The 230,686-nt window shown below is 54.6% G+C and carries 215 protein-coding genes and 1 pseudogene (2 of these 216 only partly in view); 116 read left to right on the plus strand and 100 right to left on the minus strand.

The features are described from left to right. On the minus strand, positions 1-259 hold the 5' portion of the coding sequence (locus tag JY391_RS01070; RefSeq protein WP_042286725.1) for a LysR family transcriptional regulator. 641 nt of this gene lie to the left of the window's left edge; 259 of the gene's 900 nt are visible here — the first part of the coding sequence; the start codon lies at positions 257-259; the stop codon falls past the left edge of the window. A 119-nt stretch (positions 260-378) separates the two neighbouring features. Between JY391_RS01070 and JY391_RS01075 the strand changes: the two genes are divergently transcribed. Further along, a complete protein-coding gene (locus JY391_RS01075; protein WP_211935106.1) occupies positions 379-1,137 on the plus strand; it encodes an SDR family NAD(P)-dependent oxidoreductase in 759 nt (252 codons plus the stop codon). Positions 1,138-1,494: 357 nt separating this feature from the next. Beyond that, a complete protein-coding gene (locus JY391_RS01080; RefSeq protein ID WP_042286718.1) occupies positions 1,495-2,094 on the plus strand; it encodes a response regulator transcription factor in 600 nt (199 codons plus the stop codon). A 12-nt stretch (positions 2,095-2,106) separates the two neighbouring features. Here JY391_RS01080 and JY391_RS01085 read toward each other — a convergent pair whose 3' ends face one another. Beyond that, a complete protein-coding gene (locus JY391_RS01085) occupies positions 2,107-2,661 on the minus strand; it encodes a GNAT family N-acetyltransferase (RefSeq protein ID WP_211935107.1) in 555 nt (184 codons plus the stop codon). A 151-nt stretch (positions 2,662-2,812) separates the two neighbouring features. Here JY391_RS01085 and JY391_RS01090 point away from each other — a divergent pair, with 151 nt between their 5' ends. Continuing rightward, positions 2,813-4,396, plus strand: a complete 1,584-nt coding sequence (locus JY391_RS01090) for an STY4199 family HEPN domain-containing protein (protein WP_211935108.1) — start codon at positions 2,813-2,815, stop codon at positions 4,394-4,396. Between the two features lie 47 nt (positions 4,397-4,443). Here JY391_RS01090 and JY391_RS01095 read toward each other — a convergent pair whose 3' ends face one another. Next, on the minus strand, positions 4,444-6,093 hold the full coding sequence (locus tag JY391_RS01095) for an alpha,alpha-trehalase (RefSeq protein ID WP_042286711.1): 1,650 nt from the start codon (positions 6,091-6,093) through the stop codon (positions 4,444-4,446). A 421-nt stretch (positions 6,094-6,514) separates the two neighbouring features. On the opposite strand from JY391_RS01095, the gene JY391_RS01100 reads away from it, so the two are divergent. Beyond that, positions 6,515-7,909: a cytochrome-c peroxidase gene (locus JY391_RS01100; protein WP_205612589.1), complete on the plus strand. Its 1,395-nt coding sequence runs from the start codon at positions 6,515-6,517 to the stop codon at positions 7,907-7,909. 49 nt (positions 7,910-7,958) lie between these two features. Here the strand turns inward: JY391_RS01100 and gorA are convergent, their stop codons facing one another. Together gorA and JY391_RS01110 are read right to left on the minus strand one after the other, a co-directional pair. Further along, positions 7,959-9,311 carry a glutathione-disulfide reductase gene (gene gorA / locus JY391_RS01105; protein ID WP_042286705.1) on the minus strand — a complete coding sequence of 451 codons (1,353 nt, stop codon included), beginning with the start codon at positions 9,309-9,311 and terminating at the stop codon, positions 7,959-7,961. Between the two features lie 71 nt (positions 9,312-9,382). Further along, positions 9,383-10,225: a 23S rRNA (adenine(2030)-N(6))-methyltransferase RlmJ gene (locus JY391_RS01110; protein WP_042286702.1), complete on the minus strand. Its 843-nt coding sequence runs from the start codon at positions 10,223-10,225 to the stop codon at positions 9,383-9,385. Between the two features lie 214 nt (positions 10,226-10,439). On the opposite strand from JY391_RS01110, the gene prlC reads away from it, so the two are divergent. Together prlC and rsmJ are read left to right on the plus strand one after the other, a co-directional pair. Then, positions 10,440-12,482 carry an oligopeptidase A gene (gene prlC / locus JY391_RS01115; protein WP_042286700.1) on the plus strand — a complete coding sequence of 681 codons (2,043 nt, stop codon included), beginning with the start codon at positions 10,440-10,442 and terminating at the stop codon, positions 12,480-12,482. A 7-nt stretch (positions 12,483-12,489) separates the two neighbouring features. After that, the gene (gene rsmJ, locus JY391_RS01120) at positions 12,490-13,239 is read left to right on the plus strand and encodes a 16S rRNA (guanine(1516)-N(2))-methyltransferase RsmJ (RefSeq protein ID WP_211935109.1); all 750 of its coding nucleotides are present in this window, start codon (positions 12,490-12,492) and stop codon (positions 13,237-13,239) included. 48 nt (positions 13,240-13,287) lie between these two features. On the opposite strand, the gene nadS is transcribed toward rsmJ, so the two are convergent. From nadS to uspA, 4 genes are all read right to left on the minus strand, one after another. Beyond that, positions 13,288-13,575: a NadS family protein gene (nadS, locus tag JY391_RS01125; RefSeq protein WP_211935110.1), complete on the minus strand. Its 288-nt coding sequence runs from the start codon at positions 13,573-13,575 to the stop codon at positions 13,288-13,290. Then, positions 13,572-13,913, minus strand: coding sequence for a type II toxin-antitoxin system RelE/ParE family toxin (locus JY391_RS01130; RefSeq protein ID WP_211935111.1), 342 nt, complete (start codon positions 13,911-13,913; stop codon positions 13,572-13,574). Before JY391_RS01130 ends, nadS begins: the two co-directional genes overlap by 4 nt. Positions 13,914-14,069: 156 nt before the next feature. After that, positions 14,070-15,542, minus strand: coding sequence for a dipeptide/tripeptide permease DtpB (gene dtpB, locus JY391_RS01135; protein WP_211935112.1), 1,473 nt, complete (start codon positions 15,540-15,542; stop codon positions 14,070-14,072). A gap of 234 nt (positions 15,543-15,776) precedes the next feature. After that, positions 15,777-16,211, minus strand: coding sequence for a universal stress protein UspA (gene uspA / locus JY391_RS01140; RefSeq protein WP_000323571.1), 435 nt, complete (start codon positions 16,209-16,211; stop codon positions 15,777-15,779). Between the two features lie 398 nt (positions 16,212-16,609). On the opposite strand from uspA, the gene uspB reads away from it, so the two are divergent. After that, on the plus strand, positions 16,610-16,945 hold the full coding sequence (gene uspB, locus JY391_RS01145) for a universal stress protein UspB (protein WP_042286682.1): 336 nt from the start codon (positions 16,610-16,612) through the stop codon (positions 16,943-16,945). 146 nt (positions 16,946-17,091) lie between these two features. On the opposite strand, the gene pitA is transcribed toward uspB, so the two are convergent. Beyond that, entirely contained in the window at positions 17,092-18,591 is a 1,500-nt protein-coding gene (gene pitA / locus JY391_RS01150; protein ID WP_042286680.1) for an inorganic phosphate transporter PitA, read from the minus strand. A gap of 230 nt (positions 18,592-18,821) precedes the next feature. Between pitA and JY391_RS01155 the strand changes: the two genes are divergently transcribed. The 8 genes from JY391_RS01155 (at position 18,822) to JY391_RS01190 (ending at position 30,143) form a co-directional block, all read left to right on the plus strand. Next, entirely contained in the window at positions 18,822-20,051 is a 1,230-nt protein-coding gene (locus JY391_RS01155; RefSeq protein ID WP_211935113.1) for a BaiN/RdsA family NAD(P)/FAD-dependent oxidoreductase, read from the plus strand. Positions 20,052-20,165: 114 nt separating this feature from the next. Further along, positions 20,166-21,008: a TnsA endonuclease N-terminal domain-containing protein gene (locus tag JY391_RS01160; RefSeq protein ID WP_000090707.1), complete on the plus strand. Its 843-nt coding sequence runs from the start codon at positions 20,166-20,168 to the stop codon at positions 21,006-21,008. Next, positions 20,995-23,118 carry a TnsB C-terminal domain-containing protein gene (locus JY391_RS01165; RefSeq protein ID WP_000351437.1) on the plus strand — a complete coding sequence of 708 codons (2,124 nt, stop codon included), beginning with the start codon at positions 20,995-20,997 and terminating at the stop codon, positions 23,116-23,118. The genes JY391_RS01160 and JY391_RS01165 overlap by 14 nt, the downstream gene beginning before the upstream one ends. Continuing rightward, a complete protein-coding gene (locus tag JY391_RS01170; RefSeq protein WP_211935114.1) occupies positions 23,118-24,566 on the plus strand; it encodes an ATP-binding protein in 1,449 nt (482 codons plus the stop codon). The genes JY391_RS01165 and JY391_RS01170 overlap by 1 nt, the downstream gene beginning before the upstream one ends. Positions 24,567-24,606: 40 nt before the next feature. Next, positions 24,607-26,163, plus strand: coding sequence for a TnsD family Tn7-like transposition protein (locus tag JY391_RS01175; RefSeq protein ID WP_211935115.1), 1,557 nt, complete (start codon positions 24,607-24,609; stop codon positions 26,161-26,163). Between the two features lie 11 nt (positions 26,164-26,174). Next, entirely contained in the window at positions 26,175-27,101 is a 927-nt protein-coding gene (locus tag JY391_RS01180) for a hypothetical protein (RefSeq protein ID WP_000262423.1), read from the plus strand. Positions 27,102-27,453: 352 nt separating this feature from the next. After that, a complete protein-coding gene (locus JY391_RS01185) occupies positions 27,454-27,753 on the plus strand; it encodes a helix-turn-helix domain-containing protein (RefSeq protein WP_001097216.1) in 300 nt (99 codons plus the stop codon). Positions 27,754-28,316: 563 nt separating this feature from the next. After that, positions 28,317-30,143, plus strand: coding sequence for an AAA family ATPase (locus JY391_RS01190; RefSeq protein WP_022651987.1), 1,827 nt, complete (start codon positions 28,317-28,319; stop codon positions 30,141-30,143). A gap of 168 nt (positions 30,144-30,311) precedes the next feature. On the opposite strand, the gene copM is transcribed toward JY391_RS01190, so the two are convergent. From copM to silR, 4 genes are all read right to left on the minus strand, one after another. Next, a complete protein-coding gene (gene copM / locus JY391_RS01195) occupies positions 30,312-30,662 on the minus strand; it encodes a CopM family metallochaperone (protein ID WP_000647571.1) in 351 nt (116 codons plus the stop codon). A 147-nt stretch (positions 30,663-30,809) separates the two neighbouring features. Beyond that, positions 30,810-31,241, minus strand: coding sequence for a silver-binding protein SilE (gene silE, locus JY391_RS01200; protein ID WP_000790485.1), 432 nt, complete (start codon positions 31,239-31,241; stop codon positions 30,810-30,812). Positions 31,242-31,485: 244 nt separating this feature from the next. Further along, positions 31,486-32,967 (minus strand): copper/silver sensor histidine kinase SilS, encoded by a 1,482-nt coding sequence (silS, locus tag JY391_RS01205; RefSeq protein ID WP_000555736.1) that lies wholly within the window; start codon positions 32,965-32,967, stop codon positions 31,486-31,488. Next, a complete protein-coding gene (silR, locus tag JY391_RS01210) occupies positions 32,960-33,640 on the minus strand; it encodes a copper/silver response regulator transcription factor SilR (RefSeq protein ID WP_000697968.1) in 681 nt (226 codons plus the stop codon). The genes silS and silR overlap by 8 nt, the downstream gene beginning before the upstream one ends. A 135-nt stretch (positions 33,641-33,775) precedes the next feature. On the opposite strand from silR, the gene silC reads away from it, so the two are divergent. The 7 genes from silC to JY391_RS01245 all read left to right on the plus strand — a co-directional run bounded on the left by silC (position 33,776) and on the right by JY391_RS01245 (position 43,498). Further along, complete coding sequence (gene silC / locus JY391_RS01215; protein WP_502361319.1) at positions 33,776-35,215, plus strand: Cu(+)/Ag(+) efflux RND transporter outer membrane channel SilC; 1,440 nt, start codon at positions 33,776-33,778, stop codon at positions 35,213-35,215. Positions 35,216-35,242: 27 nt separating this feature from the next. After that, positions 35,243-35,596: a cation efflux system protein CusF gene (cusF, locus tag JY391_RS01220; protein WP_001246155.1), complete on the plus strand. Its 354-nt coding sequence runs from the start codon at positions 35,243-35,245 to the stop codon at positions 35,594-35,596. Between the two features lie 113 nt (positions 35,597-35,709). Continuing rightward, positions 35,710-37,002 carry a Cu(+)/Ag(+) efflux RND transporter periplasmic adaptor subunit SilB gene (gene silB / locus JY391_RS01225; RefSeq protein WP_000157620.1) on the plus strand — a complete coding sequence of 431 codons (1,293 nt, stop codon included), beginning with the start codon at positions 35,710-35,712 and terminating at the stop codon, positions 37,000-37,002. 10 nt (positions 37,003-37,012) lie between these two features. After that, on the plus strand, positions 37,013-40,159 hold the full coding sequence (gene silA, locus JY391_RS01230) for a Cu(+)/Ag(+) efflux RND transporter permease subunit SilA (protein WP_000574029.1): 3,147 nt from the start codon (positions 37,013-37,015) through the stop codon (positions 40,157-40,159). Between the two features lie 86 nt (positions 40,160-40,245). After that, the gene (locus JY391_RS01235) at positions 40,246-40,686 is read left to right on the plus strand and encodes a DUF411 domain-containing protein (protein ID WP_000758225.1); all 441 of its coding nucleotides are present in this window, start codon (positions 40,246-40,248) and stop codon (positions 40,684-40,686) included. Positions 40,687-40,812: 126 nt separating this feature from the next. Continuing rightward, positions 40,813-43,260 carry an Ag(+)-translocating P-type ATPase SilP gene (silP, locus tag JY391_RS01240; RefSeq protein ID WP_001353604.1) on the plus strand — a complete coding sequence of 816 codons (2,448 nt, stop codon included), beginning with the start codon at positions 40,813-40,815 and terminating at the stop codon, positions 43,258-43,260. A 40-nt stretch (positions 43,261-43,300) separates the two neighbouring features. Continuing rightward, positions 43,301-43,498 (plus strand): DUF2933 domain-containing protein, encoded by a 198-nt coding sequence (locus JY391_RS01245; protein ID WP_000843494.1) that lies wholly within the window; start codon positions 43,301-43,303, stop codon positions 43,496-43,498. A gap of 33 nt (positions 43,499-43,531) precedes the next feature. On the opposite strand, the gene JY391_RS01250 is transcribed toward JY391_RS01245, so the two are convergent. After that, the gene (locus JY391_RS01250; protein WP_163181471.1) at positions 43,532-44,269 is read right to left on the minus strand and encodes a peptidoglycan DD-metalloendopeptidase family protein; all 738 of its coding nucleotides are present in this window, start codon (positions 44,267-44,269) and stop codon (positions 43,532-43,534) included. A gap of 288 nt (positions 44,270-44,557) precedes the next feature. Next, entirely contained in the window at positions 44,558-45,007 is a 450-nt protein-coding gene (locus JY391_RS01255; RefSeq protein WP_001023257.1) for a PcoE/SilE family metal-binding protein, read from the minus strand. Positions 45,008-45,241: 234 nt separating this feature from the next. On the opposite strand from JY391_RS01255, the gene pcoA reads away from it, so the two are divergent. From pcoA to pcoE, 7 genes are all read left to right on the plus strand, one after another. After that, positions 45,242-47,059 carry a multicopper oxidase PcoA gene (gene pcoA, locus JY391_RS01260; protein ID WP_000925240.1) on the plus strand — a complete coding sequence of 606 codons (1,818 nt, stop codon included), beginning with the start codon at positions 45,242-45,244 and terminating at the stop codon, positions 47,057-47,059. A 5-nt stretch (positions 47,060-47,064) separates the two neighbouring features. After that, the gene (gene pcoB, locus JY391_RS01265; protein WP_001378118.1) at positions 47,065-47,955 is read left to right on the plus strand and encodes a copper resistance outer membrane transporter PcoB; all 891 of its coding nucleotides are present in this window, start codon (positions 47,065-47,067) and stop codon (positions 47,953-47,955) included. Between the two features lie 39 nt (positions 47,956-47,994). Beyond that, complete coding sequence (gene pcoC, locus JY391_RS01270) at positions 47,995-48,375, plus strand: copper resistance system metallochaperone PcoC (protein ID WP_000025662.1); 381 nt, start codon at positions 47,995-47,997, stop codon at positions 48,373-48,375. Between the two features lie 55 nt (positions 48,376-48,430). Beyond that, a complete protein-coding gene (pcoD, locus tag JY391_RS01275) occupies positions 48,431-49,309 on the plus strand; it encodes a copper resistance inner membrane protein PcoD (protein WP_229692861.1) in 879 nt (292 codons plus the stop codon). A 54-nt stretch (positions 49,310-49,363) separates the two neighbouring features. After that, positions 49,364-50,044, plus strand: coding sequence for a copper response regulator transcription factor PcoR (gene pcoR, locus JY391_RS01280; RefSeq protein WP_001188930.1), 681 nt, complete (start codon positions 49,364-49,366; stop codon positions 50,042-50,044). Continuing rightward, positions 50,041-51,441 (plus strand): copper resistance membrane spanning protein PcoS, encoded by a 1,401-nt coding sequence (gene pcoS, locus JY391_RS01285; RefSeq protein ID WP_001211180.1) that lies wholly within the window; start codon positions 50,041-50,043, stop codon positions 51,439-51,441. The genes pcoR and pcoS overlap by 4 nt, the downstream gene beginning before the upstream one ends. A gap of 217 nt (positions 51,442-51,658) precedes the next feature. Continuing rightward, complete coding sequence (gene pcoE / locus JY391_RS01290) at positions 51,659-52,093, plus strand: copper resistance system metallochaperone PcoE (protein WP_000723069.1); 435 nt, start codon at positions 51,659-51,661, stop codon at positions 52,091-52,093. Between the two features lie 340 nt (positions 52,094-52,433). On the opposite strand, the gene JY391_RS01295 is transcribed toward pcoE, so the two are convergent. From JY391_RS01295 to JY391_RS01315, 5 genes are all read right to left on the minus strand, one after another. Further along, positions 52,434-54,317, minus strand: a complete 1,884-nt coding sequence (locus JY391_RS01295; RefSeq protein WP_060570203.1) for a sigma 54-interacting transcriptional regulator — start codon at positions 54,315-54,317, stop codon at positions 52,434-52,436. Between the two features lie 81 nt (positions 54,318-54,398). Continuing rightward, on the minus strand, positions 54,399-55,562 hold the full coding sequence (locus JY391_RS01300) for a metallo-dependent hydrolase (protein ID WP_042286672.1): 1,164 nt from the start codon (positions 55,560-55,562) through the stop codon (positions 54,399-54,401). A gap of 11 nt (positions 55,563-55,573) precedes the next feature. Beyond that, on the minus strand, positions 55,574-56,968 hold the full coding sequence (locus tag JY391_RS01305; RefSeq protein WP_042286947.1) for a DASS family sodium-coupled anion symporter: 1,395 nt from the start codon (positions 56,966-56,968) through the stop codon (positions 55,574-55,576). Positions 56,969-57,033: 65 nt separating this feature from the next. Beyond that, on the minus strand, positions 57,034-57,732 hold the full coding sequence (locus JY391_RS01310) for an RraA family protein (protein ID WP_042286670.1): 699 nt from the start codon (positions 57,730-57,732) through the stop codon (positions 57,034-57,036). Between the two features lie 10 nt (positions 57,733-57,742). Then, entirely contained in the window at positions 57,743-58,696 is a 954-nt protein-coding gene (locus JY391_RS01315; protein ID WP_042286667.1) for a hydroxyacid dehydrogenase, read from the minus strand. Between the two features lie 634 nt (positions 58,697-59,330). Between JY391_RS01315 and JY391_RS01320 the strand changes: the two genes are divergently transcribed. From JY391_RS01320 to JY391_RS01340, 5 genes are all read left to right on the plus strand, one after another. Further along, positions 59,331-60,398, plus strand: coding sequence for an HlyD family secretion protein (locus tag JY391_RS01320; RefSeq protein ID WP_042286665.1), 1,068 nt, complete (start codon positions 59,331-59,333; stop codon positions 60,396-60,398). After that, entirely contained in the window at positions 60,395-63,139 is a 2,745-nt protein-coding gene (gene rbbA / locus JY391_RS01325; protein ID WP_211935116.1) for a ribosome-associated ATPase/putative transporter RbbA, read from the plus strand. Before JY391_RS01320 ends, rbbA begins: the two co-directional genes overlap by 4 nt. Next, positions 63,139-64,263, plus strand: a complete 1,125-nt coding sequence (locus tag JY391_RS01330) for an ABC transporter permease (protein ID WP_042286658.1) — start codon at positions 63,139-63,141, stop codon at positions 64,261-64,263. Before rbbA ends, JY391_RS01330 begins: the two co-directional genes overlap by 1 nt. Positions 64,264-64,387: 124 nt before the next feature. Continuing rightward, on the plus strand, positions 64,388-64,663 hold the full coding sequence (locus JY391_RS01335) for a type II toxin-antitoxin system HicA family toxin (RefSeq protein WP_042286656.1): 276 nt from the start codon (positions 64,388-64,390) through the stop codon (positions 64,661-64,663). After that, positions 64,660-65,019: a type II toxin-antitoxin system HicB family antitoxin gene (locus JY391_RS01340; protein ID WP_042286652.1), complete on the plus strand. Its 360-nt coding sequence runs from the start codon at positions 64,660-64,662 to the stop codon at positions 65,017-65,019. Before JY391_RS01335 ends, JY391_RS01340 begins: the two co-directional genes overlap by 4 nt. An 81-nt stretch (positions 65,020-65,100) precedes the next feature. Here JY391_RS01340 and nikR read toward each other — a convergent pair whose 3' ends face one another. The 7 genes from nikR to JY391_RS01375 form a co-directional block, all read right to left on the minus strand. After that, positions 65,101-65,502 carry a nickel-responsive transcriptional regulator NikR gene (nikR, locus tag JY391_RS01345; RefSeq protein ID WP_042286649.1) on the minus strand — a complete coding sequence of 134 codons (402 nt, stop codon included), beginning with the start codon at positions 65,500-65,502 and terminating at the stop codon, positions 65,101-65,103. A gap of 12 nt (positions 65,503-65,514) precedes the next feature. Further along, entirely contained in the window at positions 65,515-66,315 is an 801-nt protein-coding gene (gene nikE / locus JY391_RS01350) for a nickel import ATP-binding protein NikE (protein ID WP_181822380.1), read from the minus strand. After that, on the minus strand, positions 66,312-67,076 hold the full coding sequence (nikD, locus tag JY391_RS01355; RefSeq protein WP_211935117.1) for a nickel import ATP-binding protein NikD: 765 nt from the start codon (positions 67,074-67,076) through the stop codon (positions 66,312-66,314). Before nikD ends, nikE begins: the two co-directional genes overlap by 4 nt. Beyond that, entirely contained in the window at positions 67,076-67,909 is an 834-nt protein-coding gene (gene nikC / locus JY391_RS01360) for a nickel ABC transporter permease subunit NikC (protein ID WP_211935118.1), read from the minus strand. Before nikC ends, nikD begins: the two co-directional genes overlap by 1 nt. Continuing rightward, complete coding sequence (gene nikB / locus JY391_RS01365; RefSeq protein ID WP_042286639.1) at positions 67,906-68,850, minus strand: nickel ABC transporter permease subunit NikB; 945 nt, start codon at positions 68,848-68,850, stop codon at positions 67,906-67,908. The genes nikC and nikB overlap by 4 nt, the downstream gene beginning before the upstream one ends. Then, the gene (gene nikA / locus JY391_RS01370; RefSeq protein ID WP_211935764.1) at positions 68,850-70,424 is read right to left on the minus strand and encodes a nickel ABC transporter substrate-binding protein; all 1,575 of its coding nucleotides are present in this window, start codon (positions 70,422-70,424) and stop codon (positions 68,850-68,852) included. Before nikA ends, nikB begins: the two co-directional genes overlap by 1 nt. Positions 70,425-70,551: 127 nt before the next feature. After that, a complete protein-coding gene (locus JY391_RS01375) occupies positions 70,552-71,412 on the minus strand; it encodes a LysR family transcriptional regulator (protein WP_211935119.1) in 861 nt (286 codons plus the stop codon). A 99-nt stretch (positions 71,413-71,511) separates the two neighbouring features. Between JY391_RS01375 and JY391_RS01380 the strand changes: the two genes are divergently transcribed. After that, positions 71,512-72,018, plus strand: a complete 507-nt coding sequence (locus JY391_RS01380; protein WP_042286629.1) for a phenolic acid decarboxylase — start codon at positions 71,512-71,514, stop codon at positions 72,016-72,018. On the opposite strand, the gene acpT is transcribed toward JY391_RS01380, so the two are convergent. The 20 genes from acpT to JY391_RS01480 form a co-directional block, all read right to left on the minus strand. After that, positions 72,015-72,599: a 4'-phosphopantetheinyl transferase AcpT gene (acpT, locus tag JY391_RS01385; RefSeq protein WP_211935120.1), complete on the minus strand. Its 585-nt coding sequence runs from the start codon at positions 72,597-72,599 to the stop codon at positions 72,015-72,017. The genes JY391_RS01380 and acpT overlap by 4 nt on opposite strands. Before the next feature lies 1 nt (position 72,600). Beyond that, entirely contained in the window at positions 72,601-73,830 is a 1,230-nt protein-coding gene (locus JY391_RS01390) for a beta-ketoacyl-ACP synthase (protein ID WP_042286622.1), read from the minus strand. Beyond that, positions 73,827-74,558 carry a 3-ketoacyl-ACP reductase FabG2 gene (locus tag JY391_RS01395; protein ID WP_200035576.1) on the minus strand — a complete coding sequence of 244 codons (732 nt, stop codon included), beginning with the start codon at positions 74,556-74,558 and terminating at the stop codon, positions 73,827-73,829. Before JY391_RS01395 ends, JY391_RS01390 begins: the two co-directional genes overlap by 4 nt. Continuing rightward, complete coding sequence (locus tag JY391_RS01400) at positions 74,555-75,031, minus strand: hotdog family protein (RefSeq protein ID WP_200035577.1); 477 nt, start codon at positions 75,029-75,031, stop codon at positions 74,555-74,557. The genes JY391_RS01395 and JY391_RS01400 overlap by 4 nt, the downstream gene beginning before the upstream one ends. Then, complete coding sequence (locus JY391_RS01405) at positions 75,028-76,197, minus strand: beta-ketoacyl-[acyl-carrier-protein] synthase family protein (protein WP_211935121.1); 1,170 nt, start codon at positions 76,195-76,197, stop codon at positions 75,028-75,030. The genes JY391_RS01400 and JY391_RS01405 overlap by 4 nt, the downstream gene beginning before the upstream one ends. 1 nt (position 76,198) lies before the next feature. Continuing rightward, complete coding sequence (locus JY391_RS01410) at positions 76,199-76,774, minus strand: DUF3261 domain-containing protein (protein ID WP_060570193.1); 576 nt, start codon at positions 76,772-76,774, stop codon at positions 76,199-76,201. After that, entirely contained in the window at positions 76,771-79,089 is a 2,319-nt protein-coding gene (locus JY391_RS01415) for an MMPL family transporter (protein ID WP_211935122.1), read from the minus strand. Before JY391_RS01415 ends, JY391_RS01410 begins: the two co-directional genes overlap by 4 nt. After that, positions 79,058-79,663 carry an outer membrane lipoprotein carrier protein LolA gene (locus JY391_RS01420; protein ID WP_211935123.1) on the minus strand — a complete coding sequence of 202 codons (606 nt, stop codon included), beginning with the start codon at positions 79,661-79,663 and terminating at the stop codon, positions 79,058-79,060. Before JY391_RS01420 ends, JY391_RS01415 begins: the two co-directional genes overlap by 32 nt. Further along, positions 79,660-80,082, minus strand: a complete 423-nt coding sequence (locus tag JY391_RS01425) for an acyl-CoA thioesterase (protein ID WP_042286599.1) — start codon at positions 80,080-80,082, stop codon at positions 79,660-79,662. Before JY391_RS01425 ends, JY391_RS01420 begins: the two co-directional genes overlap by 4 nt. Positions 80,083-80,085: 3 nt before the next feature. Then, entirely contained in the window at positions 80,086-81,777 is a 1,692-nt protein-coding gene (locus JY391_RS01430; protein ID WP_211935124.1) for a glycosyltransferase family 2 protein, read from the minus strand. Then, positions 81,768-82,121 carry an ApeI family dehydratase gene (locus JY391_RS01435; RefSeq protein WP_042286593.1) on the minus strand — a complete coding sequence of 118 codons (354 nt, stop codon included), beginning with the start codon at positions 82,119-82,121 and terminating at the stop codon, positions 81,768-81,770. Before JY391_RS01435 ends, JY391_RS01430 begins: the two co-directional genes overlap by 10 nt. Then, positions 82,108-83,466 carry an AMP-binding protein gene (locus JY391_RS01440; RefSeq protein ID WP_211935125.1) on the minus strand — a complete coding sequence of 453 codons (1,359 nt, stop codon included), beginning with the start codon at positions 83,464-83,466 and terminating at the stop codon, positions 82,108-82,110. The genes JY391_RS01435 and JY391_RS01440 overlap by 14 nt, the downstream gene beginning before the upstream one ends. Continuing rightward, positions 83,463-84,044, minus strand: coding sequence for a COG4648 family protein (locus JY391_RS01445; protein WP_042286588.1), 582 nt, complete (start codon positions 84,042-84,044; stop codon positions 83,463-83,465). Before JY391_RS01445 ends, JY391_RS01440 begins: the two co-directional genes overlap by 4 nt. A gap of 5 nt (positions 84,045-84,049) precedes the next feature. Continuing rightward, the gene (locus JY391_RS01450) at positions 84,050-84,301 is read right to left on the minus strand and encodes an acyl carrier protein (RefSeq protein WP_042286585.1); all 252 of its coding nucleotides are present in this window, start codon (positions 84,299-84,301) and stop codon (positions 84,050-84,052) included. 11 nt (positions 84,302-84,312) lie between these two features. After that, the gene (locus JY391_RS01455) at positions 84,313-84,570 is read right to left on the minus strand and encodes a phosphopantetheine-binding protein (RefSeq protein WP_042286581.1); all 258 of its coding nucleotides are present in this window, start codon (positions 84,568-84,570) and stop codon (positions 84,313-84,315) included. After that, positions 84,545-85,384, minus strand: coding sequence for a lysophospholipid acyltransferase family protein (locus tag JY391_RS01460; protein ID WP_148365385.1), 840 nt, complete (start codon positions 85,382-85,384; stop codon positions 84,545-84,547). Before JY391_RS01460 ends, JY391_RS01455 begins: the two co-directional genes overlap by 26 nt. Then, the gene (locus JY391_RS01465; protein WP_042286575.1) at positions 85,363-86,085 is read right to left on the minus strand and encodes a beta-ketoacyl synthase chain length factor; all 723 of its coding nucleotides are present in this window, start codon (positions 86,083-86,085) and stop codon (positions 85,363-85,365) included. The genes JY391_RS01460 and JY391_RS01465 overlap by 22 nt, the downstream gene beginning before the upstream one ends. A 54-nt stretch (positions 86,086-86,139) precedes the next feature. Continuing rightward, positions 86,140-87,201 carry a methyltransferase gene (locus tag JY391_RS01470; protein ID WP_181822387.1) on the minus strand — a complete coding sequence of 354 codons (1,062 nt, stop codon included), beginning with the start codon at positions 87,199-87,201 and terminating at the stop codon, positions 86,140-86,142. 73 nt (positions 87,202-87,274) lie between these two features. After that, the gene (locus JY391_RS01475; RefSeq protein WP_131729044.1) at positions 87,275-87,652 is read right to left on the minus strand and encodes a hypothetical protein; all 378 of its coding nucleotides are present in this window, start codon (positions 87,650-87,652) and stop codon (positions 87,275-87,277) included. Between the two features lie 376 nt (positions 87,653-88,028). Next, positions 88,029-89,078: an AI-2E family transporter gene (locus JY391_RS01480; protein WP_042286945.1), complete on the minus strand. Its 1,050-nt coding sequence runs from the start codon at positions 89,076-89,078 to the stop codon at positions 88,029-88,031. 89 nt (positions 89,079-89,167) lie between these two features. Here JY391_RS01480 and JY391_RS01485 point away from each other — a divergent pair, with 89 nt between their 5' ends. Further along, entirely contained in the window at positions 89,168-90,427 is a 1,260-nt protein-coding gene (locus JY391_RS01485; RefSeq protein WP_211935126.1) for an MFS transporter, read from the plus strand. Positions 90,428-90,431: 4 nt separating this feature from the next. On the opposite strand, the gene JY391_RS01490 is transcribed toward JY391_RS01485, so the two are convergent. Then, the gene (locus JY391_RS01490; RefSeq protein ID WP_211935127.1) at positions 90,432-90,989 is read right to left on the minus strand and encodes a DcrB family lipoprotein; all 558 of its coding nucleotides are present in this window, start codon (positions 90,987-90,989) and stop codon (positions 90,432-90,434) included. 72 nt (positions 90,990-91,061) lie between these two features. Further along, a complete protein-coding gene (locus JY391_RS01495) occupies positions 91,062-91,727 on the minus strand; it encodes a 7-cyano-7-deazaguanine/7-aminomethyl-7-deazaguanine transporter (protein ID WP_042286562.1) in 666 nt (221 codons plus the stop codon). Between the two features lie 242 nt (positions 91,728-91,969). Here JY391_RS01495 and tusA point away from each other — a divergent pair, with 242 nt between their 5' ends. From tusA to JY391_RS01525, 6 genes are all read left to right on the plus strand, one after another. Continuing rightward, positions 91,970-92,212: a sulfurtransferase TusA gene (gene tusA, locus JY391_RS01500; protein ID WP_042286560.1), complete on the plus strand. Its 243-nt coding sequence runs from the start codon at positions 91,970-91,972 to the stop codon at positions 92,210-92,212. Positions 92,213-92,624: 412 nt separating this feature from the next. Continuing rightward, positions 92,625-93,773, plus strand: a complete 1,149-nt coding sequence (gene tssD, locus JY391_RS01505) for a type VI secretion system tube protein TssD (RefSeq protein WP_211935128.1) — start codon at positions 92,625-92,627, stop codon at positions 93,771-93,773. Beyond that, positions 93,757-94,008 carry a hypothetical protein gene (locus JY391_RS01510; protein ID WP_060570186.1) on the plus strand — a complete coding sequence of 84 codons (252 nt, stop codon included), beginning with the start codon at positions 93,757-93,759 and terminating at the stop codon, positions 94,006-94,008. The genes tssD and JY391_RS01510 overlap by 17 nt, the downstream gene beginning before the upstream one ends. 191 nt (positions 94,009-94,199) lie before the next feature. After that, the gene (locus JY391_RS01515) at positions 94,200-95,171 is read left to right on the plus strand and encodes a TRAP transporter substrate-binding protein (protein WP_042286551.1); all 972 of its coding nucleotides are present in this window, start codon (positions 94,200-94,202) and stop codon (positions 95,169-95,171) included. Positions 95,172-95,194: 23 nt separating this feature from the next. Beyond that, positions 95,195-95,704, plus strand: coding sequence for a TRAP transporter small permease (locus tag JY391_RS01520; protein ID WP_060570184.1), 510 nt, complete (start codon positions 95,195-95,197; stop codon positions 95,702-95,704). Between the two features lie 10 nt (positions 95,705-95,714). Beyond that, complete coding sequence (locus JY391_RS01525; RefSeq protein ID WP_060570183.1) at positions 95,715-97,001, plus strand: TRAP transporter large permease; 1,287 nt, start codon at positions 95,715-95,717, stop codon at positions 96,999-97,001. A 76-nt stretch (positions 97,002-97,077) separates the two neighbouring features. Here JY391_RS01525 and zntA read toward each other — a convergent pair whose 3' ends face one another. Together zntA and JY391_RS01535 are read right to left on the minus strand one after the other, a co-directional pair. Beyond that, on the minus strand, positions 97,078-99,276 hold the full coding sequence (gene zntA, locus JY391_RS01530; RefSeq protein WP_211935129.1) for a Zn(II)/Cd(II)/Pb(II) translocating P-type ATPase ZntA: 2,199 nt from the start codon (positions 99,274-99,276) through the stop codon (positions 97,078-97,080). A 76-nt stretch (positions 99,277-99,352) separates the two neighbouring features. Then, complete coding sequence (locus tag JY391_RS01535) at positions 99,353-99,979, minus strand: lysoplasmalogenase (protein ID WP_042286542.1); 627 nt, start codon at positions 99,977-99,979, stop codon at positions 99,353-99,355. 141 nt (positions 99,980-100,120) lie between these two features. On the opposite strand from JY391_RS01535, the pseudogene JY391_RS01540 reads away from it, so the two are divergent. After that, positions 100,121-100,485, plus strand: a pseudogene (locus JY391_RS01540) (DUF2500 domain-containing protein). A gap of 20 nt (positions 100,486-100,505) precedes the next feature. Here the strand turns inward: JY391_RS01540 and JY391_RS01545 are convergent. Next, entirely contained in the window at positions 100,506-100,775 is a 270-nt protein-coding gene (locus JY391_RS01545; protein ID WP_042286536.1) for a DUF1145 family protein, read from the minus strand. Further along, on the minus strand, positions 100,765-101,361 hold the full coding sequence (gene rsmD / locus JY391_RS01550; RefSeq protein WP_211935130.1) for a 16S rRNA (guanine(966)-N(2))-methyltransferase: 597 nt from the start codon (positions 101,359-101,361) through the stop codon (positions 100,765-100,767). The genes JY391_RS01545 and rsmD overlap by 11 nt, the downstream gene beginning before the upstream one ends. Before the next feature lie 125 nt (positions 101,362-101,486). Between rsmD and ftsY the strand changes: the two genes are divergently transcribed. The 4 genes from ftsY to rpoH all read left to right on the plus strand — a co-directional run bounded on the left by ftsY (position 101,487) and on the right by rpoH (position 105,807). Further along, positions 101,487-102,977, plus strand: coding sequence for a signal recognition particle-docking protein FtsY (ftsY, locus tag JY391_RS01555; protein ID WP_211935131.1), 1,491 nt, complete (start codon positions 101,487-101,489; stop codon positions 102,975-102,977). A gap of 2 nt (positions 102,978-102,979) precedes the next feature. Beyond that, positions 102,980-103,648 carry a cell division ATP-binding protein FtsE gene (ftsE, locus tag JY391_RS01560; RefSeq protein ID WP_012908291.1) on the plus strand — a complete coding sequence of 223 codons (669 nt, stop codon included), beginning with the start codon at positions 102,980-102,982 and terminating at the stop codon, positions 103,646-103,648. Then, positions 103,641-104,699, plus strand: a complete 1,059-nt coding sequence (gene ftsX / locus JY391_RS01565; RefSeq protein ID WP_181822397.1) for a permease-like cell division protein FtsX — start codon at positions 103,641-103,643, stop codon at positions 104,697-104,699. Before ftsE ends, ftsX begins: the two co-directional genes overlap by 8 nt. 253 nt (positions 104,700-104,952) lie before the next feature. Further along, positions 104,953-105,807 (plus strand): RNA polymerase sigma factor RpoH, encoded by an 855-nt coding sequence (gene rpoH, locus JY391_RS01570; RefSeq protein WP_042286526.1) that lies wholly within the window; start codon positions 104,953-104,955, stop codon positions 105,805-105,807. A 51-nt stretch (positions 105,808-105,858) separates the two neighbouring features. Here the strand turns inward: rpoH and pdxR are convergent, their stop codons facing one another. Continuing rightward, a complete protein-coding gene (gene pdxR / locus JY391_RS01575) occupies positions 105,859-107,355 on the minus strand; it encodes a MocR-like pyridoxine biosynthesis transcription factor PdxR (protein ID WP_211935132.1) in 1,497 nt (498 codons plus the stop codon). A 118-nt stretch (positions 107,356-107,473) separates the two neighbouring features. Here pdxR and JY391_RS01580 point away from each other — a divergent pair, with 118 nt between their 5' ends. Further along, positions 107,474-108,739, plus strand: coding sequence for a 4-aminobutyrate--2-oxoglutarate transaminase (locus tag JY391_RS01580; protein WP_181822398.1), 1,266 nt, complete (start codon positions 107,474-107,476; stop codon positions 108,737-108,739). Positions 108,740-109,124: 385 nt separating this feature from the next. Here JY391_RS01580 and JY391_RS01585 read toward each other — a convergent pair whose 3' ends face one another. Next, positions 109,125-110,129, minus strand: coding sequence for an IS110-like element IS4321 family transposase (locus tag JY391_RS01585; RefSeq protein WP_000427623.1), 1,005 nt, complete (start codon positions 110,127-110,129; stop codon positions 109,125-109,127). Positions 110,130-110,202: 73 nt separating this feature from the next. Here JY391_RS01585 and JY391_RS01590 point away from each other — a divergent pair, with 73 nt between their 5' ends. Further along, positions 110,203-111,447, plus strand: a complete 1,245-nt coding sequence (locus tag JY391_RS01590) for an aromatic amino acid transport family protein (RefSeq protein WP_211935765.1) — start codon at positions 110,203-110,205, stop codon at positions 111,445-111,447. Between the two features lie 253 nt (positions 111,448-111,700). Then, positions 111,701-112,804 (plus strand): branched chain amino acid ABC transporter substrate-binding protein LivJ, encoded by a 1,104-nt coding sequence (gene livJ / locus JY391_RS01595; RefSeq protein ID WP_120714933.1) that lies wholly within the window; start codon positions 111,701-111,703, stop codon positions 112,802-112,804. A 134-nt stretch (positions 112,805-112,938) separates the two neighbouring features. Here livJ and panM read toward each other — a convergent pair whose 3' ends face one another. Beyond that, positions 112,939-113,322, minus strand: coding sequence for an aspartate 1-decarboxylase autocleavage activator PanM (gene panM, locus JY391_RS01600; RefSeq protein ID WP_211935766.1), 384 nt, complete (start codon positions 113,320-113,322; stop codon positions 112,939-112,941). A gap of 424 nt (positions 113,323-113,746) precedes the next feature. Here panM and livK point away from each other — a divergent pair, with 424 nt between their 5' ends. The 12 genes from livK (at position 113,747) to ugpQ (ending at position 124,529) form a co-directional block, all read left to right on the plus strand. Next, positions 113,747-114,856: a high-affinity branched-chain amino acid ABC transporter substrate-binding protein LivK gene (gene livK, locus JY391_RS01605; protein ID WP_181822399.1), complete on the plus strand. Its 1,110-nt coding sequence runs from the start codon at positions 113,747-113,749 to the stop codon at positions 114,854-114,856. A 61-nt stretch (positions 114,857-114,917) separates the two neighbouring features. Beyond that, the gene (livH, locus tag JY391_RS01610; RefSeq protein ID WP_042286511.1) at positions 114,918-115,844 is read left to right on the plus strand and encodes a high-affinity branched-chain amino acid ABC transporter permease LivH; all 927 of its coding nucleotides are present in this window, start codon (positions 114,918-114,920) and stop codon (positions 115,842-115,844) included. After that, positions 115,841-117,118, plus strand: a complete 1,278-nt coding sequence (gene livM, locus JY391_RS01615; RefSeq protein ID WP_181822400.1) for a branched chain amino acid ABC transporter permease LivM — start codon at positions 115,841-115,843, stop codon at positions 117,116-117,118. Before livH ends, livM begins: the two co-directional genes overlap by 4 nt. Continuing rightward, entirely contained in the window at positions 117,115-117,882 is a 768-nt protein-coding gene (livG, locus tag JY391_RS01620) for a high-affinity branched-chain amino acid ABC transporter ATP-binding protein LivG (RefSeq protein WP_042286506.1), read from the plus strand. Before livM ends, livG begins: the two co-directional genes overlap by 4 nt. A gap of 1 nt (position 117,883) precedes the next feature. Beyond that, positions 117,884-118,597: a high-affinity branched-chain amino acid ABC transporter ATP-binding protein LivF gene (gene livF, locus JY391_RS01625; RefSeq protein ID WP_181822401.1), complete on the plus strand. Its 714-nt coding sequence runs from the start codon at positions 117,884-117,886 to the stop codon at positions 118,595-118,597. A gap of 143 nt (positions 118,598-118,740) precedes the next feature. After that, on the plus strand, positions 118,741-118,962 hold the full coding sequence (locus JY391_RS01630) for a type II toxin-antitoxin system Phd/YefM family antitoxin (protein ID WP_060571155.1): 222 nt from the start codon (positions 118,741-118,743) through the stop codon (positions 118,960-118,962). Beyond that, on the plus strand, positions 118,959-119,327 hold the full coding sequence (locus tag JY391_RS01635; RefSeq protein WP_211935133.1) for a type II toxin-antitoxin system death-on-curing family toxin: 369 nt from the start codon (positions 118,959-118,961) through the stop codon (positions 119,325-119,327). Before JY391_RS01630 ends, JY391_RS01635 begins: the two co-directional genes overlap by 4 nt. A 242-nt stretch (positions 119,328-119,569) precedes the next feature. Next, entirely contained in the window at positions 119,570-120,886 is a 1,317-nt protein-coding gene (ugpB, locus tag JY391_RS01640; RefSeq protein WP_181822402.1) for a sn-glycerol-3-phosphate ABC transporter substrate-binding protein UgpB, read from the plus strand. Between the two features lie 98 nt (positions 120,887-120,984). Then, positions 120,985-121,872 carry a sn-glycerol-3-phosphate ABC transporter permease UgpA gene (gene ugpA / locus JY391_RS01645; protein ID WP_042286499.1) on the plus strand — a complete coding sequence of 296 codons (888 nt, stop codon included), beginning with the start codon at positions 120,985-120,987 and terminating at the stop codon, positions 121,870-121,872. Beyond that, complete coding sequence (ugpE, locus tag JY391_RS01650; RefSeq protein ID WP_042286496.1) at positions 121,869-122,714, plus strand: sn-glycerol-3-phosphate ABC transporter permease UgpE; 846 nt, start codon at positions 121,869-121,871, stop codon at positions 122,712-122,714. The genes ugpA and ugpE overlap by 4 nt, the downstream gene beginning before the upstream one ends. A gap of 1 nt (position 122,715) precedes the next feature. Further along, positions 122,716-123,786: a sn-glycerol-3-phosphate import ATP-binding protein UgpC gene (locus JY391_RS01655; RefSeq protein WP_181822404.1), complete on the plus strand. Its 1,071-nt coding sequence runs from the start codon at positions 122,716-122,718 to the stop codon at positions 123,784-123,786. Then, entirely contained in the window at positions 123,783-124,529 is a 747-nt protein-coding gene (gene ugpQ, locus JY391_RS01660) for a glycerophosphodiester phosphodiesterase (protein WP_211935134.1), read from the plus strand. Before JY391_RS01655 ends, ugpQ begins: the two co-directional genes overlap by 4 nt. On the opposite strand, the gene JY391_RS01665 is transcribed toward ugpQ, so the two are convergent. Next, complete coding sequence (locus tag JY391_RS01665) at positions 124,513-124,881, minus strand: DUF2756 family protein (RefSeq protein ID WP_042286487.1); 369 nt, start codon at positions 124,879-124,881, stop codon at positions 124,513-124,515. The genes ugpQ and JY391_RS01665 overlap by 17 nt on opposite strands. 121 nt (positions 124,882-125,002) lie before the next feature. Between JY391_RS01665 and ggt the strand changes: the two genes are divergently transcribed. Further along, complete coding sequence (ggt, locus tag JY391_RS01670; protein ID WP_211935135.1) at positions 125,003-126,748, plus strand: gamma-glutamyltransferase; 1,746 nt, start codon at positions 125,003-125,005, stop codon at positions 126,746-126,748. A gap of 86 nt (positions 126,749-126,834) precedes the next feature. Here the strand turns inward: ggt and yhhY are convergent, their stop codons facing one another. Further along, positions 126,835-127,323, minus strand: coding sequence for an N-acetyltransferase (gene yhhY, locus JY391_RS01675; protein ID WP_181822408.1), 489 nt, complete (start codon positions 127,321-127,323; stop codon positions 126,835-126,837). Positions 127,324-127,790: 467 nt separating this feature from the next. Between yhhY and JY391_RS01680 the strand changes: the two genes are divergently transcribed. From JY391_RS01680 to gntU, 5 genes are all read left to right on the plus strand, one after another. Next, positions 127,791-128,828, plus strand: a complete 1,038-nt coding sequence (locus tag JY391_RS01680; RefSeq protein ID WP_200035592.1) for an oxidoreductase — start codon at positions 127,791-127,793, stop codon at positions 128,826-128,828. Positions 128,829-128,950: 122 nt separating this feature from the next. After that, the gene (locus tag JY391_RS01685) at positions 128,951-129,646 is read left to right on the plus strand and encodes a pirin family protein (protein ID WP_042286476.1); all 696 of its coding nucleotides are present in this window, start codon (positions 128,951-128,953) and stop codon (positions 129,644-129,646) included. Positions 129,647-129,787: 141 nt separating this feature from the next. Continuing rightward, positions 129,788-130,783: a gluconate operon transcriptional repressor GntR gene (gene gntR / locus JY391_RS01690; protein ID WP_042286472.1), complete on the plus strand. Its 996-nt coding sequence runs from the start codon at positions 129,788-129,790 to the stop codon at positions 130,781-130,783. A 139-nt stretch (positions 130,784-130,922) separates the two neighbouring features. Continuing rightward, entirely contained in the window at positions 130,923-131,450 is a 528-nt protein-coding gene (gene gntK / locus JY391_RS01695) for a gluconokinase (protein WP_042286469.1), read from the plus strand. A gap of 3 nt (positions 131,451-131,453) precedes the next feature. Continuing rightward, positions 131,454-132,794, plus strand: coding sequence for a gluconate transporter (gntU, locus tag JY391_RS01700; RefSeq protein WP_042286465.1), 1,341 nt, complete (start codon positions 131,454-131,456; stop codon positions 132,792-132,794). 78 nt (positions 132,795-132,872) lie between these two features. Here gntU and yhgN read toward each other — a convergent pair whose 3' ends face one another. Beyond that, entirely contained in the window at positions 132,873-133,466 is a 594-nt protein-coding gene (gene yhgN, locus JY391_RS01705) for an NAAT family transporter YhgN (protein ID WP_012908322.1), read from the minus strand. A 190-nt stretch (positions 133,467-133,656) separates the two neighbouring features. Between yhgN and asd the strand changes: the two genes are divergently transcribed. The 6 genes from asd to glgP all read left to right on the plus strand — a co-directional run bounded on the left by asd (position 133,657) and on the right by glgP (position 144,455). Beyond that, a complete protein-coding gene (asd, locus tag JY391_RS01710; RefSeq protein WP_042286462.1) occupies positions 133,657-134,760 on the plus strand; it encodes an aspartate-semialdehyde dehydrogenase in 1,104 nt (367 codons plus the stop codon). A gap of 326 nt (positions 134,761-135,086) precedes the next feature. Then, a complete protein-coding gene (gene glgB / locus JY391_RS01715; protein WP_042286460.1) occupies positions 135,087-137,273 on the plus strand; it encodes a 1,4-alpha-glucan branching enzyme in 2,187 nt (728 codons plus the stop codon). Then, positions 137,270-139,246, plus strand: coding sequence for a glycogen debranching protein GlgX (gene glgX / locus JY391_RS01720; protein ID WP_211935136.1), 1,977 nt, complete (start codon positions 137,270-137,272; stop codon positions 139,244-139,246). Before glgB ends, glgX begins: the two co-directional genes overlap by 4 nt. A 13-nt stretch (positions 139,247-139,259) precedes the next feature. Continuing rightward, on the plus strand, positions 139,260-140,555 hold the full coding sequence (glgC, locus tag JY391_RS01725; RefSeq protein ID WP_042286454.1) for a glucose-1-phosphate adenylyltransferase: 1,296 nt from the start codon (positions 139,260-139,262) through the stop codon (positions 140,553-140,555). Then, positions 140,555-141,988 carry a glycogen synthase GlgA gene (gene glgA, locus JY391_RS01730; RefSeq protein ID WP_042286452.1) on the plus strand — a complete coding sequence of 478 codons (1,434 nt, stop codon included), beginning with the start codon at positions 140,555-140,557 and terminating at the stop codon, positions 141,986-141,988. The genes glgC and glgA overlap by 1 nt, the downstream gene beginning before the upstream one ends. 19 nt (positions 141,989-142,007) lie before the next feature. Continuing rightward, entirely contained in the window at positions 142,008-144,455 is a 2,448-nt protein-coding gene (glgP, locus tag JY391_RS01735) for a glycogen phosphorylase (RefSeq protein WP_042286448.1), read from the plus strand. An 89-nt stretch (positions 144,456-144,544) separates the two neighbouring features. Here the strand turns inward: glgP and glpD are convergent, their stop codons facing one another. Further along, positions 144,545-146,053, minus strand: a complete 1,509-nt coding sequence (gene glpD, locus JY391_RS01740) for a glycerol-3-phosphate dehydrogenase (protein WP_211935137.1) — start codon at positions 146,051-146,053, stop codon at positions 144,545-144,547. Between the two features lie 207 nt (positions 146,054-146,260). On the opposite strand from glpD, the gene glpE reads away from it, so the two are divergent. The 3 genes from glpE to JY391_RS01755 all read left to right on the plus strand — a co-directional run bounded on the left by glpE (position 146,261) and on the right by JY391_RS01755 (position 148,266). Next, the gene (gene glpE, locus JY391_RS01745; protein WP_042286441.1) at positions 146,261-146,587 is read left to right on the plus strand and encodes a thiosulfate sulfurtransferase GlpE; all 327 of its coding nucleotides are present in this window, start codon (positions 146,261-146,263) and stop codon (positions 146,585-146,587) included. Between the two features lie 74 nt (positions 146,588-146,661). Next, the gene (glpG, locus tag JY391_RS01750; protein WP_042286439.1) at positions 146,662-147,492 is read left to right on the plus strand and encodes a rhomboid family intramembrane serine protease GlpG; all 831 of its coding nucleotides are present in this window, start codon (positions 146,662-146,664) and stop codon (positions 147,490-147,492) included. A gap of 15 nt (positions 147,493-147,507) precedes the next feature. After that, positions 147,508-148,266 (plus strand): DeoR/GlpR family transcriptional regulator, encoded by a 759-nt coding sequence (locus JY391_RS01755; RefSeq protein ID WP_042286437.1) that lies wholly within the window; start codon positions 147,508-147,510, stop codon positions 148,264-148,266. A gap of 46 nt (positions 148,267-148,312) precedes the next feature. On the opposite strand, the gene JY391_RS01760 is transcribed toward JY391_RS01755, so the two are convergent. The 6 genes from JY391_RS01760 to JY391_RS01785 all read right to left on the minus strand — a co-directional run bounded on the left by JY391_RS01760 (position 148,313) and on the right by JY391_RS01785 (position 153,872). Further along, positions 148,313-149,491, minus strand: a complete 1,179-nt coding sequence (locus JY391_RS01760) for an acetyl-CoA C-acetyltransferase (protein WP_211935138.1) — start codon at positions 149,489-149,491, stop codon at positions 148,313-148,315. Then, positions 149,488-150,147: a 3-oxoacid CoA-transferase subunit B gene (locus JY391_RS01765; protein WP_181823228.1), complete on the minus strand. Its 660-nt coding sequence runs from the start codon at positions 150,145-150,147 to the stop codon at positions 149,488-149,490. Before JY391_RS01765 ends, JY391_RS01760 begins: the two co-directional genes overlap by 4 nt. Beyond that, complete coding sequence (atoD, locus tag JY391_RS01770; RefSeq protein ID WP_181822414.1) at positions 150,147-150,803, minus strand: acetate CoA-transferase subunit alpha; 657 nt, start codon at positions 150,801-150,803, stop codon at positions 150,147-150,149. The genes JY391_RS01765 and atoD overlap by 1 nt, the downstream gene beginning before the upstream one ends. Positions 150,804-150,893: 90 nt before the next feature. Then, on the minus strand, positions 150,894-151,193 hold the full coding sequence (locus JY391_RS01775) for an AtuA-related protein (protein ID WP_211935139.1): 300 nt from the start codon (positions 151,191-151,193) through the stop codon (positions 150,894-150,896). Continuing rightward, entirely contained in the window at positions 151,193-152,533 is a 1,341-nt protein-coding gene (locus tag JY391_RS01780; RefSeq protein WP_211935140.1) for an acyclic terpene utilization AtuA family protein, read from the minus strand. The genes JY391_RS01775 and JY391_RS01780 overlap by 1 nt, the downstream gene beginning before the upstream one ends. Before the next feature lie 34 nt (positions 152,534-152,567). Further along, positions 152,568-153,872 (minus strand): CitMHS family transporter, encoded by a 1,305-nt coding sequence (locus tag JY391_RS01785; protein ID WP_181822417.1) that lies wholly within the window; start codon positions 153,870-153,872, stop codon positions 152,568-152,570. Positions 153,873-154,288: 416 nt separating this feature from the next. On the opposite strand from JY391_RS01785, the gene JY391_RS01790 reads away from it, so the two are divergent. Then, positions 154,289-155,197 carry a LysR family transcriptional regulator gene (locus tag JY391_RS01790; RefSeq protein WP_211935141.1) on the plus strand — a complete coding sequence of 303 codons (909 nt, stop codon included), beginning with the start codon at positions 154,289-154,291 and terminating at the stop codon, positions 155,195-155,197. A 27-nt stretch (positions 155,198-155,224) separates the two neighbouring features. Here the strand turns inward: JY391_RS01790 and malT are convergent, their stop codons facing one another. The 4 genes from malT to JY391_RS01810 all read right to left on the minus strand — a co-directional run bounded on the left by malT (position 155,225) and on the right by JY391_RS01810 (position 160,112). Then, a complete protein-coding gene (gene malT / locus JY391_RS01795) occupies positions 155,225-157,930 on the minus strand; it encodes an HTH-type transcriptional regulator MalT (protein WP_060571170.1) in 2,706 nt (901 codons plus the stop codon). Between the two features lie 373 nt (positions 157,931-158,303). Continuing rightward, positions 158,304-158,711: a DUF1240 domain-containing protein gene (locus tag JY391_RS01800; RefSeq protein ID WP_211935142.1), complete on the minus strand. Its 408-nt coding sequence runs from the start codon at positions 158,709-158,711 to the stop codon at positions 158,304-158,306. Between the two features lie 32 nt (positions 158,712-158,743). Beyond that, the gene (locus JY391_RS01805; protein ID WP_211935143.1) at positions 158,744-159,604 is read right to left on the minus strand and encodes a hypothetical protein; all 861 of its coding nucleotides are present in this window, start codon (positions 159,602-159,604) and stop codon (positions 158,744-158,746) included. A 28-nt stretch (positions 159,605-159,632) separates the two neighbouring features. Continuing rightward, the gene (locus tag JY391_RS01810; RefSeq protein WP_042286423.1) at positions 159,633-160,112 is read right to left on the minus strand and encodes an Hcp family type VI secretion system effector; all 480 of its coding nucleotides are present in this window, start codon (positions 160,110-160,112) and stop codon (positions 159,633-159,635) included. A gap of 386 nt (positions 160,113-160,498) precedes the next feature. On the opposite strand from JY391_RS01810, the gene malP reads away from it, so the two are divergent. Further along, positions 160,499-162,892, plus strand: a complete 2,394-nt coding sequence (gene malP / locus JY391_RS01815) for a maltodextrin phosphorylase (RefSeq protein ID WP_211935144.1) — start codon at positions 160,499-160,501, stop codon at positions 162,890-162,892. Positions 162,893-162,901: 9 nt separating this feature from the next. Continuing rightward, entirely contained in the window at positions 162,902-164,986 is a 2,085-nt protein-coding gene (gene malQ / locus JY391_RS01820; protein WP_211935145.1) for a 4-alpha-glucanotransferase, read from the plus strand. A gap of 87 nt (positions 164,987-165,073) precedes the next feature. Here the strand turns inward: malQ and gntT are convergent, their stop codons facing one another. From gntT to gntX, 3 genes are all read right to left on the minus strand, one after another. Continuing rightward, entirely contained in the window at positions 165,074-166,390 is a 1,317-nt protein-coding gene (gene gntT / locus JY391_RS01825; protein ID WP_042286414.1) for a gluconate transporter, read from the minus strand. Positions 166,391-166,737: 347 nt separating this feature from the next. Then, a complete protein-coding gene (gene nfuA, locus JY391_RS01830) occupies positions 166,738-167,313 on the minus strand; it encodes a Fe-S biogenesis protein NfuA (RefSeq protein WP_012908340.1) in 576 nt (191 codons plus the stop codon). 58 nt (positions 167,314-167,371) lie between these two features. Next, entirely contained in the window at positions 167,372-168,055 is a 684-nt protein-coding gene (gene gntX, locus JY391_RS01835) for a DNA utilization protein GntX (RefSeq protein ID WP_211935146.1), read from the minus strand. A gap of 37 nt (positions 168,056-168,092) precedes the next feature. Between gntX and bioH the strand changes: the two genes are divergently transcribed. Further along, positions 168,093-168,863 carry a pimeloyl-ACP methyl ester esterase BioH gene (gene bioH, locus JY391_RS01840; RefSeq protein WP_042286408.1) on the plus strand — a complete coding sequence of 257 codons (771 nt, stop codon included), beginning with the start codon at positions 168,093-168,095 and terminating at the stop codon, positions 168,861-168,863. A 45-nt stretch (positions 168,864-168,908) separates the two neighbouring features. Here bioH and JY391_RS01845 read toward each other — a convergent pair whose 3' ends face one another. The 6 genes from JY391_RS01845 to greB form a co-directional block, all read right to left on the minus strand. Further along, positions 168,909-169,847 carry an Rpn family recombination-promoting nuclease/putative transposase gene (locus JY391_RS01845; protein WP_211935147.1) on the minus strand — a complete coding sequence of 313 codons (939 nt, stop codon included), beginning with the start codon at positions 169,845-169,847 and terminating at the stop codon, positions 168,909-168,911. 199 nt (positions 169,848-170,046) lie between these two features. After that, the gene (feoC, locus tag JY391_RS01850; protein ID WP_211935148.1) at positions 170,047-170,283 is read right to left on the minus strand and encodes a [Fe-S]-dependent transcriptional repressor FeoC; all 237 of its coding nucleotides are present in this window, start codon (positions 170,281-170,283) and stop codon (positions 170,047-170,049) included. Positions 170,284-170,293: 10 nt separating this feature from the next. Further along, the gene (gene feoB, locus JY391_RS01855) at positions 170,294-172,618 is read right to left on the minus strand and encodes a Fe(2+) transporter permease subunit FeoB (protein ID WP_042286400.1); all 2,325 of its coding nucleotides are present in this window, start codon (positions 172,616-172,618) and stop codon (positions 170,294-170,296) included. Positions 172,619-172,636: 18 nt separating this feature from the next. Further along, entirely contained in the window at positions 172,637-172,864 is a 228-nt protein-coding gene (gene feoA, locus JY391_RS01860; protein WP_012908346.1) for a ferrous iron transporter A, read from the minus strand. 429 nt (positions 172,865-173,293) lie between these two features. After that, a complete protein-coding gene (locus tag JY391_RS01865; RefSeq protein WP_211935149.1) occupies positions 173,294-175,615 on the minus strand; it encodes a Tex family protein in 2,322 nt (773 codons plus the stop codon). 88 nt (positions 175,616-175,703) lie between these two features. Beyond that, on the minus strand, positions 175,704-176,177 hold the full coding sequence (gene greB, locus JY391_RS01870) for a transcription elongation factor GreB (RefSeq protein ID WP_042286394.1): 474 nt from the start codon (positions 176,175-176,177) through the stop codon (positions 175,704-175,706). A 226-nt stretch (positions 176,178-176,403) separates the two neighbouring features. On the opposite strand from greB, the gene ompR reads away from it, so the two are divergent. Both ompR and envZ read left to right on the plus strand, forming a co-directional pair. Beyond that, positions 176,404-177,123, plus strand: a complete 720-nt coding sequence (gene ompR, locus JY391_RS01875; protein WP_001157751.1) for an osmolarity response regulator transcription factor OmpR — start codon at positions 176,404-176,406, stop codon at positions 177,121-177,123. Next, the gene (envZ, locus tag JY391_RS01880) at positions 177,120-178,472 is read left to right on the plus strand and encodes a two-component system sensor histidine kinase EnvZ (protein ID WP_042286390.1); all 1,353 of its coding nucleotides are present in this window, start codon (positions 177,120-177,122) and stop codon (positions 178,470-178,472) included. Before ompR ends, envZ begins: the two co-directional genes overlap by 4 nt. 81 nt (positions 178,473-178,553) lie before the next feature. Here envZ and pckA read toward each other — a convergent pair whose 3' ends face one another. The 5 genes from pckA to igaA all read right to left on the minus strand — a co-directional run bounded on the left by pckA (position 178,554) and on the right by igaA (position 184,720). Next, a complete protein-coding gene (gene pckA / locus JY391_RS01885; RefSeq protein ID WP_042286388.1) occupies positions 178,554-180,173 on the minus strand; it encodes a phosphoenolpyruvate carboxykinase (ATP) in 1,620 nt (539 codons plus the stop codon). A gap of 365 nt (positions 180,174-180,538) precedes the next feature. Next, positions 180,539-181,417 carry an Hsp33 family molecular chaperone HslO gene (gene hslO / locus JY391_RS01890; RefSeq protein ID WP_042286939.1) on the minus strand — a complete coding sequence of 293 codons (879 nt, stop codon included), beginning with the start codon at positions 181,415-181,417 and terminating at the stop codon, positions 180,539-180,541. A gap of 24 nt (positions 181,418-181,441) precedes the next feature. Beyond that, positions 181,442-181,843: a ribosome-associated heat shock protein Hsp15 gene (hslR, locus tag JY391_RS01895; protein WP_042286386.1), complete on the minus strand. Its 402-nt coding sequence runs from the start codon at positions 181,841-181,843 to the stop codon at positions 181,442-181,444. Positions 181,844-181,853: 10 nt separating this feature from the next. Next, positions 181,854-182,522, minus strand: a complete 669-nt coding sequence (yrfG, locus tag JY391_RS01900; protein ID WP_042286384.1) for a GMP/IMP nucleotidase — start codon at positions 182,520-182,522, stop codon at positions 181,854-181,856. 65 nt (positions 182,523-182,587) lie between these two features. Further along, entirely contained in the window at positions 182,588-184,720 is a 2,133-nt protein-coding gene (gene igaA / locus JY391_RS01905) for an intracellular growth attenuator protein IgaA (protein WP_181822429.1), read from the minus strand. A 324-nt stretch (positions 184,721-185,044) separates the two neighbouring features. On the opposite strand from igaA, the gene nudE reads away from it, so the two are divergent. Beyond that, positions 185,045-185,605: an ADP compounds hydrolase NudE gene (nudE, locus tag JY391_RS01910; RefSeq protein ID WP_060571183.1), complete on the plus strand. Its 561-nt coding sequence runs from the start codon at positions 185,045-185,047 to the stop codon at positions 185,603-185,605. An 87-nt stretch (positions 185,606-185,692) separates the two neighbouring features. Here nudE and mrcA read toward each other — a convergent pair whose 3' ends face one another. After that, positions 185,693-188,245 (minus strand): peptidoglycan glycosyltransferase/peptidoglycan DD-transpeptidase MrcA, encoded by a 2,553-nt coding sequence (gene mrcA, locus JY391_RS01915; protein WP_211935150.1) that lies wholly within the window; start codon positions 188,243-188,245, stop codon positions 185,693-185,695. A gap of 120 nt (positions 188,246-188,365) precedes the next feature. On the opposite strand from mrcA, the gene JY391_RS01920 reads away from it, so the two are divergent. The 12 genes from JY391_RS01920 to trpS all read left to right on the plus strand — a co-directional run bounded on the left by JY391_RS01920 (position 188,366) and on the right by trpS (position 198,399). Further along, a complete protein-coding gene (locus tag JY391_RS01920; protein WP_060571184.1) occupies positions 188,366-189,148 on the plus strand; it encodes a hypothetical protein in 783 nt (260 codons plus the stop codon). Next, a complete protein-coding gene (locus tag JY391_RS01925; protein WP_200035609.1) occupies positions 189,145-189,684 on the plus strand; it encodes a PilN domain-containing protein in 540 nt (179 codons plus the stop codon). Before JY391_RS01920 ends, JY391_RS01925 begins: the two co-directional genes overlap by 4 nt. Further along, positions 189,668-190,123 carry a HofO family protein gene (locus JY391_RS01930; protein WP_211935151.1) on the plus strand — a complete coding sequence of 152 codons (456 nt, stop codon included), beginning with the start codon at positions 189,668-189,670 and terminating at the stop codon, positions 190,121-190,123. The genes JY391_RS01925 and JY391_RS01930 overlap by 17 nt, the downstream gene beginning before the upstream one ends. Then, a complete protein-coding gene (locus tag JY391_RS01935) occupies positions 190,116-190,520 on the plus strand; it encodes a HofP DNA utilization family protein (RefSeq protein ID WP_211935152.1) in 405 nt (134 codons plus the stop codon). Before JY391_RS01930 ends, JY391_RS01935 begins: the two co-directional genes overlap by 8 nt. Then, positions 190,432-191,670, plus strand: a complete 1,239-nt coding sequence (gene hofQ, locus JY391_RS01940; RefSeq protein ID WP_211935153.1) for a DNA uptake porin HofQ — start codon at positions 190,432-190,434, stop codon at positions 191,668-191,670. The genes JY391_RS01935 and hofQ overlap by 89 nt, the downstream gene beginning before the upstream one ends. 306 nt (positions 191,671-191,976) lie before the next feature. Next, positions 191,977-192,498, plus strand: coding sequence for a shikimate kinase AroK (gene aroK, locus JY391_RS01945; protein WP_042286358.1), 522 nt, complete (start codon positions 191,977-191,979; stop codon positions 192,496-192,498). 80 nt (positions 192,499-192,578) lie between these two features. Then, the gene (gene aroB / locus JY391_RS01950; RefSeq protein ID WP_211935154.1) at positions 192,579-193,667 is read left to right on the plus strand and encodes a 3-dehydroquinate synthase; all 1,089 of its coding nucleotides are present in this window, start codon (positions 192,579-192,581) and stop codon (positions 193,665-193,667) included. Positions 193,668-193,764: 97 nt separating this feature from the next. After that, a complete protein-coding gene (gene damX / locus JY391_RS01955) occupies positions 193,765-195,054 on the plus strand; it encodes a cell division protein DamX (RefSeq protein ID WP_211935155.1) in 1,290 nt (429 codons plus the stop codon). Between the two features lie 65 nt (positions 195,055-195,119). Further along, positions 195,120-195,956 (plus strand): adenine-specific DNA-methyltransferase, encoded by an 837-nt coding sequence (gene dam / locus JY391_RS01960; RefSeq protein ID WP_042286349.1) that lies wholly within the window; start codon positions 195,120-195,122, stop codon positions 195,954-195,956. A gap of 17 nt (positions 195,957-195,973) precedes the next feature. Next, positions 195,974-196,651 carry a ribulose-phosphate 3-epimerase gene (rpe, locus tag JY391_RS01965; protein ID WP_042286346.1) on the plus strand — a complete coding sequence of 226 codons (678 nt, stop codon included), beginning with the start codon at positions 195,974-195,976 and terminating at the stop codon, positions 196,649-196,651. Beyond that, positions 196,644-197,402, plus strand: coding sequence for a phosphoglycolate phosphatase (gene gph, locus JY391_RS01970; RefSeq protein ID WP_211935156.1), 759 nt, complete (start codon positions 196,644-196,646; stop codon positions 197,400-197,402). The genes rpe and gph overlap by 8 nt, the downstream gene beginning before the upstream one ends. Beyond that, positions 197,395-198,399: a tryptophan--tRNA ligase gene (gene trpS, locus JY391_RS01975; RefSeq protein ID WP_042286340.1), complete on the plus strand. Its 1,005-nt coding sequence runs from the start codon at positions 197,395-197,397 to the stop codon at positions 198,397-198,399. The genes gph and trpS overlap by 8 nt, the downstream gene beginning before the upstream one ends. 69 nt (positions 198,400-198,468) lie before the next feature. Here the strand turns inward: trpS and JY391_RS01980 are convergent, their stop codons facing one another. The 6 genes from JY391_RS01980 to tsgA form a co-directional block, all read right to left on the minus strand. After that, positions 198,469-198,636 (minus strand): YhfL family protein, encoded by a 168-nt coding sequence (locus JY391_RS01980; protein ID WP_211935157.1) that lies wholly within the window; start codon positions 198,634-198,636, stop codon positions 198,469-198,471. Between the two features lie 245 nt (positions 198,637-198,881). Continuing rightward, positions 198,882-200,255, minus strand: coding sequence for a siroheme synthase CysG (gene cysG, locus JY391_RS01985; protein ID WP_042286335.1), 1,374 nt, complete (start codon positions 200,253-200,255; stop codon positions 198,882-198,884). 11 nt (positions 200,256-200,266) lie between these two features. Next, the gene (gene nirC, locus JY391_RS01990) at positions 200,267-201,076 is read right to left on the minus strand and encodes a nitrite transporter NirC (RefSeq protein WP_211935158.1); all 810 of its coding nucleotides are present in this window, start codon (positions 201,074-201,076) and stop codon (positions 200,267-200,269) included. A gap of 116 nt (positions 201,077-201,192) precedes the next feature. Next, a complete protein-coding gene (gene nirD / locus JY391_RS01995; RefSeq protein WP_042286330.1) occupies positions 201,193-201,519 on the minus strand; it encodes a nitrite reductase small subunit NirD in 327 nt (108 codons plus the stop codon). Next, the gene (gene nirB, locus JY391_RS02000; protein WP_211935159.1) at positions 201,516-204,059 is read right to left on the minus strand and encodes an NADPH-nitrite reductase large subunit; all 2,544 of its coding nucleotides are present in this window, start codon (positions 204,057-204,059) and stop codon (positions 201,516-201,518) included. The genes nirD and nirB overlap by 4 nt, the downstream gene beginning before the upstream one ends. A 326-nt stretch (positions 204,060-204,385) precedes the next feature. Further along, entirely contained in the window at positions 204,386-205,567 is a 1,182-nt protein-coding gene (gene tsgA, locus JY391_RS02005; protein ID WP_042286325.1) for an MFS transporter TsgA, read from the minus strand. A 293-nt stretch (positions 205,568-205,860) separates the two neighbouring features. On the opposite strand from tsgA, the gene ppiA reads away from it, so the two are divergent. The 5 genes from ppiA to argD all read left to right on the plus strand — a co-directional run bounded on the left by ppiA (position 205,861) and on the right by argD (position 209,200). Then, positions 205,861-206,433 (plus strand): peptidylprolyl isomerase A, encoded by a 573-nt coding sequence (ppiA, locus tag JY391_RS02010; protein ID WP_042286322.1) that lies wholly within the window; start codon positions 205,861-205,863, stop codon positions 206,431-206,433. A gap of 106 nt (positions 206,434-206,539) precedes the next feature. Beyond that, positions 206,540-206,707, plus strand: coding sequence for a FicA/YhfG family antitoxin (gene ficA / locus JY391_RS02015; RefSeq protein ID WP_060571196.1), 168 nt, complete (start codon positions 206,540-206,542; stop codon positions 206,705-206,707). Further along, complete coding sequence (locus tag JY391_RS02020; RefSeq protein WP_042286314.1) at positions 206,697-207,299, plus strand: putative adenosine monophosphate-protein transferase Fic; 603 nt, start codon at positions 206,697-206,699, stop codon at positions 207,297-207,299. The genes ficA and JY391_RS02020 overlap by 11 nt, the downstream gene beginning before the upstream one ends. A gap of 31 nt (positions 207,300-207,330) precedes the next feature. Next, on the plus strand, positions 207,331-207,894 hold the full coding sequence (gene pabA, locus JY391_RS02025) for an aminodeoxychorismate synthase component 2 (RefSeq protein WP_200035618.1): 564 nt from the start codon (positions 207,331-207,333) through the stop codon (positions 207,892-207,894). Positions 207,895-207,979: 85 nt separating this feature from the next. Continuing rightward, complete coding sequence (gene argD, locus JY391_RS02030) at positions 207,980-209,200, plus strand: bifunctional acetylornithine/succinyldiaminopimelate transaminase (protein WP_060571198.1); 1,221 nt, start codon at positions 207,980-207,982, stop codon at positions 209,198-209,200. A gap of 13 nt (positions 209,201-209,213) precedes the next feature. On the opposite strand, the gene JY391_RS02035 is transcribed toward argD, so the two are convergent. Both JY391_RS02035 and crp read right to left on the minus strand, forming a co-directional pair. After that, entirely contained in the window at positions 209,214-211,301 is a 2,088-nt protein-coding gene (locus tag JY391_RS02035) for a YccS/YhfK family putative transporter (protein ID WP_042286307.1), read from the minus strand. Between the two features lie 51 nt (positions 211,302-211,352). After that, complete coding sequence (gene crp / locus JY391_RS02040; RefSeq protein WP_000242758.1) at positions 211,353-211,985, minus strand: cAMP-activated global transcriptional regulator CRP; 633 nt, start codon at positions 211,983-211,985, stop codon at positions 211,353-211,355. A gap of 307 nt (positions 211,986-212,292) precedes the next feature. Here crp and JY391_RS02045 point away from each other — a divergent pair, with 307 nt between their 5' ends. After that, positions 212,293-212,697, plus strand: coding sequence for an OsmC family protein (locus tag JY391_RS02045; protein WP_042286302.1), 405 nt, complete (start codon positions 212,293-212,295; stop codon positions 212,695-212,697). Positions 212,698-212,764: 67 nt separating this feature from the next. Here JY391_RS02045 and JY391_RS02050 read toward each other — a convergent pair whose 3' ends face one another. The 3 genes from JY391_RS02050 to JY391_RS02060 are packed head-to-tail and all read right to left on the minus strand — an operon-like array spanning position 212,765 to position 214,926. Beyond that, positions 212,765-213,634 (minus strand): phosphoribulokinase, encoded by an 870-nt coding sequence (locus tag JY391_RS02050; RefSeq protein ID WP_211935160.1) that lies wholly within the window; start codon positions 213,632-213,634, stop codon positions 212,765-212,767. A 54-nt stretch (positions 213,635-213,688) separates the two neighbouring features. Continuing rightward, on the minus strand, positions 213,689-213,907 hold the full coding sequence (locus tag JY391_RS02055) for a YheU family protein (protein ID WP_042286296.1): 219 nt from the start codon (positions 213,905-213,907) through the stop codon (positions 213,689-213,691). Further along, positions 213,904-214,926 (minus strand): hydrolase, encoded by a 1,023-nt coding sequence (locus JY391_RS02060; protein WP_211935161.1) that lies wholly within the window; start codon positions 214,924-214,926, stop codon positions 213,904-213,906. The genes JY391_RS02055 and JY391_RS02060 overlap by 4 nt, the downstream gene beginning before the upstream one ends. A 250-nt stretch (positions 214,927-215,176) precedes the next feature. Here JY391_RS02060 and mdcA point away from each other — a divergent pair, with 250 nt between their 5' ends. The 8 genes from mdcA to mdcH all read left to right on the plus strand — a co-directional run bounded on the left by mdcA (position 215,177) and on the right by mdcH (position 222,227). Continuing rightward, complete coding sequence (mdcA, locus tag JY391_RS02065) at positions 215,177-216,832, plus strand: malonate decarboxylase subunit alpha (protein WP_211935162.1); 1,656 nt, start codon at positions 215,177-215,179, stop codon at positions 216,830-216,832. Next, positions 216,832-217,689: a triphosphoribosyl-dephospho-CoA synthase gene (locus JY391_RS02070; RefSeq protein ID WP_205612543.1), complete on the plus strand. Its 858-nt coding sequence runs from the start codon at positions 216,832-216,834 to the stop codon at positions 217,687-217,689. The genes mdcA and JY391_RS02070 overlap by 1 nt, the downstream gene beginning before the upstream one ends. Before the next feature lie 9 nt (positions 217,690-217,698). Continuing rightward, complete coding sequence (gene mdcC, locus JY391_RS02075) at positions 217,699-217,998, plus strand: malonate decarboxylase acyl carrier protein (protein WP_042286285.1); 300 nt, start codon at positions 217,699-217,701, stop codon at positions 217,996-217,998. Further along, positions 217,991-218,824 (plus strand): biotin-independent malonate decarboxylase subunit beta, encoded by an 834-nt coding sequence (locus tag JY391_RS02080; protein WP_211935163.1) that lies wholly within the window; start codon positions 217,991-217,993, stop codon positions 218,822-218,824. Before mdcC ends, JY391_RS02080 begins: the two co-directional genes overlap by 8 nt. Then, positions 218,824-219,624 carry a biotin-independent malonate decarboxylase subunit gamma gene (mdcE, locus tag JY391_RS02085; protein WP_211935767.1) on the plus strand — a complete coding sequence of 267 codons (801 nt, stop codon included), beginning with the start codon at positions 218,824-218,826 and terminating at the stop codon, positions 219,622-219,624. Before JY391_RS02080 ends, mdcE begins: the two co-directional genes overlap by 1 nt. Before the next feature lie 124 nt (positions 219,625-219,748). Then, positions 219,749-220,708, plus strand: coding sequence for an AEC family transporter (locus JY391_RS02090; RefSeq protein ID WP_211935164.1), 960 nt, complete (start codon positions 219,749-219,751; stop codon positions 220,706-220,708). Positions 220,709-220,710: 2 nt separating this feature from the next. Next, a complete protein-coding gene (locus JY391_RS02095; protein WP_211935165.1) occupies positions 220,711-221,328 on the plus strand; it encodes a malonate decarboxylase holo-ACP synthase in 618 nt (205 codons plus the stop codon). Continuing rightward, positions 221,328-222,227: a malonate decarboxylase subunit epsilon gene (mdcH, locus tag JY391_RS02100; protein WP_211935166.1), complete on the plus strand. Its 900-nt coding sequence runs from the start codon at positions 221,328-221,330 to the stop codon at positions 222,225-222,227. The genes JY391_RS02095 and mdcH overlap by 1 nt, the downstream gene beginning before the upstream one ends. 65 nt (positions 222,228-222,292) lie before the next feature. Here the strand turns inward: mdcH and JY391_RS02105 are convergent, their stop codons facing one another. Next, positions 222,293-223,225: a LysR family transcriptional regulator gene (locus tag JY391_RS02105; protein ID WP_211935167.1), complete on the minus strand. Its 933-nt coding sequence runs from the start codon at positions 223,223-223,225 to the stop codon at positions 222,293-222,295. A 15-nt stretch (positions 223,226-223,240) separates the two neighbouring features. Continuing rightward, entirely contained in the window at positions 223,241-225,142 is a 1,902-nt protein-coding gene (locus JY391_RS02110; protein WP_211935168.1) for an ABC transporter ATP-binding protein, read from the minus strand. A gap of 137 nt (positions 225,143-225,279) precedes the next feature. Here JY391_RS02110 and kefG point away from each other — a divergent pair, with 137 nt between their 5' ends. The 4 genes from kefG (at position 225,280) to slyD (ending at position 228,543) form a co-directional block, all read left to right on the plus strand. After that, positions 225,280-225,831 (plus strand): glutathione-regulated potassium-efflux system ancillary protein KefG, encoded by a 552-nt coding sequence (kefG, locus tag JY391_RS02115; RefSeq protein WP_211935768.1) that lies wholly within the window; start codon positions 225,280-225,282, stop codon positions 225,829-225,831. Then, positions 225,831-227,636, plus strand: a complete 1,806-nt coding sequence (gene kefB / locus JY391_RS02120; protein ID WP_042286262.1) for a glutathione-regulated potassium-efflux system protein KefB — start codon at positions 225,831-225,833, stop codon at positions 227,634-227,636. The genes kefG and kefB overlap by 1 nt, the downstream gene beginning before the upstream one ends. Positions 227,637-227,645: 9 nt before the next feature. Further along, positions 227,646-227,846 (plus strand): YheV family putative zinc ribbon protein, encoded by a 201-nt coding sequence (locus JY391_RS02125; RefSeq protein ID WP_042286259.1) that lies wholly within the window; start codon positions 227,646-227,648, stop codon positions 227,844-227,846. A gap of 94 nt (positions 227,847-227,940) precedes the next feature. Then, on the plus strand, positions 227,941-228,543 hold the full coding sequence (gene slyD, locus JY391_RS02130; RefSeq protein ID WP_042286257.1) for a peptidylprolyl isomerase: 603 nt from the start codon (positions 227,941-227,943) through the stop codon (positions 228,541-228,543). 134 nt (positions 228,544-228,677) lie between these two features. Here slyD and JY391_RS02135 read toward each other — a convergent pair whose 3' ends face one another. Beyond that, entirely contained in the window at positions 228,678-228,896 is a 219-nt protein-coding gene (locus JY391_RS02135) for a protein SlyX (RefSeq protein WP_042286253.1), read from the minus strand. Between the two features lie 222 nt (positions 228,897-229,118). Here JY391_RS02135 and fkpA point away from each other — a divergent pair, with 222 nt between their 5' ends. Together fkpA and JY391_RS02145 are read left to right on the plus strand one after the other, a co-directional pair. Continuing rightward, the gene (gene fkpA, locus JY391_RS02140) at positions 229,119-229,943 is read left to right on the plus strand and encodes an FKBP-type peptidyl-prolyl cis-trans isomerase (RefSeq protein ID WP_042286250.1); all 825 of its coding nucleotides are present in this window, start codon (positions 229,119-229,121) and stop codon (positions 229,941-229,943) included. A gap of 166 nt (positions 229,944-230,109) precedes the next feature. Beyond that, positions 230,110-230,686 carry the 5' portion of a helix-turn-helix transcriptional regulator gene (locus JY391_RS02145; protein ID WP_042286247.1) on the plus strand. The gene runs 146 nt beyond the window's last position, so the window shows 577 of its 723 coding nt (coding positions 1-577); the start codon lies at positions 230,110-230,112; its stop codon lies off the right edge, out of view.

Raw genomic sequence — 230,686 nt, forward strand, 5'->3', positions numbered from 1 at the left:
GGTCGTGTTGAAACAACCCGTCCAGCTCATCGAGGTTACTCAGCACATCTTTTGCTCGCTCGTAGTAGACCATGCCGTCCTGGGTCAGTTGAACCCGACGCGTGGTGCGGTGCAGCAACTGGGTGCCGAGATGGTTTTCCAGTGCCTGGATCTGGCGCGATACGCTACCTTTAGGTAGGCCCAGGGTATCGGCGGCACGCGAAAAGCTTTCCAGCTCCGCGACGCGAAGGAATAACTGCATTGCATGAATTTTATCCATTCGATTGACCTATTGTTGTTCTGGATGAAACAGTCATGCGCAATTCGCGACATTTATTGTTTTTCTATCACCTAATAAGCTTTGTCTCAATCTTCACAAGCGTAGAAATGAGGTTTCTTATGACGCAACGTATCGCATTGGTGACTGGCGCAAGCCGTGGACTGGGTAAAAACGCCGCGCTTAAGCTGGCGGACAAAGGAACGGATATCCTCATTACCTACAACAGCCAGCAGCAGGCGGCGCTGGATGTTGTCGCCGAAATTGAAGGAAAAGGCAGAAAAGCGGCGGCAATTCAGCTAAACGTCGCCGATACATCCAGCTTTTCCGACTTTGCGCAAACGGTAAAAGAACAGCTTCAACAACACTGGCATCGCGAGACATTTGATTATTTAGTGAACAATGCCGGTATTGGCGTGTATGCGCCTTATGTCGACACGACCGAAGCGATGTTTGACGAACTGATGCGCATTCATTTTAAAGGCCCCTTTTTCCTGACTCAGCATCTGTTGCCGCTGCTGAAAAATGGCGGACGCATTCTCAATGTGTCAACCGGGCTGGCGCGTTTTGCCCTGCCGGGTTACGCGGCCTACGCTGCGATGAAAGGGGCAATGGAAGTCCTGACGCGCTATCAGGCGAAAGAACTTGGCGAACGGGGCATTTCCGTTAATGTTATCGCGCCCGGCGCAATTGAAACGGATTTCGGCGGCGGTCGTGTGCGGGACAATCAGGCGCTGAACGCGTGGATCGCGTCGCAAACGACGCTTGGCCGCGCAGGGCTACCCGATGACATCGGTGACGCTATTGCCGCGTTGCTCAGTGACGATCTGGCCTGGATGACCGCACAGCGTATTGAGGTGTCAGGCGGTATGTTTTTATAACCGCGGTTCAGCGGGCGAAAGTCCGCTGAATTAACCTAAAATGCGAATTTTTATTATGTTACATATTGCGGGTTTTCACGTATTTCCCTTTCTGCGCGCTTTCGATATTATTTTGATAAATAATATTATAAATCATTACCTCACCACGAATTTATAAGGATATCCTTAATTTGGCGTCGGTATTTTCGTCAAATGTGTAATTTATGGGGCTGAGCTGTAACTATTCGTCTTTTTTTCTTCTCTCCGTGCGTGATATCGGTAGAATGGCCCCCGCCAAAAGGCGAATTCTTATTTTACCCCCCGGGTAATACCCTTTCACTCCTTAATGCGATTTTGGAAAACGGTGGAGAGAGAGTAATGAACATCATCATGTTTGACAGGCAGTCAATATTTATTCATGGAATGAAAATCAGTTTAGAACAGCGAATTCCAGGAGTAAGTATTCAGGGCGTCAGTCAGGCGGATGAACTCTGGCAAACGCTGGAAAACACCCCGGACGCCCTGCTGATGCTGGACGGCGACCTTGACGGCGAGTTTTGCCGCTGGTTATTACAGACTCTGGTCCAGCGGTTTCCGCAGGTGAGGACCTTGATTTCGGTGACAGACTGCAGCAAAAAGTGGCTTCAGGAAATGGTGCAATATAACGTGCTGGCGATTGTGCCGCGTGATTCTGTCGCCGAAAAATTCGCCCTTGCCTTAAATAGCGTCGCGATGGGAATGTTATTTTTACCCAGTGAACTGTTAACAACTCCATCACCTGAATATCGCGATATAAACGCATTAAGTAGCCGACAGCGAGAAATTTTAACAATGCTTGCAGCGGGCGAATCAAATAAAGAAATTGGCCGCGCGTTAAATATCAGTACCGGAACGGTTAAAGCGCATCTTGAAACGCTTTATCGCCGCCTCGACGTGAAAAACCGTACGCAGGCGGCCATGCTGTTGTTTCAGCCATAAGGCTATCGCTTTTTATTTCGTGGCCAGAGTTGTGCTGGTCGCGAAATAGTCCCGCTTCAGTAGACCGAACAGCCAGTCATTTTGCCAGCGCTGTTCGAGCCAGTAGCTTTCCCGCAGCGTGCCTTCCAGTACAAATCCTGTTTTTTCCAGCAAGCGCCGCGAGGCCTGGTTTCCTTCTGTGACGCAGGCTGTCAGGCGGCGTAAGCCGCCCGTTGTGAAGGCGTAGTCGCAGACTGCGCGCAGGGACTCCATGCCATACCCTTTCCCCTGCGCCTCCGCTGCCAGCAGGAACCCCACTTCCGCGCTTCCTTCATCATGCTGAATATACCCCGTCACGCCCAGCGGCGTCTGCGTCGCCGTGTCGCACACCACCAGGCACAGCCAGTGCGCTGCGCCAGGCTGCCATGCCGGCAGGCGGGCGTCAAAGGCGTCACGGATCTGTTTTTCGCTGCGCGCGTCAGCAACGTAACGCATCACCGACGGGTGTCGCTGGAGCGCGAGAAAAAAGGGCCAGTCGTGGGAGACGATGGGGCGGCAGGTCAGGCGGTCGGTCGTTAACACGGGCACGGGGCACACTCCTGAAAATTTCTCGATGTTCACACAGCGGTCACTGTATTAATGATTAAACGTGTTATATCTATAAAAAGTAATAATTAAAACAATGCACTAAAGCAAAATTTATTTCCCGGTGGGGTGGACTTTCTGGTGAAGGAAGGAAATGACGATTAGCGTTTTACAGACCACACGCACGACGTTTGAACACTGCCTGGGAATCATCCGCCAGGCTTCCGTTGAAATCCTGCTGTTGTTGGGGGTACATGCTTCTGAAGGCAAAGATCCGCGCTGGTTTCTTGAACAACTGGATCAGGCCCGACTGAATCTGGGGGGCTGGAGCGCGGTCGCCCGGCGGCTGCATCTTAACGATGCGCAACTGAGCCAGTTGACGCTGCAACTTCGCCACCTTCAGCAGTGCGTGCCGCAATACGACAGTGGACAAGAGGTCAACGAGAATCAGCTTATTGCCGCCCTGCGGGTAGTGAATGCCCTTGAACGACTGCGCCAGCATCAGCCGTTGCTGAACTACAAGACAGACATAGAGCAAACCGATGCAAGCCAGCAGATGCGCGCCGAGCGCCAGCTGCGCGCGATTGAACTGACGTTAATCGCCCTGATTGCGCAAATGTGGCCGGACAAGAGTCAGCTCAACAACTATCTCAGACAGAGCTTCGGCGCCGATAAGCTCAGACGCTGGATTAAGCAGGGTGAAAAGCAGGATCCGCTGAGCGGAATGCGCTTTAGCGAACTGGCGCTAATGGTGGTCGATAAGAAAACCTTTAGCCGCCATTATGCCGGGATCTTTAACGATGCATCCGTGTTGACGCTGTTTGTAGAACCGCGCCTCACACTACGCGTGTTTCTTGATGACTGCCGGCAGGCGCGTAACAGCGTACTGGCCGGCGTTCCCTTATCATCGGCGCAACTGACGCTACTGGCCTGCCAGTTTCAGCATATTGTCCGCCCTGTACAGCGGGCTTACGAACAGGGACGAGAGCAGGTAAACCCGACGGCGTTCATGATCGTGGAAGAAGGAAAACTGGCGCAATACTGGGACGATGCGCGGCATAAAGACCATCAGGCAGGCGGTGACGCGCAGGAGATCGGCGAATCCATTGATCCACCGCGCAAGCGACCGCAGCGCACGGCGGAAGAACGCGAGCAGCTGATTTCCGGCGTGCTGTGGGGCGCCGTCGGCGTGATGGTTTTCGCCATGCTCGGCGGCGGCGCGTGGCTGGTCAGCTCCCAGCCGCCAGCGCCAGCCCCAAGCGTGGCTATCGTGCAGAGCGAACCCAAGCGTGAAATGCCCTCTGCACGGGAGACGGTCAGCCAGATGGGCATCACCTGGGATGCGTTTTCACTTCGGGCGGCCATCGATCGTAACGATGTGCGGGTCACCAGCCTTTTTTTACAAGGCGGAATGAACTGGCAGATTGCCTGGACGGAGACGGCGTTTGCCCGCGGACACGACGACGTTTTACAGCTGCTGCTGCGCTATCCCTCCCAGATGGACGAAAACAAGCCCTGTCGACGGTTCATCAACACGCTGGGTCACGCCATGTCAGGCGGCGCGACGATGACCAGTGAACACAAAGCCTACCTGCAACGATTTTGCACCGTGCCTGCGGTGGTGAAGCGCCAGCAGTATGATATGGAGCAGGCGGAACGGCGCTTGCGCGCCGACCCCAGCGCGGGTAATAAAAAGTGGCACAGGATCCAACGCGCCATTTATGACGCCATCAGGTAATGCGGTAGGCCGGAGAAGGCGCTTCGCGCCGCCATCCGGCACTCGCTTTAAGGTTCGCCGTACAAGCCAATCAGCCGACGCACCACGCCGTTCGTCCAGCCGAAGCCGTCCTGCAACGGATATTCACCACCGCCCCCTTCACGCGGGGTGCCGCCAGCGATGTGATACTTCTCGATCAGCTTGTGGTGCTGTTGATAAAAAAGATTCACCGTTTGCAACCAGCTATGCGCTATCTCATCGCCAAGCGCGTCGTCGCCGTACATTTTGAAGCCCTGAATCGCCATCCACTGGAGCGGCGCCCAACCGTTGGGTTTATCCCACTGCTCGCCGGTTTCATACTCGGTGGCGAGGATCCCGCCAGGCGTCAGCAGGCGGTTACGTACCGCGTCGCCGAGGCGATCGGCCTGTTCGTGCGTCGCCATGCCGACATACAGCGGCACGATGCTGGCGGCGGAGAACAGCGCCATCTCTCCGCGTCGCCAGTCATAGTCGCGATAGCAGCCGTTTTCTTCATCCCACAGATAGCGGTTTACTGCCGCCCGTCGGTCGCTGGCCTTCTGGCGAAATTCCGCTTCCACCTCGCGTTCTCCTTTCAGCGCCGAAATATTGGCGATAGCGCTTTCCAGCTTAAACAGGAAGGCGTTGAGATCGATCGGGATAAACTGCGTTGTGCGAATGCTCGCCAGACGCGTGGCGTCGCGCAGCCAGCGGGAAGAGTAGTCCCAGCCGGAGGCCGCGCCCGCACGCAGGTCGCGATAGACCTCATTTGGCGGACGCCCGGAGTGCTTGGCGGTTTCCACATCTTCCAGCCACGACTCGTCGCGCGGCGTGTCACGATCGTCCCAGTAACGGTTGAGCAGCGAGCCGTCCGGCATGCGAACCACGTGACGATAGGCCTGGTTAAGCACCAGCGACTCCGCCCCGTCCATCCAGAAGGCGTACTCCATTTTCAAATGATCGAGATAACGTCGCGCGCCGCGTACGCCATCCTCTTCGAACAATTCGACCATCAGGGCGAAGACCGGCGGCTGCGAGCGGCTCAGATAATAGGTGCGGTTACCGTTAGGAATGTGACCGTATTTCTCGATCATCCACGCAAAATTATCCGCCATGCATTTCAGCAGATCTTCCCGGCCGCTTTCCGCCAGGCCCAGCATGGTGAAGTAGGAATCCCAGTAGTAGGTTTCACTAAATCGGCCGCCTGGGACGATATAAGACTGCGGCAGCGCCAGCAGCGAGGACCACGGGATATGATCCTGCGGTTCGCGGGTAAGCACCGGCCACAGACGGTCAATGTGTTCTTTAAGCGTATTTTCAGGGTCTGAGACATATTGGCTGTCGTACACTTCCGGCAACCAGAAGTGGTTTTCGACAAACTGTCGCAAATCGAAATCCCGATGACGTCTGACTTTACGGTAGCGGATCAGAATATCGAGCGGATCCATTTTCGGCGCGCAGTCCGGGAACGTTTTGCTGTCGGGAAACAGCTTTACGGACTGCACATGCTCAAACAGTTCAAGATAACGATCGGCTGGCGTCAGGGCGTCAGAGGCGGGGAGCCCCTCAATCATCTCAGGTTCCGGTTCTGCCTCGATCATCTCATCCAGCTTTAACTCGCACGGATCCGTTTCGTACATCAGATCGACATCAATCGTGAGTTCCTCTGACGGGACGTGTTGTAGGTTCTGGTTGATCATAATGAGAAGGACCTCCGGATTGCGTCGTAAATGATACGGGTGTTGCCCGGCTGTTTTTTAAGCGTAGACATTCGCTTCGGTCTGTGCGGTGCAAAGTGTGCGGTCGATCACGTTTCGATATTTCCTCTTTTATCATATAAATAAATTATCTGTTTGAAAGACAGCGCTATTCTGAAAAATGATGTTGTGTCGACCGTCGCTATTTTCGGAACATTCGATTGCAACGAAGTATAAATAGCAAAAAATAAAAAACCCGTTAAATAATAGGGATAAGCTATCTCAACGATAGTTACCGCCCATGTTATTGCTTGATACTTATCAATCCCCGCTTCAGCGTCTTTTTTATTATGACTGGGTCTTTACAAGACACGTCATTTTATCTTTCTGGGACCCACTAACTCACTACCGTGAGGGTAAAATAATGAAAATCATTACCCGTCTTACCGCGATAGCCATCGCTGGCATCGTTCTATGTTATTTCGGCTTATCCGCTTACGTCTGGTACCACGAAAAGCAGCGTAGCCAGACCGCATCCGTTCAGGCCTCTGCGCTGAAGGAAAATAACCAGGTGTTGGGGTTTTTAAGAGAGAAGGGATGCGATTATTGCCATACCCCCTCCGCTGAACTTCCTTTTTATTCTTCTTTCCCCATCGCCAGGCAACTGATGAATTACGATATTCAGCTTGGCTATAAATCTTTCAATCTGGAGGCCGTTCGCGCCGCGCTGGTGGCCAACGAGCCTGTTTCCCAGAGCGATCTGAATAAAATCGAGTGGGTGATGCAATACGAAACCATGCCACCGACGCGCTATACCGCGCTGCACTGGGCGGGGAAGGTGAGCGATGAGGAACGGAAGACGATTCTGGACTGGATCGCGAAGCAGCGTGAGCAGTATTACGCCAGCCATGACACCGCCGCGCAGCATCGCAATGAGCCGGTGCAGCCGATTCCAAAAGTCTTACCGACCGATGCGCAAAAAGTGGCGCTGGGTTTCACGCTGTATCACGATCCGCGTTTATCCGGCGACAGCACGATTTCCTGCGCCCATTGCCATGCGCTGAACGCGGGCGGAGTGGATGGTCGTAAAACGTCGATCGGCGTGGGCGGCGCGGTAGGGCCAATCAATGCGCCGACGGTGTTTAACTCCGTCTTTAACGTTGAGCAGTTCTGGGACGGACGCGCGCCAACGTTACAGGCGCAGGCCGGTGGACCGCCGCTGAACCCAATCGAGATGGCCTCGAAATCCTGGGATGAGATCATCAGTAAGCTCGACAAGGATCCTGTGCTGAAGCAGCAGTTCCAGGCGGTTTACCCGCAGGGGTTCAGCGGAGAGACAATCACCGACGCGATTGCCGAATTCGAGAAAACGCTGATCACCCCAGACTCCGCGTTTGATAAGTGGCTACGCGGCGACGAAAACGCGCTGACGGCACAGCAGAAGCACGGTTATCAGCTGTTCAAGGATAACAAGTGCGCGACCTGTCATGGCGGCGTGATTCTCGGCGGTCGGTCGTTTGAGCCGTTGGGTTTAAAGCGGGACTTTAACTTTGGTGAAATGACCGCAGCGGATATTGGGCGTATGAACGTTACCAATGAGTTGCGCGATAAACTGCGCCAGAAGGTGCCGGGTCTGCGTAACGTTGCGTTAACCGCGCCCTATTTCCACCGGGGCGATGTGCCGACCCTGGACGGCGCGGTGAAGCTGATGCTGCGTTACCAGGTCGGAAAAGAGATCCCGCAGGAAGATATCGATGATATCGTCGCCTTCCTCGAAAGCCAGACCGGGGTGTATACGCCGTATATGCAGGGCAAGTGATAAAAATCAGGCCGGGTAACGTGAAACCGCTATCCGGCCTTGATCATATTTAACGCATCGTCACAAATTCTTCCGCGGCGGTTGGGTGGATCGCTACGGTGTTGTCGAAGTCTTTCTTGGTGGCGCCCATTTTCAGCGCAACCGCGAAGCCCTGCAGCATTTCATCCATGCCGAAGCCAATACCGTGAATACCGACAATCTTCTCTTCCTGACCGACGCATACCAGCTTCATGCGGCACGGCTGGCGGTGAGAGGTAACGGCGGTATACATGGCGGTAAACGATGATTTGTAGACTTTCACCTGGTCATCGCCGTACTGCTCGCGCGCCTGCGGCTCGGTTAAGCCAACGGTGCCAATCGGTGGATGACTGAAGACCACGGTTGGGATGTTGCTGTAGTCCAGATGCTCGTCCGGCTTGTTGTTAAACAGGCGTTCAGAAAGACGACGACCCGCCGCCACCGCGACTGGCGTCAGTTCGACCGCGCCGGTGTTGTCGCCTACCGCGTAAATCCCTTCCACGTTCGTGTTCTGGTATTTATCAACGATGATGTAGCCTTTTTCATTCGTTTTCACGCCCGTTGCCGCCAGATTAAAATCATCTGTCGCCGGTTCGCGGCCAATCGCCCAGATCAGACAGTCAACCGTTTCGCGGCGACCGTCTTGCAGTTCCAGCGTCAGGCTGCCGTCGGCGTTTTTTACCACCGCTTTCGGAATGGCCTGGGTGTGCAGCGTCGGGCCTTCAGCGTTCATCACCTCGACCAGCGTCTCGGTGATCATCGGGTCAAAGCTGCGCAACGGCGCGTGTTTACGAACAAACAGGTGCGTTTGCGCTCCCAGACCATTGATCACGCCCGCCAGCTCGACGGCGATATAGCCTGCGCCAACTACCGCCACGCGTTCCGGCAGCGCGGGAAGTTCAAAGAAACCGTCAGAGTCGATGCCGTATTCCACGCCCGGAATATCCGGATGACTTGGGCGGCCGCCCGTGGCGATCAGAATATGGTCGGCGGTCAGGGTTTCGCCGTTAACTTCGATGGTTTTTGCATCGACAAAGCGGGCAAAACCCTTGATCACATCAACATTATTTTTACCCAGCACGTTATCGTACGAGGTGTGAATACGGTCAATATAGGCGGTACGGCTGGCAATCAGCGTGTCCCAATTGAAATTATTGATAGTGGTATCAAAACCGTAGTCCGGGCCGTACAGATGGATCGCTTCGCGAATCTGCGCAGCATGCCACATCACTTTTTTCGGCACGCAGCCGACGTTGACGCAGGTGCCGCCCAGCTCTTTGGCTTCAATCAGCGCACACTTCTGGCCGTACATCGCTGCACGGTTAATCGAGGCGATACCGCCGCTGCCACCGCCGATAGCGATGTAGTCATAATGTTTGCTCATAGGTCTTATCCTTCCGTTCAGATTGCCGCGATTGTATACCTGAAATCAATTGGTTCCACCAATGGCTGCGATTACTCCGGCACGATCCAGTTCACCGATGTATGTCCGGTTCCGGCGGGAACCAGTTTGCTGTGCAGCCATGGCAGCACGTTGTTCATTTGCGCTTCCAGCTTCCACGGCGGGTTGATCACAATCATTCCGGAGGCGGTCATGCCGCGCTGGTCGCTGTCCGGGCGCACGGCCAGTTCAATTTGCAGGATCCTTCGGATGCCAGTGGCTTCCAGGTCGTGGATCATGCGTTTGACTTGCTGGCGGAGCACCACCGGATACCACAGAGCGTAAGTGCCGGTGGCGAACCGTTTATAGCCTTCGCTGATGCCGCTGACCACGGCCTGGTAGTCACTTTTAATTTCATAAGGCGGATCAATAAGAATCAGGCCGCGGCGGGAAGCCGGAGGCAGCTTAGACTTCAACTGTTGATAGCCGTCGGCGCGCGCCACACGGGCGCGGCTGTCTTTCTGAAATTCGCCGCGCAGCAGCGGAAAATCGCTCGGGTGCAGCTCGGTCAACTGTAGGCTGTCCTGCTCGCGCAGCAGCTGACGGGCGATCAACGGCGAGCCCGGGTAATAACGCAACTGACCGCTGCGGTTGAAGTGGCTCACTACGTTAATGTACGGCTCCAGCTCGGCGGGCAGGTCGTCCTGCTGCCAGATGCGGGCGATGCCTTCCAGGTATTCCCCGGTGCGCTCGGCATGTTCACTGCTCAGCTGATAGCGACCTGCCCCGGCATGGGTGTCCAGATAAAGAAACGGTTTTTCCTTCTCTTTCAGCGATTCAATGATCAGGCTCTGAACGGTGTGTTTAAGGACATCGGCGTGGTTGCCTGCGTGGTAGCTATGGCGATAACTGAGCATGGATGAAAGTATTCCAGATAATAAACGTAGACCCAAAAGCTGCGCGCCATCGGGCAAAAATAGAGCGTATCGCCACAGTATACAGAAAAGTTCCCCCTGCCGCGAAAGCGCAACGCCCGGTATTGAAATCCTCTACACTTATCCCCATTGTACAGGGATATTGCACAGCGCCGGATGCGCGCTTCATACACTTCTTTCAAACAGGACAGCGTTTATGACTAATCCTTTACTGACGCCCTTCGAGCTACCGCCGTTTTCCCAGATTCAGCCTGAGCATGTTGTTCCCGCCGTCACCAAAGCGCTGAACGACTGCCGTGAAAATGTGGAACGTGTGGTCGCGCAGGGCGCGCCGTACACCTGGGAAAATCTGTGTCAGCCGCTTGCCGAAGTTGATGATGTGCTGGGTCGCATTTTTTCGCCGGTCAGCCACCTGAACTCGGTGAAAAACAGCCCGGAACTGCGCGAAGCCTACGAGCAAACGCTGCCGCTGCTGTCTGAATACAGCACCTGGGTAGGGCAACATGAAGGACTGTACAAAGCGTACCGCGACCTGCGCGACGGCGATCATTACGCCACTCTGAACACCGCGCAGAAAAAAGCGGTAGATAACGCCCTGCGTGATTTCGAGCTGTCCGGCATCGGCTTGCCGAAAGATAAACAACAACGCTACGGTGAAATCGCCACCCGTCTGTCCGAACTGGGCAACCAGTACAGCAACAATGTCCTCGACGCCACCATGGGCTGGACGAAGCTAATTACCGATGAAGCGGAGCTGGCGGGTATGCCGGAAAGCGCGCTGGCGGCGGCGAAAGCCCAGGCCGAAGCGAAAGAACAGGACGGTTACCTGCTGACGCTGGATATTCCGAGCTATTTGCCGGTGATGACCTACTGCGACAACCAGACGCTGCGTGAAGAGATGTACCGCGCCTACAGCACCCGCGCTTCTGATCAGGGGCCAAACGCCGGAAAGTGGGACAACAGCCCGGTGATGGCGGAAATCCTCGCCCTGCGTCACGAACTGGCGCAACTGCTTGGCTTTGACAGCTACGCGGATAAATCCCTCGCCACTAAAATGGCAGAAAACCCACAGCAGGTGCTCGACTTCCTGACGGATCTGGCGAAACGCGCCCGTCCACAGGGCGAAAAAGAGCTGGCGCAACTGCGCGCCTTTGCCAAAGCGGAGTTTGGCGTTGATGAACTGCAGCCGTGGGACATCGCGTACTACAGCGAGAAGCAGAAACAGCATCTGTACAGCATCAGCGACGAGCAACTGCGTCCTTACTTCCCGGAAAACAAAGCCGTTAATGGCCTGTTTGAAGTGGTGAAACGCATTTACGGCATCACCGCTAAAGAGCGCAACGACGTGGACACCTGGCATCCGGACGTGCGTTTCTTCGAGCTGTATGATGAGAAAAACGTGCTGCGCGGCAGCTTCTACCTCGACCTGTACGCCCGCGAAAACAAACGCGGCGGGGCGTGGATGGACGACTGTGTCGGCCAGATGCGTAAAGCGGATGGTTCCCTGCAAAAACCGGTCGCCTATCTGACCTGTAACTTCAACCGTCCGGTGAACGGCAAACCTGCGCTGTTTACCCACGATGAAGTGATTACCCTGTTCCATGAGTTCGGTCACGGCCTGCATCACATGCTGACCCGTATTGAAACTGCCGGAGTTTCGGGGATTAGCGGCGTACCGTGGGATGCGGTCGAGCTGCCAAGCCAGTTTATGGAAAACTGGTGCTGGGAGCCGGACGCGCTGGCGTTCATCTCCGGTCACTTTGAGACCGGCGAGCCGCTGCCGAAAGCACTGCTGGATAAAATGCTGGCGGCGAAGAATTATCAGGCGGCGCTGTTCATCCTGCGCCAGCTGGAGTTCGGCCTGTTCGACTTCCGCCTGCATGCGGAATTTGACCCGCAGCAGGGGGCAAAGATCCTTGAAACGCTGGCAGAGATCAAAAAGCAGGTGGCCGTGGTGCCATCACCGCACTGGGGCCGCTTCCCGCACGCGTTTAGCCACATCTTCGCCGGCGGGTATGCGGCGGGGTATTACAGCTACCTGTGGGCCGACGTGCTGGCGGCAGATGCCTACTCCCGCTTTGAAGAAGAGGGGATTTTCAACCGCGAAACCGGACAGTCGTTCCTTGATAACATCCTGACCCGTGGCGGTTCTGAAGAGCCGATGGAGCTGTTCAAACGCTTCCGTGGCCGCGAGCCGCAGCTGGACGCAATGCTGGAACATTACGGGATAAAAGGCTAATCCCGACGTGAAAATCTGCTTAGTTAATGAAACAGGCGCCGGAGACGGCGCCTTATCTGTTCTGGCGTCCCGCTGGGGACTGGAGCACGATGAAGACAACCTGATGGCGCTGGTGATGACTGCCGCGCATCTGGAACTACGTAAGCGCGACGAACCCAAACTGGGCGGTATCTTCGTTGATTTTGTTGGCGGGGCGATGGCGCATCGGCGTAAGTTTGGCGGCGGTCGCGGCGAAGCGGTAGCGAAAGCGGTCGGCATTAAAGGCGACTATCTGCCCGACGTTGTTGACGCCACGGCGGGGTTAGGACGCGATGCGTTTGTGCTGGCCTCGGTGGGCTGCCGCGTGCGGATGCTGGAGCGTAACCCGGTGGTGGCGGCCTTACTCGACGATGGCCTGACACGCGCCTATGCCGATCCGGAGATTGGCGGCTGGTTACAGGAACGCTTACAGTTGATCCACGCCTCCAGCCTGTCGGCGCTGACGGACATCACGCCACGTCCGCAAGTGGTCTATCTCGACCCGATGTTTCCTCATAAGCAGAAAAGCGCGCTGGTGAAAAAAGAGATGCGGGTGTTTCAGTCGCTGGTGGGGCCGGATTTAGACGCCGACGGTCTGCTGGAACCGGCGCGCCAGCTCGCCACGAAACGTGTGGTGGTCAAGCGCCCGGATTATGCGCCGCCTCTGGCGAATGTCGCCACGCCCAACGCGGTGGTGACCAAAGGGCATCGGTTTGATATTTATCCCGGGACGCCGTAGTCGTAATGGCCCGATGGCGCGACGCTTATTGTGCCTACGGAAAACATGTTATGCCGTCTTGAAAAGGCTAACCATTTCCGGGTTACGTTCAATTACGCGAAGTACTTTTAGGCAGGTCCCGGTGGGTATACGCCTGTTCTGTTCCCATGCCTGCACCAGCGATGAGGAGACGCCAATCGCCTGTGCAAATTCATCCTGCTTCATGTTCGCTTGCTTACGTATGGCTTTGACGTCAGGGAGTTCATAGCGTGTTACCTGGGCTGCGGATTTTTTACCCTGACTGATTTCCACGGCTTCGGTAGCGGACTCCATCAGCTCTTTAAAGAAATCACTCATAATGAGCCCTCTTTTAATTGATGAATGATCGCCTTGAGCGCATTTTTTTCTTCACCGCTCAGACTGTCTTTCCTGCTCTTAGGATAAGCCATAAAAAGCCAGATACGACCTTCACTGTTGTGAAAATAGTAAATAGTACGGATGCTGCCGCTTTTACCCTTATTGCTGTTACTTGGCGAAAAACGTACTTTCCGGCAACCGCCTGTTCCCTGGATTAAATCCCCTTCAAGGGGGTTGATGATCAACATTTCCTGGAACGCCCGGTAGTCATCTTCAGACAGCAGCGCTTCCCTTTGCCGGGAAAATACGGACGTTTCGATAAACTCAATATAATTCATGGTCAGGTTCGTCCATGATGACCTGTTTTGTTTGAATTATACTCTTACAATGTAAGAGTATAAAGGCAAAAACGCACCATCCGCTTTTGGCGGCAAAACGATGAAGCGCCTTCAGGTCGGATAAGGCGAGACTGCCCTCCGGCACAAGCAGTACGGTTACTTCTCGCTGTCCGGCGTATTGATCATCCGGTTCAGCCACGGCACCATCAGCGCCATCACCACCGTTACGCCCAGCGTCACCAGTCCGATTTTACTGAATACCCCGGTATAAATGGGCAGCGTCAGTAGCGGGTCGGTGATATTTTCCGGCACGGCGGTAAAGGTGGCCACGTAGCCGCCCAGCAGAAACGCCGCGGCCTGCGTCAGGAACCACATCCCCAGAATAAAGCCCATCAGGTGCTGCGGCACCAGCGCCGCGACCATCGCCAGCCCCAACGCGCTGATCAGCAGTTCGCCCAGACTCTGGAACAAATACACCAGTACGATAAACCACGGCGACGTCAGCCCCTGCGCGTCGGCAAACCACATGCCTGCGGCGGCGGCGGTTAAAAAGCCCAGCGAGCATAAAAACATCCCGAGGGTAAATTTCATTGGCATCGTCAGGTCTTTGCCTTTGCTGCCCAGACGGGTGTAGATCGCCGCCAGTACCGGGCTGGCGACGACTACCCAGAACGGGTTCAGCGCCTGGAAACTCACCGGGTTAATGGTGAGGCCGAGGATCTCATGGTGGACGTTATTAATGGCGAAAAAGTTCAGCGAGGTTGGCATCTGTGCGTAAAGAATGTAAAACAGCACCGCTTCAAGCATCAGGATGAACGCCACGAACATTTTGTTGCGCCCGGTTTTATCCAGCTTAAACGCCTGGCGGAAAAAGATAATTGTCACCGCGATGGACAGAACGATCAGCACCAGGTTGGCGACCTGTACGTTATGCATCAACCAGGCGCAGAGGAAAATCATCGCCACTGTGCCAATCAGCACAGACAGCAGATTCCGCATACTGAGCGGCCGATGGTCCGGCTCGGAGCCAATATTCTTTACCATCCCCCGGCAGGCGAAATAGACCAGCAGCGCGACAATCAGCCCCGCGCCGCACAGGTTATAGGTGACGGCATAGCCAAACTTTTCCGCAATCACGGGCGCCAGGGAAAGCGACAGCAGCGAACCGATGTTGATCGACATGTAAAACAGGGTGAAAGCGCCATCCAGACGCGGATCTTTCGGGGGATAACATTTCGAAAGCAGGCTCGCCGGGTTGGCTTTAAATAAGCCGTTGCCGACAGCGATGGTTCCGAGTGCGATAAATATCAGGTCGGGCTTCAGTAACGACATCCCGGTCATGAAGTAGCCGATTGCCAGTACAATCGCCCCCAGCACCAGCGTTCGCTTAGTGCCAAGCAGGTGATCGCCCACGTAACCGCCAATGGAGATCAGGCCGTAGACCAGCGCAGCGAAGGCGCCAAAGGTGATAAAGGCCTGTTCCTGCGAGAAGCCAAGCTGTTTGACGAAGAAAACGGCCAGGATGCCCTGAACGCCGTAATAGCCGAATCGTTCCCATAATTCGACAAAAAAGATCATGAAGAAGGGGCGGGGTTGTTGTAGCAAACCCGTCGGTGCAGATGTGTTCATATTTTTTCGCCTTTCGATGCCATCCCAAAAAGTATGACGCGTAAAACAAAACGCGCCGAAAATGTATGACTCTGTTATAGACTGCGGTCATTAACCGAATGAGTAGATTATTATACAGATAGATTTCAATCTAATTAGCCGATCACACTAATTATGTTTTGTGGGCTGGAATGATGTCCTGAGGGAGAAATAAAAACGCCCGCAAAAGCGGGCGTGGGATCTGGCAGGGAAAACTTACTCTTCTTCGTCGCGCAGAGGAACGATCAGCATGTCAACGTGAACGGTGTTGATCAACTGGCGCGCTGAAGACATCAGCTTGCTCCAGAAGTCCTGATGATGACCACATACCACCAGGTCCATGTCGTATTTCTTAATCGCGTCGACCAGCACCTGGCCCAGGTCGCCGCTACCGCTCAGGGTTTCAGTGATAGGGTAGCCTGCGTTGGTGGAAAGCTCGGTCAGCGCATGGTGAGTTTCTTCAGAAATGCGCTTTTGCATATCGCCCAGATTAACGTCAATCAGGCCGGTATAAAGGTCAGAGTAGTTTACATCTACGTGGATCAGGGAAACTTTTGCGTTGTACGGGCGCGCCATAGAGACCGCTTTTTCTACCAGCACTTTACTTTCCGGAGAAAGATCAACTGCGATGAGAATGTGTTTGTAAGCCATAGTATTACTCCTTCCATAAAGTTGTCGATGACCAGCCAGCTGGCGTTTCTTGTGCCGTCGCGTCACCCGCGTCCTGCGAACTATGCGATTTTGTCTACGCGGGGCCAGCTCAGCCGCGATGAATTGTTGAGACGATCCTTACAGTATAGCGACCAGGATAATCCGTCAATCCGCCTTGCTTACCAGTTAGTTAAACAAATTTTTGCGTTAATTGCATTGATAGTGATTAACCTTCTGGCAAAAAAATTAACTGATCTCCTACACTATTAATAAAGCCGCTCGGATTTTATGCACCATCGTGGGCGGTTTCGTCGTACTCTTTCATTGAACTGTCTGGCAAGTTTGGGGAGCGGTAGTCCCGGAGAGGATCTCCGTGGGCGGGTCGCCGGGGAGGTCGTATGATAAGCACCGTCGCATTGTTCTGGGCGTTATGTGTCGTATGCATTGTTAATATGGCGCGCTATTTCTCATCGTTACGCGCACTGTTAGTGGTACTTCGTGGTTGCGATCCTTTGCTTTACCAGTATGTGGATGGGGGCGGCTTTTTTACCTCGCACGGCCAGCCCAACAAGCAGGTGCGGCTGGTGTGGTATATCTACGCCCAGCGTTACCGCGATCACCATGATGATGAATTCATTCGCCGCTGTGAGCGGGTGCGCGGTCAGTTTATTCTGACCAGCGCGCTGTGCGGCCTGGTGGTCATCAGCCTTATCGCGTTGATGATTTGGCACTGAGCAAAAAAAAGCGGGCCAGTTTCCTGACCCGCCCGATACGGTTTACTTCGCATCCCCTTACCTGAAAGCGCTTCGCTTACCGGGCCAGAGTGCTTCGTTTATCTGTAGGCCGGATAAGGCGTTGCCGCCCTCCGGCACAGTGATGTTTAAATCAGCTTCAGCGAGATCCAGTACAGCGTACCGGAAAGCAGGATCGCGGCTGGCAGCGTGAAGACCCACGCCATCAGAATGCTGGTTACCGTTTTACGCTGCAAACCGCCGCCGTCAACCACCATCGTCCCCGCCACAGAGGAGGAGAGTACGTGGGTGGTGGAAACCGGCATACCGGTATAGCTGGCCAGACCGATAGAGACAGCCGCCGTCATCTGCGCGGACATCCCCTGTGCATAGGTCATGCCTTTCTTGCCAATCTTTTCACCGATAGTGGTCGCCACACGGCGCCAGCCGATCATGGTACCAATACCCAGCGCCAGCGCGACCGCCATGATGATCCAGACAGGCGCATACTCAATGGTGCTCAGCATATCGGTTTTCAGTTTTTTCAGCAGACGCTGGTCGTCTGTGCTCACGCCTGGCAGCTTCGTCACCTTATCAGTGGTGTCGGAGATGCACAGCATGATGCGACGCAGCTGGCTACGTTGCTCAACGCTCAGTTTGTCATAGCTTTCCACGTTGTTCGCCAGCATGGCCTTCGCACGCTCAAGCGCGTTGATGGTGTTTGCCGGGTGGCAGTGGAATTCCGTTGGCTGGGTGGCGACCGGTTCCGGGGAAGGAATCAACTGGTCGACGCCTGTCACTTTTTTCAGCAGGTCAGGGTGCTGCTGGAAGTAAGTTTCGACGTTATTGATCGCATCGCGGGTACGGGTAATTTCATAACCTGAGGCGTTCATATTCACCACGAAACCCGCCGGAGCGACGCCAATCAGAACCAGCATCACCAGACCAATGCCTTTCTGACCATCGTTCGCGCCGTGAGAGAACGCCACGCCGATAGCGGAAAGAATCAGGGCGATACGGGTCCAGAACGGCGGCTTTTTCTTACCGTCTTTCTTTTCACGTTCCGCTGGCGTCAAGTGGATACGGGCGCGCTTTTTGGTACCGCTCCAGTAACGACGCAGAATGAAAATCAGGCCGCCCGCGACCACCAGACCGACGATCGGCGAGACGATAAGCGAAGCAAAAATGCCGATAACTTTCGGGATGTTGAGCGCGTCGACAACTGACGTGCCGGTCATCAGGGCATTGGTTAAACCGATACCGATAATCGCGCCAATCAGCGTGTGGGAACTGGATGCGGGCAAGCCAAAGTACCAGGTACCGAGGTTCCAGATGATCGCCGCAAGCAGCATGGAGAAGACCATCGCAAGTCCATGCGTGGAGCCCATGTTGAGTAGCAGGTCCGTTGGCAGCATATGCACGATGGCATAGGCTACGCTGAGTCCGCCCAGCAGCACACCTAAGAAGTTGAACAGCGCAGCCATCACCACCGCCAGCTGCGAACGCATCGCGCGGGTGTAGATAACGGTTGCGACTGCGTTGGCTGTATCATGGAAGCCATTGATCGCTTCGTAGAACAGCACAAAAGCCAGAGCAAGTAACAATAAAAGCCCGGTATGTAAATCCAGGCCAGCAAACAAATGTAGCATAGGACGTTACGCCATCTTGAGGACATGAACGCGGCGCATTATCAGTGACTTTGGCGGCGCGGGCAAAGTGAAATATAGACTTTTTTTGATTTAACGTCGGCATCCTGAGCTGCCTCTAAAGAATTATCTTATAGATTTCAGACAAATACTCCTTACTGAGGATTTTGGCGCTGGTGCGACCACTTAGATAACTTTACAATTCACGCCCGGTTTTGAGAGAGGAACGCAAAGTGGAAAGGTTTGATGCCGTTATTATAGGCGCTGGCGCGGCAGGTATGTTTTGTGCGGCGCAGGCAGGACAGGCGGGGTGCCGGGTGCTGCTTATCGATAACGGTAAGAAACCGGGTCGCAAGATCCTCATGTCCGGCGGCGGGCGCTGCAACTTTACTAACCTTTATGTTGAGCCTGCGGCCTATTTGAGCGAAAACCCGCATTTTTGCAAATCGGCGCTGGCGCGCTATACCCAGTGGGATTTCATCGATCTGGTCGGCAAGTACGGCATCGCATGGCACGAAAAAACGCTCGGACAGCTTTTTTGTGATGACTCTGCGCAGCAAATCGTCGACATGCTGGTGGCCGAATGTGAAAAAGGCAATGTTACCCTGCGGTTACGCAGCGAAGTGCTGAGCGTGACGCGGGACAACGACGGTTATACGCTGGCGCTGAATGGCATGAACGTTGGCGCAAAAAAACTGGTGATCGCCTCTGGCGGGCTGTCGATGCCGGGACTGGGCGCCACGCCGTTCGGTTATAAAATTGCCGAACAGTTTGGCCTGAAGGTGTTGCCGACGCGTGCAGGTCTGGTGCCTTTCACCCTGCATAAACCCCTGCTGGAGCAGCTTCAGGTGCTTTCCGGCGTTTCTGTGCCGTCAGTCATTACCGCCGAGGACGGCACCGTCTTTCGCGAAAATTTGCTGTTCACTCATCGCGGTCTGTCAGGCCCGGCTGTTTTACAGATATCCAGCTTCTGGCAACCTGGCGAATTTGTTACCATTAATTTGCTGCCGGATGCCGACCCCGACGCTTTCTTAAACGAGCAGCGCAGCGCACACCCCAATCAAAGCCTGAAAAATACGCTGGCGATGCTCCTGCCGAAGCGGCTGGTGGAATGTTTGCAGCAGCTTGGGCAAATCCCCGACGTTTCGCTTAAGCAGCTTAACGCGCGTGAGCAGCAGACGCTGGTCGACACCCTCACCGCGTGGCGTATACAGCCAAATGGCACTGAAGGTTACCGCACGGCGGAAGTGACGCTAGGCGGCGTCGATACCAACGAACTGTCATCGCGCACGATGGAGGCTCGTAACGTACCGGGGCTCTACTTCATTGGTGAAGTGATGGACGTGACCGGCTGGCTGGGCGGCTACAACTTCCAGTGGGCGTGGTCGAGCGCCTGGGCCTGCGCGCAGGATTTAACGTTGTCCGAGGACAATAAAGTTGTACACAAAGCACTAAAGTTGTAACCATTCTCAAAAAACGACGCTAATGTTGTATACTTACTGAATGTGTGGTTATAGGGTTGGAGACTATAAAATGCACATATAGGTACGTATCAATGTCGTTTTTAGGGTACGATCATGGCTAGGGGTAGGCGTCTCAAATCCTATTTGGATTATGAAAATGCGCTAGGTGACGGCATAGGAGTGGGCTATGGCCAAAGTTATCAGCCCTGGCTTAGAGCTCAGGACGTTAAATCCCGTGGAAACCGTTCGATAGTCTTTGGCCTTAAGACGTTTCGAAACCATCATCTCCTTTCTTCTGTCGAAAGTAACTTTTTCTATCTGGCTGAGTTTAATGACTCGGTGATTGATATCCGGGAACAATTCCCACTCTTTCCTCTCCGGCTTACCCAACAAATAGCAAATCATCTACATTTTCAACATCCTATGGTGAGGGGAGTAAGAGGAGTACCTGTCGAAGTTCTGAATGTTATGACAACCGATTTTTTACTGACCTTGAGAACTCCTGAAGGCGGACTTCGATACAAAGCTATAGCAGTAAAACATAACGAGAGCATACCTGAACGCGAAGCCCAAAAACTTGAAATAGAGAGGATGTTTTGGCAGTTGATTGATGTTGAGTTTCAAATTTATGTTGGCTCGGAACTCAATAACGTCGTCGGTAAAAACATTTGCTGGGCTACTTCTGTATTAAGAGATGGTTCTGAATTTTATGATAAATATCCTCTTGATAAAATCCTATGGAAGCTTAAACCAGATGTTTATCCCATAGTAGGACTACGTGCAATGATTTCATCAATCTTTGGGGTAGATGCACAAGAAGCGATGATGTTATTGCAGGCAATGATTGGATTAAAAATGATAAATGTTGATTTATCATATCCAATACTCGAAACCGGTCTGATAAAGATAATTTCCAATGACCACTATATAGGACTGAACGCAAATGGATATTATTAGGAATTCAGTCTGGCTCTCTCAAGGCACTGATTTGCTTGCAGAGGGACTTTACCGTGTTTTGGATTTTGACAGAAAGGTCGATTTGTTAATTTTGTTTAAAATAAAATCAGAAAGAACGGGTAAGCCAATCCCTTTCTCATTTTCAATGTTTAAATATTATATTGAATCAAATAGCATAACTTGTAAAGATTATATATATCCTTCATATATGTTAGTAGATGAGAAAGAATTAACAGATAAAGACAGAGGAAGGCGAGATGAAAATTACAATATCATTAAAGATCTTGTAGATGACAGAATGTTTCTGTTCGACTATGCATTACATAAAAAGTCGCACCTTTTAATGGATTACTCAAGAAATAAAAAAATATCACAATATACTATCAGAACGCTTCTGGCGTTGTATTGGCGACATGGGCAGGATATTTATGCATTGCTACCCGCATTCTCGAACTGTGGCGCCGCTGGGAAAAGTAGAATCAAACATGAAATTAAACTTGGGAATTCCAAAAAAAACAGAGCATTACCTAATGAACGATCACGTGTTTTCATTCTTAATGAAAGAGATATAAATAATATTAGAAAATCTCTCATTACGTATCATTATAAAGTTAACGGAGATACGATAAAGAAAACATTAGAGAGACATATTGATTTGTATTTTAGGGATGAAATTAAAACAGCAAACCTAGAAAATAGAGCTCCATATGTTCCTTCTTTAAAACAATTTTCATACTGGAATAAAAAACTCTTCACTAAAGATTTCTCGATAAATAAGAAGAACACGAAAAAAGAAATAGACCTCAAAATGCGGGCGCTTTTAGGTAGTGTGGCTAATACAACTGTTTTGCCGGGTGATGTTTTCGAAATAGACTCAACTGTCGCTGATGTACATCTTATTTCGAGTTTAAACAGACGAAAAGTCATTGGGCGTCCTACTATTTATACAGTGGTGGATCGTGCAACAAGAATGATTGTTGGCCTTCATGTTTCTTTATACCATGCTTCATGGCGAGCCGCCCGACAAGCGTTAGCAAATTGCTTTATGCCAAAAAAAGAATATTGTAGATTATTTGGAATCTCTATTACTGATGATGATTGGCCTTGTTCTCACATTCCATTAACATTGATGTGTGACAACGGGGAGATGATTGGTCTTAAACCTCAGGAAGAGATGACCCCCCTGACAAAACTTGAGTTTGCGCCAGTCGGTAGAGGCGACAGAAAAAGCATTGTTGAACGCTGTTTCGGCATTCTGAATGATGAGGTTATTCATAGGCTTATTGGAACAACACGAAGGGGAAAGATTGTTAAAGGAGAGCCAACACCGCAATCCAGGGCTTGTTTAACGATTCAGGAGGTCACGTCTTTACTGATTCGGGAGATACTTGCACATAATCAGAGAACGTATGAGGAACTGGCTTATATCAATCCCTTACTGATTGAAAATGATCTCGTAATATCACCAAAAAATAGTTGGATGATAAGCTTAAAGCACGGGAGATTCAGCGCAAGAGCCGTTGGGGCCGACGAAGTGATCGCACGATTGTTAATCCCTGTGAACGCTAACATTACCGCCGGTGGGATTCAGTACAATAATCTTTTTTATGAATGTGATCCTGAAATTGCATCAGGTGTCAGAGTATTTGGAAGAACCACTTGTGAAGCAAGAATAGATGACAATTGCGTAGATTATATATATGTAAGATTTGACAAAAATAGCATTTTCAAAAAACATTACCTACTTAAGAAAAGAGATGTATTTAAAGGGAAAGCTCATCTTGATACAGATGTAATGGCTGATTGGGTAGATACTCAAAAAGAAATTAATTTATTTACTCTGGATTCGCTCAGCAATATCAATAATAAAGATGAATTTAACAGGAAAGGTAACGAAAGATTAAATGAAATATACGAATCTCGCCGGGTACATGGTAAAGATATTAAAAAGAACAGGAAAAATGAACTTGATTCATTAGGGCGAACTCATGTTGCTAATGGAAGATCTGAACCCCTACTTCCTTCATCCAGTAATGTTCTGCTTTTGCCTGGCCGGGAGGAGAAACAAAGATGGTTAAAAGGTAAGAAGAAGACTGAGGACGCAGAATAATGAATCTTATACGGCGCGTTTCAGCGATATATAAAGAACAGGAGTTACCTGAGTATCGTGGCAATCCCTTAATTGAAGCACTTCCTGAAGCGCTTACGGAAGATGAAGTACTTCTGGAAATGAGTTATTTCCCCGAAATTGACGAAAAAATCCGCTGGACTGCCCCGGCGAATGTTAGAGAGCAGTATGTCGAACGTATAAAGAAATTCCGTTGCCCTCAAACCAATCTTATCCAGGCTTATAAGATGATCTTACGGGCACTTAGGGAAAGCTATGCAGCTCGTAATCCTTTAAAAAGCGGAACAATTCAATATCTTCATTACTATGGAAATGAGCGTCCTGATATTGGGCCTGAAAGTGGATATTTTAAATCCCAGGCTGAAACTATTACGATAGTTGGAATGAGTGGTTCTGGAAAAACTACCATGATTGAGCAAGTCATGGATCATTTCCCTCAGATTATAGAACACAGCAGCTATAAAGGAGTTTTTCCCGGCTTCAGTAAGCAAATTGTATGGGTAAAGATTAATTGTCCATACAATTCAAGTGTGAGAGACCTTTGTGAAGAGATTTTACAAAAATTAGATGATGCAATTGGTATTGAACGAACTACACCTGAGATTAGAAATGGTGCTCTGGCTCGCCAGATTGCACAAAGAATTAAATCATCATTTTTGGGTATCCTTGTTATTGATGAAATGCAGAGGCTTAAATTTTCAAGAACCGGGGGTGAGAGTAAGTTGATTGATTTTTTACATGAAATTGTAGATTCCATGGGGGTATCTATGGTTTTTTGTGGAAATCATCCTTTTGACGAGACGCTGACAAAGAAAATGAGAATTGCCAGGCGGGCAGAGTCTGGTGGTTACATGAAAATTAAGAATGTTAGATACGATTCACAAGACTGGCAATCGTTTATTCATTATTTATGGCCATTACAATGGACAAATGTTGAAACTCCATTAAATGATGAGTTAAACGAAAAATTATTCATTTTATCTAAAGGCAATATTGGATTGGCTCAGATGATTTATCGGGGGGCACAATTAAAGGTTATCGGTAGCGGCAATGAAATCATCACTGGCGCAGTCTTGTCGGCCTCTGTACCGGTACTCGTGAGTCATACGGAGGAATATAAGGATACTCCACTCCCGGGGGCCGCGACTGAAGATGAGGAAGCTAAATGGCTCTCTGCATCTAATGAGGGTGATGCTTCGGCTAAAATCATGGCAGAGAAGTCCCTAAAGTCTTTGATCCCTGGGGATATAGACAGGCCACAGCACAAGGAATTCGTAGGAAAAATAGACGAGGTTTTGCGCAATTTCGACGAGAAAATACTGTCTCTTGACCACGATCTTGTTATCAACAGAACAGCTGAAAAGAAAAATACCTACGATGCTCTTCAGCGTTGCGGGCTTATAAATATAGATCCACTTAATAAATTGTAATGAGGTAACAGTTCGTAACGGTCAAAGAGAGGTGTGGGAAATGAGAATGTTGCCTGTTTTGCCTGATGAATCCTTGTTCAGCCGGTTTTGTCGGACAACTACCGTGTACGGTATGTCCCCATCTTCTCTGTTAACGATCATTTTCAACAAACCTGATATGAACGTCCATCCAATTCTCAATTCAGGATTAAAGGCTATTTCTCTTCATACATCCGAAAGTGCAGATCAGCTCTGGCATGAACAGACTTTACTCCCTCTTTTTGCCTGGGCACTACCAATCAGTCGTAATGAAATTATGGATTTCAACACGACCCCTGCCAGGCTTAATCGATTGTGCCGCCTTAGTAATTTTTCACTAGGGCAGCGCACACTATTGAAGTTTTGCCCGGTTTGCGCTCGTGAAGATACTTTTCATTATGGTGTTACTTATTGGCATCTGGCGCATCAGCTTCATGGGGTTACAACCTGCCATCGGCATCCGGTAGCGCTTGAAAGCATCCATGTCCCTTCTTCACCGCACATACGTATTGGACTGATGCCTCCTGTTTCGTATACAGAACAACTTAGCAATGAGATAGACTTCGATTTTGCTAAGTTTTGTTATGAGTCCCTAAATATAATCAGAAGAAAAGATATTACACACCCCAATTACATGGATGTACTTAAAAAGTTGAATTTATTATCATTGGATGGAAATTTAAAGAAAAATGTATTCTACGCACATGTTTATGCTAAGTGCCAGTTATTTGGGGAGGGTACATCGGGACTTATACCAACATCCCTAACTGATTATCATTACTGGGAGCCTATACTCAAAGACAAATGTTGTCAGCATCCCACAAAGCATCTTTTGCTTTGTTATTGTTTGTTAAATACTTGCTGGCCAACGTATGCAGGAAGTCGTACTAATAAAAAGAAAGAAATCTTTAAAAGTCATAAGAAATACAGTTTTCATATAGTTGAAAATAATACTAGTGTTAGCAACCTTGGGAAGGAATTTAGTCGCAGCAGATGTTACATTAAAACACTTATTTATAAAAAATACCTGAGGGCGTTTAAGCGAAACACAAAAATTAATATATTCACTGAATTGCTTATCAAGTCTATGGCTGTAAGGGGGTTTAGTCTGGCATCCATAGCTGAGAAAAACTCATTATCGGAAGGAGCTGTATCCTCTGTAATTTCATCTTGTTACGGTTTATGCTCATGGCGTAAAAAATGTAAAAAAGATTCTTTAAGACGGCGTCATAAGCAGAAAATATTAAGATTTATACATAATCAATCCGTTTCTATAACACGAAAGTTAGTCAAAGAAAGTTGTTATGCAAGTTTCTATTGGCTAAATAAACATGAATGTGACTGGCTTAATTCCTGTCTTCCTAAAACAATACGATGCTATAAAAATAAAAGAGTAGACTGGAGCGAGAGAGATATTATCTCATCATCATTAATAAATGATGTTTTATCTCAGGGGCAGTACTCGATGTCACTTACAAGTCTAGATGCTTTACTGGGAGGGCATGGCTGGCTTTTGAAATACAGAGATAAACTACCAATGACAATGATACTTCTCAGAAAAATGGAACTAATTAAATAAGAGGGAGTTATATGGTTTACGAAAATGAATTGTGGCACAGTTTTCTTCTGCGTTCACAGATAATGTATAACTTATCCAATTGCAGGAACATAATATCAAAGCATGGCGCACTAAGGTACGATGCCTTTCCTCGTTTCGAACTGATTGATATGTACAAATTGCATAGCTTGCAGGATATATATGACATTCTTGCCACTAGAAATGGTTATATACTAACTTCCAATATAGTGTCGTTATCTTCTGGTGTTTACGGGTATTTTAACGCTGTTGAAGATGCCTGTCGGAAAAATTTTCACATAACTAATTCATATCCATTGGTAAACATCTCAAACATTCGTTACTGTCACAAATGTATTGTTGAAGATATACACTCTAAAGGCATTGGTTATCTGCGTCATAGATGGTTGTTTGAATCTAAATGTGCAGTTCATAGTACCAGTTTATATGAGGTTTGTTTTGATAACTATTTGAATGCAGTGAAAGGACTTAGTGACTTAATTATAAGTGGAATAAATCCTCATGGTTATTGTTCCCTTGTGGTTGACGTTTCAAACCCTTTCAAAAATCCAGTGTATATATTACCATGTGCACGTAATAAAATTTTAAAATGGATTTCGGACAATAAAAATATGCTGATTTACTTTCTCTTTGATCTCTTCAAATGTAAGTCGCATTCAAGTTTATCTAAGGTTATCGAAGTCAAGATAATGCATGATAGATATATTTCTGCGGTGTTCAAGATGTTAAGTGAAGTTAATTTTTGTAATTTCAACTCATTTATTTCTGATATTTTTGAGGACGTAAGTTATGCCTCTATCGGACTTGATGATTATTCTGTTAATGTGCATTTTCTCAGGCTAAGGGCTGCAGATTGTAAATTTTGCCAGTTGAATGGTAAATATTTTTGCTCACTTTACAATGTAAAACTTCTTCGCTAATTTCACTTCATTTATAAAATACTAAGAAAGCTAGTTAGATAAGGTTTTATATTTTGACTGGGGCAGGAATAAATTATCACTCATAGAGTTTCCCTGGGGGTTACCACCTGTGTATGATGCCGGTTAGCAACAACGTCTAAAAGACCTGCGATCACGTGGGTCCCTCTCCAGCAAAGGGGCAAGGGGTGCTATATAACGGTGTACTGCTTACCCAATACGGCCTTGTATTTGAAAGATGCCGCATCTTGGCAGGATTCGTATTACAGCCTATAGTCTGTTAATGAGCATTACAGCCTATATGCTGTAAATCCCTGCGTTATGCTTGTTAACTCGTCGATACGGAAGGTCACTTATGAACACTCAATACGCTTTGAAGACTTTGAATCAGTTACGTCCTGTTTTAATCGGCTTTCGCAAAGCCAATGGACTGACGCAAAAAGATGTTTCTGAACGTTTGGGTATAACACAGCAAACTTATGCCCGACTAGAGGCCAACCCTGCAAGTGCGGGTTTTGAGCGTTTGTTTAGGGTGTTCAGCGTCCTTGGAGTGGAGATCGTACTTTCATCCAGGGAACCATTGTCAGATGCAAAGCCCGAATACGGAGCTATGCACAATTATTCTTCACTTCCAGCCAGGCGGGAGAAATGGTGACGCCTGGCGCTTCCCGGTCTAATTTTTCTTCAACAAGATTAACCCCTTAGCGGCCTGAAGTATCAGGTTGCGATAGAGCCTTTCATTTCTTCTGTTATGTTAAATACACCATTTTGAGCTATTTCGCTCGGCCTTAAATTATCTCTTCATTCTTCAGTGAAAATTTTATGTCGATCACATTATCGATGAATTTAGGAAATAATCCGTAAATGAAAATCTATCTTCTTTTAAATTCATCAGTGTCAGTAGCAAATATTACGCATAAAAGAATGGTTATTATTATCATTTAAATTATAAAGCTCATGAGTCAATTCCAAAAAATATAATAAGCATTGAAATCATTACCCGTGATTCTGGAGTTTTAACTTTGCCATGTAACCAACCACAAGTTAGTTTCCGGTGTTTTGAGGGGCAGTAAAGTTCTGAAAGCGCGACCAGATCATAATCCCGAAATGTCGTTAAGATATTCTGAATAACGGTTATCCCTGCTTGTTGGCAGGCATTTGAAAATATATTTTGTATTCAGGTTGCAGCAAAACGCTTTCTTACACACAGGACTTCATATGCGGCTCAGAAAATTAAAACTGAAAAACTTCAGAGGCTACAGAAACTCTACTGAAATCATTATTGATGAAAGCATGACGGGTATTGTCGGTCGTAATGACTTTGGGAAATCAACGCTTCTGGAAGCGCTGGCTATTTTTTTTGAAACAGAAGGAATGAAGGCTGACAAGAATGACATGAACTGTTTCAGCCTAAGAGAAGGGGACGGCCGTTTTGAAATAGCCTGTGAATTTGATGACCTGCCCGATTTTATCATGATCGACGACAGGGTGCAGACCACGCTCGCCTCAGAACATCTGCTGAATGAGGACGGCAATTTTGAAATCGTCAAAACGTTTAAAGCAACGACCTCAGGAAAACCGGAGCAGACCTGCATCCGCTGCATCCACCCGGATGAGGAGCCCCTGAGAAATTTACTGGGCATGAAAATTTCTGAGCTCAAGGCGGTGGGAAAAGAAGTTGAAAAAAATGTGGCGGATAAACGCACTGCATCGTTATGGCGTCAGGCCATCAGGGAAGCCGCAGCCCCCTATACCTGTTCGGAAATTATGCTGGATGTCGATAAAGAGTTCGGAACCGACACAAAATCATTATGGGGTAAGATCCTCGATTTGCTGCCCACGTATGCGATTTTCAAAGCCGACAGGGAAAGCAGCGACGGGGATTCCGAAGCTAAAAACCCCTTACAGCAGGCCGTAAAAGACGCTCAGGCTGCGCTGCAGGACAAAATTACAGCGCTGGAAAATGAGATTCAGGACAGCGTCCTGGATGTCGCACAGAGAACGCTGGATAAATTACGTGAAATGGCCCCCGAACTCGCCAGTGAACTGACTCCACGATTTAAGGAGAAACCCAAGTGGACCTTCAATTTCACCCTGGACGGGGAAAATGGCATCCCCATCAATAAGCGCGGCAGCGGGATAAGGAGGCTTATCCTGTTGAATTTTTTTCGGGCTGAGGCTGAAAAGAATGTCGCGGGGACGCCCAGAAATGTGATTTATGCCATAGAGGAGCCTGAAACGTCACAGCATCCGAACTATCAGATGATGCTGATGAAAGCGTTACTGGCACTGGCAGGCCAGCCGCACCGTCAGATTATCGTCACCACCCATGTCCCGGCGCTGGCCGGATTAATCCCTGTCGAAGGCGTACGTTATGTTACCCGAAATGAGGCGGGTGAACCCGTAGTAAAAATGCCGGATGACGCAGTGCTGAAGGAAGCCACTGAAAGCCTGGGGGTGCTGCCAGAGACCGGTATGGAAAGGGCGCAGGGGATTGTTCTGGTAGAGGGAAAGTCGGATGTTACTTTCCTGAGGCATGCGGCCAGTTCATTAAAACAGTCAGGTGCGCTGCCAGCCTCTCTGGAGGACGTGAAAATAGTGCCAGTCCTCATAGGAGGGTGTGGTAGCGTCAAACACTGGGTTACATTGAATCTGGCCAAAGATCTGGGGCTTCCCTGGTGCGTATTTCTGGACTCCGATATTGGGGGAGACCCTGCACAGGTTCTGTCCATCCAGAAGCGTAAAAAAGAAGTAGAGGATGCCGGTAAGGTATTTTTCGCTACGCGCAAACGTGAGATAGAAAACTATCTGTGCCCGGATCTTATCGAGGAAATTACTGGTGTAGCCGTCACGTTTACGGACACCTGTGACGCTAAAAAAATAATCGGCCGGGCTGTGGGAATGAAACCCGATAATGTACTAGATAAATTCTGGCCTCAGATGACATCAGAAAGAATCATCTCAAGATCAACCTATCATGACGGAACGCAGGAGAGAAGCGAGCTGGTTGAGATCCTGAGCGACATTGTATCCATGACGAGATAATGTATTAAATAAGCATCTCAGGTGCATATATTCCGGTCCTCAACAAAGGACCGGAGTACAGAGTAGTAAAAACCCGAAATTAATCGGGTTTGAATTATATAAAGATTAACCGACTCCCGCGCCCAGGAACGATGTAAAATCACGCTTGTCGTGACATTTCTACAATGTTTACTTTTGACTATCAAGCCATTTATTCATCTGCTCAATTTCACCTTTTTGAGCTTTAATGATGTCCTGCGCGAGCTTTCTCATTTTCGGATCTTTTCCGTATTTGAGCTCGGTCTCAGCCATTGCTATTGCCCCTTCATGGTGCGCTACCATGCCTTTCGCAAAAGCCTTGTCGGGATCGGACTCATTTACGGCAGCCATCATTTTGTCATGCATGTCTTTCATGCCAGCCATATATTCCTGTGACGAAGCCGAGGTAGACATATCAGTCATTTTCATTTCTGAATGTTCTGCTGAAATCGCTGGCAGGGATAACATTAATACTGCAAATAAAGTGTTTCTGGCTTTCATAAAAAATATCCTTTTAGCGTTGATGCCCGTTAACTGTAGCAGAATCTGATAAAAATGCCCCCTGTAGGGGGCAAAGATGTTGCCATATATCCGGTTACGGAAAAATCTATCAAGGAAATAAGGACAGCACAGATACTTCCCTCGCCGTCAGCCTGCACTGAGCATGCGACGATGCGCTTCGGCCATGGCCTGATGTGGGCCAGACTGACCGTTATTCATAAATTCATGGGCAACTGCAGCTCTTTCATGCTCATTCATTGCCGCTAATGACTTCGACGGCCCGGTAGGGGAAACGGTCTGACTTCCCATCATCCTCTGATGACTTTCCACCATTTTCTGGTGCGCATCCGCCGACCCGTTCGTCATGGTTTCATGAGCAATAATGGCCTGTTCATGCTGGTCCATACCGGCCATACGAGGTGCAGTCCCCTGGATCCCGACAGGAGCCGCAGCAGACTGCATCTGGTGAGCAGGTGCCTGTGCATTGTTGACCCGCTCATGGATATTCACGGTTTCAGTGGCCCAGGCCGAAGAAATTAAGCCAAAGCCCAGCAAGGATGCTAATACGATATTTTTCATGATAACTCTCCATTTCTTAATTAGTGATGTCCGGGGGAGTACAACCGGTGTTTTCAGTTCCATAACTGAAACAGGTTCGGAAGTGTTTATTTCTCCGGGAGGGGACTGGATATTCATTTCCTGGCGTCCACTGACGCCGGATATTGATAAAGCAATCCAGTCTTCCTGATAAGTTGCACTAATTATATCGAATGGCTTCTGTTTGCTGCATGACAGGCTAATGACATCTTTGTCATTTAAATCTTTATTCCCAGCACTGGGTGTCCGGAATCATTTTCTCCAGTCTGGGCACGGATAAGATAAAACGCGTTGAGTGTACGTCCGATTCCACCTGCACTCTTCCGTGATGTGCTTCCACGATTGACTTCACAATCGCAAGGCCGATGCCGCTGCCTTCTCCTTTTCGTTGTCTGGACGGATCCACCCGATAAAAACGGTCAAACAACCTTGATAAATGCTCTTCAGGGATTGGTTTCCCCGGATTTTCAATCACAAGGTCAAAAAAGCTCTCCTGCTCTCTTATTGAGACGGTGATTGCCTGTCCCTCCGGGGTATAACGCAGGGCATTGGATAACAGATTATTGATCGCCCTTCTGAACATTTGTGGATCTCCCTCAACCAGGCAGGGCATCCCGTTAAATTTGAGCGTGATATTGCGTTCTTCGGCCCAGGCTTCGAAAAACTCGAAGACTTTCATGACTTCCGCTCTGAGGTCAAACATGACCCTGTCAGGTATCAGCTGATTATTATCTGCCTGTGCCAGGAACAGCATATCGCTGACCATTTTGGTCATCCGGTTATACTCTTCAAGACTGGAATAGAGGACATCCTCAAGTTCCCTCTGTGTTCGATCCTGACTCAGTGCGATTTCAGTCTGCGTCACCAGATTGGTGATGGGCGTTCTGATCTCATGCGCGATATCGGCAGAGAAATTGGCCTGGCGGGTAAAGACATCCTCAATCTTTCCAATCATATGATTGAACGAGATAACCAGTTGCTCCAGCTCAATGGGAACGCGTGTCGGTTCCAGTCGCGCATCAAGATTCTCGGAGGTGATGTTTTTAATGGCATTGCTGACATTACGAAGGGGCAGGTGCCCCTGACGGACAGCGATTCGAATGATCAGAACAATCAACAGGCTTATCACGACGGCAATCGCAATCAGGTTCTTTTTCAGCGCATCGAGGTAATGGAGATGGAAATTAATGGATAGGCCAGTCAGCATGACATAGTTCTGCTGTTTGCCCTGAAATATCGCCTGACCAGAGGAGGCGATAATCCTGTATGTTTCCATCTTCATTTCGGACCCGGTATCCATCGGTCCCGCAGGATCCTCCACCGTCCAGAGAAAGACATCCCGTGCGCGGCTGTGCTCGCTAAAATCTGCTGAATTCACTGCCGGGCGTAGTGCCGCCCCCTGAGCTGAGCTAAAGAGCACTTCCCCCCTGGGATTGAGGAGCAAAAGGGCAACGTTGCGGTAGCTGGCAATTGATTCCTTTATTTTGCTTATTTTTTTATCATCCGGATCCACCGGGGACTGCAGTATACGGTTCAGTGTGGTGCTGATTTGTTGAAGATCGCTGACATCCTGCTCGGCAAAATGATTTTCAACAGAATGCAGCATAAACCAGGTGAATGCGATAAAAGCCAGTATCGTGGACAGGCTGATAAAAAAGGTCAGCCGCAGAGCGAGTGAGAAAGGGCGTCTGGAAGGTTTGCTATGCATCCGGGACCTCCAGCATGTAGCCCACGCCCCGGACTGTCTGGATCAGCTTTGTCTCGTAATCGTTGTCTATTTTAGCGCGGAGTCGCTTTACTGCGACATCGATCGCATTAGTGTCGCTGTCAAAATTCATGTCCCAGACCTGAGAGGCAATCAGGGAGCGGGGAAGAACCTCTCCCTGATGGCGAATGAAGAATTCCAGCAGGCTGAACTCTTTACTGGTGAGCACAATGCGGTTTCCGGCGCGACTGACTTTTCTGGATACGAGATCAATCGAGAGGTCAGCCACCTTAAACTGGCTTTCCGTGATCATCGTGTTTCCCCGCCTCAGAAGGGTTCTCACCCGGGCGAGCAGTTCGGCAAACGCAAAGGGTTTAACCAGATAATCGTCCGCACCCAGTTCCAGTCCTTTGACCCTATGTTCGATCGTGCCGAGGGCTGTCAGCAGTAAGACCGGCATACCCTTTCCGGCAGTGCGCAGCATGCGGATGATATCCCAGCCGTTCACATCAGGTAGCATGATATCCAGAATGACTAAATCATACTCGGCTGTCATGGCGAGATGATATCCGGTAAGACCATTATCAGCGTGATCCACTACGAACCCTGCCTCTGTAAGCCCTTTGCTGAGATATTCACCTGTTTTAATTTCGTCTTCGACGATCAATATTTTCATCTTGCTCCCCGGCTGGCTGCTAATGTCATTCTATTGCGCCCACGATCGTTATCAACGGATTACAGCAAAAATGACAACATTGTCATTATCCTGTCACCCGGCAAACAGAGAGCGTTAGGTAAAGTACCCCTATCAATACTCTGGACTTCATTTGAACCATTTACCAGGTCTGCCTGGACGAGAAGCGTTATGTTCAAATTAAAATTACTCAGCATTAGCACGATATTCATCCTGGCAGGCTGCGTGTCGCTTGCGCCTGAATATCAGCGGCCCGCAGCACCGGTACCCCAGCAGTTTTCACTGTCCCATAACAGCCTGACGCCAGCGGTAAATGGCTATCAGGATACGGGCTGGCGTAACTTTTTTGTCGATCCCCAGGTTACCCGGTTGATCGGTGAAGCTCTGACTAATAACCGTGATTTGAGAATGGCTGCCCTGAAGGTTGAAGAGGCCCGAGCCCAGTTCAACGTCACGGATGCAGATCGTTATCCCCAGCTGAATGCCTCATCCGGGATAACATACAGCGGTGGTCTGAAAGGTGACAAGCCGACCACACAGGAGTACGACGCGAGACTGGAGCTCAGCTATGAGCTCGATTTTTTCGGCAAACTTAAGAACATGAGTGATGCTGATCGCCAGAACTACTTTGCCAGCGAAGAAGCCCGTCGGGCCGTACACATCCTGCTGGTATCCAACGTTTCACAAAGCTATTTCAGCCAGCAACTGGCGTACGAACAACTTCGTATTGCGCGGGAAACGCTGAAAAATTATCAACAGTCCTATGCTTTCGTTGAGCAGCAGCTCGTGACCGGGAGTACGAACGTTCTGGCACTTGAACAGGCGCGAGGACAAATCGAAAGTACCCGCGCCGAAATAGCCAAACGAGAAGGCGATCTGGCTCAGGCAAACAATGCCCTGCAACTGGTGCTGGGAACGTACCGCGCACTTCCGTCAGAAAAAGGGATGAAAGGCGGGGAGATAGCCCCAGTAAAATTGCCACCAAATCTGTCTTCACAAATTTTGCTGCAGCGACCGGATATTATGGAAGCGGAATATCAGCTGAAAGCGGCTGATGCCAATATTGGCGCAGCGCGAGCGGCCTTTTTCCCCTCAATTACCCTGACCAGTGGTCTTTCCGCAAGCAGTACGGAGCTGTCCAGCCTGTTTACGTCAGGAAGTGGAATGTGGAATTTTATCCCTAAAATTGAAATTCCTATATTTAATGCTGGCAGGAATAAAGCCAATCTGAAGCTGGCTGAAATTCGCCAGCAACAGTCGGTGGTTAATTACGAACAAAAAATTCAGTCAGCCTTTAAGGATGTTTCCGACACGCTTGCGCTGCGCGACAGCCTTAGCCAGCAACTTGAGTCACAGCAGCGTTATCTTGATTCACTTCAGATAACTCTCCAGCGTGCCAGAGGATTGTATGCAAGTGGTGCTGTCAGTTACATCGAAGTGCTGGATGCAGAACGTTCCCTCTTCGCTACCCAGCAAACCATTCTCGATCTTACCTATTCCCGGCAGGTTAACGAAATTAATCTGTTTACCGCGCTGGGTGGCGGTTGGGTAGAGTAAATTTATTTAATTAATCAGGAAATTAAAATGCGTAATTCACTTAAAGCCGTTTTATTTGGTGCCTTCTCTGTCATGTTTTCTGCCGGTCTTCATGCTGAAACACATCAGCATGGCGATATGAATACTGCCAGTGATGCTTCGGTACAGCAAGTTATCAAGGGCACCGGTGTCGTTAAAGACATTGATATGAATACTAAGAAAATCACCATTTCGCATGAAGCAATTCCAGCGGTGGGCTGGCCTGCAATGACCATGCGCTTTACTTTTGTTAATGCAGACGATGCTATTAATGCCCTGAAAACAGGCAACCATGTCGATTTCTCGTTTATTCAGCAGGGCAATATCTCCTTACTCAAAAGCATTAACGTGACGCAGTCCTGATTGGCTGTCCGGAGCGATTACATCCTGTGCGCCTGTACATTCACATAGGTATATGTGTGAGTTAACCGTCAGGCGCATATGCCAGGTGTTTTGATTTTTTAGCGGAAAATTGTATGGCTTCTTTAAAGATAAAATATGCTGCAATAATTATCAGCAGCCTCATAGCAGGGGGGCTGATATCGGTTACTGCCTGGCAGTATGTAAACTCAGCACAAAAGACAGAAAAAACAGAACAAAAGGCACCGGAACGAAAGGTGCTTTTCTGGTATGACCCAATGAAACCGGATACCAAATTTGATAAACCCGGAAAATCGCCCTTTATGGATATGGACCTGGTGCCAAAATATGCTGATGACAGTGGCGATAAAAGCAGTGGCGGGATCCGTATCGACCCAACCCAGGTTCAGAATCTGGGATTAAAAACGCAAAAAGTCACGCGAGGAATGCTGAATTATTCTCAGACAATCCCGGCTAATGTCAGCTATAACGAGTATCAGTTTGTTATTGTGCAGGCGCGTTCTGACGGGTTTGTCGAAAAAGTCTACCCCATGACGATTGGCGATCATGTGAAGAAGGGGACGCCACTTATCGATATTACCATTCCGGACTGGGTGGAAGCACAGAGTGAATTCCTTCTGTTATCCAGCACCGGTGGTACTTCCACGCAAATTAAAGGCGTTCTGGAACGGCTTCGCCTGGCAGGTATGCCGGAAGAGGATATTCAGAGACTGCGTTCTACCCGGAGCATTCAGACCCGTTTTACCATTAAAGCACCTATTGATGGTGTCATTACTGCATTTGACCTGCGCACCGGCATGAATATTTCGAAAGATAAGGTGGTGGCTCAGATTCAGGGAATGGACCCGGTCTGGATCAGCGCTGCAGTGCCAGAATCTATCGCCTATCTGCTGAAAGATACGTCGCAGTTTGAAATTTCGGTACCGGCTTATCCGGATAAAACATTCCATGTCGAAAAATGGAATATTCTTCCCAGCGTGGATCAGACAACCCGTACGCTTCAGGTCCGTCTCCAGGTTTCTAATAAGGATGAGTTTCTCAAGCCGGGCATGAATGCCTATCTGAAACTGAATACCAGAAGCCAGGAGATGCTGCTGATACCAAGCCAGGCCGTTATCGATACCGGCAAAGAACAGCGCGTGATTACTGTTGATGATGAAGGCAAGTTTGTGCCGAAACAGATCCACGTTCTGCATGAGTCACAGCAACAGTCCGGCATCGGCTCCGGCCTGAATGAAGGCGATACCGTGGTGGTCAGTGGCCTGTTCCTCATTGACTCTGAAGCCAATATTACGGGCGCACTGGAACGTATGCGCCACCCTGAAAAAACAGAAAGCAGTATGCCAGCAATGTCTGACCAGCCTGTAAATATGCATTCAGGGCACTGAGGAGACGACGATGATTGAATGGATTATCCGGCGCTCTGTCGCCAACCGTTTCCTGGTCATGATGGGGGCCCTGTTTCTCAGCATCTGGGGCACATGGACGATTATTAACACGCCTGTCGATGCCTTGCCTGACCTGTCAGATGTGCAGGTCATTATCAAAACCAGCTATCCCGGCCAGGCCCCGCAGATTGTAGAAAACCAGGTCACCTATCCACTTACCACCACCATGCTGTCCGTGCCTGGCGCAAAAACCGTGCGTGGTTTTTCACAGTTCGGTGATTCGTATGTGTATGTCATTTTTGAAGACGGCACCGATCTGTACTGGGCCCGTTCCCGCGTGCTGGAGTACCTGAACCAGGTACAGGGAAAACTGCCCGCCGGTGTGAGTTCTGAAATCGGTCCGGACGCCACGGGGGTGGGCTGGATATTTGAATATGCCCTTGTCGATCGCAGCGGAAAACACGACCTTTCAGAACTGCGTTCTCTGCAGGACTGGTTCCTGAAATTTGAGCTGAAAACCATCCCGAACGTGGCTGAGGTCGCTTCGGTTGGCGGCGTGGTGAAACAGTACCAGATTCAGGTCAATCCGGTAAAATTGTCTCAGTATGGTATCAGCCTGCCCGAAGTGAAACAGGCCCTTGAATCGTCTAACCAGGAGGCCGGTGGCTCATCCGTTGAAATGGCCGAAGCTGAGTATATGGTCCGTGCCAGCGGTTATCTTCAGAGCATTGATGATTTTAATAACATCGTCCTGAAAACAGGCGAGAACGGCGTGCCGGTTTATCTGCGGGATGTTGCCCGCGTGCAGACCGGGCCTGAAATGCGGCGTGGTATTGCCGAGCTGAACGGCCAGGGCGAAGTCGCTGGCGGCGTGGTGATCCTGCGGTCGGGTAAAAATGCACGCGACGTTATCACGGCAGTGAGGGATAAACTTGAGACGCTGAAGGCCAGCCTGCCGGAAGGCGTTGAAATCGTGACCACCTACGATCGCAGCCAGCTCATCGACCGGGCGATTGATAACCTCAGTTCCAAACTTCTGGAAGAGTTTATCGTGGTGGCCATCGTCTGTGCCCTGTTCCTGTGGCACGTACGTTCTGCCCTGGTGGCGATTATCTCTCTGCCGCTTGGTCTGTGTATCGCCTTTATCGTCATGCACTTCCAGGGACTGAACGCCAATATCATGTCGCTGGGAGGGATAGCGATTGCCGTCGGTGCGATGGTGGATGCCGCCATTGTGATGATTGAGAATGCGCATAAGCGGCTTGAGGAGTGGGATCATCAGCATCCGGGTGAGCAGATTGACAACGCCACCCGCTGGAAGGTGATTACCGATGCCTCCGTTGAAGTGGGACCCGCACTGTTTATCAGCCTGCTGATCATCACCCTGTCCTTTATTCCTATCTTTACCCTGGAAGGTCAGGAAGGACGTCTGTTTGGCCCGCTGGCATTCACGAAAACGTACTCCATGGCGGGCGCGGCCGCGCTGGCCATCATCGTCATTCCGATTCTGATGGGATTCTGGATCCGGGGGAAAATTCCTGCAGAGACCAGTAACCCCCTGAACCGGGTACTGATCAAAGCGTATCATCCATTGCTGTTGCGGGTTCTCCACTGGCCAAAAACAACCCTGCTGGTTGCGGCCTTGTCCATTTTCACCGTTATCTGGCCGCTGAGCCAGGTGGGCGGTGAGTTTCTGCCGAAGATTAACGAGGGCGACCTGTTGTATATGCCGTCGACCCTGCCGGGTGTCTCTCCGGCTGAAGCTGCAGCGCTCCTGCAGACGACGGACAAGTTAATCAAAAGCGTTCCTGAAGTGGCCTCTGTATTTGGCAAGACCGGTAAAGCAGAGACCGCCACGGATTCCGCACCGCTCGAAATGGTTGAAACCACGATCCAGCTCAAACCTGAGGATCAGTGGCGTCCAGGCATGACGATTGACAAGATTATTGAAGAACTCGACAGGACCGTCCGTTTACCGGGGCTGGCAAACCTCTGGGTGCCGCCAATCCGTAACCGTATTGATATGCTCTCAACCGGGATCAAAAGCCCGATAGGTATCAAGGTGTCCGGAACGGTTCTGTCCGATATCGATGCAACGGCGCAGAGTATCGAAGCGGTCGCCAAAACCGTACCCGGCGTAGTGTCTGCTCTCGCAGAGCGACTGGAAGGCGGGCGCTACATTGATGTGGATATCAACCGGGAAAAAGCCTCCCGCTACGGAATGACGGTGGGCGATGTGCAGCTGTTCATCTCATCAGCCATCGGCGGCGCGACGGTAGGGGAAACGGTTGAAGGCGTGGCCCGGTACCCGATTAATATCCGCTATCCGCAGGATTACCGGAACAGCCCGCAGGCCCTGAAACAGATGCCGATCCTGACCCCGATGAAGCAGCAGATCACGCTGGGCGATGTTGCGGATATTAAGGTCGTTTCCGGGCCGACTATGCTGAAAACGGAAAATGCCCGTCCAGCCAGCTGGATTTACATTGACGCGCGCGGCAGGGATATGGTGTCGGTGGTTAATGACATTAAAACGGCGATCAGTCAGAAAGTGAAACTGAGACCGGGTACCAGCGTGTCATTCTCCGGACAGTTTGAACTGCTTGAGCATGCCAACAAGAAACTGAAGCTGATGGTGCCGATGACGGTGATGATCATCTTCATCCTGTTGTATCTGGCATTCCGCCGGGTTGATGAAGCCCTGCTGATCCTGATGAGCCTGCCGTTCGCCCTGGTTGGCGGGATATGGTTCCTGTACTGGCAGGGCTTCCATATGTCTGTCGCAACCGGAACGGGGTTTATCGCTCTGGCCGGGGTGGCAGCAGAGTTTGGCGTGGTCATGCTGATGTATCTGCGTCATGCCATTGAAGCGCACCCGGAATTGTCCCGTAAAGAGACGTTCACACCGGAAGGCCTTGATGAAGCCCTCTATCATGGTGCCGTACTGCGTGTCCGGCCGAAAGCCATGACCGTGGCGGTGATCATTGCGGGTCTGCTGCCAATACTCTGGGGAACCGGTGCAGGTTCAGAAGTCATGAGCCGTATCGCGGCACCCATGATTGGTGGGATGATCACGGCTCCGCTGCTGTCCCTGTTCATTATTCCTGCCGCCTACAAATTAATCTGGCTGCGCAGACATAAAAAAAGCGTGTCCTGAACCTGAAAGGGCACCCCCTGTGGGTGTCCTTCTTTACTGATTCACCCTGACGTCAGGGTTTAAATCGATAATATACAGAGGTGAGTATGAAAAAAGTGGTTCTGATGGCGCTGGCTCTCGGCCTTTCACTGCCCGCGATGGCGAGTGAAAAAGTGATTGATATGTACAAATCTGAAAACTGTGGCTGTTGTTCCCTGTGGGGCAAGGCGATGGAAAAAGACGGGTTTGAAGTACGAACTCACGTCATGAATGATCAGGCGCTGTCAGCCCTGAAAGAAAAGCATGCTATTCCTGCAGGACTGCGAAGTTGTCATTCCGCGGTTGCCGGTAATTTGATCATTGAAGGCCATGTGCCTGCGACAACGATACATAAGGCAATGCAGTCTGGTTCAGGTATATACGGTCTCGCCACCCCCGGTATGCCAGCAGGAAGTCCTGGAATGGAGATGGGAGCCCGAAAAGAGGCTTACGATGTTATCGCATTCTCACCGGATGGAAGTAAAAAAGTCTTCCAGCGAATCGAATAGTCAGCGGAACGGCTGATAACGGGACGCCGGTAGCAGGCACTCCTGTGCCGGCGATATTCGTGGTAATCGCATCCATGACATACCCTGAAGACAGAAGATGCTTCGGTATGCATAAGGAGAGTTACTGTGAAAAATGACAATGCAGTGCAACACAACAACCAGACTGCTTCTGAGCAGACATTATCCCCGGACGAGGGCCACGTATTGCATAAGGTGAGAGATCCCGTGTGCGGGATGGCCATCCTGCCCGACAGGGCGCACAGCAGCATTCGATACCAGGACCATCAACTTTATTTCTGCTCCGCCAGCTGTGAGAGTAAATTTAAAGCCCATCCCGATCGTTATCTTACCGAAGATGCCAGTGAACATTCCCATCACCATCACCACGATCATCACGAAGTCAGCCCTGATCAGATAAAACAGCCTCACCACCAGGCGGAAAAAGAGAATTCTGAAGGTGTGTGGACATGTCCGATGCACCCGGAGATACGCCGCAGTGGTCCCGGAAGCTGTCCTGTCTGTGGAATGGCACTGGAGCCGCTCGTAGCTACGGCATCCACGGGGCCGAGTGATGAACTTCACGACATGACAAGACGCTTCTGGCTGGGGTTGTTGCTGGCGTTTCCGGTTCTGGTACTCGAAATGGGATCTCATCTGTTTCCCGAGTTGAGGAATACAGTACCGCCACAGTACAACACATGGCTGCAGCTGCTTCTGGCCTCCCCTGTCGTGTTGTGGTGTGGCTGGCCATTCTTCGCCCGGGCCGGAATGTCGTTACGTAACCGCTCCCTGAATATGTTTACCCTTGTTGCAATGGGGACCGGCGTAGCCTGGGTTTACAGCGTCATTGCAACCGTCTTCCCCTCCTGGTTTCCTGCATCGTTCAGAAACATGGATGGCCTGGTGGCCGTTTATTTTGAAGCCGCAGCAGTTATTACGGTGCTTGTTCTGCTGGGACAGGTTCTTGAGCTGCGGGCACGGGAACAAACCTCAGGCGCCATTACTGCGCTTCTGAACCTTGCCCCCAAAACCGCCAGACGGCTGGATCATGACGGTCATGAAACGGATATTAATGCGGAAGATGTCCTGCCTGGCGATAAGCTCCGCATCAGACCTGGAGAGAGTATTCCGGTCGACGGTATCGTGATCGAAGGCAAAACAACCGTTGATGAATCGATGGTGACCGGGGAATCTATGCCGGTTACCAAAACGGAGGGTGACCCTGTCATCGGGGGGACCATTAATCAGACAGGGAGTCTCATCATCCGTGCAGAGAAAGTCGGTGATGAAACAATGCTCTCACGAATTGTTCAGATGGTCGCTGATGCACAGCGTTCGCGTGCCCCCATCCAGAGAATGGCTGACAGCGTTTCAGGCTGGTTTGTTCCTCTGGTGATACTTATCGCGGTTGTTGCTTTCGTGATCTGGTCTGTCTGGGGGCCCGAGCCCAGGATGGCGCACGGTCTCATTGCGGCTGTGTCGGTCCTGATTATTGCCTGTCCCTGCGCGCTGGGGCTGGCCACGCCGATGTCGATAATGGTGGGGGTGGGCAAAGGAGCCCAGGCCGGGGTGTTAATCAGGAATGCCGAAGCCCTTGAGCGTCTTGAAAAAGTGGACACGCTGGTTGTCGACAAAACAGGCACGCTCACGGAAGGTTCGCCTACGGTGACAGGGATTATCAGTCTCAATCCGGGTGGGGAAACATCTCTTTTGCGTGTAACAGCCGCAGTGGAAAAAGGCTCGCAGCATCCGCTGGGTATGGCAGTAGTTAAAGCAGCACAGGAAAAGGGGATCGCAATACCCGCAGTCACTCATTTCGATGCACCGTCGGGTAAAGGTGTCTCAGGCGATGTCGAAGGTCAACGGGTTGTTATTGGTAATGAACTGGCTATGCAGGAAAACAGTATAGTTATTGATAATCAAAAGGCCGTTGCGGATACGTTGCGGATGGAAGGCGCTACCGTTATCTATGTGGCCACAGACGGGGACCTTGCAGGCCTGATAGCTATCTCGGATCCCGTGAAAACAACCACGCCGGATGCGCTTAAAGCTTTGCGTCAGGCGGGGATCCGCATCGTTATGCTCACCGGGGATAACCAGCTTACTGCTGAAGCAGTCGCACGGAAACTGGGAATAGATGAGGTTGAAGCCGGAATTCTGCCGGATGGCAAAAAAGCAGTGATAACCCGACTGAAAGAGTCTGGCCATGTGGTTGCGATGGCCGGAGACGGTGTGAATGATGCCCCGGCGCTGGCAGCGGCTGACGTGGGTATAGCCATGGGAACGGGTACAGATGTGGCAATTGAAAGTGCCGGAGTCACCCTTCTCAAAGGCGACTTGATGATACTGAACAGGGCCCGTCATCTGTCAGAGATCACCATGAAAAATATCCGTCAGAATCTGTTTTTTGCATTTATCTACAACGCACTTGGCGTGCCTGTGGCTGCAGGTCTGCTTTATCCTGTGTATGGAATACTGCTGTCGCCAGTTATTGCGGCGGCGGCCATGGCTCTTTCCTCCGTCAGCGTCATTGTGAATGCGTTGCGTCTGAAAAGTGTCAGGCTCGGGAAATAACACTGAGTGAAGGGTCAGTTACGAACAGAAGGAGTCCAGTATGAAAAGTACCACCTATGCGCTTATTGCTGTCGCCGCGATCGCGGCATTTGCCCTCCTGCGCGAACACTGGTCACATGTGGCAGGTTACTGGCCATATCTGTTATTGCTGGTCTGCCCGCTAATGCATCTTTTCCACGGCCACGGAGGGCATGGAGATCATCAACATCACGGAAGTGAAAACGATAAAAAAAATTAATCCGGCAGACGGGGCCGCGTCGCGGTCCCGTTATCAGTCCAGGTATCGTTCGTAGTCTCTGGCATGCGCAAAGGCATGCTGTTCGAGTTTGTTATCAGCGGGTGCCGCTGCCCGGAACGCCAGAGAGTTAACAGGGTTGTTATTGATGACCAGCTCGTAATGCAGATGAGGACCGGATGAACGTCCGCTGTTACCGGATAACGCAATAGCACCTCCCCGTGTAACCCTGGCCCCTTTAGTAACGAGTATTTTATTGAGGTGGAGATAGCGAGTTTTAACACCGGCTTTTCCCGTTACTTCAACAAAATATCCCATGGTACTGTTGTATTCGGCCCGGGTGATTTTTCCGTCGATGACGCTGACTATTTTCGTGTTCATGGACATGGAATAATCAATGCCATTATGGGGACTCACTTTTCCCGATACCGGGTTAAGTCTTGCAGGATTGAAAGGCGAACTGAGTCTTGCTGTGGCCGGTAACGGATAATCGAGACTGCCTTTCCCGGAAGTATCGGAAAGGTTATAGAACTTTTTATCTGATATACGATACGCCGTGTAATTAAATGAACCGGACGTAAATTTATAGGCCACGACACGTGATTTTCCCGCTTTCTTTTGCAGTACGAGTTTTAATGATTCATTTTTTTTCAAATGCCGCAGATTAAACCGGGAAGGCAAGGAGCGCTGAAGAGTAGCGATCTCGTTCGATTCCAGCCCCGAGCGGGTGGCTGAAAGGTAGGCATTTTCTTTTACGACATCGGTAGAATACATTTACTGGAATTCGCCGTTAGCATGAACACTGCGGCGTATGCTAGGGGTTTTCAGGAGGCGTGTCATCTGTCAGTTAATCGGGAGCACCGTTGATGGTCGTCATTTTTGTAACATATCTTGTTTCCCGTTTGCTCCTGAAGCTCTGGGAACTGTATGACCAGCCCGACGGTGATGATTAACGGGACTGAAACAGGTTACGGCAGAGCAATATGGGGCTCATGTCCTGCTACGTAACCCGTCAGTAAAGCCCTGCTGCGCACCTGACGCTAAGCACTAACCCGCCTGCAGTTACCTGGTCGAATACAGCCCGCGAAGCTTTCTTGCCTGCGTCTGATGTGCTTCCGCACCGGCATTATTGACCTGCTCATGCACGAGAGCGGCTTTTTCTCCGGCATTCAGTTCGTTAAAAGAAGAAGACGAGGTCTTTGAATTTGCATCACTGCCGGACAGCATTTTTTTATGTTCCTCAATCATTTTCTGATGCGCATAGGACGCGCTGTTGTTCATAAATGAATGAGCAACAATGGCCCTTTCATGTTCATTCATTTCAGAGAATGAGGGCGTGTTGTTTTTATTAACCCTGTCCGGTAAGTTTTCATGCGTCGAGGAATTCACATGACTGACGGCTGAGGCATTATTAACAAATCGATGTGCTTCATGGGCAATATCACTGGACTGAGCAAAAGCTGCCCCACAAAATAAAGCTGTAAACGCAGTGGTCGTGATTAATATATTCATGTGTAATTACCTTCTGAGGTACATAAAAGATGTCCTTATGATCATATATAAAAATAATCAACCTGTGGGGAAGATGACGTAAATGTAATACAGCTATGTACATTACACGATTGTAATGAATTTGTTTCTTAAGGTGTGCTAGATTCATTTCATTGTAAGTGGATGAACCAGTAATTTAATTTAAATCGGTTCTCGAATTCTGTCAGTAACCATACTTTAAATAAGGGAATGCGCATGCTGTTGAAAACGTCTCGACGAACTTTCCTGAAGGGGTTAACCCTCTCTGGCGTAGCCGGAAGTCTTGGCGTATGGAGTTTCAATGCGCGTTCCAGTCTGAGCCTGCCAGTTGCCGCATCCCTGCAGGGTACTCAGTTTGACCTGACCATTGGTGAAACGGCCGTCAATATCACGGGCAGTGAGCGTCAGGCCAAAACAATCAATGGAGGCCTGCCGGGGCCCGTTCTTCGCTGGAAAGAAGGTGACACCATTACCCTGAAGGTCAAAAACCGTCTTAATGAACAGACGTCCATTCACTGGCACGGCATTATTCTTCCGGCCAATATGGATGGTGTTCCGGGGCTGAGTTTTATGGGCATAGAGCCTGATGATACCTACGTTTACACCTTTAAGGTTAAGCAGAACGGGACTTACTGGTACCACAGCCATTCCGGTCTGCAGGAACAGGAGGGGGTATACGGTGCCATTATCATCGATGCCGGGGAGCCAGAACCGTTTACTTACGATCGTGAGCATGTGGTCATGTTGTCTGACTGGACCGATGAAAATCCTCACAGCCTGCTGAAAAAATTAAAAAAACAGTCGGATTACTACAATTTCAATAAACCAACCGTTGGCTCTTTTTTCCGCGACGTGAATACCAGGGGGCTGTCAGCCACCATTGCCGATCGGAAAATGTGGGCTGAAATGAAAATGAATCCGACTGACCTCGCGGATGTCAGTGGCTACACCTACACCTATCTCATGAACGGGCAGGCCCCGCTGAAAAACTGGACCGGACTGTTCCGTCCCGGTGAAAAGATACGCTTACGGTTTATCAACGGCTCGGCAATGACCTATTTCGATATCCGTATCCCCGGGCTGAAAATGACGGTCGTGGCTGCAGATGGCCAGTATGTAAACCCGGTTACCGTTGACGAATTCAGGATTGCCGTTGCCGAAACCTATGATGTCATTGTGGAGCCTCAGGGTGAGGCCTATACCATCTTCGCACAATCCATGGACAGGACCGGTTACGCTCGAGGGACACTGGCCACGAGAGAGGGGTTAAGTGCTGCCGTTCCCCCCCTCGATCCCCGTCCTCTGTTGACCATGGAAGATATGGGTATGGGGGGAATGGGACATGATATGGCAGGAATGGACCACAGCCAGATGGGAGGCATGGATAACAGCGGAGAGATGATGTCTATGGACGGTGCTGACCTTCCGGATAGCGGGACATCCTCCGCGCCCATGGATCACAGCAGCATGGCCGGTATGGATCATTCCCGGATGGCCGGAATGCCGGGTATGCAAAGTCATCCTGCGTCAGAAACGGATAACCCACTGGTTGATATGCAGGCGATGAGCGTCTCTCCGAAGTTAAATGATCCGGGTATTGGTCTTCGAAATAACGGAAGAAAGGTTCTCACGTACGCGGATTTGAAAAGCCGCTTTGAGGATCCTGACGGACGTGAACCTGGCCGTACCATAGAACTGCATTTAACCGGCCACATGGAAAAGTTTGCCTGGTCATTTAACGGAATCAAGTTTTCAGATGCCGCACCGGTGCTGCTGAAATACGGTGAGCGGCTCAGGATCACGCTGATCAACGATACCATGATGACTCACCCCATTCACCTGCATGGTATGTGGAGCGATCTGGAAGATGAAAACGGTAATTTCATGGTTCGTAAACACACAATAGATGTTCCCCCTGGTACAAAACGCAGTTACAGAGTGACAGCAGATGCGCTTGGCCGCTGGGCGTATCACTGCCATTTGCTCTATCACATGGAAATGGGAATGTTTCGTGAAGTCCGGGTGGAGGAATGATGCGAATGAAGAGAAATTTGAAGGCCATACCTGTTCTGGTCGCCGGTTTGTTTACCTCACAGCTTTCTATTGCGGCGGGCTCCGTCTCTGCAGATCCCCACGCCGGGCACGACATGTCTGCCATGCAGATGCCAGCAGATGAGAATTTCACTGAGATGACGTCAATGGAGCCCATTGTAACTGAGAGCAGAACGCCAATTCCGCCTGTTACCGATGCCGACCGGAAGGCTGCATTCGGCAATTTACAGGGGCATGCGATTCACGACAGTGCGATTAATTATCTGGTTCTGCTGGATCAACTGGAATGGCAACGGTCGGATAACACCAACAATTTCAGCTGGAGTGTTAACAGCTGGATTGGAGGCGACACAGATCGGATTTGGCTAAAGAGTGAAGGTGAACGAAGCAATGGGGAAACGGAGGCGGCTGAAGCGCAGTTACTCTGGGGACATGCGGTTGGCCCATGGTGGGATTTGGTTGCGGGTGTCAGGCAGGATTTCAGACCTGCTTCTGCCCGGACCTGGGCTGCTGTCGGTTTTCAGGGGCTGGCACTCTATAATTTTGAGTCTGAAATTACGGGTTTTGTCAGTAATGGCGGAAAAGCAGCCCTTCGTCTGGGAGGAGAATACGACGTTTTACTGACTAACCGGCTCATACTCCAGCCATCCTATGAGGTGAATTTCTACAGTCAGGATGATGAATCGCGGGGTCGCGGCAGGGGACTGACTGACACAGAGCTGGGGCTCCGGCTGCGCTATGAAATACGCCGTGAGTTTGCACCCTATATAGGCGTTTCCTGGAATCAACTTTACGGGAAAACATCCGATATGGCGAAAAGAGAAGGTGAGAAAGACCATCAGGTAGTATTCCTGGCGGGAGCCAGAATCTGGTTTTAACGCACTGATATAAAACACTCAACTAAACAGGTAAATAAAATGTCGATTTTAAATAAAGCCATTCTTACAGGTGGCCTCGTTATGGGCGTTGCTTTCTCTGCTATGGCCCATCCGGAATTAAAAAGCTCTGTGCCACAGGCTGATTCAGCCGTAGCGGCCCCGGAAAAGATTCAGCTTAATTTCTCGGAAAATCTGACCGTGAAATTCTCAGGTGCAAAATTAACGATGACGGGTATGAAAGGCATGTCATCACATTCTCCGATGCCGGTCGCGGCAAAAGTGGCGCCAGGCGCTGACCCTAAATCGATGGTCATTATTCCGCGAGAGCCTTTACCCGCTGGCACTTATCGTGTTGACTGGCGCGCGGTTTCTTCAGATACGCACCCTATTACCGGTAATTACACCTTTACAGTGAAGTAATATTATGAACGACCTGATTATGATTGTTATTCGTTTTCTTCTTTATCTGGATTTGATGGTAATATTTGGATTGCCATTTTTTCAGATATATGGAATAAGCGGTGTCAGACATGAAACCTATAACCTGACTAATTTCAGGTCGTTTATAACTTTTGCTGTTGTTACAGGCATCATTCTTACTGGCATTAATATGCTCCTGGTATCTAATGCCATGAGTGGAGTAACTGACCTCAGAGAATTATCCATCCATGTTATCGAGATGGTGATAGAAGAAACTGATGTGGGTATTAGCTGGATTGTCAGGCTCTGTGCCCTGTTTACCACACTCGGTGCTTTGTTCCTTTACACTAATAAGAGAGTATTGTCCTGCCTGCTGATGACGATGAGTGGGGGCGTGGCGCTGGCTACACTTGCCTGGGGAGGACACGCCGTTATGCATGACGGTCTGCATTACTATCTCCATTTACTGAGCGATCTGACCCATCTCGGCGCTGCAGGTGCCTGGACAGGTGCTCTGGTTGCATTTGCTATCCTGCTGATGCGCAGAAACGAGCATAATGCACAGAGCGTCATTGTGATATCTGACTCCCTGGCAAAATTTGCCACGGCAGGAACGGTGATTGTTGTAGCCCTGATCCTGAGTGCGCTGGTCAACTATCTGTATATTGCTGAGGGTAACTTAACTCCCTTATTCAACAGTTCCTGGGGGAGGATATTGCTTGCCAAGACGGCTCTGTTTGTTCTGATGCTTCTTCTGGCTGCAGCAAACCGGTTTCACCTGGGTCCCCGGCTTGAAGTTATGGTCAGGGAAGGGAATTATGATCGCAGCGTTGCCCTGATGCGAAACAGCATCCTGACAGAATTCGTTGTTGCGATTATCATTCTGGGCGCCGTAGCGTGGCTCGGAATGCTTGCTCCGTCTCAGGTCAGCTAGGGGACAGCCAAAGCTCATGCGTGAGATTTTTACTTTCATATCAGCGAGTTGACCATGCAGCGTATTTTAATCGTTGAAGACGAACAAAAAACAGGTCGTTACCTGCAGCAGGGACTGGTTGAGGAAGGCTATCAGGCCGATCTCTTTAATAATGGCCGCGATGGTCTCGGGGCCGCGTCGAAGGGACAGTATGATTTGATAATACTGGACGTGATGCTGCCTTTCCTCGACGGGTGGCAAATCATCAGCGCACTGAGGGAGTCCGGGCACGAAGAACCGGTCCTGTTTTTAACCGCAAAGGACAACGTGCGGGACAAAGTGAAAGGACTGGAGCTTGGCGCAGATGACTACCTGATTAAGCCCTTTGATTTTACGGAGCTGGTTGCACGTGTAAGAACCCTACTGCGCCGGGCACGCTCGCAGGCCGCAACAGTCTGCACCATCGCCGATATGACCGTTGATATGGTGCGCCGGACCGTGATCCGTTCGGGGAAGAAGATCCATCTCACCGGTAAAGAATACGTTCTGCTTGAGTTGCTGCTGCAACGCACCGGAGAAGTGTTACCCAGGAGTCTTATCTCGTCCCTGGTCTGGAACATGAATTTTGACAGTGATACGAATGTGATTGATGTCGCCGTGAGACGTCTGAGAAGTAAAATTGATGATGACTTTGAGCCAAAACTGATCCATACCGTTCGCGGTGCCGGATATGTCCTGGAGATCAGAGAAGAGTGAGGTTCAAAATTTCCCTGACCACACGCCTGAGCCTGATTTTTTCTGCGGTGATGCTTACGGTATGGTGGTTATCAAGTTTTATCCTGATTAGCACCCTTAATGGCTATTTCGATAATCAGGACCGCGATTTTCTGACAGGTAAACTTCAGCTCACCGAAGAGTTTCTTAAAACAGAGACGTTCAGGAACAAAACGGATATTAAGTCATTATCAGAAAAAATAAACGATGCGATGGTGGGGCACAATGGCTTATTCATTTCTATAAAAAACATGGAAAATGAAAAAATTGTTGAACTCTATGCCAAAAATTCTGTTGTTCCAGCGGTCCTGCTTAATAAGTCGGGTGATATTCTCGACTATATGATCCAGACGGAAGAAAATAACACCGTGTACCGCAGTATCTCGCGGCGGGTTGCCGTGACGCCGGAACAGGGTAAAAGCAAACATGTCATCATTACGGTTGCCACGGATACTGGGTATCACACCCTGTTTATGGACAAACTCAGTACCTGGCTGTTCTGGTTCAATATCGGTCTGGTCTTTATTTCTGTTTTTCTGGGCTGGCTGACCACACGTATTGGTCTGAAACCGCTACGGGAAATGACCAGTCTGGCTTCCTCCATGACCGTACACAGCCTGGATCAGCGTCTAAATCCCGATCTGGCTCCGCCGGAAATCTCTGAGACCATGCAGGAGTTCAATAATATGTTTGATCGCCTGGAGGGGGCATTCCGGAAACTGTCAGATTTCTCGTCTGACATCGCGCATGAGCTGCGCACACCAGTCAGTAATCTGATGATGCAGACGCAGTTTGCACTGGCTAAGGAAAGGGATGTTTCGCATTACCGCGAAATTTTATTCGCTAACCTGGAAGAACTGAAAAGGTTGTCACGAATGACCAGTGACATGCTTTTTCTGGCACGTTCAGAGCATGGTCTGCTGCGGCTGGATAAACATGATGTGGATCTGGCAGCCGAACTGAATGAATTACGTGAGTTGTTCGAGCCCCTGGCAGACGAAACAGGAAAGACAATCACGGTTGAAGGAGAGGGCGTTGTTGCCGGAGACAGCGATATGCTCCGACGTGCTTTCAGTAACCTGCTTTCCAATGCAATCAAGTATTCTCCCGATAACACCTGTACAGCGATACACCTTGAGCGTGACAGTGACTGTGTGAACGTGATGATTACGAATACGATGTCCGGCCAGGTTCCCGCTAATCTGGAACGTTTGTTTGACCGGTTCTATCGCGCAGACTCATCAAGGTTCTACAACACGGAAGGCGCGGGGCTGGGATTATCAATTACAAGGTCGATCATTCATGCTCACGGCGGCGAGCTGTCAGCAGAACAGCAGGGGCGTGAAATTGTGTTCAAAGTGCGCCTGTTAATGGATTAATCCCGTTGTTCAGGAGAAACCTGGAAGGTGACAAAATTGTCATCATTCAGTCACGCGATAAACAGAGGCGGTTTTTTATAATTATTCATAAATCAGGAGCAGCGTGATAACACAATCACCTGGTTCCTGGAGTGATGATTAACCCGCCCTGAGATCAACTGCTTTCTCTGTTATAAGCCATTGATTGTTTGGGTATGTAAACACCGGAGACCCAACCATGAAAAAGATTCTCGTATCATTTGTTGCCATTATGGCTGCCGCTTCATCTGCCATGGCTGCAGAGACAATGAACATGCATGACCAGGTAAATAATGCACAGGCACCTGCCCACCAGATGCAGTCATCTGCTGAAAAAAGTGCAATTCAGGGAGACAGCATGACAATGATGGATATGAGCAGTCACGATCAGGCCGCAATGTCCCATGACATGATGCAAAACAGCAATTCTGCTGCCCACCAGGACATGGCTGAAATGCATAAAAAAATGATGAAAGCTAAACCCGGAGCTACCAACGAAACAGCAAAGTCATTTTCTGAAATGAGCGAGCATGAGAAGGCCGCAGCTGTACATGAGAAGGCGAATAATGGTCAGTCTTCCGTTGTTCACCAGCAGCAGGCTGATAAGCATCGCAGTCAGATCACCCAGAATTAACCCGCAGCTCCACTTGTTAGACCCTCATTTGACGCCGAAGTCACTGGCTTACGCTCCCGTCCGGGAGCGTTTTTTTTCCCATATATCAAACTTTAACTCTGAAGAGGTGGAAGTATCTGACCAACACTGTCACGTAACGCCAGATAACTACAAAAACACCTTTTTCCTTCTGTAAATTGCAGTTCCTGCAAGAACATCAAGGCATAATGTTGGAACAGCGTGTGATACACACTTAGCATCATGTTTTGTATGTGTTTTTTTAAAACTTTACAACTTTAAAGTCTTTTTCAGGTTAAAGGATACAACTTTAATGTCTCTACACAAACGTCTCATGAGGACGCTAAACGCTGATGCGATGTTCTTTAAGCTTACGCCACAATGTGGTGGGGCTTATTCCGAGCATTGTCGCGGCTTTGGTACGGTCGCCTGCCGTGGTTTCAATGACGCGGGTAATGAGCTGTTTTTCCTGTTTCTTAAGCAGGTTGGTAGCGTCCACCGTCATTTCGCTTGTGGGGAGGCGCGAAACCTCCTCCGGCGAAACGGAGGACATCTGGCACAACTGCTGAAGATCCGCTTTGCTCACCACATCCGTTTGTAATAACACAACGAGCCGATAAACCACCGCCTGCAGCTCACGAATGTTGCCCGGCCAGGTATACGCGTTTAAAAACGCCTGGGCTTCCGGGGTAAATATCAGCGTTTTGCCTTGCTGCGCCAGCAGGTGCTGCACGATCAGCATGACGTCGCCGGGGCGCTCGTGGAGCGCGGGCAACGCCAGTTCGAGAATGTTGATGCGGTACCAGAGATCCTGACGAAATTCACCCGCGTCGACCTGCGCCTTCAGCGGTTTATTACTGGCGGTAATAAGGCGGAAGTTGGCGGTAATCAACGAGTCGCCGCCGATCCGGGAAAACTGTTTTTCCTGTAATACGCGCAGCAATTTTACCTGCACCGATAACGGCGCTTCGCTGATTTCATCAATGAACACCGTGCCGTCTTTCGCCATTTCGAAAATGCCGGGTTTGCCGCCTTTACGGGCGTTGGTAAATGCGCCATCGGCATAGCCAAACAGTTCGCTTTCCAGCAGGCTTTCCGGGATGGCCGCGCAATTGATGGCGATAAAAGGACAATGGCTGCGTGCGCTATGGTTATGGATGCTCTGGGCGAAAAGCTCTTTCCCCGTCCCGGTAGCACCGGTGATATTGACCGGTAAATCATGTTGGGCGCACAGCTTTGCTTTCGCAATGACGTCAAGGATTTGCCGCGACTGGCCGATAATATCGTCAAAGTGATACGACGTGGTAAAGCCGCGCAGTTTGCTTTTTTTATTCGCCACGGAATGCCAGAGCGCATTATCCTGGCTTAAGCCGGTGATAATCGAAAACGAGTGTCGACGGTTGGCAAAATGTTTGATCGAGACGTAGACCAGATTTCCGTTAATTTCCGTCGGCTGTTCCTTCAGGCTTATTTCATTAATAATGCTACCGTACAGATCTTTAAACGCCTCTTTTTTGAAGAGTTTATCGCCCGGATGGCACTGAAACAGGGTCATACCGGTGGCATTAACGCTAATGACTTCCCCCATCTGGTCAATACACATAATGCCTTCACGCGACTGATTCAGCGCCGACTGGCTCATTAACAGTTTTGTGTTTTCCTGATTGATATATTTCAGCAGACTCCAGGCTTCGTTAATGGCTTGTTCGATGGAGATATTATCGGTATCGCCCATGACCGCATTTAAGCCGTACTTTTTCGCCATTTCAGCCACTGTCAGGCCGCCAATCACCAGCTGATAGTCATTTTCGGCCAGATTTTTAACCACGTTTTCAATATCATAATGGTTATAGACCTGGCAGATCTTGAACTCTTCGTTGGTCATATTTTGATAATGGCGCAGCGCATTACAAAACTGAGGGAAACCAATAGCGGCAATTTTCTGCGACTTGTGTTTGGCTTCCTGCAGGATGCGATAAACGCCGTGAAAATCATGGGCGATCTCGATAACCGGAATGGTCATATTGCTGCGTAACAGGGCGGCGGTGCCACCGCGGCTGATAATAATTTTTGTGCCGGCGCGAATCATCTCATCCGCTTTTTCCAGCACGTCAGAATAATGAAATTCGTATACGGGAATATCCAGTTTGCGTTCTATTAACACATTGGCGATGCGCTGAGTGATGGTGCTGGAAACAGAAAAGATAACAATCTCATTATTCTTCATTTATTCATCACTTACGGCTGGCGTCCTGATTTATAAAAAGAACCTTACACAAACCATTGTGTAAGGTTCAACAGGCAATGCTCAGAAATGAAGACGACGATAAACAATCTGACCGTTGCAGAGTGTGGCGCAGTTATCGATATACCGATCGCCCTCTATTTTTACGCCGCGGGTATCTTCAAAGACGATCCGCTCCTTGCGTAGCTTCACAAGGGAAATATCGGCAAACGCGCCAGGCTTTAACGTGCCGATGTCTCCTTCCATTTTCATCAGGCGGGCTGGCGTGGTGGTGACTGCGCGCAGGACGTCAAAAAATGACATGCCCATGTTGAGATATTTCGACATTACGTGCAGCAGGCTGTACACCTTATCCGTCCGCAGGCTATTTCTTTGCGTCAGGTCAGTGCTGATGATATCCGGGTAAAAACCTTGCTCCATCGCATTGCTGGCCACGTTGAAGTCAAAATGCGCCACCCCGTTGGAGCAGTCGAAAATCACGCCCCGCTTTTTGGCCTGTTTCACCGCCGGGTAAACTTCGCCCTGCGCGTTCAGTATCGAGTGACCCGTACCGTGGAAGCAGTGGGCGTATATATCGTTTGCCTGAAAATGACCTATCAGCTCATCGGCGGGCAGCAGGGCATCTGTAACATGAACGCAGAGGGAAGTGTTCAGCTCACGCGCCAGCGCGACGGTGGTAAGGAAAGGATCGCTGGAGTACGCTTTTCCCTTCGCAATATCCTGGCTGTAACGCAGCTTCAGACCAAGGATATTGTCGCTGTTTTCCGCCAGCGTCCGGGCAATGCGTTCCACGTTGTAATTCGCGGGATTGGTGTTTTCCAGATAACCGGTTGGCCCGCCCCCGAGCGTGGAAAGCCCGACGTTCACCACGTTGAGATAGCTTTTTATCTTTACCATTGAAGATGCGATCACGCTGTGACGAAACAACGCGTAGTTCACCCATCCGCTGCTTCCCGCATCCACCACGCTGGTGACGCCATTCGGCAGGCAGATAATATCCGGGTTCACGCTGATTGCCGTACCGCCATGAAACACATGGGCATGAAAGTCGATCAGACCCGGCAGGACGAGACAGCCAGCGGCATCGATCACCGTTTCCGCCTGGGTGGCGTCGACGTTATCCAGATCGACAATGCGGTTGCCAATAATCCCGATGCTGCGATTCAGGTATTCATTGCTTTCGACATCGGCAATCAGGCCATTTTTGATCAGAATATCCAGTTTCATTGCTATCTCCTTTAAATACCGATGAATTTCCAGTAAGGAATGCCGATCAGGAAGTAAACCAGAACGTTAATCACCACCATAATGGTACCTAACAGCCAGAAGGTTTTTTGCGGGACATAGCCGCTGGAGAAGGTAAAAACCCCCGCGCCGTTGCCGTAGTGGGTCAACAATGCGCCATAACCTGCTGAAAACGCTAAAGACAGCGCCACATACATCGGGTGCGCCTGGGTGGTCATGCCAAGAGTAAACAGCACCGGGTAGAACGAGACGACAAAAGCGCTGTTAGAGACGAAGAAGTAACGTACCGCGAGGCTGATAAACACCAGCACCGCGATGGCGCTGAATTCGCTCAGGTGCGACAAATCAAGATAGTTTTTGATGACGTCGACGAGGAAGACATAAAAACCGCCCTTTGACAGCGCCACCGCGCAGCCATAGAACGCGCCGTACCAGACAAAGGTTTGCCAGGCGGATTTCTCACTGACCACATCGTTCCAGCTTAAAACGCCAAACAGCAACAGACAGGCAAGGAAAGCCAGTCCCACAGGTATAAAGGCGATGCCGGTGAGCGAACCCGTCATCCAGCCCAGTACGCCGAGGATGAAAAAGACGATCAGCAGTTTTTCTTCCCGCTTCACCGGCCCCAGCTCACGCAGGCCTTTTTCGGCGATGTCGTTCACGTTGGCGATTGTTTTTAACTCTGGCGCGTAGATTTTATACAGGATCCATGGCGACAGCAGCAGAACCAGTCCGGCGGGCACGATGGCAGCCTTAAACCAGGTCATCCATTCCAGGTTGACCTTCATAATTTCGTTCGCCAGCGACACGGTAATTGAGTTGGTGGCCATCCCGGTCAGAAACAGGCTGGAGGTGCCCATTGAGACGACATACATCAGGATAGTCAGATAAGCGCCGATTTTGCGGCTGCCCTCATCCGGCTTTGAGCCCAGCGCTTCGGCAATGTTGCGGAAAATGGGGTAGGTGATGCCGCCGGAACGGGACATGTTTGAGCCGGTGGCGGGCGCGAGAACGGTATCGGTTACCATCATCAAATAGCCGAGCGTCAGGGTATTCTTCCCGTAACGCTTAAGCAGCATATAGGCGATGCGCTTGCCGAGGCCGGTGATCACAAACGCTTTGCAGATGATAAAGGCGCTGATAATAAACCAGACCATCGGACTGCCGAATCCGGCAAACAGCGGACCGGGATCGAGCACCAGAGACGCGAATCCCAGAATAATCAGCATGATCACCGCATCGGTAAACGGGCGCAGCACCAGGCCGCACAGCATTGCCAGATAAATCCCCACCATATGCCAGGTGGCGGCGGAAACGCCTTCAGGATTAGGTATTATCCAGAACAAGACCGGGAAAAAAATAATGGGTAAGAGTTTTAAATAAAGCATGTTAATTACCTTTGCTTTAAAGCCGCGGCTCATCAGACGTCGCGGCGTTTTATTATTTATTCGTATTAACGGTAAGTGTCGTCGATGAACTCAACGCCTTTGTCTTCAAGCGTCTTCTTAACCCACTGACGGTTCGCGGCGCCGTTTTTAGCCGCTTCGACCTTACTTGCGTCAAATTTTGAATACTCTTTTGCTTTCGCCAGCAGCGCTTCGGCGTCGCCAAGCGGCACCACGATGACGCCATCGGCGTCGCCGACAATCAGGTCGCCCGGATTCACCGCCACACCGCCGACGGCGATCGGCGTATTCACTTCGCCCGGCCCTTCCTTAAAGGGGCCTGCCGGGTTTGCGCCGGTAGCAAAGAGCGGGAAGTCGAGGACGGAAAGCGCGTCGATATCACGGATGGGGCCGTCGAGCACAATTCCGGCGATTTTTTTGCAGCAGTGCGCGTAGGCCACCATGATCTCCCCCATCAGCGCGCGGGAGCGGTCGCCTTCATTAGAGACCACAATCACGTCGTTTTCCGTCGCCATATCCAGCGCCGCATGCAGCATTAGGTTATCCCCGGCGCGCGCTTTCACGGTGATAGCAAAGCCTGCCATAATCGGCTTCTTCGGCGCGGAAATACGCTTTATGCCGTTGCCGAGTACCGCGATACGGTTCATGGTGTCGGCAATATTTGCCGCCGGAAGCTGTTCATACGCTTTGAGTAGTTCAGGATTGCCTTGCGGGCGTTGTAAAAAAATACGGTTGCCAATAGACATGTTTTTCTCCTTAAAAACCCGGAACCGGCCAGGACGGTTTTTTACCGGACAGGACTTCATCAATCCCGATGGCGGAATGCAGTGAAGCGCGATCGGTCGCTTCGATCGTGGCGGCGCCGATATGCGGCCCAATCACGATATTGCTCAGTGAAAAAATGGGATCGTTGGCGTCGAACGGCTCTTTTTTCAGCACATCGATGCCTGCGCCCGCGATGGTGTTACTGGTGAGCGCGTGATAGAGCGCTTTTTCATCCACCAGCTTGCCGCGCGCGGTGTTGATGAAATAGGCCGAAGGTTTCATCAGGGAGAACTGCTTTTCACCGACAAAATCGGTGGTTTCGGCGGTGGTCGGACAATGCAGCGAAACAAAGTCGCTCTCTTTAAAGATGCGTTCGAAGTCATCCGTCATCTGGACGCCCTGCGGCACTTGCTGCTGGGTTTTATACGGATCGTACGCAATGACTTTCATGTTGAAGCCGTGCAGGGCTTTCAGGGCCACGCGGGAGCCGATATTCCCCACCCCGATCAGGCCGAGCGTTTTGCCATCCAGCTCCACTTTGGGGGTACGCAGTTTGGCCCAGTAGTAATCTTCAAGCATCTTTTCTTCGACCAGCTTAAAGTTACGCGAGCAGTGCAACATGTAGAAAATCGTCAGTTCGGCAACCGACATGCTGTTGGCGATAGGCGCGTTAAGAACCACCACGCCGTGGCGTTTGGCTGATTCAAGATCGACAGTGTCATAACCCGCGCCGTGACGTGCGACCACCTTCAGCTTTTTAGCCGCTTCAAAGACGCGATCGGACATTTTGGACAGGCGAACGATAATACCGTCGCAATCCGGGATATCGCGGATAATGTCCTCTTCTTCCATGCCTGAGCCGGTAATCAGCTCATAACCGCGGCTTTCCAGATATTCTCTCCCTTCTGCCATGATTTCCTGCGGGAGTAAAATTTTGTACGTCATTTAACTATCTCCAGTGTTGATTACACCGGTGATATTGCAGAGGGCGTGCCATAACCTTGCAGAACGCAGTGAATTTTTATAATGCATTGAAAATAATCTATTATTTTTTAAATGGGTGAGGCGAGTGAGACCTGTTCAGGTGATGTTCTTCACATTCTGGCTGGCCGCCGAAATAGCGATATTTGCAAAGTGAAAGGGGGTGAAATGCAGAATGAAATCCGAAATGGAACGCGATCACATCGTCCATGCCAGCGCCCTGCGGCGCCGCCAGAGTACGGCCTTCGTTCAGTCCGGGACAATACAGGGCGATAAGTGAATTCCGTTACGGGCGTCATTGACAAGAATTACTGAATAGACTTATTAATCGCAGGTGTTAGTATCCTATTGATAGTAGTTATGAGTATGCGTGTTTCATTTACGGCCAGGATCGCTGATGATGACAACATTACTACCCGTTTTTCGCACTTCTCCATCATTCACTTTCCTTCACGGCACGCGTCGCGCTGACGCCCGGATGCCGCACGGCTACTTTCTCGCTTTCCTTCTTATCCCGGAAGGAAGATCCCGCTGAACGCGCGTTCGGCGGGTGTTGTAACACGCATGGTTTGCTGACAGGGATTATGGCGGGTCGATTATGGACAAGAGTAAACGTCATTTGGCGTGGTGGGTGGCAGGCGTGCTGGCGGTGGTCGCGGCGGCGGCGTGGTGGATGCTGCGCCCCGCTGGCGTGCCGGAGGGCTTTGCCGCCAGTAACGGCAGGATCGAGGCGACGGAAGTGGATATCGCCACCAAAATCGCCGGACGCATTGACGCTATTCTGGTGAAAGAGGGGCAGTTTGTTCGCCAGGGCGAGGTGCTGGCGAAGATGGATACCCGCGTGTTGCAGGAGCAACGGCTGGAAGCCATCGCGCAAATTAAAGAAGCGGAAAGCGCCGTTGCCGCCGCGCGGGCGCTTCTTGAGCAGCGCCAGAGCGAAACCCGCGCCGCGCAGTCGGTGGTGAAACAGCGTGAAGCCGAGCTGGCTTCGGTCTCTAATCGTCACCTTCGCTCACGCTCGCTTTCCCAGCGTGGCGCGGTGTCGGCGCAGCAACTGGATGACGATCGCGCCGCCGCCGAAAGCGCCCGCGCGGCGCTGGAGTCGGCAAAAGCGCAGGTCTCTGCCGCTAACGCGGCGATCGAAGCCGCGCGTACCAGCATCATTCAGGCGCAAACCCGCGTGGAAGCCGCGCAGGCCACCGAACGTCGCATCGTCGCCGACATTGAGGACAGTGAACTGAAAGCGCCGCGCGATGGCCGGGTGCAGTACCGGGTGGCGGAACCGGGCGAAGTACTGGCGGCGGGAGGTCGGGTGCTGAATATGGTCGATCTCAGCGATGTTTATATGACCTTTTTCCTGCCTACCGAACAGGCCGGACTGCTGAAGATTGGCGGCGAAGCGCGACTGGTGCTGGATGCCGCGCCGACGCTGCGTATTCCCGCCACCATTAGCTTTGTCGCCAGCGTCGCCCAGTTCACTCCGAAGACCGTTGAGACGAGCGATGAGCGACTGAAGCTGATGTTTCGCGTCAAGGCGCGTATCCCACCGGAACTGCTCGAACAGCATCTGGAATATGTGAAAACCGGGCTACCGGGAATGGCGTGGGTGAGGCTGGATGAAAAACTCCCGTGGCCTGAGTCGCTGGCAGTGAGGCTGCCGCAATGACGCATCTGGCGCAGGTTTCCGTACCTCCCGTGGCGCACCTTGACGGCGTGAGTCAGCATTACGGGGCTACGGTCGCGCTGAACAACATCACGCTGGACATTCCCGCCCGCTGCATGGTGGGGCTGATTGGCCCGGACGGGGTGGGAAAATCAAGCCTGCTGTCGCTGATTTCCGGCGCGCGGGCGATCGAACAGGGAAACGTGAGGGTGCTTGGCGGCGATATGCGTGACCCGAAGCACCGCCGCGAGGTGTGTCCGCGCATCGCCTGGATGCCGCAGGGGCTGGGAAAAAACCTCTACCACACGCTGTCGGTGTATGAAAATGTCGACTTTTTTGCCCGCCTGTTTGGGCATAGCAAAGCCGAGCGCGAAGCGCGTATCAATGAACTGTTGAACAGCACCGGGCTGGCGCCGTTTCGCGACCGTCCCGCCGGAAAACTGTCGGGCGGCATGAAGCAAAAGCTGGGACTGTGCTGCGCCCTGATCCACGACCCGCAGTTATTGATTCTCGACGAGCCGACCACCGGCGTTGATCCGCTTTCCCGCGCGCAGTTCTGGGACCTTATCGACAGCATTCGCCAGCGTCAGACCAACATGAGCGTGCTGGTCGCGACCGCCTATATGGAAGAGGCTGAACGTTTTGACTGGCTGGTGGCAATGAACGCGGGTGAGGTGTTGGCAACCGGCAGCGCGCAGGCGTTGCGCGAGCAAACCGCCAGCGACTCGCTGGAGCAGGCGTTTATCGCCCTTTTACCCGAGGCGCAGCGGCAGGCCCACAAACCGGTGACTATCCCGCCGTATGACGCGGAACAGGCGGAAATTGCGATAGAGGCGAAAGCGTTGACTATGCGCTTTGGCAATTTCGTCGCTGTCGATCACGTTAACTTCCGCATTCCGCGCGGCGAGATTTTTGGCTTTCTCGGTTCGAACGGCTGCGGGAAATCCACCACCATGAAAATGCTGACCGGGTTGCTGCCCGCAAGCGAAGGCGAAGCGTGGCTGTTTGGTCAACCGGTCGATCCGAAGGATATCGAAACTCGCCGCCGCGTCGGCTATATGTCGCAAGCCTTTTCACTCTACAGCGAGTTGACGGTGCGGCAAAATCTGGAGCTGCACGCCCGCCTTTTTCATATACCGCAAGCGGAGATCCCGGCGCGGGTCAATGAGATGAGCAAACGCTTTATGCTCACCGAAGTGGAAGACATCCTGCCGACATCGCTCCCGCTCGGCATTCGTCAACGCCTGTCGCTGGCCGTGGCGGTGATCCATCGCCCGGAAATGCTGATCCTTGACGAACCGACTTCCGGCGTCGATCCGGTCGCCAGGGATATGTTCTGGCAACTGATGGTCGATTTATCCCGTCGCGACAAAGTGACCATTTTTATCTCCACCCACTTTATGAACGAGGCGGAGCGTTGCGACCGCATGTCGCTGATGCACGCCGGGAAAGTGCTGGCCAGCGGCACACCGCGGGAACTGGTAGAACGGCGCGGCGCCGCCACGCTGGAAGACGCGTTTATTGCCTGGCTGGCGGAAGCGTCGGGTCCGGCCCCGACGCCGGACGCGTCGTTGCCGCTGAAGACGACGCATGAGCGGGAAAAACCGCCGCGCCAGGGCTTCAGCCTGCGCCGTCTGTTCAGCTATAGCCGTCGCGAAGCGCTGGAGCTGCGTCGCGATCCGGTTCGTTCAACGCTGGCGCTGATGGGGACGGTGATCCTGATGCTGATCATGGGTTACGGCATCAGCATGGACGTTGAAAACCTGCGCTTTGCGGTGCTCGACCGCGACCAGACAGTCAGCAGCCAGGCGTGGACGCTCAACCTGTCCGGTTCCCGTTATTTTATTGAACAACCACCGCTTACCAGTTATGACGATCTCGACCGGCGAATGCGCGCGGGTGAAGTGGCGGTAGCGATTGAAATTCCGCCTGATTTTGGCCGCGACATTGCCCGCGGCACGCCGGTGGACATTGGCGTATGGGTTGATGGCGCGATGCCGAGCCGCGCCGAGACGGTGAAAGGTTATGTACAGGCGATGCACCAAAGCTGGCTGCAGGAGGTGGCGAGCCGCCAGCCAACGCCCGTAACGCAGTCCGGTTTACTGACCATCGAAACCCGCTATCGCTATAACCCGGACGTGAAAAGTCTGCCCGCTATTGTTCCGGCGGTGATCCCGTTGCTATTAATGATGATCCCTTCCATGCTCAGCGCGCTGAGCGTGGTACGGGAAAAAGAGCTCGGGTCAATCATCAACCTGTACGTAACGCCGACCACCCGCAGCGAATTTCTGCTCGGCAAACAGCTGCCGTATATCGCGCTGGGGATGCTCAATTTTCTGCTGCTCTGCGCGCTGTCGGTGTTCGTGTTTGGCGTTCCGCATAAGGGCAGTTTTCTGACGCTCAGCCTCGCGGCGCTGCTATATGTCACCATCGCCACCGGCATGGGGCTGCTGATTTCTACGTTTATGAAAAGCCAGATTGCGGCAATTTTCGGTACGTCCATTATCACGCTGATCCCGGCCACCCAGTTTTCAGGAATGATCGATCCGGTGGCTTCGCTGGAAGGTCCAGGCCGGTGGATTGGCGAGATCTACCCGACCAGCCATTTTCTGACGATCGCCCGCGGAACATTTTCGAAAGCGCTGGATCTCGCCGATCTCTGGCCGCAGTTCCTGCCGCTGCTGGTGGCCATTCCGCTGGTGTTGGGACTGAGCATTCTGCTGCTGAAAAAACAGGAGGGGTAATGCGCCGGTTACGCAATATTTTCAATTTGGGCATTAAAGAGTTACGCAGCCTGCTGGGTGATAAAGCGATGCTGACGCTGATCGTTTTCGCGTTTACCGTCTCGGTATACTCCTCCGCCACCGTACTGCCCGGTTCGCTGCATCTGGCGCCGATTGCGATTGCCGACATGGATCAATCGCCGTTGTCGAATCGCATCGTGAACAGCTTTTATCGCCCGTGGTTTTTACCGCCGGAAATGATCACCGCTGACGAAATGGACGCCGGGCTGGACGCGGGTCGCTACACCTTTGCGGTGAACATTCCGCCCAATTTTCAGCGCGACGTGCTGGCCGGACGGCAACCGGATATTCAGGTCAACGTTGACGCCACGCGGATGAGCCAGGCGTTTACCGGCAACAGCTATATCCAGAATATCATTAACGGCGAGGTGAACAGTTTTGTCGCCCGTTATCGCGACAACAGCGAGCCGCCGGTCTCACTGGAGACGCGAATGCGTTTTAACCCGAACCTTGACCCGGCGTGGTTTGGCGGCGTAATGGCGATTATTAACAACATCACCATGCTGGCGATTGTGTTGACCGGCTCAGCGCTGATCCGTGAACGTGAACACGGCACCATTGAACACCTGCTGGTGATGCCGATTACGCCGTTTGAGATCATGATGGCGAAGGTCTGGTCGATGGGGCTGGTGGTGCTGGTGGTTTCTGGCCTGTCGCTGCTGCTGATGGTGAAAGGCGTGCTCGGCGTGCCGATCGAAGGTTCGATCCCGTTGTTTATGCTGGGCGTAGCGCTGAGCCTGTTCGCCACCACTTCCATTGGTATCTTTATGGGCACGCTGGCGCGTTCCATGCCGCAACTGGGCCTGCTAATGATTCTGGTGCTGTTGCCGTTACAGATGCTTTCCGGCGGTTCGACGCCGCGCGAAAGTATGCCGGAGGCGGTCCAGGACATCATGCTGACCATGCCAACCACTCATTTTGTCTCGCTGGCGCAGGCGATTCTCTATCGCGGCGCGGGGTTTGGCATCGTGTGGCCGCAGTTCCTCACCCTGCTGGCTATTGGCAGCGCCTTCTTCCTGATCGCCTTGTTCCGTTTCCGGAAAACGATCGGCACGATGGCGTAATCCGGCCTGCGGTCGCGAACTGCGCCAGGCCGGAGAAGCGCAGCGCACCCGGTAGCGGAGGCTTGACTTCACTTTATGCTGTCATAAAATTGACGTCAAAGGATGAAGTCAAAAAGGGAATGTGATGAGGCAGCAGGTGTTATCCTTGCGGAAAAAGCAAAGGAATACGCTGGAGCAACTCTTTAAAACGCCTGTACCACAAGCAATAAAGTGGTTAGACATAGAGTCTCTGGTCAAAGCGTTAGGCGGTGAAATTAAAGAAGGACGCGGCTCTCGATGCAAATTCTTATTAAACAATAGTATTGCTTGTTTTCACCGACCGCATCCTTCACCGGATACAGATAAAGGCGCAGTGGAGAGTGTGCGCGACTGGCTAATAAGCATAGGGGTTAAACCATGATCAAACCTAAAACGCCAAACGCAATGGAAATCGCGGGGCATCCTGCCGTGATTCATTATGTGCCTGAACTAAACGCGTTTCGCGGAAAATTCCTTGGGTTATCGGGTCATTGCGATTTTGTCTCAGACAGCATTCAGGGTTTACAGGAAGAGGGCGAAATCTCTTTAAACGAATATCTTGCGGATTGCCGGGAAGCGGGAATCGAACCTTATGCACATACGGAAAAAATGAAAACGTTTACGCTTCGCTATCCGGAATCTTTTGGCGAACGTTTAAGTTCCGCAGCGGCGGAAGAACAGGTGTCCGTCAATACCTGGATTATCGATACCCTTAGTGAACGTTTGAAACAGGCTTAATGCCTGAGCCGGCCTGCGGTCGCGAACTGCGCCAGGCCGGAGAAGCGCAGCGCACTCGATCTTTTGCCGGATGCGGCGACGTTATTCTTCTTTTGGCAGGCACTGCAAATGGCCGTGGCGCACGCCGCGCTGGGCGATGACATCGTCGGCGAAATGCTGCACGTCGCCCATGTCGCCTTTCAACACCGCGATCTCCAGGCAATCGTCATGATTAATATGCACATGCAGGGTGGCAACGGAAAGGTCGTGGTGATGGTGCTGCGTGGAAACAATCCGGCTGGCTAAGTCGCGTTTTTCATGTTCGTACACATAGGAAAGCACCGCGAAGCCCTGGGTGCCGTGTTCCTGCGTGGTTTCCTGCGCCAGCGCGCCGCGCAGGATATCGCGGATCGCTTCGGAACGGTTGTGATAGCCCCGGCGCTGACTCAGGCTGTCCAGCGTCTCAAGGAGATCGTCATCGAGGGTAATGGTGACTCGTTGCATCTGTTATAAACCTCAGGCTATGGCGCGACGGCGCACGGGAAAAGCGGGAAGTACCGCGTTTTGTAACACACGTCCCGCCTCAGAGGAAAATGTTAACGTCTCGCCAACGGTCTGCGTTTCCACGATTCGCCCGTCGTCCATCACCATCACCCGCTGGCAGAAACGCTCGACCAGCCGCAGATCGTGGGTGATAAACAGACAGGCGGTGCCAAACTGTTGCTGCAATTTTTTGAGCAGACGGATCACCCCGGCCTGCAACACCAGATCGAGGTTCGATACTGCTTCGTCCAGAATCAACAGTTTCGGCTCTACCACCAGCGCTCGCGCCAGGCAGACGCGCTGCAGCTGGCCGCCGCTCAACTGCGGCGGGCGTTTGTTCAGCAGCGAAACGTCGAGATCGACCGCGTTCAGCATCTCGCGCACCCGCGCCAGTTGGTCGGCTTTCGACAGCGAGAGCAAATGACGCATCGGCTCACGGAGGATCTCGCAGACGGTTTTGCGCGGATTAACGGCGCTGATAGCGTCCTGGAACACCATCTGAATATCCCGGCGAAAGGCTTTCTGTTTCGCCCGGTTCAGTGTCGCCAGCGGTTCGCCGCGCCAGCTTACGCTCCCCTGCGTCGGTGACTCCAGCCCGACGAGCAGACGCGCGAGGGTGCTTTTCCCGCAGCCGCTACGGCCTAACAGCGCCACGGTTTCGCCGCTTTGCAGGTTCAGTGAGATATCGTTCAGTACCGCCTGATGCGGATGTTTGCCGCCGAGGTTCGCGTGCGCATACTGATGTGACAGGGCTGAGACGCTGAGTAAGGTCATGAGGCTAACTCCATTCCGTACAGTGCCAGATGCGCCGACACCAGACTGCGGGTTACGCTGTGCTGCGGCGCATGGAACAGCGTTTCCACCTCGCCCTGTTCGACGATCCTGCCGTTATCCATCACCGCTACGTCGTCGGCCAGCCGCGCCACTACGCCCATGTCGTGCGTCACCAGCAGCATACCTGGCGCGCGCTCAGCCATAATGCGTTCCAGCAGCTCGAGGATGCGCGCCTGGGCGACCACGTCAAGATCGGTCGTCGGTTCGTCGGCGATGATAAACGGCGCGTCGCACAGCACCGCCATAGCAATCATCATACGTTGCAACATGCCGCCGCTCATCTCAAACGGGTACAGCTTCAGCACACGCTCCGCGTTGTCCAACCCGACAGCATCCAGCGCCGCGATAAGCGTGGTGTCGTCGGCGGATTTCCCCAGCGCCAGGCAGGTCTCCCGCGCGTGTGTCGCCATGGTATGAAGCGGATTAAAGGCGCTGCGCGGGTTTTGCATAATAGTGGCGATTTTGATGCCGCGCAGCGTGCCGGGCGAGACCGGTCTGCCGTCGGCAAGGAGGACGCCTGCCGTCTGGCGAACGCCTGCGGGCAGGATACCGAGCGCCGCCGCGCAGGTCAGCGACTTACCGCTGCCGCTGCCGCCCACCAGCGCCAGCACCCGTCCGCGTTTCAGCGTTAATGAGACGCCGTGTACCAGCGGACGGTCCGCCTCCAGGGCAAGAGTCTGTAATGCAATCTGTTGCGGCATCAGTGGGCATGCTCCGTAATCAGATGAGGATCGAGGTGATCGCGCAGGGCGTCGCCCACCATGTTAAAGGCCATCACGGTGACAAACAGCGCCAGCCCCGGCCAGAACATTTGCAGCGGCTGGGTCCAGATATACTGGCGCGCATCGTTAATCATTACTCCCCATTCCGCCGTCGGCGCGGTGACGCCGAGGCCGAGGAATGACATACCGGCGACGTGCAGCATCATATGGCCGATATCCAGCGTCGCCAGCACCAGCAGGGAAGGGATTACCGCACCGGCCAGATGATCGATAAACACCCGCACGTGACCGGCGCCGGAAAGGCGCGAAGCGAGTACGAACTCGCGCTGGCGCAGGGAGATCACCAGGCTGCGCACTATTCGCGCATACCACGCCCAGTGGGACAGCGCGATGGCGATAATTACGTTGGTCAGCCCGGTTCCCAGTACACCGACCATGAAGAACGACAGGATCGAGGTTGGGAACGTCATAAACATATCCGCGACGCGCATCGTTACCTGATCGACGCGACCGCCCATCAGTCCGGCGCTGCCGCCAACGACCAGCCCCAGCGCCAGTACCAGCAGCAGGCAGGCCATCACTGACCCCAGCGACACCTTTGTCGCTGCCAGCAGGCGGGAAAAAATATCGCGCCCCAGATGGTCGGTGCCAAGCCAGTGCTGGCTGTCGGGGGCCAGCAGACGCGACGGTAAATCGATCGCCTGCGGATCGTACGGCAACCACCACTGACTGGTGATCGCAACCACCGCCAACAACGCGATAATGACCAGCGCCAGACGTACCGACCAGCGAGCAGAGAGAAAAAAGTTCACGAATGCGCTCCTTCATGGCGGCGAATGCGCGGGTCCAGCGCGGCGTTCAGCAAATCTACAATCAGGTTACAGACCACAAACACCACCACCATCATCAGCGTAAAACACTGAATCACCGGATAGTCGCGGTTAAAAATCGCCGATACGGCGTAGCGCCCGACGCCGGGCCAGGCGAAGATGTTTTCAATAATCATCGTCCCGCCGATCAGCTCGCCGATGTGCATCCCCACCGCGGTGACGACCGGCAGCGAGGCGTTGCGCAGAATATGGCGACGTTCGGTTTGTTTCTCGTTAAGACCGCGCAGTCGCGCCCAGGTGACGTGGCGCTGCCCGGCAACCTCCAGCATGCTGGCGCGCAGCAAACGGGCGTTGATCGCCAGCGACATAAAGGCGATCGACAGCGCAGGCAAAAGAAGGTGCTGCCAGCCGCCGTAGCCCATCGCGGGTAGCCATTGCAGGTACACGGAAAAGAACATCACCAGCAGGAAAGCGAGCCAGAAGTTGGGCATTGAGACGCCGAGGAACGCGATCAGCCGCACGATGAAATCCGGCAGGCGATCGCGGTGGCGCGCCGCCCAGATACCAAGCGGCACAGAGGTGAGCAGAATTAATATCAGCGCCGCGCCCGCCAGTTGCAGGGTCGCGGGCAGGAAGTTCAACATATCATCCAGCACCGGGCGCTGAGTGGCGAACGAGATGCCGAAGTCCAGATGCAGCGCCTTCCACAGCCAGTTGCCATACTGCACGATAAGCGGCTGGTCCAGCCCCAACATTACGCGCGTCGAAGCGACCATCTCCGGCGTCGGCGGCAGATTCGACAGGCGCAAGTAGTCCATTGCCGGGTCGCCGGTACCCAGACGCAACATCAAAAAGATAATCACCGAGGCGGCGAAAATCATCGGGATCAGCAGCAGAATGCGCCGCACTATGTAACGCAACATCAGGGGTTCACCGGTTTTATCTGTTCAAACGGGATGTCCGACGCGATTGGCGCGTAAGGGATTTCGCCCAGCTCAGGTTTTGCCACCACCATCATGGAGACGTAGCTGATGGGCAGATACACCGCGTCATTGTGCAAACGGGTCAGAATGTCTTTGTACAGCGCCTGACGCGTGGTTTCGTCTGTGGTTTCCAGCACTTCGCCGATCTCTTTATCGATGATCGGCTTGTCAGCCAGTCCCTGCTGCGCCTGGTAGTCGGCGTGGGAGGGGACGCGCATTGAGCTCATAAAGGCGTGCGGATCGTACGGCGCGCCCCAGGTGCGATTGAAAATCATGCCAAAGCGACCGTCACGCTGGCGGGCATAGATACTGCTCTCTTCTTCGCCGATCAGAGCGACATCGACGCCAATTTTGCGCATATCGGCCTGAATGATTTCCGCCATGGATTTGCTCAGCGCGTCGGTGCCGATAAACGACAGCTCAATGCGCAGCGGCTGACCCATTTTTTCGCGGATGTCTTTGCCCGCCGGGAGCTTCCAGCCCGCATTTTCCAGCAGCGTTTTGGCCTGCTGCGGGTCGTACTGGCGCGGCTTCAGGCCGATATTGGCGTAGGGCACGCTCGGGGCGAACAGCGTGTCGGCCACCTGCTGGGTGCCGTACAGGGCATTGTCGATCAGTGATTTTTTGTTCACCGCATAATTCAGCGCTTCACGCACTGCCAGCTCGTTGGTGGGCGCTTTGGCGGAATTCAGCGCCAGCATCACCGTCTCTATCGGCTGTGAAAGCTGAGTACGGTACGCCGGGTTCTGACTGAACCGGGCAAAGGTGTCGAGCGGCAACAGTCCTTCATTGCCGTACAGCAGGTCAACGTCGCCGGTTTCAAACGCCACCGCGCGGGTGGTTGGATCAGGGATCACCTTGACGGTGATTTGCCTGATCGGCGGCTTGTCGCCCCAGTAACGTTCGTTACGCACCAGCACGTCGTACTGGTTAAGCTTTGATTCTTTCAGTACCCACGGTCCGGTGCCGATCGGCGCTTTAATGCCGCGCAGGGTTTCATTGTCTTTAAACTGCGACGGGGCGATAAAGCGGAAAGGGCGCGGCAGGGACAGCTCTTGCAGGAACGGGTAATAGGCGCTCTTCAGGGTAATTTGCAGTTCGGTTTTGCCCAGCGCTTTGACGTTGACGATTTGGTTGGCCAGTTCAAGCCAGGCATGACGCTGGCGGTTGTCGAGCACCACGCGGAAATTTTCCGCCGCGGCAGGGGCGTCAAACGGTTCGCCATTGGAAAACGTCACGTCATCGCGCAGCGTGAAGGTCCAGGTTTTCCCGTCCGCCGTGTGGGTCCAGCTTTTTGCCAGCCACGGTTTTACCGATCCGTCCGCCTGGTATTTCACCAGCGGCTCGTACACCATGCTCTGGGCGAACATCTGATTAGGGGTATAGAGATGCGGGTTAAGCGGCCCGACGTTGACCGGCCAGGCGGTAGTGATTTCGTCAGGCGCGGCGGCGTGCGCGAAGAAGGACGCACAGGCCAGCAGCGCAAAGAGTGTGCGGCGTAGTCTGGACAAAATAGTGATCCTGAATGCTGTAGGAGTACGACTAAAGAAGTATGACGATTCTAAGGAATCATCATACTTTTGACGTGTTCTGGATCAATAGAAGGGCGGTGAAAGGCGGGAATTATACGAAAATCATATGTTATCTCTCGCTTAATAACCGCAGCAGAGTGCTGACCTGATCATCGAGCGGGGCGAGGGTATTTTTGACAATAAGATGCAGCGGCGTGGCGTGACGGGCGCCATGCGTCAAGGGTAGCCTGCGCAGTACGCCCTGTTCCAGCAAGGGTTCAATCCGTTCCTCCGGTAGCCAGCCATAGCCGACCTGATACATCACCGCGTCAATGGCGGCGTCGACGGTGGAAAAGGTCCAGCCATCGCGGCCAGGCTGCTGCGGATTATCCCGGTCGGCAATGCGAATAAGCGGCCAGGCGCGCAGCGCGTCTTCATCCAGCGGTATCGTCTGCGCGCACAGCGGATGATCGCGATGGGCGACAGCGATGAAATCAATGTTCATCAGCCACTCGCCGCGCCCGGTGATATCCTGTCGGCGGGTGAGCACCATGACGTCAGCATCGGCATACGCCGCCTGCTGTTCGGGGCTGTTTTCCAGTACTTCCGTGAGGCGTACCTGGGTTTGCGGCCACGCCTGTTGAAACTGTTTGAGAATGGCAAACAGACGGCGGCGAGGAAAAATGCTGTCGACCACCAGATCCAGCCGCGTGCGCATACCGTTTTGTAACGTCGCGGCGCGGGTTTCCAGCCAGGTGAACCCCTTCAGTAACGGCTTCACCTGATTGAGCAGCAGTTCACCCGCTGGCGTTAATACCGCCCGGCGGCCTTCCGGCGCCAGCAGCGTCACCCCGAGGCGCTCCTGGAGCAGCGCGAGGTTATAGCTCACCGATGACTGGCTGCGGTGAGTGACTTCCGCCGCTTTGACAAAGCTGCCTGCCTCCACCACCTTTTCTAACAATGCCCACTGTTCCAGCGTCGTTTTGTGCATAACTCATCTAAAAATTGAATGAATGTGATGCAAACATAGCGTTATTCATCGATTTTTTGAAGCGTTATGATCTTCGCATCAACCAACAGGAGAAAGATTATGAGCACTTTCGACAAACAAGATTTAAGCGGTTTCGTTGGCAAACATCTGGTTTATACCTACGATAATGGCTGGAACTACGAAATTTACGTCAAAAATGACACTACCCTGGACTACCGGATCCACAGCGGTATCGTCGCAAACCGTTGGGTGAAAGATCAGAAGGCTTACATTGTGCGTGTGGGGGAAAGCATCTATAAAATTTCGTGGACCGAGCCGACCGGGACTGACGTCAGCCTGATCGTCAACCTCGGCGACAAACTGTTCCACGGCACCATTTTCTTCCCGCGCTGGGTAATGAATAACCCGGAAAAAACGGTTTGCTTCCAGAACGAGCATATCCCGCTGATGGAGTCGTATCGCGAAGCGGGCCCGGCGTATCCAACGGAAGTGATTGACGAGTTTGCGACCATCACTTTTGTCCGCGACTGCGGCGCTGACAATGACAGCGTGATCGACTGTGCGGCGAGCGAGCTGCCGGCGAATTTCCCGGATAACTTACGCTAAACCGTCTCCAGCCATTGCACCGACGCCGCACTCAGCGTATACGGCGTCGGCGTGCAGACGGCGAGGCTTAAGTTGTTGATCTGGCAATGGCTGACGGAAAGCGCGGAGGCCAGCGTGCTGTCGACGCTAACGATTTGCCAGGCGCTGCCGCCGCGCTGTTTCACCATCGCTTCTTTGCGCGTCCAGATACGCCAGAAAGCAGCCAACTGCTGGTCCGGATGTTCTGCCTCAATTTCAGCGTGCTCCCCGACGCTGAAAACCGCATTTGCCAGTTCCCGCCAGTTGGTTCGCGGGCGGATGGCTTCGATGTCGCATCCCACTTCCCCTTCATCACTCAGCAGTAGCGCAATATCATCGCCGCTATGGCTCAGGTTGAACCACAGCGCGTGTTGCGGGGCAAAGGCGGGCTTTCCCTGTTCGCCGTAGACGATCTCCGGCAGCGGCGAAAGGGCATGGGAAAGCAGTACGCGACCCGCCAGCCAGCGCGCGCGGCGCGCTCCCTGAGGCGCCTGATCTGTTAACGCCGGCGGCAAAGCGCCTGTGCTCAGTGTCGATACTTTTCCCAGCAAAATCTGGTACATATCACGACCAACGTTTAATGATGATGGAGGTATTGATGCCGCCAAACGCAAAATTGTTGCTCTGTAAGTATTCGCAGTCAATCTTACGGGCTTCACCCATGATGTAATCCAGTGCGCCGCAGCTGGCGTCCGGTTGACGTAAATTTAGCGTAGGCGCAAACCAGCCCTCGCGCATCATTTGCAGACTCATCCAGGCTTCCAGCGCGCCGCAGGCGCCGAGCGTATGACCGAAGTAGCTTTTCAGCGAGGAGACCGGCACGTTGTCGCCGTAGATCGCCGCCGTTGCCTGGCTTTCCGCGATGTCGCCACGGTCGGTAGCCGTGCCGTGCGCGGAAATATAACCCATGTCCCGCGGGCTTAAGCCTGCCATGTTTAACGCCTGCTCCATGCAGATTTGCATTGTTTCCCGTTGCGGCTGGGTGATATGCGCCGCGTCGCAGTTGGTGGCGAAGCCGACAATTTCACCGTAGATCGTTGCGCCGCGCGCTTTCGCGTGTTCCAGTTCTTCAAGAATGAGCGTCCCGGCGCCTTCGCCAATCACCAGTCCGTCGCGCGCTTCATCGAATGGCGAAGGCGTGGTTTTTGGCGCGTCGTTGCGCTGGCTGGTGGCGAACAGGGTATCGAAAACCGCGGCTTCTGACGGACAGAGTTCTTCCGCGCCGCCTGCAACCATCACTGTCTGATAACCGTGGCGAATGGCCTCCCAGGCGTAGCCGATGGCCTGACTGCCGGAGGTGCAGGCGCTGGAGGTCGGGATCACCCGCCCGCGCAGACCGAAAAACAGTCCGGTGTTCACCGCGGTGGTGTGCGGCATCATCTGCACGTAGGTGGTGCCGGTAATGTTATTGGTGTGCTTTTCGGTCAGCATGGTGGCAAATTCGCTTACCGGGCCGGTGCTGCCGGTGGATGAACCGTAGGCGATGCCGGTCTGGCCGTTGGTTAATACCTCATCGCCAATCAGTCCGGCCTGCTCCAGCGCCAGTTCGCTGGCGCGGGTGGACATCAGCGACACGCGGCCCATTGCGCGGATGCGCTTGCGGGTGTAGTGCTCCGGCAGGCTGAAGTCGTCGATCGGCGCGCCCAGCAGCGTATGCAGCCCGTCATACACTTGCCATTCCGGCATTTTTCGCACCGCGTTTTCATAGGCCAGTAGCCGCGCGGAGACAGCCTGCCAGCTTTCACCAAAAGCGGTCACGCCGCCCATCCCTGTAATCACCACGCGACGTGTCATAGCATCCCTCCATTGATGGAAATCACCTGGCGGGTGACGTAACCCGCAATATCCGACATTAAATAACTGGCCAGCCCGGCCACTTCGTCCGCCTGCCCCATGCGTTTCATGGGGATCATCGCCATCGCCTCTTTCAGCGCGGCGTCTTCCATGTCGATCATCCCGGTATCAATCAGCCCGGGCGCGATACAGTTGACGGTAATTTTGCGCTTCGCCAGCTCAATCGCCAGCGCTTTGGTCGCGCCGATGATCCCCGCTTTGGCGGCGCTGTAGTTGACCTGCCCGCGGTTGCCCATCACGCCGGATACCGACGACAGGGTGATGATGCGTCCGCCCTGGCGTGCGCCGATCATTGGCATGATGCAGGGCTGGATAACGTTATAAAAACTGTCGAGATTGGTGTGGATCACCGCATCCCAGTCGTTATCGCTGAGTGCCGGAAACGCGGCGTCACGGGTGATACCTGCGTTGCTCACCACGCCGTACCAGGGGCCGTGGGCGGCGATATCCTGCTCCAGCACCTCCCGGCACTGCTCGCGGTTAGCCACGTCAAAGCTGAGCAGACGGCCCGCGCCGCCAATGGCGAGGATCGCTTCCAGCGTCGCCTGCGCGCCTTGCGCGTCGCGGTGATAATGCACGCCGACCACAAAGCCGTCTGCCGCCAGCTTCCGGGCGATAGCGCGACCGATACCTTTGCTGGCGCCGGTCACTAAAACTGAACGACTCATACAGACGCTCCTTGTTGAAATAGGGTGTTAAGTTCATCAGCCGTTGGCTGGAAGGTGTTGACGCGCCCGGTTGCCAGCGTCTCGTCATCCGCCGAGATAACGCACTCAAAGCTGCCGAAGCGTTCGTCCTGCATCAGCAATTTGACGTCAATGATCAACGTCTTACCGGCGGGAAGCCTTCCCGCCGCGCAGATGAGTTCCCGCGCGCCGAGCACCATGCCCAACGAAATCGCGCCCTGTCCCTGCTGGTAGCGATGCCAGCCAGACCACACGCCGACGGTTTGCGCCATCAGTTCCAGGGCGTACCAGCCGGGGAGATAGCCCATTGGATCGAGAAACGGCGCCAGCACGCCGTCGGGCGCAACCGTCACGCGGCAGATGGCGGTCTCGTCGGTCACGCTATCGACCTGCTCAAGCAGCAGCATCGGCGCGTCGTGCGGCAGGTATTCGCCGGGCGATAAATAAGGGCTCATGAAATCCTCCCGAGCAGAATACTGGCGTTATTGCCGCCAAAGGCGAAGGAATTGGAAAGAATGACCGGCCGCTCCAGCCTCTGCGGCTGCGTAATGATGCCGCAGACTGGCAGCGCCGGGTCGTGCGGCGATGCGCTAAAGTCCTGAGGGGGCAGCGGAAGGTTGCGCTGCAAAATCAACATACTCAGGGCGGCCTCGGTGATGCCCGCCGCCCCCAGCGTATGCCCGGTCAGGTGTTTTGTGGAACTGCAGGGTACGCGTTCGCCAAACAGCATGTTTACCACTTTCGATTCAATTTTGTCATTAAGCGGCGTGGCGGTGCCGTGCAGATTGATATAGCCCACCTGGTCCGCAGCGATGCCCGCGTCGTTCAGCGCTTGCTGAATCGCGCGGATCGCCCCTTCGCCTTCCGGATGCGGGGCGGAAATATGGTGCGCGTCGCTGGATTCGCCGACGCCCAGCAGCGCGATGGACTGCGGCTCGCGGGTGAGCAGCATCAGTGCCGCCCCTTCGCCGATGGTGATGCCGCTGCGATCGCGGGCAAACGGCTGACACCGCGTCGGCGAGAGCGACTCGAGGCTGTGAAAGCCGTTGACCGGCATCCGGCTGAGCGTATCCGCCCCGCCAACAATCGCCACGTCCGCCAGGCCCGCCTCGATTAACCGGCGCCCGCTGATGATGGCGCGGGCGCTGGAGGAGCAGGCCGTAGAAAGGGTAAAGGCCGGGCCGTCCAGCGCCAGCCAGTGACTGAGAAAGCGCGACGGGTCACCCAGTTCCTGCTGCGGGTACTGCCATGCGGTGCTTTGCTGGCCATTCAGCGTCAGATTGACGTGAGCATCGCCTTCATCCAGCCCCGAGGTGCTGGTGCCGAGCACCACGGCAATCCGATCCCGACCATAACGCGCGATGGCGTCGTCCACCTGCGGTTGAATTTGCGCCAGCGCCGCCAGCAACAGTTGATTGTTGCGCGAACGGTGAGCGTGAAACGCGTTTGGAATGGCTGGCAGCTCACCGTCGACGCCTGCCAGTACCGCGTCGGGATAACCCTGCAGCCAGCCCGCGCGCGACCGCATGCCGGGCGCCACGCCGCGTGTCAGGTTCGCGGCGATCGCGTCGTTATCGTTGCCCAGCGCATTGATCGTGCCGACCGCGGAAATGTAGATCATCTCAGCCACCTAAATATTGAATGGTGATGTGGTATTTAAAGACGTGCTGTTCAATGCCGATCGGCTCGCGCTTCCCGTTACGGTTCAGGTAGCTGATTTCAGTGACCAGCCTGCCGCGCGCGTTGCGCAGTTCACGCTTGTCGCCAGTGTCTGTTAACGTCCAGCCTTCCGGTAACTGTGGCTGCCAGGCGCTGACAGGCCAGTGGCTCAGCATCACGTCCGCCAACACCTGGCTGGCTGGCGGCAACTGCGGTACCACGATGGACTGCTCGGTATGCAGTCCTTTTTCATCGTATGTGACCAGAAACAGCCGAATGCCGACGGACGACAAGCCTGCAAGGGTAATTTTTTTATTGTCGGCGTTGAGCATCACCAGCAGCGACTGGGTTTTGCCGTCAAAGCTGCCGGTAAGCAACTGCTGGGAATTTACCGCCGGAGAGATGCCCGGCGCAGGCAGCGTGACCCGCACGCCGGGTTCCAGCCACGCCTGCGGACGGCCTTCCTGCTCCCTGGGGGAGTGGCTACAGCCGGTCAGAATGAGCACGCCAAGCAACATGGCAAAAATACGTTTTATCATCGTTTTTTCTTCTCTCTTTTCGACGGCATCGCCAGCGGCGAAAGCAGGAATGCGGTGAAAATACCGCTCACCAGCACAATGCCAAAACTGCTTATTGCCTGGGTGGCGCTAAACACCAGCATGCCAAGCGTCAATAGCGTGGTCAGCATCGCCAGCGTTATCGCCAGCAGCGAGGTCAACGGCGTACCGCGCGGATTACTGAAAAACAGGGTGTAGTTAATGCCAATGCCCAGCACCAGCGCCAGCGCCAGCAGGGAAAACAGATTGACCGCATGGCCGCTCAGCGACAGCACCGCCAGGGCGCAGCCGAGCGAGAGTACCGAGGGCACCAGGCTGATAAGTCCTTTTCGCCAGCCGAGCCGGGCTATCGCGCCGCAGGCGATTACCGCCAGCGCGACAAACAGCAGACCGCTCAGTATGTGGCGATACAGCGCGAACAGCGCATCAAAGGCGCTTTTCCGATCCACCCACGCCACGCCGGAATACCGCTCGCCGAGAGCGTTCAGCGCTGCGCTCTGTCTGACCCCTTCAACCGGCACCAGCACGCCGCTTTCGCCGTCCTTCAGAGTCAGCCACAAAAGGCGCCAGCCTTCGCTTGCCGGACTGGCAAGCCAGGCGTCCACCGTCACCGGCATGGCGTTAAGGTCCGGCGTAACCGTCGCCAGTCCGGCGTGGTTCAGGCTTCGGGTAACGGCAGGCGCGGCGTTTTTCAGCAAGTCGAGATCCTGCTGCTGGCGCGCCAGCGAATTGAGCGGAATGCTGCGGTAGTGGTCGATCAGTCCTTCTTTTTTAGCCTGTTCCAGCGCGGGCAGGAAGGCTTCCAGCCGCTCCAGCGTCTGCTGGGCGGAGTCACCGTAAACCACAAACCACTTCTGGTCGACGCTCTGGCCTGTCAGCGCGGTAATCGCTTTTTCCTGCGCCAGAAGGGTCTGCGGCAGCGCCTGCAACTGCGAAATGTCATCATCGACGCGCAGGGTTGCCAGTCCGGCCAGCGAGAAGACGGCGAGCGCCAGCGGGAGCCCCGCAGAAAGCGCCTTGTTACGGCGCCAGGCGGCAAGCCAGCGCAGCATCAGTACCATCGCCGGTACCGGTCGCACCGGCAAACCGCGGCACAGCCACGGATGCCAGAAGATCACCGTCAGGCATGAGGCGGAAAGCCCCACGGCGGCGAAGACGGCCATCTGGCGTATGCCGGGGAACGGCGCGAGCATCATGATCAAATACGCCGCCACAGTGGTCAGCAGCGCCAGCAGCAGGGCGTTGCGCACTTTGCCGAGGCTTTGCCACGGCGTAGCGTCTGCGCCATGTACCATACGTTCGGTCAGATAATAGAGCGTGTAGTCGGCGGAAATGCCGATGATGCTCATGCTCATCACCAGCGTCATCAGGTGCAGTTCGCCAAAGAGAAGCAGGGTGACCACACTGCCCGCCAGCGCGCCGATGCTGATGGAGATCACGCACAGCAACAGCGGACGCAAGGAGCGGAACACCGCGACAATCAGCAGCAGCACGCCCAGCACCGTCGCCACGCCGAGGGTCGAAACATCCTGCTTCGCCTGTTGGCTGGCATAGTCGCTGTAGAACGCGGTTCCCCGCGACAGCAGCTGCGCCTGCGGATAGCGTGCTTTCAGGTCGTTTTCCAGCGCGTTGAGTGTGGTCACCAGCCGGTGCGTCTGCTGCATGTCAAACGAGGAGCCAGCCAGTTCACCGTGCAGCAGGTACCAGTAATTCCCCTGCGCGTCTTGCGCCACCAGCCAGCCGTCCATCAGCCGCAGGCGTTGACCGTTTTTCGCCATCGCCAGCTGCGAACCGCGCATCAACATCAGCGGATCGTTTTGCAGCTCTTTACCGCTCACGCCGGAAAATGCGGAATAGAGTTGAGACAGGATCCACTGCGCCTGCGCCTCGCCGCCGTTTTGCAGGCGCGCGCGGGTGTCGGGATCCACAAGGCCGTTGCGGTGCTGCCAGAAGAACGCGCCCCACGCCTGCTGGCTGTCGGCGTCCATCGGGCCTTTCACCTCCGCCAGCGCCTGCGATTGTTTAAGCAGCGTCAGCCACGCCTGCGCCACCTGCGGGTCGGCCTGTTTGCCGGGGCTGACCAGCCAGACCAACTGGCGGTCCAGACGCTGCAGAAAGCCGTCGTTCAGGGTCGGCGGAATCGTCCCCAGCGCCTGTTTCGGCAGCATCGCCAGCACGCTGCTGTTCAGCCGCGCCTGGGGCAGCAACGTGAGCAAGACGCCCAGCATCAGCAGGCAGGCAAAACCCCATAACAGCGCGGGGCGTTTACTGGGCGGCAAAGCGTTGGCGTTCGTCATCGGTCAGTTGTGTGGGCGTCAGTTGGTGTTGGGAGAGCGTAATGTCCGTGCGGTCGCCCTGTTTGTCGTTTAGCGTAATTCGCTCCAGATACGCATTTCCGGCGAGATCGATAGTGGCGAAAATTTTATCCAGCGGCGTGGTGATTGGAGTGAGGCGCAGCGACCAGCGGCCTTCGCCTGCATCGGTAAAGTCAACGCGGAAGTTTTGCTCCAGCACTTTGCGGTCGGCTCTGAACAGCGCGCGCAGCAGATGGTTGAACTGGAACATCTGCGGATTATTGTCGGCGGTGATGGTCTGCGGCGGCTGACCGTTGATGGTCTGCACCATCCGTTTGTCGTCAAGCAGAAGCTGCATCGGAAACGGCGCGGTTTGATCCCACAGCAGCCCCTGGTCGCGGGCGATCAACATCTGGCCCCGGGATCGCAGCGGCTGCGGCAGATCTTTTATCGTGCGGGTCTGATCAAAATGGGCGCGTATGACCGGCTGCCCGGTAAAGCGCTGCTGTAAATCATCAAGCGTCAGGGCGCTGACGAACGGGCTGACGAGCAAGGCCAGCAGGGGCAAAAATCTCATGGCGTCACCCCCATGCGTTCAAACAGGATATCCGGGCTGACGAAGCACATTTCACGGCTTTTTTCTTCTACCGCTACCTGAATGGTGTAACCGGTGGTGGCGCGCTTACCGGTTTCGGCGTCAAAAATTTCATAGCCGATACGCAGTCGGTTTTCGAATTCCTCCAGACGCGCGCGCACGCGAATGCGCTGCTCGAAGGTCAGCGGATTGCGGTACTTCACGCGGGTATCGACCACCGGCCACAGATAGCCGGAGGCTTTCATCTGGCGGTAGCCATAGTCAAACTGGTTGAGCAGCGCTTCGCGGGCGATTTCAAAGTAGCGGAAATAGTTGCCGTGCCACGCCACGCCCATCATATCGACGTCGTGAAACGGAATCGTCAGCTCGACTTCAGCCGTAAAACGGGGATCGTTAAGCACCCTTTACTCCTTGTTTTTGGCATCCGGCAGATGCCAGAAATCGTAAAAATTAAACCAGTCGAGCGGCGACTGGCGCGCGTAATGCTCAAGGCGTTCAGCGTAGCGGTCGATGGCATGCTGCAAAGCGCGCTGGCGATCGCCACGCGGCAGGACCAGCGGATCGGCGAACGGCTCACAGTACACGCGCAGCGTATTCTGTTCGCGCAGGGCAAAGATGAGATCGACCGGGCAGCGGAGTATTGACGCCAAAATAAATGGCCCCTGCGGAAACGGCGCGGGCTGCCCCATAAAGTCACTCCAACAGACGCGCCAGTCGCCGCCGCGTTGCGGGTTCACCGCGATGCGGTCGCCAACGATGGCAATCCATTCGCCGCGTTCCAGCTTCTCTTTAAGCGCAATGGCGGTGTCCGGGCCGATGTCGGTCACCGGCATCAGGTTTAGCCCGGCCTGCGGCGCCATCTCCTGCATGATCTGTTTAAAGCGCTGGGCGTTATCGCTGAACACCAGCGCATTGATAGTTTTGCTGCCCTGACGCTGCGCCAGCGCCCGACAGGCTTCGACATCGCCAAGATGCGACGCCAGCAGTAGCTTGCCGCGTGGGTCGTCAACGTTAAGCGCCGCCTCCGCGCCAGGGGCGAACACCACGTCGCGACCAAAATGCAGTTCACCGCGCCAGCTGGCGATTTTGTCGAGCATCGCATGACCAAAGCGCAGGAAGTGCTGGTAGCTGTTCAGATTGCGCGGTACCGGTTGCTGGCGCGCGGTGAGCTGCTCGCGTACGCGGGCGATCCAGTCTTGCGATGCGCGTCGGGCGCGGGAGGCGGTCAGCCAGTACACGCCGATCACCGGGTACAGCAGCAGTGAAAACGCCCTGCGTCCCAACAACCGCCAGACCAGCAGCATCAGACGCATGCCCCAAAGTCCTTTCACTTCGTCCTGACGCGCCCAGTGCGAGGATGGGCGGCGAAACAGCAGCGACGGTATGCGCGGTAGCATGCCGAAGAACAGCCGGGTGTGCATCAGCGAAATGCGGCAGTTGTCTTTCAGCGCGTCGAAGTGCGACAGGCCGTCTGTCGGGTAGGTCACCCGGGTCGGCACAAAATAGCTGGTGTTACCCTGCCAGTAGAGGCGCACCATGACTTCGGTGTCGAAGTCCATCCGCTGACCAAGCGTCACGCGCTGGGCCAGCTTCAGCGTGGGCGCGACCGGATAAACGCGAAAGCCGCACATGCTGTCTTTCAGTTGCAGCGACAGGGTTTCTATCCACACCCAGACGTGGGTTACCCAGCGTCCGTACAGGCGCGAGCGGGGAACAGAGTCATCATAGACAGGCTGCCCGGAAATCAGCGCGTCCGGGTGCGTCTGCGCCCGTTCGAGCAGTTTGGGGATATCCTCTATGGCGTGCTGGCCGTCGGCGTCTACCTGCACGGCGTGGGTAAACCCTGCCTGCGCCGCCGCCTGCAAACCGCGGATCACCGCCGCGCCCTTGCCGGCATTTTCCGCCAGGCGAAGCAAGGTCAGGTTGGTGGTTTGTGCCGCCAGCCGCTCCAGCTCCTGCCGGGTAGCCATGTCGCTGCCGTCATCCACGACGATGCAGGGCAGGTCGAACGGTTCCAGGCGCGCCAGCACCTGCGCCATCATCGCGCCGTGGTTATAGCAGGGGATCAGTACGCACGGGGAGAAGGTCAACGACATAACCGTATCTTCCCGCTGCTGGCGGTATGACGGGCTTCACCGTCGTGACGCTGATAGCTGAACGCCAGGATCTGGCGCGCTTCCTGCCAGTTCAACGTGAGCGTGACGGTGCTGTCAGGCAGCAGCGGCGCCTGGAATTTGACGTTTTGTATGCTGTGAAAGCGCCAGCCGGGGGCGAGCAGGGTAGTGGCGTAGTGCATCACCCAGTCCATCTGCGCCACGCCGGGCAGCAGCGGCTGCACGGCAAAATGACCGCGAAACCAGAACAGGGACGGGTCGAGATGCAGTACGATCTCAATCTGGTGCGGCTGTGCCTGATGGCGCTCAATTTCATGGGGTTTCATGAAATAACTCCTGTAGTTGCGCATAGACACGCTTATTCATACTGTTGACCGGGATCTCGTCGATCACCCGCCAGTAACGAGGGACGGCAACCGGCTCCAGCCACGGCAGCAAGGCGCGTCGCCAGTTAAGTTCCTGCGCTTTGCCGCTGCGCTGCCAGCGCGCGCGGGCCTCGTCCTCCAGCACCAGTAGCACGCCCACGCCCTGGCGACCGCCACGGTTCAGGGCCAATGCGGCGGCTTCGCGGACGCCTTCCAGCGACAGCAGGCGTTGTTCGACTTCGCTGAGGGATATCCGTTTTTCTTCGATTTTAACCACCCGGCCCCGGCGTCCCATCAGTCGGAACTGCCCGTTCGCCTCGAACTGCAGAATGTCGTCGAGCGCTAATCCTTGATCGTCGGCGATCAGCGGCGAAAATACGCGATATCCTTCGGCTTCTGGCATAAACCGTATACCAGGAAAGGGCAACCAACTGACGTCATCCTGCTGGCGGTAGCGCCAGGCGAGGATGCCGGTTTCGGTACTGCCGTAAATTTCATCCGGCCAGACGTTGAGCCAGGCGGCAGTTTGGGTGACGTCCCGCCAGGGTAGCATGCCGCCCGCGGAGAGGAGCATCGTCACCGGCGGCGGCGTAAGCTGGGCATCGAGGCGCTTTAAAAACGCCGGACTGCTGATAAACGCGTAACGATGTTGATGGTCCAGCGCCGCAAGCTGCTCGGCGTACCAGAGCATGGCCGCATGTAGCGGCAGGCTAAGGGCCATCGGCAGGAAGATGCGAAACGTCAGGCCGTACAGATGCTGCGGCACAACGGAGGCCACGATGCGACAGCCCGCCAGCCTTTCAGCGAAACGTGCCGCCAGCAGCCCGGCTTCGCGGTCAAGACAAGCGATGGGCTTCACGATGCGTTTCGGCTGGCCGGTAGAGCCAGAGGTAAACAGTTCCACGTAAGCGTCTTCAGGGACGGGCGGGAAGGTGAAAGCCTCGTCGCGAAGGGTTTTCGCGGTGCTGACAACCCGTAGCGTGCCTTGCCAGCCAAGGGGTTTGTCGCTCAGTACGCCGTCAAACAAGGCACGCTGCTCGTCGAGCAATGAAACGCGGCTATGTCCGGGAATGACCGGCGTTTTGCCCGCATGCAGGGTGGCGAGTAACGCGACGATAAACAGATAGCTGTTTTCAAAGCACAGCGCCCAGCGAGCGCCCGGCTGTTGGCGCAACTGCGCTATCAGGTGGGCGACGTCGTGGCGCAGATGGCCCAGCGACCAGGTAAAGTCGTCCTGCCAGGCAATCGGCGTTTGTGCGGGACGCGGCGCGGTGAGCCACTCGGCAAGCGTCAGGATTTGCTTCATCGGGGATCTCGTTTAATCATCTGACGGCGAACCAGCCATTCGCCCGCCATCAGCGCGCCCATCAGCAGATAGGCAATCATGCCGTTCCAGGCCGTCCATAGCGTCATATCGCCATAAATCGCGGTAAAGAGCGCGATGCTGCCGTTAAGAATGAAAAAGACGCACCAGATTTGCGTCACCCGGCGGGTATAGCGTACCGCAGCGTCTGGCAACTGCGGGTCGCGCAGTCTTGCCAGCCGTTCGACAAGCGGCATTGACGTCCACAGCGAACCGCCAAACACCGCGAGCATGACGCTGTTCACCACCACCGGATAAAAAAGCAGCAGCTGATGGGTTTTCAGCAGGGCGCTGCCGACGCACAGGGCGATCCCGGCCACGGCAACCACCTGGGTCACTACGCGCAGGGGACCCGCCTGTCGCCGGGTCTGGCGAAAGCGCAGAAACAGCAGCAGCGCCATCAGCGGAAGTAACCAACGCAGGCTGTTATGCGCCAGCCCAAACCAGATAAGAAACGGCCAGGCGAGCAATAACATGCCCGTCAGCAGCTTGACGCCAGGCAGCGCGCGTGCGCCCGACATGGCGATTACGCTTCTTTCAGCAGACGTTCTACGGCGTCAACGACATCCTGCACGGTGCGCACCGCTTTGAATTCTTCCGGCTTGATTTTCTTACCGGTTTTTTTCTGCAGGTGCACAATCATGTCGACGGCGTCGATGCTGTCCAGTTCCAGATCTTCGTACAGGCGCGCCTCAGGCTTGATATCCTCCGGGTCAATTTCAAACAGTTTGACCAGCAGCGCGGAGACTTCGTCGTAAATGGCTTGTTGTTCGGTCATCACGGTTCTCCTCAGGCACGTTGCGCGTGAATGAAGGACGCCAGCGTGGCGACGGAGAAGAAGTGCTGGCGCATTTCTTCACTTTCCGCAGAGAGCACCACGCCGTACTGATTTTTAACCGCCAGCCCCAGCTCCAGAGCATCGATTGAATCCAGCCCCAGGCCGTCGCCAAACAGCGCCGCCTCGGTGTCGATGTCGTCTGCCGACAGCTCGTCCAGATTCAGCGTGGTGATGATGAGATGTTTAATTTCCTGATAAAGCGCTTGCATCATTAATTCCTGAGAGAGGTAACGTACCTGGTTGTAATTTAAGTAAAAGATGCCGGTTTAGCTGTCTTGCCGCCAGCGCCGGTTCTTGTGAGTCTGCGTCATAAAACTGGTTGATCTTCACTCGCTCTCGCACCTCAATGGTGAACAGCGGTTTGCAGGGCGGAACCTGATACCATTTACTCTCTTTATCGAGCATCCGCTCGCTACAGTGGATCGTCACGACCCGTAAATCGCTGTGACAGCGCACGGCGATATTGGCGGCGCCGCGCTGTAGCGTCATGGTTTCACCGGGTTTTGTGCGGGTCCCTTCGGGGAAGATCAAAATGGTGTCGCCCTGCGCCAGCCGCTGCTGGCTGGCGGGCAACAGCGCGTCCGCCTGGCTGTTAACCAGATAGTCGGCGGCACGCACGACGCCGCTAAGGAAAGGGTTCGTCAGCAGCGCGCTTTTAACCAGACAGTCCGTTTCGGGCATCACGGAGGCCAGCAGCACGTAATCAATGAGCGTGGGGTGATTAGCGACCACCAGACATCCGCGTTCCTGACGCAAAATGTCCACCCCTTCCATGCGATAGTCCAGCACGCCAAGCACCCGCGTCACCGTTAAAAAGAGACGGAAGCTGGCGGAAATGCTGCGCCTGGCAATGCGGCGACGCCGGGAATTATCCCACACGAAAACTAACAGAACGTTAAACCAGACGACAGAAAGCAGCAGACCGCCGAGGCCAAAGAGGGCGAAGCAGAAGCCGGTCATAGCGATGCGCCATAGCCGGTTCAGAGAGGTAAAAACGCCGTTCATGCGCGGCTCCAGTGCCATTGCATGCGCTCTCCGGGGATCGTAAAGGCGTTGGCGTCTTGTAAAAAGTGCTGTAAAAACAGCAGGCTTTGCGGAAGTGTTGTCTCCGCGCCCGCAAGGGCCGGACGGGTCTGGCAGTGCCAGTCATCGCCTGCTTCGCATACCAGCGCGACCGCGTAGGGCCAGGTCGGCATGTTTTCCGCCAGGTGCGGATGGTAAAATTCGGGGAGAAATCCGTCGAAATCAACCAGCAATATCCGTTGGTAACCCGCCTGCAAAAGGCAAATCACTTCACACAGACCCTGCTGGAAAGTGTCACGACCCGCTGAGAGCGAGGAAGAGACGACAGGCTGTTTGGCCGCGATAGTCAGATTGCCGACGGCGGAGTTATGCACCGACAGGGCGAAGTCGGTCGGTGAAAGCGCCTGTTCGTTCGCCAGTGCGTGCAGAATGCGGTAATTGCGCTCCAGTTCGCCGTGACGACTGGTATACAGCACCGCGTCGATAGCGTGACGGCGCAGCATCGTCAGTCCGCACTCTACAGCGAGTTTGCTGCCGGAGCTGAGGCGGCGAGCGGTCATCATCGGCAGCTCGCTTAACTTGCCTTGCGCCGCGCCCGGATCGATGGCGTGCGAATGCCGTGACCATTGCAGCCACTGATTAGCTTCGCTGAGCCCTGGCGCCATCGCCCGCCAGTCGGTCATGTTTAAAGAGAATTTCATCAACGCGCGTCCGCGGTAAACCGGTGATTCCTGTAGCGTGGTGACGCTACTTTGTTATTTTTTCTTTTGGCATATCAGTAAGGTATGCCCAACGCCTAAATTGTCGTGGCGTGCTTCTACCTGGAACCCTGCCATGTCCAGATAGCCATAAAATTTTTCTGCGCTGTAGAAGCGGCTGTTGCCGTTCGCCATGCAGGTAAAATAGAGCGAAGACGCATTCAGACTGAATGAAGCGGCTTCAAAGCGCTGTGCATCCCAGAACAGCTCCATAACGCACAGCCTTGCACCGGGTTTCATGACGCGTGCAACGTTGCTGAGCAGGGCGACAATTTGTTCGGGTGAGAAGCAGTCCAGAAATTGACTCATCCACCAGATATCGGCCTCTGTAGGTAAAGGCGCATCGCCAAGCATATCTACCGCATGAAAGTCGATGCGATGAGATAATCCTGCATTTTCGATATTTTCGCGGGCAAGTGCAATTTGTTGTGGCAAATCTAATAGGGTTACCGCGATATTTTCGTCGTAGCGGCAGCAGCGGATCGCCCATTTACCCGTATTTCCACCTACATCGTACAGGGTTGCAGGACGGCTGGCGAATATCAGCGGCAGCGCCGCGTCAAATGCCCCGTCTGAGTAGTAGTGATCGAAGGCGAACCAGCTTTCACGCGCCGATGGCGGCAATTGGGATAACGCCGGATAAATCGTTGGCCAGTCGCCAAAAACTTTTAATCCTGACGGTTTCCCCTCTTTCAGTGCGTTCTCTAAAAAGAACAGCCCCTGATAACAGACGTCCTGCGTGAAATCCATATTTACGCGGGTCATGGTGTCGTGCAAAAGGAAATGTCCGATTTTTCCCAGATAATACCGTCCCTCTTTATAGGTAAGAATACGTCCGCTTAATCCCATATCCAGCAGTACGCTGGCCGCATATTCATTTATCTGGCTATTTTCGGTTATCTCGGCAAGGGTCGCCCCATTTTTTCGCTGGCTATCAAGCCAGGCCAGCACGCCAGTATTTCGCAGACACAGCGCGGTTTGAAATAGCATCGGGGCGAAGGCGATACGCTGCGCTTCAGTAATCGCATCCAGTGCGCTGAGAGAGTCCTGTTCGTACATGGCGAGCACAACCTGTTAAAAGGGTAATGATAAGGTTATCGGGCCAAAACGGCCCGAATTGAATTTTTTTGAATTACAGACCCGCGCCGGCAGACAGATTCAGCTGAATGTCTTTATCCAGGTTACGTACCCAGCGGTTGTAGTTTTTATGAATTTTGCCGCCAGACGCCTGCAGATTGAGGCTGCTGTCGTATTTGATATCGTAGCTGGTCGCGGTATAGGTGATACGTACTTCCGCCACGTGGTCGCGAGACTGCTGGCGCGCTTTGATCACGCCCGGACCCGCTTCGTTCATGATCCATTTACGCTGGATGCCCGCTTTCAGGATCGCGTTTTTAACCTGATCCTGCGTGTGGCCTGCGCTCACGGTTGAGTGAACCTGATCGATTGGCGCAGTACGCGCGCAGCCTGCCAGGGCGCCCACAACGGCAATCGCCGCAAACCACTTAATGTATTGTTTCATGAAAACTCCCTATCAAAATAACTATTTATATTAACGTCGAACACATTTCTTTATTGGTTTACGCAACAATAATACCGCTTATTTTAAATGATGACTTTCGCGGATTGTCACGAAAAATCTGTAATTATTATGCGATGCAGGCGGGGAAATATCCTGCGGTACTGCATGAGATCAGTCAATTAACGCTTACTTAAATGAAATTTCGTAGTGAATTGATTTGCCTTAAAATCATTGACGCAGAGTATTTATTTTATTTTTTATGATCATCGGCGCGCTAAATGAAACATGATGATAACAAAAAGCGCGCCTTATAATACGTTCACCCGTCCGGGAATAAAACTACCCTGGTTGGTAGGTAACGTCGTTAGCCGGGTAATCGATTTTTGGGACGGCCCGGCCCAAGCAGTATTGCCAGTTTACTGCCGCCTTTGGTGGTTTCCATCCAGATTTTACACACGCTGGTCAGCGGTACGGAGAGCAGCATTCCTACCGGGCCGAGCAGCCAACCCCAGATGAGCAATGAGAGAAATACCACCAGCGTCGACATGCCAAGACGGTGCCCCATCATGCGCGGCTCCACCATGTTGCCCAGCACCATATGCACCACCAGAAACAGCGCCCCGACGAGGAAACATTCATAGAGGCCATTAAACAGCAGTGCCTGAATCATAGGAGGAACGGCGGAGATCACCGAGCCAATATTGGGCACGTAGTTCAGCAGAAACGCCAGCACGCCCCACATCAATGCAAACTGAATATCCATGAGCGCCAGACCCAACCAGATAATCACCCCGGTCCACAGGCTAAGCAGCGTTTTCAGCGCCAGATAGTGTGATACTCCTTTCAATGCCCGGTGCAGACCCGCGATGTGAATTTGAGGGTTATTCAGGGCAAAACGCATTTTGTAAGGTACATGGCGGACTTCAAACAGCATAAAAACCACGGTCATGACCAGCAGCACGACGCTGGCCATCGCGCCGGAAAGCCCGGTCATCAGGGTGGTCGTGAAGGCCATGAGTTTTTCCGAATCCATCCGCTGTAGCATTCGCTCTGGCGACATATGCAGATTGAGAAAAGGCATCATATCCTGCAGATACAATAATTTGCGCGTTAACTCTTTATTGTAGCTCGGCAGCATGGCGATAAATTCATTGATCGACGCGGCGAGCACGCCAATGAGCGCGGTGAGGGCAATAAGCATCACCACCACCACAATGGTGATCGCCACGGGTCGCTTGATGCCGCGACGAACGAACCAGGTGACCAGCGGGTTAAGGACGATAGCGAAAAAGAGCGCCAGCAACAGTTGCACAATAATATCGGCGGCAGCGTGGATCCCGGCGAGGATCACCACCAGCGAAGCCAGTTTGAGCAAAATATGCATACCCGTTTTGTCGGGCTGGGGGGTTGTCATGGTTACGTCCTGTTTATGATTTTCATTAAGTGTAGCGTCTGGCTTGCTGCCGATAATCCTAATCTTCATGCTGATTTTCCCGCCGTTGCATGGTAGAAGGGAAACACTGTGGTAAAAACGTGGTGATCCCCATGCCCGAACCTGTCGCTGACCCGGCGCTTACTGGATTGCGCCTCAATCTGCGCATTGTCTCTGTTGTCATGTTTAACTTTGCCAGCTACCTCACTATTGGCCTGCCGCTGGCGGTACTTCCCGGCTATGTCCATGATGTCATGGGATTTAGCGCGTTCTGGGCGGGACTGGTTATCAGCCTGCAATATTTCGCTACCTTGCTCAGCCGCCCTCATGCCGGTCGCTACGCCGATTTACTCGGGCCGAAAAAAATCGTCGTTTTTGGTCTGTGCGGCTGTTTTTTAAGCGGGGCGGGCTATTTTCTGGCCGCAAGCGTCAGCCCGTGGCCGGTTGCCAGTCTGCTGCTGCTGTGTCTGGGGCGTGTGATTCTGGGCATTGGACAGAGCTTCGCCGGTACGGGATCGACGCTGTGGGGCGTGGGCGTTGTCGGTTCGCTGCATATTGGCCGGGTGATTTCGTGGAACGGCATCGTCACGTATGGCGCGATGGCGATGGGCGCGCCGCTTGGCGTACTGTTTTACGCCTGGGGCGGCCTGCAGGGACTGGCGATGATCATCATGGGCGTTGCGCTACTGGCGGTATTACTGGCGGTTCCGCGCCCGGCGGTAAAAGCGAACAAAGGTAAACCGCTGCCGTTTCGCGCGGTACTTGGACGCGTCTGGCTGTACGGTATGGCGCTGGCGCTGGCATCCGCCGGATTCGGGGTGATCGCCACGTTCATCACTCTGTTTTATGACGCCAAAGGCTGGGACGGCGCGGCCTTTGCGCTGACCTTATTTAGCTGCGCTTTTGTCGGGACGCGGCTGCTGTTTCCCAACGGCATTAACCGCCTGGGCGGTCTGAACGTGGCGATGATCTGCTTTAGCGTCGAAATCGTCGGTCTGCTGCTGGTCGGCGTGGCGGTGATGCCGTGGATGGCGAAAGTCGGCGTGCTGCTGGCGGGAATGGGTTTCTCACTGGTGTTCCCGGCGCTGGGCGTGGTGGCGGTGAAGGCGGTGCCGCAGCAGAATCAGGGGGCGGCGCTGGCGACATATACGGTCTTTATGGATTTGTCGCTTGGGGTGACGGGACCGCTGGCGGGGCTGGTGATGAGCTGGGCGGGTGTCCCGGTGATCTACCTTGCGGCGGCGGGACTGGTGGTCATTGCGCTGTTGCTGACGTGGCGGTTAAAAAAACGGCCTCCGCAGGAGTCTGAGGAGGCCGCTTCATCCGCGTAGAACGTTACTGGATAACCAGCGTATTGATGATGTTCTCGGCTGTGGTTTGTGCTTTCTGCTGATCGTCCGCAGGCAGCGTGATTTGCAGAGTCAGCAATTGGTCATCGACGTTACCCAACAGGACAGAGGAATACGCCGTCTGGCCTTTTGCGGAGATAATGCTGTCTAACTGCTGCAGCGTGTGGCCTTTCAGCTCGATGGATTTGTTGGTTACCACCTGCAACTGCGGGTCACGGGCGCGCTGTTGATCTTCCAGACGTTTCGCCAGCACCGCCAGGTCTTCGCTGGTGTTGTCACCAACAATCACAATCACCGCTTTCTGTCCGGTTGAATCCGAGTAAACGTGCATGTTATTCGCCTGGGTGCCCAGCTTACCGCTTTGATCGGTCATATCCGCGGGCAGGGAGAAACTGAGTTTACCGTCGAGCAGCGTAATAGGCTGACCGGTGGCCTGGCTTTCTGCCGCCGCACCGTCTGCAGGCGCTTTCGTCTCACTATTATCACAGGCCGCCAGCCCTATCACCAGCAGGCCAATCCCGACATATTTAACCAGATTGCGCATTGACTTCTTCCTTTCGATAAACGGCCATAACGGCTCATGGGTTCATCTTAACACAACTCGGAAAACGAACCTTTAACTCGTCTGCATTGCCGGGATTTCGGATTTATCTGTCAGTCTTTTCAGCAACATATTCAGCAACACACCGTACATCGGCAGGAAGAAAATCATGCTGATAAGCACCTTGAAGCCGTAGTCGACGAGGGCAATTTCCATCCAGTGCTCGGCCATAAACGCATCCGGGCTGCGCCAGAACGCGATAAAGAAGAACGCGAGGGTATCACTGATATTGCCAAACAGCGTGGACGCGGTTGGCGCCAGCCACCAGCGCTGATTCTGTCGCAGGCGGTTAAAGACATGCACGTCGAGGATCTGCCCCAGCGCGTAAGCCATGAAGCTGGCGGCGGCGATACGGGCGACGAACAAATTAAACTGCGCCAGCGCGCCGAATCCTTGCCAGGCGCCCATGTAAAACAGCGACGAGATAATATAAGAGACCAGCAGCGCCGGGATCATCACCGCAAAAATAATCCGTCGGGCCAGCGGCGCGCCAAAAATACGCACGGTCAGGTCGGTGGCGAGAAAGATAAACGGAAAGCTGAATGCGCCCCATGTGGTATGAAAACCAAAAATGGTAATGGGAAGCTGAACCAGATAATTACTGGAGGTGATCACCAGCAGATGAAATAGCGATAGCCAGAACAACGCTTTTACGCGCTGCGATTGAGAGAACGACGTCATATTGTACCTTTTTAATTTTGGGGTGAGGGAACCCAATACGTGCTTCACGCTATTTTCCTTGCCATTTTGCCCTTAAGGTAAACTGGCTGCGACAATAACGCGTCTTAAACCGGGTAAGGCCGCCGCATGATACTGCTTTAGCGGGACTTTGCAATGGTTGTTTTTCACGCAATCGTTAACCTGATTGGCTTAGCGCGCAACAGGGCGTAAACTACGGCGGTTTTTATGTATATGAGACCACCATGAGCGATCTGTTTACCTCTCCCGACCACACTCTTGATGCCCAGGGGCTCCGCTGCCCGGAACCGGTGATGATGGTACGTAAAACCGTCCGCGGTATGCAGAGCGGCGAAACGCTGCTGATTGTGGCGGACGACCCGGCGACCACTCGCGACATCCCCGGCTTCTGTACCTTTATGGAGCATGAACTGCTGGCTCAGGAAACCGAGGCGCTACCCTATCGTTATCTGCTGCGTAAAGGCTAAATCATTTGCCGCTTTGAATCTGCGCCGGGCTCAGATAAAACGCGTGAGCGTTTTGAACCCCCTTCAGGACGGCCCGAAGGGGGAGCTTCGCGAAAAATGCTTTCGTATTGCGTGCACGCTCCGGTGCTTCCACATCGTCCGTATTCAACAGATCGTGCTACTCTCGCTGACAAAGGCTTTTATCCGCAGCGGCGACATGCTGTACCTGTCCCGATAAAATAATCGCCTTCTATAATTTAAACCACTCTATTCACATTACGCATTTCATCCTGTCAGATAATCCTTATTATTGCCGATAAATTGAAAAAATTTATTATTTCGCTATACGGAATCTCTTTATCAGCGTAAAAGTTAATTTCCAGGGATATTGTTGCCACTGTTGTATTACCTCAACATGTAATAAAGGGATGAAATGAGTGGTATTGTTTACCTGACGATCGCAGGGGAACAACAAGGCGCTATTTCTGACAGTTGTGGAACCGCTGATTCAATTGGGAACCGTCGACAAATCGGTCACGAGAACGAAATTTATGTTTTTTCGCTCACGAATAGTCTTACCAGTACCGGTAATGGTTCGCAACAGCATGGGCTAAGTTTCAAGAAACTGATCGATAAAAGCACACCATTGTTGTCGAATGCGATTAATAATAACGAACAGTTATATATGGAGTTTTATTTCTACCGCATCAATGCCTATGGCCGATGGGAGAAATATTATTATCTTCAATTGCGAGGCGTTTTCATATCAAGTATCCATTATCTATTTTCGCCAGGTAATTTAGATACGGAAACTATTGTTGTAAATTATGAATATATCCTCAGCAAACATCTTATTGCTAACACGGAGTTTGGCTATCTGGCGTTCCCTGCTGACTATAACCGCTTGTTTATACCCGTCAAAAGTGAAACGGCGGTCAATGCGTTAACAACGTTGAATAGCAAGTCTGTCGGTAGGCTTCTCGCTGCTGGCGGGATTTATAACGGGAATATCGACGGCTTCGAAGAGACAGCGAAAAAACTGGGAGGAGAAGCGCCTGATGGCTACAACCAGGTGATGGATAACCAGGGTTTATTGATTACTGGCGCGTCGTTGATGGCTGGATTAATGATGGGGAGGATGAAGTTTCCGGCAATTGAAAAAATGAAGTATTCTGGGGCAAAGGGTCCGGTAACAGGACGCACTTTTGACCCCGAGTTAGCCGGGGGACCAATAGAGTATCTGACCACTGAAGGCGTCATCATTGACAGCGCAGGTATCGCTACGGTAGAAAAGCATATTTCTCGTTTTCAACATGATCCTGCTAATGATGTAATGATTGCTCGGTTATATAAGATAAACAAAGGTGAAATTAAACCCGAGAAAGTTGACCTCAATTATTTCACCCATGAATGTCGAGAATTTCAGCGTTACTGTAATTTAGGATGGGAGACTGGAGAGCCTAAGGGGCTCGACGGTTATATACTTTGGAATAATGCGCATGCGGCTACCCTTGCAGATTACAGAATCACAGATGCAGAATTATTCCATCCGGAGGCTTTAATAAATGATTTCAAAAATTGAGTTAGGTGTTCTGAAAGTTATGGCCCTGAAAGAGGGGGACTGGAATTGGTATGTACTGGATAGGGTGCTGTCGACCCGAAATATACCCGGATTCGGTTATGTACCAACAGTCGTGAACCGTTTAGTAGAAGAAGGATTTGTTGATGTTATAAATGATTATGAAGCTTCTCGACAGACCTTCATCGTATCTGAAAGAGGGCGTGAATTCCTAAAAAATCATAATATTGAAGAATAAAAGCTTGTGATGTTTACATCTCGGTTTACGTAACGAGATCATGTAAACATCACAGTTCTAAACCATCGTTTCAAAACTTCACAATTTTGTGAGGTGCTTCACCTCCGCTTTTCAGGGCGTAGTCTAGTTTTTAAGCGTACAAAACTAAAACACTGTTTTAACGCTTACCTCACTACCCTGGAGCTCACGTAATGAAAACGACCCTCAAGCCGTTACTGGCCGTGCTGTGCCTGTCTGCTTTTTCCTGCGCCGTTTCTGCGCAAACGATTAAAGCCGCCGACGTCCATCCCGAAGGCTACCCGAACGTGGTGGCGGTGCAGCAGATGGGCGAGAAATTAAAACAACAAACCAATGGCGAGCTGGAAATCAAAGTTTTTCCGGGTGGCGTGCTCGGGGATGAAAAACAGATGATTGAGCAGGCGCAAATGGGGGCGATCGATATGATTCGCGTCTCGATGGCGCCGGTTGCGGCGATACTGCCCGATATCGAAGTCTTTACCCTGCCGTACGTGTTCCGCGACGAAGACCATATGCACAAGGTGATCGACGGCGATATCGGGAAGCAGATCGGCGACAAGCTCACTGCTAACCCGAAATCGCGGCTGGTCTTTTTAGGCTGGATGGATTCCGGTACCCGCAACTTGATCACCAAAAATCCGGTAGCGAAACCGGAAGATTTGAAAGGTATGAAGATCCGCGTTCAGGGCAGTCCGGTCGCGCTGGCGACATTGAAGGATATGGGGGCGAACTCAGTGGCGATGGGCGTCAGCGAAGTGTATAGCGGCATGCAAACCGGCGTGATTGACGGCGCGGAAAACAATCCGCCGACCTATATTGCCCATAACTACCTGCCGGTCGCCAAAAACTACACCCTTAGCGGGCACTTTATCACCCCAGAAATGCTGCTCTATTCGAAAGTGAAATGGGACAAGCTCAACGCCGACCAGCAGCAAAAAATCCTCACTCTCGCCCGTGAAGCGCAGTTTGAACAGCGCAAGCTGTGGGATGCCTATAACCAGCAGGCGCTGGAAAAAATGAAGGCAGGCGGCGTCCAGTTCCATGACATCGACAAGGCGGTGTTTGTGAAAGCCACGGAGCCGGTACGCGCGCAATATGGCGAAAAACACCAGGATCTGATGAACGCTATCGCGGCTGTGAAGTGATCCCACCCCGTTGCGGAGGAAATATGTCCGAACTGTACCTGAAGTGGATGGATCGCCTGTACCTGCTGGCGATGGCCGTGGCGGGGGTGTCGCTGCTGGTGATGACCACCGTCATCCCCATCGGCATCTTCTCGCGCTATGTGCTGAATCGCGGGGAGTCATGGCCGGAACCGATCGCCATTATTTGCATGGTGACCTTTACCTTTATCGGCGCGGCGGTGGGCTACCGCGCCGGATCGCACATCGCGGTGAACATGCTGACCGACCGTCTGCCGCCGGTGCTGAAAACCGCCTGCGCACGGGTGGTGGATCTGTTGATGCTGCTGATTTCGCTGATCATGTTCTGGTACAGCTATCTGCTGTGCGTCGAGCTGTGGGAGCAGCCAGTGGCGGAATTCCCAATACTGACGTCGGGTGAAAGCTACCTGCCGCTGCCCATCGGTTCGGCAATTCTGATTTTCTTCGTCCTTGAGCGCCTGTTCTTTGGCTCACAGGAACACCGTCCGGTCGTGACGATCGGCAACCACGGTTAAGGGGTGAACAATGGACGCCTTTATCTTGTTATTCACCCTCGCCATTTTGCTGGCGCTGGGCATGCCAGTGGCCTTTGCCGTCGGCCTGAGCGCCGTTGCGGGCGCGCTGTGGATCGATTTACCGCTGGAAGCGCTGATGATCCAAATCACCAGCGGGGTCAACAAGTTCACCCTGCTGGCGATCCCGTTTTTTATTCTTGCCGGGGCGATCATGGCGGAAGGGGGAATCGCCCGGCGGCTGGTCAACTTTGCCTATCTGTTCGTCGGCTTTATTCGCGGCGGATTGTCGCTGGTGAACATTGTCGCCTCGACCTTTTTCGGCGCGATTTCCGGCTCGTCGGTGGCGGATACGGCGTCCATCGGTAGCGTGATGATCCCGGAGATGGAGAAAAAGGGCTATCCGCGCGAGTACGCGGCGGCGGTCACCGCGAGCGGTTCAGTGCAGGCGATTTTGATTCCACCGAGCCATAACTCGGTGATCTACTCGCTGGCGGCGGGCGGGACGGTCTCTATCGCCACGTTGTTTATCGCGGGTGTGTTGCCGGGGCTGCTGCTCGGGCTGTGTCTGATGGGGCTGTGCCTCTGTTTTGCACGTAAGCGTGGCTACCCGAAAGGTGAACGGATCCCGTTTCGTCAGGCGGTGAAAATCTTCATTGACGCGCTGTGGGGGTTGATGACGGTAGTGATCATTCTGGGCGGTATATTGTCGGGAATTTTTACCGCCACCGAATCGGCGGCGGTGGCCTGCCTGTGGGCCTTTTTCGTCACCATGTTTATTTACCGTGACTATCAGTGGAATGAACTGCCCAAACTGATGTGCCGGACGGTGAAAACGGTCACTATCGTGATGATTTTGATCGGCTTCGCCGCGGCGTTTGGCGCGGTGATGACCTATATGCAGTTGCCGATGCGTATCACCGAATTCTTCACCTCGCTTTCCGATAATAAGTACGTGATCCTGATGTATCTCAACATCATGCTGCTGCTGATTGGCACGCTGATGGATATGGCGCCGATCATCCTGATCCTGACGCCGGTGCTGTTGCCGGTGACCAATGCGTTAGGGATCGATCCGGTGCATTTCGGGATGATTATGATGGTGAACCTGGGGATTGGACTGATTACCCCACCGGTCGGGTCGGTGCTGTTTGTGGCCAGCGCGGTAAGTAAGCAGAAAATTGAACACGTGGTGCGGGCGATGCTGCCCTTCTACGGTCTGCTGCTGGTGGTGCTGGCAATGGTGACCTATATCCCCGCCATCTCGCTGTGGCTGCCGGGGCTTCTGGGAATGCAGTAAGACACAAAGCCGGATGGCGCTATCCGGCCTACGCGTCATGCTACGCGTAGGGCCGGTAAGCGCCACCGGGCTTTTTTTACCGACGACGCAACAGTCGCAGCGCGTTAGCCGTCACCAGTACCGTCGCGCCGGTATCCGCCAGCACCGCCAGCCACAGCCCGGTCATGCCGAGCAGGGTGGTGATGAGGAAGATCCCCTTCAGCCCCAGCGCAATGGCGATGTTCTGGCGAATATTTGCGTGCGTCGCCCGTGCCAGCGTTACCATTTGCACGAGTCCGGTCAGACGATTGTGGGTTAGCGCAGCGTCTGCTGTTTCCAGCGCCACATCGGTACCGCTGCCCATCGCAATCCCGATGGCGGCGGCTTTCATCGCGGGAGCGTCGTTAATGCCGTCGCCCACCATCGCCAGCGGCGACTGCTGATTCAGCGCGCTGACCGCCTGGACTTTGTCTTCCGGCAGGAGTCCCGCTTTGTAATCCAGTCCCAACGTCTCCGCGATGGCCGCCGCCGCGCGTGGGTTGTCGCCGGTGAGGATGACGCCTTTAACCCCCAGCGCGTTCAGTGCGCTTATGGCGGTACGGGCATCGTCCCGTAGCGTATCCTGGAGGGCGATAACGCCGAGCACGATGTCATTTCGCCGCACTAATACGACCGTCTGACCTGAACGTTCAAGCTGATTAATGCGCGCAGCAAACGCCTCGTCAGGCTGTTTCCCGGCGGCGCTAATCAGGACGCGCTCACCGTTGACCCGAGCCTCAATGCCGGAACCGACCAGCGCGCGCTGTCCGTCGGCGGCGGGGAGGGTAAGCGCCCGCTGTTGCGCTTCACGTACAATCGCCTGCGCCAGCGGATGCGTTGCGCCTTGTTCCACCGCTGCCGCCAGCGCCAGCAGCTCAGGCTCGCTGATACCCGTGGCAGGATGAATTGCCGTCACGCGCGGCTTGCCTACGGTCAGCGTCCCGGTTTTATCAAACGCGACCTGTGTGACACGCCCTAGCTGTTCCAGCGCCGCGCCGCCTTTGATCAGCGCCCCGCGACGCGCCGCCGCCGCCAGCCCGGAGGTAATCGCCGCCGGGGTGGAAATCACCAGCGCGCACGGACAGCCAATCAGTAACAGCGTCAGTCCCTTATAAATCCACTCCTGCCAGCTACCGGCAAACAGCAGCGGCGGAACGAGCGTCACCAGCAGGGCGACGACCATGATGGCGGGCGTGTAAATCCGGCTGAAGCGGTCGATAAAGCGTTCGATGGGCGCGCGCCGTTCTTCTGCTTCTTCAATCAGCTTCAGGATGCGATCTATGGCGCTGGCACCTGCTTCCGACAGTACCTCCAGCGTGACAAGACGATCCACGCTGGTCGCCCCCGCCGGGACTTTCTCGCCACTGGCGCGTTCAACCGGGATCGACTCGCCAGTCAGGGCGCTTTCGTCAAAGCTGGCGAACGCAGACAGCAGTTTTCCGTCGGCGGGCAGGCGTCCTCCGGCGGCGACTTCAATCACATCGCCCGGTTGCAGAGTGTTGATGGCGACCTCTTCGCGTACGCCGTCGCGCAGGCGGATTGCCACCTCTGGTTTCAGCGCCATCAGCGCGCTGACCCCTTTGCGGGCGCGACTGGCGGCCCATCCCTCTAACCGCTCGCCAATCAGGAACAGCAGCAGCACCATTGCCGCTTCCGCTGTGGCGCCAATAAACAGCGCGCCGATGGCGGCGACACTCATCAGCGTTTCAATGGCAAACCAACTGCCGGATTTCATCAGGCGCAGCGCCTGGCGGGCGATGGGATACAACCCGACCAGCGTGGTGGCGATAAACGCCAGTTGTCCGAACGGAGGGTTGAACTGTTCCAGCCCCCAACTGACCGCCATCATCACAATCAGGGTCAATAGCGGCAGGTTCTCTTTGACGCGCGACTCGGGCGCGGCGGCGTTGGCCTGCTCGTCTTGCAGGGTATAGCCCGCATTTTGCACTGCCCGCGCGATTTGTGAACGCAGATCGCCGTCGCTGTCGACCACCAGCTTTTCGGTAGCAAACAGCACCTGAACCTGATTCACGCCGCTTATCTGGCGCACCGCGTTCTCAACTTTGCGGGCGCAGGCGGCACAGTCCATACCGGCGATTTTCCAGCTATAACGGGCGCCTTTTACCGTTTCAGCGACGGTTTCCGGCGAGTCGCAGGCGCCGTCGCAGCAGCAGGCATCGGCTTTCTGCGGCGCCGGGGCGAGTGTGAAGGATGAAAATTGTGGGGCTTTTTTGCCATTAGTATCGGGTGTCGACATGGCATCCTCCGGTTGATGATAATTTTCTCATTAACCGGAGGATACACTCTGGAGTCGACTCCAGAGTCAAGCACTATCAGAGATAAAGTGAGCGGACGATCAGGAAATGCCCGGCGAAGTAGCAGGCCGCAGCGATAGCGTTGTCGGCACGAAAGCGGCGGCGGTAATGACTGCCCAGCCAGACAATGTTACCCAGGAACAGCAGCGCCGCCCCCATAAACGCCGACAGCGCGGGCGCGGTGGGACGGAAAAACCACAGTTCACCGGCCAGCCAGACCATGACCAGCGTCATGGCGACGAAGGTGCATACCGGCCAGCGCAGCTCCTCAAGACGCGACCAGATTACCGCGACGAGCAGCGCGCCCAGTACCAGGAGCGCTAATGGCAATGGCCAGAAGAATGAAAGCGTCATCTGGCTGGCGAAATAGATGGTGTACAGCAGATGCGAAAGGAAAAACGCGCCAATCGCGTACAGCAGACGCTGACGTGGCAAGAGCGTTAACGCATCGCCTAACAGCGACGCACAGAGACCCGCCAGCACCAGATAACTGATAGCGTCAAACATCGGCGCTTGCCAGGCGAGCAGCAGCAGGAGGAGCAGCGTGACAGGTTTAAAGACCCAACGTTGCCAGGCGGGGCCACGGTAAGAAGCATCCACAAACAGCCATGCGGAAAGGCAGACAGCGATAAACGACCAAAGCATCTTAGTTCCTTGAATTCGTTATTTTTTCGTAAGCGGTATGCTTACGGTCTTACTCTTCAGTTTAGAGGCGGGTAAGGGCGGATGACAACACCATAACGGTCAGGGTATGCTGATTTCCGCATTTTCTGATGGGTTAAAGGTATGAGTAAGCCACCGCTCTTTTTTATTTTAATCATTGTTTAATTCTCATTGCCGCCTCGTTTCGTTTTATGCAGCAGCGGCGGGAAAAAGCCGATAACGAGGCTGCGCCCCTGCAACAGGCGCCAATGATGGTCAGCAACAAGCGGGAAAAGCCGCTCAATGACCGCCGCTCGCGTCAGCAGCAGGTCACCCCCGCAGGCGCCAGTATGCGATACGAAGCGAGCTTTAAGCCGCTACGCGGCGGACAGGAAAAAACCTTCCGCCTGGACGCGCAGCAGTACCACGCGCTGACGGTAGGCGACAAAGGCACGCTGAGTTTTAAAGGAACGCGGTTTGTCGAATTTGTGGTTCACAGGCCGGATTAAATGCCATCCGGCTGTCAGCCTCATTTTTTGACGTTAAACTTCTTCTGCCATACCAACAGTTCAAACACGCCGAACAGGAAAATACGCACTTTTTCCCCGTTGCTCATCTGCGGCCCGTCTTTTGGCAGGGTCGATTTCAGTAGCGCCAGTTGCATACCGTGCATCAGCGCCATAAACACCAGCGCGACGTTAACAAAAATATTGAGCGGGCGCGGAAACGGTTGCACCAGATTCCAGAGTAAAAAAGCCCAGACGCAGAGCATCAGTAAACGTCCAATATTAATCAGCATCGTTTTCTCCTTGTGCTTCGCGTTGATACAAGCGATAGGCAACCTGTCCGGCAACCTTCTCGCGATACAGCGACCAGTTATTGGGCACCGGCGGCAGACCGTTTTCCACTTCGCTTTCCACGTAAACATACGCCTCGTCAGCCAGCCAGCCGTGGTTTTCCAGCAGGCGTAAGGTCTCTTCCAGCAGACCCTTGCGAAACGGCGGGTCGACAAACACGACGCTGTGCGGCGTACCGGTGTGCGCCAGAAATGCCAGTGTGTTCGTGTTTACGACATTTGCGTTGCCTGCCTTCAGCGTCGCTAAATTCTTTTGTAACTGCTGCGCGACGGCGCGATCCATTTCCAGCAGGGTAGCAGACGCCGCGTAACGCGACAGCGCCTCCAGCCCCAGCGCGCCGCTTCCGGCGAAACAGTCGAGACAACGGGCGTCGACCATTACCGGCGCCAGCCAGTTAAACAGCGTCTCGCGCACGCGATCGGTGGTGGGACGCAGGCCGGGGCTGTCCGGTACCGGAAGTTTGCGGCCGCGCCATTGCCCGCCAATAATGCGGATCTGGCCACTGCCAGAGTGATTCGGTTTTTTCATTTCTGCTGCTCAAACCGCCCTAATTCGGTCTTTCCAGGCGGTGATGTAAATTAAGTTAAGTGATAGACTATTTCATCATTTTTTTAGCTTCCATGTATATAGAGCCGCGAGGAGTGTAACCGCAGATGGCAAAACAGAAAAAACGTGGCTTCTTTTCCTGGCTGGGCTTTGGTGAAAAAGAGCAGGAACAAGAACAAAAAACCGAAGAACAGCAGGTTGTCGAGGAACAACGACAGGCAGACACGCCTGTTGAAACGGCAGCTGACGTAGAAGCAGAATCCCCTGCGCACAGCAAAGAAGAGACAGACCACTTTGCACAAGAGGTGGTTGAGGTCACCGAACAGGTTCAGGAGAGCGAAAAGCCGAAGTTGGTTGAGCCTGAACCGCCCGCCGTGGCAGACGAGCCACAACCGGAAGTGGAACCGCTTGCGGTCGCCGTACGTGAAGAACTGCCGCTGCCGGAAGAGGTAAACGCGGAAGAAATCTCTCCGGAAGAGTGGCAGGCGGAAGCCGAAACCGTTGAGATCGTTGACGCGGTAGAAGAAGAGGAGCAGAACGTGCCGCCGCTGAGCGATGAAGAGCGGGAAGCGCAGGCGCTGGCGGCAGAAGCCGCAGAAGAAGCGGTGCTGGTGGTGCCGGTAGCGGAAGAAGACGCGCCGGTTGAAGAGATTGCGCAGGAGCAGGAGAAACCGACCAAAGAGGGTTTCTTTGCCCGTCTTAAGCGCAGCCTTCTGAAAACAAAAGAAAACCTCGGTTCCGGATTTATCAGTCTGTTCCGCGGGAAGAAAATCGACGATGATCTGTTTGAAGAGCTGGAAGAACAATTGCTGATCGCCGACGTGGGCGTGGAAACGACGCGTAAAATCATCACCAACCTGACCGAAGGCGCCAGCCGCAAGCAACTGCGTGATGCGGAAGCGCTGTACGGTCTGTTAAAAGATGAGATGGGCGAGATTCTGGCGAAGGTCGATGAACCGCTGAACGTGGAAGGCAAAACGCCGTTTGTGATTTTGATGGTGGGCGTCAATGGCGTCGGTAAAACCACCACCATCGGCAAGCTGGCGCGTCAGTTCGAGCAGCAGGGCAAATCGGTGATGCTGGCGGCAGGCGACACGTTCCGCGCCGCAGCGGTGGAACAGCTTCAGGTCTGGGGCCAGCGTAATAATATTCCGGTGATTGCCCAGCACACTGGCGCGGACTCTGCTTCCGTCATCTTTGACGCTATTCAGGCGGCGAAGGCGCGTAACATTGATGTGCTGATCGCCGACACCGCAGGGCGCCTGCAAAACAAATCGCATCTGATGGAAGAGTTGAAAAAAATCGTTCGCGTGATGAAGAAACTGGACGAGGACGCGCCGCATGAGGTTATGCTGACTATCGACGCCAGCACCGGGCAGAATGCGGTAAGCCAGGCCAAACTGTTCCATGAAGCCGTGGGGTTAACCGGGATCACCCTGACCAAGCTGGACGGCACGGCGAAAGGCGGGGTGATCTTCTCGGTGGCCGACCAGTTTGGCATTCCTATCCGCTATATTGGTGTGGGCGAACGTATCGAGGATTTGCGTCCGTTTAAGGCGGACGATTTTATTGAGGCACTTTTTGCCCGAGAGGATTAACAATGATTCGCTTTGAACATGTCAGCAAGGCCTATCTCGGCGGGAGACAAGCGCTGCAGGGCGTCACGTTCCACATGCAGCCGGGCGAGATGGCGTTTCTGACCGGCCACTCAGGCGCGGGGAAAAGTACCCTGCTGAAGCTGATCTGTGGGATTGAGCGGCCAAGCGCCGGGAAAATTATCTTCAGCGGACACGATATTACCCGTCTGAAGAATCGTGAAGTGCCGTTTTTGCGTCGGCAGATTGGCATGATTTTCCAGGATCACCATCTGCTGATGGACCGCACCGTTTACGACAATGTGGCGATCCCACTGATTATTGCCGGTGCCAGCGGAGACGACATTCGTCGCCGCGTGTCGGCGGCGCTGGATAAAGTCGGGCTGCTGGACAAAGCGAAAAACTTCCCTATTCAACTCTCCGGCGGTGAACAGCAGCGTGTGGGTATCGCCCGTGCGGTGGTCAATAAACCGGCGGTCCTGTTGGCGGATGAACCAACCGGTAACCTGGATGACGCGTTGTCGGAAGGGATCCTGCGTTTGTTCGAAGAATTTAACCGTGTGGGGGTCACCGTCCTGATGGCCACCCACGACATCGGGCTGATTTCCCGCCGATCTTATCGCCAACTGGTGCTAAGCGATGGACACCTGCATGGAGGCGTGGCTTATGAATAAGCGCGATGCGATGAATCATATCCGGCAGTTCGGCGGGCGTCTGGATCGTCTGCGCCGCTCTGGCGGTTCGTCAGGCGACGGTGGCCGCAATACCCCGAAGCGGGCGAAACCGTCGCCGAAGCCTAACTCGCGGAAAACCAACGTTTTCAACGAGCAGGTACGCTACGCGTTCCAGGGCGCGTTACAGGATCTGAAAAGCAAACCGCTGGCGACCTTTTTAACGGTGATGGTCATTGCCATCTCTCTGACGCTGCCGAGCGTTTGCTATATGGTCTACAAGAACGTCAACCAGGCGGCGACGCAGTATTATCCGTCTCCACAGATCACTGTTTATCTGCAAAAAACGCTGGATGACGATGCGGCGGCGGGGGTGGTGGCGCAGCTTCAGGCCGAGCAGGGCGTGGACAAGGTGAATTACCTGTCGCGGGAAGACGCGCTGGGTGAGTTCCGTAACTGGTCCGGCTTTGGCGGCGCGCTGGACATGCTGGAAGAGAACCCGCTCCCGGCGGTGGCCGTGGTGGTGCCGAAGCTTGATTTCCAGGGCACCGATTCGCTTAATACCCTGCGCGATCGTATTTCGCAGATTAACGGCATCGATGAAGTACGTATGGACGACAGCTGGTTTGCCCGCCTGGCGGCGCTGACCGGTCTGGTGGGCCGCGTATCAGCCATGATCGGCGTACTGATGGTGGCAGCGGTGTTCCTGGTGATCGGCAACAGCGTACGCCTGAGCATTTTTGCCCGTCGCGATACCATTAACGTGCAAAAACTGATTGGCGCGACGGATGGATTTATTCTCCGTCCGTTCCTCTACGGCGGCGCGCTGCTCGGCTTTTCCGGCGCGTTTCTTTCACTGATTTTATCTGAAATTTTGGTGATGCGGCTGTCTTCGGCAGTGACAGAAGTGGCGCAGGTTTTCGGAACGAAGTTTGATCTCAATGGGTTATCGTTCGATGAATGCCTGTTATTGCTGCTGGTTTGCTCGATGATCGGCTGGGTGGCGGCGTGGCTTGCCACGGTTCAACATTTACGCCACTTTACTCCCGATTAATAAAATCGTGGTATAATCTTTCCCTGCAATGGATTTCCGTTCGCAGGGAAAGAGTCTCCGTTGTCCTCTTCCCCGCTTTCATCTTCATGTCACATTTTGTGCGCAATTTATACACAACGTTGCATGGAACTTGTGGATAAAATCACGGTCTGATAAAAGAGTGAATGATAATCTCGTTGCTCATTAACGCTGGCACGGTTGTTGCTGATGACTTTCAGGTAGTGCCAGACGATAAAAAATTGAGAGGATTTGAATGACCAAAGAAATGCAAAATTTAGCTTTAGCCCCTGTTGGTAACCTGGAGTCTTACATCCGGGCTGCGAACGCGTGGCCGATGTTATCGGCTGACGAAGAGCGGGCACTGGCTGAAAGGCTGCATTACCAGGGCGATCTGGAAGCAGCTAAGACGCTGATCCTGTCTCACCTGCGCTTTGTTGTTCATATTGCTCGTAACTACGCGGGCTATGGCCTGCCGCAGGCGGATTTGATTCAGGAAGGTAATATCGGCCTGATGAAAGCCGTGCGCCGTTTCAACCCGGAAGTGGGTGTGCGCCTGGTCTCCTTCGCCGTACACTGGATCAAAGCGGAGATCCACGAATACGTTCTGCGTAACTGGCGTATCGTCAAAGTCGCGACCACCAAAGCGCAGCGTAAGCTGTTCTTTAACCTGCGTAAAACCAAGCAGCGCCTGGGCTGGTTTAACCAGGATGAAGTTGAAATGGTGGCGCGCGAGCTGGGCGTGTCCAGCAAAGACGTGCGTGAGATGGAGTCCCGCATGGCGGCGCAGGACATGACCTTTGACATGTCTTCGGACGATGAATCCGACAGCCAGCCGATGGCCCCGGTCCTGTATTTGCAGGATAAAACCTCTAACTTTGCCGACGGCATTGAAGAGGATAACTGGGAAGATCAGGCGGCCAACAAGCTGACCCACGCGATGGAAGGTCTCGACGAACGTAGTCAGGACATCATTCGCGCCCGCTGGCTGGACGAAGACAACAAGTCCACCTTGCAGGAACTGGCTGACCGCTATGGCGTGTCTGCTGAACGTGTCCGCCAGCTTGAAAAGAACGCAATGAAAAAACTGCGCGCCGCGATCGAAGCATAACACCGCAAGCGCAGCTAAAAACGCCCCGACATTGGTTGGGGCGTTTTGCTTTCAGGCGTTCATCAACAGCGCCTGCGGGCAGTTGTCACGCAAACAGTCCAGCAGCGTGGCGAATGCAGGCACCATCTGTTCTTCCGTCAGACAGGCGAACCCCAACAGCAGCCCCTGCTTGCGCTGGGCGGTCAGGTAATAACGCGAAAGCGGACGTACCAGAATATTTTGCGCATTGGCGCTGGCCGCGACGGCGACATCATCCACCTCATCCGGCAGGTTGAGGATCAAATGCAGCCCGGCATTATCGCTGAAATCCGACAGCGCCCGCGTCCCACAGTGACGTTCAATCAGCTCGGTGAGAAAGGCGCGACGGCGGCTGTATAACAAACGCATACGGCGGATGTGCGCCGAATAATGTCCGCCGTTGATAAACTCTGCCAGCGCCATCTGAATCAGTGAATGCCCACCGCGATACAGCTCCGCATGGGCGCTTTTCAGGGCGTGCGCCAGCGGGCGGGGCAGCACCATATAACCCAGTCGAAGCCCCGGATAGAGCGTTTTACTGAAGGTGCCGATATAAACGACTGGCGCATCCGGCACCAGACCCTGCAACGCCGGGATCGGTTGTCCAGAAAAGCGAAACTCGCTGTCATAGTCGTCTTCCACAATCCAACTGCCGTACTGCCGGGCGAGTGCCAGCAGCCGCTGACGACGCTCAAGACTCATCACCGCGCCCAGCGGGTACTGATGAGAGGGCGTAACGAAGATCAGACGCGGTGCTTCATCCGGCCTGTCGGGCGGCGCGAGGCCGCTGGCATCAACGGGGACAGGCGTAATGCGTAGATCGTTCATCGCCAGCACATGGCGGATCCCCCAGTAGGAGGGTTCCTCCACCCACGCCAGGTCGCCGGTATCAGCCAGCATCCGCGTCACCAGGTCGATAGCCTGGTGGATCCCCTCCGTGATAAGTATTTGATCTGCCTGACAGCGCACACCCCGGGCGACGCGCAGATAATCCACCAACGCATGTTGCAGTTCCGGCGTCCCGCCATTGCAGCTGTAGCTCAGCCGTTCCGGCTTCGGTCGACGGCTGATGCGTGCCTGTAACTTACTGAAAAGTGGATGGGGAAAGGCATTGACGTCGGGAACGCCGGGAATAAATGCTCCCCATTGTCGTGGGCTGGCGCTGACGTGCTGCAGCAAAAAATGGCCGCGCTGCGAAACGGAGGATGCCTGTGCGGCCGTCTCACTGTTTTCCACCCCGGCTGCCGCCGTTAAAAAGGTATCGGGGGTGGTTTGTGCGACGAATGTCCCGCTTCCTCGTCGGGAAACCACATATCCTTCCGCCAGCAATTGTTCATAAGTTGTTAATATGGTGTTTCTGGAAATCCCGAGCTCGCCCGCGAGATCGCGCGATGCGGGCAAGCGGCTATGCGGCGGTAAAGAACCGTCGAGAATCGCCCGGCGAAGCGCGTTGTAGAGCCGTTTGTGCAGGAATTCATCCTGTTCCTGCTGGAGTCTGACCAACAGGAGATCGCCCACTAATGCCCGCAATTGGATCCCTCAGATATTCTGAATTGGTACTCGATTATAGGGCCAACACCTGTGTAAATAAACGTCATCGTTTCGAATTTGTTGCAATAAAGTGACATTCATAACAGGAGATCCGAGGGTGAAAAGTTCAGAACTGAATCAGCGCCGCCAGCAGGCGACTCCCCGTGGTGTTGGTGTGATGTGCGACTACTTTGTCGAAAAGGCCGAAAACGCCACAATTTGGGACATTGAAGGCAAAGAAGTGATCGATTTTGCCGCCGGGATCGCCGTCCTTAACACCGGCCACCGCCACCCGAAAATTGTCGCGGCGGTAGAAAAACAGCTTCAGGCGTTTACCCATACCGCCTACCAGATTGTGCCTTACGAGAGCTACGTGTCGCTGGCGGAGCGCATCAACGCCATTGCGCCGATCGACGGTCCGGCGAAAACCGCGTTTTTCACCACCGGCGCCGAAGCGGTTGAAAACGCGGTCAAAATTGCCCGCGCCCATACCGGTCGTCCGGGGTTGATCACCTTCGGCGGCGGGTTTCACGGACGTACCTTCATGACCATGGCGCTGACCGGCAAAGTGGCGCCTTACAAAATAGGTTTTGGGCCTTTCCCCGGTTCGGTCTATCACGCTGTGTACCCGAACGCGGCTCACGGCGTGACCGTCGAGGACGCGATCAAAAGCCTGGAGCGCCTCTTTAAGGCCGATATCGCCGCGGATCAGGTCGCTGCCATTGTTATTGAGCCGATTCAGGGCGAGGGCGGTTTTAACGTCGCGCCTGCGGCGTTTATGCAGGCGTTGCGTAAAATTTGCGATACCCACGGCATTCTGCTGATTGCGGATGAAGTGCAGACCGGCTTTGCCCGTACCGGCAAGGTCTTTGCGATGCAGCACTATGACGTGAAGCCCGACCTGATGACGATGGCGAAAAGCCTGGCGGGCGGCTTCCCGCTCTCTGGCGTTGTGGGGCGTGCTGAGGTAATGGATGCGCCTGCTCCCGGTGGGCTGGGCGGTACCTACGCCGGTAATCCGCTGGCGGTTGCCGCCGCGCACGCGGTGCTGGACATCATTGAAGAAGAGCAATTGTGCCAGCGGGCGAGCCAGCTGGGCGAGCATCTGAAAGAAGTGCTGAATCAGGCGCGCGAGCACTGCCCGGCGATTGTTGACGTTCGGGGACTCGGTTCGATGGTAGCGGTGGAATTTAACGATCCGCAAACCGGCGAACCGTCTGCCGAATTTACCCGCGAGGTCCAGCGCAAAGCGCAGGAAAACGGCCTGCTGCTGTTGAGTTGTGGCGTATATGGCAACGTCATACGTTTTCTTTATCCCTTAACGATCCCGGATGCGCAGTTCTCTAAAGCGCTGGATATTCTGACCCGCGCGCTACGGGGCTGACGCACCCGGACCGGCAGGCAGCGGCAGGGAAGCCTCTACGACAACTGAGTTGTTCCCGTTCAGCGTGAGTGGTTAATCACCCTGATATCACCTTTTTTCCGGCGGCGCTCGTCGCCGGAGTAAAACGGAATCTATGGTCACTCCCGTTTTTGCAACACCGATTTTGACGACAAGTTGGCTTGCTTGAATCTATCCGGCGTCTGAATGGGATTTTATTCCCGCGCCTTGATGAGTTCCGCGCCTGATGAACCTCCAGAAAATATACGGCTTCAATGAGCCTTTCCGTTTTACAGGTTCCTCAACAGGCCGGTGGGCCGTTAGTATCATCAATATCAGTATTCGCAAAACCAGATCAGTAATTCTTTAAACCGGTGTATTTCTGCCGTTATGCTACATAAGTTTGCTGTCGTGCCGTTAGGGCCCAGGCTATTCTGGCCAGCTTGTTTGCCAGAGCACAAGTGACGACAAAGTTGCTTTTCCGGCACAGTAAATCCCTGACCCAATCGGCCAATTTGCCAGACTGGTGTTCCAGTTTTTGTATGAATACCCTGGCACACTGAACCAACAAAGTTCGGATCTTTTTATTACCTCGCTTACTAATTCCCAGCAATGTCGTCCTACCTCCCGTGCTGTACTGCCGAGGTACAAGCCCTGTTGCCGCCGCAAAGTCACGGCTGCTGGCGTACTGCTTCCCGTCGCCAATCTCAGTTGAAATAGTACTCGCTGTCAGTGTTCCGACGCAGGGAATGCTCAGCAAGCGCTGTCCAACCTCATCTTCGTCCAACTTTCGTTTCAACTGGGATTCCAGATCTTTAATCTGCTCAACAAGATAGTGATAATGCTGTTGTAATTTCAGCAATAACTGGCTGAGGTAAAGAGGCAAACTATTATCCTCAAGAATGGTACTCAGTCGGCTAATAACGGCAGCTCCTCGGGGAACGCTAATGCCAAATTCCAGCAGAAAAGCATGCATTTGATTGGTTGTTTTCACCTTATCCTGAACCAGGGATTCACGGACACGATGCAGAGCCCGCATTGCCTGCTGAGATTCCGTTCTGGGCTGCACAAAACGCATAGACGGACGCGATGCAGCTTCACAAATAGCTTCGGCGTCGACAAAGTCGTTTTTATTGCTTTTAACGAACGGGCGGACAAATTGTGGTGATATCAGCTTTGGGGAATGCCCCAACTCTTCCAACTTGCGTGCCATAAAGTGAGAACCGCCACAGGCTTCCATTGCGATGGTTGTAGCGGGGCATGTCGCCAAAAATTCGATCAACTTTGGCCGGGTAAATTTTTTACGGTAAACAGCCTTCCCGCGACGATCCTGGCAATGAATATGGAAAGAGTTTTTACCCAGATCGATACCAATGAGCGCAATGTTTTCCATGATAGTTCTCCGAATGAAAGCCTGTCCTCAGCATAGTACCGGGAAGGAGGGAGTGACCATCTCATTAAATATTATGTCTGAAAACTCCACCTTTTCTCCGGCGCTGACGCGTCGGGAGCGTACCGCTGTACCCGCTAAATCGTTGAGCTTTGTTGAGGGCGTGTCGATGATCGTCGGCACCAACATCGGCGCAGGGGTATTATCCATCGCTTACGCCTCCAGCAAAGCGGGTTTCCTGCCGCTGTTGTTCTGGCTGGTGCTGGTTGGCAGCCTGACCACCATCACCATGTTGTACGTTGCAGAATCCACCCTTCGCACCCGCAAGCATCTACAGCTCAGCGGTTTGTCGCACCGTTACGTCGGACGGTTTGGGGCGCTGATGATGTTTATGTCCGTCTGCGTCAACAGCGTCGGCGCGCTCATCGCCTACATGACCGGTAGCGGCAAACTGTTGCACTCGTTATTGGGGATTTCGCCCGCGCTCGGCAGCGCGCTGTTTTTTATTCCGGCGGCCGGCGTGCTTTATCTTGGCCTGAAGGCAATTGGTCGCGGGGAGAAATTTATCAGCATCGGGATGGTCGTCATGATCGCTGTGCTGATCGTCGCCACGATGCTGAAAGAGACTACTCAGGTACGCTATCTGCTGGACGGCAACTGGCTGTACATGGTGCCGGTGTTTAACGTGGTAGCGTTTTGCTTCTCCGCGCAGTACATCGTGCCGGAAATGGCGCGCGGCTTTGTCGATAAGCCGGAAAAACTGCCAAAAGCGATTATGGCCGGAATGGCGATTACTTTCAGCCTGCTGGCGCTGGTGCCGATGTCGGTCATCATGTTAAACGGCCTCGATAACATTACCGATGTGGCGACCATCTCATGGGGACGCGCGTTGGGAGAGTGGGCTTTCTTCTCGGCGAACCTGTTTGCGCTGTGCGCCATGTTGACTTCGTACTGGGGGCTGGGCGGCAGCTTTCTGACCAATATTTTCGATCAGTTTCGCCTGGGCGATGATGCGCAACCGTTGAAGCGCTTTCTGGTGCTGGTGGTGGTGGCCGTACCGCCGTTTATCCTTGCCTACAGCGGTATGGTGTCGTTTGTAAATGCGCTCTATTTCGCCGGGGTGTTCAGCGGCGTGATTCTGTCGATTATGCCCATTCTCATGTTAAAAGGCGCGCGTCAGCGCGGCGATGTAACGCCTGGCTGGACCTGCCCGGCATGGATTACTCATCCTGTTATTCAGGGATTCATCGTATTGCTTTACCTGTGCAGCGCCGTGTATGCCATTGCTTCTGCGCTGGGTTACCTTCCGGCTGGCTGGTAATCCGGTATTTTACTCCCCCGCGTCTTCCGGAAGGACGCGGTTTTTTTTTGTCACTCATTTGTTACATTCGCCGCAATTTAGTCTTTTCAAACGCCAGTAAATAACGGTATGTTTAGCATAGTGTGCTGCAAAAGCGCGAAAGGCAGCCCTTGAGATAGCTATCATATGCTTTTCTTATTTCATATAACAGAATAATGCGCTGACAAACAACATCATAACAAATGCAAAAACCACAATAATGGGGAGCTTCAGGATGAATATGAAGGGTAAAACGTTACTGGCAGGATGTATTGCCTTAATGATGAGCAGCCCGGCGCTGGCGGAAGATATCAAAGTCGCCGTGGTCGGCGCGATGTCTGGTCCGGTCGCGCAGTACGGCGACCAGGAATTTACCGGTGCGGAGCAGGCCATCGCCGATATCAATGCCAAGGGCGGCATCAAGGGAAATAAGCTGGTTGCGGTAAAATATGACGACGCCTGTGACCCGAAACAGGCTGTCGCGGTGGCGAACAAGGTTATCAATGACGGCATTAAATATGTCATCGGTCACCTGTGCTCCTCATCGACTCAACCCGCGTCTGATATCTACGAAGATGAAGGCATCCTGATGATCACCCCGGCTGCCACCGCGCCGGAGCTGACCGCGCGTGGCTATCAGTTGGTGCTGCGCACCACTGGTCTGGATTCCGATCAGGGACCGACCGCCGCGAAATACATTCTGGAAAAGGTGAAGCCGCAGCGCATCGCCATCGTCCACGACAAACAGCAGTACGGTGAAGGGCTGGCGCGCGCGGTGCAGGATGGCCTGAAAAAAGGCAACGCGAACGTGGTGTTCTTTGACGGCATTACCGCCGGAGAGAAAGACTTCTCCACGCTGGTGGCGCGTCTGAAGAAAGAGAATATCGATTTTGTGTATTACGGGGGCTATCACCCGGAAATGGGGCAGATCCTACGCCAGGCGCGTGCCGCCGGTCTGAAAACCCAGTTTATGGGGCCGGAAGGGGTGGCGAACGTCTCGCTGTCTAACATCGCCGGTGAGTCTGCGGAAGGTCTGCTGGTGACCAAGCCGAAGAACTACGATCAGGTTCCGGCGAACAAACCCATCGTGGACGCGATCAAAGCGAAGAAACAGGATCCAAGCGGCGCGTTTGTGTGGACCACCTACGCCGCGTTGCAGTCTCTGCAGGCGGGCCTGAACCAGTCCGATGATCCGGCGGAAATCGCGAAATACCTGAAAGGGAATACCGTCGAAACCGTTATGGGGCCGCTGTCATGGGATGAGAAGGGCGATCTGAAGGGCTTCGAGTTCGGGGTCTTTAACTGGCACGCTAACGGTACGGCGACCGACGCCAAATAATTTTCCCGTCGTTTTTCTACAGTATGGAACGTCCGGGAAAACGCCGAAAACCTCAATGCCGGATGACGCTTACGCTTAACCGGCATTAGTGAACAGCGATATGCAGGCCGGGTATGGCGACGCCACCCGGCTTTTTAACGTTTCTCCCAGCCATCCTGCTGCGCGGTAAAACCCGACGCCTGCATAAACGCCGCCATCACGCCGCGGTCTTCCACGCCGACGTCCGCCATCCACCAGGAGGAGACGTTAGGGTTATCGCGTATGACTTCTTCCACAAGATACTGCCCTACGCCGCGACGACGCGTGATCTCACGCACCCGCAGGGAATCCAGCGCGCCCTGCGCTCCGCTTAGCGTCACGCGTACCGCGCCCAGCAGACGCTCATTGAAACGCGCGGCGTAAATCCGGTGCGTTTCATCTACGCTTAACGAGGCGGCGGAATATTCCGGCCAGATTTTGCCCAGATCTATCAGATCCTGATCGCTAAGGTGTTCTAATCGAATGATGGTCAGCTTCATCGACAGCATGTCCAAATCACAAAAGAGAGCGTCAGTGTACCGAAAATTTTTAGCTGGATGCTTTCACTTTTTTAATTCATTTGGCAGGTGATTAGTTTTTTGTCAGTCGCAACCTTAGCGCGAAACGTCAGAGAATGAAAAACAGGCAGGATATTCCCCTGGAAGGTAGTGATTTATTCGGCTCTTTGTCCCGTTATTTTATGCTGACAAACGCGCTTTTTTTTGTTTATCTATGGTGAAAAGCAGAATATTATCTGTTCTTAATAGACTGAAAAATAGGGGTTTTACTCTGTTTTTGTCAAAAACACTGCGCTAAACCATTAATCAGACTGGTAAAAAACAGTGTAGTACAAAAAAAACACAGTCTTCTTTTTACGCATACAAATAAAAAATAAGTACACTTCGTCACGAATGGGGATTCAGTATGAAACGGAATGCGAAAACAGTTATCGCAGGCGTCATTGCATTAGCGATGTCGCAGGCGGCAATGGCAGATGAGATCAAGGTTGCCGTTGTGGGCGCGATGTCCGGGCCGGTCGCCCAGTGGGGCGATATGGAATTTAACGGCGCGCGTCAGGCCATTAAAGACATCAACGCCAAAGGCGGTATCAAGGGCGACAAACTGGTGGGCGTAGAGTACGACGACGCCTGCGATCCGAAACAGGCCGTTGCGGTCGCCAACAAAATTGTCAATGACGGCATTCAGTACGTGATTGGCCATCTGTGTTCTTCTTCTACCCAACCTGCATCGGATATTTACGAGGATGAAGGCATCCTGATGATCTCCCCGGGGGCGACGAATCCGGAGCTGACCCAGCGTGGTTATGCGCACATCATGCGTACCGCCGGGCTGGACTCCTCTCAAGGGCCGACCGCGGCAAAATACATTCTGGAGAAGGTGAAGCCGCAGCGCATCGCCATCATTCACGACAAACAGCAGTACGGTGAAGGGCTGGCGCGCTCCGTACAGGACGGCCTGAAAGCGGCGAACGCCAATATTGTCTTCTTCGACGGTATTACCGCCGGTGAAAAAGATTTCTCCGCGCTGCTTGCCCGTCTGCAAAAAGAGAACATCGACTTTGTTTATTACGGCGGGTACTACCCGGAGATGGGACAAATGCTGCGTCAGGCGCGTTCGGTTGGCCTGAAAACCCAGTTTATGGGGCCGGAAGGGGTCGGTAATGCGTCGCTGTCGAACATCGCCGGTGATGCCGCAGAAGGCATGCTGGTGACGATGCCGAAACGTTATGACCAGGATCCAGCCAACAAAGCGATTGTCGATGCGTTGAAAGCAGACAAAAAAGATCCAAGCGGTCCTTATGTGTGGATCACCTATGCGGCGGTGCAGTCGCTGGCAACCGCAATGGACCGTTCCGGCAGCAAAGCGCCGCTGGATCTGGTGAAAGATTTAAAAGCGAACGGTGCTGACACCGTGATTGGGCCGCTGAAATGGGATGAAAAAGGCGATCTGAAGGGATTTGAATTTGGTGTCTTTCAGTGGCACGCCGACGGTTCGTCCACCGCCGCGAAGTAATTCCTGAAGACAAGTTATCCCACCGCCCGCGCAAAACGGGCGGGTTGAGAAAGGTTACCTTATGTCCGAGCAGTTCCTCTATTTTCTGCAGCAGATGTTTAACGGCGTCACGCTGGGAAGTACCTACGCGCTGATCGCTATTGGTTACACCATGGTGTACGGCATTATTGGCATGATCAACTTCGCCCACGGCGAGGTTTACATGATCGGCAGCTATGTCTCATTCATGATCATCGCCGCGCTAATGATGATGGGTATTGATACCAGTTGGCTGCTGGTGGCGGCCGGGTTTGTCGGGGCGATCGTCATCGCCAGCGCCTACGGCTGGAGTATTGAGCGGGTGGCCTACCGGCCGGTGCGCAACTCCAAGCGCCTGATTGCGCTGATTTCCGCGATTGGGATGTCCATCTTTCTGCAAAACTACGTCAGCCTGACCCAGGGCTCGCGTGATGTCGCGCTGCCAAGCCTGTTTAACGGCCAGTGGATTGTGGGGGCCAGCGAACACTTTTCGGCCAGCATTACCACCATGCAACTGGTGATCTGGATCGTCACCTTCCTCGCCATGCTGGCATTGACCCTTTTCATCCGTTATTCCCGCATGGGACGTGCCTGCCGCGCCTGCGCCGAAGATCTGAAAATGGCCAGCCTGCTGGGGATCAACACCGACCGCGTGATTGCGCTGACCTTCGTGATCGGCGCGGCGATGGCGGCGGTGGCGGGTGTTCTGCTCGGTCAGTTCTACGGGGTGATCAACCCCTACATCGGTTTTATGGCCGGGATGAAAGCCTTCACCGCCGCAGTGCTTGGCGGGATCGGCAGTATTCCGGGGGCGATGATTGGCGGCCTGATTCTCGGCGTCGCCGAAGCGCTTTCTTCTGCTTATCTCAGTACGGAATATAAAGACGTGGTGTCGTTCGCGCTGCTGATTCTGGTGCTGCTGGTGATGCCGACCGGTATTCTGGGTCGTCCGGAGGTAGAGAAAGTATGAAACCGATGCATTTTGCAATGGCGCTGCTCTCTGCCGCCATGTTCTTTGTACTGGCTGGCGTCTTTATGGGCGTTCAGCTGGAGCTTGACGGCACGAAGCTGGTGGTGGATATCGCTGCCGACATCCGCTGGCAGTGGGTGTTTATTGGCACCGCAGTGGTTTTTTTCTTCCAGCTTCTGCGTCCGGCGTTCCAGAAAGGGCTGAAAAGCGTTTCCGGGCCTAAGTTCATTCTGCCGGCCATTGATGGCTCAACGGTTAAACAGAAGCTGTTTCTGATTGCGCTGTTGGTGGTGGCCGTCGCGTGGCCGTTTATGGTGTCGCGCGGTACGGTGGATATCGCCACCCTGACGATGATTTACATCATCCTCGGTCTGGGACTGAACGTAGTGGTGGGACTGTCCGGGCTGTTGGTGCTGGGTTACGGCGGTTTCTACGCAATTGGCGCTTACACCTTTGCGTTGCTGAACCACTATTACGGCCTCGGTTTCTGGACCTGCCTGCCGCTGGCGGGGCTGGTGGCCGCTGCCGCCGGCTTCCTGCTCGGCTTTCCGGTGCTGCGCCTGCGCGGCGACTATCTGGCGATTGTGACCTTAGGGTTTGGCGAAATCGTCCGCATCCTGTTACTCAATAATACCGAAGTGACCGGCGGGCCGAACGGCATCAGCCAGATCCCGAAACCGACGCTGTTTGGTCTCGAGTTCAGCCGTAGCGCCCGTGAAGGCGGCTGGGATACCTTCAGCAATTTCTTCGGTGTGAAGTATGACCCGTCCGATCGCGTTATCTTCCTGTATCTGGTGGCGTTACTGCTGGTGGTGCTGAGCCTGTTTGTTATCAATCGTCTGCTGCGTATGCCGCTGGGTCGCGCGTGGGAAGCTTTGCGTGAAGATGAGATCGCCTGCCGCTCGCTGGGTCTGAGCCCGACGCGTATCAAACTGACCGCATTTACCATCAGCGCCGCGTTCGCCGGTTTCGCCGGGACGCTTTTCGCCGCGCGCCAGGGCTTTGTCAGCCCGGAATCATTCACTTTTGCCGAATCGGCGTTTGTGCTGGCAATTGTGGTATTGGGGGGAATGGGCTCGCAGTTTGCGGTGATCCTTGCGGCGGTATTGCTGGTGGTTTCGCGCGAGCTGATGCGTGATTTCAATGAATACAGCATGTTGATGCTGGGTGGTTTGATGGTGCTGATGATGATCTGGCGTCCGCAGGGCTTGCTGCCGATGACCCGTCCACAGTTGAAGCTGAAAAACGGGGAAGCGAAAGGAGAGCAGGCATGAGTCAGCCATTATTATCGGTTAACGGCCTGATGATGCGCTTCGGTGGTCTGTTAGCGGTCAACAACGTTGATCTGGAACTGCATCCCCAGGAGATTGTTTCGCTGATTGGGCCGAACGGCGCCGGGAAAACCACGGTCTTTAACTGCCTGACCGGGTTTTACAAACCGACCGGCGGTACGATCATGCTGCGCGATCAGCACCTTGAAGGGCTGCCGGGCCAGCAGATTGCCCGTATGGGCGTAGTTCGCACTTTCCAGCACGTACGTCTGTTTCGTGAAATGACGGTGATCGAGAATCTGCTGGTGGCGCAGCACCAACAGCTGAAAACCGGCGTGTTTTCCGGTCTGCTGAAGACACCCTCGTTTCGCCGGGCCCAGAGTGAAGCGCTGGACCGCGCCGCCACCTGGCTTGAGCGTATCGGTTTGTTAGAGCACGCCAACCGACAGGCCAGCAACCTGGCTTACGGCGATCAGCGTCGTCTGGAAATCGCGCGTTGCATGGTGACCCAACCGGACATTCTGATGCTCGACGAACCGGCTGCGGGGTTGAACCCGAAAGAGACGAAAGAGCTGGACGAACTGATCGCTGAGCTGCGCAATCATCACAACACCACCATCTTGCTGATTGAGCACGATATGAAGTTGGTGATGGGGATTTCTGACCGGATTTACGTGGTGAATCAGGGCACGCCGCTGGCGAACGGGACGCCGGAGCAGATTCGTAATAACCCGGACGTGATCCGCGCATACCTTGGTGAGGCCTAAGATGGAAAAAGTCATGTTGTCCTTTGATAAAGTCAGTGCCCACTACGGAAAAATCCAGGCGCTGCATGAGGTGAGCTTGCATATCAATCAGGGGGAAATCGTGACTCTGATTGGCGCTAACGGCGCAGGGAAAACCACGCTGCTCGGTACGCTGTGCGGCGACCCGCGCGCAACCAGCGGTCGGATTGTCTTTGATGACAAAGACATTACCGACTGGCAAACCGCCAAAATCATGCGTGAAGCGGTGGCGATTGTCCCGGAAGGGCGCCGCGTTTTTTCCCGTATGACGGTAGAAGAGAACCTGGCGATGGGCGGTTTTTTTGCCGAGCGCGACCAATTCCAGGAGCGCATCAAAGGGGTCTATGAACTGTTTCCGCGTCTGCACGAACGCCGTATTCAGCGAGCGGGAACCATGTCTGGCGGCGAGCAGCAAATGCTGGCGATTGGTCGCGCGCTGATGAGCCAGCCGCGCCTGCTGCTGCTGGACGAACCGTCGCTGGGACTTGCGCCTATTATCATCCAGCAGATTTTCGACACCATTGAGCAACTGCGCGAGCAGGGAATGACCATCTTCCTCGTCGAACAGAACGCCAACCAGGCGCTAAAGCTCGCTGACCGTGGATACGTGTTGGAAAACGGTCACGTCGTGCTCTCCGATACGGGCGACGCCCTGTTGGCGAATGAGGCGGTGCGCAGCGCTTACCTCGGCGGGTAACCGCCTGTCATGCCCGTATGCGTGCAGCATCCGGGCTGACAACACCGTGCTCCCCAGGCCGGGTAAAGCGAAGCCGCCCCCCGGCCTTTTTGTTTCTTGTACGTTTTAGTTGTACAATTATTTTGTACTTAAAAGGGGGGATTATGCGTACGATGAATTATAGCGAAGCACGGCAGAATCTGGCCTCAGCGCTGGATTCCGCAGCGACCGGAACGCCAGTAACTATCACGCGTCGGGGGCATAAGCCCGCGGTTATCATCAGCGCTGAAGAATTTGAGCGCTATCAGGCAGCGAAGCTGGATGCCGAATTTGATGCCATCATGGGGATTCACGGCAGTGAAATAAGGGAACTGGCTGATAAATGACTCTGCAATTTATCTCAGCGGAAGAGATCGTTTTGTTTCATGACAAACTGCTGAGCATCACACCCGGTGTGGCGGGAATGGCGGATCCCGGTCGGGCGGAAGCCCTTCTGTACCGGGTGTTGAATAAATATGAGCACGAAGGCGTAACCGATATCAGGATCCTTGCGGCAATGCATTTGTTGGCAATCTCACGCGGTCATATCTTCAATGATGGTAATAAGCGTACGGCGCTCTTTATTACGCTACTGTTTCTCAAACGTAACGGCATATCGCTGAAGGCTAATCCAGATTTTGTGGCGATGACGGTGGAGGCGGCGGCAGGCCGTTTGTCGCTTGAACAGATTGTTCAGCGTCTCCGTTGTTAACATATAGCCCGTATGCGTGCAGCATCCGGGCTGACAACACCGTGCTCCCCAGGCAGGGTAAGGCGAAGCCGCCCCCGGCTTTTATTCATAACACTTTTCATATTTCCATCATCCCGTTGACGCCTGGCTGTCATCTTTTTGTAAATAAACGGTTATTTTTCTGTCATTCGCGCATGGCATGTTAACTCGCGAACAAAAAACGCGTGATATCGCGCATCCGGCACAACAAGAGAGATAACCGAATGACATCGTTACGACATACAGCGTTAGGCGTGGCGTTAAGCCTGGCATTCGTGGGAAATGCTATGGCCGTGACCACCATTCCGTTCTGGCATTCTATGGAAGGCGAGCTGGGGAAAGAGGTGGATTCTCTGGCGCAACGTTTTAATGCCGCCAATCCGGATTACAAAATTGTGCCGGTGTACAAAGGCAACTACGAACAGAGTCTGAGCGCGGGCATCGCCGCCTTCCGTACCGGCAACGCGCCGGCGTTGCTTCAGGTGTACGAAGTAGGCACGGCGACGATGATGGCGTCGAAGGCTATCAAGCCCGTTTATGAGGTGTTCAAAGACGCGGGTATTCATTTTGATGAGTCACAGTTCGTGCCGACCGTCTCCGGTTACTACACCGATTCCAAAACCGGTCACCTGTTGTCTCAGCCGTTTAACAGCTCCACTCCGGTGTTGTATTACAACAAAGACGCCTTCCAAAAAGCCGGGTTAGACCCCGAACAACCACCAAAAACCTGGCAGGATCTGGCCGACTACACTGCGAAGCTGAAAGCGGCAGGGATGAAGTGCGGCTACGCCAGCGGCTGGCAGGGCTGGATCCAGATCGAAAACTTCAGCGCCTGGCATGGTCTGCCAGTGGCGACCAAAAACAACGGTTTTGACGGTACTGACGCGGTGCTGGAATTTAACAAGCCGGAGCAGGTGAAACACATCACCCTGTTGCAGGAACTCAATAAGAAGGGCGATTTCAGCTACTTCGGACGTAAAGACGAATCCACCGAGAAGTTCTACAACGGTGACTGCGCCATTACCACCGCTTCCTCTGGTTCGCTGGCAGACATTCGTCACTACGCCAAATTTAACTACGGCGTGGGCATGATGCCGTACGATGCCGACGTAAAAGGCGCGCCGCAGAACGCCATTATCGGCGGGGCGAGCCTGTGGGTGATGCAGGGGAAAGACAAAGAGACCTACAAAGGCGTGGCGACGTTCCTCGACTTCCTGGCGAAACCGGAAAACGCTGCTGAATGGCATCAGAAAACCGGCTATCTGCCGATCACCAAAGCTGCCTACGATCTGACCCGCGAACAGGGTTTTTATGACAAAAATCCGGGCGCGGATATCGCTACGCGTCAGATGCTGAACAAACCGCCGTTACCGTTCACCAAAGGCCTGCGTCTGGGCAATATGCCGCAAATCCGTACCATTGTGGACGAAGAGCTGGAAAGCGTATGGACCGGCAAGAAAACCCCGCAACAGGCACTGGATTCTGCGGTAGAGCGCGGAAATCAACTGCTACGCCGCTTCGAGCAGTCGACCAAATCGTAATGTGAGTTGCCCGGTGGCTTCAGCTTACCGGGCCGACAAGAGTGTAAGCCGGGTAAGCCGAAGCCGCCGCCCGGCGCTGTTCAGGAAAGCCAATTTTCATGTCATCTTCTCGTCCGGTATTCCGCTCGCGCTGGCTGCCTTATCTTCTGGTCGCGCCGCAGCTGGCAATTACCCTTATTTTCTTTATCTGGCCTGCGGGCGAGGCGCTGTGGTACTCGCTGCAAAGCGTCGATCCGTTTGGGCTGTCCAGCCAGTTTGTCGGGCTGGATAACTTCGTCGCACTGTTCCATGATCGCTACTACCTCGATTCCTTCTGGACGACGGTGAAATTCAGCGCGCTGGTGACCGTCAGCGGCCTTTTGGCCTCGCTGTTTTTCGCCGCGCTGGTCGACTACGTGGTGCGCGGCAGCCGCTTGTACCAGACGCTGATGCTGCTACCTTACGCCGTCGCCCCCGCCGTCGCCGCCGTGCTGTGGATCTTTCTCTTTAACCCGGGGCGCGGGCTGATTACGCATTTTTTGGCCGAATTCGGTTATGACTGGAACCACGCCCAGAATAGCGGTCAGGCCATGTTCCTGGTGGTGTTTGCGTCGGTCTGGAAGCAAATTAGTTACAACTTCCTGTTCTTCTTCGCCGCGCTGCAGTCGATTCCCCGTTCGCTGGTGGAAGCCGCCGCCATTGACGGCGCGGGGCCGGTGCGCCGCTTCTTCAGGCTGTCGTTGCCGCTGATTGCCCCGGTGAGCTTCTTTCTGCTGGTGGTTAACCTGGTGTACGCCTTCTTCGACACCTTCCCGGTGATCGACGCCGCCACCGCCGGTGGGCCTGTGCAGGCGACCACCACGCTAATTTATAAAATTTACCGCGAAGGTTTCGCCGGGCTGGATCTGTCAGCTTCCGCCGCGCAGTCGGTGGTGCTGATGTTCCTCGTCATCATCCTCACGGTGGTGCAGTTTCGCTATGTGGAAAGTAAGGTGCGTTATCAATGATTGAGAACCGTCGCGGGCTGACGATTTTCAGCCATACCATGCTGGTTCTGGGGATTGCAGTCATCCTGTTTCCACTGTACGTGGCGTTTGTCGCGGCGACGCTGGATAACCGGGCGGTATTCGACACGCCGATGACGCTGATCCCAGGATCACACTTGATTGAAAACATGAAAAATATCTGGGTCAACGGCGTGGGCGCCAACAGCGCGCCGTTCTGGCTGATGATGCTCAACAGCTTCATCATGGCATTCGGTATTACGGTGGGCAAAATCACCGTGTCGATGCTCTCGGCCTTCGCCATCGTCTGGTTCCGCTTTCCGCTGCGTAACCTGTTCTTCTGGATGATTTTCATCACCCTGATGCTGCCGGTGGAAGTGCGTATCTTCCCGACGGTGGAAGTGATTGCCAACCTCGGAATGCTCGACAGTTACGCAGGTCTGACGTTGCCGCTGATGGCCTCGGCGACGGCCACTTTCCTGTTCCGCCAGTTCTTTATGACCCTGCCGGACGAATTAATTGAAGCCGCGCGTATCGACGGCGCGTCGCCGATGCGTTTTTTCCGCGACATCGTGCTGCCGCTGTCAAAAACCAACCTCGCGGCGCTGTTTGTCATCACCTTTATCTACGGCTGGAACCAGTATCTGTGGCCGCTACTGATTATCACCGACGTTAATCTTGGCACTACCGTGGCGGGTATTAAAGGCATGATCGCCACCGGCGAAGGCTCCACCCTCTGGAATCAGGTGATGGCGGCGATGCTGCTTACCCTTATCCCCCCGGTCGTTATCGTTTTAGCCATGCAGCGTGCGTTTGTGCGTGGTTTAGTGGACAGTGAGAAATAAGATGGCAGGTTTAAAATTACAGGCAGTAACCAAAAGCTGGGATGGCAAAACCCAGGTCATTCAGCCGCTCACCCTCGACGTGGCGGACGGGGAGTTTATCGTGATGGTCGGGCCGTCCGGCTGCGGAAAATCCACACTGCTGCGCATGGTGGCGGGGCTGGAGCGCGTGTCCTCCGGGGATATCTGGATCGACCGCCAGCGCGTCACCGAGATGGAGCCCAAAGATCGCGGTATCGCGATGGTGTTCCAGAACTACGCCCTCTATCCACACATGAGCGTGGAGGAGAACATGGCCTGGGGGCTAAAAATTCGCGGGATGGGCAAAGGCCATATTGAAGCACGGGTGAAAGAGGCGGCGCGCATTCTGGAACTGGATGGTCTGCTTAAGCGCCGCCCGCGCGAACTCTCCGGCGGCCAGCGCCAGCGCGTGGCGATGGGGCGCGCCATCGTGCGCGATCCGGCGGTGTTTCTGTTTGATGAGCCGCTCTCCAACCTCGACGCCAAACTGCGCGTGCAGATGCGCCTCGAGCTGCAACATCTGCATCGTCGCCTGAACACGACATCCCTGTATGTGACCCACGATCAGGTTGAGGCGATGACGCTTGCCCAGCGGGTGATGGTGATGAACAAAGGCATCGCCGAACAGATTGGCACGCCGGTAGAGGTGTATGAAAAACCCGCCAGCCGCTTTGTGGCGAGCTTTATCGGCAGTCCGGCAATGAACCTGCTGGACGGGCGCATCACCAGATCGGGCACGCATATTGAGCTGGAAAGTGGCATGGCGTTGCCGATTGGGGGAGACTACCGTGGTTACGCCGGGCGTAAGATGACGCTGGGTATTCGTCCGGAGCATATTGCGCTAAGCTCGCAGACGGAAGGCGGCGTGCCGCTGGTGATGGACACCCTCGAGATGCTGGGGGCTGACAATCTGGCCCACGGACGCTGGGGCGAGCAAAAGCTGGTGGTGCGCCTTACCCATCAGCAACGCCCGAAAGCAGGCAGCACGCTGTGGCTGCATCTACCGGGAAATCATTTGCATCTTTTTGACGGTGAAACAGGACAACGTGTATGAGTAACTGGCCGTATCCCCGCATCGTCGCCCACCGTGGCGGCGGTAAACTGGCGCCGGAAAACACCCTCGCAGCAATCGACGTGGGCGCCCGTTTCGGACACACCATGATTGAGTTCGACGCTAAGCTGTCAAAAGACGGCGAAATCTTTCTGCTGCACGACGATAACCTCGAGCGAACCAGCAACGGCTGGGGCGTGGCGGGTGAGCTGAACTGGCAGGATTTATTGCGTGTCGATGCGGGAAGTTGGTTCAGCGGGGAGTTTAAAGGCGAACCGCTGCCGCTGCTGGCGGATGTGGCGGACCGCTGTCGTCAACACGGTATGATGGCCAATATCGAAATCAAACCGACCACCGGCACCGGGGCGCTGACGGGAAAAGTGATTGCCCTTGCCGCGCGTGAGCTGTGGGCGGGGATGACCGCGCCATTGCTTTCATCGTTTGACATTGATGCGCTGGAGGCTGCGCAGGTTGCGGCACCGGAACTGCCCCGCGGGCTGTTGCTGGACGAATGGCGCCAGGACTGGCGCGAGTTAACCTCCCGCTTAGGCTGCGTGTCGATCCATCTCAATCATAAATTGCTCGATGAAGCGCGCGTGCGCAGTCTAAAAGACGCCGGGCTGCGCATCCTGGTGTACACCGTCAATAAACCCCAGCGCGCCGCTGAGTTGCTGCGCTGGGGCGTGGACTGCATCTGTACGGATGCCATTGATATTATCGGTCCGGACGTTACTTCTGCTGGTTAAGCATATCGCCGTTCTGCCGCTGGGGCAGCATCTTCTGACTGCTGCTCTGGCCGCCGCTTAGCATCCCGCCGCCGCTGTTGGGGAGCGGCTGTTCACGCATTTGGCCCTGCTGGATCCGTTGCTGATTGCTGTTTATCTGCGTTTGCAGATGCTGCTGCTGTTGTTGAGTCTGGGTTTTGAGCTGCTGGTTCAGCATCCCTTTCTGCTGGATCTGCTGCGACTGCATTTGCGTCTGCATCCGCTGCTGGCTGGGGATCTGATAACCCGGTTGGTTCGGGTTGTTCATGGTATTGATCGGCTGTGCGAAACAGGCAAACGGCAGTAGCGCTGTCAAAATGAAGAGTCGTTTCATCGTCATTCCTCCTGTGTGAGGTATCTCTTAAGTTTACGCCTTTCCCGGCGAAACGATGGTTATTTCAGAGTTATGCACCAGGCTTAGTGGGGCGTTGCCCGTTCAATTCTGGAGAATAACGATGATGAAACCGACGTTTTTGCGCCGGGTAGCCATTGCTGCTCTGCTCTCAGGAAGTTGTTTTAGTGTGGTAGCCGCGCCGCCAGCGCCGCCTCCGGTCTCGTACGGCGTGGAAGAGGATGTATTCCATCCCGTTCGCGCAAAGCAGGGCATGGTGGCCTCGGTGGATGCGATGGCGACAAAGGTGGGGGTGGATATCCTCAGGCAGGGCGGTAATGCCGTCGATGCCGCTGTCGCCGTAGGCTACGCGCTGGCGGTGACCCATCCGCAGGCGGGGAACCTGGGCGGCGGCGGCTTTATGCTGCTGCGCACGAAAGAGGGCACAACCACCGCCATCGATTTTCGCGAAATGGCGCCCGCTAACGCTACGCGCGATATGTTCCTTGACGATCAGGGGAATCCCGACAGTAAAAAATCGCTGACTTCGCATCTCGCGTCCGGGACGCCAGGCACCGTGGCGGGGTTTTCACTGGCGCTGGAAAAATACGGCACAATGCCGCTGAACAAAGTGGTGCGTCCGGCTATTACATTGGCGCAGGACGGCTTTGTGGTTAACGACGCGCTGGCGGAGGATCTGAAAACGTACGGCAGTGAAGTTATTCCCGGCCATGAAAACAGCAAAGCGATTTTCTGGAAGGACGGCGAGCCGCTGAAGAAAGGCGACACGCTGGTTCAGAAGAATCTGGCGAAAAGCCTGGAGATGATCGCCGAAAGCGGTCCGGATGCGTTCTATAAAGGCGCCATTGCCGATCAAATTGCCCAGGAGATGCAGAAGAACGGCGGGCTTATCACCAAAGAGGATTTAGCCAACTACAAAGCGGTGGAGCGTACGCCAATTAGCGGTGATTATCGCGGGTATCAGATCTTCTCCATGCCGCCGCCTTCATCCGGCGGGATTCATATCGTCCAAATCCTCAACATCCTGGAAAACGTCGATATGAAGAAATATGGCTTTGGCAGCGCGGACGCCATGCAAATTATGGCGGAAGCGGAAAAATACGCTTATGCCGATCGTTCGGAGTATCTGGGTGACCCGGACTTCGTGAAAGTGCCGTGGCAGGCGCTGACCAACAAAGCCTATGCCAAAACGATCGCCGACAAGATCGATATCAACAAAGCGAAACCGTCCAGCGAAATTCGCCCCGGCAAACTCGCGCCTTATGAAAGCAATCAGACCACGCATTTCTCGGTGGTGGATAAAGACGGCAACGCAGTGGCGGTGACCTATACCCTGAATACCACCTTCGGTACCGGCATCGTGGCGGGCAATACCGGCATTCTGATGAACAACGAAATGGATGACTTCTCCGCGAAACCGGGCGTGCCAAACGTCTACGGACTGGTGGGCGGCGATGCCAACGCCGTCGGGCCGAAGAAGCGCCCGTTGTCGTCGATGTCGCCAACCATCGTGGTGAAGGACGGGAAAACCTGGCTGGTGACGGGCAGCCCGGGCGGCAGCCGTATTATCACCACGGTGTTGCAGATGGTGGTCAACAGCATTGATTTTGGAATGAACGTTGCAGAGGCAACCAACGCGCCGCGCTTCCATCACCAGTGGCTACCGGATGAGCTGCGCGTGGAGAAAGGCTTTAGCCCGGATACGTTGAAGCTGCTGGAGCAAAAAGGACAAAAAGTCGTGCTGAAAGAGGCGATGGGCAGCACCCAGAGCATCATGGTTGGACCTGATGGCGAGCTGTATGGGGCTTCCGACCCACGTTCGGTGGATGATTTAACGGCGGGGTATTAACGTGTTGCCGGGTGGCGGCTTCGCCTTACCCGGCCTGCGTTTCAGTCTTATCAGTCCCGGTAGGCGTAGCGCCACCGGGCGATGTGTCACTTTATTCTTGCCATATAATACGCGTCCACATACTCGCCGTCGCGCAGGGCGTACCGCTTGCCGGTGCCTTCAATGTCAAAGCCATGCTTTTTATAGACCGCCACCGCTGGCGCATTATCGACAAACACCGTCAGTTCGATGCGATCTACCCGCAGCCAGTTATCGCACATATCGATCATCGTGCGAATCAACGCGCTGGCAACGCCGCGGTTTTGCCAGCGGGCGTCAACGCAGATGCCAAAATCGGCGACATGGCTGCGGCGCGGGCGCTGCGTAACCTCAATGCACAAATGCCCGACAACCTGCTCGTCAATGCAGGCGACAAGCTGTTTAATGCCCGGCTGGTCGGCCAGTCGCGCCTGCCACATTTCCATCGAGGGATGCGGAACCTGTAGCGTGTTGCGATACACCTCAGGCTGGGCGTGGATCTGACGAATCGCGTCATAATCTCTGGTTTCAGCGTGGCGTATCACTATTTCGCTCATTCTTGTCTCTCCGGCGGGGGTAAAGTCCCTTTTAACATCATTGACTTTCACATTGCAGTCAAATGCATTTATTTGCAAAAAGTGTTGGACAACTGCGAATGAGAATGATTATTATTGCTTTGCGTTCAGGGAGACCCTTGCGGAGAACCTGAAAGCACGACATTGCTCACATTGCTTCCAGTATTACTTTAGCCAGCCTCTGCTGGCTTTTTTTTGGGGTCTGTTTCAGCCTGGCTTACTTGTCATTTTGTCCCGGGGAAGTGCTCGTGCTTCTCACGTACATTAAGTACGCTCCGGGCCCTGCGCGCTTGCCGTGAACAAACTGACGGCGACGGCTGATTTTTTGGTTTTGCTTTTGTAGGCCGGATAAGCGTCAGCGCCATCCGGCAACGGTTTCGGGCTCTGACGTGTCGTCTTTCCCTGGTTTGCGCTAAGGTGTAGTCAATCACCTTAAAAAGGACACCTTCATGACGTTACATTGCGCATTTATTGGCTTTGGGAAAAGCACGACCCGTTATCATCTTCCTTATGTACTCAACCGTAAAGACACCTGGCACGTCGCCCATATTTACCGCCGCCGCGCGAAGCCGGAAGAACAGGCGCCGATCTATTCTCATATCCATTTCACCAGCGATCTTGATGAAGTGTTAAATGACCCGCAGGTAAAACTGGTGATTGTCTGTACCCATGCCGACAGCCATTTTGAATACGCGAAGCGTGCGCTGGAAGCAGGGAAAAACGTGCTGGTCGAAAAGCCCTTCACCCCAACCCTGGCAGAGGCCAGGGTGCTGTTTGAACTGGCGAAAAGCAAAGGACTGACGGTATCGCCGTATCAGAACCGCCGCTTTGACGCCTGCTTCCTGACCGCCAAAAAAGTCATCGAAAGCGGCAAGCTGGGGGAGATTGTCGAAATCGAAAGTCATTTCGACTACTACCGACCGGTGGCGGAAACCAAACCGGGTTTGCCGCAGGACGGCTCGTTCTACGGTCTCGGCGTGCATACTATGGACCAGATTATCTCGCTGTTTGGGCGTCCGGATCACGCCGCGTATGACATCCGTAGTCTGCGCAACAAAGCGAACCCGGACGATACCTTTGAGGCGCAGCTGTTTTACGGCGACCTGAAAGCGATCGTTAAAACCAGCCATCTGGTGAAAATCGATTACCCGAAATTTATCGTCCATGGCACCAAAGGCTCGTTTATTAAATACGGCATCGACCAGCAGGAAACCAGCCTGAAGGCCAACATCATGCCGGGTGAACCAGGGTTTGCAGCCGATGAGTCGCTGGGCGTGCTGGAGTACGTCAATGATGACGGTGTGACGGTGCGCGAAGAGGTCACGCCGGAGGTGGGGGACTATGGTCGCGTTTATGATGCGCTGTTCAAAACGATTACCCAGGGGGCGCCAAATTACGTCAAGGAATCTGAGGTTTTGACGAATCTCGAACTCCTGGAACGGGCGTTTGAGCAGGCGTCTCCGGCCACCATTACCCTTGCCAGATAAGGTTTACGGCTCCTCTATGCTTGTTCATATTTTTTGAACAGAGGAGTCAATTTTCACCCTCTATGATCGCAGCGCGATTGGGTCCACACTGACTCCATCGAAAACATCTGGGGGTGAACACAATGATCTACTTACGCAAAGCAAATGACCGCGGCCACGCCAATCATGGCTGGCTGGATTCCTGGCACACCTTTTCGTTTGCCGACTATTATGACCCGAACTTTATGGGCTTTTCGGCGCTGCGGGTGATTAACGATGACGTGATTGATGCGGGACAAGGGTTCGGTACCCATCCGCATAAAGACATGGAGATCCTGACCTACGTGCTGGAAGGCGCAGTAGAACACCAGGACAGCATGGGCAACAAAGAGCAGGTGCCAGCCGGTGAATTCCAGATCATGAGCGCGGGAACAGGGGTACGTCACTCTGAGTACAACCCGAGCAAAACGGATCGTCTGCGTCTTTACCAGATCTGGATCATCCCGGAAACAACCGGCATAACGCCGCGTTACGAACAGCGTCGTTTCGATGCCACGCAGGGGAAACAACTGGTGCTGTCGCCGGATGCCCGCGACGGTTCGCTGAAAGTGTATCAGGATATGGAACTGTACCGCTGGGCGCTGGTAAAAGACGAGCAGTCGGTGCATCAGATTGCCGCAGAACGCCGCGTCTGGATCCAGGTGGTGAAAGGCGAGGTGACGATAAACGGCACCAAAGCGACCACCAGCGACGGTCTGGCGATTTGGGATGAACAAGCGATCTCAATTCATGCCGACAGCGATAGTGAAGTGCTGCTGTTTGACTTACCGCCAGTATAAATCGACATCACCCTGCCCAACGAGGGCTTACAGGCCGGATGCGACGTGAAAACGTCGCTATCCGGCTTTTTTCGTTTGTCATTAATTCTTCACGTCCGTGGTAAACTGGGAAAATCTATCCCTTTTATATCTTTCAGGACGATGAAAAAGAAAAGACCCGTACTTCAGGATGTCGCCGACCGCGTAGGCGTGACCAAAATGACGGTCAGCCGCTTTTTGCGTAACCCGGAGCAGGTCTCCGTCGCGCTACGCGGCAAGATCGCCGCTGCACTTGATGAACTGGGTTACATTCCCAATCGCGCCCCTGATATTCTTTCAAACGCCACCAGCCGGGCGATCGGCGTGTTGCTGCCTTCATTAACCAACCAGGTCTTCGCTGAAGTGCTGCGCGGGATTGAGGCGGTGACGGATGCCCACGGCTACCAGACTATGCTCGCGCACTACGGCTATAAGCCGGAAATGGAACAGGAGCGCCTGGAGTCGATGCTTTCCTGGAATATCGACGGTCTGATTCTGACCGAACGTACCCATACTCCGCGCACCCTGAAAATGATAGAAGTGGCAGGTATCCCGGTGGTTGAACTGATGGACAGCCAGTCGCCGTGTCTGGACATCGCCGTCGGCTTTGACAACTTTGAAGCTGCCCGTCAGATGACTGCCGCGATTATTGCCCGCGGGCATCGTCATATCGCCTATCTTGGCGCGCGTCTCGACGAACGTACTATCATCAAACAGAAGGGGTATGAGCAGGCGATGCGGGATGCAGGCCTGGTGCCTTACAGTGTGATGGTTGAGCAGTCTTCATCTTACTCGTCGGGGATCGAACTGATCCGCCAGGCGCGCCGCGAATATCCGCAGCTTGACGGGATCTTCTGTACCAACGATGACCTGGCGGTCGGGGCGGCGTTTGAATGCCAGCGCCTGGGGCTTTCAATCCCGCGTGATATGGCGATTGCCGGGTTCCACGGTCATGATATTGGACAGGTGATGGAACCGCGTCTGGCCAGCGTCCTGACGCCGCGTGAACGGATGGGCAGCATTGGCGCAGAGCGCCTGCTGGCTCGCATCCGTGGTGAAAGCGTGACGCCGAAAATGTTAGATTTAGGTTTCACCTTGTCACCGGGCGGATCTATTTAAGCCAACAAATTTGAAGTAGCTCACACTTATTCACTTCTGGCACGTTTGGACATTGCGTCCAGGTTTGTCCGGTCGGACAATGTTACCGATAACAGTTACCCGTAACAATTCCTGAACTTTGTACTGTGAGGGCACCACTTTGAGCACGACTAACCATGATCACCACGTTTACGTTCTGATGGGCGTATCGGGCAGCGGCAAATCCGCTGTCGCAAGCGAAGTGGCGCATCAACTTCATGCCGCGTTCCTTGACGGCGATTTTCTCCATCCGCGTAGCAACATTGAGAAAATGGCCTCTGGCGAACCCTTAAATGACGACGACCGTAAACCGTGGCTGCAGGCGCTGAACGACGCCGCGTTTGCCATGCAGCGTACCAACAAAGTGTCGCTGATCGTCTGTTCCGCGCTGAAAAAACACTACCGCGACATCCTGCGCGACGGTAATCCAAACCTTTCTTTTATCTACCTGAAAGGCGATTTCGACGTCATTGAAAGCCGTCTGAAGGCGCGTAAAGGCCATTTCTTCAAAACGCAGATGCTGGTGACACAATTCGACACGTTGCAGGAACCGGACGCTGACGAGAAAGACGTGCTGGTGGTGGATATCGATCAGCCGCTGGACGGTGTTGTTGCAAGCACCATCGAGGTCATTACTAAAAGGCAGTAAGTTTTGAGTACATTAACGCTTGTTTTAACAGCAGTAGGCTCCGTTTTACTGCTGTTGTTTTTAGTGATGAAGGCGCGAATGCATGCCTTCGTTGCTTTGATGGTGGTGTCTATTGGCGCAGGGCTCTTTTCCGGTATGCCGCTCGATAAAATTGCAGCGACGATGGAAAAGGGAATGGGCGGTACGCTTGGCTTCCTGGCCATTGTGGTCGCGCTGGGCGCTATGTTCGGTAAGATCCTGCATGAAACGGGCGCGGTCGATCAGATCGCCGTCAAGATGCTGAAATCCTTTGGTCACAGCCGCGCGCACTATGCGATTGGCCTGGCCGGTCTGATCTGCGCGCTGCCGTTGTTCTTTGAAGTGGCGATCGTGTTGCTGATTAGCGTCGCGTTTTCGATGGCGCGTCATACCGGCACCAATCTGGTGAAGCTGGTGATCCCGCTGTTTGCCGGGGTTGCGGCGGCTGCGGCCTTCCTGCTGCCCGGGCCTGCGCCGATGCTGCTGGCTTCACAAATGCACGCCGACTTTGGCTGGATGATCCTGATTGGCCTGTGCGCCGCGATTCCGGGAATGATTATCGCCGGGCCGCTGTGGGGCAACTTCATCAGCCGTTTTGTGGAGCTGCGCATACCCGACGATATTACCGAGCCACACCTCGGCGAAGGCAAGATGCCATCCTTTGGCTTCAGCCTGTCGTTGATCCTGCTGCCGCTGGTGCTGGTGGGGCTGAAAACCATCGCCGCGCGCTTTGTACCGGAAGGGTCAACGGCTTACGAATGGTTTGAATTTATCGGCCATCCGTTCACCGCGATTCTGGTTGCTTGTCTGGTGGCGATCTATGGCCTGGCGATGCGTCAGGGAATGCCAAAAGATAAAGTAATGGAAATCTGCGGTCACGCGCTGCAGCCGGCGGGGATTATTCTGCTGGTGATTGGCGCAGGCGGCGTGTTTAAGCAGGTGCTGGTGGATTCCGGCGTGGGCCCGGCGCTGGGGGAAGCGTTGACCGGCATGGGCTTGCCGATTGCCATTACCTGCTTCGTACTGGCCGCGGCAGTGCGCATCATTCAGGGTTCCGCGACGGTGGCCTGTCTGACGGCGGTGGGGCTGGTGATGCCGGTGATTGAACAACTGAACTTCTCCGGTGCGCAGATGGCGGCATTGTCTATCTGTATCGCGGGCGGTTCGATTGTTGTCAGCCACGTTAACGACGCCGGTTTCTGGCTGTTCGGTAAATTCACCGGTGCGACCGAAGCGCAAACGCTGAAGACCTGGACGATGATGGAAACCATCCTCGGTACTGTCGGCGCGATCGTCGGGATGATTGCCTTCCAGCTATTGAGCTGATTACTGTGCCCGGTGGCGCTTGCGCTTGCCGGGCCTGAGTACTGCATAGGTTGAAACCGTAGCACCCCCGCCGTTTTATCACCCCTTCATCCACATCCGGATACCGTCGAGGAACATCTGGGTCGCCATCATCACCAGAATCAACCCCATCAGGCGCTCCAGCGCGTTTACGCCTTTTTCGCCAAGCAGGCGCAGGAACAGCGATGACTGCATCAGAATGGCAAACGTGCCGCCCCAGGCCAGCAGCAGAGCAATGACCAGATGTCCCATCTGGTTTGGATATTGATGTGACAGCAGCATTAACGTCGCCAGAATGGTCGGACCGGCCACCAGCGGGATGGCCAGCGGCACGATAAAGGGCTCTTCACCCGCCGGTAACCCCGCGCTGTTGCCCGACGCGCTGGGGAAAATCATTTTAATGGCGATCAGGAACAGGATAATCCCTCCGGAGATGGACACTGTTTCGGCGCGTAAATTGAGAAAAGCGAGAATTTTCTCGCCCGCGAAAAGAAAAATCAGCATCAGCAGCAGCGCGATAAACAGCTCGCGAACCATAATCGCGCGACGCCGTTTTGGCTCGGTATGTTTCAGTACGGACATGAAGATAGGCAGATTACCGAGCGGATCCATAATCAGGATCAATAAAACTGCTGCTGAAATGATTTCATTCATAACTCAAATTCCCTGATAATTGCCGCGGACTTTCTGCTTGCTAACGCAGCGGGATAAGTCGCATTACTGATGGCATCGCTATCATTGATTAATTTCACTTGCGACTTTGGCTGCTTTTTGTATGGTGAAGGATAAGCCAGTAGGACACTGGTTAGCATACACAGCACACATCTCTGCAGGAAAAAACGCTATGAAAAATGTTGGTTTTATCGGCTGGCGCGGTATGGTCGGCTCTGTTCTCATGCAACGCATGGTTGAAGAGCGCGACTTCGACGCCATTCGCCCTGTTTTCTTTTCGACTTCTCAGCTGGGTCTGGCTGCGCCGACGTTTGGCGGCACCACCGGCACACTTCAGGACGCATTCGATCTCGAGGCGCTGAAGGCGCTCGACATTATTGTGACCTGCCAGGGCGGCGATTATACCAACGAAATTTATCCAAAGCTGCGTGAAAGCGGGTGGCAGGGCTACTGGATTGACGCCGCCTCCTCGCTGCGTATGAAAGATGACGCCATCATCATTCTCGACCCGGTTAACCAGGATGTCATCAACGACGGCCTGAATAAAGGCATCAAAACGTTTGTCGGCGGTAACTGTACCGTCAGCCTGATGCTGATGTCGCTGGGCGGCCTGTTTGCTAACGACCTGGTGGACTGGGTGTCTGTTGCCACTTACCAGGCGGCTTCCGGCGGCGGCGCGCGGCATATGCGTGAGTTGCTCAACCAGATGGGCCAACTGCATAACCACGTGGCGGATGAACTGGCGACCCCTTCTTCAGCGATTCTCGATATCGAACGTAAAGTCACCCATCTTACCCGCAGCGGCGATCTGCCGGTGGATAACTTTGGCGTACCGCTGGCAGGCAGCCTGATCCCGTGGATCGACAAACAGCTCGATAACGGCCAGAGCCGCGAAGAGTGGAAGGGCCAGGCGGAAACCAACAAAATTCTCAATACCGCTTCCGTGATCCCGGTGGATGGCCTTTGTGTGCGCGTGGGCGCGCTGCGCTGCCATAGCCAGGCTTTCACCATTAAATTGAAAAAAGATGTGTCTATTCCGACCGTGGAAGCACTGCTGGCGGCGCACAATCCGTGGGCCAAAGTCGTGCCAAACGATCGGGATATAACCCTGCGCGAACTGACCCCGGCGGCCGTTACCGGTACGCTGACCACGCCAGTGGGCCGTCTGCGTAAGCTGAATATGGGACCGGAGTTCCTGTCAGCCTTTACCGTGGGCGACCAGCTGCTGTGGGGCGCGGCGGAACCGCTGCGCCGGATGCTGCGCCAACTGGCGTAACCGTGAATTGCCCGATCGCGCTTTGCGTATCGGGCCTGCGGGTGATCCGCAAAAATTTGTCAAAGTGTTATCCAGGGTGCTGAGTCACCCTTTTTTATGCGTTATACAGGAGTAATCGCAGATGTTTCATTTTTTCACAGGAGTTAATTAAAGCGTTGGCTATTCTTTAAAGGTGCCCTGATACCTCCACGGTATTACGGTTTTGCCTGAAGCCAGGACGGCGCAGAGAGGATGCACAATTGTGCTGCGCTGTTAAAGTTAAAAAAGCGTCTCCGCCCGATGCCACAAGCAGCGGGAAAGGGAGGCTGTAAAACAGGATGACAACCATGTCCGTTCGTATCGATAGAGACGTGATTAACGCGCTAATTGCAGGCCATTTTGCGGATCCTTTTTCCGTACTCGGAATGCACCAGACCCCTGCCGGACTTGAAGTCCGCGCTCTGTTACCTGACGCCACCGAAGTGTGGGTCATTGAACCGAAAACCGGACGTAAAGTCGGCAAACTCGAATGCCTTGACTCGCGCGGTTTCTTCAGCGGCGTATTACCGCGTCGTAAAAATCCTTTTCGCTATCAGCTTGCGGTTGTCTGGCACGGCCAGCAGAACCTGATTGACGATCCCTACCGTTTTGGTCCATTGATTCAGGAGATGGATGCCTGGCTGCTGTCGGAAGGCACCCATCTTCGTCCGTATGAAACCCTCGGCGCCCATGCGGATACGATGGATGGCGTGACCGGAACCCGCTTCTCGGTGTGGGCGCCGAACGCCCGACGCGTCTCGGTTGTGGGGCAATTTAACTACTGGGATGGACGTCGTCATCCGATGCGCCTGCGCAAAGAGAGCGGCATTTGGGAGCTGTTTATTCCGGGCGCGCAGAACGGTCAGCTGTATAAATACGAAATGATCGACGCCAACGGCAATCTGCGCGTGAAAGCCGATCCTTACGCGTTTGAAGCGCAGATGCGCCCGGATACCGCCTCGCTGATTTGCGGGCTGCCGGAAAAGGTTGAGCAAACCGAAGAGCGCAAAAAAGCCAATCAATTCGATGCGCCTATTTCCATTTATGAAGTGCACCTTGGGTCGTGGCGTCGTCATACCGACAACAATTTCTGGCTGAGCTACCGTGAGCTGGCGGACCAGCTTGTCCCGTACGTGAAGTGGATGGGCTTTACCCATATTGAGCTGTTGCCCGTTAACGAGCATCCGTTCGACGGCAGTTGGGGCTATCAGCCCACCGGTTTGTATGCGCCGACCCGTCGCTTCGGTACCCGCGATGATTTCCGCTATTTCATCAACGCCGCGCATAACGCCGGGCTGAACGTTATTCTCGACTGGGTGCCGGGTCATTTCCCCTCCGACGACTTTGGCCTGGCGGAATTTGACGGCACGAAGCTGTACGAACACAGCGACCCGCGGGAAGGCTATCACCAGGACTGGAACACGCTGATCTACAACTACGGACGCCGTGAAGTCAGCAACTATCTGGTCGGCAACGCCCTGTACTGGATTGAACGCTTCGGCATTGACGCCCTGCGCGTGGATGCGGTGGCGTCGATGATCTACCGCGACTACAGCCGGAAAGAGGGAGAGTGGATCCCGAACGAGTTCGGCGGACGGGAGAACCTGGAAGCGATCGAATTTTTACGCAATACCAACCGGATCCTTGGCGAACAAGTGCCGGGCGCGGTGAGCATGGCGGAAGAATCCACCGACTTCGCCGGTGTGTCCCGTCCGCAGGACATGGGCGGGTTGGGATTCTGGTACAAATGGAATCTTGGCTGGATGCACGACACCCTCGACTACATGAAACTGGATCCGGTCTATCGTCAGTATCACCACGATAAACTGACGTTTGGCATGCTCTACAACTACACCGAAAACTTTGTGTTGCCGCTGTCGCATGACGAAGTGGTTCACGGCAAGAAATCGATTCTCGACCGTATGCCGGGCGATGCATGGCAGAAGTTCGCCAACCTGCGCGCCTACTACGGCTGGATGTGGGCCTTCCCTGGCAAAAAACTGCTGTTTATGGGCAACGAATTCGCCCAGGGCCGCGAATGGAACCACGACGCCAGTCTCGACTGGCATCTGCTGGAAGGGGGCGACAACTGGCATCATGGCGTCCAGCGGCTGGTACGCGACCTCAACCACACTTACCGACACCATAAAGCGTTGCACGAACTCGATTTTGACAGCTATGGTTTTGAATGGCTGGTGGTGGATGACAACGCGCGCTCGGTGCTGATTTTTGTGCGCCGCGATAAGGTCGGCAACGAAATTATTGTTGCCAGTAACTTCACCCCGGTGCCGCGCCACGATTATCGCTTTGGCGTAAATCAGCCGGGCAAATGGCGTGAAATCCTCAACACCGACTCGATGCATTACCACGGCAGCAACGCGGGTAACGGCGGTGTCGTGCAAACCGACAACATCGGCAGCCACGGACGTCCGCAGTCGTTGAGCCTCACCCTGCCGCCGCTGGCGACCATCTGGCTGGTTCGGGAGGGGGAATGAGCCAACTGGAGACGGGCAATGCGACGCCTCACGGCGCGACGTATGACGGGCATGGCGTGAACTTCACGCTGTTCTCCGCCCATGCCGAGCGCGTCGAGCTGTGCGTGTTTGACCCGCAGGGTAACGAGCAGCGCTACGATCTGCCTGCGCGTACTGGCGATATCTGGCACGGCTATTTGCCCGACGCGCGCCCCGGTCTGCGCTATGGTTATCGCGTGCATGGCCCATGGGCGCCTGCTCAGGGGCACCGCTTTAATCCGGCAAAGTTGCTGATTGACCCCTGCGCGCGGCGCGTTGAGGGAGATTTTAAAGACAACCCGCTGTTCCATGCGGGTTATGACGCACCGGATCATCGCGATAACGTCGCCATCGCAGCGAAGTGCGTGGTAACCGCCGATAACTATGACTGGGAAGGCGATACGCCACCCCGCACGCCGTGGGGCAAGAGCGTGATCTACGAAGCCCATGTCAAAGGCTTAACGTATCTGCATCCACAGATCCCGGCGGCGATCCGCGGTACTTATCGGGCGCTCGGCCATCCGGTGATGATCGCGCATTTTAAGCGTCTCGGGATCACCGCGCTGGAACTGCTGCCGGTGGCGCATTTCGCCAGCGAACCGCGTCTGCAACGGTTGGGGCTTTCGAATTACTGGGGCTACAACCCGGTAGCGCTGTTTGCGCTGCATCCGTCCTATGCCTGTTCGCCCGAAACGGCGCTCGACGAGTTTCGCGATGCGGTCAAAGCGCTGCACAACGCCGGTATTGAAGTCATTCTCGACATCGTGCTGAACCACAGCGCCGAGCTGGATCTGGACGGACCTCTCTTCTCCCTGCGCGGAATCGACAACCGTAGCTATTATTGGATAAGGGACGATGGTGATTACCACAACTGGACCGGCTGCGGCAACACGTTGAATCTCAGTCAGCCCAGCGTGGTGACATATGCTTGCGAATGCCTGCGCTATTGGGTAGAGACCTGCCATGTAGACGGTTTCCGTTTTGATCTGGCGTCGGTCATGGGCCGCACGCCGGCGTTTCGTCAGGATGCGCCATTGTTTACGGCCATCAAAAATTGTCCGGTGCTTTCCCGCGTGAAGCTGATAGCAGAACCGTGGGACATTGGCGAAGGCGGGTATCAGGTGGGCAACTTCCCGCCGCCGTTTGCGGAGTGGAACGACCATTTTCGCGACGCCACGCGCCGCTTTTGGCTACGGCAAAACCTGTCGCTCGGCGAATTCGCCGGACGCGTTGCCGCCTCCAGCGACGTGTTTAAACGTGACGGACGTCTGCCCAGCGCGTCGGTCAATCTGGTGACGGCCCATGACGGTTTCACGCTCAGGGACTGCGTTTGTTTCAACCAGAAACACAATGAGGCGAACGGAGAGGAAAATCGGGACGGAACCGACAACAACCAGAGTAATAATCATGGTAAAGAAGGGTTAGGCGGGACGCTGGATGTGGTTGAGCGTCGGCGCGACAGCATTCACGCGCTGTTGACGACGCTGCTGCTGTCACAGGGAACGCCGATGCTGCTGGCGGGCGATGAACAGGGTCACAGCCAGCACGGCAACAATAACGCCTATTGCCAGGACAATGCGCTGACCTGGCTGGACTGGTCGCAGGCAAGCGACGGTTTGATCGACTTTACCGCCGCGTTGATACATCTGCGCCAGCAAATCCCCGCGCTGGTGGACGACCGCTGGTGGGAAGAGGGCGATGGCAATGTGCGCTGGCTTAACCGCTTCGCGCAGCCTTTAAGCGCAAACGAGTGGCAGAACGGCGCCAGACAGATGCAAATCCTGCTGTCGGGCCGTTTTCTCATCACGATCAATGCCACCACTGAAGTGGCTGAAATTGTATTACCTGACGGGGAGTGGCGCGCTGTTCCCCCATTTGCCGGTGAGGATCATCCGGTGATTACGGCTGTCTGGCCGGGACCTGCGCACGGATTGTGTGTGTTCCAGAGAGGATAAAAAGGAGTTAGTCATGGTGAGTTTAGAGAAGAACGACCGTTTAATGTTGGCGCGCCAGTTGCCGTTGAAATCCGTTGCCCTGATTCTGGCGGGCGGGCGGGGCACCCGTCTGAAAGATTTAACGAACAAGCGCGCAAAGCCGGCCGTTCATTTTGGCGGTAAGTTCCGCATTATCGATTTTGCTTTATCCAACTGTATTAACTCCGGGATCCGCCGTATCGGCGTGATCACGCAATATCAGTCTCACACTCTGGTTCAGCATATTCAGCGCGGTTGGTCGTTCTTTAGCGAAGAGATGAACGAGTTTGTCGACCTGTTGCCCGCGCAGCAAAGAATGCAGGGTGAAAACTGGTATCGCGGCACAGCCGATGCCGTGACGCAGAACCTTGATATTATTCGTCGCTACAAAGCGGAATACGTGGTGATCCTCGCCGGAGACCACATCTACAAGCAGGACTACTCGCGTATGCTCATCGACCATGTCGAGAAGGGCGCGCGCTGTACCGTGGCCTGTATGCCGGTACCTATTGAAGAAGCCAGCGCCTTTGGCGTGATGGCGGTGGACGAAAACGACAAGATTATCGATTTCGTTGAAAAACCGGCGAATCCGCCCGCCATGCCAGGGGATGCCACGAAGTCCCTTGCCAGCATGGGGATCTATATTTTCGACGCTGATTACCTTTACGAGCTGCTGGAACAGGACGACGCTAACGACGCCTCCAGCCATGACTTCGGTAAGGACATTATCCCGTCCATCACGAAAGCTGGCATGGCCTATGCCCATCCTTTCCCGTTGTCCTGTGTGCAGTCGGACCCGGAATCGGAACCATACTGGCGCGATGTCGGAACGCTTGAAGCGTACTGGAAAGCCAATCTTGACTTAGCCTCGGTGACGCCAGAACTGGATATGTACGATCAGAACTGGCCGATTCGCACTCATATGGAATCCCTGCCGCCGGCGAAGTTCGTTCAGGACCGCTCCGGCAGCCACGGCATGACCCTGAACTCGCTGGTGTCCGGCGGCTGTATTATCTCGGGTTCTGTGGTGGTGCAGTCTGTCCTGTTCCCGCGGGTACGGGTGAACTCATTCTGTAATATTGATTCGGCGGTGTTACTGCCGGAAGTCTGGGTAGGGCGCTCGTGTCGCCTGCGTCGGTGCATTATCGATCGCGCGTGCGTTATCCCGGAAGGGATGGTTATTGGCGAAAACGCGGAAGAAGATGCCCGTCGCTTCTACCGATCCGAAGAAGGCATTGTTTTAGTTACGCGCGAAATGCTGCGCAAACTGCACGTCAAACAGGAGCGATAATGCAGGTTTTACATGTATGTTCGGAGATGTTCCCCCTGCTCAAAACAGGTGGTCTGGCAGATGTGTTAGGTGCGTTACCTGCGGCGCAAATTGCGGACGGCGTGGATGCCCGCGTACTGTTACCCGCGTTCCCGGATATTCGGCGCGGCATTACGGATGCGCAGGTGGTATCGCGTCGTGATACCTTCGCAGGCAAGATCAGCCTGCTGTTCGGCCATTACAACGGGGTGGGGATTTACCTGATCGATGCGCCGCATCTTTACGATCGTCCGGGGAGCCCGTATCACGATACGAACCTGTACGCCTATACCGATAACGTGCTGCGTTTCGCGCTGCTCGGGTGGGTGGGCTGTGAGATGGCCTGCGGACTTGACCCGTTCTGGCGCCCGGATGTGGTGCATGCGCACGACTGGCACGCGGGCCTGACGCCCGCCTATCTGGCGGCGCGCGGGCGCCCGGCGAAGTCGGTCTTTACCGTACACAATCTGGCGTATCAGGGTATGTTTTATGCACAGCATATGAATGACATCGAACTGCCATGGTCGTTCTTTAATATGCATGGTCTGGAGTTTAACGGACAGATCTCCTTCCTGAAGGCCGGTCTGTACTACGCCGACCATATTACGGCGGTCAGCCCAACCTATGCGCGGGAAATCACTGAACCGCAGTTCGCCTACGGTATGGAGGGGCTGTTGCAGCAGCGCCACCGTGAAGGCCGACTGTCCGGGGTGCTGAACGGGGTGGATGAAAAAATCTGGAACCCGGAGACGGATCTGCTGCTGGCCTCGCGCTACACCCGGGATTCACTGGAAGAAAAGGCCGAGAACAAACGTCAGTTACAGATTGCGATGGGGCTGAAGGTCAACGACAAAGTACCGCTGTTTGCCGTCGTGAGCCGCCTGACCAGTCAGAAAGGGCTGGACCTGGTGCTGGAAGCGCTGCCGGGTTTACTGGAACAGGGCGGTCAACTGGCGCTGCTTGGCGCGGGCGACCCCGTATTGCAGGAAGGGTTTCTTGCCGCGGCGGCGGAACATCCCGGTCAGGTGGGCGTGCAGATCGGCTACCATGAGGCTTTTTCGCACCGCATCATGGGCGGCGCGGACGTTATCCTTGTACCGAGCCGTTTTGAGCCGTGCGGCTTAACGCAGCTTTATGGTTTGAAATACGGCACGCTGCCGCTGGTGCGGCGTACCGGCGGTCTGGCGGACACGGTGTCCGACAGTTCGCTGGAAAATCTGGCGGACGGCATCGCCAGCGGCTTTGTGTTTGAGGACAGCAACGCCTGGTCTCTGCTACGGGCGATCCGGCGTGCGTTTGTGTTGTGGTCACGACCTTCGCTCTGGCGGTTTGTGCAACGGCAAGCGATGGCGATGGATTTTAGCTGGCAAGTCGCGGCGAAGTCATACCGCGAGCTTTACTATCGCTTGAAATAGTTATTCAGGAATCACCATTATGAATGCTCCATTTACCTATGCATCGCCGACCCTGAGCGTAGAAGCGCTTAAGCACTCTATCGCTTATAAGCTGATGTTCACGATTGGTAAAGATCCGGTCATTGCCAATAAGCATGAATGGTTGAACGCCACGCTGTTTGCGGTGCGCGATCGTCTTGTGGAGCGCTGGCTGCGTTCTAACCGGGCCCAGCTGTCGCAGGAAACTCGCCAGGTTTACTATCTGTCGATGGAGTTTCTGATTGGCCGCACGCTGTCCAACGCGCTGTTATCGCTAGGCATTTATGACGATGTGAAAGGCGCGCTGGAGGCGATGGGGCTCGATCTCGAAGAACTGATCGACGAAGAAAACGACCCGGGGCTGGGCAACGGCGGTCTTGGGCGTCTGGCGGCCTGTTTCCTTGATTCGCTGGCGACGTTAGGGCTGCCGGGACGCGGCTACGGTATTCGTTATGACTACGGCATGTTCAAGCAGAACATCGTCGACGGACGGCAGAAAGAGTCCCCCGACTACTGGCTGGAATACGGCAACCCGTGGGAATTTAAACGCCACAACACACGCTATAAGGTGCGTTTCGGCGGGCGTATCCAGCAGGAAGGCAAGAAAACGCGCTGGATTGAAACCGAGGAGATCCTGGCGGTCGCTTACGACCAGATCATCCCCGGCTATGACACCGACGCCACCAACACCCTGCGTCTGTGGAACGCCCAGGCCAGCAGCGAAATTAACCTGGGTAAATTCAACCAGGGCGACTACTTCGCGGCGGTGGAAGATAAAAATCACTCTGAAAACGTCTCGCGCGTGCTGTATCCGGATGACTCTACCTATTCCGGGCGTGAACTGCGTTTGCGGCAGGAATATTTCCTTGTTTCCGCCACGGTGCAGGATATTCTCAGCCGTCATTACCAACTGCATAAAACCTACAAAAACCTGGCGGATAAAATCGCCATCCACCTCAACGACACCCATCCGGTGCTGTCGATCCCGGAGCTGATGCGCCTGTTGATCGACGAGCATAAGTTTAGCTGGGACGACGCGTTTGAAGTCTGCTGTCAGGTCTTCTCTTACACCAACCACACGCTGATGAGTGAAGCGCTGGAAACCTGGCCGGTGGATATGCTTGGTAAAATCCTGCCGCGCCATTTGCAGATTATCTTTGAAATAAACGACTACTTCCTGAAAACCCTGCAGGAGCAGTATCCGAACGATACCGGTCTGCTGGGACGCGCCTCGATTATTGATGAGTCCAACGGTCGCCGCGTGCGTATGGCGTGGCTGGCTGTGGTCGTCAGCCATAAGGTGAACGGCGTGTCTGAACTGCACTCCAACCTGATGGTGCAGTCGCTGTTCGCCGATTTCGCCACTATCTTTCCGACCCGCTTCTGTAATGTGACCAACGGCGTGACGCCGCGTCGCTGGCTGGCGCTGGCGAATCCGTCACTTTCTGAGGTGCTGGATGAAAACATTGGCCGCACCTGGCGTACCGATCTCAGCCAGCTCAGCGAACTGGAGCAGCACTGCGATTTTCCGCTGGTGAATCACGCGGTGCGTCATGCGAAGCTGGAAAATAAAAAGCGGCTGGCGGTGTATATCGCGCAGCAACTGAACGTGGTGGTGAACCCGAAATCGCTGTTTGATGTACAGATCAAACGTATTCACGAGTACAAGCGGCAACTGATGAACGTGCTGCATGTGATCACCCGTTACAACCGGATCAAGGCCGATCCGGATGCGCAGTGGGTGCCGCGGGTGAATATTTTTGCCGGTAAAGCCGCGTCGGCGTACTACATGGCGAAGCATATTATTCATCTGATCAACGACGTGGCGAAGGTGATCAACAACGACCCGCAGATTGGCGACAAGCTGAAGGTAGTGTTTATCCCGAACTACAGCGTCAGCCTCGCGCAGTTGATTATTCCGGCGGCGGATCTCTCTGAGCAGATTTCTCTGGCAGGGACGGAGGCGTCAGGCACCAGTAACATGAAGTTCGCCCTCAACGGCGCACTGACCATCGGTACGCTGGACGGCGCGAACGTCGAGATGCAGGAGCACGTCGGTGAAGAGAATATCTTTATTTTTGGTAATACCGCGGAAGAGGTGGAGGAACTGCGCAGGCAGGGCTACAAACCGCGCGAGTACTACGAGAAAGATGAAGAACTGCATCAGGTGCTGACGCAGATTGGCAGCGGGATGTTCAGTCCGGACGAGCCAGGACGCTATCGTGATCTGGTGGATTCGCTGATTAACTTTGGCGACCACTATCAGGTACTGGCTGACTATCGCAGCTACGTGGATTGTCAGGATAAGGTCGATGAGCTGTATGGTCGCCCAGAAGAGTGGACCGCAAAAGCGATGCTCAATATCGCGAATATGGGGTATTTCTCTTCTGACCGAACCATCAAAGAGTATGCCGATACCATCTGGCATATCGATCCGGTTCGGCTGTAACAGGCATAGCGCCGGGGGCTTCGCTTACCCGGCCTACAACGCGCGTTGTAGGCCGGGTAGGGCGCAGCCGTCATCCGCCAATGCTGGTTTTACGATGCCAGCGACAGCGCCTGTTTTTCCGTATACGCCGCCAGCCACTGGGTTATGCGTGACTGTTGCTCAGCGTTGAGCCACATTCCCTCTTTGGTGCGGCGCCAAAGTGCATCGTCCGCGCGGCGCACCCATTCATGATCCACCAGATACTTCAGCTCCGCCTCGTAGAATTCATGACCGAAATCTTCGCCGAGATCCGCCAGCGACGTCACTTCGCCGAGGAACAGTCTGGTGTTGCTGCCGTAGGTACGGGAATAATGGCGCGCCAGTGATTCGCTCAGGAACGGATAGCGGCGGCGCAATTTAGCGGCATAATCTTCACGGTCGCCGCCAATCTCACCGCCCGGCAGCACGCAGTCTTTGGTCCACGCCGGACCGATACCCTGATAGTACGACGACAGTTTTTCCATTGCGTGTTCGGCGAGTTTACGGTAGGTGGTCAGCTTACCGCCGAACACCGACAGCAGCGGCGCTTTACCATTTTCATCATGAATATCCAGCGTGTAGTCGCGGGTGATGGCCTGCGGAGAATCGGATTCATCGTCGCACAGCGGACGTACGCCGGAATAGGTCCAGACGATATCGTCGCGGCCCAGCTGTTTTTTAAAGTGGGCGTTATACACCTTCAGCAGGTAATTGATTTCGCTTTCATCGATTTTCACCGCTTTCGGATCGCCTTTGTACTCAACGTCGGTGGTGCCGATGATCGAGAACTCATCCATCCACGGGATCACAAACACGATGCGTTTGTCTTCGTTTTGCAGAATGTACGCCTGTTTCTGGGTATGAACGCGCGGCACCACGATGTGGCTGCCTTTGATCAAGCGAATACCGTACGGTGAAGGCAGATGCATGCCCTCGTCGAAAAACTCTTTTACCCACGGACCGGTAGCGTTGACCAGACCACGCGCCTGCCAGGTGTATTTTTTGCCGGAATCAATGTCTTCTGCTTCGACAATCCACAGACCGTTTTCGCGGCGCGCTGAGGTAGCCCGGGTGCGGGTTAACACCTCACCGCCTTTTTGCACCACCATCTGCGCATTCGCCAGCACCAGTCGGGCATCGTCCACCCAGCAGTCAGAATATTCGAAACCGCGCACGATTTCCGGTTTAAGAACGGATTCTGCGCCAAAACGCAAACCGGTCGAACCCGGCAGGCTGGTGCGTTTGCCGAGGTGATCGTACATAAACAGACCGATGCGGATCATCCATGCCGGACGTAAATGGGGGCGATGCGGCAGACGAAAACGCATCGGAAAGGCAATATGCGGCGCCATTTTCAGCAGCACTTCTCGCTCGGCCAGCGCTTCGCTAACCAGGCGGAATTCGTAGTGTTCCAGGTAGCGCAGGCCACCATGAATGAGTTTTGAACTGGCGGAAGAGGTGGCGCACGCGAGATCCTGCGCTTCCAGCATCAGCACGGATAAACCGCGTCCAGCGGCATCTGCCGCGATACCGGCACCGTTAATGCCTCCCCCTATCACAATCAGATCTTTGGTTTCCATGCTGCCCTCTTGCACTTTCGTTATAGCTCATAAATGTTCGTTATCGAACATAATAGCAAAGAAACGCGCTATTGGTAACATCGAATAAACAATTTACAGTGATACATATAACATTATGGCGTTTCACTGCCGCCGGGTCGTACACTACGCGGTAACATGCCTGAAAAACGTCACCTGCAATAACCTGTACGATAAAGAAGAGAATGTATGGATCAGTTTGAATGTATCAACGTAGAAGAAGCGCACCAGAAGCTGCATCAGGGCGCGGCGGTGCTGGTGGATATCCGCGATCCGCAAAGTTTCGCAATGGGACATACTCCGCAGGCGTTTCATCTGACGAACGACACGCTGGGCGCGTTTATGCGCGAGCATGATTTTGACACGGCGGTCATGGTGATGTGCTATCACGGCAACAGCAGCAAAGGCGCGGCGCAATATTTGTTACAGCAAGGGTATGATGCGGTCTACAGCGTAGACGGCGGCTTTGACGCCTGGCACCGCAACTTTCCCGCCGAAGTGGCGTATGGCGGTTAAGCCAACAAAATGCAGCCTGAAGGAAGAAGGGCCTATATACTGTCCTCTTTTGTGTGGAATAAGCGACAGCAACAATGTTGATGATTACTTCTTTTGCTAACCCCCGCGTGGCCCAGGCTTTTGTCGACTATATGGCGACGCAGGGCGTTATCCTGACCATTCAACAACATCAGCAAAGCGATGTCTGGCTGGCGGATGACTCCCAGGCTGAACGGGTACAGGCAGAGCTGGCGCGTTTTCTGGAGAATCCTGCCGATCCGCGCTATCTTGCGGCCAGCTGGCAGTCGGGGCATACCGGCAGCGGCCTGCACTACCGTCGCTTCCCGTTTCTCGCCACCCTGCGCGAGCGCGCCGGACCGGTCACCTGGTTTATCATGGCGCTCTGCGTTGTGGTATTTATCGTGCAAAATATCGTGGGCGATCAGACGGTAATGGTATGGCTGGCCTGGCCGTTCGATCCGTCACTGAAGTTTGATGTCTGGCGCTACTTCACGCATGCCTTTATGCATTTCTCACTGATGCATATCCTCTTTAACCTGCTGTGGTGGTGGTATCTTGGCGGCGCGGTAGAGAAGCGACTTGGCAGCGGGAAGCTGATAGTCATTACCGTGATCAGCGCGCTACTGAGCGGCTACGTACAGCAGAAATTCAGCGGTCCGTGGTTCGGTGGCCTGTCCGGTGTGGTCTACGCGCTGATGGGCTACGTCTGGCTGCGCGGCGAACGCGATCCGCAAAGCGGTATCTTTTTGCAACGCGGACTGATTATTTTCGCGTTAATCTGGATTGTTGCCGGTTGGCTGGATTTCTTCGGCATGTCGATGGCGAATGGCGCACACATTGCCGGGCTGGCGGTCGGACTGGCGATGGCGCTGGCTGACACGCTGAATGCGCGAAAACGAACATGATTCCAGGGAATAACAATGAAACAAACACAACGACATGACGCGATCATTGAGCTGGTAAAAAAACAGGGATACGTCAGTACCGAAGAGCTGGTGGAGCATTTCTCCGTTAGCCCGCAAACCATTCGCCGCGATCTCAACGATCTGGCCGATCAAAACATGATTCTGCGTCATCACGGCGGCGCCGCGCTGCCGTCCAGTTCGGTGAATACCCCGTGGCACGATCGAAAGGCCACTCAGACGGCGGAAAAAGAGCGCATTGCGCGCAAAGTGGCCACGCAAATCCCCAACGGTTCCACTCTGTTTATTGACATCGGCACCACGCCGGAAGCCGTGGCCCACGCGCTACTCGGTCACAGCAATTTGCGTATTGTGACTAACAACCTGAACGTGGCGAACACGCTGATGGCGAAAGACGATTTCCGCATTATCCTCGCGGGCGGCGAATTGCGCAGCCGCGACGGTGGAATTATTGGTGAAGCGACGCTCGACTTTATTTCGCAGTTCCGTCTTGATTTCGGCATTCTGGGGATCAGCGGCATCGACAGCGACGGTTCGCTGCTGGAGTTCGACTATCACGAAGTGCGCACTAAGCGTGCGATCATTGAAAATTCCCGCCATGTGATGCTGGTGGTGGATCATTCGAAGTTTGGCCGTAACGCGATGGTGAATATGGGCAGCATCAGTATGGTGGATGCCGTTTATACCGACACCCTGCCGCCCGCAGGCATTATGCAGGTGATTTCGGACAACCATATTCAACTGGAACTGTGTTAAACGTACTGCATGTCCCTGGCGTGTCGGGGACATGCAGACGACACGCTTACAGCCGTTCAACAATCACGGCGATCCCCTGACCACCGCCGATGCACAGCGTTGCCAGCCCGGTGGTTTTATTGCGCTGCTGCAACGCGTGAACCAGCGTTACCAGAATCCGTGCGCCGCTTGCGCCGATTGGATGCCCCAGCGCGATCGCACCGCCATTGACGTTCACTTTCTCTTCCGGAAAGTCGAGTTCACGCGCAACCGCCAGATACTGTGCGGCAAAGGCTTCGTTGGCTTCGATTAAATCCAGATCGCTGACTGTCATTTTGGCTTTTTCCAGCGCCCGTTTTGTCGCCGGGATCGGCCCAAGTCCCATTATACTGGCATCCACCCCAGCCGACGCCCAGCTCTTCAGGCGCGCCAACGGCGTAATCCCATGCGCGCGCGCAGCGCGTTCGGACATCAGGACCAGCGTCGCCGCCGCATCATTGATGCCGGAGGCATTGCCTGCAGTTACTGTCCCTGAACTTGTAAAGGCCGGACGCAGTTTCGCCAGCGAACTGGCATCGGTCTCCGGACGTGGAAACTCATCGGTATCAAACAGACAGACCTCTTTTTTACGCTTCAGGGCCACCGGTACGATTTCCTGTCTGAAATAACCGGCGTTGATTGCGGCTTTCGCTTTTTGCTGCGATGCCAGCGCCACCTGGTCTTGCTCTTCACGGCTTAAATTATAGCGTTTGGCAATGTTTTCTGCCGTGACCCCCATGTGGTAATCATTGAAGGCGCACCAGAGACCGTCGTGGATCATCACGTCTGTCAGCTCACCGTTGCCCATACGGTATCCCTGGCGCGCGCGGGCCAGCAGGTAGGGGGCGGCGCTCATGTTTTCCATCCCGCCGACAATACAGGTCTGATTATCACCACTCAGAATGGACTGCGCGCCCAGCACAACGGTTTTTAGCCCGGAACCGCAGACTTTATTGACCGTGAATGACGGAACGCTCTCCGCCAGGCCCGCGTGATGTGTCACCTGGTGAGCCGGGTTTTGCCCTAATCCGGCCTGCAACACGTTGCCGAGGATCACTTCGTCAATGTTGATATCTGATGGAAGGTCCAGCAGGTTTGCCCTGACACAGGTCGCGCCCAGCATTACCGCCGGGACGTCAGCCAGGCTGCCAGCAAATTTACCGATAGGGGTGCGTTTCGCACTCACAATCACAATCGAGTCGTTCATGCCAGAGTCCCCGCAGGCTGCAATGTTTTCAGGTGTGCACTAAGACGGAAGTTCGCTTCCGTGCGCGCACGAAGTTCATCAAGCGTGATGGTGTCGCTGATTTCATCAAGGATCATTTCGCCGTTCACAAAGCTGAATACGGCGAGTTCGGTGATGACTTTGCTGACCTTGCCGACCGCTGTTAAGGGGTAACTGCACTGATGTAGCAGCTTCGGTTCGCCATTTTTTGCGCAATGCTCCATCGCAATAATGACTTTTTTCGCTCCTGCCACGAGGTCCATCGCTCCGCCCATGCCGGGCACCATTTTGCCAGGCACCATCCAGTTGGCGAGGTTTCCGCGTTCATCAACCTGCAAACCGCCGAGCACGCAGACATCAACATGTCCTCCGCGAATAAGGGCGAAAGAGAAGCAACTGTCGAACATTGCCGCACCTGGGATCATGCCGCAAGGCTGACCGCCTGCATTGACAAGGCTGGCATTCACCTCGTCCAGAGGGCCGAGGCCAAGAAAACCATTTTCTGACTGCAACGTGACCTGAATATCCTCGGCCAGGTAGTTCGCGACCTGCGTTGGCAGGCCAATGCCCAGATTGACGACGTCGCCATCGTGTAACTCCTGCGCTACGCGGCGGGCAATACGTTCTTTTGCATTCATCACTGGGCCTCCATGAACAGATAATCCACCAGCGCACCAGGGGTGATGACGTGCACGGGAGGAATGCTTCCCAACGCCCCGATGCTGCGGGTTTCGGCCACAACCACGTCGGCGGCCAGCGCCATTACCGGGTTGAAGTTTCGGGCGGTCAGGTCATAGGTGAGATTGCCAGCCTCATCGGCATGACTGGCGAGAAGAATGGCGAGGTCGGCGCGCAGAGGTTGTTCCAGCAGCCATTTCTCACCGTTGACCAGCAGGGTTTGTTTATTTTCTTCCACCACTGTGCCCAGCCCGGTTTGCGTGAGGAATCCCCCCAGCCCGGCGCCGCCAGCACGGATCTGCTCGGCGAGCGTTCCTTGCGGCACTAACTGAACATCGAGCTCACCGGAAATCATCTTCTTGCCGGTTTCCGGGTTGGTGCCAATATGAGAGGCGATCACTTTTTTGACCTGGCCATTAGAAATCAGCGGACCAATGCCTTTATCGACAAAAGCGGTGTCATTGCCGATGAGCGTCAACGCTTTAACACCGGAGCGCATAATTTCTGCTACCAGATATTCCGGCGTCCCGACGCCCATGAAGCCGCCAAACATAATGCTCATGCCGTCATGTAATAGTTCGCGGAATTTATCCGCCGTTATTCTTTTGTTTTGCATAATGGTGTACTTGCTGTTTTGAGGACAAGGATCCCCTGGCGGAGTAATGAAACCCCGCCGAACAGTGAGGATCCTCTTGTCCGAAAAGAATTAAATGGGCATATCCAGCAACGCGGAGCTCAGCCCTTTGCCGTGCATATCCAGCGCCAGTGAGCGAGTAACGCCACCTCCCAGCGCTTTATGCATCACGAAATTCAGTGCGCCGAGTTCCGGTAATTCATAGCGAATCACCTCGCCCTGTACGATATCGCCAAACCAGGTTTTGACTCTTTCGGCGGTGACCTGTTCTGCCAGCGTGGCATAATCTTCCGGACGCCAGGCAATTAATGAAATATTGGAAATATTTCCTTTATCTCCGGTACGGGAATGCGCTATTTCACGTAATTTCATTATTTATTCTCCAGTACGGTAACATGGTGTTGAACGCAGTGACGCGGAATAAGGGTAGAGTCCATGGCCAGTATTTCTTTTACCGATTTCATGACACCACCACCGCCCGCAGGGCCGTTGGTATAAAGCGTTTCCACTTCGTTGCCGACGATAACCGCCTGCGCGCGAGTGGCGCAGCGGGCAGCAACACGAGCGCGAACTTCATAGGGGGCGCTGTACTGACCGCGCGTTTCGCCATGCAACGCATTGACACCAATGAGGTCGTAACGTATTTCCTGCGCGTTAAAGTGACAAATCGCGAAGCGCTCACGCACGATGTCGAGAGCGAGACGCCCACGATTTACCGCGCCCGGACCGGCGTAGGAAATTTCGCCTTCACCGATAAAACCGTCCTGATAACCGACGGAAACCTTCAGCGTTTCGGTACGCGGCGCACCCGTCGCACCGGTCACCCGCACCTCATCCGGGCCGCATTGGCTAAAACGCACATGGCTGAAGTCAGCGACTACGTCAGGGGTGAGATAGCGATCCGGTCGGTGAATCTCGTACAGCAGTTGTTCTTTGCAGGTGTCTTCGGTGATCAGTCCGCCAGAGCCCGCCACTTTGGTTATGGTGGCGCTGCCATCTTCACAGACTTCAGCCAGTGGGAAACCGAGGTGTGCCAGATGAGGAACATCCTTCACCCCCGGATCGGCGTAATATCCGCCGGTGATTTGCCCGGCACACTCCAGAAGATGGCCGATACAGGTCCCCATGCCCAGGTGATGCCAGTCATCAGCGGCCCAGTTGAACTCATGCATCATCGGTGCAAGAAAAAGCGACGGGTCGGCGACGCGTCCGGCAATCACCACATCTGCCCTGGAATCAAGCGCTTCCAGTAACCCCGCCGCACCTAAATAGGCATTTGCGGAAAGTAAGGTTTTTTCAAAGCGAGATACGGGAACACTGGCTTCGTCCAGCGTCAGGTCCATCGACTGTATGAGAGACAATACTTCATCACCCGTGACCACCGCGACTTTAAGGCCATGCAACCCCAGTTCCTGGGCAATTTTCAGCACCACTTTTCCGGCGGCGAGCGGGTTGGCTGAACCCATGTTAGAGATGATCCGCACACTATTGGCGTGACAGGTCGGTAACACCGCGCGCATCCGCGCTTCGAGCAGTTCGTTATAGCCTTTGTTCGGATCCTGCTGCTTCTGTTTTTGTCCAATGGCGATAGTGCGCTCTGCCAGACATTCAAACACCAGGTAATCCAGTTCCCCTTTTTCGGCCAGTTCAACCGCAGGCTCAATGCGGTCGCCTGCGTAGCCTGCGCCGGAACCAATTCGAATGGTTTTCATTTTATTTCCTTAATTCTTAACAAGAAATGTGCTGTTAAATCGGGAAGACGCCGGTGAGGGCGGCGGCAAAGGTCATAATGACGCTGGCAGCCCACAGGACCGGGATGGAGAATTTTTGATGATCCGCGAGGTCGACACCGGCAAGACTGACCAACAGGAAGGTCGCGGGAGTCAGTGGACTGACCGGGAAGCCGGTGGTCATCTGACCGAGCACTGATGCCTGAGCTACCTGAATGGCAGGGATACCCATAATATCCACGGTATGCGCGACGACAGGCATAATGCCGAAGTAGTAAGAGTCTGGATCGAAAATCAACGACAGCGGCATCGAGATCAGTCCGACGATGAACGGAATATGGGATGCCAGTGCCTCAGGCATAAACTCTACCGCCGCATGGGACATGGCTTTCAGCATGCCAGCACCACCCATGATTCCGGTAAATGCCCCCGCCGCGAACAGGATACTGGCCATCATCAGCGCTGCTTTTGCGTGGGCGTTGATCCGTTCTTTTTGCATTTCAACATTCGGATAGTTGATCATTAATGCCAGCGTCAGGGCGATCATGAAGGCAACGGTGGGGGAGATGCGGGTGAACACCATCGTGCCGATCACGGCAATAACCAGCGCAATATTCACCCAGAAAAGATGCGGACGACGCAGGACTTTTTCCTGCTCGGTCAGTTCTTTATGATGCGAAAAATCGCCTGCGGCCGCAGCAAAGTGGGCCGCGCCAAGGCGTTTCTCTTCGCGTTTACCCCAGAACCAGCCCATGATGACCATAAAGGTCAGGCCCGCGAGCTGTGCTGGAATTAACGGAATAAAGAGGTCATGGGTGGTGACGTTCAATGCAGCAGAGGCGCGAATCATCGGCCCGGTCCAGGGTAAAAAGTTGACCCCGGCGCTGAGCGCAACAATCCCAAGCAAGATCCGTTTGTCCATACCGAGCCGATTGAACAGCGGCAGCATGGTGGGGACGGTGATTAAGAAGGTCACGGCGCCATTACCGTCAAGATGGGCGATGAGCGCCAGAAGGCCCGTGCCGATGATGATTTTAACCGGGTTGGTCCCGACGAATCGCAATATACCGCGTACGATAGGGTCAAACATCCCGGCATCCGTCACGACGCCAAAAAAAGCGATCGCAAAGACAAACATCGCCGCCATCGGAGCCAGTTTTGTGATGCCTTCGACCACATATTTTGCGGTATCTGTTCCGCAACCTGCAGCCAGCGCGCCAATCACCGGAATAACGATCAGGGCAACCAGAGGTGACATCCTTTTAGACATGATAAAAAATAATAAGGTGGCTATGGTAAGCACACCTATTAGCGCCAGCATGAGTTTCTCCTTAATATTTTTATTAAATTTATCTGCTTCTAAAGTATGAAAGTAAATGCAATGTTAATTATGCCCAGGGGATATATGTTTTAGCAGTGCATTAATTTTTATCACAGTGCGCCGGTTGGTACTAATTTGTAAATCCAATGGAGTCATTTGTTGTAAGTCTTAATGCGACTATTTGAAATGAAAATAACCCTATAGCTAATTTGCTTAAATATAAAAATGACCTTGTAAACATAGGGTTGCTCTGTCTGTTATGTATGTTTTGCTTAAATGACTTTTGTGGCGGCAGGGTAGTGCATCGGAAATGGAATGCGGTTAATGTGGGGTGGGTCATAAAAAGAAATTAACTGCCTTTTATTCATTTTAAAAACCGATAAAATAATTAATGATTTCGATGGCAGGAGTAGGAAATGAATTTTTCGATTAAGCAACTCAGGGCCTTTTTAATATTAAGCGAGGCTGATAGTTTTACTCAGGCGGCCCGGCGGTTTAACCTTTCTCAGCCCGCGTTTAGTACTCTGATTGCATCACTGGAAGAGGAGATTGGCTACCGGCTATTCGACAGGGATACGCGGCGTGTGTTGCTGAATGCGGATGGCATTCATTTTCTCGATCTGGCGCGCAAGATTGTGCAGAGCCATGATGATGCCGTGGGCGAAATCAAAGACCGGGTAGCAGGTAATAATAACGATATCACCCTCGCGGTGTTGCCTTCGCTGGCGGTGGAATGGCTACCTGAAATACTGGTGAAATACACTAAGAGGGTGCCGCAAAGTAATGTGAAATTGATCGACACCCAGTGGGATCGCTGTCTGAAGGCATTACTTGATGGTCAGGCGGACATGGCATTAACCGCCGGGCAACCCTCGTTGACCACGTTCGATTCAACGTTATTGTTCTCGGATAAATTTTATCTGCTCTGTCATCGCGAACATCCTCTGGCACAACAATCTTCGGTATCGCTCAGTCAGGTTTGCGATTATCCCTTTATTGGTTTCAGTGTCGGCACCAGTATTCGGCAGTACACCGATAAGCTCTGCGAAAATCTGTCCATGAGCTTTAATTATCAACTGGAAGTGCGGCAGCTAACTACGATGATGGGCCTGATTGCCGCCAACTACGGGGTCAGCATTACAACCGGATTAACCCTGTTCCAGTTCAACCATAAAGATATCGTGATTTTACCATTTGAAGATTTGGCGCTGGAGCGGGCGATCTATCTGGTGACGCCGAAGGGGCGACATCTCGCGCCTGGCGTCGCGTCGTTTGCGGAATTCATTACCTGCCAGGCGCACCAATTCGCGTCAGAACATATATGATGTTAACGCCCGCGAAAGACCGGCGCGCTACACCCCATAACCCATCATTTTCAGCAACTGCTGCGCATGCTGTACCGCGTCCTGACGGTGCGCCACGCCAAGTTTCTGATACAGGTTGCGGATGTGGGTTTTGATGGTGGTCGCGGCGACGGCCAGCTCGCCGGCGATCTGCTCGTTGCTGTACCCGGAGTAAATCAGCCCCAGCACCTGCCATTCACGTTGGGTCAGCGGGCTGGTGCGGATCAGCTCCGGCACTTCCGGATGGTTCAGCAGACGCTCGACAAAGCCTTCGTCGAAGTGGGCAAACTTGTGGCGGTGATGCTGGTTAATTTCGCGCAAGATCCGCTGGGCGCGATGCTGGTCCAGCTCCGGCAAGGTATTCAGTTGGATCAACTGGCGTAACTGCTGCGCCATCGCTTCGCCTTCAATCACAAAATGGCTGATAAAACCGGTGCGGTTGGCAAGCTGTAAGGCGTCGAGCAGCACGCGCTGGGCGTCGTTTTTCCGCCCGGCCTGCCAGTAAAGCTGGTTCAGGAGCAGCAGGTTACGGTTGAGATCGCTCATCAGCCGTAGGCTGCGCGCGTTCTCATTCAGTTCTTCAAGCACGATTTCCGCGGGTTCGAATTCCCCCAGCAGGATCTGCGCGCGGGCAATGTTGCGCCACTGGCCCTGCAGGAAATGGTTATTGGCAAATTCCGGTTTCGGTGTGTGGCGCAACCAGTTAGCGGCGGACTTTTTATCGCCGGTCATCTGCCAGTAGATTACCCGTACTTTGTCGGCGTTGGAGATCCAGTCGCTATGGTAGTGACCGTTGCCGAGCAGGTTTTCCAGACGGTTAAGATGGCTGCGGGCATTATCCAGATCGCCGCGCGCCAGCGAGCACTGGATCAGCAGGGCCAGACACTGGAGCTGCTGTTGGGGCTGGAAGGTGGAAAGCACTTCAATGCCGCTGCGGGCAGAGGCTTCCGCTTCGTCCAGACGCGCCCACGCCCACAGTAACTGCGCGCGGATGCGTACCAGGAACTCGTGCATCGGCAACTGTTCCAGATGCTGATCTTTGATCAACTGGAACGCTTTTTCCTGTGTTTCCCAGGCGGCCTGCAAAAAGCCCTGGGCAAACAAGATTTCGCTTTGCTGGATCAGACTCCACAGCGCGTAGTGCCAGACGTCATGTTGACGCGCCATCTGCTCGGTCTGCTGCATCAGCGCCAACGAGCGGGAGAGGTCGCCTTTACAGTGCAACACTTCGCCGTGCACCGAGGTGGCGACAATGCGGCTATAGAACCAGGCAATGGGCAGTTCGTCCAGCGCCAGTTTCGCCAGGCGCTCCGCTTCGTCAGGGTTGCCGTCGTTGATCGCCACCTGCGCCCGCAGCGCGTTAAATTCGGCATGCAGGGTGCTGTCCATCACGCCTTTGATCTCTTGTTCGGCGCGCGCCAGCAGAGTATTCACTTCGCTGTAGCGGTGCTGGCTCTGCATCAGCCAGGCCTGGAGCAGCACCAGACGCGGGTTTTCCAGCAAACTTTCCCACGGCAGCGCTTTGAGTGACTCTTCCAGCAGCGCCAGTTCGCTGTGGTTGAACAGACCCCAGGCGTGATTCAACAAGATATCGCGCAGCATATGCGCGTCACCTGCCGCCAGCGCGTGGTGGATAGCTTCGCTCGGGAAGCCCTGCGCCATCCAGCTTTCGGCGGCGGCGCGGTGAATCTCCGGCAGTTCTGTCGCCAGTTCCCACTGGCAGCGCTGGCGCAGGAAGCTACCAAACAGTGGGTGGTAGCTGAACCATTCGCCGGTGTCATCCATTCGTTGCAGGAATAAACCCTGACGCTCAATCTCCTCCAGGCGCATTTGACCGTTTTCTTCACCGGTCACCCGGACGATCAGCGCATCGTTCATTGATCGCAGAATGGCGCTTTTCAGCAGGAAATGACGGGTGCTGACGTCGACGCTGTCGAGCACTTCATCAACCAGATAATCTGAGAGATGGCTGGCGTTGATTCCTGCCAGTCGGCGTGCGGACTGGTGGGCTGAGTTATTATTTTGCCGTGCAGAAAGGGCGATCAGCTGCAGGGCTGTCGCCCAACCGGCAACGTCGTCGCACATCCGGCTACTTTCAGCCGCTTCAATGGGGGAGGATAAACGGCGATCGAAAAACTGCTTCGCTTCCTGATGATTAAAGGCCAACTGCTGGCTGCCGATCTCCAGAAGCTGATCGCGTACGCGCAGATTGGCAATGCCTAACTGCGGTAAATTACGCGACAGCACCACCAGGGTAAGATTTTCCGGCTGATGGCGCAGGAAGAAGCGCATGGATTCGTGAATCACCGGATTGGTGATCAGGTGGTAGTCGTCGATAACCAGGTACAGCGGGCGATGCCATTCGGCCAGTTCAATAAACAGCTGCGCAAACAGCGAGGTCAGACTGACGTACTGGCGTTTTTGCACCATCACTTCACTGGTGGCGCAGTGTCCGTTGGTGGCCTGTTGAATTGCCGCAATCAGATAGCTGGCAAACCGTTCCTGCTGGTTGTCACCTTCATCCAGCGAATACCAGCCGAGATCGGTTTTGCCTGCGGCCCATTGTGAAACGAGCGTGGTTTTCCCATATCCCGCAGGACTTGTGATCAGGGCGAGCCTGTAATTGTTCGCGCCGGAAAGTTTAGCCAACAGGCGCTCGCGAACCACCGTATGGTCGAGACGAACCGGACGACTTAGTTTAGACGGAATCAACATAGTTAACACTTCACTGTGGAAAAGGGGGGAACTGCGATTTTTTTTGCGCTTCGTAATTAATGGTTATAAGGTCGGCCAGATTAGAAACTTTTGCAAGTTATGTCCGGTAATGGACTGCCTTAATTTGCACTGCATCACAAATTTTTCTGAAGCCTAATCCGCGTCGGGTCTGGTTTGCCCGGCATGACGTTGGTTTTTTTACTCTTGCTGAAGAATAATTACAGTTTGCAAGGACTTGCATTCATGAAAGTGACCGCGTTAATTGTAACTTACGGTGATAAATTATTATTGAAAATGCCCTGCGGCGAAGCAGCAGAAAACGGTTTGAAATAGCAGCAGTATTTTCCTGGCAACAGACGTTGTTTAAGGATCATCACCAGAAACTACGATTATCGACGAGCGTTTTGCAGAGCGCGATATCGGTTACATGATAATCGCGAAGCGTGTCCTGAGGGCAGGAATGGTAAGACAACGCCATGAATAAAAAAGGGATAATGCAATCAGCAATGAGACCAAGGATAAAAGAAAAGGTAATGGTAAGAAGCACCCATTTTTCATAAGGGTCGGGAAGTGCTTTGTACTTTACGTCTTGACTAAATAAAATACGAATCATAGCTAATGCAACATATATGACTAAAGGAGTCGCGCCAATAAGTATACATGTTTTGTTGTAAGATATAATATCCCCTGCTTTAATTAAAGATAAAAAATCTGTCATTACTAAACCAAATAATAAAAAATCTATAAAAATAATGCAGAAAATCATAAAAATAATGACCATGATTCGTAACCATAAATTATGCATAAGCATCCTCAATATAAGTGGGAGTCAGGGGAGGGGAATTCGTAATTACAACTTTTTATATGATGAAGCGTATAATCCCGAACCTTTCCCTTTAACTCGTTTGATAGCCCTAACTTGTCATCAAGTATGTTTAATCCAATATTGAGACCTATGCCTATGGCAATTATAAAGCCGGTTGTAACAATTATAGGTAAACTCAACAACGCCAAAATACCTGCGACTAACCCAATCAAAACTCCCGAAACCACAGCTTTTGCCATATCCATTGTGATATCGACCAGAAAATCAGTCAGGTTATAGTCAGACTTAAAAATGAGCTCGATAGCTCGCCAGGCCAGCGAAAAATAGATGCAATATCTGACTCCGTTGCGGATGTTGTGGTAAAGCCCCCGTTTACCGATGGCCATTTCCAGTATTTGGGGGTGATTAGCGCCGTAGCGAGTACCGGTAAGTATGCGCCGTAAGCCGGGGTATCCGGTAATTTTTATATAGATTTTACCGCCCACTTTGTATTCAATGGCTTTGATTTTCAAAACATCAAAGTTAAACATCAACTCCTTAGCAGGGTTGTACCAGGTGGTGAGCTTTGACAGACTGCGAAAGGCATCCAGCCCATCCTTTATATTGCCAGGCCCTGCCCGATATGAAAAAAAACGATCGACGCCACCCATCAAATCGTCGATAACTTGCTGCGCTTCTTCCAGGGTCAGCAGGAGAATGTGATGATGTTGGGTAATAAATGAACCATCCATAAAAGCCATATCACGCAGCGCAGGATTCATTGAATGCCAGCGGAAGTCTGATGAATCGCGTAGTGGATCTTCCCTGTAATGATCGGTGTTGTATAACGAAGAGGGTCGGTGACGCATACTATTCCCTTATATAAGCTGTCCAGATTCAGAAAAGACGGTCGTTCCAGAAACTGAAAGCGCTGGTGCTCGCTATACAGTGTTCCCAACTGATGGATTCATACGTAAAACAAACGCGTTCCTGTGCTTCGTTACCATTTTCAATAATATTATGTGGTACTATCATTTTGATGCTAGAAATATGCGCTTTGAATAACTTTATTTTATAATAAATCTCTTGATGCCCTTCCGGATTAACCCGATAGAGATGGATCTCACACTCAAGTGTTTCGTTATCATTTATAGCTTTGTTGAGTAACGGCGACGAACGGTCAACGGGCTTGATGATTTGCAATTCATGATGGCAAACATTTTGCTGGCGGGATGTTTCATGCTCAAGTGCGTAAATCATTATCTGATCAATATGACTGGCCTGAGATTTATTACCAATCGAATTCCGTGAGCCGCACCGGGCCGAGATATCACCCTGTAACTCTCCCTTTAGCGTAAGCCAGGATAAATGAGCCATATTATTTCCTTATAAAATATTTGTGTAAATAATATATTGAAATAAAGTTATTTAAGTGTGCGCGTGTTATATCGGTAATTCAACTATTTTTATTATTGCATTCCAGTAATAATAAAAGACGTCGTAACACATTCTCATATATACCGGACAGGCGATTCATCCCCATTCACGGATGTTGGTCTGGCCAGACCAAATTTGGGTTAAAATAAGCAAGTGACGGTAAGCTGAACCGCAGGGAAGGATGCGCGAAAGTGGCCTCGATCACATTTTTGCGCTCATCCCCACTACTCCTCCCTGTCTAATCCCGGGTGGGATGAGGAAGGTCAACAATGAGCCAGGCAAACTAGCGATAACGTTGTTTTATTACCAAAGGACCCGGAATTCCTATGTCACAGCCTACCTTCAATCAAGAGCAATTTCAGGCTGCCCTGACGCGTCAGTGGCAGCGTTTCGGTTTACTGTCAGCTCACGAGATGACGTCCCGCCAGTGGTGGCAGGCGGTCAGCGGCGCGCTGGCGGAATTACTCAGCGCCCAACCTGTGGCGAAGCCGGTGAAAAACCAGCGCCATGTGAACTACATTTCAATGGAGTTTCTGATTGGACGCCTGACCGGTAATAACCTGTTGAATTTGGGCTGGTATGAAGGGGTGAGCGAGACGCTGAAAGCACACGGCGTTCACCTCACTGACCTGCTGGAAGAAGAGATTGACCCGGCGCTGGGCAACGGGGGGCTGGGCCGTCTGGCGGCCTGCTTCCTTGATTCCATGGCGACCGTCGGACAGTCTGCGACCGGCTATGGCCTCAACTACCAGTACGGGCTGTTCCGCCAGTCGTTTGCCGACGGTAAGCAAATGGAAGCGCCGGACGACTGGCATCGCGGTAGCTACCCGTGGTTCCGCCATAATGAAGCGCTTGACGTGCAGGTGGGGATCGGCGGGAAAGTAACGAAGGAAGGGCGCTGGGAGCCTGGCTTTACGATCACCGGGCAGGCGTGGGATCTGCCGGTGCTGGGTTACCGTAACGGCGTAGCGCAACCGCTGCGTCTGTGGCAAGCCACCCATGCGCATCCGTTTAACCTGACCAAATTTAACGACGGCGATTTCCTGCGTGCCGAGCAACAGGGCATCGATGCTGACAAACTGACCAAAGTGCTCTACCCGAACGACAACCATACCGCAGGCAAAAAGCTGCGCCTGATGCAGCAATATTTCCAGTGCGCCTGCTCGGTGGCCGACATTCTGCGTCGCCATCATCTGGCGGGGCGTAAGCTGCACGAGCTGGCGGATTACGAAGTCATTCAACTGAACGACACCCATCCGACCATTGCGATCCCGGAACTGCTGCGTGTGCTGATTGACGAACATCAGATGAGCTGGGATGACGCCTGGGCGATCACCAGCCGCACCTTCGCCTACACCAACCACACCCTGATGCCGGAAGCGCTGGAGTGTTGGGATGAGAAGCTGGTAAAAGCGCTGCTGCCGCGTCATATGCAGATTATTAAAGAGATTAACACCCGCTTTAAAACGCTGGTCGATAAAACCTGGCCTGGCGACAAGCAGGTCTGGGCGAAGCTGGCGGTGGTGCATGACAAACAGGTGCGCATGGCGAACCTGTGCGTGGTCAGCGGCTTTGCGGTTAACGGCGTGGCGGCACTGCACTCCGATCTGGTGGTGAAAGATCTGTTCCCCGAATACCACCAGCTGTGGCCGAACAAATTCCACAATGTCACCAACGGCATTACCCCGCGCCGCTGGATCAAACAGTGCAACCCGCAGTTGGCGGCGCTGTTGGATAAGACGCTGAAAAAAGAGTGGGCCAACGATCTCGATCAGTTGATCAACCTTGAGAAGTACGCTGACGACGCGAAATTCCGTCAGACCTGGCGCGACATCAAACAGGCTAACAAAGTACGTCTGGCCGAGTTTGTAAAAGCGCGTACCGGTATTGCGATTAACCCGCAGGCGATTTTTGACATTCAGATTAAGCGCCTGCATGAGTACAAACGCCAGCATCTGAACCTGCTGCATATTGTGGCGCTGTATAAAGAGATCCGCGAAAACCCCCAGACTGACCGTGTGCCGCGCGTATTCCTGTTTGGCGCGAAGGCGGCGCCGGGCTACTACCTGGCGAAAAATATCATCTTCGCTATTAATAAAGTGGCGGACACCATCAACAACGATCCGAAGGTCGGCGATAAGCTGAAAGTGGTGTTCCTGCCGGACTACTGCGTGTCGGCGGCGGAAATGCTGATCCCGGCGGCGGATATCTCGGAGCAAATCTCCACGGCGGGTAAAGAAGCCTCCGGAACCGGCAATATGAAGCTGGCGCTGAACGGCGCGCTGACGGTCGGTACGCTGGACGGGGCGAATGTCGAAATCGCCGAGAAAGTTGGTGATGAAAACATCTTTATTTTTGGCCATACCGTGGAAGAAGTGAAAGCCCTGAAGGCGAAAGGCTACGACCCGGTGAAGTGGCGTAAGAAAGATAAGCTGCTGGATGCGGTGCTGAAAGAGCTGGAAAGCGGTAAGTACAGCGACGGCGACAAACACGCTTTCGATCCGATGCTGCACAGCATCGGCAAGCAGGGCGGCGACCCGTATCTGGTGATGGCCGATTTCGCCGCTTACGTAGAGGCGCAGAAGCAGGTGGATGTGCTGTACCGTGACCCGGAGGGCTGGACTCGCGCGGCGATCCTGAACTCTGCGCGCTGCGGCATGTTCAGCTCGGATCGTTCTATCCGTGATTATCAGACCCGTATCTGGCAGGCCAAACGCTAAGGGAGCGCGATGGAGAGCAAACGTCTTGATAATGCCGCGCTGGCGGCGGGGATCAGCCCCCATTACATCAATGCCCACGGCAAACCGCAGTCAATTGGCGCCGAAACCAAGCGGCGTTTGCTGGACGCAATGCACCGTATCCCCGACGCCGGGAAGGCGACGACGCCTGTGCCGGGCGTCAGGGTGTTTACCGCGGGCAAAAAAATGTCGCTCACCGTCGAAGGCAAAGGCGAGTTTAGCTGGCTGTTGACGACCGAACAGGGCGAGCCGTTCAAAGGCCATGCGACAGGCGGCAAAGCGTTCACCCTGCCGGCGAAGCTGCCGCCCGGTTATCACTCGCTGACGCTGACGCAAGGGGAGCAGCGCAGCCATTGCCGGATCATCGTCGCGCCGAAGCGCTGTTATGAACCGCAGGCATTACTGGACGGTAAAAAATTGTGGGGCGCGTGCGTGCAGCTTTATACGCTGCGCTCAGACAACAACTGGGGAATTGGCGATTTCGGCGATCTGAAAGCCATGCTGGTTGACGTCGCCAAACGCGGCGGGGCGTTTATTGGATTAAATCCGATTCACGCGCTTTATCCTGCCAACCCTGAAAGCGCCAGCCCTTATAGCCCATCGTCACGCCGTTGGTTGAACGTGATTTATATTGACGTGAATGCGGTCGACGATTTCCGTCTGAGTGAAGAGGCGCAGGCATGGTGGCAAATGCCAACCACGCAGCAAACGTTGAAGCAGGCGCGGGAGGCCGAATGGGTCGATTATTCGACCGTCACCGCGCTTAAATTGGCGGCTCTGCGCATGGCGTGGAAACGCTTTGCCGTGCGTGATGATGAGCAGATGGCGGCGTTCCGCCATTTTGTGGCGCAGGAAGGTGAAAGCCTCTACTGGCAGGCGGCGTTTGATGCGTTGCATGCCGCACAGGTGAAAGAAGACGAACTGCGCTGGGGGTGGCCGGTCTGGCCGCAGGCGTATCAGTCGGTGGACTCACCGGCGGTCAAAGCCTTTTGTGACGAACACCGTGACGAAGTGGATTTTTATCTCTGGCTACAGTGGCTGGCGTACACCCAGTTTGCGGCGTGCTGGGAAACCAGCCAGGGCTATAGCATGCCGGTCGGCCTGTACCGTGATCTGGCGGTAGGCGTGGCGGAAGGCGGGGCGGAAACCTGGTGCGACCGCGAGCTGTATTGCCTGAAAGCGTCGGTTGGCGCGCCGCCGGATATTCTCGGTCCGCTTGGGCAAAACTGGGGGCTGCCGCCAATGGATCCGCATATTATGGCGGCGCGCGCTTACGAACCATTTATTGAGCTGCTGCGCGCCAATATGCAGAACTGTGGCGCGCTGCGTATCGACCACGTGATGTCGATGCTGCGTCTGTGGTGGATCCCGTATGGTGAAACTGCCGACCACGGCGCGTATGTTCATTATCCGGTCGACGATCTGCTGTCGATTCTGGCGCTTGAAAGCCACCGGCATCAGTGCATGGTGATTGGGGAAGATCTGGGTACGGTGCCGGTGGAGATTGTCGGCAAGCTGCGTGACAGCGGCGTGTACTCGTACAAAGTCCTCTACTTCGAGAACGATCATGAGAAGACCTACCGTGCGCCGAAAGCGTATCCGGAACAATCAATGGCTGTCGCGACGACGCATGACCTTCCTACGCTGCGAGGCTACTGGGAAAGCGGAGACCTGACGCTTGGTAAAACGCTGGGGCTGTATCCTGACGACGTCGTGCTGCGCGGCCTGTATCAGGACCGCGAGCTGGCGAAGCAGGGGCTGCTGGACGCTCTGCACAAGTATGGCTGTCTGCCTAAACGCGCCGGGCATAAGGCTTCGCTGATGGCGATGACGCCAACGCTGAATCGCGGCATGCAGCGATATATCGCCGACAGTAACAGCGCCCTGTTGGGTTTACAGCCGGAAGACTGGCTGGATATGGCGGAACCGGTGAACATTCCGGGCACCAGCTATCAGTACAAAAACTGGCGTCGTAAGCTGTCCGCCACGCTTGAAGCGATGTTTGCGGATGAAAAGGTGAATAAACTGATTAAGGATCTGGACAAGCGGCGACGCGCGGCCACGAAGAAGAGGTAAAACAAAACCCGTCGAAAGACGGGTTTTTACTGTCCTGATGATGTGCCGGATACGACGTTTCGTGTCGCCATCCGGCACAGAAAGCGATCAGACCACCATCCCCAGCAGCAGACAGCCAATCAGGCCGCAGACTGAGATAATGGTTTCCAGCATCGACCAGGACTTAATGGTCTCGCCGATTGTCAGGTTGAAGTATTCTTTAAACAGCCAGAAGCCCGGATCGTTCACGTGAGAGAAAATCACGCTACCGGAGCCAACTGCAATCACCATTAGCTCTGGACTCACGCCGGTTGTGGCAATCAGAGGCGCGACAATCCCGCCAGCGGTAATTGCTGCAACGGTTGCAGAACCCAGCGCGATACGCAGAACGGCTGCGATAGACCACGCCATCAGGAGCGGGGAAATGTTGGTTTCATGCATCATTGACGCGATGTATTTGTCCACGCCGCTGTCAACCAGCACCTGTTTGAACGCACCGCCGCCGCCGATGATCAACAGCATCATGGCGATAATTTTGATCGAAGAAGTCAGGGTGTCGTTAATCTGATCCATCGAACGACCACGGTTCAGGCCGAAGGTGAACAGGGCGATCAGCACCGCAATCAGTGTCGCCATTACCGGGTCGCCAAAGAACTCTGCCACCGGCAGGAAGGCGTGGCCTTTCGGCAAGACCATTTCGGCAACGGCGCGCATCGCCATCAGCACAACCGGGACCAGCGAAGTCCAGACGCTGACGCCAAAGCTCGGCATCTCTTCTTCGCTAAAGGTTTTCGCGCTGTACAGACCCTCCGGGATCGGCTTATCGATGCCTTTCAGGCAGCGAGCAAATACCGGACCTGCCAGAATAACGGTCGGGATCGCCAGGATAGTACCGAACAGCAGCGTTTTACCCATATCGGCCTGGAAAATGGTGGCGATAGCGGTCGGGCCCGGGTGCGGCGGCAGAAAGCCGTGGGTGACGGACAGCGCAGCCGCCATGGGTACGCCGACGTACAGCAGCGGAATGTTGGCCGCAGCCGCAATCGTAAAGACCAGCGGCAGCATCAGCACAAAGCCCACTTCGTAGAACAGGGCGAAGCCAACGGTAAAGCCGGTTAATACCACGGCCCACTGGATGTGCTGTTTACCAAATTTGGCAATCAGGGTGGTGGCGATACGCTGTGCGCCGCCGCAGTCCGCCAGCATTTTGCCCAGCATGGCGCCAAAGCCCATGATCAGGGCGAGGCTTCCCAGGGTACCGCCGACGCCCGCTTTGATCGAGCCGATAACTTTATCCAGCGGCATTCCTTGCATCAATCCAACAGCAAGCGCCACCAGGACGAGAGCGATGAAGCCGTTCATTTTGAAGCGGATCATCAGGAGTAATAGCAAGATTACACCGATAGCAACGATGACTAATGGCATGATTTACCTGGCCTTTCATTTTGTTATGGGTAACGTCAGTGTTTAGACGACAATTTCCGGTTGTCCCAACTGGGAACAGAGACGTAACGGCACCGTGACTGATTTCCTTCGAACTATTTAGTTTAGTCGGATGTTATGTGTGTGTTGGGTGCCCATGCGAATGATACGGGTAACATGTTGTGATTGAAAATCACCCCGGTAGGCAAAATTTAAATTATGCGAGGCAGGTCAAATTATTGGGGTAGCAGAAGGGCATTTTATGACGGATGAACAGCCGTATGTGCAAGGCAGATACGCGTGAGCAGGCCCGGTAAGCGGTAGCCCACCGGGCAAAAGGGAGGCCGGACTTAGTAGTATGAGTGTTCGCCGCGCTGGTGTTCAGTCAGGTCGCGAACGCCTTTCAGTTCCGGGAATTCGTTCAGCAGCTGCTTTTCGATCCCTTCTTTCAGGGTGACGTCAACCATGGAGCACCCGTTACAGCCGCCGCCAAACTGCAGGATGGCGTAGCCTTCGTCGGTGATCTCCATCAGTGAAACGCGACCGCCGTGACCGGCAAGCTGCGGGTTAATCTGCGATTGCAGCATGTATTCAACGCGTTCCATCAGCGGCGCATCGTCAGCCACTTTACGCATTTTGGCATTCGGCGCTTTCAGGGTTAACTGAGAACCTAACTGGTCGGTGACGAAATCGATTTCCGCATCTTCCAGAAACGGTGCGCTCAGTTCATCAACATACGCAGTCAGCAGATCAAATTTCAGGGCGGTGTCGGTTGCTTCCACGGCGTCCGGCGGACAATAAGAAACGCCACATTCAGCGTTAGGCGTACCGGGATTGATCACAAATACGCGGATTTGTGTCCCTTCTTCCTGATTTGCCAGCAGTTTGGCAAAATGCGCTTGTGCAGCATCGGAAATACGGATCATAGTAATGGCCTAATAGTTGACTATTTTAGTTGGTTATAATACGCCCATCATCGAGGCTCTACAAGGTTCGACACAGGCACCATACCTGGACCGTCGCCGCGCCGTTGCGCAAAAGCAGCTTCGCGAGCTCCCCGACGGTACTGCCGGTAGTGACGACATCATCCACAACAACCATATGGAGTCCCTTTACCGGCAATTCAAGGCGAAAGGCGTTTTTCAGGTTGCGTTTACGCAGTCGGGCGCTGAGATGATGCTGGGGCGCGGTAGGACGTATGCGCGTGACGCAGCGATCGTCCCAGGGACAATTTAGCCAACGCGCCAGCGGTCGGCACAGCAGTTCGCTTTGATTAAATCCTCTGCGCCAGTGGCGACGCGACCAGAGCGGAACGCTAATCAGTCTGTCTGGGCGGATGAATCCGCTCTGACGACGTGCCTGTAACACTGACAGCAACAGCAAACGCGCCAGCGCGGGGGCGATCTCCCCGCGTCGGGAAAACTTAAGCTGGTGGATAAGCGTACTCAACGGCGGCGTATAGTCGTTTACCATAATCAGCCGCTGCCACGGCGGCGTTTTTTGCAGACAGCGGCCACAGGGCAGGGTTGGATGCGCGCAAGGCAGCCCACAGCGCGGACAAAGCAAGACGCGGTGGCCCGTCGCCCGCTGGCAGACGGAGCAAAGACCCCAACGGCTTAGCGCCAGCGGCATCCGACATAGCCAGCATAATCCCGGTACTGTTAGCATAGGTTCATCCTTGTAAGTGAAAAGAGAACAGTAACTGATGAATGACATTTGGTGGCAGACCCGCGGCGAGGGAAAGTGTCATCTTGTGCTGCTGCACGGATGGGGACTGAATGCGGAGGTGTGGCATTGCATTAGCGAGGAACTTAGCTCGCATTTCACGCTGCATCTGGTCGATCTCCCCGGTTTTGGGCGCAGTCAGGGGTTCGGCGCGATGTCGCTTGAGGAGATGGCGGTTCACGTACTGAAACAGGCGCCAGAGAACGCGATCTGGCTGGGCTGGAGTCTGGGAGGGCTGGTGGCAAGCCAGGTGGCGCTAACGCGTCCTGAACGTGTGCAGGCGCTGGTAACGGTGGCGTCCTCTCCCTGCTTTAGCGCCCGTGACGGCTGGCCGGGGATCAAGCCTGAAGTACTGGCGGGTTTCCAGCAGCAGCTAAGTGAGGACTTTCAGCGGACGGTTGAGCGTTTTCTGGCGCTGCAAACCATGGGCACGGCGTCGGCGCGCCAGGATGCCCGCGCGCTGAAGAAAACGGTGCTGGCGTTGCCCATGCCGCCGGTAGACGTGCTCAACGGCGGACTGGAGATCCTTAAAACGGTTGATCTGCGCGAACCGCTGAAAGCCGTGCAGGTGCCTTTCCTGCGCCTGTACGGTTACCTGGACGGTCTGGTGCCGCGTAAGATTGTGCCGGTGCTGGATGCGCTGTGGCCGCAGAGTGAATCGCAGATCTTTACGAAGGCGGCACATGCCCCGTTTATTTCTCATCCAGCGGCATTTTGTGAAGCGCTGATTGCGTTGAAACAGTCACTGTAATGCCTGTTGCCAGGCCCGGCACTCGCGCACTCGCCGGGCAGGGTATCAGTGGCTTAATCGCATTACTTCAGCGGCTGACAGGCCGGTGATCCTTGACACCGTACGCCGATCGATTCCATCCGCCAGCATGGTGCGCGCAATGCGTTGCGCTTCTTCGCGTTTACCTAACCGTAAGCCTTTTTTTATGCCCTTTTTCAATCCATTTTCAAGGCCTTTTTCCAGGCCGCGCTGATGGCCTTCCTGGCGTAATCTTTCGGCAATCGTCATCATCCTCTCCTTGTGCTGGGGTAAACGTTCGGTCACGGCGTGAATAAACTCATCAAAGCGATCGGTGTCGCCGGAACGCAAGAGATAATTAAATAGCGCTTTAAGCTGTTTGTCATTAGCGTGTCCTTTAACAAGCAGCGTCGCCAGCTTTTCCACCAGCCCAAGCAGGTCACGGGTGCGAATATGCTTTTGTATCAGCTCAAGCAACGCCATTCGTCGATGCTGCATGATCTCGTCATCCGGTATGACGGTGATATCCACAAGGGGAAATGCGGTGGCATAAAGCTCTCTTGCCAGTGAGGGGTTATCAAATTCATCAAGCCAGCAAAGGGAAAATGGGTAGGGACTTTCCGTGCCGTGATAAAACAGCATCGGCACCACCAGTGGCAATTTTTTATGCCCCGCGTCCAGGTGCTGCTGCATCGCCGCGATGGCGTAACGCATCAGCCGAAACGCCATGTGAGCATCCGGCGTGCTTTGATGCTCAATAACAATGTAGATATAGGCGTCTCCTTCGCGGGTTTTAAGCGACCACAAGATATCGGAATAATAAGCCCGCAGTTGTTCCTCGATAAAGCTGCCCGATTCCAGCTTCAGCGTTTTCAAATCGCAGAGGTGTCGCACCGCTGCGGGCAGATGGAGTTTAAGGAAGTCCCGCGCGGTAGGGGGATGGCGGAGAAAGGTTTTGAAAATCGCATCATGCGGCGTTGAGGTCATTATGGTGTTCCGTCACGTAAATAGTCAGAGGACGGAAGCGTAAACGTCGGAGCTGCTGGCCGCACCCGGTAAAAGTTCATCCTGCGAAAGAGGACGAAGGAATCATCACGCGTGGTGAAAGCGGTTCATTTTCGCGGAACGGAGCGCGCAAAAAACGACACGGGGCAGAAGGTATCGTTTTTAGCGCTGGGGGAAGGGTTTAGCGCAATGTCCACCATTCGCGCAGGCAGGCTTTGCCTTCCGGACAGCTTTTACAGCTTCCCGAAAGGCAGCCGTCGGGTTCTTCCTGAACCCGCGCGGCTTTTCCCATCGTTTCCAGTTGATTCAGCATCGCGTCGATCATTGGCTGTGGCGTATGCAGCGTCTGGCTGATTTGCGCCGCCTCCATGCGCCCGCGCAGCGCCAGTAAATCGCGAACCTGAATCAGTGAAGCCATCGTTCAGCCCTTAGTGACAGTCGCCGGTGGTGGTCGACGCGGCGCAGCAGGCGCTGGCGCTTTTACGCGTCGCCAGCAGATTAACATCCACCCGGCTCCGCGCCCGACGCAGCAGGCCAATCACCACGACGTTAAACAGAATCACCGCCAGAATGCACACCAGGCTATAGGTTGGATGTTCGCCGTAGCTGGCGACCTGATAGAACAGGGTCGACAGCGAGTATGCGATGTTCAGCCCCCACAGAATGGAGAAGCCCATCCAGCCGCGGCTGGACTCGCGAGCGATTGCGCCCATCACTGAGATGCACGGAACGTACAGCAGGACGAAAATCAGGTAGCTGTAAGCCGCCGCCGCGCTGCCAAATTTCGCATCCATGACGCCCATCGCGCCGGTCGCCATTTCGCCATCACCCTTGCTGGCTTCGATCGGGTTCGCCAGAACGCTCAGGCTGAGCGTATCTTTCAGGCTCTGCCAGGTTTCTTCCAGCGCGTCGAGCAGTTCGCCGCCAAGGCTGAACTCAGCCGGGTTAAACGCCTCTTCCTGAATGTTTTCCGCGGTGTAAAGGGTGTTGAGCGTACCGACCACCACTTCTTTCGCCATCGCACCGGTGAACAGACCTACTGTGGCCTGCCAGTTATCCTCGTGTACGCCGATCGGCTTGAAGACGGGCGTAATTACGCGGCTAACGGAAGCCAGGGCAGAGTCGTTGATGTTGTCGACGATTTTACCGTCCAGCGAGAAGCTGTTAAACGCGCTCAGGAAGATGCTGACGATGACGATCACTTTACCGGCGCGCAGTACAAAGCCTTTCAGACGCTGCCAGGTCTGGATCACCAGGCTCTTAATGTGGGGGATATGATAAACCGGCAGTTCCATCACAAACGGCGAGGCTTCGCCGCGCATAATGGTGTGTTTGAGCATCAGGCCGGTCAGCACTGCCATCACAATGCCCAGCACGTACAGGGAGAACACTGCCAGCGCGCCGTTTTGCCCGAAGAAGGCGGCCGCAAAGACGGCGAAAATCGCCAGGCGCGCGCCGCAGGACATAAACGGCGCCATCATGATGGTCATCAGGCGTTCACGCGGCGCGTCCAGCGTACGGGCGCCCATCACCGACGGGACGTTGCAACCAAAGCCGACGATCAGCGGAACAAACGATTTTCCTGGTAGCCCCAGCGCCTGCATCAGGCGGTCCATGACAAACGCGGCGCGCGCCATGTAACCGGAGTCTTCGAGGAAAGAAAGGAACAGGTACATCATGCCGATTTGCGGTACCAGCGGCAGAACAGTATTGATACCGCCGCCAATCCCCTGGGCGAGGAAAATGGTCAGCCAGTCCGGGAAGTGGAGGGTGTAGCCAATCCACTGGATGCCGTGAATAAAGACGGCGACAGAACCGGCGTCGAAGATGGGCGCCAACGCGCCGCCGATGTTAATGGCGAGCAGGAACATCAGGTACATCACAAACAGGAAGACTGGCAGCCCCAGGAAGCGGTTGAGGACGATTTTGTCCACCGCCGTGGTGAAGCGGCTGGGCTCCGCCGTCAGGGTGTTGCTCACCACGTCGCAGATGGCGGCGATGCACTGGTAGCGGGCGTCGGCGATGTGTAGCGCCGGATCGTCCATCTCTTCGCTCAGGCGAGCGAACGAGGCGTCCAGTTGCTGCGCGGCATCCCCGGCGTAAGCGCGGCTGTAAATGTCGCCCTCCAGCATCTGTAAACCGAGCCAGCGACGCTGGTGCGAAGGCATGGTCTGCGCCATCAGGTTTGCCAGATTATCCGCTTCACGTAGCAACGGCTGGGCATAATGTACCAATTCGACGTTTTCATTTTTGCTGTGGCGATCGATCGCCAGCTTCAGTGCTTCGATACCGCGTCCACGGGTGGACACCAGCGGAACTACCGGGCAGCCGAGACGCGCGGACAGCGCATCAATGTCGATCCGGATCTGCTGTTTTTCGGCGATATCCAGCATGTTAAGCGCGACAATGCAGGGGATCCCCAGCTCCAGCAATTGCAGCGTCAGGTACAGGTTGCGCTCGAGGTTGGAGGCGTCCACGACGTTGATTAACAGATCTGCGTCGCCGCTCAGAATGTAATGGCAGGCAATCTGCTCATCGAGAGAGGTTTGTGACGAAATGGTGGTCAGAGAATAAGTGCCGGGCAGGTCGACCAGCGTCACCTGGTGGTCAGTGGTAGAAAACAGGCCTTCTTTGCGTTCGACCGTCACGCCAGCCCAGTTGCCCACGCGCTGGCGCGCGCCGGTAAGCTGGTTAAATAATGTTGTCTTGCCGGAATTTGGATTACCAATTAAACCAATGGTTAATTTTTTCATTGTTATAGACTCACTGTATTAGCAGGAAACCGCTTCCACTTCTAATAACGCCAGGTCTTTTTTCCGTAATACCAGGCTGACGCGGCGGGTTTCGATATGCACCGGATCACCCAAGGGCGCGACGCGCACCACGTTAAATGAGGAACCCGGCAGCATGCCGAGGGAAAGCAGTTTCTGACGGTATGCAGGACTTATTTCACGGGCAAAGCCGGTAATTTTCCACGCAGTATCTGGAGTAAATTGCATAAGAGCCTACTTGTATCTTGCTTACTGGTTATTACCTCATGGGGCTGAGGAACGCGGCATGAGACCAGCTGATTAGCCAACGAAGGAAAGATTAAATAATCAACAATGCAATGATAATGAGAATGGTTTCTATCATCAATAGAATAAATGTGACGGAATGTTGGTTTGAATAATAATTTGCGTCAACTTTGACATGGCTCAACATTTATTGTCGGCAGGTGAAATGATTCGAGGAATTAATAAATTAACAGTATTAATGTTTAATTATCGTTTCATCTGTTAACGATGTGATAAATATTAGTGCGGGGGTAAAAGAAGAATTGAATGTTGCCGGATGGCGGGTTAACCGCCTTTCCGGCAGACAGCGCGACATTGTCCTCCAGGCCGGACAAGACGCATTCGCGTCGTTATCCGGCACAGGTTTCTGGGTTAGCGTTTTTTACCCATTGCCGCCGCCAGCGCATCCATCATCGCGCTATTGCCTGTCGGCTGCGCGTCGCGACCGCGCGGTCTGGCGGCTTTCGCGGCGGGACGTTCGTTCCCGTTCGTCCCCCCACGGCGCGCCTGAGTCTCTCCTGGCTGTTCATCGAGACGCATGGTCAGGGCTATGCGCTTACGTTGCAGATCCACCTCCAGCACTTTCACCTTCACGATGTCGCCTGCTTTCACTACAGTATGGGGATCTTCCACAAACTTGTTCGACAGGGAAGAGATGTGAACCAGGCCATCCTGATGGACGCCGATATCGACAAACGCGCCAAAGTTGGTGACGTTGGTGACGGCGCCTTCCAGAATCATCCCCGGCTGCAGGTCGTTCATGGTTTCGACGCCGTCGGCAAACTGCGCGGTTTTGAACTCCGGACGCGGGTCACGCCCCGGTTTTTCCAGCTCTTTGATGATGTCAGTCACGGTCGGCACGCCGAATTTGTCGTCGGTGAAGTCAACGGCTTTCAGGTTGCGCAGTTCGCTGCTGTTACCCATCAGATCTTTCAGTGCCTGCTGGGTTGCCGCCAGAATACGTTCTACCACCGGATACGCTTCCGGGTGGACGGTTGAGGCGTCAAGCGGGTTATCGCCGTGGTTGATGCGCAGGAAGCCCGCGCACTGCTCAAAGGCTTTTGGCCCCAGACGGCTTACCTTCAGCAACTGCTGACGATTCTGGAATTGTCCGTTTTCATCGCGCCAGGCGACGATATTTTGCGCCATCATACGGGTTAAGCCCGCTACGCGGGTCAGCAGGGGGACGGAGGCGGTGTTCAGGTCCACGCCGACGGCGTTTACGCAGTCTTCCACCACCGCGTCCAGCTTACGCGCCAGCTGTGTCTGGCTGACGTCATGTTGATACTGGCCGACGCCGATGGATTTCGGGTCGATCTTCACAAGCTCCGCCAGCGGGTCCTGCAGACGGCGGGCGATAGAGACCGCGCCGCGCAGGGAAACGTCAAGATCCGGAAATTCCTGCGCCGCCAGCTCAGAGGCGGAATAAACCGACGCGCCCGCTTCGCTGACAATCACTTTTTGCGCGGTGACTTTCGGGAACTGCTTCTGCACGTCGAGGAAGAAACGCTCGGTTTCACGCGAGGCCGTACCGTTACCAATCGCCACCAGTTCAACGTGATATTTTTCACACAGCGCGGCGACGACCATCGCGGCTTTAGCGGCCTGGCCGGTATGGGGATAAATGGTGTCAGTGGCGACCAGCTTACCGGTACCATCCACCACCGCCACTTTCACCCCGGTACGCAGACCCGGATCGAGGCCCATGGTTGCGCGCAGGCCCGCCGGCGCGGCCATCAGCAAGTCATGCAGATTACGGGCAAACACGTTGATCGCCTCGTCTTCCGCGCGTTCACGCACGGCGCCCATCAGTTCGGTTTCGAGGTGCATCAGGACTTTAATGCGCCATGTCCAGCTCACCACGCCCTTGCGCCAGTTGTCCGCTGGCGCGTTGTTCAGCCGCAGACCGAGGTGATCGAGAATGATCTGCTCACCGTGGCTCTGTTTTGGCGGCTCATCAAACTGTGGGTCAGGGTTCAGTGACAGTTGCAGGACGCCTTCGTTACGGCCGCGAAACATCGCCAGCGCGCGGTGAGACGGCACGCCGGAAATGGGTTCGTGATGATCGAAATAATCGCGGAATTTCGCGCCTTCCTCTTCCTTGCCGCTGACCACAGTGGCAACCAGATGCGCGTTTTTCCACAGATAATCGCGCACTTTTGCCAGCAGCGCCGCGTCTTCCGCGAACCGTTCCATCAGGATGTAGCGCGCGCCGTCAAGGGCGGCTTTGCTGTCGGCAACGCCTTTGTCGGCGTCGATAAATTTCGCCGCTTCCGTGTCAGGATCGTGCGATGGATCGTTCCACAGCAGATCCGCCAGCGGCTCAAGACCCGCTTCAATGGCGATCTGACCGCGGGTGCGGCGTTTGGGTTTGTAGGGGAGATACAGGTCTTCCAGCTCGGTCTTACTTAACGTGCCGTTGATGGCGTTAGCCAGCTCATCGGTCAGCTTGCCTTGCTCAGAAATGGACTTAAGAATGGCCTGGCGGCGCTCTTCCAGTTCACGCAGATAGCCCAGTCGGGTTTCCAGATTACGCAGTTGTGTATCATCCAGACCGCCGGTGATTTCCTTACGATAACGTGCGATAAACGGCACAGTGTTCCCTTCATCAAGCAGGCGAACGGCAGCTTCAACCTGTTCGGCGCGTGCCTGAATTTCACCCGCAATAATGCGGCAGAAAGAATTGTTCATCATGGATAGGCTTCATCTTTAGGATCAAAAATCAGGGGATAGTTATACGGACTGGCACGATAAAATGCCAGTCGCGGAGGGCGCTCTCGGATTATTTTACGTACTCGATGGCGTTGACGTACCAGCTGGCTTCTCCGCCGGGCGTATTGACCACAGCAAGGTCGCCGATCTCTTTTTTCAGCAACGCGCGCGCCATCGGCGAGTCAATCGAGATGTAATCCTTACGGCCGAAAATTTCATCGTAGCCGACAATACGAAAGCGGCGGATATCGCCGTCGTCATTTTCAATCTCCACCCACGCGCCGAAAAACACTTTGCCTTCCTGCTGCGGTGAATAGTCGACGATTTTTAAATTTTCCATGCATTTCGTAAGATAACGAACCCGACGGTCGATTTCACGCAGGCGCTTTTTATTATACTGGTAGTCGGCATTCTCGCTGCGGTCGCCAAGGCTCGCGGCCCAGGTCACCTTTTTCGTGACTTCCGGGCGCTCTTCACGCCAGAGATAATTCAGCTCTTGTTTCAGTTTCTCGTACCCTTCCCGGGTGATCAGGGGCGTTTTCATCTTATTGAATACCTTTAAGTCTGTGACGATGCGCACAAATCGTATTACGTCACCCTGCTAACAGAATAAATAATGTGCCACACGTTTCATTGTATACTTAAGCTGCTGTTAAATATGCTTTGTAACAATTTAGCCTGGAATTCATACCAGAATTCGCTGGTGACGAACGTAAGCTTTTTTAAGAATACATACCTTCAATTGTTGCGAACCTTTGGGAGTACAAACAATGCAAGAGAACTATAAAATTCTGGTGGTGGATGACGACATGCGTCTGCGTGCGCTGCTGGAGCGTTATCTTACCGAGCAGGGCTTCCAGGTTCGAAGCGTCGCGAACGCTGAGCAAATGGATCGTCTGCTGACCCGTGAATCTTTTCACCTTATGGTACTGGATCTCATGCTGCCGGGTGAAGATGGTCTGTCAATTTGCCGCCGCCTGCGCAGCCAGAGCAACCCGATGCCGATCATCATGGTGACGGCGAAAGGGGAAGAAGTTGACCGCATCGTCGGCCTGGAAATCGGCGCCGATGATTACATTCCGAAACCGTTTAACCCACGTGAACTGCTGGCGCGTATTCGCGCGGTGCTGCGTCGTCAGGCCAACGAGCTGCCGGGCGCGCCTTCCCAGGAAGAAGCGGTCATTGCCTTTGGTAAGTTCAAACTGAACCTCGGCACCCGCGAAATGTTCCGTGAAGATGAGCCGATGCCGCTCACCAGCGGAGAGTTCGCGGTGCTGAAAGCGCTGGTGAGCCACCCGCGTGAACCGCTTTCCCGCGATAAGCTGATGAACCTGGCGCGTGGTCGCGAGTATTCCGCGATGGAACGTTCCATTGACGTGCAGATTTCCCGTCTGCGCCGCATGGTGGAAGAGGATCCGGCGCATCCGCGCTACATTCAGACCGTGTGGGGTCTGGGCTACGTTTTCGTGCCGGACGGTTCTAAAGCATGAGGCGAATGCGCTTCTCGCCACGAAGTTCATTTGCCCGCACGCTGTTGCTCATCGTCACGTTGCTGTTTGTCAGCCTGGTGACGACCTATCTGGTGGTGCTGAACTTTGCGATTCTGCCGAGCCTCCAGCAGTTTAACAAGGTGCTGGCGTACGAAGTGCGTATGCTGATGACCGACAAGCTGCAACTGGAGGACGGTACGCAACTGGTGGTGCCCCCCGCTTTTCGACGGGAAATTTACCGTGAGCTGGGAATTTCTCTCTATTCCAACGAGGCCGCCGAAGAGGCAGGGCTGCGTTGGGCGCAACATTATGAGTTTTTAAGCCATCAGATGGCGCAGCAGTTGGGCGGCCCGACGGAAGTGCGCGTTGAGGTTAACAAGAGTTCGCCTGTCGTCTGGCTGAAAACCTGGCTGTCACCCAATATCTGGGTGCGCGTACCCTTAACGGAAATTCATCAGGGCGATTTCTCGCCGCTGTTTCGCTATACGCTGGCGATTATGCTGCTGGCGATAGGCGGGGCGTGGCTGTTTATCCGAATCCAGAACCGACCGTTAGTGGATCTTGAACATGCCGCATTACAGGTCGGTAAAGGGATTATTCCGCCGCCGCTGCGTGAGTACGGCGCGTCCGAAGTGCGCTCGGTAACTCGCGCCTTCAACCATATGGCGGCCGGGGTGAAGCAGCTTGCCGACGACCGTACGCTGCTCATGGCTGGCGTCAGCCACGATCTTCGCACCCCGCTGACGCGCATTCGTCTGGCCACGGAGATGATGGGGGAGCAGGATGGTTATCTTGCGGAGTCGATCAACAAAGATATCGAAGAGTGTAACGCGATCATTGAGCAGTTCATCGACTACCTGCGTACCGGCCAGGAGATGCCGATGGAAATGGCCGATCTCAATGCGGTGCTCGGCGAGGTTGTGGCGGCGGAGAGCGGCTACGAGCGTGAAATTGAAACCGCGCTACAGCCAGGCAGCATTCAACTGAAAATGCACCCGCTCTCTATCAAGCGCGCGCTCGCCAATATGGTGGTGAACGCCGCCCGCTACGGAAACGGTTGGATTAAGGTTAGCAGCGGTACGGAACAGCATCGGGCGTGGTTTCAGGTGGAAGACGACGGGCCGGGCATCAAGCCCGAACAGCGGAAATACCTGTTCCAGCCGTTTGTGCGCGGCGACAGCGCGCGCAGCACCAGCGGCACCGGACTCGGATTGGCGATCGTGCAACGCATTGTTGACAACCATAACGGTATGCTGGAAATCGGCACCAGCGAGCGCGGCGGCCTTTCTATCCGCGCCTGGCTGCCCGTTCCCGTGGCGCGTGTCCAGGGAACCACGAAAGAGGCATAAAAAGGGGAGGCATTTAGCCTCCCCTTTGTTGTGGTAACAGCCGGTAACGCTGTACCGTATGCCGTCATCCGGTCATGTCAGTTACAGCTTCGGACCTGCGCTGACCAACGCGGCGCCTGCAGGCGTATCGGTGTACTTCTCGAAGTTCTCAATGAACAGTTTCGCCAGCGCGGTGGCTTTTTCCTGCCACTGTTCCGGCGACGCGTAGGTATTACGCGGGTCGAGAATGCGCGTATCCACCCCCGGCAGTTCGGTCGGGATCGCCAGATCGAACATCGGCAGGCTGAAGGTTTCCGCATCGTCCAGCGAACCGTTCAGGATGGCGTCGATGATGGCGCGGGTATCCTTGATCGAGATACGTTTGCCGGTGCCGTTCCAGCCGGTGTTGACCAGGTACGCCTGCGCGCCTGCGGCCTGCATGCGTTTTACCAGCACTTCCGCATACTGGGTCGGATGCAGTGACAGGAACGCTGCGCCGAAGCAGGCAGAGAAGGTTGGCGTCGGTTCGGTTACGCCGCGTTCGGTACCGGCCAGTTTGGCGGTAAAGCCAGACAGGAAATGGTACTGCGTCTGGTTAGCCGTCAGGCGAGACACTGGCGGCAGCACGCCAAACGCGTCGGCGGTCAGGAAGATCACCTTCGTGGCATGACCCGCTTTAGAGATCGGCTTGACGATGTTCTCGATGTGATAGATAGGATAAGAAACGCGGGTGTTCTCTGTTTTCGAACCGTCATCAAAATCAATCGAACCGTCGGCACGAACGGTAACGTTCTCCAGCAGCGCATCGCGGCGGATCGCGTTGTAAATCTCGGGTTCAGCCTCTTTCGACAGCTTGATGGTTTTCGCGTAGCAGCCGCCTTCGAAGTTAAACACGCCGTCGTCGTCCCAGCCGTGCTCATCATCGCCAATCAGGCGACGTTTCGGGTCGGTGGAGAGGGTGGTTTTCCCGGTGCCGGACAGGCCGAAGAAGACTGCCACGTCACCTTTCTCACCGACGTTGGCTGAGCAGTGCATAGACGCGATGCCTTTCAGCGGCAGCAGGTAGTTCATCACCGAGAACATCCCTTTCTTCATTTCGCCGCCGTACCAGGTTCCGCCGATCAGTTGGATCCGCTCGGTCAGGTTGAACGCCACGAAGTTCTCGGAGTTCAGACCCTGCTCTTTCCACTGCGGGTTGGTGCATTTCGCACCGTTCATTACGATAAAGTCAGGCTCAAAGCCTTCCAGTTCTTCATCGCTCGGGCGGATAAACATGTTCTTCACGAAATGTGCCTGCCAGGCCACCTCGGTAATGAAGCGAACGGAAAGACGGGTGTCGGCGTTCGCGCCACAGAAAGCATCAACGATAAACAGGCGTTTACCGGAGAGCTGCTGCGTTACCAGCCCTTTCAGGTGCTGCCAGGTTTCCTGGGAAAGCGGTTTGTTGTCGTTCTTGCCTTTTCCTTTGTCGGACCACCAGAGCGTGTCACGCGTGGTGTCATCACGGACAATGTACTTATCCTTTGGTGAACGTCCGGTGAAAATACCGGTATCAACGGCAACGGCGCCGAGGTTCGTCAGAACGCCACGCTCGTAGCCTTCCAGAGAAGGGTCAAGCTCCTCCTGGTAGAGCGTTTCGTAGCTGGGGTTGTAAACGATATCCTGAACGTCGTTGATACCATAAGCCTTGAGATCTTGCGGGGTTAATCGTTTCACGCGCATATCACTGCTCCTTAGCCAATATGTATTACCTGGAATAGTAAGGTTTTTTGAGGGTCGTTAACCGCGACAAGGCTCATAGATTTACTTATCTGGACAAAATCACGATTGACTGAAAACGCTGTGACTCCTGTCACGAAGCGGCGGTTATTATGGCAGGAAAGGACTTTTTGTTGTGGAAAATGTTCCTAAAACGTTAAAACAGAGTGTTTTTGACGGAAATGTTGTGAGTGTAATCGCATTCACGTAAGAAATTTACGTAAGTCTTACATACGAAATATCGATTCATCACGAAATAAAAAATCAGGCATTTGTCGAAAGGACCGGATGGGGCGTCAGGCCGCCATCCGGTTTTTCAGAAAGGAGGATTAATGCACCTGCGGATCGGCAGGGGAGGCGTTGTTACGGATTTCCGCAATATCCATCGCGTTGAACAGATAATGGCTGCCGCAATAGTCGCAGTGCATGTCGATCTCGCCTTCTTCCGCCAGGATGCTATCCACTTCCGCGTCCGGCAGGGTTTTCAGCGCGCCCGCGCAGCGTTCACGCGAACAGGTGCATTTGAATTCCACGTCCTGCGGATCGTAGAGGGTCACCTCTTCTTCGTGGTACAAACGCCACAGTACATCGTTAGCCGGCAGGGTCAGCAGCTCTTCTGCCTTGATGGTTTCTGTCAGCGTCGCCAGATGATCGAAATCATCCGCCTGAGCGTTTTGCGCAGGCATCACCTGCAGCAGCATACCGCCTGCGGCGGCTTTACCGTCAACATCGCCAGTGCGAATAAACAGGCGGGTCGGTAACTGCTCGGAGCGCAGGAAGTAATCTTCCAGGCAGGCCGCCAGAGTGTCGCCTTCCAGCCCGACCACGCCCTGATAGCGCTCGCCTTCTTCCGGCGTAATCGTGATCACCAGATAGCCGTTCCCCACCAGCGTTTTCAGATCGGCGTTTTCCGGCACATCGCCCTGCACACGCGCGACGCCGCGCATCTGCTGGTTATTGTTGCCGTTGATCACCGCCAGGCTCAGCGGGCCGTCGCCCTGCAGTTGCACGGTGATATCACCGGCAAACTTCAGCGTCGCGGTCAGCAGGCTGGTGGCGACCAGCAGCTCAGCCAGCACCGTTTTTACCGGCTGCGGGTAGCTGTGGTTTTCCAGGATCTGTTGCAGGGTTTCCGATACGGTCACCAGCTCGCCGCGCACGGCAAAGTTTTCGAACAGATAGCGGTGTAATTGGTCATGTTGCGGCATAATCATCTCTCTTGCAGACGACAGTCACTCACTGTCGCCGTGTTTAAATCGTAACAGGTTGCGGCGCTCTTTTTTGTCCGGACGTCGGTCCGGATGCGGCATCGTCAGTGCGTTAAGTTTACGCGCCAGCGCCATTTTTTCGCGTTTCTCGACGCTTTCCGTTGTTTCTTCATACAGGGCGACGGCCTCACTGGCTGGCCGACGCTGCTCAGTGATCCCTTTGATCACCACCGTACGTTCGTCATTGCCCTGGCGTAACGTCAGGGTCGCGTTCAGTTCGACTATCTTGCCCGGCTTACTGCGCTGCCCGTTATAGTGAACTTTGCCGCCTTCAATCATTTCGCGAGCCAGCGCGCGGGTTTTGTAAAAACGCGCGGCCCATAGCCATTTGTCCAGTCTGACCTCAGTTGAGGGCTTCTCTTTCATGGCGTCTCCTTCACAACAGTGAGGGGATCAGCCGGCGGTAGTCATTCAATGACGGATGACGGAGATACTGTTTTTCCGCTACGCCAGAATCGGGGTTCGTCACGCCGAGGCAATAACGAATGCCAAACGTCGCCGCTGCGTCGAGAATCGGTTCGCTATCGTCGATAAACAGCGTTTTTTCGGCGTCCAGTCCCGTTTCTTCGGCAACAGCGCGCCATAACCGCTGATCCTCTTTGGGATAACCAAATGTGTGGGTGGAAAGTAATAAATCAAGGTGCGAGGCCAGGCCGGTATGCTCCAGCTTCACCGCCAGGTTATGTGGATGCGCGTTGGTCAGCAAAATACGACGCTTGCCGCAGGCTTTTAAAGCCTCTAAAAAAGGCACTGTATCGTCGCGCAGGACGGCGCGTGGCCCCATCGCCGTCGTCATCGCGCAGATATCCAGCCCCAGACGCTCGCTCCAGTAATCAAGACAGTACCAGTTTAGCGTATGCTGAACCGCATGGTACTCCTGACGGATATGGGCCTGCGCTTCCTGCGGCGAGATCCCTTGCTGTGCGCCGTAGGTTTCGGGCACCAGTTTTTGCCAAAAGAAGGTGTCAAATGCCAGATCGAGCAGTGTGCCGTCCATGTCTAACAGAACGGTATCGACGTCCTGCCAGGCAATATTCATATGCATGGGAACTCTCCAGAGTGAAACGCGTTGCGCGACAGGGTAGCACATCCCGTCGCGCAGACAGGATATCAGATGAGGCTATCCGGAGAGGCAATGAGCTTGGGATTCAGACAGCTTTCATAATACGCCTGAATTTCCATCATACGGGTGCGGTGACGCTGATAGCGACGGAAAGCCTGCACACCATTATAGACGGCGCTGACCAGCATCGTCAGCATCAGTAACGTGGTGCCGAGATAGCGCCATAATCCGGAGCGATCCGGAATACGGTGCAGGCCGATGTGTTGCGTGCCGTTGGCGTCAGTATAGATATTGGTGACGATCCCCTCGGCGCTAAACGGCGTTTTCATCAGCATTTGCGCCAGACGCTGGAAGGCGTTCCACTGCTCCTGCGGCGGGTAATCGTACAGCGAAACAGCAGGCCACGGCTGATCGACGAGATCGCTGCCTTCGTCACTGACGATCAGAAATCCGCCCGGCGCGGGGCTGTTCAGCGACTGGGCGGCGCGGGCAGTCTCGCGGGCGATAAAGGGCGCCGTTGAGGTGGCGACCAGATTATCAAGCGACTCCGCGCTGACCGGACGCAGCAGAACGTTTACGCCATCCAGCTTACCGGTGTTGGCCCGTTTAACCAGCGCGCTCCAGTCTTTGCTGTTCCCCAGATTTACCAGCGCGTTTTTCAAACGCACACATTCATCTTCTGCCGCGCACAAATCTGCGGTTTTCAACACGATATCGCCAAAGTCATCAATCAACACCATCCCTGATTTCTGAATCGCCGAACGTAACGCCGCGCTGACGCGGGATTCATCTTCCGGCTTAGGATGCAGTTGACGGTTAACCGCTTGCGACAGCGCCGTGGCCTTGTTGACCAGATCGGACTCCGGTAACGGCAGCGCAGCCGCGTCGTTCCAGATGATTTGCGAGCAGTCGAACGGCATAAACGGCGAATTCGTCTGGGCGCTCCAGGTGCCGTTGGCATGAATATTACACATTCCCGTACCGCGAATATTCAGCGTGTCGCCCACGCGCACGCCTGCGTCTGCAAGCTGCTTTACGCTGGTTGCCTCAACGGTTTGCGCGCCTTTCATCCAGGATAGCGTGAACTTGATCGGCATATCCAGCGGGATGCAGAACAGCAGCATGATCAGCACCAGTAAAGAGCCACCGGCGATAACGGTACTGCGCACCCAGTGCTGGAGCGGGAAGTTTTTTACTTCATCGTGCAGGGACAAAAAACGCCCCTGGCGCACGACGTGGCGATCAAGATAAATATCAATATCCGTTTGCTGGCCTAAGTCCTGCGTTATCCACGGCTGCCAGTGCGGTGGATAAACCAGGTCGATAATGCCGAGCGAAATATTGTTAATTTGCTCTTGGTTATTTTCGCCAAACAGTCCCCAGCGGCGGGGGGTACCGCGCAGACAGTGAATCTCCCGGAGCGCTGATTTCGACGGCGGGGCGTACAGTCCCCACAAGCCAGCGACCAGCAGCAAAACGGCACCGCCAACCATCCACGGCACAAAAACGTCTGGGGTGATCAGGCAGAAAAAGAACAGCAGGAAAGAGGCGACAATCAGTAGCGCTTCACGGAATCCCGCAGGGCGGCTCAGCGCGTACTCTTCGTGGGTTTCCTGACGAATATTCAGCAGCTCGATCTGCTCGCTTTCTTCGCCACGGATCGACGCTTGCGTTGAACTGGCTGGCTGTAGCGCATAGCCGCGCGCCTCCTGCATATACTCTTGCAGCGTATGGCCGTTCAGGGAGATCACCAGCGGCAAGGTATCGGTATGGATCAGCTCGACGTTATTTTCGTCATTAATGTATTGTTCCCAAAACGGCGGCAGATGGACCTCGACGGAATCGAGGTAATAGCGCCATTTATTGGGATCGTCGGTGGTAATGCCGTAACGGGTGATCGAGTGCGTCAGAATAATGACGTTTTGGCTTTCAGCATTCAGCGTAAGGGAGACCGGCGCCGCGCTGGCGCCTGTCGGGCCGGGAACCCGTTGGATTTGGCTCAGGCTTTCCAGATAGTTTTCCACGGCGCTGCGTTCGTCCGCCGTGAGCTTGCGGGTCGCCGCGTCAGAGAACGCATGGCTCCACGGCAGCTTACGCCGCCTGGCGCGCACAGTGACCCGCCACCAGACCAGCAACAGGCCGACCAGTAACGCCGCTAAAAAAATCAGAATGGTGCTCATGCTTTCCCCATCTTACTTAATCTGTCAGGCGTGGTCAGTCGCACCCTGTCACAATAAACGTGATTCTGTGGTTGGCTATCGGCAAGCATGGAGTTGAACTTGAGCATTTTTCAGCGCATCCCAGTGAATGCTGATGATAGCAAAACCAGCAAAAGCGGAATATCAGCAAATTCCTGGACGTATTTCAACCTATTGACTTTTAATTTGAAATAGGAATTATATTTTTATTAGGTTACAAAGATGTAAATAAACGGCAATTCACATTGCCGAAACCGTGTTGCGTATCGCACAATGACGGTAGATTCCACGGCAAAGATTCTCACGATGAGCAAATCATTACAAAAACCCACCATTCTGCATGTCGAAACAGTCGCGCAATCGCGGCTTTTTAGCGTGGAAAGTGTGGATCTCGAATTCAGTAACGGCGTGCGCCGCGTTTATGAGCGGATGCGTCCTACCAATCGTGAAGCGGTTATGATTGTGCCGATTGTTGACGATCATGTGATTCTGATTCGCGAATACGCAGTGGGAACCGAATCCTACGAGTTGGGTTTTTCCAAAGGGTTGATCGACCCGGGCGAGAGCGTGTTCGAGGCTGCAAACCGGGAGCTTAAAGAAGAAGTCGGTTTTGGCGCGAAGGATCTGACGTTTTTGAAAAAGCTCAGCATGGCTCCCTCCTATTTCTCCAGCAAAATGAACATCGTGGTGGCAGAAGGTCTGTATCCGGAGTCGTTGGAAGGGGATGAGCCGGAACCGCTGCCGCAGGTGCGCTGGCCGCTGGCGCATCTGATGGATCTGCTGGAAGATCCTGATTTTACCGAAGCGCGTAACGTGAGCGCGCTATTTCTGGTGCGTGAATGGCTGAAAGGACAGGGAAGGCTCTGATACGCGCTTTCCCGCAAAAATGGCTAACACGGTGTTCAGAACGGGTCATCGACAACAATAAAAAAGGCGCCGGAGCGCCTTTTTTGATCAGAACAGTTCGTGCGTTTCGCCATTGTCGATAATGGTGGTGCCCACCTCATGCACCGCCTGTTGCGTTGGCTGGGTGCCTTCAATGAAATATTCCGCCCGGCTGTTGCCGCCGTTAGCCAACTGCCCGGTGCTGCGATCGATATTCACCGTCACAATGCCCGGCGGCGGGGTTAGCGGCTCTTCAGGCACGCCTTCCAGTACCGCTTTCATGTAAGCATCCCACGCCGGTTGCGCGCTCTTTGCGCCGCCTTCGTAGCCGGAGATCTGATCTTTTATCGCGCCGGAAGCGGTGGTACGTCCGAGATCGCGACGGTGGTCATCGAACCCAATCCATACCGACGTCACCACGCCCGGGCCGTAGCCGGAGAACCATGCGTCTTTCGAACTGTTGGTGGTTCCGGTTTTCCCGCCGATATCGTGACGCTTAAGATCGCGGCCCGCGCGCCAGCCGGTCCCCATCCAGCCGGGTTCACCGAAGATATTGGTGTTCAGCGCGCTTTTGATCAGGAAAGCCAGCGGGGTGTTAATGACGTGCGGCGCATATTCCTGCGCGCCCGTCTGCGCCACCAGCGCCTGGTTTGCCTGCTCCAGTTTTGGCATTGGCACAGCGGCATTTTGCTGCTCGCCAGAGACCGCGACATCTTCCACGTTGCTGTTTTCCAGAACGTTCGATTTCTGCGTATCGCCGTAAATCACCGGGATATCACATTCCGGGCAGGCAATTTTGGGCTTCGCCTCAAAAATTACGCCGTTCTGGTCGGTTTCAATCTTGCTGATGAAATACGGATCGACCAGGAAGCCGCCATTCGCCATCACCGCATAGCCGCGCGCCACCTGTAACGGCGTAAAGGAGGCCGAACCCAGCGCCAGCGATTCGGTATGCACAATGTTCTGTGCCGGGAACCCGAAGCGCTGTAAGTATTCTGCCGCGTAATCCACGCCCATCGCACGCATCGCGCGCACCATTACCACGTTTTTCGACTGTCCCAGACCCTGACGCAGACGGATCGGACCGGCATACTGCGGCGGGGAATTTTTCGGACGCCAGTCGGAACCGGCGCCGGCATCCCAGCGAGAAATCGGCACATCGTTCAGCATGCTCGCCAGCGTCAGGCCTTTATCCATCGCTGCAGTATAGAGAAACGGCTTAATGTTGGAACCGACCTGACGCAGCGCCTGAGTCGCGCGGTTGAACTTGCTCTGGTTGAAGTCAAAACCGCCCACCAGCGCCAGTACCGCGCCATCTTTAGGATTGATCGACACCAGCGCCGAGTTCACGTCCGGCACCTGCGCCAGCCACCAGGCATCGCCCATCTTGCGTACCCAGATTTGCTGGCCCGTCTGGATAACGTCGGTGACTTTACGCGGCGTCGGCCCCTGCTGGGTATCCGAACGGTACGGGCGCGCCCAACGAATGCCTTCCATACGTAGCGCAACCGATGAGCCATCCGCCAGCGCCGCAGTGGCTTCCTGCGGATTCGCGCTGGTGACCACGGCGGGGAGCAGCGGGCCGTAGGTTGGCAGGGCTTTCAGCGTGTCGGTGATTTTCTTACTGTCCCACACCGTTTCGCCCACTTTCCACAGCACGCTCGCCGGACCGCGGTAGCCGTGGCGCATGTCATAGTCCAGCACGTTATTGCGTACCGCCTGCTGTGCGGCCTGCTGCACTTTGCGGGTGATCGTGGTGTAAATGCGATATCCGTCTTCATAGGCGTTTTCGCCGTAACGGGCATACATTTCCTGACGCACCATTTCGGACAGATACGGGGCGGAGAAGGCGATTTCCGGGGCGTGGTAATTGGCGTCGATCGGCTCATCACGCGCCTGGTCGTACTGCGCCTGGGTGATGTAACCTTCGCTCAGCATACGTGACAGCACTACGTTGCGGCGCGCTGTCGCGCGATCCATCGAATAGAGTGGGTTGAACGTTGAAGGCGCTTTCGGCAGACCGGCAATCACCGCCATTTCGCTTAAGGTGAGTTGATCAATCGACTTACCAAAGTAAACCTGCGCCGCCGCACCGACGCCGTAGGCGCGGTATCCCAGATAGATCTTGTTCAGATAAAGCTCAAGAATTTCGTCCTTGTTCAGCATTTGCTCAATGCGGATGGCGAGGAACACTTCCTTGATCTTACGTATCAGCGTGCGCTCCGGACTCAGGAAAAAGTTTCTCGCGAGCTGCTGAGTAATGGTACTCGCTCCCTGCGACGCATGGCCGGAAAACAGCGCGACGCTGGCCGCACGGAAGATCCCCACCGGGTCCACTCCGTGATGCTCATAGAAACGACTGTCTTCCGTCGCGATAAACGCTTTTACCATTTCCGGCGGGATCTGGTTCAGCGTGACCGGAATACGACGCTTCTCGCCATATTGGGCGATCAGCTCGCCGTCCGCGCTGTACACCTGCATCGGAATCTGCAGGCGTACATCTTTGAGCGTCGCGACGTCAGGCAATTGCGGCTCAATATAACGATACAGACCATAAATCGAGCCTGCTCCCAGCAGGATGCAACATACTGCAAGGATCAATAAATACTTTACGAACTTCACTGGAGATTTCCCATTTAGTTTCATTTGGGCAGTTTATAAACAACCGCGCGGTAGTATAAAGGCAAGCCTGACGCATTGATATACCCGTAAGAGCGACGGGTGATAAGGAGATCATCAGCGATGGCTTTTAAAATCTGGCAAATTGGTTTGCATATTCAACAACGTGAAGCGCTGGCGGTGGCCGTTGTGCGCGGCGCGTCGGGGTGGTCGCTTCAGCGCTGGTGGCGTATCCCATTGGCGCAATCCACCTTGCAGGAAGGGCACATGCACGACCCGGAACCGCTTGCCGCGGCGCTCCACGCCTGGAGCCGTGAACTGCCGCAGCGACATCAGGTTCATCTCTCGTTTCCCGCCAGCCGTACGCGGCAAAAGACATTTCCCCGACCGTCAATGTCCTTACGCGAACGAGAGCAAACAGCGTGGCTGACGGGCTCGCTGGCCCGCGAACTGGATATGGACCCGGACGCCCTGCGTTTTGACTACAGCGAAGATGCGCTGGCCCCCGCGTTTACGGTCACAGCCGCCCAGGACAAAGAAGTCTCCACCTTGTTAACGCTCGCGCAAACGCTCCGGATCCAGGTCGCGGCTATCACACCAGATGCTTGCGCGCTGCAACGGCTGCTGCCTTTTCTTCCTCCCACGCAATCCTGCGTGGCCTGGCGCGATGAGACGCAGTGGCTCTGGGCGACGCGGTACGCCTGGGGGCGCAAAACGGTGGCGGAGGTGGCGTCAGTCGATGGGCTTTCCGCGTCTCTTTCCCTTACGCCAGACGCCGTGGCGCTGTGTGCGAAAGCGCAGTTTGATCCGTGGCAGGCGATTTCAGTTCGCCAGCCTCCTGTCCCTGAAGAAGGCCACGCCTTCGCCGTCGCGCTTGGGCTTGCGCTGGGAGACGCGCGCGCATGACGTCATCTGTCAATTTTCTGCCCTGGCGACAGCGCCGACGCAGGGCCTGCCTGCGTTTCTGGGGCGTCATGTTTGGCGCATCCGCCGCGCTGGCACTCGCGGCGGGCATGATGGGGTATGCCACCCGAAACGTTAACGGGCGGGTAGATGCGCAGTTATTGCAGGCTGAAAACCAACGGACGGCGGCGCTGACTGCCATAAAACCGCATCTGCAGCGGCGTCAGATGCAGACGCAGCAGGCCATAGCGCAGGAGAAGCGGCGAAAGGCTACCCGGCGGTGGCAGTCTGCGCTACGCGCGCTGGCGCAGCATCTTCCTGAACAGGCCTGGCTGACAAAGATCGAGTACAGGCAAAGCACGCTGGCGCTGAGTGGTAAAACGCTGACCTATGCGGCATTAAGCGCGCTGGAGACAACGCTGCGGGGCTCCCGGACCTTTGTCATCAGCCACACTGGCGGGACGCGTCAGAACGAACAGGGACACTGGCTCTTTGAATATCGCCTGACAGAGAGAGATACGCATGACAGCGCTCTTTGATCTCTGGTGTGCGTTATCGCCACGGATACGGGCCGTTTGCTGGGCGTGCTGGACATTAGCCCTGAGCGCGCTGGCGGCGTATTGCCTGTTTCTTTCACCCGTGGAAAGCGGTGCATCGCTGGCGCAGCAGCGGGCGGCGAACGCTCAACGTTGGCAAAGCCTGCATCGCCTTGCAGAGTCGGCGGCGCATATCCCTGCGTTAACGACGGCAAATACCGCGCCATTCTCCCCGCTCGCTATTGCGTTGCCGGGATTGCGTCTGCGCCACTGGCAGCCATCGACGCAGGGCGGAGAACTGGCGCTGCGCGCAAAGTGGGAGGCGATTCCTTCGCTATTTGCGTATCTCGCAGAACGCGGAATCTCGGTCAACGGTTTTTCCCTGACGGCGGAGAAAAACGCACTGCTGCTGACGCTTACGCTGGAGTCGCTTCATGACTAACAGGCGCTGGCTTCTGGCGGTTATCTCGCTATTGCTCCTGACCGGGATGCGCGATCCCTTTCGCCAGCCAGAGGATCGCTGCCATTCCTCTACACTGGCGCAGTGGCGGTATCAGGGCGTGGTTGGAAAAGGGGAGCGACATATTGGACTGCTGCGCGACAGCGAACATCGATGGCGGCGGGTTGAGCTGAATACGGTGCTTGATACCGGCTGGACGGTCATTCAGCTCAACGAGCAGACGTTAACCGTTCAGACGGGAACAGAATGTGACCCGCCGCAATGGCGATGGCAAAGACAAGGAGACGTTGATGAGGCATTGGATACTGGCGGTACTGTTAGCCATATTGTATCCGGCACAGGCCGGAAAGGCACAGAGCGTCACTCTGGTGGTGGATGATGTGCCGGTAGCCCAGGTGTTACAGGCGCTTGCCGAGCAGGAGCGTAAAAATCTGGTGATCTCGCCGGACGTTAGCGGCGCGGTGTCGCTGCATCTGACGGACGTGCCCTGGCAGCAGGCGTTACAGACGGTGGTAAAAAGCGCGGGTTTAGTGTTGCGTCAGGACGGTTCGATTATGCATATCCATTCCGCCGACTGGCGGAGCGCAGAGGCGGCGCGTCGGGAAGCGGAAAACGCGAGGCGACAGGCCAGCCTGCCGCTGGAAAATCGCCCTATCCCGCTGCACTATGCCGACGCCGGTGAGTTGGCGAAAGCGGGGAGTGCGCTGCTGAGCCCCCGGGGCAGCATCACGGTGGATAAACGCACCAACCGGCTGCTGGTCAGAGACACCCGACCGGCGCTGGCATTGCTTGAACACTGGGCAGGACAGATGGATCTTCCGGTCGGGCAGGTCGAACTGGCGGCGCATATCGTGACCATAAACGAGAAAAGCCTGCGCGAACTGGGCGTCAAATGGACGCTGGCCGACGCTCAGCAGGCGGGCAGCGTAGGGCAGGTGACAGCCCTGGCGGGCGACCTGTCCGTTGCCGCGGCGACAGCGCGCGTGGGGTTTAATATCGGGCGAATAGATGGGCGCATGTTGGATTTGGAGCTTTCCGCACTGGAGCAAAAACAGCAACTTGATATCATCGCCAGCCCGCGCCTGTTGGCCTCGCATTTACAACCCGCCAGCATAAAGCAGGGAAGCGAGATCCCCTACCTGGTTTCCAGCGGCGAAAGCGGCGCCACGTCAGTCGAGTTCAAAGAAGCGGTGCTGGGAATGGAAGTGACGCCTACGGTGCTGGCAAAGGGGCGGATTCGCCTTAAACTGCATATCAGCCAGAACATGCCGGGGCAGGTGCTGCAACAGGCCGACGGCGAAGTGCTGGCTATCGACAAACAGGAGATCGAAACGCAGGTTGAGGTGAAAAGCGGCGAAACGCTGGCGCTGGGGGGCATTTTCTCGCGTAAGAATAAATCCGGTAAAGACAGCGTGCCGTTGCTAGGCGACATTCCCTGGCTTGGGCAGCTTTTTCGCCATGACGGGAAAGAAAATGAGCGCCGTGAACTGGTGGTCTTCATTACCCCCAGATTGGTCTCGACAGAATGATTTATGCATGAAACACCGGTGTTTTTGCACTTAACTCGTTTCAGGGGTTTGACGTGCGCAACTATTTAGCATACAAGGAGTACCGATTTGAGAGTCGGTACTTCTCATCGCCGTCCGGCAACGCTGACTCGGGTTGTCTACAATCTGGTTTGGTGATTTATTCAGTTGCCAAACCCGCTTGAGTATTGAGATAATTTTCAGTCTGACTCTCGCAATATCTTATGAGGTTTCAGTTCATGTCCTGCTGCGCTCAGTGTCGGCGAAGCGGGTTTATCATTAACGATCAGTCTTAGTAGTACCGAAAAAATGGCAGAGAAACGCAATATCTTTCTGGTTGGGCCTATGGGTGCCGGAAAAAGCACCATTGGGCGCCAGTTAGCTCAACAACTCAATATGGAATTTTACGATTCTGATCAAGAGATTGAGAAACGCACCGGAGCTGATGTGGGCTGGGTCTTCGACGTAGAAGGTGAAGACGGCTTCCGCGATCGTGAAGAGAAAGTCATTAACGAATTGACGGAAAAACAGGGTATTGTGCTGGCAACCGGCGGTGGCTCTGTTAAATCACGTGAAACCCGTAATCGTCTTTCCGCACGTGGCGTCGTGGTTTACCTCGAAACGACCATCGAAAAACAACTTGCGCGTACGCAGCGCGATAAAAAACGTCCGCTGTTGCAGGTGGAAGCGCCGCCTCGCGAAGTTCTGGAAGCGTTGGCCGACGAACGCAATCCACTGTATGAGGAGATTGCTGACGTCACTATTCGTACCGACGATCAGAGCGCGAAAGTCGTTGCAAATCAGATCATTCATATGCTGGAAAACAACTGATTCCGGCTTGAGCCTGGCCCATTAGGCTCTTAATACACACTCGGTAAGCGGGTATTAGCTATTAAGGTGGATGTCGCGTCATGGAGAGGATCACCGTCACTCTCGGGGAACGTAGTTACCCTATCACCATCGCGGCTGGTTTGTTTGACGAACCGGCTTCTTTCTTACCGCTGAAATCGGGCGATCAGGTTATGTTGGTCACCAACGAAACCCTGGCTCCCCTCTATCTTGATAAGATTCGCAGCGTACTTGAACATGCGGGTGTCAACGTTGATAGCGTCATCCTGCCTGACGGCGAGCAGTATAAAAGCCTGACGGTGCTGGATTCCGTGTTTACCGCCTTGCTGCAAAAACCGCACGGTCGTGATACGACACTGGTCGCCCTTGGCGGCGGCGTGATTGGCGATCTGACCGGTTTCGCCGCCGCCAGCTATCAGCGCGGCGTGCGCTTCATTCAGGTTCCAACGACGCTTCTGTCGCAGGTTGACTCCTCCGTTGGCGGTAAAACCGCCGTCAACCACCCTCTCGGCAAGAATATGATCGGCGCGTTTTATCAGCCCGCCTCCGTGGTCGTGGATCTCGACTGCCTGAAAACGCTGCCCGCGCGCGAGCTGGCGTCTGGCCTTGCGGAAGTGATCAAATACGGCATCATCCTTGATGGTGAATTTTTCCGCTGGCTGGAAGAAAACCTGGATGCGTTGCTGCGTCTCGACGGCCCGGCGATGGCGTACTGTATTCGTCGTTGTTGTGAGCTGAAAGCCGAAGTTGTCGCAGCAGACGAGCGCGAAACCGGCTTACGTGCTTTACTCAATCTGGGACACACCTACGGCCATGCTATTGAAGCTGAAATGGGTTATGGCAATTGGTTACACGGTGAAGCGGTCGCAGCAGGTATGGTAATGGCGGCGCGCACTTCGGAACGGCTCGGACAGTTTACGCCAGCAGAGACGCAGCGCATTATCACCTTACTTGAGCGCGCCGGATTGCCGGTTCACGGTCCGCGAGACATGTCCGCGCAGGCTTACCTGCCGCACATGCTGCGTGATAAAAAAGTGTTAGCGGGAGAAATACGCTTAGTGCTTCCGCTGGCGATAGGGAAAAGTGAAGTCCGCGGCGGAGTGTCGCATGAGGTGGTTCTTAACGCTATCGCTGATTGCAAGCAGGCGTAACAACAAGAAAGGTCGGACTGATACGGCACACGTATCGGCCATTTAAATTCAGGTTTGGTGCAACGTAGTAAGCATTAACCTTTGAGTGGGGTGTTAAATGGATGAATTCAAACCAGAAGACGAGCTGAAACCCGATCCCAGCGATCGTCGCCCTGGTCGTTCTCGTCAATCTTCTGAACGCGGTGAGCCGCAGATCAACTTTGATGATGTTGATCTGGACGCGGACGATCGTCGTCCCACTCGCGGACGCAAAGAGCGTCTTGATGAGCCGGAACCAGAAGAATACGAATCCGATGACGAAAGTGTGGATGAAGAACGCGTTGAGCGTCGTCCACGTAAGCGTAAAAAAGTGGCCAGTAAACCCGCTTCCCGTCAGTACATGATGATGGGCGTAGGGGTGCTGGTGCTGTTGCTGCTGATCATTGGAATTGGCTCCGCGCTGAAAGCGCCATCCACGCCTTCTTCCAACGCACAAACGGCCTCAGGCGAAAAGAGCATCGATCTTTCCGGCAATGCCGCAGACCAGGCTAACGGGGCGCAGCCTGCGCCAGGCGCTACATCCGCCGAGCAGACCGCAGGGAATTCCCCGCAGGACGTCTCTTTGCCGCCGATCTCCTCAACGCCAACGCAGGGTCAGGCGCCAGCCACGGCAGAAGGCCAGCAGCGTGTTGAAGTTCAGGGTGACCTGAATAATGCGCTGACCCAGCCGCAGGGTCAGGAACAGATGAACAATGTGGTGGTGAACTCGACGCTGCCGACTGAACCCGCTACCGTGGCGCCGGTTCGTAACGGCAACGCGCCGCGTCAGACGGCAACCGCGCCGACAGCGGAACGTCCGACGCCGTCCCGTCCGGAGCGGAAGCAGGCGGTGATTGAGCCGAAGAAACCGCAGGCAACCGCGAAAGCGACACCAGCAGAACCAAAGCCGGTGACCCAGCCGAAGCGTACCGAACCGACAGCAACGTCTAAACCCGCAACGTCCGCGCCAGCCGCGACGACAGCGCCTAAGGCCACGGCGAGCGCCACGCCTGTGCAGAAAGCCGCCCCGGCTCAGACCACGCCAGCGGCAACGACAGGGAGCGCCGGTGGAACGAAAAGCACCGGTAACGTCGGTTCTCTCAAGTCAGCGCCGTCCGGTCATTACACGCTGCAGTTGAGCAGTTCTTCTAACTACGACAACCTGAACGGTTGGGCGAAGAAAGAGAATCTGAAAAACTATGTGGTATATCAGACGACGCGTAATGGTCAGCCGTGGTATGTTCTTGTAACGGGCGTCTATGCCTCGAAGGACGAGGCAAAACGCGCAGTGTCTACGCTGCCAGCCGATGTGCAGGCAAAAAATCCGTGGGCTAAACCGTTGCATCAGGTTCAAGCCGATCTCAAGTAATGTTAAGCGCAGGATGCTGTCGGAGCTTTCTCCACAGCCGGAGAAGGTGTAATTAGTTAGTCAGCATGAAAAAAAATCGCGCTTTTCTGAAGTGGGCAGGGGGAAAGTACCCCCTGCTGGATGATATTAAAAGGCATTTACCAAAAGGCGAATGTCTGGTCGAACCCTTCGTTGGGGCCGGGTCGGTGTTTCTCAACACCGACTTTTCGCGTTATATCCTTTCCGATATTAACAGTGACCTTATCAGCCTCTACAACATTGTGAAAACACGTACCGACGAGTACGTGCAGGCTTCCCGCGAGCTGTTTACGCCCGAAACAAATCTCGCTGAGGTTTACTACCAACTGCGCGAGGAGTTCAATTCCAGTGAAGATCCCTTCCGTCGCGCGGTGCTGTTTCTGTATCTGAACCGCTATGGCTACAATGGCCTGTGTCGTTACAATCTGCGCGGTGAATTTAACGTCCCTTTTGGCCGTTATAAAAAACCTTACTTCCCGGAAGCTGAGCTGTATCACTTTGCCCAAAAAGCGCAGAATGCAGAGTTTCATTGCCTCTCTTATGAAGAGTGCATGAATCGCGCGGATAGCAATTCGGTTGTCTATTGCGATCCGCCTTATGCGCCGCTGTCGGCGACGGCGAATTTTACCGCTTACCACACCAATAGCTTCAGTCCCAAAGAGCAGGCGCACCTGGCTCAGATGGCGGAAAAGCTGGTCAGTAAGCGGATCCCGGTGCTAATTTCGAACCACGACACGCCCGATACGCGTGAGTGGTATAAAGCGGCAAAACATTTTCAGGTCAAAGTGCGACGCAGTATAAGCAGCAACGGCGGCACACGTAAAAAGGTGGACGAACTGCTGGCTCTGTACAAACCAGGAGTCGTTTCACCCGCGAAAAAATAATTCTCAAGGAGAAGCGGATGAAACAGTATTTGATTGCCCCCTCAATTCTGTCGGCTGATTTTGCCCGCCTGGGTGAGGACACCGCACAAGCACTGGCTGCCGGTGCGGATGTCGTGCATTTCGATGTGATGGACAACCACTACGTCCCCAACCTGACTATCGGCCCGATGGTGCTGAAGTCTCTGCGCAAATACGGCATTACCGCACCCATTGACGTGCATCTGATGGTGAAGCCGGTTGATCGCATTGTCCCGGACTTTGCCGCCGCAGGCGCCAGCATTATTACTTTTCATCCGGAAGCCTCTGAACACGTTGACCGCACGCTGCAACTGATTAAAGAACATGGCTGTAAGGCGGGTCTGGTCTTCAACCCGGCAACGCCGCTGAGTTATCTCGATTACGTGATGGATAAGCTGGATGTGATCCTGCTGATGTCCGTAAACCCGGGTTTTGGCGGCCAGTCGTTTATTCCGCAAACGCTGGACAAGCTGCGTGAAGTGCGTCGCCGTATCGATGAGTCCGGCTACGACATTCGTCTCGAAGTTGACGGTGGTGTGAAGGTAAACAACATCGGTGAAATCGCGGCGGCGGGAGCAGATATGTTCGTTGCAGGCTCCGCTATTTTCGATCAGCCTGACTACAAAAAAGTCATTGATGAAATGCGCCGTGAACTGGCAAAGGTAAGTCATGGATAAATTGCAGGATATTCGGGGCGTCGCCTTCGACCTCGACGGCACGCTGGTCGACAGCGCGCCGGGATTAACCGCCGCGGTGGATATGGCGCTGTACGCGCTGGAACTGCCGACGGCAGGCGAAGAACGCGTGATCGCCTGGATAGGTAACGGCGCGGACGTATTAATGGCGCGTGCGCTTGCCTGGGCCCGTCAGGAGCGCGCCACGTTACGTCAGTCCCAGGGCAAACCCCCCGTCGATGATGATATCCCCGCCGAAGAACAGGTCCGCATTCTGCGCAAGCTGTTCGACAGATACTATGGCGATGTGGCTGAAGAAGGGACGTTTTTATTCCCTGATGTCGCCGACACGCTGGGCGCGCTGCACGCGAAAGGGCTGCCGTTAGGTCTGGTGACCAACAAACCGACGCCGTTTGTCGCGCCGCTGCTGGACGCGCTGGATATCAGCAAATATTTCAGCGTGGTTATCGGCGGTGACGACGTGAAAAACAAAAAACCGCATCCGGATCCGCTGCTGATGGTGGCAAGTAAGCTCGGTATTTCGCCTGAGCAATTGCTCTTTGTCGGGGATTCGCGTAATGATATTCAGGCTGCAAAAGCGGCAGGTTGCCCGTCAGTAGGACTCACCTACGGCTATAACTACGGCGAGCCGATCTCTCTGAGCCAGCCTGACCTCATGTACGACCGCATAAATGAACTTCTGCCCGCTCTCGGGCTTCCGCATAGCGAAAATCAGGAATCGAAAAATGACTAAGCCCATCGTTTTTAGTGGCGCACAGCCCTCAGGTGAATTGACCATTGGCAACTACATGGGTGCGCTGCGTCAGTGGGTGAACATGCAGGATGACTACCACTGTATCTACTGCATCGTTGACCAGCATGCCATCACCGTGCGTCAGGATGCACAGCAACTGCGCAAAGCGACGCTGGACACCCTGGCGCTGTACCTTGCGTGCGGTATCGATCCTGAGAAAAGCACCATCTTTGTTCAGTCTCACGTGCCGGAGCACGCGCAGCTGGCCTGGGCGCTGAACTGCTACACCTATTTCGGTGAATTGAGCCGCATGACCCAGTTTAAAGACAAGTCTGCGCGCTACGCCGAAAACATCAACGCCGGTCTGTTTGATTATCCAGTGCTGATGGCAGCCGATATTTTGCTGTATCAGACTAACCAGGTTCCGGTCGGCGAAGACCAGAAACAGCACCTCGAACTGAGCCGCGATATTGCGCAGCGTTTCAACGCGCTGTATGGCGAGATCTTCAAAGTGCCTGAGCCGTTTATTCCGAAGTCAGGCGCGCGCGTGATGTCGCTGCTGGAGCCGACCAGGAAGATGTCCAAGTCAGACGACAACCGCAACAACGTGATTGGTCTGCTGGAAGATCCGAAATCGGTGGTTAAGAAAATCAAACGCGCGGTGACCGACTCCGACGAGCCGCCGGTCGTGCGTTACGATACTCAGAATAAAGCGGGCGTATCTAACCTGCTGGACATCCTTTCAGCCGTCACCGGTCAGAGCATCCCTGAACTGGAAAAACACTTTGAAGGCAAGATGTATGGCCATCTGAAAGGCGAAGTGGCGGAAGCCGTTTCCGGCATGCTGACCGAGCTTCAGGAACGTTATCACCGTTTCCGCAACGACGAAGCGTTCCTGCAGAAAGTGATGAAAGAAGGGGCTGAAAAAGCCAGCGCGAGGGCTTCTGAAACGCTAAAAGCGGTGTACGAAGCGATTGGGTTTGTCGCCAAACCGTAATAACACGCGAAAAACGAAAAAACCGGGAAGCCCCGGTTTTTTTGTATCTGCGCAATTTTTCAGAGTCTATTACTCTGCGATTGGACCACAGCCGCCAATAATTTTGGAAATAGAAATGGCTGGGTGCAGCAGGTAGTCATAAGAGCAGGTTTTATTGCGGTTTTCAACGTGACCCGTACATGCCGTCAGGGTAGCCAGCGCTGCGCCCACCAGTGCCATTTTAATAAACTTGTTCATTTACATTTCCTATGTAAAAAATATAATTTTTAACTAATGATAGAGGTGGTGAATATATTTTCCCCACCCGGATTCGACGATAGCGTAATCTATTTTTTGCGTCAGTAAGGGAATGGAGAAATAAACCGGGGCAAGATGCTTATATCTTTAAATTCATGCGGTTATAAGAAGGTATGATTCCGGACGTTTATTCCTGACGGCAATAAAAAAGGCCAGACAGTGCTGGCCTTTGTGTTCAGACAGTATTAATGGTTGGAGAACCAATTTAGCTTTTCGCGTAATCCGACGACGCGACCCACGATAATTAATGCAGGACTTTCTACCTGCGTCGCCAGCTCGCCTAATTGTGCGAGTTCGCCTTTCACCACACGCTGTTTTACTGCGGTGCCGTTTTCTACCAGTGCGACGGGCATATCCGCCTGCATACCGAATTCGATCAATTTCTGTTGAATAGTAGCGGCTTGATTCAGGCCCATGTAAAACACCAGCGTCTGTTTTTCTGCCGCCAGGTTTTCCCAGTCCAGCTCGCCGCCGGTCTTCAGGTGGCCGGTGACCAGACGGACGCTCTGCGCGTAATCGCGATGGGTCAGCGGGATCCCGGAGTATGCAGAGCACCCGGAGGCGGCGGTAATTCCCGGCACCACCGAGAACGGAATGCCCGCATGGCAGAGGGTTTCCAGCTCTTCGCCACCGCGACCAAAGATAAACGGATCGCCGCCTTTCAGACGCACCACGCGTTTGCCTTTTTGCGCTTCGCGCAGCAGGATCTGATTAATTTCCTCCTGCGGTACGCAGTGGTAGCCCGCGCGTTTGCCGACGAATACGCGATCCGCGTCGCGACGCACAAGGTTCATGATGTCGTCTGACACCAGACGGTCGTACACCACCACGTCGGCCTGCTGGATCTGTTGCAGTCCTTTCAGGGTCAGAAGGCCGGCATCGCCCGGTCCTGCTCCCACCAGCACCACTTCGCCGCGATGATCCAACGGCTCGTTAAGTAACTGCTCGGTGACGTCCGCCACTGCTTTTTCGTCGGTGTTAGCCAGCGACTGCGCCAGACGATCGTTAACGAAGAATTTTTCCCAGAAGCGACGGCGTTCGCCCATGGTGGCGAACTGCTGCTTCACGCGTGAGCGCAGTGTTCCGGCGTAATGTGCGACCTGGCCGAGATGCTGAGGCAGCAGGGATTCCAGCTTTTCGCGCAGCAGGCGGGCAAGCACCGGTGAGGTGCCGCCCGAGGAGACCGCCACCATCAGCGGCGAACGGTCGATAATTGACGGCATGATGAAGCTGGCGGCTTTCGGCGCGTCCACCACGTTACAGAAGATTCGGCGCAATTCTGCCGCATCGCTGACGCGCTGGTTAACCGCATCATCATCCGTGGCGGCAATCACCAGCCAGCAGGGGTCAAGAAGGGTTTCATCAAAGGGCCCTTCGACCAGGGTTAACATGCCCTCATTTGCCCATACGGTGAACTGCGGATCAAACGCCAGCGCATTCACCGTTAAACGCGCGCCCGCGTCCAGCAACAGCCGCGCTTTGCGTTCTGCGACATCACCACCGCCGACAAGCAAGCAGTCGCGGTCACGGAGTTGACAAAATATAGGCAAATGGTCCACGACATTACCCCTTAATCACTGATCAGATTCTCAGTTTGGTTAATTTTCGCCGGAACGGGACGCTCCGATTTTGGCGTAGCATACCAATAACCTAATCCCATGAATACGACACCGGACAAAGTATTGCCAAGAGTTACCCACAGCAGATTATGACCTATTCCTGCCAGGGTATAGGCTTCGCTATGGTGACCGAACCAGGAGAGGGCAAATAGCGTCATGTTCGCCACGGAGTGCTCGTAGCCGGAGGCGATAAACGCCAGCAGGCACCACCAGATCGCCATAAATTTGGCGGCGCCTTCGGTGCGAATCGCCATCCAGATCGCCAGACATACCAGCCAGTTGCATAGCGCGCCTTTAAAGAACAAAACCGTGGCTGGCGCGGTGGTTTTCGCCAGCGCCACGGAGTGCACAATGCTGGTATCAACCGGCAGCAGGCTGCCGCCGCCCCAACTGTACATCAGTGCGACAAACACGGAGCCGACCAGATTGCCGAGCCAGGTTTGCGGCAGAATCGCCCACATCTGACCGTGGGTGATGGTGCCCGCCTTGACGCCGAGCGTCAGGAACAGAGTATGCCCGGTAAAAAGTTCAGAACCGGCGATGATCACCAGCGTTAAGGCGATGCCAAAGGTAGCGCCCATCACCAGTGGTCGTACAGAAGGATCAAGAAGGTTGCCCAGCGTGAAGATCAAGATGATGCCGAGGCCAACGTAGGCTCCCGCCATTGCAGAGCTTACCCAGAATCCCAGCGGGTTTTTTGCCGACAGGCGTGCGATACGCGCAGCGTTAGCCGCGCATTTATTGATAGTGTCAGTATACATAGTATTGATTATCCCTTTTCACTTCAGCCTCTGCGCAGCCGCACAAATGACGTTGTGAACACAATTAACAATGAAAAAAACGTCAAAAAAGGGAGGCGTTGCGCCTCCCGAAAAAATTAACCGCGTAACTGCACAATGCCGTCTTTCACTCGCGCGTCGTAATGCGCGACGGAATGACTTTCGTCTTCCATGCACAACCCGTCGCTCAGGCGGAAGCGTTGTTTCTTCAGCGGGCTGGCGACCCACAGTTCGCCCTGATGCTCTGCTATCAGTCCGCGAGAAAGTACGCTGGACTCAAAGAACGGGTCGATGTTGCTAATCGCGAACACCTGATCGCTGTGATACGGGCGGAATATGGCGACCTGTTCCTCGCCTAACAGCGCGCAGACGCCGGTTTCCGGCAGGATGTCATCAATGTGGCAAATGTCTTTCCACTGGCTCATGCGTTTTCCTCCACCAGAGTGACCGGGATGCGTTCATACGGCGTGGCCGGACGATGCTGTTCACGTTCAGGCACGACCTGGACGTTCGGATCGCGTTTATCGCTGTTGATGAAGTGCTTAAAGCGAACCTGCGCAGAGGGTGTATTGACGGTTTCAGTCCACTCACACACTACGGCTTCGCGCAGACGCGCCATCTCTTCTTCGAGATGGGCGTTCAGGCCCAGCTTGTCGTCAATAATGACGGACTTCAGATACTCGATGCCGCCTTCCAGGTTATCCAGCCACGGCGCGGTACGGGTCAGTTTGTCCGCTGTGCGGATGTAGAACATCATGAAGCGGTCGAGATATTTGAGCAGCGTTTCACGGTCAATATCCGCCGCCAGCAAATCCGCATGGCGCGGTTTCATCCCGCCGTTACCGCAGACGTACAGGTTCCAGCCTTTTTCTGTGGCGATAATGCCCACGTCTTTCCCCTGGGCTTCGGCGCATTCACGAGTACAACCGGAGACGCCGAACTTCATTTTGTGCGGGGTGCGAATACCTTTGTAGCGGTTTTCCAGCTCAACGCCGAAGCCCACGCTGTCACCGACGCCGTAGCGGCACCAGGTGCTGCCGACGCAGGTTTTCGCCATACGTAGCGCTTTGGCATAGGCATGACCGGTTTCGAAACCGGCTTCGATCAACTGACGCCAGATTTCCGGGAGATCGTCTTTCTGCGCGCCGAACAGGCCGATACGCTGAGAACCGGTGATTTTGGTGTAAAGGTTAAATTCTCGGGCGATACGGCCCACCGCCACCAGTCCTTCCGGAGTGATTTCGCCACCAGCAGAACGGGGAATAACGGAATAAGTGCCATCTTTCTGGATGTTCGCCAGGAAGTTGTCGTTAGTATCCTGCAGCGGGGTGTGCTGCGGCTTCAGAATGTATTCGTTCCAGCAGGAGGCCAGCAGGGAACCGACGGTGGGCTTACACACTTCACAGCCGTAACCTTTCCCATGTTTTGCCAGCAGCTCTTCGAACGTTTTGATGCCTTCGACGCGAATCAGGTGGAACAGCTCCTGGCGTGAATAGGCAAAGTGCTCGCACAGGTTATTGTTCACTTCAATGCCCTGTTTCGCCAGTTCGGCGTTCAGCACCTGGGTGACCAGCGGGATACAGCCGCCGCAGCCTGTACCGGCTTTGGTTTCGGCTTTCAGCGCGGCGACGGTGTGACAACCTTTGTTGATGGCGGCGACCAACATGCCTTTAGTGACGTCGAAGCAAGAGCAAATTTGCGCGCTGTCCGGCAGCTTGTCCACACCAATCGAGGGCTTACCGCTACCCGCGTGGGCAGGCAGGATCAGGGAGTCCGGGTTTTCCGGCAGTTCGATAGCATTCAGCACCAGTTGCAGCAGGTTGCCGTAGTCGCTGGTGTCGCCCACCAGCACCGCTCCGAGCAGGGTTTTGTTATCTTCGCTGACAATAAGGCGCTTATAGACCTCTTTGCTTTCGTCGAGGTAAACATAGCTACGCGCGCCCGGCGTTCGGCCATGCGCGTCGCCAATGCCGCCCACGTCAACGCCCAGCAGCTTCAGCTTAGCGCTCAGATCCGCGCCTTCAAAAACGTTTTCGTTGCCAAGGATATGATCAACGGCGACCTGCGCCATTTTGTAGCCTGGCGCCACCAGGCCGTAAACGCGATTGTTCCAGCTTGCGCATTCGCCGATGGCGTAAATGTCCGGGTCAGAAGTTTGACAGGCGTCGTTAATCACGATCCCACCGCGCGTAGCGACCTCCAGACCGCACTGAGTGGCCAGCTTATCGCGCGGACGAATACCGGTGGAGAACACGATAAAATCGACTTCCAGTTCGCTACCATCGGCAAAACGCATGGTCTTACGCGCCTCGGTCCCTGTCTGGACGATCTCTTTGGTATTTTTGCTGGTGTGGACGCGCACGCCCATGCTTTCGATTTTGCGGCGTAGCTGTTCGCCGCCCATCTGATCCAGCTGTTCCGCCATCAGCATTGGCGCGAATTCGATGACGTGGGTTTCCACGCCGAGGTTTTTCAGCGCGCCGGCCGCTTCCAGGCCTAACAGTCCACCGCCGACTACCGCGCCACGTTTGCTGCGACGGGCGCAGGACTCAATGGCATTGAGATCTTCAATGGTGCGATAGACAAAGCAGTCCTGCGTTTCGGAGCCTTTAATCGGCGGGATCCACGGATAGGAGCCGGTGGCCATGATCAGCTTGTCATAGTAAACCGTGCGGCCCGCGCTGGAGTGGATCACCTTTTCCTGACGGTTGATGGTGATAGCGCGTTCGCCGACCAGCACTTTCACGCCATGCTTCTCGTATAAGCCTTCACGCACCAGAGAGAGTTCTTCGGCAGTGTGATGGGAGAAGTAAGATGACAGGTGCACACGGTCATACGCTTTGCGGGGTTCTTCGCAGAAAACAGTAATATCAAAATTGGCAGCGTCGGATTTATCAAGAAGATCCTCAATAAAGCGATGGCCGACCATACCATTACCGATAATAGCGAGTCTGACTTTGCTCATTTTTGCCTCGATTTCTTTTCTATTAATGCCTACCTTAACGATTCAGCAACCCCACTTATTGATGCAAATCAAATTCACCTTTATATACTCCTTAAGGGGTATATTGCTGATTTGTCAGGATTTTTATAAGTCACGGAAATGTCAGACTTTTCGCGATTGTATAAATAACATACAAAATGAGGGGTTTTTCAGCATCTCCAGCTACTCCCGGCGAAGAGAGGCGCTAAGACCTTAGAGGGAGGGGGACCGGACGACAACACGTTACGTTTTATCCGTCTCAGGAAAGATCAGGATGCCCGGTAACCCTACGCTACCGGGCAACTGAATTAATGCATCGCGGACACCTCGTGACGGCGATGGCGGGTGACAAAACCGAGGATAAAGCACATCACAAACACGACGGCATACAGAGCGTTAGCGGTGAACAGCGCCGCCTGCGGGCCGCTGTGCGCCACGATAGGACCGGTGACCACGAAGGTCAACATGGTGCCAATGGTGCCGCAAGTCAGCACAAAGTTAACCAGCTTTGGCGACGCCACTTTCGTCTGCTGGGAGCCCAGCGTAATAATCGTGGTGTAAATGGCGCTTGAGAAAAAGCCCAGCGCGAGGATAAACCACGGCATATGCGCTGGCGTGCCGGTGATAAACAGATACATCAGAACCGCAGCCAGACCGGCGAGCACCGTCAGGATGCGCTGCAAGTCAAAGAAACGCAGGATGACGCTGAATGCCCACATACCGAACATATAAGACATCCAGAAGTTGCTGACCAGCGTACCGGCATCGTTCAGACTCATTCCCAGTCCCTTCGCGTATTCCGGTACCCATGAGATAAAGCCCAACTGGCCCAGGATATAGCACAGCGCGGCAATGGAGAGAAACAGTACGCCGATGCCCCATTTTTCTTTTACTGCCGGTGTATCGCTTTTCGGTGCATGTTTGCCCAGCGCGGGGAATTCACAGCCAAAGGTCAGCAGGAAAATCGCCACATAGACCAGGCCGATGCAGGCATATACCCAGTACCACTCGATGCTGCGGGCCAGCAAAAAGGCGGCAACCATTGGAAAAATCATCCCCGCCATGCTGAAGAAGGAATCGGTAAAAAGCAGGCGCGAGCCGCGCTGACGGCCTTCGTACATCTGGGTGATCAGGAAAGTCCCGATCGACATGGTGATACCGCTTACCACGCCAAGCACGAACATCGCAGCGGAAAACAGCGCCAGACTGTGGCTGAACATCAGTCCGGCCACCGCCAGTACCATCAGGATAAAGCCAAAACGCAGCTGCGTTTTAAGCGGGACGATTTCCATCAGCCAGGCGTTAAGAAAAATGGAGATCAAAATACCGGCGTTCAGGAAGGTGAAGGTATTACTCATACTGGAAACCGGCAGGTTGAAATACTCTGCGATGTTTCCCATCACCATCCCGGTGACAATAACCAGCGCCCCGGTCAGGGCGTAGGAAAGAAAGCTAATCCATGTGAGCTTGATGCGGTTGCTGTTAGTCATGACTGGCCTGTGTTGATACGCACCTGAAAACTGTGTGTATAAGAAAGTAAAGCGCATTGACTGCGCCACGAGCGGGCAGATTTTAGGCGCTTTAGTGATTCATTTAAACTTTTATTGGCAATTAATAAGTGCGTTACATTTTTTATTGTGATCAAAATCACGCATAGCCTGGCGGTCAGTAAGTTACAGATGTTTCTGGTAAGTAAAAATAGGTAAAGGGATGGCCTTGTCTCTGAAGCCTCTTTAGAATCAAAGCACTTGCTTTTTGTTACCGCTCTCGTTAAGGAATTCTCATGCTCAAATCGACCCTGGCGGCTGTCGCAGCTGTTTTCGCCCTTTCTGCTCTCTCTCCTGCGGCGTTGGCGGCGAAAGGGGATCCGCACGTTCTGCTGACAACCTCTGCCGGTAATATTGAACTGGAACTGAACAGCCAGAAAGCGCCAGTATCAGTGCAGAACTTTGTCGATTACGTGAACAGCGGGTTCTATAACAACACCACGTTCCACCGCGTGATCCCAGGCTTTATGATTCAGGGTGGTGGGTTCAACGAGCAGATGCAGCAGAAGAAGCCGAATCCGCCGATCAAAAACGAAGCCGACAACGGTCTGCGTAATACCCGAGGCACCATTGCGATGGCGCGTACCGCAGACAAGGACAGCGCCACCAGCCAGTTCTTCATCAATGTCGCCGACAACGCCTTTCTCGATCACGGCCAGCGCGACTTCGGATACGCCGTCTTTGGTAAAGTTGTGAAAGGGATGGATGTTGCCGATAAGATCTCTCAGGTTCAGACCAAAGATGTGGGTCCATACCAGAATGTGCCGACAAAACCGGTCGTTATCCTCTCCGCAAAAGTCCTGCCGTAATCCCTTTCGGCGCGGGTGTTTCATGCCCGCGCCTGTTTCCCCTTCCTGCGTAACCGCGTTTTGCCGCTTATACTTGGCAGACACGAGACTATCAGGGAGGCGTAAAGTGAAAAAACTCACCGACAGACAGAAATCCCGGCTCTGGGAGCAGCAGCGCAATACCAATTTTCAGGCCAGCCGACGCCTTGAGGGCGTCGACAGCCCGCTAGTCACGTTAACCGCGCCAGAGGCGCTGGCACGCCTTGACGAACTCCGGAGGCACTATGAGCGCTAAAATCGGCGACGATCGCGATCCGTATCTTTACCCCGGTCTGAACGTCATGCGTAACCGACTGGGGATCCGCCAGGCGGAGCGGCTGACGCAGGCGGCATGGGAGCTGACGGCGCTGCGGGCGGCAACCATTGAGCTTGGTCCGCTGAAGCGAGGGCTACCGCATTTATGCGCCCTCCATCGCCAGCTGTACCAGGATGTTTTCGACTGGGCAGGGCAATTGCGCGAGGTCGATATTTATCAGGGCGATACCCGCTTTTGCCATTTCGCGTATATCGAGAAAGAAGGCAACGCCCTGATGCAGGATCTGGAAGAAGAAGGGTATCTGGTTGGGTTGCCCAAAGAGAAGTTTGTGAATCGCCTGGCGCATTACTATTGTGAGATCAACGTACTGCACCCGTTCCGCATCGGCAGTGGTATGGCGCAGCGTATTTTCTTTGAACAGTTGGCCATCCACGCGGGCTATTTACTGCACTGGCGGGATATTCCGGTCGATCGCTGGAACCAGGCGAATCAGGAAGGGGCGATGGGTGACCTTAGCGCGCTGGAGGCGATATTTCGGAAAGGGGTAAGCGAAGTCGAGGAAACTGAGTAGAATAGCGCGGTTTTCTTGTACCGGAGCCGCCATGATCCTGCTTATCGACAACTACGATTCGTTTACCTGGAATCTTTACCAGTACTTTTGCGAGCTGGGCGCGGATGTGCTGGTTAAGCGCAATGATGAGCTGACGCTGCCGCAGATTGACGCGCTTGGCCCGCAAAAAATCGTCATCTCCCCCGGCCCTTGTACGCCTGATGACGCTGGCATTTCGCTGGCGGCGATTCGCCATTACGCCGGGCGACTGCCAATGCTTGGCGTCTGTCTTGGGCATCAGGCGATGGCGCAGGCCTTCGGCGCAACGATTGTCCGCGCGGCGAAGGTGATGCACGGCAAAACCTCGCCTGTCCGCCATAACGGGCAGGGGGTGTTTCAGGGATTAGCCAACCCGTTAAGGGTAACCCGTTACCATTCGCTGATTGTTGATCCTGCCACGCTGCCCGCTTGCTTCGAGGTCACCGCCTGGAGCGAGGCGCAGGAGATCATGGGGATTCGCCATACGACCTGGGATCTGGAGGGCGTTCAGTTCCATCCGGAGAGTATTCTCAGCGAGCAGGGGCATCAACTGTTGGCTAATTTCCTTAACCGATGATTTATGGTTGCCATTTAGTGATTTTTTATGCATATTTTGTGATTATTATTTCACATTGTTTTTTGCATAAGTGGATGGGCATGAGATGGCAACTGAACAAACGGCAGTAACTCGCGCAACTTTCGATGAAGTCATTCTGCCAGTTTATGCACCGGCGGACTTTATCCCGGTGAAAGGTAAAGGCAGCCGGGTCTGGGACCAGCAGGGCAAAGACTATGTCGATTTTGCCGGAGGGATTGCGGTTACCGCGCTCGGTCATTGCCACCCGTCGCTGGTGGAAGCGCTGAAAGCGCAGGGCGAAACGCTCTGGCATACCAGTAACGTATTCACCAACGAACCGGCGCTGCGTCTGGGACGGAAACTTATCGCCGCCACCTTTGCCGAGCGCGTGCTGTTCATGAACTCCGGGACGGAAGCCAACGAAACGGCGTTTAAACTGGCGCGTCATTATGCATGCGTCCGCCATAGCCCCTTCAAAACCAAAATTATCGCCTTCCATAATGCGTTCCACGGTCGTTCGTTGTTTACCGTTTCCGTGGGCGGTCAGCCGAAGTATTCCGATGGTTTCGGCCCAAAACCGGCCGATATCATTCACGTGCCCTTTAACGATCTCCATGCCGTCAGCGCGGTGATGGACGATCACACCTGCGCAGTAGTGGTCGAGCCGGTACAGGGCGAAGGCGGCGTGCTGGCGGCGACGCCGGAATTCCTGCAAGGCCTGCGCAAGCTGTGCGACGAGCATCAGGCGCTGCTGGTGTTTGATGAAGTACAAAGCGGCATGGGACGCACCGGCGATCTGTTCGCTTATATGCACTATGGCGTGACGCCGGACATTCTGACCAGCGCGAAGGCGTTGGGCGGCGGTTTTCCGGTAAGTGCGGTACTGACCACCCAGGATATCGCTTCGGCATTTCACGTGGGCTCGCATGGTTCTACCTATGGCGGTAACCCGTTGGCCTGTGCGGTTGCGGAGGCGGCGTTCGATATCATCAGTACGCCAGCCGTGTTAAGTGGGGTGCAGACGAAGCGGCAGAGATTTGTTCAGCATCTGCAACAGATCGATGAACGCTTTGACGTTTTCAGCGACATTCGCGGCATGGGCCTGTTGATTGGCGCCGAACTGAAGCCGCAGTATAAGGGGCGCGCGCGTGATTTCCTGTATGCGGCAGCGGAGGCGGGGGTGATGGTGCTCAACGCTGGCCCTGAGGTGATGCGTTTTGCTCCCTCGCTGGTGGTGGAAGAGGCGGATATCGACGAAGGAATGCAGCGTTTCGCGCAAGCCGTCGCGAAAGTCGTAAGCGAATAGGCCGCATAGAGCGTCAGCCTTTCATATCGCGCAACCGGCGGCTGAGCCAGATCCCGTGGTGCGGTCGCTGGCGCCAGGCCACCGACGAAATGGTATGCATGGTATTTAAATGCCCCAGCACACGCTGGAGATGCTGTTCCAGCGTGCTCAATGGCCCGTGGGAGAGCATCTCTGGCGCCTCAAGAATATTTACATCCCCAGAGCTGCCCGGCCCGTCATATTCCAGCCGCTGCTGACAACGCTGGAGCGCAATTTCACACGATTGCAGATATCGTTGGGCCAGATCAGGTGTCAGCATTGTATGTTCTCGCGCCAGGGTGGTCATCGCGTTGATATGCTCGACAATGAACTGGCTGTGGGTGACCCACAGCTTCATATCTTCCAGATAATGCGTATTAAATCCCGGTTCCTGCATGGCCTGATTCAGCGAGTTAAACAGCGTGTTGTGGGCCTGGTTGACGCGCATTCGTTGGTATGCCAGCGGCGTCGCCTGCGGATCGTCGCTGAGGATCAGGCGGATCGCCTCCTGGTCCGCCTCCAGCGCGTCGTGGGCATTTTTGCGCAACAGACCGCTTTGCCACTGCGGCCACAGCCAGACGGTGCCGCCGAAGGCGATCAGACAGCCGATGATCGTATCGACAAACCGCGGAATGATAAATTGTTCGCCGTTCAGGGTTAACAGTTGCAGGGTGTACACCGCCGTGACGGTAAACCCCACCGTCGCCCAGCCGTAGTTTTTGCGGATAATCAGATAGCTCACCAGGGTGACGAAGAGCATTAAAAGCAGCGTATACCCTTCGGGGATATGAAAGTGCAGCGTCACGCCCGCGACGATAAGTCCCGCCAGCGTTCCGGCCGAACGGTGCAGAATGCGTACGCGCGTTGCGCCGTAGCCATTTTGCGTCACGAACAGTACCGTCATCAGGATCCAGTACGGCTTCGGCAGGTGCAGCGCGGTACCCATCAGGCTGGCGATACTCAGCATGACGCTAATGCGTCCGGCGTTGCGCAGCGCCGGAGACTTCAGCGACAGATAGCTTTTCAGCGCCGGTAGCAGCGGAAGCCGCCGCTGTTTATCCGCCATCAGATCGCGCGCATAGAGCGGACGCTGGGTGCGAAGCACGCGGGCTATACGGCTGAAATGCCAGTAGCAAAACTGCCCGACGGGGTTATCCGGATGTTGATTGGCGATCTTTTCCAGCGCGCCGATTTGCTTCTGCATGGTGAAGCGCGTGGGCAGGCGATGGTACAGAATGTCATCCGCCAACACCCTCAGACGCGTGGCGACGGTTTGCGCGTTCCAGCGGATCACCTGTTCGGCGTGGCTGCGCTCGACCAGTTTTTGCACCTCTTCCGGCTGGTGCAGGCTGACCGAGATATGTTCTTGCAGATCCAGCGCTTCCTGGAAGGCGCGCAGCATCCGTTTGTAATCGTTATTGTGATGCGCCGACAGCATATGCATTTGCTGGTAGCACTGGGTGATCAGGTCAACCGCTTTCTGCTGGCGCACCAACAGCGGCGGTAGGGCTTTTTCCGGATCGGTGTGCTGGGTCAGCATGCTGTATTTCGCTTCGCAGTAATCTGCCAGTTCGCGATACAGCAGGCTTAGCGATTCGCGCAGCGGCTGTTCGCGCCACAACCAGAACCAGAACCAGTTAAACAGTCCATACCACAATGTCCCCAGCGCATAGATCAGCAGCGGCTCCCACACTGGCATATTTCCCGCCAGACTGAGGGTAAAAATTGCGGCGATCAGCGAAGCGGGAAGCAGACGGGCGTGAAGCGAGCTTAACTCCGCGGTGACGCCGAGGAGCAGCGTCAACCCGGTCAGAATCAGCGGTAACGGTACCGCCTGCGCCAACAACAGTTGCATCGCCAGGCTACACCCGGCAAACAGCGAGGCGCCAATGACCAGACGCTTGAAGAAGCGCTTGTGCGGCGTATCAAGCCCGGCAATGTTACAGCAGGCGGGAACGAGGGAGAAAAGCAGGCCCAGATGCAGTTGGCCTATCAGCAGGCCGACGGCCACGGGCAAACAGAGCACCAGCGTCTGACGTAGTGCGTAGTTGATCTCAGGGTGATAAATCAGTCTGCGCCACATCGGGAAAACAAAAATAGCGCGCTACCAGGTAACGCGCCATTTCCGACGGGATTAACGAGTGCCGTAAACGACGATGGTCTTACCGTGCGCGGAGATCAGGTTTTGATCTTCCAGCATCTTCAGGATACGACCAACGGTTTCGCGAGAGCAGCCAACGATCTGGCCAATCTCCTGGCGGGTAATTTTGATCTGCATACCGTCCGGGTGGGTCATTGCATCGGGTTGTTTCGCCAGGTTCAACAGCGTCTGGGCGATACGACCGGTCACGTCAAGGAAGGCCAGGTTACCGACTTTCTCTGATGTGACCTGCAGGCGGCGAGCCATCTGGGAAGAGAGACGCATCAGAATATCCGGGTTCACCTGGATCAACTGGCGGAATTTCTTGTAGGAAATTTCAGCCACTTCACATGCAGTTTTAGCACGTACCCATGCGCTACGTTCCTGGCCTTCTTCAAACAGGCCCAGTTCGCCAATAAAATCACCCTGATTCAGATAAGAAAGGATCATTTCTTTACCTTCCTCATCTTTAATCAACACTGCCACAGAGCCTTTAACGATGTAGTACAACGTTTCTGCTTTTTCACCCTGGTGAATTAGCGTGCTCTTCGACGGGTACTTATGAATGTGGCAATGAGACAAGAACCATTCGAGAGTCGGGTCTGTTTGCGGTTTGCCAAGCACCATGCGCGATTATCCTCTGTTATAAGCTGTCTCCAGAGCCAGAAAACGGCGCTGTCTCTGGGGTTGCAAAAATGTGCTTCCCGCTTCCTGGGAAGAGGCTGTCAATAACGGACAGCAGCCTTTAATGTGAAGTCCTCTGCATACATGCAGTACGTCAATGTATTACTGTAGCATCCTGACTGTTTTAGCATAGCTTTAGCCGTGTGTCTCCTGGTGTCTCGCTTCAGCATGACGCAGGTCGCCTTCCGTTGCGAGAATTGTTATGTACGCGTAATCTGTCAGGAAAATTGACGCACTGGAGTAAAAAAATATGCAAGCGCGTGTGAAATGGGTTGAAGGGTTAACCTTCCTGGGCGAGTCAGCTTCCGGACACCAGATCCTGATGGACGGCAATTCGGGAGATAAAGCGCCCAGCCCGATGGAAATGGTGTTAATGGCCGCGGGCGGCTGTAGCGCTATCGACGTGGTCTCCATTCTGCAAAAAGGACGTCAGGATGTGACCAATTGCGAAGTAAAACTGACCTCCGAGCGTCGTGAAGAAGCGCCGCGCCTGTTTACCCACATCAATCTGCATTTCATCGTGACGGGGCATGATTTAAAAGACGCCGCGGTGGCGCGGGCGGTGGATCTTTCCGCCGAAAAGTATTGTTCCGTGGCGCTGATGCTGGAAAAAGCGGTGAATATTACCCACTCGTATGAAGTCATTGCCGCCTGATAATTTTTACCTGATGGCGCTGCGCTCGACTGCCTTATGGCACAATCGGGCCAGCCGCCATTGAGGCTTATTCGATCTTCTTGCCTTCCATCAGGCGCTGTACCAGCGGCAGCATGATCAGTTCCATCGCCAGGCCCATTTTGCCGCCCGGTACCACCAGCGTATTGATGTGAGAAATAAACGAACCTTGCAGCATCGCCAGCAGCCAGGGGAAATCGATGCCTTCGAGATTGCGGAAATGTATCACCACAAAACTCTCATCAAGCGAGGGAATGCCGCGTGCGGCGAATGGGTTTGAGGTATCCACCGTCGGGACCCGCTGGAAGTTGATGTGGGTACGGGAAAACTGTGGCGTGATGTAGTTGATGTAATCGTCCATTGAGCGCACCACGGAGTCCATCACCGCCTCGCGGGAATGTCCACGCTCGCTGGTGTCACGGATCAGTTTCTGGATCCACTCCAGGTTGACGATGGGCACAACCCCCACCAGCAAATCCACATGGCGCGCCACCTCATGCTGTGGCGTCACCACGCCGCCGTGCAGCCCTTCATAAAACAGGATGTCGGTCGGCTCCGGCAGCGGCTGCCAGGGCGTGAAGGTGCCAGGCACCTGATTCCAGGGTACGGCTTCGTCGTAGGTATGCAGATATTTGCGCGACTGGCCTTTGCCCGTCTGCCCGTATTCAATGAAGGTCTGTTCCAGCAGGCCGAAGTCATTGGCTTCGGGGCCGAAATAGCTGATATGCCGTCCGGCATCGCGCGCCTTGCGGATCGCCATGTCCATTTCCGGGCGGGTATAACGATGAAAACTGTCGCCTTCCACCTCGGCCGCGCGCAGGTTGAGCTGGGCAAAAATTTTACGGAACGCGAGGCTGGTGGTGGTGGTCCCCGCGCCGCTGGATCCTGTTACCGCAATCACCGGATGTTTGGCAGACATAACAACTCCATGAGTAGGTTAGGTTTTTTATTATAGTCGGCCGAGGATACAGGCTTATTCGCGGAACTGTTTACGCGGCATGATGTTGACCGTTTCGTGCAATTCAGACCAGACCAGAACCGCTTCTCCGCACTGCAACTGACGTTTAACGTCGGCGACCTTTTGCTCAAGTGAACGTTCATGTTCACCATAATCGGTGCCTTCGCGCAACACAAAGCTTTCGATTAAGTTGTCCAGCGTCTCGGGAGAGAGCTCCTGCCAGGGGATCATCATCTTGGTACCTCCAGATACATTGTCAGCCAGTCGGGAATACGCGCCTCCAGCCACATCTCAGGGCGACGCAGCGTGCCGCCGATAAACCCAACGTGCCCGCCATGTTCCGTTAGCTGATACTCCACCTGCGGCGGCAAATCGTCGGCTTTGGGGATCACGTGATGATCCATAAACGGATCGTCTTTGGCGTGGATGATCAGCGTCGGGATGGCGATCCGGTTGAGTAACGGCATCGCGCTACACTGACGATAATAGTCGATAGCGTCGGCAAAACCGTGAATTTTGGCGGTGATGAGATCGTCAAACTCGCGAATGCGGCGCAGGGATTTCAACTGCGCAAGATCGACTGGCAGGGAGCCCGGATACGCCGCCAGTTTGCGCGACGCGTTCGCCTTCAGCAAATTGAGCAGATAACGCTGATAAACGCGGGAAAAGCCTTTATCCATATGGTAACTGCACGCTTCCAGCACGAAGGGGGCGGAAACAATCACCGCAGCCTCTATCGGGATGTTTTTCCCTTCTTTTGCCAGCAGGCAGGCCAGCATATTGCCCCCCAGCGAATAGCCCACCGCCGCGGTTGGCGCGTGACCAAATTCGCGACGCAGCCAGTGTAGAAACCAGGCGCCGTCTTCGGTTTCGCCAGAGTGATAAATACGGTTCATGCGGTTTGGCTCGCCGCTGCAGCCGCGAAAATGCATTACCACCCCAAGCCAGCCGCGTTTTTGCGCCGCTTCAATCAGGCCATGGGCATACGGGCTGTTCAGACTGCCTTCCAGACCGTGAAAGACGACCAGACGAGGTTTGTGTTTCGCGGACGCCGGATCTTCACTCCAGGCCAGATCGACAAAGTCACCGTCAGGTAACTCCAGCCGCTGCCAGTGGGGGGCAAAATTCACTTTGCGGCGGATCAGGCGCGGCAGCATGGTCTGCAAATGGCGGTTACGAATACCACGCATTGGGCGAAATTCACGCGAGTTTACGGCGGTGAGTTGAAGGTCTGACGAAGTTATTTGGCTCATAACGGCTGCGATGGTCTCTCATTATCAGCCGTCTACTATACCGCCACTTGCCTGTTGTGTTTATGAAAAATGCGTAGCTCAGGATGGCGTCTGGAATGGAGTAGTTGATCCTCATCACAAATTGTTACTTCAATTATTACTCTCAGGCTAACGATCCCTCTCTACGCTTAATTGATGACTTTCTCACCAGAGCGCACACTCATTAGCGTGTTAAGCAATCAAAATGATTAGCTGAATCAGGAGGTTAATAATGTTATCTGGGCAAACACCCGCACGCGTCTGGAATACCCGCCGCACTGAGAAGCAGCGGCGTCTGGCTTCCGTACCGGTGCAGGGCAAGGTACTGCCTACCGCAGACCTGACCGCGATGCTGGAAAAACTGATCGCGCCGGGTGACCGCGTGGTATTAGAAGGCAATAACCAGAAGCAGGCAGATTTCCTGTCCCGCATGCTGGCTGAAGTGAATCCCGAAAAAGTGCACGACCTGCACATGATCATGCCAAGCGTGGGCCGCAGCGAACATCTGGATATCTTTGAGAAAGGCATCGCCCGCAAGCTGGATTTTTCCTTCTCCGGTACGCAAAGCCTGCGCATTTCGCAGCTGCTGGAAGATGGCCAGCTCGAAATCGGTGCGATTCACACCTACATCGAACTTTACTCCCGCCTGTATGTTGACCTGGCGCCAAACGTGGCGCTGATTGCCGGGTTTAAAGCGGACCGTAAAGGTAACCTCTATACCGGGGCGAGTACCGAAGATACCCCGGCGCTGGTGGAAGCCGCCGCGTTCCATGACGGCATCGTCATCGCACAGGTGAACGAGCTGGTGGACGACGAGTGTGATCTGCCGCGCGTCGATATTCCGGGCTCGTGGATCGATTACGTGGTGGTGGCCGACAAGCCGTTCTTCATTGAGCCGCTCTTCACCCGCGACCCGCGCCTGATTAAACAGGAACACATCCTGATGGCGATGATGGCGATTAAAGGCATCTACGCGGAACATCAGGTGCAGTCCCTCAACCACGGGATTGGCTTTAACACCGCGGCGATTGAGCTGCTGCTGCCAACCTACGGCGAACAGCTCGGCCTGAAGGGCAAAATCTGTAAACACTGGACGCTGAACCCGCATCCGACGCTGATCCCGGCAATCGAAAGCGGCTGGGTGGAGAGCGTACACTGCTTCGGCGGTGAGCTGGGGATGGAAGAGTACATTCGCGCCCGTCCGGACGTGTTCTTTACCGGTGCCGACGGCTCCATGCGGTCTAACCGCGCCTTCTGCCAGCTGGCAGGCCAGTACGCGGTCGATATGTTTATCGGCTCTACGCTGCAGGTTGATGGCTACGCTAACTCCTCAACCGTCACCCGCGGTCGCCTCTCCGGCTTCGGCGGCGCGCCAAACATGGGCCACGATCCGCACGGTCGCCGCCACGCCACGCCGGCCTGGCTGAATATGATCACCGAGCCTGACCCAATGCAGCGCGGTAAAAAACTGGTCGTGCAGATGGTGGAAACCTTCCAGGCGGGCGTTAAACCCACCTTCGTGGAAAAACTCGACGCCGTTGACGTCGCGAAAGCCTCCGGCATGCCGCTGGCGCCGGTCATGATTTACGGCGATGACGTGACCCACGTGCTGACGGAAGAGGGGATTGCTTACCTCTACCGGGCGAAAGATCTGGAAGAGCGTCGCGCCATGGTCGCCGCCGTGGCGGGTATCACCGATATCGGTCTGGGCGTGGATGCCAAACGCGTGGCGGAACTGCGCCAGAGCGGCAAAGTGGTCTATCCGGAAGATATGGGGATTCGCCGCACCGATGCCACCCGCTCTCTGCTGGCGGCGGGCAGCGTGGCCGACCTCGTTGAGTGGTCCGGCGGCCTGTACAACCCACCTGCGAAATTCCGGAGCTGGTAATGAAACTTCTGCCCCGGATCCAGGTTGAAGGCGGTGCCGAATGGCTGGCGCGAACCGCCACGCAGTGTCTGATTGACGAAGCACGTTTAAGCCCGAAACCCGGTCTGGTGGACAGTCGGGGGAACGGCGCGCACCACGATTTATCGCTTGCGCTGATGGAGCGCTCCGCGCACAGCCTGACTCCCACGTTTCAGGCGCTGGCGCAGCAAAGCTGGCAGCGTCCGGCGGATATTGCCCTCAGGCAAACCATAGGGCGACTCGGTCGCGACGGAGAGCGGCAGATGATGGCCGCTACCGACGGCGTGAACACCCACCGTGGCGCGATCTGGGCGCTGGGGCTGCTGGTGAGCGCGGTGGCGATGCTGGGCGGTGATGCCAGCGCGCAGGCCGTCGCGAACACCGCCGCCCGGCTGGCAAAACTCCCGGACGACGCGGCGCCGAAGGTGTTCAGCAAGGGGTTACGCGCCACGCACCGCTACCGCGTGCCCGGCGCGCGTGAAGAGGCGCAGCAGGCGTTTCCGCACATCATGCAGCGCGCGCTACCGCAGCTTCGCCTGAGCCGTCTTAACGGCAGCAGCGAAACAAACGCCAGACTCGACGCGCTGATGGCAATCATGACCTCGCTCACCGATACCTGCGTGCTGTCGCGCGCCGGAATGGAGGGGCTTGACGCCATGCAGAATGGCGCCCGGGCGGTGCTGAACGCCGGAGGATGCGCAACCCTCGCGGGGCAGCAGGCGCTGGCGCAGTTAGACCGCCAGATGCTGACGCTTAACGCCTCACCGGGCGGCGCCGCAGACCTGCTTGCGGCCACGCTGTTTCTCGATCGCGTCGAAACGCCATATTCAAAGCATTAAGAGGATGTTATGGAAAAAATTACATTGACCGTGCCCGCCCGCCGCGAAGTCAGCGGCAGGGCGCTGGCAGGCGTCGTCGGCTCCGGGGATATGGAGGTGCTGTTCACCGCCGAACCGGGCCAGACCTTGACCGTTGATATCACCACCTCCGTCGACAACAGCCGCGGACGCTGGGAGGCGTTGTTCAGCCGCCTGGAAACCGTCAGCAGCCTGCCCGCAGGCAAACTGACCATCCACGACTTCGGCGCGACGCCGGGCGTGGCGCGCATTCGTATTGAACAGGTGTTTGAAGGGGTGAGCCATGCGTGATGACAGCAGCTTTATCGAATTAAAAGCGCGCCAGCGTGCGCAGGCGCTGCTCGACGAGGGCAGCTACCGCGAACTGCTGGATCCGTTTGAAGGCATTATCTCTCCTTGGCTTGGGCCACAGGGCATTGTGCCGCAGGCCGATGACGGCATGGTGGTCGCGAAAGGGACCATCAACGGCCAGCCAGCGGTAGTCGTGGCGATTGAAGGGACCTTCCAGGGCGGCAGCATGGGCGAAGTCTCCGGCGCCAAAATGGCGGCGGCGCTGGAGCTGGCGGCGGAAGATAACCGCAACGGCATTCCGACGCAGGCGGTACTGTGCCTCGAAACCGGCGGCGTACGCCTGCAGGAAGCGAACCTTGGCCTGGCGGCGATTGCCGATATCCACGCCGCGATCGTTGACCTGCGTCGTTATACCCCGGTCGTCGGGATCGTGGCCGGAACCGTGGGCTGCTTCGGCGGGATGTCTATCGCCGCGGCGCTGTGCAGCTACCTGATTGTGACCCGCGAAGCGCGTCTCGGCCTCAACGGCCCGCAGGTTATCGAGCAGGAAGCAGGCGTTGAAGAGTACGACTCGCGCGACCGTCCGTTTATCTGGAGCATGACCGGCGGCGAAGTACGCTATGAAAGCGGGCTGGTGGATGCGCTGGTAGGCGACGGCGTGAACGCGGTGAAAGCCGCGATGAACGAGGCCATCGCGAAAGGCGTACCGGCGAAACATCGCACCGATAACTATGACGATTACCTGAACCGTCTGACGAATTTCGACACCCGCAAACAGGCCGATGCCGAACAGATTAACGCGCTTTTTGCCCGGGAGGTGAAATGATGAGTAACGCAATAAGCCGTGGCGAACGCTGGCTGGAAACGCTCGCCCCGAACGCCAAACGTATCGAGGGGCTGTGCCCGTCCGTGCAGGCGGCAGACGGTGAGTTGAACGGTGATACGGTGCGTTTTGTCGCCGTGGTGCCGGATGCCAACAACCACTTCCCGCGCGCGGCGAAAGGGGAAGTCGGTCTGCTGGAAGGCTGGACGCTGGCAAAAGTGGTCAGCGAAACCGTCGCGGCGGATGCTGATAAAGCCGTGAAGCGCCCGATAGTGGCGGTAATCGACGTCCCAAGCCAGGCCTATGGCCGTCGCGAAGAGGCGTTTGGTATCCACCAGGCGCTGGCGGGAGCCGCTGCCGCCTACGCCAACGCGCGTCTGGCGGGTCATCCGGTGATTGGTCTTATCGTCGGTAAGGCAATGTCAGGCGCGTTTCTGGCGCACGGCTACCAGGCTAACCGTCTGATTGCCTTTAACGATAAAGGCGTACTGATCCACGCGATGGGCAAAGAGTCTGCGGCGCGCATTACGCTGCGTACCGTTGACGCGCTGGAAAAACTGGCGGCAACCATTCCGCCCATGGCGTATGACATCAGCAACTACGCCACGCTGGGGCTGCTTTCCGACCTGCTGGACATCAGCAACCCGGATGCCCCATCCGATAACGATCTGACGCAGGTGAAAACCACCCTGCAACAGGCCATCAGTGACGCGCGTCAGGACACCTCGCTGAAAAGCCGTCTGGGTGCTGACAACCGCCGCAGCTCGGCGCTCGTACGCGAACGTATGCGAGCCAGCTGGTAAGTAATTAAGACCTGCCGAATGTTCGGCTCCGTGGGCGCACGCGCTGCGCCCGCGCGGGCCGCTACATCCGAAAAATAATAATCATCGCGTCCGTGCTAACTTTTTTCTTCATTACAGGTGATTTATGACTTACGTGATTGTTCATGCTCTTGCACCGATATTTATCATCATGTTGCTGGGGTTCTGGGCCGGGAAGGCCAAAATGGTTGATAACAAGAATGTTTCCCTGCTCAACATCTTCGTCATGGATTTCGCATTACCTGCGGCGCTGTTCAGCGCGACGGTACAGACGCCCTGGGCGGGTATCGTGGCGCAGTCGCCACTGATTGTGGTACTGACGCTGGCGATGTGGATCACCTACGCGGCGATCTATTTCCTTGCTACCGGCGTATTCAAAAAATCGCCGCAGGATGCGGCCGTGTTGACGCTCACCGTCGCCCTGCCAAACTATGCGGCGCTTGGCCTGCCGATTCTGGGCAGCGTGCTGGGCGAAAGTTCTTCCACCTCACTGTCCGTGGCGGTCTCTATCGCCTGTGGTTCCGTGCTGATGACCCCGTTCTGCCTGCTGATTCTGGAGCGTGAAAAAGCGCGCGCCGAGGGCAATAACTCCGGCTCAACGCTCTCCATGCTGCCGGTGCTGATGTGGCGCTCCATTAAAAAACCGATCGTGATGGGCCCGCTGCTGGGTGTGATCCTGTCCGCTATCGGCATCAAAATGCCGGAACTGGTGCTGGCGGCGATTAAACCGCTGGGGCTGTCCGCGACCGCTGCGGCGCTGTTCCTGACCGGCGTGATCCTCTCTGCCCGTAAGCTCCAGATCAACACCATCGTGATCACCTCCACCGTCGCCAAGCTGCTGATCCAGCCGGCGATTGCCTGGGGTATCGTTTTAATCTTCGGTCTGCACGGCTCCGTGGCGATCACCGCTATCCTGATGATTGCGCTGTCCGCGGGCTTCTTCGGCGTGGTGTTCGGTAACCGCTTTGGCGTGCAGTCGCCGGATGCAGAAGCCGTGCTGCTGTTAAGCTCCGTACTGTGTATCCTGTCGCTGCCGCTGTTTATCTCGCTGACGTCAGGAATGTAATTATGACCACAACATTACGCCCCCACGACCTTATCTGGCTTACCTCGCGCGACGCGCTGGAAGGTATTACCGAATCCTGGGCTGAATCAGCCTGGCATACCGGCCTGCCGGTGGTGGTACGGCGTGATGTGGATAACGAAGGCCGTATTCCCGTTGGCGTGCGCGGACTGCGCCGCGACCAGCGGGCAGCCGGATGGGTGCAGCCTGAGAATGTGCTACGCGTGGTGTCGCCTGAAGAGCTGTGCGCCACCGCCGAACTGCTGCGTTCGCCGTTTGTCACCCAGCCGCCGGTACAGGTGGCGCTTCAGCTTGCTCAGCAGTCGTGGCCGTGGACGTGGGGCATCACCGGCAGCACCGGCTACGCGCTGGCGACCGGTATTCCGGTGATCCATGCCGACAGCGATCTCGACCTGCTGATCCGCGCTCCGCACGCCGTTGCCCCTGACGCATTTGCTGGCTGGCAGCTTCAGCTCAGCCGCGCGCTATGCCGGGCGGATACGCAGGTGGATACGCCGGAAGGCGGATTCGCGCTGGCGGAGTGGCTACGCGACGGTAAAACGCTGCTGAAAACCCGCCGTGGGCCACGCCTGGTGGCAGATCCATGGCGCAGGGAGGAGTGATGAAAATACTGTTTACCTTTCCGGGTCAGGGCACGCAGCATGAAGGTATGTTGCAAAACCTGCCGGGAACGGAGCTGGAACAGGCACGTCAGGTGCTGGGGAAGGAAGTCGATACGCTGGACAGCGCAGCCTCGTTAACCCACACCCGCGCGGTGCAGCTTTCGTTGTTAATTGCCGGCGTGTCCTGGGCGCGCGAGCTGGAGCGACGCGGCGTGTCGCCTGACATCGTTAGCGGTTTATCGATTGGCGCTTATCCCGCGGCGGTGGCGGCGGGCGCGCTGGAATTTACGGACGCGCTGACGCTGGTGGCGCTGCGCGGCGACCTGATGGAACAGGCCTGGCCGCACGGCTACGGCCTGACGGCAATCATGGGCTTAACCCTGCCGCAGGTGGAACAGCTTATCGCGGGTAGCGGAACGTACATTGCTAACCTGAATGCCGAAACGCAGATTGTCATTGCCGGATCCGATGAAGGGATGGCGCAGGTGGCAAAACGCGCTCTGGAAAAAGGCGCGAGCAAAGCAAAGCGGCTGGCCGTGAGCGTGCCGTCGCACTGCGAGCTGCTGGCGGAACCGGCGCAGAAGCTGGCGGCGGCGTTTAACTCGGTCACACTTGCACGCCCGCGCTGCGCGTATCTGAGCGGCAGCACCGGGCGCGTGCTCTGGCAGCCGGAAAGAATTGCCGACGATCTGGCGATGAACATGGCGCGCACCGTGCGCTGGCGGGAAGCGGTCATTGCCGCGAACGAACGCGAGGCGCGGTTAGCCATTGAGATGCCGCCCGGCGGCGTGCTGACCTGCCTGACGCGTCAGGCGGCGTGGGAAGGGGAGTCGATTTCGCTGGAGCGCAGCGGCGTGGACGTGGCGGTGCATCTGGCGCGGCGGGTACAGTTGTTGTGATTGTTGCCTGCTGGCGCGATGCTTCTCCTGCTTACAGGATGTATTGGCCTCAGGCTAACTGGCAATCAAACGCCAGCCTGCAGACTGCGCGCGTACATTCGTCCTTCAGCGGCGAGCGCCAGCAGATTCGGGTCGCGCTCGCGGTTGCGGGCGAAGACAATCGCGATAAGCTGCTGCATCTGGTAGGGTTGCGCCAGCTTCAGTAGCTGTACGGAATTCTCATACATCTTCTTCATGCGTCCCGGCATCAGGGTAAAGCCGACACCCGCCTGCACCAGACTGAGCATCGAGAAAATGTCATTCACGCGGGTCACGATCTCCGGTTCAAATCCGGCGATATGAAAGGCTTCCTGAAAGCCGGCATAGGTGGCGAAGCCTTCCGCCAGAGAAACAAACTTCTGTTCCCGGTAATCGCGCAGATCGGCAGGCGAGGAGCTGTCCAGTGTGGCCGTTGACGGTGCGGCGAGATAGATGTCGTCATGAAACAGCGGCAGCACTTCCAGACTATTGCGATCGATTTCACTTTCCGAAATAGAAATCAGGATCGCATCCAGCGTACCTTCTTCCAGCATCGCAAGCAGCGCTTCGTTCGACCCCATCGTCAGATCCAGTTCGAGGTCGGGACGCCGTAGCTTCATGCCCATGATCAGATGCGGAACGGTCTCCAGGGTCAGCGAGTAAAGTGTGCCGACGCGTAAGCGCCCCTGGCCGACACCCGCCGTTTTACGCGCTTCCTCCAGCCCTCGCGCCATAAGCTGAGTGACTTCCTGACAATATTCCAGCAGTGTCCAGGCCGCCGGTTGCGGGATCAGGTTGCGACCTTTATGCACAAACAGCGGACAACGGACATTTTCTTCCAGCGTATGTAACGCGCGATGCACGCTCACCCCACTGATATCCAGCGCTTCCGCCGTGCGGGCAATATTCCCTTTCTCCATAAACGTCATGAAGATGCTGAGCTTGCGGAAAGTAATATCGTTGGTGATGAGCGGCGTCATGGTGGTTTCCTGTGGTTAGTCGGCCAGCATTTGCTCAAGCTGCTCTTGCGCGTCCAGCCAGGCTATTTCGCATGCTTCCAGCCCGGCTTTGGCGCTGGCCTGTTGTTGCAGGCACTCGGTCAGTTCTGCTTTACGGCTCTGGTCGTACAGTTCACTGTCGCCCAGCTTTTCTTCCGCCTGCGCTAACTGCGCGTTCAGTTTTTCCATCTCTTTTTCCAGACGGGCGATCTCTTTGCGCAGCGGCTGGGTCTGCGTACGCAGCTCGGCTTCACGACGCTTCTGATCTTTACGCGCTTGCGCACTGTTCGCGTTCTCTTTGGGCGCTTCAGCAGGCTGGTTTTCCTGTTTCTGCACCTCGCTCAGCCACTGCTGATAATCTTCCAGGTCGCCGTCAAACGGTTCGACTTTACGGTCGTGGACCAGGTAGAGATCGTCGGTGGTGGAACGCAACAGGTGACGGTCGTGCGACACGACGACCAGCGCGCCTTCGAATTCGATCAATGCTTCGGTCAACGCCTGACGCATGTCGAGATCGAGATGGTTGGTCGGTTCATCAAGCAGCAACAGGTTCGGGCGCTGCCAGACAATCAATGCCAACACCAGACGGGCTTTTTCGCCGCCGGAGAAACGCCGCGTCTCTTCCGTGACCTTATCGCCCTGGAAGCCAAAGCCGCCGAGATAGTCGCGCAGTTTCTGCTCCAGTTCCTGCGGCGCCAGGCGCGACAGGTGTTGCAGCGGTGACTCGTCAGCGCGCAGGTACTCCAGCTGATGCTGGGCGAAATAGCCAAGCTTAATGCCTTTCGCCAGGCCGATTTCGCCACTGACCGGCGCGAGCTCGCCCGCCAGCAACTTGATAAGCGTAGACTTCCCGGCGCCGTTGCGGCCAAGCAGGCCAATGCGCGAGCCAGGCACCAGATTCAGCTTAATGGAGTCGAGTATGATGCGCTCGCCGTAACCCGCGCTCACTTTTTCCATTTTCAGCAATGGGTTTGGCAGGCTTTCCGGCGCGCGGAAGCTAAAGTGGAAGGGGTTATCCACGTGCGCAGGGGCGATCAGCTCCATGCGCTCCAACATTTTGATTCGGCTTTGCGCCTGCTTGGCTTTGGTCGCCTTGGCGCGGAAGCGGTCAATATAGCTTTGCAGATGCGCCACGCGCTCCTGCTGGCTTTCGTACATCGCTTGCTGCTGGGCCAGACGGGTGGCGCGCTGGATTTCAAACGCGCTGTAATTGCCGGTGTACTCGAACAGGTTTTGCTGTTCGATGTGGATAATTTTGTCCACTACCGGGTCGAGAAAATCCCGGTCATGGGAGATCAGAATCAGAGTGCCCTGATAGCCTTTCAGCCATTTTTCCAGCCAGATAACCGCATCAAGATCGAGGTGGTTAGTCGGTTCGTCGAGCAGCAGCAGATCGGAGCGGCAGATCAGCGCCTGCGCCAGGTTGAGGCGCATACGCCAGCCGCCCGAGAAGTCGCTGACCGGACGTTCAAGCTGTTCGTTGCTGAACCCCAGCCCATGCAGCAGACTGGCGGCGCGTGAGCGGACGGTCCACGCGTCAATGGCGTCCAGCTTGCCGTGTACGGTGGCGATAGCGTGTCCGTCGTTACGTTCGTTAGCGTCGTGCAACTGGGCTTCCAGTTGACGGTATTCGCGGTCGCCGTCAATAACGTACTCCAGCGCTGGCTGGGCGAGGGCGGGGGTTTCCTGATTCACCCACGCCAGCTGCCAGTTGCCAGGATAGCTAAAACTTCCGGCGTCGGCGCTGATTTCATTTTTCAGCAACGCCAGCAGGGTAGATTTCCCGCAGCCGTTCTTGCCCACCAGGCCGACCTTCTGGCCCGGATTGATAGTGGCAGCGGCATTGTCCAGCAAGACGCGCACGCCGCGACGAATTTGTAACGAGGAGAAAACAATCATAAGGCGCCGTATGTTCTGACTATGTTAATTTATCATTATGATAATGTAGTGTGCTGGCATTCTGCCGCACTGGGGCGCAATGGTAGCCCAAAACAACAACGCGACACAAAAACAGAAATAAAACCGGGAGGGGGATGATGTCTCAGCCAGCAAAGGTGTTGCTGCTGTATGCCCATCCGGAATCTCAGGACTCGGTGGCGAACCGGGTGCTGCTTAAGCCGGCTATGCAGCTCAGTAACGTAACGGTGCACGATCTCTACGCGCACTATCCTGATTTTTTTATTGATATTCCGCATGAGCAGGCTCTTTTGCGTGAGCATGATGTGATTGTGTTTCAGCATCCGCTGTATACCTATAGTTGCCCGGCGCTGTTGAAAGAGTGGCTGGATCGGGTGTTAAGCCGCGGCTTTGCCAGCGGTCCGGGGGGGAACCAGCTCGCGGGAAAGTACTGGCGCAGCGTGATTACCACTGGCGAACCGGAGAGCGCCTATCGCTATGACGCTCTGAATCGTTACCCGATGAGCGACGTCCTGCGGCCCTTTGAGCTGACGGCGGGTATGTGCCGGATGCACTGGATGAGTCCGATCATTATTTACTGGGCCAGGCGGCAGAGCGCGCAAGCGCTGGAAAGCCATGCGAAAGCATATGGCGACTGGCTTACCCAGCCTGTTCCCGTGGGAGGCCGCTGATGGAAGGTTCCGATTTATTGCTGGCGGGCGTGCTGTTCCTCTTCGCGGCGGTGGCGGCGGTGCCGCTGGCTTCACGGCTCGGCATCGGCGCGGTATTAGGGTATCTGCTTGCGGGTATCGCCATTGGCCCATGGGGTCTGGGATTCATTAGCGACGTTGACGAGATTCTGCATTTCTCTGAGCTTGGCGTCGTATTCCTGATGTTCATTATCGGGCTGGAGCTGAACCCGGCGAAACTCTGGCAGCTTCGGCGATCGATTTTTGGCGTCGGGGCGGCGCAGGTGTTGCTCAGCGCGGCGCTGCTCGCCGGGCTATTGATGTTGACGGATTTTTCGTGGCAAGCCGCGGTGGTTGGCGGTATCGGTCTGGCAATGTCCTCGACCGCGATGGCGCTACAACTGATGCGCGAGAAGGGGATGAATCGCAGCGAGTCGGGGCAACTTGGCTTCTCGGTGTTGTTGTTTCAGGACCTGGCGGTGATCCCGGCGCTGGCGCTGGTGCCGTTGCTCGCCGGTTCCGCCGACGAGCATTTCGACTGGATGAAGATTGGCATGAAAGTGCTTGCTTTCGCCGGGATGTTGATTGGCGGGCGCTACTTATTGCGCCCGGTGTTCCGCTTCATCGCCGCGTCCGGCGTACGCGAAGTGTTTACCGCCGCGACGCTGCTGCTGGTGCTGGGTTCTGCCTTATTTATGGACGCGCTGGGGTTGTCGATGGCGCTGGGCACGTTTATTGCGGGCGTGCTGCTGGCGGAAAGCGAATATCGCCATGAGCTGGAAACGGCCATTGATCCGTTCAAGGGACTGTTGCTCGGCCTGTTTTTTATCTCGGTTGGCATGTCGCTCAACCTGGGCGTGCTGTACACCCATCTGCCGTGGGTTGTGGCAAGCGTGGTGGTGCTGGTGGCGGTAAAAACGTTGGTGCTCTATGGGTTGGCGCGGCTCTACGGTCTTCGCAGCTCGGAAAGAATGCAGTTTGCCGGCGTCCTGAGCCAGGGGGGAGAATTCGCCTTCGTGCTGTTTTCTACAGCCTCGTCGCAGCGGCTTTTTCAGGGCGATCAAATGGCGCTATTGCTGGTTACCGTCACGCTGTCGATGATGACCACGCCCATGCTAATGAAACTTATCGACAAATGGCTCTCGCGTCAGTTTAACGGCCCGGATGAAGAGGACGAAAAACCGTGGGTGGATGACGATAAGCCGCAAGTGATTGTGGTCGGGTTTGGCCGTTTCGGCCAGGTGATTGGACGTTTGCTGATGGCGAATAAAATGCGTATTACCGTTCTGGAACGGGATATCAGCGCCGTAAACCTGATGCGAAAATATGGCTACAAGGTCTATTACGGCGATGCGACGCAGGTGGATCTTCTGCGCTCTGCGGGCGCGGAGGCGGCAGAATCCATCGTTATCACCTGCAACGATCCGGAAGATACGATGAAGCTGGTGGAGATCTGTCAGCAACACTTCCCGCATTTGCATATTCTTGCGCGAGCGCGCGGACGTGTGGAAGCACATGAGTTATTACAGGCAGGGGTAACGCAGTTTTCCCGTGAAACGTTTTCCAGCGCGCTGGAACTCGGGCGTAAAACGCTGGTGTCGCTGGGCATGCACCCTCACCAGGCGCAGCGGGCGCAGTTGCATTTCCGACGGCTGGATATGCGAATGCTGCGGGAGCTTATTCCGATGCATGCCGATACCCTACAAATTTCGCGCGCCAGAGAAGCCAGGCGCGAGCTGGAGGAGATTTTTCAGCGCGAGATGCAGCAGGAACGACGTCAGTTGGACGGCTGGGATGAATTTGAATAGAGGTTCAGTATGACAATCCGTAAACGTTTTATTGCCGGGGCGAAATGCCCGTCCTGCCAGGCGCAGGACACGTTGGCCATGTGGCGCGAGAATAATATCGATATTGTTGAGTGTGTTAAGTGCGGTCACCAAATGCGGGAAGCGGATAAAGATGCGCGCGATCATGTGCGCAAAGAGGAGCAAGTGATCGGGATCTTTCATCCGGACTAGCGATATGCCCCGAGTTTTTTTAAGCTAAAGGGTACACGGGTGCAGATTTCCGCTACAATCTGCGCCAGCAATTTTCCCACGCTCAGGAGATATCATGAAAGTAGCAAAAGACCTGGTGGTCAGCCTGGCCTATCAGGTACGTACAGAAGACGGTGTGTTGGTTGATGAGTCTCCGGTGAGTGCGCCGCTGGACTACCTGCACGGTCACGGTTCTCTGATCTCTGGTCTGGAAACCGCCCTGGAAGGTCACGAAGTTGGCGACAAATTCGATGTAGCTGTTGGCGCGAACGACGCCTACGGTCAGTATGACGAAAACCTGGTACAGCGCGTACCTAAAGACGTCTTCATGGGCGTTGACGAGCTGCAGGTGGGCATGCGCTTCCTGGCGGAAACCGACCAGGGTCCGGTTCCGGTAGAAATTACCGAAGTGGAAGACGACCACGTTGTGGTTGACGGTAACCACATGCTGGCGGGTCAGAACCTGAAATTCAACGTTGAAGTGGTAGCGATCCGCGAAGCGACGGAAGAAGAACTGGCTCATGGTCACGTTCATGGCGCACACGGTCACGACCACGATCATGACCACGGTCACGACGGCTGCTGCGGCGGTCACGGCCATGACCACGGTCACGAGCACGGTGGCGAAGGCTGCTGCGGTGGCGGCGGTAAAGGTCACGGCGGCTGCGGTTGCCACTAATCCCGTCGTCTTTCAAGCCACGCAGGGTCGGCTGGATCTTGCTGTGACGAGAAATTCATAGGGTATTTAGCGCGCTGTACATGAACGGAGCGCAAAAAAAGCGGGTATAGAATATAACCCGCTTTTTTTACGTCTCAATAATGAGGCGGTGGCGTTTCTTCCGCCTGGGAGGCGATATTGGACGGCTGGCTGGCCTTCAGTTTCTCGGTCAGCAGACGCAGATGATCGCGCAATTTGGCCATTTCCATTTCGTGGGCGGTGACCGTCACGTTGAGCTCTTCAATGGTGATTTCCTGAAAAGCCAGGCGACTTTCCAGTTCGGCCAGACGAGTTTCCAGCGTGGTATCCTGCATGATTCACCTCATTGATTATCCCGGGTTGCGGCGGATTCTACTGAATTCTGTCGTTGAGCGCAGCCCTGATTGCGCCGCGCCGAAACTAATTTAAACAAAAAGAGTCTGAAAAGAAGTGAGAATAAGGCATGTCCTTATGTTGATTTGTTTAACAACGCTTTATAGTACGCTTCTTAAATGAAGCTAACCTCGGGGTGAGATGCCCCGGCCCTGGAGATATGGATGAAATCATTGTTTAAAGCCACGCTGCTGGCAACCACGATGGCCGTTGCGCTGCATGCCCCGATGACCTTCGCTGCTGAAGCGGCAAAACCGGCTGCGGCTGCTGACAGCAAAGCGGCGTTTAAAAATGACGATCAGAAATCAGCGTATGCGCTGGGCGCTTCGCTGGGTCGTTATATGGAAAACTCCCTGAAAGAACAGGAAAAACTGGGCATTAAACTGGATAAAGAGCAACTGATCGCGGGCGTCCAGGACGCGTTTGCCGATAAGAGCAAGCTGACTGACCAGGAAATCGAACAAACGCTGCAGGCGTTTGAAGCCCGCGTGAAGTCTTCCGCTCAGGCGAAGATGGAAAAAGACGCGACTGAAAACGAAGCCAAGGGCAAAGAGTATCGTAACAAGTTTGCGAAAGAGAAAGGCGTGAAAACGTCCTCTACCGGCTTGCTTTATAAAGTCGAGAAAGCGGGTACCGGCGAAGCGCCGAAAGACAGCGACACCGTCGTTGTTAACTACAAAGGCACGCTGATCGACGGTAAAGAGTTCGACAACTCCTACACCCGTGGCGAGCCGCTCTCCTTCCGTCTGGATGGCGTGATCCCAGGCTGGACCGAAGGCCTGAAAAACATCAAGAAAGGCGGTAAGATCAAGCTGGTCATTCCACCGGAGCTGGCATACGGCAAAACTGGCGTCCCGGGTATTCCGGCTAACTCCACGCTGGTATTCGACGTAGAGCTGCTGGATATCAAACCAGCGCCGAAGGCGGATGCGAAGCCAGAAGCCGCAGCAGAAGCTGACGCAAAAGCCGCAGATGCTGCTAAAAAATAAAAACTGAGAACCGCCGCCGAACAGAGCGGCGGTTTTTTTATTGCAGGCCGGATATAATTAGTTGTGGAAAGTGGAACCTCCACTGTATTAATTTAACCATCCACATAATTAATGAGCCTGCCCTGAAAACATAACGACAGGCTCCTGAAAAGGAGTGTTTTTTTTCATGTCCAGGTCGCTTTTAACCAACGAAACCAGTGAGCTTGATTTACTGGATCAACGTCCTTTCGATCAAACCGACTTTGATATTCTGAAATCCTACGAAGCGGTGGTGGACGGGTTAGCGATGCTCATTGGTTCCCACTGTGAAATCGTTTTGCACTCTTTGCAGGATTTGAAATGCTCCGCCATTCGCATCGCCAACGGCGAGCACACGGGGCGTAAAATCGGTTCGCCGATTACCGACCTTGCGTTACGTATGCTGCACGATATGACCGGTGCGGACAGCAGCGTGTCGAAGTGCTACTTTACCCGTGCGAAAAGCGGCGTCCTGATGAAGTCCGTGACCATTGCTATTCGCAATCGCGAGCATCGCGTGATTGGCCTGCTGTGCATCAACATGAACCTTGATGTACCGTTCTCGCAAATCATGAATACCTTTATTCCGCCTGAAACGCCGGAAGTCGGATCGTCCGTCAACTTCGCTTCTTCTGTTGAAGATCTGGTCACCCAGACGCTGGAATTTACCATCGAAGAGGTGAACGCCGATCGTAATGTGTCTAATAACGCCAAGAATCGCCAGA

It is taken from the genome of Citrobacter sedlakii (genome assembly GCF_018128425.1).
GTDB lineage: Bacteria > Pseudomonadota > Gammaproteobacteria > Enterobacterales > Enterobacteriaceae > Citrobacter_A > Citrobacter_A sedlakii.

Bases quoted from the DNA above. Each gene is read 5' to 3' on its own strand.
- JY391_RS01075 (WP_211935106.1), top strand. From the start codon at position 379: ATGACGCAACGTATCGCATTGGTGACTGGCGCAAGCCGTGGACTGGGT.
- JY391_RS01080 (WP_042286718.1), top strand. From the start codon at position 1,495: ATGAACATCATCATGTTTGACAGGCAGTCAATATTTATTCATGGAATG.
- JY391_RS01090 (WP_211935108.1), top strand. From the start codon at position 2,813: ATGACGATTAGCGTTTTACAGACCACACGCACGACGTTTGAACACTGC.
- JY391_RS01095 (WP_042286711.1), bottom strand. From the start codon at position 6,093: ATGATCAACCAGAACCTACAACACGTCCCGTCAGAGGAACTCACGATT.
- JY391_RS01100 (WP_205612589.1), top strand. From the start codon at position 6,515: ATGAAAATCATTACCCGTCTTACCGCGATAGCCATCGCTGGCATCGTT.
- gorA (WP_042286705.1), bottom strand. From the start codon at position 9,311: ATGAGCAAACATTATGACTACATCGCTATCGGCGGTGGCAGCGGCGGT.
- JY391_RS01110 (WP_042286702.1), bottom strand. From the start codon at position 10,225: ATGCTCAGTTATCGCCATAGCTACCACGCAGGCAACCACGCCGATGTC.
- prlC (WP_042286700.1), top strand. From the start codon at position 10,440: ATGACTAATCCTTTACTGACGCCCTTCGAGCTACCGCCGTTTTCCCAG.
- nadS (WP_211935110.1), bottom strand. From the start codon at position 13,575: ATGAGTGATTTCTTTAAAGAGCTGATGGAGTCCGCTACCGAAGCCGTG.
- JY391_RS01130 (WP_211935111.1), bottom strand. From the start codon at position 13,913: ATGAATTATATTGAGTTTATCGAAACGTCCGTATTTTCCCGGCAAAGG.
- dtpB (WP_211935112.1), bottom strand. From the start codon at position 15,542: ATGAACACATCTGCACCGACGGGTTTGCTACAACAACCCCGCCCCTTC.
- uspA (WP_000323571.1), bottom strand. From the start codon at position 16,211: ATGGCTTACAAACACATTCTCATCGCAGTTGATCTTTCTCCGGAAAGT.
- uspB (WP_042286682.1), top strand. From the start codon at position 16,610: ATGATAAGCACCGTCGCATTGTTCTGGGCGTTATGTGTCGTATGCATT.
- pitA (WP_042286680.1), bottom strand. From the start codon at position 18,591: ATGCTACATTTGTTTGCTGGCCTGGATTTACATACCGGGCTTTTATTG.
- JY391_RS01160 (WP_000090707.1), top strand. From the start codon at position 20,166: ATGGCTAGGGGTAGGCGTCTCAAATCCTATTTGGATTATGAAAATGCG.
- JY391_RS01165 (WP_000351437.1), top strand. From the start codon at position 20,995: ATGGATATTATTAGGAATTCAGTCTGGCTCTCTCAAGGCACTGATTTG.
- JY391_RS01170 (WP_211935114.1), top strand. From the start codon at position 23,118: ATGAATCTTATACGGCGCGTTTCAGCGATATATAAAGAACAGGAGTTA.
- JY391_RS01175 (WP_211935115.1), top strand. From the start codon at position 24,607: ATGAGAATGTTGCCTGTTTTGCCTGATGAATCCTTGTTCAGCCGGTTT.
- JY391_RS01180 (WP_000262423.1), top strand. From the start codon at position 26,175: ATGGTTTACGAAAATGAATTGTGGCACAGTTTTCTTCTGCGTTCACAG.
- JY391_RS01185 (WP_001097216.1), top strand. From the start codon at position 27,454: ATGAACACTCAATACGCTTTGAAGACTTTGAATCAGTTACGTCCTGTT.
- JY391_RS01190 (WP_022651987.1), top strand. From the start codon at position 28,317: ATGCGGCTCAGAAAATTAAAACTGAAAAACTTCAGAGGCTACAGAAAC.
- copM (WP_000647571.1), bottom strand. From the start codon at position 30,662: ATGAAAGCCAGAAACACTTTATTTGCAGTATTAATGTTATCCCTGCCA.
- silE (WP_000790485.1), bottom strand. From the start codon at position 31,241: ATGAAAAATATCGTATTAGCATCCTTGCTGGGCTTTGGCTTAATTTCT.
- silS (WP_000555736.1), bottom strand. From the start codon at position 32,967: ATGCATAGCAAACCTTCCAGACGCCCTTTCTCACTCGCTCTGCGGCTG.
- silR (WP_000697968.1), bottom strand. From the start codon at position 33,640: ATGAAAATATTGATCGTCGAAGACGAAATTAAAACAGGTGAATATCTC.
- cusF (WP_001246155.1), top strand. From the start codon at position 35,243: ATGCGTAATTCACTTAAAGCCGTTTTATTTGGTGCCTTCTCTGTCATG.
- silB (WP_000157620.1), top strand. From the start codon at position 35,710: ATGGCTTCTTTAAAGATAAAATATGCTGCAATAATTATCAGCAGCCTC.
- silA (WP_000574029.1), top strand. From the start codon at position 37,013: ATGATTGAATGGATTATCCGGCGCTCTGTCGCCAACCGTTTCCTGGTC.
- JY391_RS01235 (WP_000758225.1), top strand. From the start codon at position 40,246: ATGAAAAAAGTGGTTCTGATGGCGCTGGCTCTCGGCCTTTCACTGCCC.
- JY391_RS01245 (WP_000843494.1), top strand. From the start codon at position 43,301: ATGAAAAGTACCACCTATGCGCTTATTGCTGTCGCCGCGATCGCGGCA.
- JY391_RS01250 (WP_163181471.1), bottom strand. From the start codon at position 44,269: ATGTATTCTACCGATGTCGTAAAAGAAAATGCCTACCTTTCAGCCACC.
- JY391_RS01255 (WP_001023257.1), bottom strand. From the start codon at position 45,007: ATGAATATATTAATCACGACCACTGCGTTTACAGCTTTATTTTGTGGG.
- pcoA (WP_000925240.1), top strand. From the start codon at position 45,242: ATGCTGTTGAAAACGTCTCGACGAACTTTCCTGAAGGGGTTAACCCTC.
- pcoB (WP_001378118.1), top strand. From the start codon at position 47,065: ATGAAGAGAAATTTGAAGGCCATACCTGTTCTGGTCGCCGGTTTGTTT.
- pcoC (WP_000025662.1), top strand. From the start codon at position 47,995: ATGTCGATTTTAAATAAAGCCATTCTTACAGGTGGCCTCGTTATGGGC.
- pcoD (WP_229692861.1), top strand. From the start codon at position 48,431: ATGGTAATATTTGGATTGCCATTTTTTCAGATATATGGAATAAGCGGT.
- pcoR (WP_001188930.1), top strand. From the start codon at position 49,364: ATGCAGCGTATTTTAATCGTTGAAGACGAACAAAAAACAGGTCGTTAC.
- pcoE (WP_000723069.1), top strand. From the start codon at position 51,659: ATGAAAAAGATTCTCGTATCATTTGTTGCCATTATGGCTGCCGCTTCA.
- JY391_RS01295 (WP_060570203.1), bottom strand. From the start codon at position 54,317: ATGAAGAATAATGAGATTGTTATCTTTTCTGTTTCCAGCACCATCACT.
- JY391_RS01300 (WP_042286672.1), bottom strand. From the start codon at position 55,562: ATGAAACTGGATATTCTGATCAAAAATGGCCTGATTGCCGATGTCGAA.
- JY391_RS01305 (WP_042286947.1), bottom strand. From the start codon at position 56,968: ATGCTTTATTTAAAACTCTTACCCATTATTTTTTTCCCGGTCTTGTTC.
- JY391_RS01310 (WP_042286670.1), bottom strand. From the start codon at position 57,732: ATGTCTATTGGCAACCGTATTTTTTTACAACGCCCGCAAGGCAATCCT.
- JY391_RS01315 (WP_042286667.1), bottom strand. From the start codon at position 58,696: ATGACGTACAAAATTTTACTCCCGCAGGAAATCATGGCAGAAGGGAGA.
- JY391_RS01320 (WP_042286665.1), top strand. From the start codon at position 59,331: ATGGACAAGAGTAAACGTCATTTGGCGTGGTGGGTGGCAGGCGTGCTG.
- rbbA (WP_211935116.1), top strand. From the start codon at position 60,395: ATGACGCATCTGGCGCAGGTTTCCGTACCTCCCGTGGCGCACCTTGAC.
- JY391_RS01330 (WP_042286658.1), top strand. From the start codon at position 63,139: ATGCGCCGGTTACGCAATATTTTCAATTTGGGCATTAAAGAGTTACGC.
- JY391_RS01335 (WP_042286656.1), top strand. From the start codon at position 64,388: ATGAGGCAGCAGGTGTTATCCTTGCGGAAAAAGCAAAGGAATACGCTG.
- JY391_RS01340 (WP_042286652.1), top strand. From the start codon at position 64,660: ATGATCAAACCTAAAACGCCAAACGCAATGGAAATCGCGGGGCATCCT.
- nikR (WP_042286649.1), bottom strand. From the start codon at position 65,502: ATGCAACGAGTCACCATTACCCTCGATGACGATCTCCTTGAGACGCTG.
- nikE (WP_181822380.1), bottom strand. From the start codon at position 66,315: ATGACCTTACTCAGCGTCTCAGCCCTGTCACATCAGTATGCGCACGCG.
- nikD (WP_211935117.1), bottom strand. From the start codon at position 67,076: ATGCCGCAACAGATTGCATTACAGACTCTTGCCCTGGAGGCGGACCGT.
- nikB (WP_042286639.1), bottom strand. From the start codon at position 68,850: ATGTTGCGTTACATAGTGCGGCGCATTCTGCTGCTGATCCCGATGATT.
- JY391_RS01375 (WP_211935119.1), bottom strand. From the start codon at position 71,412: ATGCACAAAACGACGCTGGAACAGTGGGCATTGTTAGAAAAGGTGGTG.
- JY391_RS01380 (WP_042286629.1), top strand. From the start codon at position 71,512: ATGAGCACTTTCGACAAACAAGATTTAAGCGGTTTCGTTGGCAAACAT.
- acpT (WP_211935120.1), bottom strand. From the start codon at position 72,599: ATGTACCAGATTTTGCTGGGAAAAGTATCGACACTGAGCACAGGCGCT.
- JY391_RS01390 (WP_042286622.1), bottom strand. From the start codon at position 73,830: ATGACACGTCGCGTGGTGATTACAGGGATGGGCGGCGTGACCGCTTTT.
- JY391_RS01395 (WP_200035576.1), bottom strand. From the start codon at position 74,558: ATGAGTCGTTCAGTTTTAGTGACCGGCGCCAGCAAAGGTATCGGTCGC.
- JY391_RS01400 (WP_200035577.1), bottom strand. From the start codon at position 75,031: ATGAGCCCTTATTTATCGCCCGGCGAATACCTGCCGCACGACGCGCCG.
- JY391_RS01405 (WP_211935121.1), bottom strand. From the start codon at position 76,197: ATGATCTACATTTCCGCGGTCGGCACGATCAATGCGCTGGGCAACGAT.
- JY391_RS01410 (WP_060570193.1), bottom strand. From the start codon at position 76,774: ATGATAAAACGTATTTTTGCCATGTTGCTTGGCGTGCTCATTCTGACC.
- JY391_RS01415 (WP_211935122.1), bottom strand. From the start codon at position 79,089: ATGACGAACGCCAACGCTTTGCCGCCCAGTAAACGCCCCGCGCTGTTA.
- JY391_RS01420 (WP_211935123.1), bottom strand. From the start codon at position 79,663: ATGAGATTTTTGCCCCTGCTGGCCTTGCTCGTCAGCCCGTTCGTCAGC.
- JY391_RS01430 (WP_211935124.1), bottom strand. From the start codon at position 81,777: ATGTCGTTGACCTTCTCCCCGTGCGTACTGATCCCCTGCTATAACCAC.
- JY391_RS01435 (WP_042286593.1), bottom strand. From the start codon at position 82,121: ATGAAACCCCATGAAATTGAGCGCCATCAGGCACAGCCGCACCAGATT.
- JY391_RS01440 (WP_211935125.1), bottom strand. From the start codon at position 83,466: ATGAAGCAAATCCTGACGCTTGCCGAGTGGCTCACCGCGCCGCGTCCC.
- JY391_RS01445 (WP_042286588.1), bottom strand. From the start codon at position 84,044: ATGTCGGGCGCACGCGCGCTGCCTGGCGTCAAGCTGCTGACGGGCATG.
- JY391_RS01450 (WP_042286585.1), bottom strand. From the start codon at position 84,301: ATGACCGAACAACAAGCCATTTACGACGAAGTCTCCGCGCTGCTGGTC.
- JY391_RS01455 (WP_042286581.1), bottom strand. From the start codon at position 84,570: ATGCAAGCGCTTTATCAGGAAATTAAACATCTCATCATCACCACGCTG.
- JY391_RS01460 (WP_148365385.1), bottom strand. From the start codon at position 85,384: ATGGCACTGGAGCCGCGCATGAACGGCGTTTTTACCTCTCTGAACCGG.
- JY391_RS01465 (WP_042286575.1), bottom strand. From the start codon at position 86,085: ATGAAATTCTCTTTAAACATGACCGACTGGCGGGCGATGGCGCCAGGG.
- JY391_RS01470 (WP_181822387.1), bottom strand. From the start codon at position 87,201: ATGTACGAACAGGACTCTCTCAGCGCACTGGATGCGATTACTGAAGCG.
- JY391_RS01480 (WP_042286945.1), bottom strand. From the start codon at position 89,078: ATGACAACCCCCCAGCCCGACAAAACGGGTATGCATATTTTGCTCAAA.
- JY391_RS01485 (WP_211935126.1), top strand. From the start codon at position 89,168: ATGGTAGAAGGGAAACACTGTGGTAAAAACGTGGTGATCCCCATGCCC.
- JY391_RS01490 (WP_211935127.1), bottom strand. From the start codon at position 90,989: ATGCGCAATCTGGTTAAATATGTCGGGATTGGCCTGCTGGTGATAGGG.
- JY391_RS01495 (WP_042286562.1), bottom strand. From the start codon at position 91,727: ATGACGTCGTTCTCTCAATCGCAGCGCGTAAAAGCGTTGTTCTGGCTA.
- tusA (WP_042286560.1), top strand. From the start codon at position 91,970: ATGAGCGATCTGTTTACCTCTCCCGACCACACTCTTGATGCCCAGGGG.
- tssD (WP_211935128.1), top strand. From the start codon at position 92,625: ATGAGTGGTATTGTTTACCTGACGATCGCAGGGGAACAACAAGGCGCT.
- JY391_RS01510 (WP_060570186.1), top strand. From the start codon at position 93,757: ATGATTTCAAAAATTGAGTTAGGTGTTCTGAAAGTTATGGCCCTGAAA.
- JY391_RS01515 (WP_042286551.1), top strand. From the start codon at position 94,200: ATGAAAACGACCCTCAAGCCGTTACTGGCCGTGCTGTGCCTGTCTGCT.
- JY391_RS01520 (WP_060570184.1), top strand. From the start codon at position 95,195: ATGTCCGAACTGTACCTGAAGTGGATGGATCGCCTGTACCTGCTGGCG.
- JY391_RS01525 (WP_060570183.1), top strand. From the start codon at position 95,715: ATGGACGCCTTTATCTTGTTATTCACCCTCGCCATTTTGCTGGCGCTG.
- zntA (WP_211935129.1), bottom strand. From the start codon at position 99,276: ATGTCGACACCCGATACTAATGGCAAAAAAGCCCCACAATTTTCATCC.
- JY391_RS01535 (WP_042286542.1), bottom strand. From the start codon at position 99,979: ATGCTTTGGTCGTTTATCGCTGTCTGCCTTTCCGCATGGCTGTTTGTG.
- JY391_RS01545 (WP_042286536.1), bottom strand. From the start codon at position 100,775: ATGCTGATTAATATTGGACGTTTACTGATGCTCTGCGTCTGGGCTTTT.
- rsmD (WP_211935130.1), bottom strand. From the start codon at position 101,361: ATGAAAAAACCGAATCACTCTGGCAGTGGCCAGATCCGCATTATTGGC.
- ftsY (WP_211935131.1), top strand. From the start codon at position 101,487: ATGGCAAAACAGAAAAAACGTGGCTTCTTTTCCTGGCTGGGCTTTGGT.
- ftsE (WP_012908291.1), top strand. From the start codon at position 102,980: ATGATTCGCTTTGAACATGTCAGCAAGGCCTATCTCGGCGGGAGACAA.
- ftsX (WP_181822397.1), top strand. From the start codon at position 103,641: ATGAATAAGCGCGATGCGATGAATCATATCCGGCAGTTCGGCGGGCGT.
- rpoH (WP_042286526.1), top strand. From the start codon at position 104,953: ATGACCAAAGAAATGCAAAATTTAGCTTTAGCCCCTGTTGGTAACCTG.
- JY391_RS01585 (WP_000427623.1), bottom strand. From the start codon at position 110,129: ATGGAAAACATTGCGCTCATTGGTATCGATCTGGGTAAAAACTCTTTC.
- JY391_RS01590 (WP_211935765.1), top strand. From the start codon at position 110,203: ATGTCTGAAAACTCCACCTTTTCTCCGGCGCTGACGCGTCGGGAGCGT.
- livJ (WP_120714933.1), top strand. From the start codon at position 111,701: ATGAATATGAAGGGTAAAACGTTACTGGCAGGATGTATTGCCTTAATG.
- panM (WP_211935766.1), bottom strand. From the start codon at position 113,322: ATGAAGCTGACCATCATTCGATTAGAACACCTTAGCGATCAGGATCTG.
- livK (WP_181822399.1), top strand. From the start codon at position 113,747: ATGAAACGGAATGCGAAAACAGTTATCGCAGGCGTCATTGCATTAGCG.
- livH (WP_042286511.1), top strand. From the start codon at position 114,918: ATGTCCGAGCAGTTCCTCTATTTTCTGCAGCAGATGTTTAACGGCGTC.
- livM (WP_181822400.1), top strand. From the start codon at position 115,841: ATGAAACCGATGCATTTTGCAATGGCGCTGCTCTCTGCCGCCATGTTC.
- livG (WP_042286506.1), top strand. From the start codon at position 117,115: ATGAGTCAGCCATTATTATCGGTTAACGGCCTGATGATGCGCTTCGGT.
- livF (WP_181822401.1), top strand. From the start codon at position 117,884: ATGGAAAAAGTCATGTTGTCCTTTGATAAAGTCAGTGCCCACTACGGA.
- JY391_RS01630 (WP_060571155.1), top strand. From the start codon at position 118,741: ATGCGTACGATGAATTATAGCGAAGCACGGCAGAATCTGGCCTCAGCG.
- JY391_RS01635 (WP_211935133.1), top strand. From the start codon at position 118,959: ATGACTCTGCAATTTATCTCAGCGGAAGAGATCGTTTTGTTTCATGAC.
- ugpB (WP_181822402.1), top strand. From the start codon at position 119,570: ATGACATCGTTACGACATACAGCGTTAGGCGTGGCGTTAAGCCTGGCA.
- ugpA (WP_042286499.1), top strand. From the start codon at position 120,985: ATGTCATCTTCTCGTCCGGTATTCCGCTCGCGCTGGCTGCCTTATCTT.
- ugpE (WP_042286496.1), top strand. From the start codon at position 121,869: ATGATTGAGAACCGTCGCGGGCTGACGATTTTCAGCCATACCATGCTG.
- JY391_RS01655 (WP_181822404.1), top strand. From the start codon at position 122,716: ATGGCAGGTTTAAAATTACAGGCAGTAACCAAAAGCTGGGATGGCAAA.
- ugpQ (WP_211935134.1), top strand. From the start codon at position 123,783: ATGAGTAACTGGCCGTATCCCCGCATCGTCGCCCACCGTGGCGGCGGT.
- JY391_RS01665 (WP_042286487.1), bottom strand. From the start codon at position 124,881: ATGAAACGACTCTTCATTTTGACAGCGCTACTGCCGTTTGCCTGTTTC.
- ggt (WP_211935135.1), top strand. From the start codon at position 125,003: ATGATGAAACCGACGTTTTTGCGCCGGGTAGCCATTGCTGCTCTGCTC.
- yhhY (WP_181822408.1), bottom strand. From the start codon at position 127,323: ATGAGCGAAATAGTGATACGCCACGCTGAAACCAGAGATTATGACGCG.
- JY391_RS01680 (WP_200035592.1), top strand. From the start codon at position 127,791: ATGACGTTACATTGCGCATTTATTGGCTTTGGGAAAAGCACGACCCGT.
- JY391_RS01685 (WP_042286476.1), top strand. From the start codon at position 128,951: ATGATCTACTTACGCAAAGCAAATGACCGCGGCCACGCCAATCATGGC.
- gntR (WP_042286472.1), top strand. From the start codon at position 129,788: ATGAAAAAGAAAAGACCCGTACTTCAGGATGTCGCCGACCGCGTAGGC.
- yhgN (WP_012908322.1), bottom strand. From the start codon at position 133,466: ATGAATGAAATCATTTCAGCAGCAGTTTTATTGATCCTGATTATGGAT.
- asd (WP_042286462.1), top strand. From the start codon at position 133,657: ATGAAAAATGTTGGTTTTATCGGCTGGCGCGGTATGGTCGGCTCTGTT.
- glgB (WP_042286460.1), top strand. From the start codon at position 135,087: ATGTCCGTTCGTATCGATAGAGACGTGATTAACGCGCTAATTGCAGGC.
- glgX (WP_211935136.1), top strand. From the start codon at position 137,270: ATGAGCCAACTGGAGACGGGCAATGCGACGCCTCACGGCGCGACGTAT.
- glgC (WP_042286454.1), top strand. From the start codon at position 139,260: ATGGTGAGTTTAGAGAAGAACGACCGTTTAATGTTGGCGCGCCAGTTG.
- glgA (WP_042286452.1), top strand. From the start codon at position 140,555: ATGCAGGTTTTACATGTATGTTCGGAGATGTTCCCCCTGCTCAAAACA.
- glgP (WP_042286448.1), top strand. From the start codon at position 142,008: ATGAATGCTCCATTTACCTATGCATCGCCGACCCTGAGCGTAGAAGCG.
- glpD (WP_211935137.1), bottom strand. From the start codon at position 146,053: ATGGAAACCAAAGATCTGATTGTGATAGGGGGAGGCATTAACGGTGCC.
- glpE (WP_042286441.1), top strand. From the start codon at position 146,261: ATGGATCAGTTTGAATGTATCAACGTAGAAGAAGCGCACCAGAAGCTG.
- glpG (WP_042286439.1), top strand. From the start codon at position 146,662: ATGTTGATGATTACTTCTTTTGCTAACCCCCGCGTGGCCCAGGCTTTT.
- JY391_RS01755 (WP_042286437.1), top strand. From the start codon at position 147,508: ATGAAACAAACACAACGACATGACGCGATCATTGAGCTGGTAAAAAAA.
- JY391_RS01760 (WP_211935138.1), bottom strand. From the start codon at position 149,491: ATGAACGACTCGATTGTGATTGTGAGTGCGAAACGCACCCCTATCGGT.
- JY391_RS01765 (WP_181823228.1), bottom strand. From the start codon at position 150,147: ATGAATGCAAAAGAACGTATTGCCCGCCGCGTAGCGCAGGAGTTACAC.
- atoD (WP_181822414.1), bottom strand. From the start codon at position 150,803: ATGCAAAACAAAAGAATAACGGCGGATAAATTCCGCGAACTATTACAT.
- JY391_RS01775 (WP_211935139.1), bottom strand. From the start codon at position 151,193: ATGAAATTACGTGAAATAGCGCATTCCCGTACCGGAGATAAAGGAAAT.
- JY391_RS01780 (WP_211935140.1), bottom strand. From the start codon at position 152,533: ATGAAAACCATTCGAATTGGTTCCGGCGCAGGCTACGCAGGCGACCGC.
- JY391_RS01785 (WP_181822417.1), bottom strand. From the start codon at position 153,872: ATGCTGGCGCTAATAGGTGTGCTTACCATAGCCACCTTATTATTTTTT.
- JY391_RS01790 (WP_211935141.1), top strand. From the start codon at position 154,289: ATGAATTTTTCGATTAAGCAACTCAGGGCCTTTTTAATATTAAGCGAG.
- malT (WP_060571170.1), bottom strand. From the start codon at position 157,930: ATGTTGATTCCGTCTAAACTAAGTCGTCCGGTTCGTCTCGACCATACG.
- JY391_RS01800 (WP_211935142.1), bottom strand. From the start codon at position 158,711: ATGGTCATTATTTTTATGATTTTCTGCATTATTTTTATAGATTTTTTA.
- JY391_RS01805 (WP_211935143.1), bottom strand. From the start codon at position 159,604: ATGCGTCACCGACCCTCTTCGTTATACAACACCGATCATTACAGGGAA.
- JY391_RS01810 (WP_042286423.1), bottom strand. From the start codon at position 160,112: ATGGCTCATTTATCCTGGCTTACGCTAAAGGGAGAGTTACAGGGTGAT.
- malP (WP_211935144.1), top strand. From the start codon at position 160,499: ATGTCACAGCCTACCTTCAATCAAGAGCAATTTCAGGCTGCCCTGACG.
- malQ (WP_211935145.1), top strand. From the start codon at position 162,902: ATGGAGAGCAAACGTCTTGATAATGCCGCGCTGGCGGCGGGGATCAGC.
- gntT (WP_042286414.1), bottom strand. From the start codon at position 166,390: ATGCCATTAGTCATCGTTGCTATCGGTGTAATCTTGCTATTACTCCTG.
- nfuA (WP_012908340.1), bottom strand. From the start codon at position 167,313: ATGATCCGTATTTCCGATGCTGCACAAGCGCATTTTGCCAAACTGCTG.
- gntX (WP_211935146.1), bottom strand. From the start codon at position 168,055: ATGCTAACAGTACCGGGATTATGCTGGCTATGTCGGATGCCGCTGGCG.
- bioH (WP_042286408.1), top strand. From the start codon at position 168,093: ATGAATGACATTTGGTGGCAGACCCGCGGCGAGGGAAAGTGTCATCTT.
- JY391_RS01845 (WP_211935147.1), bottom strand. From the start codon at position 169,847: ATGACCTCAACGCCGCATGATGCGATTTTCAAAACCTTTCTCCGCCAT.
- feoC (WP_211935148.1), bottom strand. From the start codon at position 170,283: ATGGCTTCACTGATTCAGGTTCGCGATTTACTGGCGCTGCGCGGGCGC.
- feoB (WP_042286400.1), bottom strand. From the start codon at position 172,618: ATGAAAAAATTAACCATTGGTTTAATTGGTAATCCAAATTCCGGCAAG.
- feoA (WP_012908346.1), bottom strand. From the start codon at position 172,864: ATGCAATTTACTCCAGATACTGCGTGGAAAATTACCGGCTTTGCCCGT.
- JY391_RS01865 (WP_211935149.1), bottom strand. From the start codon at position 175,615: ATGATGAACAATTCTTTCTGCCGCATTATTGCGGGTGAAATTCAGGCA.
- greB (WP_042286394.1), bottom strand. From the start codon at position 176,177: ATGAAAACGCCCCTGATCACCCGGGAAGGGTACGAGAAACTGAAACAA.
- ompR (WP_001157751.1), top strand. From the start codon at position 176,404: ATGCAAGAGAACTATAAAATTCTGGTGGTGGATGACGACATGCGTCTG.
- envZ (WP_042286390.1), top strand. From the start codon at position 177,120: ATGAGGCGAATGCGCTTCTCGCCACGAAGTTCATTTGCCCGCACGCTG.
- pckA (WP_042286388.1), bottom strand. From the start codon at position 180,173: ATGCGCGTGAAACGATTAACCCCGCAAGATCTCAAGGCTTATGGTATC.
- hslO (WP_042286939.1), bottom strand. From the start codon at position 181,417: ATGCCGCAACATGACCAATTACACCGCTATCTGTTCGAAAACTTTGCC.
- hslR (WP_042286386.1), bottom strand. From the start codon at position 181,843: ATGAAAGAGAAGCCCTCAACTGAGGTCAGACTGGACAAATGGCTATGG.
- yrfG (WP_042286384.1), bottom strand. From the start codon at position 182,522: ATGCATATGAATATTGCCTGGCAGGACGTCGATACCGTTCTGTTAGAC.
- igaA (WP_181822429.1), bottom strand. From the start codon at position 184,720: ATGAGCACCATTCTGATTTTTTTAGCGGCGTTACTGGTCGGCCTGTTG.
- nudE (WP_060571183.1), top strand. From the start codon at position 185,045: ATGAGCAAATCATTACAAAAACCCACCATTCTGCATGTCGAAACAGTC.
- JY391_RS01920 (WP_060571184.1), top strand. From the start codon at position 188,366: ATGGCTTTTAAAATCTGGCAAATTGGTTTGCATATTCAACAACGTGAA.
- JY391_RS01925 (WP_200035609.1), top strand. From the start codon at position 189,145: ATGACGTCATCTGTCAATTTTCTGCCCTGGCGACAGCGCCGACGCAGG.
- JY391_RS01930 (WP_211935151.1), top strand. From the start codon at position 189,668: ATGACAGCGCTCTTTGATCTCTGGTGTGCGTTATCGCCACGGATACGG.
- JY391_RS01935 (WP_211935152.1), top strand. From the start codon at position 190,116: ATGACTAACAGGCGCTGGCTTCTGGCGGTTATCTCGCTATTGCTCCTG.
- hofQ (WP_211935153.1), top strand. From the start codon at position 190,432: ATGAGGCATTGGATACTGGCGGTACTGTTAGCCATATTGTATCCGGCA.
- aroK (WP_042286358.1), top strand. From the start codon at position 191,977: ATGGCAGAGAAACGCAATATCTTTCTGGTTGGGCCTATGGGTGCCGGA.
- aroB (WP_211935154.1), top strand. From the start codon at position 192,579: ATGGAGAGGATCACCGTCACTCTCGGGGAACGTAGTTACCCTATCACC.
- damX (WP_211935155.1), top strand. From the start codon at position 193,765: ATGGATGAATTCAAACCAGAAGACGAGCTGAAACCCGATCCCAGCGAT.
- dam (WP_042286349.1), top strand. From the start codon at position 195,120: ATGAAAAAAAATCGCGCTTTTCTGAAGTGGGCAGGGGGAAAGTACCCC.
- rpe (WP_042286346.1), top strand. From the start codon at position 195,974: ATGAAACAGTATTTGATTGCCCCCTCAATTCTGTCGGCTGATTTTGCC.
- gph (WP_211935156.1), top strand. From the start codon at position 196,644: ATGGATAAATTGCAGGATATTCGGGGCGTCGCCTTCGACCTCGACGGC.
- trpS (WP_042286340.1), top strand. From the start codon at position 197,395: ATGACTAAGCCCATCGTTTTTAGTGGCGCACAGCCCTCAGGTGAATTG.
- JY391_RS01980 (WP_211935157.1), bottom strand. From the start codon at position 198,636: ATGAACAAGTTTATTAAAATGGCACTGGTGGGCGCAGCGCTGGCTACC.
- nirC (WP_211935158.1), bottom strand. From the start codon at position 201,076: ATGTATACTGACACTATCAATAAATGCGCGGCTAACGCTGCGCGTATC.
- nirD (WP_042286330.1), bottom strand. From the start codon at position 201,519: ATGAGCCAGTGGAAAGACATTTGCCACATTGATGACATCCTGCCGGAA.
- nirB (WP_211935159.1), bottom strand. From the start codon at position 204,059: ATGAGCAAAGTCAGACTCGCTATTATCGGTAATGGTATGGTCGGCCAT.
- tsgA (WP_042286325.1), bottom strand. From the start codon at position 205,567: ATGACTAACAGCAACCGCATCAAGCTCACATGGATTAGCTTTCTTTCC.
- ppiA (WP_042286322.1), top strand. From the start codon at position 205,861: ATGCTCAAATCGACCCTGGCGGCTGTCGCAGCTGTTTTCGCCCTTTCT.
- JY391_RS02020 (WP_042286314.1), top strand. From the start codon at position 206,697: ATGAGCGCTAAAATCGGCGACGATCGCGATCCGTATCTTTACCCCGGT.
- pabA (WP_200035618.1), top strand. From the start codon at position 207,331: ATGATCCTGCTTATCGACAACTACGATTCGTTTACCTGGAATCTTTAC.
- argD (WP_060571198.1), top strand. From the start codon at position 207,980: ATGGCAACTGAACAAACGGCAGTAACTCGCGCAACTTTCGATGAAGTC.
- JY391_RS02035 (WP_042286307.1), bottom strand. From the start codon at position 211,301: ATGTGGCGCAGACTGATTTATCACCCTGAGATCAACTACGCACTACGT.
- crp (WP_000242758.1), bottom strand. From the start codon at position 211,985: ATGGTGCTTGGCAAACCGCAAACAGACCCGACTCTCGAATGGTTCTTG.
- JY391_RS02045 (WP_042286302.1), top strand. From the start codon at position 212,293: ATGCAAGCGCGTGTGAAATGGGTTGAAGGGTTAACCTTCCTGGGCGAG.
- JY391_RS02050 (WP_211935160.1), bottom strand. From the start codon at position 213,634: ATGTCTGCCAAACATCCGGTGATTGCGGTAACAGGATCCAGCGGCGCG.
- JY391_RS02055 (WP_042286296.1), bottom strand. From the start codon at position 213,907: ATGATGATCCCCTGGCAGGAGCTCTCTCCCGAGACGCTGGACAACTTA.
- JY391_RS02060 (WP_211935161.1), bottom strand. From the start codon at position 214,926: ATGAGCCAAATAACTTCGTCAGACCTTCAACTCACCGCCGTAAACTCG.
- mdcA (WP_211935162.1), top strand. From the start codon at position 215,177: ATGTTATCTGGGCAAACACCCGCACGCGTCTGGAATACCCGCCGCACT.
- JY391_RS02070 (WP_205612543.1), top strand. From the start codon at position 216,832: ATGAAACTTCTGCCCCGGATCCAGGTTGAAGGCGGTGCCGAATGGCTG.
- mdcC (WP_042286285.1), top strand. From the start codon at position 217,699: ATGGAAAAAATTACATTGACCGTGCCCGCCCGCCGCGAAGTCAGCGGC.
- JY391_RS02080 (WP_211935163.1), top strand. From the start codon at position 217,991: ATGCGTGATGACAGCAGCTTTATCGAATTAAAAGCGCGCCAGCGTGCG.
- mdcE (WP_211935767.1), top strand. From the start codon at position 218,824: ATGAGTAACGCAATAAGCCGTGGCGAACGCTGGCTGGAAACGCTCGCC.
- JY391_RS02090 (WP_211935164.1), top strand. From the start codon at position 219,749: ATGACTTACGTGATTGTTCATGCTCTTGCACCGATATTTATCATCATG.
- JY391_RS02095 (WP_211935165.1), top strand. From the start codon at position 220,711: ATGACCACAACATTACGCCCCCACGACCTTATCTGGCTTACCTCGCGC.
- mdcH (WP_211935166.1), top strand. From the start codon at position 221,328: ATGAAAATACTGTTTACCTTTCCGGGTCAGGGCACGCAGCATGAAGGT.
- JY391_RS02105 (WP_211935167.1), bottom strand. From the start codon at position 223,225: ATGACGCCGCTCATCACCAACGATATTACTTTCCGCAAGCTCAGCATC.
- JY391_RS02110 (WP_211935168.1), bottom strand. From the start codon at position 225,142: ATGATTGTTTTCTCCTCGTTACAAATTCGTCGCGGCGTGCGCGTCTTG.
- kefG (WP_211935768.1), top strand. From the start codon at position 225,280: ATGTCTCAGCCAGCAAAGGTGTTGCTGCTGTATGCCCATCCGGAATCT.
- kefB (WP_042286262.1), top strand. From the start codon at position 225,831: ATGGAAGGTTCCGATTTATTGCTGGCGGGCGTGCTGTTCCTCTTCGCG.
- JY391_RS02125 (WP_042286259.1), top strand. From the start codon at position 227,646: ATGACAATCCGTAAACGTTTTATTGCCGGGGCGAAATGCCCGTCCTGC.
- slyD (WP_042286257.1), top strand. From the start codon at position 227,941: ATGAAAGTAGCAAAAGACCTGGTGGTCAGCCTGGCCTATCAGGTACGT.
- JY391_RS02135 (WP_042286253.1), bottom strand. From the start codon at position 228,896: ATGCAGGATACCACGCTGGAAACTCGTCTGGCCGAACTGGAAAGTCGC.
- fkpA (WP_042286250.1), top strand. From the start codon at position 229,119: ATGAAATCATTGTTTAAAGCCACGCTGCTGGCAACCACGATGGCCGTT.